General features: G+C 74.3%; 206 protein-coding genes, 1 tRNA gene, 3 rRNA genes and 4 pseudogenes (2 of these 214 cut by a window edge). 110 read left to right on the forward strand and 104 right to left on the reverse strand.

Translation table 11 applies throughout. From position 1 onward, the window contains the following. From DMP17_RS37230 to DMP17_RS37250, 5 genes are all read left to right on the forward strand, one after another. Positions 1–798 carry the 3' portion of a carbon-nitrogen hydrolase family protein gene (locus DMP17_RS37230; RefSeq protein WP_337831971.1) on the forward strand. 69 nt of this gene lie to the left of the window's left edge, so the window shows 798 of its 867 coding nt (coding positions 70–867); its start codon lies beyond the left edge, outside the window; its stop codon occupies positions 796–798. A gap of 1 nt (position 799) precedes the next feature. Further along, positions 800–1,642, forward strand: a complete 843-nt coding sequence (locus DMP17_RS37235; protein ID WP_226357976.1) for a carbon-nitrogen hydrolase family protein — start codon at positions 800–802, stop codon at positions 1,640–1,642. A 3-nt stretch (positions 1,643–1,645) separates the two neighbouring features. Next, positions 1,646–2,761 carry an MSMEG_0565 family glycosyltransferase gene (locus tag DMP17_RS37240; protein ID WP_337831972.1) on the forward strand — a complete coding sequence of 372 codons (1,116 nt, stop codon included), beginning with the start codon at positions 1,646–1,648 and terminating at the stop codon, positions 2,759–2,761. Positions 2,762–2,827: 66 nt separating this feature from the next. Then, the gene (locus DMP17_RS37245) at positions 2,828–3,010 is read left to right on the forward strand and encodes a hypothetical protein (protein WP_157818271.1); all 183 of its coding nucleotides are present in this window, start codon (positions 2,828–2,830) and stop codon (positions 3,008–3,010) included. Between the two features lie 453 nt (positions 3,011–3,463). Next, the gene (locus DMP17_RS37250; RefSeq protein WP_337831973.1) at positions 3,464–4,369 is read left to right on the forward strand and encodes a hypothetical protein; all 906 of its coding nucleotides are present in this window, start codon (positions 3,464–3,466) and stop codon (positions 4,367–4,369) included. Positions 4,370–4,587: 218 nt separating this feature from the next. On the opposite strand, the gene DMP17_RS37255 is transcribed toward DMP17_RS37250, so the two are convergent. The 5 genes from DMP17_RS37255 to DMP17_RS37275 form a co-directional block, all read right to left on the reverse strand. Next, positions 4,588–5,802, reverse strand: a complete 1,215-nt coding sequence (locus DMP17_RS37255; protein ID WP_226357979.1) for a PucR family transcriptional regulator — start codon at positions 5,800–5,802, stop codon at positions 4,588–4,590. 70 nt (positions 5,803–5,872) lie between these two features. Continuing rightward, positions 5,873–6,064, reverse strand: coding sequence for a ferredoxin (locus DMP17_RS37260; protein WP_062396337.1), 192 nt, complete (start codon positions 6,062–6,064; stop codon positions 5,873–5,875). Continuing rightward, positions 6,064–7,482: a fatty acid desaturase gene (locus tag DMP17_RS37265; RefSeq protein ID WP_226357980.1), complete on the reverse strand. Its 1,419-nt coding sequence runs from the start codon at positions 7,480–7,482 to the stop codon at positions 6,064–6,066. Before DMP17_RS37265 ends, DMP17_RS37260 begins: the two co-directional genes overlap by 1 nt. Positions 7,483–7,613: 131 nt before the next feature. Beyond that, positions 7,614–8,387, reverse strand: a complete 774-nt coding sequence (locus DMP17_RS37270; protein WP_337831974.1) for an ABC transporter permease — start codon at positions 8,385–8,387, stop codon at positions 7,614–7,616. Then, positions 8,384–9,316 carry an ABC transporter ATP-binding protein gene (locus DMP17_RS37275; RefSeq protein WP_337831975.1) on the reverse strand — a complete coding sequence of 311 codons (933 nt, stop codon included), beginning with the start codon at positions 9,314–9,316 and terminating at the stop codon, positions 8,384–8,386. The genes DMP17_RS37270 and DMP17_RS37275 overlap by 4 nt, the downstream gene beginning before the upstream one ends. A gap of 112 nt (positions 9,317–9,428) precedes the next feature. On the opposite strand from DMP17_RS37275, the gene DMP17_RS37280 reads away from it, so the two are divergent. Further along, complete coding sequence (locus tag DMP17_RS37280) at positions 9,429–10,553, forward strand: sensor histidine kinase (protein WP_337831976.1); 1,125 nt, start codon at positions 9,429–9,431, stop codon at positions 10,551–10,553. Next, a complete protein-coding gene (locus DMP17_RS37285; protein ID WP_337831977.1) occupies positions 10,550–11,278 on the forward strand; it encodes a response regulator transcription factor in 729 nt (242 codons plus the stop codon). The genes DMP17_RS37280 and DMP17_RS37285 overlap by 4 nt, the downstream gene beginning before the upstream one ends. Before the next feature lies 1 nt (position 11,279). Here DMP17_RS37285 and DMP17_RS37290 read toward each other — a convergent pair whose 3' ends face one another. Continuing rightward, positions 11,280–11,474: a hypothetical protein gene (locus tag DMP17_RS37290; RefSeq protein ID WP_226357985.1), complete on the reverse strand. Its 195-nt coding sequence runs from the start codon at positions 11,472–11,474 to the stop codon at positions 11,280–11,282. Between the two features lie 209 nt (positions 11,475–11,683). On the opposite strand from DMP17_RS37290, the gene DMP17_RS37295 reads away from it, so the two are divergent. From DMP17_RS37295 to DMP17_RS37315, 5 genes are all read left to right on the forward strand, one after another. Beyond that, the gene (locus DMP17_RS37295; RefSeq protein ID WP_226357986.1) at positions 11,684–11,932 is read left to right on the forward strand and encodes a hypothetical protein; all 249 of its coding nucleotides are present in this window, start codon (positions 11,684–11,686) and stop codon (positions 11,930–11,932) included. 49 nt (positions 11,933–11,981) lie between these two features. Continuing rightward, complete coding sequence (locus DMP17_RS37300) at positions 11,982–12,215, forward strand: hypothetical protein (protein ID WP_226357987.1); 234 nt, start codon at positions 11,982–11,984, stop codon at positions 12,213–12,215. A 144-nt stretch (positions 12,216–12,359) separates the two neighbouring features. Continuing rightward, positions 12,360–13,649 carry an MFS transporter gene (locus DMP17_RS37305; RefSeq protein WP_226357988.1) on the forward strand — a complete coding sequence of 430 codons (1,290 nt, stop codon included), beginning with the start codon at positions 12,360–12,362 and terminating at the stop codon, positions 13,647–13,649. Positions 13,650–13,758: 109 nt separating this feature from the next. Further along, positions 13,759–14,859: an LLM class flavin-dependent oxidoreductase gene (locus DMP17_RS37310; RefSeq protein WP_226357989.1), complete on the forward strand. Its 1,101-nt coding sequence runs from the start codon at positions 13,759–13,761 to the stop codon at positions 14,857–14,859. Between the two features lie 13 nt (positions 14,860–14,872). Beyond that, on the forward strand, positions 14,873–15,841 hold the full coding sequence (locus DMP17_RS37315; protein ID WP_337831978.1) for an AraC family transcriptional regulator: 969 nt from the start codon (positions 14,873–14,875) through the stop codon (positions 15,839–15,841). Between the two features lie 42 nt (positions 15,842–15,883). On the opposite strand, the gene DMP17_RS37320 is transcribed toward DMP17_RS37315, so the two are convergent. From DMP17_RS37320 to DMP17_RS37330, 3 genes are all read right to left on the reverse strand, one after another. Continuing rightward, positions 15,884–17,491 carry a phytoene desaturase family protein gene (locus DMP17_RS37320; RefSeq protein WP_226366364.1) on the reverse strand — a complete coding sequence of 536 codons (1,608 nt, stop codon included), beginning with the start codon at positions 17,489–17,491 and terminating at the stop codon, positions 15,884–15,886. Between the two features lie 3 nt (positions 17,492–17,494). Beyond that, positions 17,495–18,268, reverse strand: a complete 774-nt coding sequence (locus DMP17_RS37325; RefSeq protein ID WP_224401959.1) for a cyclase family protein — start codon at positions 18,266–18,268, stop codon at positions 17,495–17,497. A 99-nt stretch (positions 18,269–18,367) separates the two neighbouring features. Then, positions 18,368–19,342 carry an AraC family transcriptional regulator gene (locus DMP17_RS37330; protein WP_337831979.1) on the reverse strand — a complete coding sequence of 325 codons (975 nt, stop codon included), beginning with the start codon at positions 19,340–19,342 and terminating at the stop codon, positions 18,368–18,370. Positions 19,343–19,493: 151 nt separating this feature from the next. On the opposite strand from DMP17_RS37330, the gene DMP17_RS37335 reads away from it, so the two are divergent. The 3 genes from DMP17_RS37335 to DMP17_RS37345 all read left to right on the forward strand — a co-directional run bounded on the left by DMP17_RS37335 (position 19,494) and on the right by DMP17_RS37345 (position 22,752). Next, positions 19,494–20,285, forward strand: a complete 792-nt coding sequence (locus DMP17_RS37335) for an SDR family oxidoreductase (protein ID WP_337831980.1) — start codon at positions 19,494–19,496, stop codon at positions 20,283–20,285. A 5-nt stretch (positions 20,286–20,290) separates the two neighbouring features. Further along, the gene (locus tag DMP17_RS37340) at positions 20,291–21,814 is read left to right on the forward strand and encodes a flavin-containing monooxygenase (RefSeq protein ID WP_337831981.1); all 1,524 of its coding nucleotides are present in this window, start codon (positions 20,291–20,293) and stop codon (positions 21,812–21,814) included. A 98-nt stretch (positions 21,815–21,912) separates the two neighbouring features. Further along, a complete protein-coding gene (locus tag DMP17_RS37345) occupies positions 21,913–22,752 on the forward strand; it encodes a PaaX family transcriptional regulator (protein WP_226357994.1) in 840 nt (279 codons plus the stop codon). Between the two features lie 484 nt (positions 22,753–23,236). On the opposite strand, the gene DMP17_RS37350 is transcribed toward DMP17_RS37345, so the two are convergent. From DMP17_RS37350 to DMP17_RS37370, 5 genes are all read right to left on the reverse strand, one after another. Further along, the gene (locus DMP17_RS37350) at positions 23,237–23,662 is read right to left on the reverse strand and encodes a RidA family protein (protein WP_226357995.1); all 426 of its coding nucleotides are present in this window, start codon (positions 23,660–23,662) and stop codon (positions 23,237–23,239) included. A 1-nt stretch (position 23,663) separates the two neighbouring features. Then, positions 23,664–25,361, reverse strand: coding sequence for an indolepyruvate oxidoreductase subunit beta family protein (locus DMP17_RS37355; protein ID WP_226357996.1), 1,698 nt, complete (start codon positions 25,359–25,361; stop codon positions 23,664–23,666). Further along, positions 25,361–27,592 carry an indolepyruvate ferredoxin oxidoreductase subunit alpha gene (locus DMP17_RS37360; protein WP_337831982.1) on the reverse strand — a complete coding sequence of 744 codons (2,232 nt, stop codon included), beginning with the start codon at positions 27,590–27,592 and terminating at the stop codon, positions 25,361–25,363. Before DMP17_RS37360 ends, DMP17_RS37355 begins: the two co-directional genes overlap by 1 nt. Positions 27,593–27,663: 71 nt before the next feature. Beyond that, complete coding sequence (locus DMP17_RS37365; protein WP_226366367.1) at positions 27,664–27,924, reverse strand: hypothetical protein; 261 nt, start codon at positions 27,922–27,924, stop codon at positions 27,664–27,666. 38 nt (positions 27,925–27,962) lie between these two features. Then, on the reverse strand, positions 27,963–29,291 hold the full coding sequence (locus DMP17_RS37370) for a phenylacetate--CoA ligase family protein (RefSeq protein ID WP_337831983.1): 1,329 nt from the start codon (positions 29,289–29,291) through the stop codon (positions 27,963–27,965). 240 nt (positions 29,292–29,531) lie between these two features. On the opposite strand from DMP17_RS37370, the gene DMP17_RS37375 reads away from it, so the two are divergent. Genes DMP17_RS37375 through DMP17_RS37390 form a run of 4 tightly spaced genes read left to right on the forward strand, consistent with a single transcriptional unit; the run spans position 29,532 to position 34,049 of the window. After that, on the forward strand, positions 29,532–30,428 hold the full coding sequence (locus tag DMP17_RS37375; RefSeq protein ID WP_226358000.1) for a fumarylacetoacetate hydrolase family protein: 897 nt from the start codon (positions 29,532–29,534) through the stop codon (positions 30,426–30,428). Further along, a complete protein-coding gene (locus DMP17_RS37380) occupies positions 30,425–30,883 on the forward strand; it encodes a cupin domain-containing protein (protein WP_226358001.1) in 459 nt (152 codons plus the stop codon). The genes DMP17_RS37375 and DMP17_RS37380 overlap by 4 nt, the downstream gene beginning before the upstream one ends. Next, the gene (locus tag DMP17_RS37385; protein WP_226358002.1) at positions 30,880–31,758 is read left to right on the forward strand and encodes an acyl-CoA thioesterase; all 879 of its coding nucleotides are present in this window, start codon (positions 30,880–30,882) and stop codon (positions 31,756–31,758) included. Before DMP17_RS37380 ends, DMP17_RS37385 begins: the two co-directional genes overlap by 4 nt. After that, the gene (locus tag DMP17_RS37390) at positions 31,755–34,049 is read left to right on the forward strand and encodes a bifunctional salicylyl-CoA 5-hydroxylase/oxidoreductase (RefSeq protein WP_337831984.1); all 2,295 of its coding nucleotides are present in this window, start codon (positions 31,755–31,757) and stop codon (positions 34,047–34,049) included. Before DMP17_RS37385 ends, DMP17_RS37390 begins: the two co-directional genes overlap by 4 nt. Positions 34,050–34,056: 7 nt before the next feature. On the opposite strand, the gene kynA is transcribed toward DMP17_RS37390, so the two are convergent. Genes kynA through DMP17_RS37410 form a run of 4 tightly spaced genes read right to left on the reverse strand, consistent with a single transcriptional unit; the run spans position 34,057 to position 38,873 of the window. After that, positions 34,057–34,908, reverse strand: a complete 852-nt coding sequence (gene kynA / locus DMP17_RS37395) for a tryptophan 2,3-dioxygenase (RefSeq protein ID WP_226358004.1) — start codon at positions 34,906–34,908, stop codon at positions 34,057–34,059. Beyond that, complete coding sequence (locus tag DMP17_RS37400; protein WP_337831985.1) at positions 34,905–36,161, reverse strand: kynureninase; 1,257 nt, start codon at positions 36,159–36,161, stop codon at positions 34,905–34,907. The genes kynA and DMP17_RS37400 overlap by 4 nt, the downstream gene beginning before the upstream one ends. After that, positions 36,158–38,035: a helix-turn-helix domain-containing protein gene (locus tag DMP17_RS37405; RefSeq protein WP_226366372.1), complete on the reverse strand. Its 1,878-nt coding sequence runs from the start codon at positions 38,033–38,035 to the stop codon at positions 36,158–36,160. Before DMP17_RS37405 ends, DMP17_RS37400 begins: the two co-directional genes overlap by 4 nt. 25 nt (positions 38,036–38,060) lie before the next feature. Next, the gene (locus DMP17_RS37410) at positions 38,061–38,873 is read right to left on the reverse strand and encodes a FadR/GntR family transcriptional regulator (RefSeq protein WP_226366373.1); all 813 of its coding nucleotides are present in this window, start codon (positions 38,871–38,873) and stop codon (positions 38,061–38,063) included. A 251-nt stretch (positions 38,874–39,124) separates the two neighbouring features. On the opposite strand from DMP17_RS37410, the gene DMP17_RS37415 reads away from it, so the two are divergent. The 9 genes from DMP17_RS37415 to DMP17_RS37455 are packed head-to-tail and all read left to right on the forward strand — an operon-like array spanning position 39,125 to position 51,419. Next, the gene (locus DMP17_RS37415) at positions 39,125–40,525 is read left to right on the forward strand and encodes an MFS transporter (RefSeq protein WP_226358008.1); all 1,401 of its coding nucleotides are present in this window, start codon (positions 39,125–39,127) and stop codon (positions 40,523–40,525) included. Continuing rightward, positions 40,522–41,079, forward strand: coding sequence for a MaoC family dehydratase (locus DMP17_RS37420; RefSeq protein WP_226358009.1), 558 nt, complete (start codon positions 40,522–40,524; stop codon positions 41,077–41,079). The genes DMP17_RS37415 and DMP17_RS37420 overlap by 4 nt, the downstream gene beginning before the upstream one ends. Beyond that, entirely contained in the window at positions 41,076–42,287 is a 1,212-nt protein-coding gene (locus tag DMP17_RS37425) for a CaiB/BaiF CoA transferase family protein (protein ID WP_226358010.1), read from the forward strand. The genes DMP17_RS37420 and DMP17_RS37425 overlap by 4 nt, the downstream gene beginning before the upstream one ends. Position 42,288: 1 nt before the next feature. Continuing rightward, a complete protein-coding gene (locus tag DMP17_RS37430; RefSeq protein ID WP_226358011.1) occupies positions 42,289–43,452 on the forward strand; it encodes an acyl-CoA dehydrogenase family protein in 1,164 nt (387 codons plus the stop codon). After that, positions 43,449–45,023, forward strand: coding sequence for an amidase (locus DMP17_RS37435; protein WP_337831986.1), 1,575 nt, complete (start codon positions 43,449–43,451; stop codon positions 45,021–45,023). The genes DMP17_RS37430 and DMP17_RS37435 overlap by 4 nt, the downstream gene beginning before the upstream one ends. Before the next feature lie 28 nt (positions 45,024–45,051). Further along, complete coding sequence (locus DMP17_RS37440) at positions 45,052–46,446, forward strand: MmgE/PrpD family protein (protein WP_226366375.1); 1,395 nt, start codon at positions 45,052–45,054, stop codon at positions 46,444–46,446. Then, positions 46,439–47,506 carry an LLM class flavin-dependent oxidoreductase gene (locus tag DMP17_RS37445; protein WP_226366376.1) on the forward strand — a complete coding sequence of 356 codons (1,068 nt, stop codon included), beginning with the start codon at positions 46,439–46,441 and terminating at the stop codon, positions 47,504–47,506. Before DMP17_RS37440 ends, DMP17_RS37445 begins: the two co-directional genes overlap by 8 nt. Further along, entirely contained in the window at positions 47,503–49,614 is a 2,112-nt protein-coding gene (locus tag DMP17_RS37450) for a hydantoinase/oxoprolinase family protein (RefSeq protein ID WP_337831987.1), read from the forward strand. Before DMP17_RS37445 ends, DMP17_RS37450 begins: the two co-directional genes overlap by 4 nt. Next, entirely contained in the window at positions 49,611–51,419 is a 1,809-nt protein-coding gene (locus DMP17_RS37455) for a hydantoinase B/oxoprolinase family protein (protein ID WP_337831988.1), read from the forward strand. Before DMP17_RS37450 ends, DMP17_RS37455 begins: the two co-directional genes overlap by 4 nt. 48 nt (positions 51,420–51,467) lie before the next feature. On the opposite strand, the gene DMP17_RS37460 is transcribed toward DMP17_RS37455, so the two are convergent. After that, complete coding sequence (locus tag DMP17_RS37460) at positions 51,468–52,289, reverse strand: HpcH/HpaI aldolase/citrate lyase family protein (RefSeq protein WP_226358017.1); 822 nt, start codon at positions 52,287–52,289, stop codon at positions 51,468–51,470. A gap of 274 nt (positions 52,290–52,563) precedes the next feature. Between DMP17_RS37460 and DMP17_RS37465 the strand changes: the two genes are divergently transcribed. From DMP17_RS37465 to DMP17_RS37475, 3 genes and pseudogenes are all read left to right on the forward strand, one after another. Then, positions 52,564–53,640 carry a TRAP transporter substrate-binding protein gene (locus DMP17_RS37465; RefSeq protein WP_337831989.1) on the forward strand — a complete coding sequence of 359 codons (1,077 nt, stop codon included), beginning with the start codon at positions 52,564–52,566 and terminating at the stop codon, positions 53,638–53,640. A gap of 231 nt (positions 53,641–53,871) precedes the next feature. Continuing rightward, positions 53,872–54,219, forward strand: a pseudogene (locus DMP17_RS37470) (TRAP transporter small permease); the annotation flags it as partial. Beyond that, a complete protein-coding gene (locus tag DMP17_RS37475; RefSeq protein WP_337831990.1) occupies positions 54,219–55,508 on the forward strand; it encodes a TRAP transporter large permease in 1,290 nt (429 codons plus the stop codon). The pseudogene DMP17_RS37470 and the gene DMP17_RS37475, both read left to right, overlap by 1 nt. A gap of 7 nt (positions 55,509–55,515) precedes the next feature. Here DMP17_RS37475 and DMP17_RS37480 read toward each other — a convergent pair whose 3' ends face one another. Then, a complete protein-coding gene (locus DMP17_RS37480) occupies positions 55,516–55,902 on the reverse strand; it encodes a DUF5313 family protein (RefSeq protein ID WP_337831991.1) in 387 nt (128 codons plus the stop codon). 47 nt (positions 55,903–55,949) lie between these two features. Here DMP17_RS37480 and DMP17_RS37485 point away from each other — a divergent pair, with 47 nt between their 5' ends. After that, positions 55,950–56,441, forward strand: coding sequence for a MarR family winged helix-turn-helix transcriptional regulator (locus tag DMP17_RS37485; RefSeq protein WP_337831992.1), 492 nt, complete (start codon positions 55,950–55,952; stop codon positions 56,439–56,441). A 42-nt stretch (positions 56,442–56,483) separates the two neighbouring features. On the opposite strand, the gene DMP17_RS37490 is transcribed toward DMP17_RS37485, so the two are convergent. From DMP17_RS37490 to DMP17_RS37520, 7 genes are all read right to left on the reverse strand, one after another. Further along, on the reverse strand, positions 56,484–57,392 hold the full coding sequence (locus DMP17_RS37490; protein WP_337831993.1) for a tagatose-bisphosphate aldolase: 909 nt from the start codon (positions 57,390–57,392) through the stop codon (positions 56,484–56,486). Then, on the reverse strand, positions 57,389–58,825 hold the full coding sequence (locus DMP17_RS37495; RefSeq protein ID WP_337831994.1) for an FGGY family carbohydrate kinase: 1,437 nt from the start codon (positions 58,823–58,825) through the stop codon (positions 57,389–57,391). Before DMP17_RS37495 ends, DMP17_RS37490 begins: the two co-directional genes overlap by 4 nt. Before the next feature lie 119 nt (positions 58,826–58,944). Next, positions 58,945–59,673: an SDR family oxidoreductase gene (locus tag DMP17_RS37500; protein WP_226350604.1), complete on the reverse strand. Its 729-nt coding sequence runs from the start codon at positions 59,671–59,673 to the stop codon at positions 58,945–58,947. A gap of 95 nt (positions 59,674–59,768) precedes the next feature. After that, on the reverse strand, positions 59,769–60,764 hold the full coding sequence (locus DMP17_RS37505; protein ID WP_337831995.1) for an ABC transporter substrate-binding protein: 996 nt from the start codon (positions 60,762–60,764) through the stop codon (positions 59,769–59,771). A 1-nt stretch (position 60,765) separates the two neighbouring features. Next, positions 60,766–61,824, reverse strand: a complete 1,059-nt coding sequence (locus DMP17_RS37510) for an ABC transporter permease (RefSeq protein ID WP_226350602.1) — start codon at positions 61,822–61,824, stop codon at positions 60,766–60,768. An 80-nt stretch (positions 61,825–61,904) separates the two neighbouring features. Continuing rightward, positions 61,905–62,672 (reverse strand): ATP-binding cassette domain-containing protein, encoded by a 768-nt coding sequence (locus DMP17_RS37515; protein ID WP_226350601.1) that lies wholly within the window; start codon positions 62,670–62,672, stop codon positions 61,905–61,907. A gap of 247 nt (positions 62,673–62,919) precedes the next feature. Further along, positions 62,920–63,957, reverse strand: coding sequence for a LacI family DNA-binding transcriptional regulator (locus DMP17_RS37520; protein WP_226358019.1), 1,038 nt, complete (start codon positions 63,955–63,957; stop codon positions 62,920–62,922). Between the two features lie 110 nt (positions 63,958–64,067). Between DMP17_RS37520 and DMP17_RS37525 the strand changes: the two genes are divergently transcribed. The 3 genes from DMP17_RS37525 to DMP17_RS37535 are packed head-to-tail and all read left to right on the forward strand — an operon-like array spanning position 64,068 to position 65,628. Beyond that, positions 64,068–64,658, forward strand: a complete 591-nt coding sequence (locus DMP17_RS37525; protein ID WP_226350600.1) for an AAA family ATPase — start codon at positions 64,068–64,070, stop codon at positions 64,656–64,658. A 16-nt stretch (positions 64,659–64,674) separates the two neighbouring features. Next, a complete protein-coding gene (locus DMP17_RS37530) occupies positions 64,675–65,190 on the forward strand; it encodes an isochorismatase family protein (RefSeq protein ID WP_226350657.1) in 516 nt (171 codons plus the stop codon). A gap of 42 nt (positions 65,191–65,232) precedes the next feature. Then, positions 65,233–65,628 carry a hypothetical protein gene (locus DMP17_RS37535; RefSeq protein WP_337831996.1) on the forward strand — a complete coding sequence of 132 codons (396 nt, stop codon included), beginning with the start codon at positions 65,233–65,235 and terminating at the stop codon, positions 65,626–65,628. 10 nt (positions 65,629–65,638) lie between these two features. Here the strand turns inward: DMP17_RS37535 and DMP17_RS37540 are convergent, their stop codons facing one another. The 3 genes and pseudogenes from DMP17_RS37540 to DMP17_RS37550 all read right to left on the reverse strand — a co-directional run bounded on the left by DMP17_RS37540 (position 65,639) and on the right by DMP17_RS37550 (position 71,349). Beyond that, complete coding sequence (locus tag DMP17_RS37540; RefSeq protein ID WP_337831997.1) at positions 65,639–65,839, reverse strand: hypothetical protein; 201 nt, start codon at positions 65,837–65,839, stop codon at positions 65,639–65,641. 121 nt (positions 65,840–65,960) lie between these two features. Then, positions 65,961–67,826: pseudogene (locus DMP17_RS37545) on the reverse strand (transglycosylase domain-containing protein); the annotation flags it as partial. A gap of 64 nt (positions 67,827–67,890) precedes the next feature. Continuing rightward, positions 67,891–71,349 (reverse strand): indolepyruvate ferredoxin oxidoreductase family protein, encoded by a 3,459-nt coding sequence (locus tag DMP17_RS37550; protein ID WP_337831998.1) that lies wholly within the window; start codon positions 71,347–71,349, stop codon positions 67,891–67,893. A gap of 151 nt (positions 71,350–71,500) precedes the next feature. On the opposite strand from DMP17_RS37550, the gene DMP17_RS37555 reads away from it, so the two are divergent. Next, positions 71,501–71,944 (forward strand): Lrp/AsnC family transcriptional regulator, encoded by a 444-nt coding sequence (locus DMP17_RS37555; protein WP_179762271.1) that lies wholly within the window; start codon positions 71,501–71,503, stop codon positions 71,942–71,944. A 39-nt stretch (positions 71,945–71,983) separates the two neighbouring features. Beyond that, on the forward strand, positions 71,984–73,207 hold the full coding sequence (locus tag DMP17_RS37560; RefSeq protein WP_226350596.1) for a glycosyltransferase: 1,224 nt from the start codon (positions 71,984–71,986) through the stop codon (positions 73,205–73,207). 9 nt (positions 73,208–73,216) lie between these two features. Here the strand turns inward: DMP17_RS37560 and DMP17_RS37565 are convergent, their stop codons facing one another. The 7 genes from DMP17_RS37565 to DMP17_RS37595 all read right to left on the reverse strand — a co-directional run bounded on the left by DMP17_RS37565 (position 73,217) and on the right by DMP17_RS37595 (position 82,651). Beyond that, on the reverse strand, positions 73,217–73,732 hold the full coding sequence (locus tag DMP17_RS37565; RefSeq protein WP_226350595.1) for an Rv2732c family membrane protein: 516 nt from the start codon (positions 73,730–73,732) through the stop codon (positions 73,217–73,219). Between the two features lie 178 nt (positions 73,733–73,910). Then, positions 73,911–74,312: a zf-HC2 domain-containing protein gene (locus tag DMP17_RS37570; RefSeq protein ID WP_226350594.1), complete on the reverse strand. Its 402-nt coding sequence runs from the start codon at positions 74,310–74,312 to the stop codon at positions 73,911–73,913. A 337-nt stretch (positions 74,313–74,649) separates the two neighbouring features. Then, positions 74,650–74,766: ribosomal RNA gene (rrf, locus tag DMP17_RS37575) — 5S ribosomal RNA — on the reverse strand. A gap of 141 nt (positions 74,767–74,907) precedes the next feature. After that, positions 74,908–78,009 (reverse strand): 23S ribosomal RNA (locus tag DMP17_RS37580). A gap of 318 nt (positions 78,010–78,327) precedes the next feature. Beyond that, positions 78,328–79,847 (reverse strand): 16S ribosomal RNA (locus DMP17_RS37585). The 16S, 23S and 5S rRNA genes sit together here, the layout of an rRNA operon. A 494-nt stretch (positions 79,848–80,341) precedes the next feature. Then, positions 80,342–81,487, reverse strand: a complete 1,146-nt coding sequence (locus tag DMP17_RS37590; RefSeq protein ID WP_337831999.1) for a fatty acid desaturase family protein — start codon at positions 81,485–81,487, stop codon at positions 80,342–80,344. Between the two features lie 39 nt (positions 81,488–81,526). After that, positions 81,527–82,651, reverse strand: a complete 1,125-nt coding sequence (locus tag DMP17_RS37595; RefSeq protein ID WP_226366392.1) for a ferredoxin reductase — start codon at positions 82,649–82,651, stop codon at positions 81,527–81,529. Between the two features lie 174 nt (positions 82,652–82,825). Here DMP17_RS37595 and DMP17_RS37600 point away from each other — a divergent pair, with 174 nt between their 5' ends. The 6 genes from DMP17_RS37600 (at position 82,826) to DMP17_RS37625 (ending at position 89,867) form a co-directional block, all read left to right on the forward strand. Then, the gene (locus DMP17_RS37600) at positions 82,826–83,611 is read left to right on the forward strand and encodes a MerR family transcriptional regulator (protein WP_337832000.1); all 786 of its coding nucleotides are present in this window, start codon (positions 82,826–82,828) and stop codon (positions 83,609–83,611) included. Between the two features lie 22 nt (positions 83,612–83,633). Continuing rightward, a complete protein-coding gene (locus DMP17_RS37605) occupies positions 83,634–85,397 on the forward strand; it encodes an FAD-dependent oxidoreductase (RefSeq protein WP_337832001.1) in 1,764 nt (587 codons plus the stop codon). Next, positions 85,394–87,280 (forward strand): maleylacetate reductase and hydroxyquinol 1,2-dioxygenase domain-containing protein, encoded by a 1,887-nt coding sequence (locus DMP17_RS37610; protein ID WP_337832002.1) that lies wholly within the window; start codon positions 85,394–85,396, stop codon positions 87,278–87,280. Before DMP17_RS37605 ends, DMP17_RS37610 begins: the two co-directional genes overlap by 4 nt. A gap of 62 nt (positions 87,281–87,342) precedes the next feature. Next, a complete protein-coding gene (locus DMP17_RS37615; RefSeq protein WP_226350588.1) occupies positions 87,343–87,600 on the forward strand; it encodes a hypothetical protein in 258 nt (85 codons plus the stop codon). A gap of 21 nt (positions 87,601–87,621) precedes the next feature. Continuing rightward, entirely contained in the window at positions 87,622–89,442 is a 1,821-nt protein-coding gene (gene glmS / locus DMP17_RS37620; protein WP_337832003.1) for a glutamine--fructose-6-phosphate transaminase (isomerizing), read from the forward strand. A 41-nt stretch (positions 89,443–89,483) separates the two neighbouring features. Beyond that, positions 89,484–89,867, forward strand: a complete 384-nt coding sequence (locus DMP17_RS37625) for an MOSC domain-containing protein (RefSeq protein WP_337832004.1) — start codon at positions 89,484–89,486, stop codon at positions 89,865–89,867. Here the strand turns inward: DMP17_RS37625 and DMP17_RS37630 are convergent. Continuing rightward, positions 89,860–91,287 carry a DHA2 family efflux MFS transporter permease subunit gene (locus DMP17_RS37630; protein ID WP_337832005.1) on the reverse strand — a complete coding sequence of 476 codons (1,428 nt, stop codon included), beginning with the start codon at positions 91,285–91,287 and terminating at the stop codon, positions 89,860–89,862. The two genes, DMP17_RS37625 and DMP17_RS37630, sit on opposite strands and share 8 nt — an antisense overlap. Further along, positions 91,284–91,889, reverse strand: coding sequence for a TetR/AcrR family transcriptional regulator (locus DMP17_RS37635; protein ID WP_337832006.1), 606 nt, complete (start codon positions 91,887–91,889; stop codon positions 91,284–91,286). The genes DMP17_RS37630 and DMP17_RS37635 overlap by 4 nt, the downstream gene beginning before the upstream one ends. 165 nt (positions 91,890–92,054) lie before the next feature. On the opposite strand from DMP17_RS37635, the gene DMP17_RS37640 reads away from it, so the two are divergent. After that, positions 92,055–93,863 (forward strand): flavin-containing monooxygenase, encoded by a 1,809-nt coding sequence (locus tag DMP17_RS37640; RefSeq protein ID WP_337832007.1) that lies wholly within the window; start codon positions 92,055–92,057, stop codon positions 93,861–93,863. Between the two features lie 35 nt (positions 93,864–93,898). Further along, positions 93,899–95,446: a Vgb family protein gene (locus tag DMP17_RS37645; RefSeq protein ID WP_337832008.1), complete on the forward strand. Its 1,548-nt coding sequence runs from the start codon at positions 93,899–93,901 to the stop codon at positions 95,444–95,446. On the opposite strand, the gene DMP17_RS37650 is transcribed toward DMP17_RS37645, so the two are convergent. Together DMP17_RS37650 and DMP17_RS37655 are read right to left on the reverse strand one after the other, a co-directional pair. Further along, the gene (locus DMP17_RS37650) at positions 95,422–96,051 is read right to left on the reverse strand and encodes a TetR/AcrR family transcriptional regulator (protein ID WP_226350581.1); all 630 of its coding nucleotides are present in this window, start codon (positions 96,049–96,051) and stop codon (positions 95,422–95,424) included. The genes DMP17_RS37645 and DMP17_RS37650 overlap by 25 nt on opposite strands. 67 nt (positions 96,052–96,118) lie before the next feature. Further along, positions 96,119–96,394 (reverse strand): hypothetical protein, encoded by a 276-nt coding sequence (locus DMP17_RS37655; RefSeq protein ID WP_062396425.1) that lies wholly within the window; start codon positions 96,392–96,394, stop codon positions 96,119–96,121. Positions 96,395–96,562: 168 nt separating this feature from the next. Between DMP17_RS37655 and DMP17_RS37660 the strand changes: the two genes are divergently transcribed. Beyond that, entirely contained in the window at positions 96,563–98,725 is a 2,163-nt protein-coding gene (locus DMP17_RS37660; RefSeq protein WP_337832009.1) for a WD40 repeat domain-containing protein, read from the forward strand. Here DMP17_RS37660 and DMP17_RS37665 read toward each other — a convergent pair. Next, positions 98,710–100,335 carry a long-chain fatty acid--CoA ligase gene (locus DMP17_RS37665; RefSeq protein WP_226350578.1) on the reverse strand — a complete coding sequence of 542 codons (1,626 nt, stop codon included), beginning with the start codon at positions 100,333–100,335 and terminating at the stop codon, positions 98,710–98,712. The two genes, DMP17_RS37660 and DMP17_RS37665, sit on opposite strands and share 16 nt — an antisense overlap. 354 nt (positions 100,336–100,689) lie before the next feature. Here DMP17_RS37665 and DMP17_RS37670 point away from each other — a divergent pair, with 354 nt between their 5' ends. From DMP17_RS37670 to DMP17_RS37700, 7 genes are all read left to right on the forward strand, one after another. Beyond that, positions 100,690–101,373, forward strand: coding sequence for an ANTAR domain-containing protein (locus DMP17_RS37670; protein ID WP_337832010.1), 684 nt, complete (start codon positions 100,690–100,692; stop codon positions 101,371–101,373). 88 nt (positions 101,374–101,461) lie between these two features. Further along, complete coding sequence (locus DMP17_RS37675; protein ID WP_226350576.1) at positions 101,462–102,727, forward strand: S8 family serine peptidase; 1,266 nt, start codon at positions 101,462–101,464, stop codon at positions 102,725–102,727. Next, on the forward strand, positions 102,724–102,954 hold the full coding sequence (locus DMP17_RS37680) for a hypothetical protein (protein WP_226350575.1): 231 nt from the start codon (positions 102,724–102,726) through the stop codon (positions 102,952–102,954). Before DMP17_RS37675 ends, DMP17_RS37680 begins: the two co-directional genes overlap by 4 nt. Before the next feature lie 128 nt (positions 102,955–103,082). Continuing rightward, the gene (locus DMP17_RS37685; protein WP_337832011.1) at positions 103,083–103,385 is read left to right on the forward strand and encodes a hypothetical protein; all 303 of its coding nucleotides are present in this window, start codon (positions 103,083–103,085) and stop codon (positions 103,383–103,385) included. A gap of 35 nt (positions 103,386–103,420) precedes the next feature. Beyond that, on the forward strand, positions 103,421–104,626 hold the full coding sequence (locus DMP17_RS37690; protein WP_226350573.1) for a CoA transferase: 1,206 nt from the start codon (positions 103,421–103,423) through the stop codon (positions 104,624–104,626). A 9-nt stretch (positions 104,627–104,635) separates the two neighbouring features. Further along, positions 104,636–105,085 carry a VOC family protein gene (locus DMP17_RS37695; RefSeq protein ID WP_060711293.1) on the forward strand — a complete coding sequence of 150 codons (450 nt, stop codon included), beginning with the start codon at positions 104,636–104,638 and terminating at the stop codon, positions 105,083–105,085. A gap of 375 nt (positions 105,086–105,460) precedes the next feature. After that, complete coding sequence (locus tag DMP17_RS37700) at positions 105,461–106,768, forward strand: HNH endonuclease (protein WP_337832012.1); 1,308 nt, start codon at positions 105,461–105,463, stop codon at positions 106,766–106,768. Between the two features lie 289 nt (positions 106,769–107,057). Here DMP17_RS37700 and DMP17_RS37705 read toward each other — a convergent pair whose 3' ends face one another. Continuing rightward, positions 107,058–109,100: a glycosyltransferase family 39 protein gene (locus DMP17_RS37705; RefSeq protein ID WP_337832013.1), complete on the reverse strand. Its 2,043-nt coding sequence runs from the start codon at positions 109,098–109,100 to the stop codon at positions 107,058–107,060. A gap of 127 nt (positions 109,101–109,227) precedes the next feature. Here DMP17_RS37705 and DMP17_RS37710 point away from each other — a divergent pair, with 127 nt between their 5' ends. After that, positions 109,228–109,920, forward strand: coding sequence for a DUF899 domain-containing protein (locus DMP17_RS37710; RefSeq protein WP_226350570.1), 693 nt, complete (start codon positions 109,228–109,230; stop codon positions 109,918–109,920). Here DMP17_RS37710 and DMP17_RS37715 read toward each other — a convergent pair. Beyond that, positions 109,905–110,519 carry a TetR/AcrR family transcriptional regulator gene (locus DMP17_RS37715; RefSeq protein WP_226350569.1) on the reverse strand — a complete coding sequence of 205 codons (615 nt, stop codon included), beginning with the start codon at positions 110,517–110,519 and terminating at the stop codon, positions 109,905–109,907. The two genes, DMP17_RS37710 and DMP17_RS37715, sit on opposite strands and share 16 nt — an antisense overlap. Positions 110,520–110,596: 77 nt before the next feature. On the opposite strand from DMP17_RS37715, the gene DMP17_RS37720 reads away from it, so the two are divergent. The 3 genes from DMP17_RS37720 to DMP17_RS37730 are packed head-to-tail and all read left to right on the forward strand — an operon-like array spanning position 110,597 to position 113,722. Beyond that, positions 110,597–111,724, forward strand: coding sequence for an NAD(P)H-dependent flavin oxidoreductase (locus tag DMP17_RS37720; protein ID WP_226350568.1), 1,128 nt, complete (start codon positions 110,597–110,599; stop codon positions 111,722–111,724). Continuing rightward, positions 111,721–113,256, forward strand: a complete 1,536-nt coding sequence (locus tag DMP17_RS37725; protein ID WP_337832014.1) for an acetyl-CoA acetyltransferase — start codon at positions 111,721–111,723, stop codon at positions 113,254–113,256. The genes DMP17_RS37720 and DMP17_RS37725 overlap by 4 nt, the downstream gene beginning before the upstream one ends. A 16-nt stretch (positions 113,257–113,272) precedes the next feature. Further along, the gene (locus tag DMP17_RS37730) at positions 113,273–113,722 is read left to right on the forward strand and encodes an SRPBCC family protein (RefSeq protein WP_178373219.1); all 450 of its coding nucleotides are present in this window, start codon (positions 113,273–113,275) and stop codon (positions 113,720–113,722) included. Here the strand turns inward: DMP17_RS37730 and DMP17_RS37735 are convergent. Genes DMP17_RS37735 through DMP17_RS37745 form a run of 3 tightly spaced genes read right to left on the reverse strand, consistent with a single transcriptional unit; the run spans position 113,650 to position 116,398 of the window. Next, positions 113,650–114,978 carry an aspartate aminotransferase family protein gene (locus DMP17_RS37735; protein WP_443217939.1) on the reverse strand — a complete coding sequence of 443 codons (1,329 nt, stop codon included), beginning with the start codon at positions 114,976–114,978 and terminating at the stop codon, positions 113,650–113,652. The two genes, DMP17_RS37730 and DMP17_RS37735, sit on opposite strands and share 73 nt — an antisense overlap. Continuing rightward, positions 114,975–115,910, reverse strand: a complete 936-nt coding sequence (locus tag DMP17_RS37740; protein WP_337832015.1) for a ketopantoate reductase family protein — start codon at positions 115,908–115,910, stop codon at positions 114,975–114,977. The genes DMP17_RS37735 and DMP17_RS37740 overlap by 4 nt, the downstream gene beginning before the upstream one ends. Positions 115,911–115,954: 44 nt before the next feature. Beyond that, positions 115,955–116,398 carry a cupin domain-containing protein gene (locus tag DMP17_RS37745; RefSeq protein WP_062396457.1) on the reverse strand — a complete coding sequence of 148 codons (444 nt, stop codon included), beginning with the start codon at positions 116,396–116,398 and terminating at the stop codon, positions 115,955–115,957. Between the two features lie 87 nt (positions 116,399–116,485). Here DMP17_RS37745 and DMP17_RS37750 point away from each other — a divergent pair, with 87 nt between their 5' ends. Both DMP17_RS37750 and DMP17_RS37755 read left to right on the forward strand, forming a co-directional pair. After that, entirely contained in the window at positions 116,486–117,448 is a 963-nt protein-coding gene (locus DMP17_RS37750) for a helix-turn-helix transcriptional regulator (RefSeq protein WP_062396460.1), read from the forward strand. 53 nt (positions 117,449–117,501) lie between these two features. Continuing rightward, entirely contained in the window at positions 117,502–118,236 is a 735-nt protein-coding gene (locus DMP17_RS37755; RefSeq protein ID WP_062403472.1) for a helix-turn-helix domain-containing protein, read from the forward strand. Positions 118,237–118,246: 10 nt separating this feature from the next. Here DMP17_RS37755 and DMP17_RS37760 read toward each other — a convergent pair whose 3' ends face one another. Together DMP17_RS37760 and DMP17_RS37765 are read right to left on the reverse strand one after the other, a co-directional pair. Next, positions 118,247–119,962 (reverse strand): class I adenylate-forming enzyme family protein, encoded by a 1,716-nt coding sequence (locus tag DMP17_RS37760; RefSeq protein WP_337832016.1) that lies wholly within the window; start codon positions 119,960–119,962, stop codon positions 118,247–118,249. Continuing rightward, positions 119,959–121,578, reverse strand: a complete 1,620-nt coding sequence (locus DMP17_RS37765) for a flavin-containing monooxygenase (RefSeq protein ID WP_226366410.1) — start codon at positions 121,576–121,578, stop codon at positions 119,959–119,961. The genes DMP17_RS37760 and DMP17_RS37765 overlap by 4 nt, the downstream gene beginning before the upstream one ends. A 152-nt stretch (positions 121,579–121,730) precedes the next feature. On the opposite strand from DMP17_RS37765, the gene DMP17_RS37770 reads away from it, so the two are divergent. The 7 genes from DMP17_RS37770 to DMP17_RS37800 all read left to right on the forward strand — a co-directional run bounded on the left by DMP17_RS37770 (position 121,731) and on the right by DMP17_RS37800 (position 128,592). Further along, positions 121,731–122,624 carry an enoyl-CoA hydratase-related protein gene (locus DMP17_RS37770; protein WP_226350563.1) on the forward strand — a complete coding sequence of 298 codons (894 nt, stop codon included), beginning with the start codon at positions 121,731–121,733 and terminating at the stop codon, positions 122,622–122,624. Then, positions 122,621–123,418 (forward strand): nuclear transport factor 2 family protein, encoded by a 798-nt coding sequence (locus tag DMP17_RS37775; protein ID WP_226350562.1) that lies wholly within the window; start codon positions 122,621–122,623, stop codon positions 123,416–123,418. Before DMP17_RS37770 ends, DMP17_RS37775 begins: the two co-directional genes overlap by 4 nt. Then, positions 123,415–124,353, forward strand: coding sequence for an alpha/beta hydrolase (locus tag DMP17_RS37780; protein WP_062396469.1), 939 nt, complete (start codon positions 123,415–123,417; stop codon positions 124,351–124,353). The genes DMP17_RS37775 and DMP17_RS37780 overlap by 4 nt, the downstream gene beginning before the upstream one ends. Continuing rightward, positions 124,350–125,204: a 3-hydroxyacyl-CoA dehydrogenase family protein gene (locus DMP17_RS37785; RefSeq protein WP_062396471.1), complete on the forward strand. Its 855-nt coding sequence runs from the start codon at positions 124,350–124,352 to the stop codon at positions 125,202–125,204. The genes DMP17_RS37780 and DMP17_RS37785 overlap by 4 nt, the downstream gene beginning before the upstream one ends. Before the next feature lie 61 nt (positions 125,205–125,265). Then, on the forward strand, positions 125,266–126,429 hold the full coding sequence (locus DMP17_RS37790) for an acyl-CoA dehydrogenase family protein (protein ID WP_337832790.1): 1,164 nt from the start codon (positions 125,266–125,268) through the stop codon (positions 126,427–126,429). 2 nt (positions 126,430–126,431) lie between these two features. After that, the gene (locus tag DMP17_RS37795) at positions 126,432–127,931 is read left to right on the forward strand and encodes an AMP-binding protein (protein WP_062396473.1); all 1,500 of its coding nucleotides are present in this window, start codon (positions 126,432–126,434) and stop codon (positions 127,929–127,931) included. Positions 127,932–127,944: 13 nt separating this feature from the next. Then, the gene (locus DMP17_RS37800; RefSeq protein ID WP_337832017.1) at positions 127,945–128,592 is read left to right on the forward strand and encodes a TetR/AcrR family transcriptional regulator; all 648 of its coding nucleotides are present in this window, start codon (positions 127,945–127,947) and stop codon (positions 128,590–128,592) included. A 31-nt stretch (positions 128,593–128,623) separates the two neighbouring features. Here DMP17_RS37800 and DMP17_RS37805 read toward each other — a convergent pair whose 3' ends face one another. From DMP17_RS37805 to DMP17_RS37815, 3 genes are read right to left on the reverse strand one after another with little or no spacing between them, the layout of a single operon-like run. Then, positions 128,624–130,372, reverse strand: a complete 1,749-nt coding sequence (locus tag DMP17_RS37805; protein WP_337832018.1) for an ABC transporter ATP-binding protein — start codon at positions 130,370–130,372, stop codon at positions 128,624–128,626. Continuing rightward, positions 130,369–132,129 carry an ABC transporter ATP-binding protein gene (locus DMP17_RS37810; RefSeq protein ID WP_337832019.1) on the reverse strand — a complete coding sequence of 587 codons (1,761 nt, stop codon included), beginning with the start codon at positions 132,127–132,129 and terminating at the stop codon, positions 130,369–130,371. The genes DMP17_RS37805 and DMP17_RS37810 overlap by 4 nt, the downstream gene beginning before the upstream one ends. Beyond that, positions 132,126–133,106: an ABC transporter substrate-binding protein gene (locus DMP17_RS37815; RefSeq protein ID WP_337832020.1), complete on the reverse strand. Its 981-nt coding sequence runs from the start codon at positions 133,104–133,106 to the stop codon at positions 132,126–132,128. Before DMP17_RS37815 ends, DMP17_RS37810 begins: the two co-directional genes overlap by 4 nt. A gap of 69 nt (positions 133,107–133,175) precedes the next feature. On the opposite strand from DMP17_RS37815, the gene DMP17_RS37820 reads away from it, so the two are divergent. Then, positions 133,176–133,889, forward strand: coding sequence for a hypothetical protein (locus DMP17_RS37820; RefSeq protein WP_337832021.1), 714 nt, complete (start codon positions 133,176–133,178; stop codon positions 133,887–133,889). A 9-nt stretch (positions 133,890–133,898) separates the two neighbouring features. On the opposite strand, the gene DMP17_RS37825 is transcribed toward DMP17_RS37820, so the two are convergent. Then, positions 133,899–136,400: an FUSC family protein gene (locus DMP17_RS37825; RefSeq protein WP_337832022.1), complete on the reverse strand. Its 2,502-nt coding sequence runs from the start codon at positions 136,398–136,400 to the stop codon at positions 133,899–133,901. Positions 136,401–136,490: 90 nt separating this feature from the next. Here DMP17_RS37825 and DMP17_RS37830 point away from each other — a divergent pair, with 90 nt between their 5' ends. Continuing rightward, entirely contained in the window at positions 136,491–137,390 is a 900-nt protein-coding gene (locus DMP17_RS37830) for an NADP-dependent oxidoreductase (RefSeq protein WP_337832023.1), read from the forward strand. On the opposite strand, the gene DMP17_RS37835 is transcribed toward DMP17_RS37830, so the two are convergent. From DMP17_RS37835 to DMP17_RS37870, 8 genes are read right to left on the reverse strand one after another with little or no spacing between them, the layout of a single operon-like run. Then, entirely contained in the window at positions 137,387–138,355 is a 969-nt protein-coding gene (locus DMP17_RS37835; RefSeq protein WP_226366420.1) for an L-histidine N(alpha)-methyltransferase, read from the reverse strand. The genes DMP17_RS37830 and DMP17_RS37835 overlap by 4 nt on opposite strands. Next, complete coding sequence (locus tag DMP17_RS37840) at positions 138,352–139,377, reverse strand: iron-containing redox enzyme family protein (protein WP_337832024.1); 1,026 nt, start codon at positions 139,375–139,377, stop codon at positions 138,352–138,354. The genes DMP17_RS37835 and DMP17_RS37840 overlap by 4 nt, the downstream gene beginning before the upstream one ends. Next, a complete protein-coding gene (locus DMP17_RS37845) occupies positions 139,374–139,556 on the reverse strand; it encodes a CDGSH iron-sulfur domain-containing protein (protein ID WP_337832025.1) in 183 nt (60 codons plus the stop codon). The genes DMP17_RS37840 and DMP17_RS37845 overlap by 4 nt, the downstream gene beginning before the upstream one ends. 10 nt (positions 139,557–139,566) lie before the next feature. Beyond that, on the reverse strand, positions 139,567–140,217 hold the full coding sequence (locus DMP17_RS37850; protein WP_226350654.1) for a HemK2/MTQ2 family protein methyltransferase: 651 nt from the start codon (positions 140,215–140,217) through the stop codon (positions 139,567–139,569). 56 nt (positions 140,218–140,273) lie between these two features. Continuing rightward, positions 140,274–142,157: a S9 family peptidase gene (locus DMP17_RS37855; protein WP_337832026.1), complete on the reverse strand. Its 1,884-nt coding sequence runs from the start codon at positions 142,155–142,157 to the stop codon at positions 140,274–140,276. Then, positions 142,154–142,753 (reverse strand): hypothetical protein, encoded by a 600-nt coding sequence (locus DMP17_RS37860; protein ID WP_337832027.1) that lies wholly within the window; start codon positions 142,751–142,753, stop codon positions 142,154–142,156. The genes DMP17_RS37855 and DMP17_RS37860 overlap by 4 nt, the downstream gene beginning before the upstream one ends. Next, positions 142,750–144,030: an MFS transporter gene (locus DMP17_RS37865; RefSeq protein WP_226350544.1), complete on the reverse strand. Its 1,281-nt coding sequence runs from the start codon at positions 144,028–144,030 to the stop codon at positions 142,750–142,752. The genes DMP17_RS37860 and DMP17_RS37865 overlap by 4 nt, the downstream gene beginning before the upstream one ends. Then, positions 144,027–144,662: a DUF3159 domain-containing protein gene (locus tag DMP17_RS37870; RefSeq protein WP_226366425.1), complete on the reverse strand. Its 636-nt coding sequence runs from the start codon at positions 144,660–144,662 to the stop codon at positions 144,027–144,029. Before DMP17_RS37870 ends, DMP17_RS37865 begins: the two co-directional genes overlap by 4 nt. Positions 144,663–144,800: 138 nt before the next feature. Here DMP17_RS37870 and DMP17_RS37875 point away from each other — a divergent pair, with 138 nt between their 5' ends. The 5 genes from DMP17_RS37875 to DMP17_RS37895 all read left to right on the forward strand — a co-directional run bounded on the left by DMP17_RS37875 (position 144,801) and on the right by DMP17_RS37895 (position 151,757). After that, positions 144,801–145,526 (forward strand): MerR family transcriptional regulator, encoded by a 726-nt coding sequence (locus DMP17_RS37875; RefSeq protein ID WP_226350543.1) that lies wholly within the window; start codon positions 144,801–144,803, stop codon positions 145,524–145,526. 31 nt (positions 145,527–145,557) lie between these two features. After that, positions 145,558–145,740 carry a DUF4177 domain-containing protein gene (locus tag DMP17_RS37880; protein ID WP_337832028.1) on the forward strand — a complete coding sequence of 61 codons (183 nt, stop codon included), beginning with the start codon at positions 145,558–145,560 and terminating at the stop codon, positions 145,738–145,740. Between the two features lie 86 nt (positions 145,741–145,826). Then, positions 145,827–149,543 (forward strand): DUF3427 domain-containing protein, encoded by a 3,717-nt coding sequence (locus tag DMP17_RS37885; RefSeq protein ID WP_337832029.1) that lies wholly within the window; start codon positions 145,827–145,829, stop codon positions 149,541–149,543. A gap of 24 nt (positions 149,544–149,567) precedes the next feature. After that, positions 149,568–150,317 (forward strand): YoaK family protein, encoded by a 750-nt coding sequence (locus DMP17_RS37890; RefSeq protein ID WP_337832030.1) that lies wholly within the window; start codon positions 149,568–149,570, stop codon positions 150,315–150,317. Positions 150,318–150,404: 87 nt separating this feature from the next. Next, positions 150,405–151,757 carry a spinster family MFS transporter gene (locus DMP17_RS37895; RefSeq protein ID WP_337832031.1) on the forward strand — a complete coding sequence of 451 codons (1,353 nt, stop codon included), beginning with the start codon at positions 150,405–150,407 and terminating at the stop codon, positions 151,755–151,757. A gap of 9 nt (positions 151,758–151,766) precedes the next feature. Here the strand turns inward: DMP17_RS37895 and DMP17_RS37900 are convergent, their stop codons facing one another. Further along, complete coding sequence (locus DMP17_RS37900; RefSeq protein ID WP_224401902.1) at positions 151,767–152,363, reverse strand: hypothetical protein; 597 nt, start codon at positions 152,361–152,363, stop codon at positions 151,767–151,769. A 134-nt stretch (positions 152,364–152,497) separates the two neighbouring features. Between DMP17_RS37900 and DMP17_RS37905 the strand changes: the two genes are divergently transcribed. Beyond that, on the forward strand, positions 152,498–152,971 hold the full coding sequence (locus tag DMP17_RS37905; RefSeq protein ID WP_337832032.1) for a hypothetical protein: 474 nt from the start codon (positions 152,498–152,500) through the stop codon (positions 152,969–152,971). Here DMP17_RS37905 and DMP17_RS37910 read toward each other — a convergent pair. After that, entirely contained in the window at positions 152,949–153,827 is an 879-nt protein-coding gene (locus tag DMP17_RS37910; protein ID WP_337832033.1) for an aldo/keto reductase, read from the reverse strand. The two genes, DMP17_RS37905 and DMP17_RS37910, sit on opposite strands and share 23 nt — an antisense overlap. Before the next feature lie 146 nt (positions 153,828–153,973). Between DMP17_RS37910 and DMP17_RS37915 the strand changes: the two genes are divergently transcribed. Beyond that, positions 153,974–154,465 (forward strand): inorganic diphosphatase, encoded by a 492-nt coding sequence (locus DMP17_RS37915; protein WP_226350534.1) that lies wholly within the window; start codon positions 153,974–153,976, stop codon positions 154,463–154,465. 347 nt (positions 154,466–154,812) lie between these two features. Further along, positions 154,813–155,169, forward strand: a complete 357-nt coding sequence (locus DMP17_RS37920; protein ID WP_226350533.1) for a hypothetical protein — start codon at positions 154,813–154,815, stop codon at positions 155,167–155,169. Between the two features lie 10 nt (positions 155,170–155,179). Here the strand turns inward: DMP17_RS37920 and DMP17_RS37925 are convergent, their stop codons facing one another. Further along, positions 155,180–156,430: an MmpS family transport accessory protein gene (locus DMP17_RS37925; RefSeq protein ID WP_337832034.1), complete on the reverse strand. Its 1,251-nt coding sequence runs from the start codon at positions 156,428–156,430 to the stop codon at positions 155,180–155,182. A gap of 170 nt (positions 156,431–156,600) precedes the next feature. On the opposite strand from DMP17_RS37925, the gene rraA reads away from it, so the two are divergent. The 4 genes from rraA to DMP17_RS37945 all read left to right on the forward strand — a co-directional run bounded on the left by rraA (position 156,601) and on the right by DMP17_RS37945 (position 159,688). Continuing rightward, positions 156,601–157,098 carry a ribonuclease E activity regulator RraA gene (gene rraA, locus DMP17_RS37930; protein ID WP_337832035.1) on the forward strand — a complete coding sequence of 166 codons (498 nt, stop codon included), beginning with the start codon at positions 156,601–156,603 and terminating at the stop codon, positions 157,096–157,098. A 53-nt stretch (positions 157,099–157,151) separates the two neighbouring features. Next, positions 157,152–158,201, forward strand: coding sequence for a hypothetical protein (locus tag DMP17_RS37935; protein WP_337832036.1), 1,050 nt, complete (start codon positions 157,152–157,154; stop codon positions 158,199–158,201). A 97-nt stretch (positions 158,202–158,298) separates the two neighbouring features. Beyond that, complete coding sequence (locus DMP17_RS37940; protein WP_337832037.1) at positions 158,299–159,300, forward strand: PGN_0703 family putative restriction endonuclease; 1,002 nt, start codon at positions 158,299–158,301, stop codon at positions 159,298–159,300. A 100-nt stretch (positions 159,301–159,400) separates the two neighbouring features. Beyond that, entirely contained in the window at positions 159,401–159,688 is a 288-nt protein-coding gene (locus DMP17_RS37945) for a hypothetical protein (protein ID WP_337832038.1), read from the forward strand. Between the two features lie 6 nt (positions 159,689–159,694). Here DMP17_RS37945 and DMP17_RS37950 read toward each other — a convergent pair whose 3' ends face one another. Next, complete coding sequence (locus DMP17_RS37950) at positions 159,695–160,303, reverse strand: TetR/AcrR family transcriptional regulator (RefSeq protein ID WP_337832039.1); 609 nt, start codon at positions 160,301–160,303, stop codon at positions 159,695–159,697. Positions 160,304–160,380: 77 nt separating this feature from the next. On the opposite strand from DMP17_RS37950, the gene DMP17_RS37955 reads away from it, so the two are divergent. The 6 genes and pseudogenes from DMP17_RS37955 to DMP17_RS37980 all read left to right on the forward strand — a co-directional run bounded on the left by DMP17_RS37955 (position 160,381) and on the right by DMP17_RS37980 (position 166,779). After that, on the forward strand, positions 160,381–161,229 hold the full coding sequence (locus DMP17_RS37955; RefSeq protein WP_337832040.1) for an SDR family NAD(P)-dependent oxidoreductase: 849 nt from the start codon (positions 160,381–160,383) through the stop codon (positions 161,227–161,229). A 229-nt stretch (positions 161,230–161,458) separates the two neighbouring features. Then, entirely contained in the window at positions 161,459–162,640 is a 1,182-nt protein-coding gene (locus tag DMP17_RS37960) for a cytochrome P450 (protein WP_337832041.1), read from the forward strand. Then, complete coding sequence (locus DMP17_RS37965; protein WP_337832042.1) at positions 162,637–164,052, forward strand: MFS transporter; 1,416 nt, start codon at positions 162,637–162,639, stop codon at positions 164,050–164,052. The genes DMP17_RS37960 and DMP17_RS37965 overlap by 4 nt, the downstream gene beginning before the upstream one ends. After that, positions 164,049–164,840, forward strand: a pseudogene (locus DMP17_RS37970) (SDR family NAD(P)-dependent oxidoreductase). Before DMP17_RS37965 ends, DMP17_RS37970 begins: the two are co-directional and overlap by 4 nt. After that, positions 164,837–166,192, forward strand: coding sequence for a UbiD family decarboxylase (locus DMP17_RS37975; RefSeq protein WP_337832043.1), 1,356 nt, complete (start codon positions 164,837–164,839; stop codon positions 166,190–166,192). Before DMP17_RS37970 ends, DMP17_RS37975 begins: the two are co-directional and overlap by 4 nt. Next, the gene (locus tag DMP17_RS37980) at positions 166,189–166,779 is read left to right on the forward strand and encodes a UbiX family flavin prenyltransferase (protein ID WP_224401887.1); all 591 of its coding nucleotides are present in this window, start codon (positions 166,189–166,191) and stop codon (positions 166,777–166,779) included. Before DMP17_RS37975 ends, DMP17_RS37980 begins: the two co-directional genes overlap by 4 nt. Positions 166,780–166,803: 24 nt before the next feature. Here the strand turns inward: DMP17_RS37980 and DMP17_RS37985 are convergent, their stop codons facing one another. From DMP17_RS37985 to DMP17_RS38015, 7 genes are read right to left on the reverse strand one after another with little or no spacing between them, the layout of a single operon-like run. Beyond that, entirely contained in the window at positions 166,804–167,676 is an 873-nt protein-coding gene (locus DMP17_RS37985; RefSeq protein WP_337832044.1) for a LysR family transcriptional regulator, read from the reverse strand. A gap of 55 nt (positions 167,677–167,731) precedes the next feature. After that, positions 167,732–169,042, reverse strand: coding sequence for a benzoate/H(+) symporter BenE family transporter (locus DMP17_RS37990; protein ID WP_337832045.1), 1,311 nt, complete (start codon positions 169,040–169,042; stop codon positions 167,732–167,734). Between the two features lie 45 nt (positions 169,043–169,087). Continuing rightward, positions 169,088–170,311, reverse strand: a complete 1,224-nt coding sequence (locus DMP17_RS37995) for a 2Fe-2S iron-sulfur cluster-binding protein (protein ID WP_337832046.1) — start codon at positions 170,309–170,311, stop codon at positions 169,088–169,090. Then, positions 170,308–171,174 (reverse strand): FAD binding domain-containing protein, encoded by an 867-nt coding sequence (locus DMP17_RS38000; RefSeq protein WP_337832047.1) that lies wholly within the window; start codon positions 171,172–171,174, stop codon positions 170,308–170,310. Before DMP17_RS38000 ends, DMP17_RS37995 begins: the two co-directional genes overlap by 4 nt. Beyond that, a complete protein-coding gene (locus DMP17_RS38005; protein ID WP_208819023.1) occupies positions 171,174–171,953 on the reverse strand; it encodes an enoyl-CoA hydratase/isomerase family protein in 780 nt (259 codons plus the stop codon). The genes DMP17_RS38000 and DMP17_RS38005 overlap by 1 nt, the downstream gene beginning before the upstream one ends. Before the next feature lies 1 nt (position 171,954). Then, a complete protein-coding gene (locus DMP17_RS38010; RefSeq protein WP_337832048.1) occupies positions 171,955–174,393 on the reverse strand; it encodes a xanthine dehydrogenase family protein molybdopterin-binding subunit in 2,439 nt (812 codons plus the stop codon). Then, the gene (locus DMP17_RS38015) at positions 174,386–175,897 is read right to left on the reverse strand and encodes a class I adenylate-forming enzyme family protein (RefSeq protein WP_337832049.1); all 1,512 of its coding nucleotides are present in this window, start codon (positions 175,895–175,897) and stop codon (positions 174,386–174,388) included. Before DMP17_RS38015 ends, DMP17_RS38010 begins: the two co-directional genes overlap by 8 nt. A gap of 227 nt (positions 175,898–176,124) precedes the next feature. Here DMP17_RS38015 and DMP17_RS38020 point away from each other — a divergent pair, with 227 nt between their 5' ends. Next, a complete protein-coding gene (locus tag DMP17_RS38020; protein ID WP_062396568.1) occupies positions 176,125–176,691 on the forward strand; it encodes a PadR family transcriptional regulator in 567 nt (188 codons plus the stop codon). A 9-nt stretch (positions 176,692–176,700) separates the two neighbouring features. On the opposite strand, the pseudogene DMP17_RS38025 reads toward DMP17_RS38020, so the two are convergent. Next, positions 176,701–177,343: pseudogene (locus DMP17_RS38025) on the reverse strand (DDE-type integrase/transposase/recombinase); the annotation flags it as partial. A gap of 166 nt (positions 177,344–177,509) precedes the next feature. Continuing rightward, on the reverse strand, positions 177,510–178,325 hold the full coding sequence (locus tag DMP17_RS38030; RefSeq protein WP_337832050.1) for a GAF and ANTAR domain-containing protein: 816 nt from the start codon (positions 178,323–178,325) through the stop codon (positions 177,510–177,512). A 168-nt stretch (positions 178,326–178,493) separates the two neighbouring features. On the opposite strand from DMP17_RS38030, the gene DMP17_RS38035 reads away from it, so the two are divergent. Continuing rightward, positions 178,494–178,763: a hypothetical protein gene (locus DMP17_RS38035; protein WP_337832051.1), complete on the forward strand. Its 270-nt coding sequence runs from the start codon at positions 178,494–178,496 to the stop codon at positions 178,761–178,763. Positions 178,764–178,818: 55 nt separating this feature from the next. On the opposite strand, the gene DMP17_RS38040 is transcribed toward DMP17_RS38035, so the two are convergent. Beyond that, complete coding sequence (locus DMP17_RS38040; protein WP_337832052.1) at positions 178,819–179,721, reverse strand: hypothetical protein; 903 nt, start codon at positions 179,719–179,721, stop codon at positions 178,819–178,821. Positions 179,722–179,762: 41 nt separating this feature from the next. Then, on the reverse strand, positions 179,763–181,343 hold the full coding sequence (locus tag DMP17_RS38045) for an alpha/beta hydrolase (protein WP_337832053.1): 1,581 nt from the start codon (positions 181,341–181,343) through the stop codon (positions 179,763–179,765). A 230-nt stretch (positions 181,344–181,573) separates the two neighbouring features. Here DMP17_RS38045 and DMP17_RS38050 point away from each other — a divergent pair, with 230 nt between their 5' ends. Then, complete coding sequence (locus tag DMP17_RS38050; RefSeq protein ID WP_337832054.1) at positions 181,574–182,203, forward strand: TetR/AcrR family transcriptional regulator; 630 nt, start codon at positions 181,574–181,576, stop codon at positions 182,201–182,203. A 67-nt stretch (positions 182,204–182,270) separates the two neighbouring features. Here DMP17_RS38050 and DMP17_RS38055 read toward each other — a convergent pair whose 3' ends face one another. The 3 genes from DMP17_RS38055 to DMP17_RS38065 form a co-directional block, all read right to left on the reverse strand. Then, a complete protein-coding gene (locus DMP17_RS38055) occupies positions 182,271–183,197 on the reverse strand; it encodes an NADP-dependent oxidoreductase (protein WP_337832055.1) in 927 nt (308 codons plus the stop codon). A gap of 258 nt (positions 183,198–183,455) precedes the next feature. Then, positions 183,456–184,232 (reverse strand): AraC family transcriptional regulator, encoded by a 777-nt coding sequence (locus DMP17_RS38060; RefSeq protein WP_337832056.1) that lies wholly within the window; start codon positions 184,230–184,232, stop codon positions 183,456–183,458. Between the two features lie 86 nt (positions 184,233–184,318). Then, the gene (locus DMP17_RS38065; RefSeq protein WP_337832057.1) at positions 184,319–184,930 is read right to left on the reverse strand and encodes a TetR/AcrR family transcriptional regulator; all 612 of its coding nucleotides are present in this window, start codon (positions 184,928–184,930) and stop codon (positions 184,319–184,321) included. Between the two features lie 144 nt (positions 184,931–185,074). Between DMP17_RS38065 and DMP17_RS38070 the strand changes: the two genes are divergently transcribed. Genes DMP17_RS38070 through DMP17_RS38080 form a run of 3 tightly spaced genes read left to right on the forward strand, consistent with a single transcriptional unit; the run spans position 185,075 to position 187,236 of the window. After that, positions 185,075–185,683, forward strand: coding sequence for an NADPH-dependent F420 reductase (locus DMP17_RS38070; protein ID WP_443217940.1), 609 nt, complete (start codon positions 185,075–185,077; stop codon positions 185,681–185,683). Further along, positions 185,680–186,675, forward strand: coding sequence for an alcohol dehydrogenase catalytic domain-containing protein (locus DMP17_RS38075; protein WP_337830723.1), 996 nt, complete (start codon positions 185,680–185,682; stop codon positions 186,673–186,675). The genes DMP17_RS38070 and DMP17_RS38075 overlap by 4 nt, the downstream gene beginning before the upstream one ends. Before the next feature lie 48 nt (positions 186,676–186,723). Next, the gene (locus DMP17_RS38080) at positions 186,724–187,236 is read left to right on the forward strand and encodes a nitroreductase/quinone reductase family protein (protein ID WP_337832059.1); all 513 of its coding nucleotides are present in this window, start codon (positions 186,724–186,726) and stop codon (positions 187,234–187,236) included. 3 nt (positions 187,237–187,239) lie between these two features. On the opposite strand, the gene DMP17_RS38085 is transcribed toward DMP17_RS38080, so the two are convergent. From DMP17_RS38085 to DMP17_RS38095, 3 genes are all read right to left on the reverse strand, one after another. Then, positions 187,240–187,311: transfer RNA gene (locus DMP17_RS38085), tRNA-Val, on the reverse strand. A 13-nt stretch (positions 187,312–187,324) separates the two neighbouring features. Then, the gene (locus tag DMP17_RS38090) at positions 187,325–187,789 is read right to left on the reverse strand and encodes a peroxiredoxin (RefSeq protein WP_226366608.1); all 465 of its coding nucleotides are present in this window, start codon (positions 187,787–187,789) and stop codon (positions 187,325–187,327) included. Beyond that, positions 187,786–188,217 (reverse strand): DUF3052 domain-containing protein, encoded by a 432-nt coding sequence (locus tag DMP17_RS38095; protein ID WP_020624178.1) that lies wholly within the window; start codon positions 188,215–188,217, stop codon positions 187,786–187,788. The genes DMP17_RS38090 and DMP17_RS38095 overlap by 4 nt, the downstream gene beginning before the upstream one ends. A gap of 370 nt (positions 188,218–188,587) precedes the next feature. On the opposite strand from DMP17_RS38095, the gene aceE reads away from it, so the two are divergent. Both aceE and DMP17_RS38105 read left to right on the forward strand, forming a co-directional pair. Further along, positions 188,588–191,368, forward strand: a complete 2,781-nt coding sequence (aceE, locus tag DMP17_RS38100) for a pyruvate dehydrogenase (acetyl-transferring), homodimeric type (protein ID WP_337832060.1) — start codon at positions 188,588–188,590, stop codon at positions 191,366–191,368. Positions 191,369–191,594: 226 nt separating this feature from the next. Continuing rightward, on the forward strand, positions 191,595–191,798 hold the full coding sequence (locus tag DMP17_RS38105) for a cold-shock protein (RefSeq protein WP_020624180.1): 204 nt from the start codon (positions 191,595–191,597) through the stop codon (positions 191,796–191,798). Between the two features lie 93 nt (positions 191,799–191,891). Here DMP17_RS38105 and DMP17_RS38110 read toward each other — a convergent pair whose 3' ends face one another. Beyond that, positions 191,892–192,638 (reverse strand): pirin family protein, encoded by a 747-nt coding sequence (locus tag DMP17_RS38110; RefSeq protein ID WP_337832061.1) that lies wholly within the window; start codon positions 192,636–192,638, stop codon positions 191,892–191,894. Positions 192,639–192,647: 9 nt separating this feature from the next. On the opposite strand from DMP17_RS38110, the gene DMP17_RS38115 reads away from it, so the two are divergent. The 5 genes from DMP17_RS38115 (at position 192,648) to DMP17_RS38135 (ending at position 197,681) form a co-directional block, all read left to right on the forward strand. Further along, positions 192,648–194,030, forward strand: a complete 1,383-nt coding sequence (locus tag DMP17_RS38115) for a PucR family transcriptional regulator (RefSeq protein WP_226350522.1) — start codon at positions 192,648–192,650, stop codon at positions 194,028–194,030. 141 nt (positions 194,031–194,171) lie between these two features. Further along, positions 194,172–195,095: an ACP S-malonyltransferase gene (locus DMP17_RS38120; protein WP_100878358.1), complete on the forward strand. Its 924-nt coding sequence runs from the start codon at positions 194,172–194,174 to the stop codon at positions 195,093–195,095. A gap of 5 nt (positions 195,096–195,100) precedes the next feature. Further along, on the forward strand, positions 195,101–196,081 hold the full coding sequence (locus DMP17_RS38125) for a beta-ketoacyl-ACP synthase III (RefSeq protein ID WP_337832062.1): 981 nt from the start codon (positions 195,101–195,103) through the stop codon (positions 196,079–196,081). A gap of 54 nt (positions 196,082–196,135) precedes the next feature. Further along, the gene (locus DMP17_RS38130; protein ID WP_020623056.1) at positions 196,136–196,378 is read left to right on the forward strand and encodes an acyl carrier protein; all 243 of its coding nucleotides are present in this window, start codon (positions 196,136–196,138) and stop codon (positions 196,376–196,378) included. 55 nt (positions 196,379–196,433) lie between these two features. Next, positions 196,434–197,681 (forward strand): beta-ketoacyl-[acyl-carrier-protein] synthase family protein, encoded by a 1,248-nt coding sequence (locus DMP17_RS38135; RefSeq protein ID WP_226350520.1) that lies wholly within the window; start codon positions 196,434–196,436, stop codon positions 197,679–197,681. A gap of 42 nt (positions 197,682–197,723) precedes the next feature. Here DMP17_RS38135 and DMP17_RS38140 read toward each other — a convergent pair whose 3' ends face one another. The 3 genes from DMP17_RS38140 to DMP17_RS38150 all read right to left on the reverse strand — a co-directional run bounded on the left by DMP17_RS38140 (position 197,724) and on the right by DMP17_RS38150 (position 200,107). Beyond that, positions 197,724–198,269 (reverse strand): hypothetical protein, encoded by a 546-nt coding sequence (locus DMP17_RS38140; RefSeq protein ID WP_226350519.1) that lies wholly within the window; start codon positions 198,267–198,269, stop codon positions 197,724–197,726. Positions 198,270–198,313: 44 nt separating this feature from the next. After that, positions 198,314–198,805 carry a DUF3145 domain-containing protein gene (locus DMP17_RS38145; protein WP_043277342.1) on the reverse strand — a complete coding sequence of 164 codons (492 nt, stop codon included), beginning with the start codon at positions 198,803–198,805 and terminating at the stop codon, positions 198,314–198,316. 225 nt (positions 198,806–199,030) lie between these two features. Next, complete coding sequence (locus DMP17_RS38150) at positions 199,031–200,107, reverse strand: MBL fold metallo-hydrolase (RefSeq protein WP_337832063.1); 1,077 nt, start codon at positions 200,105–200,107, stop codon at positions 199,031–199,033. Between the two features lie 230 nt (positions 200,108–200,337). Here DMP17_RS38150 and DMP17_RS38155 point away from each other — a divergent pair, with 230 nt between their 5' ends. The 3 genes from DMP17_RS38155 to DMP17_RS38165 are packed head-to-tail and all read left to right on the forward strand — an operon-like array spanning position 200,338 to position 201,600. Continuing rightward, positions 200,338–200,550 (forward strand): helix-turn-helix domain-containing protein, encoded by a 213-nt coding sequence (locus DMP17_RS38155; RefSeq protein WP_020623051.1) that lies wholly within the window; start codon positions 200,338–200,340, stop codon positions 200,548–200,550. A 14-nt stretch (positions 200,551–200,564) separates the two neighbouring features. Continuing rightward, positions 200,565–201,317 carry a methyltransferase domain-containing protein gene (locus tag DMP17_RS38160; protein WP_226350517.1) on the forward strand — a complete coding sequence of 251 codons (753 nt, stop codon included), beginning with the start codon at positions 200,565–200,567 and terminating at the stop codon, positions 201,315–201,317. A gap of 46 nt (positions 201,318–201,363) precedes the next feature. Then, entirely contained in the window at positions 201,364–201,600 is a 237-nt protein-coding gene (locus tag DMP17_RS38165) for a hypothetical protein (RefSeq protein ID WP_226350516.1), read from the forward strand. A gap of 4 nt (positions 201,601–201,604) precedes the next feature. On the opposite strand, the gene DMP17_RS38170 is transcribed toward DMP17_RS38165, so the two are convergent. Further along, positions 201,605–202,075, reverse strand: a complete 471-nt coding sequence (locus DMP17_RS38170) for an NUDIX domain-containing protein (RefSeq protein ID WP_226350515.1) — start codon at positions 202,073–202,075, stop codon at positions 201,605–201,607. Positions 202,076–202,152: 77 nt separating this feature from the next. Here DMP17_RS38170 and DMP17_RS38175 point away from each other — a divergent pair, with 77 nt between their 5' ends. After that, entirely contained in the window at positions 202,153–203,160 is a 1,008-nt protein-coding gene (locus DMP17_RS38175) for an alpha/beta fold hydrolase (protein ID WP_226350511.1), read from the forward strand. A gap of 14 nt (positions 203,161–203,174) precedes the next feature. On the opposite strand, the gene DMP17_RS38180 is transcribed toward DMP17_RS38175, so the two are convergent. From DMP17_RS38180 to DMP17_RS38200, 6 genes are all read right to left on the reverse strand, one after another. Then, positions 203,175–203,816: a hypothetical protein gene (locus tag DMP17_RS38180; RefSeq protein WP_226350510.1), complete on the reverse strand. Its 642-nt coding sequence runs from the start codon at positions 203,814–203,816 to the stop codon at positions 203,175–203,177. A gap of 80 nt (positions 203,817–203,896) precedes the next feature. Beyond that, complete coding sequence (locus tag DMP17_RS38185) at positions 203,897–205,786, reverse strand: vitamin B12-dependent ribonucleotide reductase (protein WP_443217941.1); 1,890 nt, start codon at positions 205,784–205,786, stop codon at positions 203,897–203,899. After that, entirely contained in the window at positions 205,783–206,757 is a 975-nt protein-coding gene (locus tag DMP17_RS46565; protein WP_443217942.1) for a hypothetical protein, read from the reverse strand. Before DMP17_RS46565 ends, DMP17_RS38185 begins: the two co-directional genes overlap by 4 nt. A 94-nt stretch (positions 206,758–206,851) precedes the next feature. Further along, complete coding sequence (nrdR, locus tag DMP17_RS38190; protein WP_062396654.1) at positions 206,852–207,343, reverse strand: transcriptional regulator NrdR; 492 nt, start codon at positions 207,341–207,343, stop codon at positions 206,852–206,854. A gap of 509 nt (positions 207,344–207,852) precedes the next feature. Beyond that, positions 207,853–208,497: a hypothetical protein gene (locus DMP17_RS38195; RefSeq protein WP_337832064.1), complete on the reverse strand. Its 645-nt coding sequence runs from the start codon at positions 208,495–208,497 to the stop codon at positions 207,853–207,855. 162 nt (positions 208,498–208,659) lie between these two features. Beyond that, positions 208,660–208,890 carry a hypothetical protein gene (locus DMP17_RS38200; RefSeq protein WP_226366459.1) on the reverse strand — a complete coding sequence of 77 codons (231 nt, stop codon included), beginning with the start codon at positions 208,888–208,890 and terminating at the stop codon, positions 208,660–208,662. Between the two features lie 229 nt (positions 208,891–209,119). On the opposite strand from DMP17_RS38200, the gene lexA reads away from it, so the two are divergent. Further along, positions 209,120–209,878 (forward strand): transcriptional repressor LexA, encoded by a 759-nt coding sequence (gene lexA, locus DMP17_RS38205; RefSeq protein ID WP_062396661.1) that lies wholly within the window; start codon positions 209,120–209,122, stop codon positions 209,876–209,878. 28 nt (positions 209,879–209,906) lie between these two features. Here the strand turns inward: lexA and DMP17_RS38210 are convergent, their stop codons facing one another. From DMP17_RS38210 to DMP17_RS38230, 5 genes are read right to left on the reverse strand one after another with little or no spacing between them, the layout of a single operon-like run. After that, positions 209,907–210,971: a hypothetical protein gene (locus tag DMP17_RS38210; RefSeq protein WP_337832065.1), complete on the reverse strand. Its 1,065-nt coding sequence runs from the start codon at positions 210,969–210,971 to the stop codon at positions 209,907–209,909. A 35-nt stretch (positions 210,972–211,006) separates the two neighbouring features. Next, positions 211,007–212,497 (reverse strand): GTPase HflX, encoded by a 1,491-nt coding sequence (gene hflX / locus DMP17_RS38215; RefSeq protein ID WP_337832066.1) that lies wholly within the window; start codon positions 212,495–212,497, stop codon positions 211,007–211,009. 54 nt (positions 212,498–212,551) lie between these two features. Then, positions 212,552–213,421: a diaminopimelate epimerase gene (gene dapF, locus DMP17_RS38220; protein ID WP_226350504.1), complete on the reverse strand. Its 870-nt coding sequence runs from the start codon at positions 213,419–213,421 to the stop codon at positions 212,552–212,554. Continuing rightward, complete coding sequence (miaA, locus tag DMP17_RS38225; RefSeq protein WP_337832067.1) at positions 213,418–214,362, reverse strand: tRNA (adenosine(37)-N6)-dimethylallyltransferase MiaA; 945 nt, start codon at positions 214,360–214,362, stop codon at positions 213,418–213,420. The genes dapF and miaA overlap by 4 nt, the downstream gene beginning before the upstream one ends. After that, positions 214,359–215,060: a hypothetical protein gene (locus tag DMP17_RS38230; RefSeq protein WP_226366464.1), complete on the reverse strand. Its 702-nt coding sequence runs from the start codon at positions 215,058–215,060 to the stop codon at positions 214,359–214,361. The genes miaA and DMP17_RS38230 overlap by 4 nt, the downstream gene beginning before the upstream one ends. Before the next feature lie 373 nt (positions 215,061–215,433). Here DMP17_RS38230 and DMP17_RS38235 point away from each other — a divergent pair, with 373 nt between their 5' ends. Continuing rightward, positions 215,434–216,669, forward strand: coding sequence for a DUF349 domain-containing protein (locus DMP17_RS38235; protein ID WP_374203660.1), 1,236 nt, complete (start codon positions 215,434–215,436; stop codon positions 216,667–216,669). Positions 216,670–216,672: 3 nt separating this feature from the next. On the opposite strand, the gene DMP17_RS38240 is transcribed toward DMP17_RS38235, so the two are convergent. Both DMP17_RS38240 and miaB read right to left on the reverse strand, forming a co-directional pair. After that, entirely contained in the window at positions 216,673–217,119 is a 447-nt protein-coding gene (locus DMP17_RS38240) for an Rv2732c family membrane protein (RefSeq protein ID WP_337832068.1), read from the reverse strand. Continuing rightward, positions 217,116–218,612 carry a tRNA (N6-isopentenyl adenosine(37)-C2)-methylthiotransferase MiaB gene (gene miaB, locus DMP17_RS38245; RefSeq protein ID WP_226366466.1) on the reverse strand — a complete coding sequence of 499 codons (1,497 nt, stop codon included), beginning with the start codon at positions 218,610–218,612 and terminating at the stop codon, positions 217,116–217,118. The genes DMP17_RS38240 and miaB overlap by 4 nt, the downstream gene beginning before the upstream one ends. Positions 218,613–218,675: 63 nt before the next feature. Between miaB and DMP17_RS38250 the strand changes: the two genes are divergently transcribed. Beyond that, positions 218,676–219,641: a TAXI family TRAP transporter solute-binding subunit gene (locus DMP17_RS38250; RefSeq protein ID WP_337832069.1), complete on the forward strand. Its 966-nt coding sequence runs from the start codon at positions 218,676–218,678 to the stop codon at positions 219,639–219,641. On the opposite strand, the gene DMP17_RS38255 is transcribed toward DMP17_RS38250, so the two are convergent. Together DMP17_RS38255 and DMP17_RS38260 are read right to left on the reverse strand one after the other, a co-directional pair. Then, positions 219,635–221,053, reverse strand: a complete 1,419-nt coding sequence (locus DMP17_RS38255; RefSeq protein WP_226366468.1) for a sensor histidine kinase — start codon at positions 221,051–221,053, stop codon at positions 219,635–219,637. The two genes, DMP17_RS38250 and DMP17_RS38255, sit on opposite strands and share 7 nt — an antisense overlap. A gap of 3 nt (positions 221,054–221,056) precedes the next feature. Continuing rightward, positions 221,057–221,740 (reverse strand): response regulator transcription factor, encoded by a 684-nt coding sequence (locus DMP17_RS38260; protein WP_062396678.1) that lies wholly within the window; start codon positions 221,738–221,740, stop codon positions 221,057–221,059. Between the two features lie 134 nt (positions 221,741–221,874). Between DMP17_RS38260 and DMP17_RS38265 the strand changes: the two genes are divergently transcribed. From DMP17_RS38265 to DMP17_RS38280, 4 genes are all read left to right on the forward strand, one after another. Next, entirely contained in the window at positions 221,875–222,603 is a 729-nt protein-coding gene (locus DMP17_RS38265; RefSeq protein WP_020622568.1) for an amino acid ABC transporter ATP-binding protein, read from the forward strand. Positions 222,604–222,643: 40 nt separating this feature from the next. Continuing rightward, positions 222,644–223,528 carry a glutamate ABC transporter substrate-binding protein gene (locus DMP17_RS38270; protein ID WP_226366469.1) on the forward strand — a complete coding sequence of 295 codons (885 nt, stop codon included), beginning with the start codon at positions 222,644–222,646 and terminating at the stop codon, positions 223,526–223,528. A 97-nt stretch (positions 223,529–223,625) separates the two neighbouring features. After that, a complete protein-coding gene (locus DMP17_RS38275; RefSeq protein ID WP_208820948.1) occupies positions 223,626–224,273 on the forward strand; it encodes an amino acid ABC transporter permease in 648 nt (215 codons plus the stop codon). After that, positions 224,270–225,136 carry an amino acid ABC transporter permease gene (locus DMP17_RS38280; protein ID WP_226366470.1) on the forward strand — a complete coding sequence of 289 codons (867 nt, stop codon included), beginning with the start codon at positions 224,270–224,272 and terminating at the stop codon, positions 225,134–225,136. Before DMP17_RS38275 ends, DMP17_RS38280 begins: the two co-directional genes overlap by 4 nt. Positions 225,137–225,194: 58 nt before the next feature. Here the strand turns inward: DMP17_RS38280 and DMP17_RS38285 are convergent, their stop codons facing one another. Further along, the gene (locus DMP17_RS38285) at positions 225,195–225,845 is read right to left on the reverse strand and encodes an AAA family ATPase (protein ID WP_337832070.1); all 651 of its coding nucleotides are present in this window, start codon (positions 225,843–225,845) and stop codon (positions 225,195–225,197) included. Between the two features lie 23 nt (positions 225,846–225,868). Continuing rightward, positions 225,869–227,772 carry the 3' portion of a S9 family peptidase gene (locus tag DMP17_RS38290; RefSeq protein WP_337832071.1) on the reverse strand. Its footprint extends 109 nt past the window's final position, so only the last 1,904 of its 2,013 coding nucleotides appear in the window; the start codon falls outside the window, past its right edge — the gene reads right to left on this strand; it ends in the stop codon at positions 225,869–225,871.

Consider the following 227,772-nt stretch of genomic DNA (forward strand, 5'->3'; position numbering starts at 1 on the left):
ATCGCCGCCACGATCGCCCGCGCCCGCGCGGCCGGGGTGCAGGTGCTCGCGCTGCCCGAGGCGGCGATGGGCGGGTACCTGTCGTCGCTGCACGACGTGCCCGGCACCCCCGCCGACCGGCCCCCGCAGCTGGACCCGGACGGGCCGGAGGTCCGGCGGCTGGCCGCGCTGGCCGGGGACATGGTCGTCGCCGCCGGGTACTGCGAGACCGGGGACGCCGCATCCGGCGGGCGGCCCTACAACTCCTGTCTCGCCGTCACCGGGGACGGGGTGCTCGGGCGGCACCGCAAGGTGCACCAGCCGATCAACGAGAACTCCAGCTACGCCGCGGGCGACCGGTTCGCCGCGTTCGACACGCCGTACGGCCGCACCGGCATGATGATCTGCTACGACAAGGCGTTCCCGGAGGCGGCCCGCGCGCTGGCCGACGACGGCGCCCGGACCGTGCTGTGCCTGTCGGCGTGGCCGGCGTCGCGGACGAACCGGGCCCCGGTGCTCGCCGAGGACCGGTGGGCCCGCCGCTTCGACCTGCACGACCGCTCCCGCGCGTTGGAGAACCAGTTCGTCTGGGTCTCGGCGAACCAGGCCGGTAGGTTCGGCGACATGCAGCTGGTGGCGAACGCCAAGATCGTCGACCCGGGGGGCGAGGTGCTCGCGGCCACCGGCAGCGAGGCCGGGCTGGCCGTCGCCACCGTCGACGTCGACGCATCCGTGGACGCCGCCCGCCGCGTCATGGGGCACCTGCGCGACCGCCGCCCGGCGGCCTACGGGCCGGGTCCGGTCCGCGCGGGGGTGTGAGGTGCGCGTCGCCGCGGCGGCCGCGAACTTCACCCGGGACGTCGCGTTCGACCTGGAGCGGATCGGCGTGATCGTCGCGCACGCCCGGGAGCAGGGCGTCAGCGTGCTGGTGCTGCCCGACGGCGCCCTCGGCGGCTACGTGCACGACCTGCGCAGCCCCGACCCCGCCGACCCGGACGACGGCGCGGTCCTGCCGCCCGAGCTCGACCCGGACGGCCCCGAGGTGCGCGCGGTCGCCGCGCTCGCCCGGGAGATGGTGGTGTGCGTCGGGTTCTGCGAGGCCGGACCCGAGCCGGGCGTGCGGTGGAACTCCGCGGTCTGCCTGACCGGGGACGGCGTGCTCGGCAGGCACCGCAAGGTGCACCAGCCCGCGGGTGTCGCCGGCCTGTTCGCCGCCGGGGACGGGTTCACCGCGTTCGACACCCCCGCCGGCCGGATGGGGATGCTCATCGACCACGACAAGACCTTCCCCGAGTCGGCCCGCTCGCTCGCGCTCGACGGCGCGCAGCTGCTGGCCTGCCTGTCGGCCTGGCCGACCTCGCTGACCAACCGGGCACCCCGGATGGCGCAGGACCGCCAGGCCCGGCTGTTCGACCTCTACGACCAGTCCCGCGCCGCCGAGAACCAGGTGCTGCTGCTGTCGGCGAACCAGAGCGGGCGCAACGGATCGTTGCACTTCCTGGGCCGGGCGAAGGTCGTCGGGCCGGGCGGGGACATCCTGGCCCGCACCTGGTCCAAGGGCGGGCTCGCCGTCGCCGACGTCGAGCCCGAGGAGATGATCGGCTCCGCCCGCGCGGTGCTGCACCACCTCAAGGAACGCCGACCCGACCTGTACCGGGGCTGAGCGGTGCGGATCCGGCTGTCCACCTACTCCACCAAGCCGCGCGGCGGGGTCGTGCACACCCTCGCGCTGGCCGAGGCGCTCGCCGCCGCCGGGCACGAGGTCGCGGTGTTCTCCCTGGCCCGGGGCGGGGACACCGGCTTCTTCCGGGCCGTCGACCCCCGCGTCGCGGTGCACCTGGTCCCGGTTCCGGAGATCGACGGCGAGACCGTCGGCGCCCGCATCCTCCGCTCGATCGACCTGCTGGCCGCCGGGCTGGCCGACGCCCCCGCGGTCGACGTGCGGCACGCCCAGGACTGTCTGTCCGCCAACGCCGAGGGCCGCGCGCACGGCTACGGCTCGCTGCTGCGCACCGTGCACCACCTCGACGAGTTCAGCACCCCCGAGCTGGCCGCCTGCCACGAACGCGCGCTGGTGCATCCGGCCGCGCTGGTGTGCGTCTCCCGGGCCGTCGCCGCGGAGGTGCGCGCCGGCTGGGGCCGGGAGGCGACGGTGATCGGCAACGGTGTCGACGCGGCCCGGTTCGCCCGGGCCGCCGACGCCGGCGCCGGTGCGCCGTGGCGGGCCCGGTTCGGCCGCTACGTGCTGTCGGTCGGCGGGATCGAGCCGCGCAAGGGCACCGCCGACCTGGTCGAGGCGATGGCGCTGCTCGGGCCGGGGACACGCCTGGTGATCGGCGGCGGCGAGACGCTGTTCGACTACCGCGACTACCGCGCCCGGGTGCTCACCCGGGCCGACGAGCTGGGCGTCGTCCCGGACATCCTCGGCCCCGTCGACGACGACGCGCTGCCCGGCCTGATGGCGGGCGCGGCGGCGTTCGCGTTCCCGTCGGCCAAGGAGGGCTTCGGCCTGGCCGCGATGGAGGCACTGGCCGCCGGGGTCCCGCTGGTGACCCGGGACCTGCCGGTGCTGCGCGAGGTGTTCGGCGACGCGGCACGGTTCGCCCGCGACCCGGCCGGGTTCGCCGCCGCGCTCGCCGACGCGCTGGCCGTCCCCGACCCGCGGCGGGCGGCCGCCGGTCGCACGCTGGCCGCCGCCCACACCTGGACGGCGGCCGCGGACCGGCACGCCGGCCTCTACCGCACCCACCTCGCCGACCGCGGCGTGACGACGACGGGGTGACGGGGGCCACACCGACTGCGCTAACCTGGGGTGACCACACGACGACGACGTCCCGGGGGTACGCCGATGCCTGCTCACGAGGCACCCGCTCCGGCCACCGTCGTGCCCCTGTGCCGCGCCGCCCGCCACGGCGACGCCGCCGGGGTCCGCTGCCCGCACTGCACCCGCCCCACCCGCGACGACCGCGACGCCGTCGTGCTGCGGCTGCCCCGGCTGCGCGGCCACGAGGTGCTCGCGGGCGAGCTCTGACCCACCGCCCGCCCGGCCCCGCCGCGCCCGCGCCGGTCCGCCGCTGCCGCAGTGCTCCGCCGCTCCTGCATCGACCCGCCGCCCGCGCGCTGGTCCGCGGCTGCCGCAGGGCTCTGATGCCCCCGCAGGGCTCCGTTGCTCCCACATCGACCCGCCGTCGGCGCGCCGGTCCTTCGCCCACGCGGTGCTCCGCCGCCCACACGCTGATCCTTCGCCCGCGCGCCGGTCCCCCGCCCAAGCCCTGATCCGCTGCGCGCGCTGATCCCCCGCCCGCCCGCGCGCTGATCCTTCGCCCGCGCGCTGATCCGCTCCGCGCGCGTGTCCGGACGCGCGCGCCGAGCGGATCACCGCGCGAGAAGGCGATCATCGGGTGCCCGTCCACAATCGCGGGAATGCTCCACAGGTGGCGGATCCGCTCCGGCGCGGGCGCCGGGCGCAGGCAGGGTCGGAACCGTGGACGAACCGCTGCTGCGCCGCGACCTGCTGAGACTCGGGACGACCGAGGCCGAGATCCGCGCCGCCCTGCGCACAGGTCGCTGGACCGGGCTGCGACCCGGCGTGTACCTGGAGACCGGCGACGAGCGTCTGCGGTTCGCCTCGACGCGGCACGCGACCCTGGTGGAGGCGACGTTCCCGACCCTCGCCCCCGGGGCCGTGGTCAGCGGCCCGTCCGCCGCCGTACGACACGGCCTGCCGGTCTGGGGCGTGCCCCTGACCACGGTGCACGTGACCCGGGACCGCGTGTCCGGCGGGCGCGGCGGACCGCGGTTGCGCGTGCACGCCTCCCCGTTGCCCGCCGACGACGTCGTCGACGTCCGAGGCATCCCGACGACGTCGGTGGCCCGCACCGTCGTCGACCTGGCCCGCACCGCGCCGTTCGAGACCGCCGTGGCCGTCGCCGACGCGGCCCTGCACCGCCACCTCGTCACGCCGGACCGGCTATGCGACGCGGTGCTCGCCGCCTGCGGACGCCACGGCGTCGGCCGGGCCCGGGCGGTCGTCGCCTTCGCCGACGCCCGCGCGGACGGGCCCGGCGAGTCGCGCAGCCGCGTCCGGATGGCACGCCTGCACGTGGCGAGGCCGGTGCTGCAGCACCCCGTGCTCGACGGGCGGGGCCACCGGATCGGGGTCGTCGACTTCTGGTGGCCGGACCACGGGGTGGTCGGGGAGTTCGACGGCCTCGGCAGGTACGGGCGGCCGGGGCACCCGGGAGACAACGCGGCCGACGCCGTCGTCCGGGAGAAGCGGCGGGAGGACGCGCTGCGGGCCCGGCCCGGGGTGCGCACGGTCGTGCGCTGGACCTGGGACGACCTCGACGACTTCGCCGCCGTCGCGCAACGGCTCCCACGGGCAGCATGATCCGCTCCGCGCGCGGTGATCCGCTGCCCGCGCGTGTCCGGACGCGCGCGCGGAGCGGATCACCGCGCGAGCAGTGGATCAGCACGCGGCCGGCCGGTCGATGAGCGGCCGGCCGACCAGCGTGGCCGTGGACCAGCGCGATCGGTGGGCCTGCTCAGCCGACGGACCAGCGTGGTCGCCCGACCAGCGCAGCCGGGGGGGTCGGCGCGCAGACCCGGTCAGTCGGCCGGGCGCAGCACGGCCGTCCCGAGGACCCGGCAGGCCAGGAGCGCCACCTCGACGTCGAGCCGGTCGTCGCCGAGGGGCCGGCCCCGCACCTCCTCGGCGCGGCGCAGGCGGTACTGCACGGTGTTCTTGTGCAGGTGCAGCTCGCCCGCCGCCGCGACGAGGCTGCCGCCGCCGCGCAGGTAGGCGGCGAGGGTGTCACGGAGCCGGGCGTGCTGCTCGTCGTCGATCGCGAGGTCGCCGAGGATCTCGGCGACCCGGTCGGCGAGCAGGTCGGTGCCCGCGTCGAGCAGCAGCAGCGGGCCGAGGTCGTCGGCGGTGGTGACCGGGAGCCGGGCGGCGGGAGCGGCGGCGGTGACCACCTCCTGCACCCGGCGGGCCCGGCGGTGCGCGCCGCGGAACCCGTCGAGGCCGCGGCCGGGGCCGCCGAGCGCGACCGACACCGGTCCGGGCGGCAGGGTCACCGGCCCGCCCGCACCCGGGTACCAGGCCCAGGAGGTCACCGCGTCCGGGGCGACGACGAGCGGGGCGCGGGTGCAGCCGAGGGCGGCGCCGACGTCGGCGACGGCACGTTCCAGGGCCCGGCCGGGATCGGGGGCGTCCGGATCGACCCAGAGCACCGCGGCCAGGTGCTCCCCCGCGACCGGGTGCCCGAGCGCCGTCTCGACCTCGGTGACGGTGCCGCCGCGCCCGGCGAGCACCGCGTCGACCATCGCGAGCCGGGCGGCGTCGCGGCGGCGGACCCAGCCGTCGCGTTCGGCCTGGTGGACCGCGACCATCTCCTCGGAGACCCGGTCGACGTAGCCGAAGGCGACCGCGGTGAGCGCCCGGACGGCGTCGCCGACCTCGGTGGTCCCCAGCCCGGACCCGGCGATGCGGCCGATGAGCTCCTGCTGGAACACCGACTGGCCCAGCCGGTAGGCCCGCAGGACGACCGTGACCGGGACCCCCTGCTGGGCGAGTCGGCGGGCGAGCTCCCCGGCGACCGGGGGCAGCGGCACGTCGTCCGGGGCCCGGCCGGTCAGCACGACCAGCGCCCCCTCCAGCGAGCCCTGCACGGTGGCGACCAGCAGCTCGCGCACGCGGGGGTCGCGGCCGAGCTCGGGCAGCCCGGCGTCGATCTCGACGAGCACCCGCGCACCGAGCGCCTCGACGTCGTCGCGGACCTCGGTGGCGAGGCGGGCGAGCAGGGCGGTCACCGTCGACACGGGACCGACCGTAGCGCGACGCCCGCCCGGCTCCGGGGATCCGGTGCCGGGCGGGCGTCGGGTGGAGGGCTCAGTTCTCCAGGGCCAGTGCGCGGGCGGGGCAGGCGCGGACGGCGGCGTCCACGTGGGCCCGCTCGGACTCGGGCGGGTGCTCGTCGCGGACGACGACCACGTCGTCCTCCCCCACCTCGAACCAGCCGTCGGCCATGGCCTCGCACATCCCGATGCCCTGGCAGGCGTCGAGGTCGGCGACGATGCGCATCAGACCTCCTCGGTGGTCAGCGCGACGAAGTCGACCTTCTCGCGGACCCCGCAGTCCGGGCAGCACCAGTCGTCGGGGATCTGCGACCACGGGGTCCCCGCCGGGAAGCCCTCGGCCTCGTTGCCCGCGGCGACCTCGTAGGTGTACCCGCAGCCGGGGCAGCGGGCCGCGGTGACGGCGTCGCTCTGCGCGCGGCGGGTGACGTCGGCGGCGGTGTCGGCGACCGGAGCCGGGTCGGCGGGCGGCGGGTACGCGGCGAGGAGCTTGTCACGCTTGCCGGGCTGCAGGTTGGCGAAGCGCAGGTCGCCGTCGTAGTGGGCCACCACCAGCGGGTCCATCAGCCGGCGGAACACCGGCGGGACGGTCGCGGCCAGCATCATCCCGGTGTAACCGGTCGGCAGGACCGGGGCCTCCGGGAAGTCGCGCAGCGTCTGGAACCGGCGGACCGGGTTCGCGTGGTGGTCGGAGTGTCGCTGCAGGTGGTAGAGCAGCACGTTGGTGGCGATGTTGTTGGAGTTCCAGGAGTGCTCGGGCAGCACGCGCTCGTAGCGGCGGCGGTCCGGCGGGCCGACCTTCTGGCGCAGCATCCCGTAGTGCTCCATGTAGTTCACCAGCTCGAGCAGGGTGAACCCGAAGACGGCCTGGATCAGCAGGTAGGGCAGCACGCCCCAGCCGAACAGCGCGATGATCGCGCCCCACAGCACCACCGACATCAGCCAGGCGTTGAGGACGTCGTTGCCGATCCGGAACGGGTGCCGGTCGCGGCGGGCGTAGCGCTTGCGCTCCAGGCGCCAGGCGCTGGTCAGCGAGCCGAACACGGTGCGCGGCCAGAACCGGTAGAAGCTCTCGCCCATCCGGGCCGAGGCCGGGTCGTCCGGGGTGGAGACGCGCACGTGGTGGCCGCGGTTGTGCTCGACGTAGAAGTGGCCGTAGAACGCCGGGGCGAGCGCGATCTTGGCGGCCCAGCGCTCCACGTCCTCGCGCTTGTGGCCCAGCTCGTGGGCGGTGTTGATGGCGACGCCGGCGACGGTGCCGAGCGTGACCGCGAGACCGATGTTGCCGACGACCGGCGCCCCGGCGGTGGCGATGTAGAACATCCCGGCGAACAGGCCCGCGTACTGCAGCGGGAGGTAGGCGTAGGTGACCCAGCGGTAGTAGCGGTCCTCCTCCAGCTCCTCCATCACCTCGTCCGGCGGGTTCGTCGGGTCCTTGCCCGCGAACAGGTCGATCGTCGGGACGATGCCGAGCACGACGATCGGACCCAGCCACAGCGCCACCGACCAGCCGGTGGCCAGGTGCAGACCGATCGCGAGGAACGGCAGGACCGGGACCAGCAGGCCCAGCAGCCAGGCGTAGCGCTTGCCGTCGTGCCAGGTGTGTTCACCGTTCACCGGTTCGGACAGTGCGTAGGTCCGCATCGGATTCCTCCTCGCGTCGGCTCTGACGGGATGTTGTGAGCAGACGTTAGGGAGATCGGCCCGCGATTCCTCGGTCGTCGGGACCGAAGATCGGCGCCCCGTTCGGTCCCGCGGACCGAACGGGGCCCTCCTCAGCGGTCCCAGCGGAACAACCGGACCGCGCCCACCGCCCCGACCAGCAGCGCGACGACCAGCCCGACGACGGCGCCGGTGTCCGGCGGGACCCCGCGCCACGCCGTCCCGAGCACTTCCGACGTCGCGCCGTAGGGCAGGGTCCGGCCGATCTCGGCGAGCGGGCCGGGCAGCTTCCGCGGGTCGCCGAACATGCCGCCGAGCAGCCCGGTGCCGAAGAACAGCAGGACCCCGCCCGCGACGGCCGCGTTCGCCGTCGGGGCCAGCGCCGCGACCAGCGCGCCCACCGCGAAGAACGCCGCCGTGGCCAGGACCAGCCCGCCCAGCGCCGCCCACGGCGCGGCGGGCATCCGCGCGCCGTACACCGGCACCGCGACCGCCAGCGCGACGCCGACACCGGCCGCGACCTGCCCGACCCCGACCACCGCCTGCGCCACCAGCACCGGGACCGGGCCCGCCGGGGTGACCCCGAGCCGGCGCAGCACCCCGCTGCGCCGGTAGGCCGCCACGAAGCTCGGCACGTTCACCATGCCGACCAGGGCGAGCACCGTGGCGATCGCGATCGGCAGCCCGACGACCTCCACCACCGAGCGGTCGCCGAGGACGTCCGGGGGCAGCTCCGGCGCCGTCGCGCCGACCATCACCAGGATCAGCAGCGGCAGCACCAGCGGGACCACCAGGCCCGCGGTGTCCCGGACGACCATCCTGAGCTCCGCGACGACGAGCGCCCGCCACCCGGCGAGCGGCAGCCCGGACCGGACCGGGGCGCTCACGCCGCCACCTCCCCCGCCGTCGACTCGCGGCCCCGGTCCCCGGTGAGCGCCAGGAACGCCTCGTCGAGGCCGGGGCGCTCGGCACGCAGCCCGGTGGCGACGACACCCTGCCGGACCAGCTCGGCCCCGACCGGGCCCAGCAGCCCGTCTCCGCCGGTCACGGTGACGTCGTGCCCGACCCGGGACACCTCCGCGACGCCGGGCAGGGCGAGCAGCCCGGCCCGGTCGAACCCGGCGTCGGTCCGGAACCGGACGTACTCCCCGAGCCCGGCGGCCGCGACGAGCCCGGCCGGGGTCGCGTCGGCGACGACCCGGCCCGCGTCGAGCAGCAGGACCCGGTCGCAGAGCCGTTCGACCTCGTCCATCCGGTGGCTGACCAGCAGTACCGCGACACCGTCGGCGGCGAGGTCGCGCACCAGGTCGAGCACGGTCTCCCGGGACGCCGGGTCCAGGCCGGTGGTCAGCTCGTCGAGGACCACCACCCGGGGCGCCCCGACCAGCGCGAGCGCCACCGACAGGCGCTGCGCCTGGCCGCCGGAGAGCCGGTCGAAGCGGGTCCCGGCCTGCGCGGACAGCCCGACCGCGTCGAGCAGCTCCGCCGGCTCCCGCCCGGTGCGGTGCAGGGACCGGTGCAGGCCGACGAGCTCGGCGGCGGTGAGCATGTCGTGCAGGGCCGCCTCCTGCAGCTGCACCCCCAGGACCGCGCGCACGGCGCGGCGGTCGCGGCGCGGGTCGAGCCCGAGCACCCGAACCGTGCCGGAGTCGGGGGCACGCAGCCCCGCGACGCACTCGACGGTCGTCGTCTTGCCGGCTCCGTTGGGTCCGAGCAGCCCGACGACCGACCCCGCGGGCACCGACAGGTCGACCCCGTCGGCGGCCACCGTGTCGCCGTAGCGCTTGTGCAGCCGGTGCACCTCGATCGCATCCATGCCGTCCACGGTGGCGGCCGGGCGGGCGCCGGGGTCAGTGCCGGACGTCGTGACCCCGGACCATGACTTCCGGCACCGGTGCCGCGCCGCACCGTGCCCTACCGTGTCCGGTATGCGCCGGATCGACCCGAACGTCGTGGCCGGGCTCATCATGACCGTCCTGTGCGGCATCCTCGCCGTCCCGGTGGCGCTGGAGCAGGCCGCCGGGGTCGCGAGCCCCCTGGGCCCGCCGTGGCTGTGGTGGGCCGCCTACGCCGCGTTCCTCCTCGCACTGGTGGTGGGAGGCTGGCTGGACGAGGTCGTCGGGGCGGTCGCGGCCCGCGCGCTGCTCGCGCTGATGGTGCTCGCCTCGGCGTCGCTGGTCCTGCTCGGCGCGCAGTTCGGCTGGCTGCCGATCTTCCTGGTCGTCACCGCGTCCGTCTCCACCTACCACCTGCGGGGCCCGGCGACCGCCGCGATCGTCGTCGGCAACGTCGGGGTGGCCGCCGCGGCGACGCTGGTCGCGGGCGGGTCGGTGCAGGTCGCGGCGGTCACCGGCGCGATCTACCTGCTGCTGCAGAGCGCCTCGGTGCTGCTCATCGTGGCGCTGCACCGCGAGGAGGCGTCGCGACGACGCCTCGCCGCCGCGCACGCCGAGCTCGCGGCCGCGGGCGCCGCGCTCGCCGAGACCAGCCGGACCCAGGAGCGGCTGCGGATCTCCCGGGAGCTGCACGACCTCGTCGGGCACCAGCTCACCGCGCTCGCCCTGGAGCTGGAGATCGCGACGCACACCGGCGACGACCCGGGCGGGCACGTCGCGCGGGCCCGTGCGCTGGCCGGTGACCTGCTTGCCGACGTCCGCACGACCGTCGGGCAGCTGCGCAGCCGCGCCCCCGACCTGGCCGCCACCCTGGAACGGATCGGCGAGCAGCTGCCCCGCCCGGTGGTGCACGTGCGCGTCGCCGACGGGGTCGCCGCCGACGAGGAGCGCACCCTCGCGGTGGTCCGCTGCGTGCAGGAGATCCTCACCAACGCCATCCGGCACGGCGACGCCGACACCGTGTGGATCGACCTGTCCCCCGTGCCCGGCGGCGGTCTGCGGCTGGCCGCCCGCGACGACGGCCGTGGCGCCGCCGCCGGCGCGGTCCCCGGCAACGGGCTGCGCGGCCTGGCCGAGCGGGCCGGGGCGTTCGGCGGGTCGGTCGACTGGGGCCCGGCCGCACCGCGCGGGTTCGCCGTGACCGCGGTGCTGCCGTGAGGGCCGGTGCGGGCCCGGGCGGTGCCGGACCGGGGGCCACGACGGTCCGCGTCGTGCTCGTCGACGACCAGACCCTGGTCCGCCACGGCATCCGCGGGCTGCTCGGCCTGGCCGGTGGCGTCGAGGTCGTCGCCGAGGCCGGGGACGGCGCGGAGGGGGTGGCCGCCGTCGCCGAGCACGAGCCGGACGTGGTGCTGCTGGACCTGCGCATGCCGCGTCACGACGGGCTGTGGGCGCTGGCCGAGCTGCGCTCGCGCGGGCTCGACGTGCCGGTGCTCGTCCTCACCACCTTCGACGACGATGAGCTGGTCCTGTCCGCGCTGCGCGCCGGGGCCCGCGGCTACCTGCTCAAGGACGTGACCCTGGACCAGCTCGTCGGCGCGGTGCGGACCCTCACCGACGGCGGCACCCTGATCAGCCCGGCCGTCACCGACCGGCTGCTGCGGGCGGTGCGCGACGGCCCGCCCCCGTCCGACGACGTGTCCGGTCTCGCCCCGCAGGACCTGTCGGCCCGTGAGGTCGAGGTGCTGCGGCTGCTCGCCGCCGGGCACAGCAACCGCGAGATCGCGCAGGTCCTCGTGCTGGCGGAGGGCACGGTGAAGAACCACGTGTCCAGCGTGCTGGCGAAGCTGGGGACGCGGGACCGGACCCGCGCGGTGCTGCGGGCCCTGCACCACGGCCTGCTCGACCCGCCACGGGGACGGGACGAGCAGGACGGGGCCTGACTCAGTCGTCCGACGGCGGCGCGGCGGTGGTGTCCTCCCCGACCAACGGCGGGTCGTCGGGCAGCACGCCCGGCTCGGTGCCCGCCTCGTCGGCGGTGCGGCCGGGTGCCTGCCGTTCCACCGTGTTCTGCTCGGTCTCGAACTGCTCGCCTGCCGGGTCGGGTGCGTCCCGGGGGTCCTGGGCATCGTTGTCCATGCCCCGGTCGTACCCGCCGGACGGGGCGTCACGCGGTCCGTCTCAGAACGAGACAGGGTGTCATGATCGCGCTCCGTGGTCGCGGGTTCACCCGTCCCGACGCGATTGAGGTGCCCGCTCCCGGGGTAACCACCCCTCGGCCGGGTGAAGATCGACGGAAGGATCGTCATGACCGACACGCAGATGGGTATCCGTTCCGGACTCCGTTCGTGTCGTCGTCGGACGTGCACCTGCCGCCGGTCCGCCGGTGGCCTGCGGTGACGCCGGACCTCGCCCGGGCCACCGACGCCGTCAGCCGGCTGCTCGACGAGCTCGGCCCGGCCATCAGCCGCGACGCCGTGGTCGCCGCCGTCGCGCAGGCCTGCGACGACCTGCGGGGCAGCCCGGTGGGCGCGCTGCCCGAACTGGTGGAGCGCCTGGCCCGGGTCCGCCTGGACCAGCCGACCGTCGGACTCTGAGCCTCCCGCTGCCGGTATGGGCCTCGCGGGGTCCGGGTATCCCCGTCGAGTGAGTGACGACGAGAACGACACCGGACGCGCGAGCCCCCCGATCGACCCGGAACGTGCGCTCGACGAGCTCGAGGAACGGGTGCTCGGCCAGCGGATCGACGCCGGGGACACCGAGGCCGACCGCGAGGAGTCCGCGGACACCACGTCCGAGGGCGCGGCCGAGCCGAAACCCGTCGGGGGAGCCGGGGAGCCGGACGACGCCGGGACCGGGGTCGACGCCCCGACCGACTGACCCGGCACCCCGCCGGTGCGGGGCCGTCCGGGTCCGGACACAGCGCGACCGGACCCGGACACGGTTCGTCATGCCCGGATGGTGACGCGCGGCACGTAAGCGACATAAGGTGCGTCCTCGACGAAGCCGTCCGAGGAGGTACGCATGACCGACGTGTCCGACCGTTCCGCACCACCCGGTACCGGGACCCGCTCCCGCGCCTGGGTCATCGCGCTGTGCTGGACGGCGATCGTCGTCGACGGCTACGACCTCATCGTCTACGGCACCGTGCTGCCCACCCTGATCTCCGGCGAGTGGGCCCTCGATGCGGGCACCGCGGGCTGGATCGGCTCGCTGGCGCTGGTCGGCATGCTCGTCGGCGCGCTGCTGGCCGGGACGGTCACCGACCGCATCGGGCGGCGGCGGCTGATGATCCTCTGCATCGCCTGGTTCTCGATCGCGATGGCGCTGTGCGCGCTCGCGCCCTCGCCGGAGGTGTTCGGGCTGCTGCGCTTCGTCGCGGGCGTCGGGCTGGGCGGGGTGGTGCCGACCGCGATCGCGCTGACCGTCGAGTACGCCCCCGCCGGGCGGCGCAACGCGGCGAACGCGCTGATGTTCTCCGGCTACTCCGTCGGCGGTGTCGTCGCGGCGCTGTCCGGGATCGTGCTGCTGGAGCAGCTGGGCTGGCGGGCGCTGTTCTGGATCGGCGCCGGGGTCGGCGCGGTGCTGCTCGTCGTCGTCGCCGTGGCGCTGCCGGAGTCGGTGTCCTACCTGGTCGGGCGCGGTCGCCGCGAGGAGGCGGCCGCGCTGGCCGCCCGCTACGGGATGCCCGTCCCCGGCGACGCCCCGGCCGGCACCGGCCGCGCCGGGCTGCGGGCGCTGCTCGACCGCCACCACCTGCGCGGGACGCTGCTGTTCTGGGTCGGCACCGGGTTCGGGCTGCTGCTGGTCTACGGCCTCAACACCTGGCTCGCCCAGATCATGCGCCAGGCCGGCTACCCGCTGGGCGGGGCGCTGGCGTTCCTGCTGGCGCTCAACCTCGGCGCGATCGTCGGGGCACCGCTGCTCGGGGCGCTCGCCGACCGGGTCGGGCCGCGCCCGGTCGTCACCGGCATGTTCCTCACCGCGGCGGCGTCGATCCTGCTGCTGATGAACCGCTTCCCGACGCCGGTGCTGCTCGGCCTGATCGCCGTCGCCGGGGCCTGCACGATCGGCACGACGATCATCGTCAACTCCTACACCGCCACCTTCTACCCGGAGCACCTGCGCGCCGCCGGACTCGGCTGGTCACTGGGGATCGGCCGCATCGGGGCCATCGCGGGCCCGCTCTACGGCGGCGTCGTGATGGCGACCGGGGCCGGGTTCGCCGCGAACTTCCTCGCCTTCGCGATCCCCGCCGTACTGGGCGCGATCGTCATGGCGCTGGTGCCGCGGGGTGCCGCCACGCAGACGTAACAGTGGGTGTGCGCGGTCCGGCCAGCGGCCGCGCGGATCGGATCGTGGAGTGGGTGCGACGCCGCCCACACTCGCCGCACCACTCCACGACCCCATCCCAGGAGCGACCATGGTCAAGCCCGTCGCGGACGGCAAGGGCTTCAAGCTCGGGCTGTTCTCCGCCAACTGCTCCTCCGGCCTCGCGGTCACCCGCGTGCCGGAGCGCTGGTCGGGCAGCTGGGAGGACAACCTCCGGCTCGCCGAGCTGGCCGACGAGGTCGGGATCGACTTCCTGCTGCCGATCGCCCGCTGGATCGGCTACGGCGGCGAGACCAACTTCCACGAGGGCGTCCTGGACCCGACGACGCTGGCCGCCGCGCTGCTCGCCCGCACCCGGCGGATCACCGTCTTCGCGACGGTGCACACCGCCTTCCACCACCCGGTCGTCGTCGCCAAGCAGCTCGCGACCGCCGACCTCGTCGGGCAGGGGCGCGCCGGGATCAACATCGTCGCCGGCTGGAACGAGCCCGAGTACCGGGCTCTCGGCGCGACCCTGCCCACCGACCACGACGCCCGCTACGAGCTGGCCCAGGAGTGGTGGGACGTCATCCACCGGATCTGGACCGAGCAGGGCCGCTTCGACCACGAGGGCCGCTTCTTCCGGCTCGAGGGGGTCGAGGGCATGCCGAAGCCGCACGACGGGCCGCTGCCGGTGCTCAACGCCGGGTCGTCCCCGCAGGGCCGCGACTACGCCGCCCGCAACGCCGACGTCGCGTTCACCGTGGTCGGCGGGCCCGAGGACGGTGCGGCGATCGTGTCGGGCATCCGGGACCGCGCCCGCGAGCAGTACGACCGCCGGGTCGGGACGTTCACCCTCGGCCACGTCGTCTGCCGTCCCACCCGCGCCGAGGCCGAGGACTACCTGCGGTACTACGCCGACGAGAACGCCGACTGGGCCGCGGTGGAGAACCTGATGCGGCTGCAGGGGATGCACGCGCAGTCCTTCACCCCCGAGATGCTGGAGACCTTCCGGCACCGCTTCGCCGCGGGGCACGGCTCCTGCCCGCTCGTCGGCACCCCCGACGAGGTCGCCGACCGGATCGTCGCCTTCCACGAGGCGGGGTTCGCGGGTATGACGTTGTCGTTCGTCGACTACCTCGGTGAGCTGGGATACTTCGCCCAGGAGGTGCTCCCCCGGCTCGAGGCGCGGGGCATCCGCCTCCCGGTCTGAGCCGGAGGTGACCGTGACCGAGCCGTCGTCGCCCGCCCTGCCGGCGCGGCGCAGCGACCGCCTCGCCGAGCTGCGCGACGAGGTCGCCCAGGTCACGGTGGTCCACGAGATCGGTGTGCGCCGCGGCCGTCCCGACGGGGCGGTCGCGGTCGCCGGGCTCGACGGCGTCAACGTCGCGTTCGTGCGCTACGGCGCCGAGGTGACCGTCGACGCCTTCCCCACCCGCAACCGGTTCGCCCTCACCGTGCCGCTGGGCCCGATGCGGGTGCGCGCCCCCGGCATCGCCGACGGCGGGATCGTGCCCGGGCCGTTCGTGCTGGCCGCCGACGCGCACACCCTGATGGAGCCCGACCCGGTCGCCGGGGCGCTGGTCGTCTCGGCCGGTGCGGGGCGACTGGAGGAGCAGCTGGCCGCGCTCACCGGGCGCCCGCCCGGGCACGCGCTGCGGTTCCTCCCGCCGGGGGCGGCGACGCCGGCCGCGCCGCCGGCGCTGCTCGACCAGGCCTGGCGCACCACGTGCGCGGTGCTCACCGAGTGCGGCGGGCGGCCCGCGCCGCTGGTCCGCCGGGTGCTGTCGGAGCAGCTGCTCACCGCGGTGCTGCTGACCCAGCCGCACACGGCGTCGGACGCGTTGCGCGACGAGGCCGCCGCCGGGCCCGCCGACGCCGTCGACCGGGCGCTGGCCTGGATCGAGGCACACCACGCCGAGCCGGTCACCGTCGCCGACATCGCCCGCGCCTCCGGGGTCGGTGTGCGACGGCTGCAGGAGGAGTTCCGCCGCCGGCTCGGCACCGGCCCGGCGACGGCGCTGCGGGAGGTCCGGCTGGCCCGGGCGCACCGGGTGCTCGTCGAGGACGGGCACGCCCCGGTCTCCGACGTCGCGTACGCCTGCGGTTTCGGCCACCTGGGCCGGTTCGCCCACGACTACCGCGACCGCTACGGCGAGCTGCCCTCGGAGACCGCCCGGCGTCGTCGCGGGTGACCGCTCCTCCGATCTCGGCGGGATCGGAGGAGCAGCGTCGGGTCAGCGCCCGGTGAGACGCCCGCGGAGCCGGGCCACCGGCCCCGGGGTCGCGAGCCGGTCGGCGACCAGGAACCCCGACGCCCCGCCCAGCCCCGGGCCGGGGTGGGTGGACGCGCCGATCTGCCACAGCCCGGGCACCGGCGTCGCGTGCCCGCCGGAGGTGGGCAGCGGGCGCCACCAGAAGTTCTGGTCCAGCTCGGCCGACCCGGCGTAGGGGTCCCCGCACAGTGCGTTCGGGTTGTGCGCGGTGATCGCGGTCGGGTCGAGCACGTCGACCCGGCCGACGAGCTCGCGCAGGCCCGGCGCGTGCGCGGCGACCCGGTCGAGGACGCGCTCGGCGTAGCCCTCGGCGAGCTTGCGGTCCCAGCCGTCGGCGGTGTCCAGCTCGCCCGCCGCGTCGCCGACCGGGGCGAAGGGCAGCTCCTGGAGCTGCAGCCACAGCGCGGCGGCACCCTCGGGGACCCGGGTCGGGTCGAGCACGTGCTGCTGCCCCACGACGACGGTCGGCCGGCGCGGCAGCAGCCCCGCCTCCGCCTCCGCGCAGGCGATCCCGGTCGAGGACGAGCCGTCGGAGACGTGCACGAGCGGCACCCCGGCCAGCCGGGCGTCGGCCCACGGGACCGGCCCGGACAGCGTCACGTGGATCTGCATCGCGGCGCGGCCGGGGCGGTAGCGGGCGGCGGCCTCGGCCACCGGCGGGGGCACCACGGTGGGCGGGAGCAGCGAGCCGTAGAGCGCGGGCGGGGTCACCGAGGCCAGCACCGCACGGCGCGCCCGGAACGCGAACCCGTCGCCGGCGACGCCCGTCGCGCGCCCGGACCCGACCGTGACCCGCTCGACCCGGCGGCCGGTGTGCACGGCGACGCCCAGCTCGTCGAGCAGCCGCTCCCAGGCGGTGAGGAAGTGGCCCGCCCCACCGGCGACGACCGGCAGCCCGGCGCCGTGCATGGTCGCGGCGAAGATCGGGACCATCAGCCCGCCGGACGCGGAGTCCGGGGCCAGGCCCGCGTGCAGCAGCCACGGCGCCCAGAGCCGGTCGGTCTCCGGACCGGCGAACCGCGCGCGCATCCAGGACCGGCCGGAGGTCAGCGTGTCGCGGGCGTAGGTCTCCATCCCGGCGACGCCCGCGGCGCGGGCCAGGGTCGCGACCGGGCCGAGCGTGCCGGGGGCGTGCAGCTCGGAGCCGAGCAGCCCGCCGATCCCGGCGGCGTGCGCACCGAAGCGGTCGATCATGGCGCGGTAGGCGTCGCGGTCGGCGGCCTCGGCGAACCCGGCGACGGTCTCGTCGACCGACCGGTGGGCGAGCGCGACCGAGCCGTCACCCGCGACCGTCGCGGTGAGCGGGCCGTCGGTGTTGGCGTAGGCGAGACCGTGCCGGTGCAGGTCCGCACCGAACGCGGCGTAGGCCGGGCCGGTGACGAACAGCGGGTGCCAGCTCGACCAGGTGTCGCGGACGAACCCGTCCTGCTCCTGGGCGGCGACGAACCCGCCGATCCGGTCGTGGTCGTCGACGAGGGCGACCGACCAGCCGGACCGGGCCAGCCGGGCGGCGGCCGCCAGGCCGTTGATCCCGCCGCCGACGACGACGGCGTCGTACGTGGCGTGCACGGCTCAGCCCTCGACGAGCGCGAGCACGCGCGCCGGGCTGCCCGAGCCGCCGACGATCGGCAGCGGGCACACCACGAGCACCGCGCCGGTCGCCGGGAGCTGGTCGAGGTTGCGCAGGCTGGTCAGGCCCCACTTGTCGGCGCCCATCAGCTCCGAGTGGCACGGGAACGCCGGCTCCAGGTTCGGCGCCTGCCCCGCGTCGGTGCCGACGGTCTCCACACCCAGGCCGGTGATCGGGGTCTCGCGCGCCAGCCACCGCGCGCACTCCGGTGCGACGCCGGGGGTGTGCGGGCCGTTCTCGTCGGCGTTGGCGAAGGCCGCCTCGTCCTCACCGCGGGCGGACCACCCGGTGCGCAGCAGCAGCCAGCCGCCCTCGGGCAGCGGGCCGTTCTCGGCCTCCCACGCCTGCACGTCGGCGATCTGCAGCAGGTAGTCGGCGTCCTTCTCGACCTCGGCGGTCCGGTCGATCACCACGACCGGCGCGACGAGGGTCGACAGCGGCGCCTGCGAGACGTCGAGGCCGTCCTTGCCGGTGATCCAGTGGTTCGGCGCGTCGAGGTGGGTGCCGGTGTGCTCACCGGTGCGGATGTTGTTCCAGTACCAGGCCGGGCCACGGTCGTCGTAGCGGGAGATCTCCTCCAGCTCGAACCGGCTGGTCTGCCCGAAGGGCTCGGGCAGCTCCAGGATCGGCGTCGAGGACTGCAAGGGCGTGGTCAGGTCGACGACCCGCACCGATCCGGAACGGGCGGCGTCGAGCAGGGCGGAGAGCACGGACACGGGGACCTCCAGGTCGGGCGGGGCGTGCCGGACAGCTTCGTCGCACCGATGCGTGTGCGGCCATCCGTTGTGCGCGGTGACTGTCCGCGCGGCGTGGGCCTATCCGCGCAGGGTGTCCGACGGCGACTCGCCGAACCGCTCCTTGTAGGCGACGGCGAACCGGCCGAGGTGCCCGAACCCCCAGTCCGCGGCGACCTGCGAGACGGTGCACCGGGTGGGGTCGGCGTCGGCGAGCTCGGTGCGCACCCCGGCGAGGCGGGCGTCGCGCAGCCGCGCGGTCGGCGTGGTGTCGAGGTGGCGGCGGAAGCCCTCCTGCAGGCTGCGCACGGACAGCCCGACGGCCTCGGCGACGTCGTCGACGGTCAGCGGCTCCCGCGCGTGCCCCTCGATGAGCGCCTCGGCCCGGCGGATCACCTTCGGCACCGCGGGTGCCGGGCCGGCGACGGCGAGCAGCTCCTCGGTCGCCGAGTGCGGCACCGCGGCGAGCAGCTGGCTCATCAGCAGCTGCTCGACCTGGGCGCGCAGCACGGGGTGGGTGAGGCCGCCGGGCCCGTCGAGGTCGGTGCGGACCATGTCGACGGTCGAGAGCCAGGACCGCGCCGCCGGCGTCCGCAGGTCGACGCTGGTCGCCAGGCGCAGCGGCTTCGACGGCGGCCGCCCCAGCATGCGGTGCAGCTGGGCGTCCAGGGCCGCGCGCTCGACCCGCACGATCAGCTGCTCGTTGCCGGCCTCCCAGGTCATGTCCAGCCCGGCGTCCGGGTCGGGCACCGACGCCGTCGTGGGGTCGGAGACGACCTCGGTGCCGCCGGTGCGCACCAGTGCCCGGCCCGACAGCGGGATCTGCACCAGGACGAACGAGCGCAGCGGCTGCGGGCGGATCCGCACCGACGCGCCGTAGGACAGGTAGGACAGCCCGACCGCCCCGAACCCGGCCGTGTTGAACCGGACCGGCGTCGGGATGCCGCGGTCGACGGGTTCGAGCCGGTGCGGGCAGAACACCTCGCCGACGCGCTCGCGCGCCTCCTCCAGATCGGGCGAGTGCACCCGGCAGAAACCGCTCAGCACCTCGGTCATGGCACCTCCTCGTGCTCGACCCCGGCTCCGTCGTCCCGGCCGCGTCCCCCGGACAGCGACCGCGTGGTGGGGATAGTCACCCCGACTATATAGCCAAAAGATGACTGCCATCACGGGTCCGCTAGATGACCGTTCTGTTTCGGAGGCTCCCATGACTGACCTGCACGGCCGCACGATCCTCGTGACCGGCGGATCCACCCTGGTCGGGCACGGTGTCGTCCGCGCCCTGCACGCCGCCGGTGCGACGGTCGCGATCGCCGACGTCGACGCCGCGGGCGCCAAGCCGCTGCTCGACGAGCTCGGCGGGCGCGTCTCGTTCCACCTCACCGACATCACCGACGACGACGCGGTGCACGCGTGCGTGTCCGCCGTCGCGGCACCGTCCGGCCTGCACGGCCTGGTCAACCTGGCGTGCAGCTACCTCGACGACGGCGCCGACACCGTCCGCGCCGACTGGCTGCGCGCCCTCGACGTCAACCTGGTCAGCACCGTCCAGACGACCCGCACCGCTCGGGCGCACCTCGCCGCGGTCGGCGGCGCGGTGGTCAACCTGACCTCGATCTCGTCGAAGGTCGCCCAGACCGGCCGGTGGGTCTACCCGGCGTCCAAGGCGGCGCTGGTGCAGGTCACCCGCTCGATGGCCATGGACCTGGCCGCCGACGGGATCCGGGTCAACTCGGTCTCGCCGGGCTGGACCTGGTCGAAGATCATGGACGACCTGTCGGGCTCCGACCGCGCGCACACCGACCGCGTCGCCGCCCCGTTCCACCTCACCGGCCGCGTCGCCGACCCGGACGAGGTCGGCGCCGTCGTCGCCTTCCTGCTCTCCCCGGCCGCCTCCGCCGTCACCGGCGCGGACTGGGCCGTCGACGGCGGCTACTCCGCCATGGGCCCGGAGCAGGCCGTCCCCGCCATCCCCCAGCTCGCGACCGCTTCGGAGTGACCACCATGAAGATCGCCGTCGTCGGGGCCGGATTCGCCGGCCTCTCCTCCGCCAAGGTCCTGACCGGTTTCGGTCACGACGTCACCGTGTTCGAGAAGGCGCCGGACGTCGGCGGGGTGTGGAGCGCCAGCCGCCGCTACCCCGGCCTGACCACCCAGAACGACAAGGGCACCTACTCGCTGTCGGACTTCCCGATGCCGAAGCACTACCCGGAGTGGCCGAGCGGGCAGCAGGTGCAGGAGTACCTGGAGGCCTACGCCCGCCACTTCGGCATCCGCGACCTGGTGCGCACGGACACCGAGGTGCTGTCCGCCGAGCCGCGCGACGGTGGCGGCTGGACCGTCACCACCGCCGGAGCGGCCGCCGGGGTGGGCGAGTTCGACCACCTCGTCGTCGCGAACGGGATCTTCTCCGAGCCGTTCCTGCCCCCGTTCCCGGGCACCGAGGAGTACCGCGCCGCGGGCGGGCGGTACTGCGCGCCGTCGGACTTCACCGACATCGACGACGCCCGCGACCGCGACGTCGTCGTGATCGGCTACGGCAAGTCCTCCTGCGACGTGGCCGTGGCGCTGGACTCGGTGTCCCGCTCGACGACGGTCGTGGCGCGCGAGCTGCTGTGGAAGATGCCGCGCCGGATCGGCGGTGCCCTGAACTACAAGTATCTGCTGCTCACCCGGCTCGGCGAGGGCCTGTTCCGCTACGCCCACCTGGTCGGCTTCGAGAAGTTCCTGCACGGCGCCGGGCGGGGTGTCCGCAACGGCATGATGTCGAGCCTGCAGGGCCAGATCGTGCGGCAGCTGAAGCTGCAGAAGCTGGGCCTGGTGCCGGACGGGTCGCTGGAGGACATCGCGCGGTCCACGGTGTCGCTGGCCACCGAGGGCTTCTACGAGGCCGTCGCCGACGGCTCGATCACCGTCCACCGGGACACGCTCATCAGCGCGCTCGGTGCCCGCGACGGCAGGCCCGTCGCGATCCTGCAGGACGGCACCGAGGTCCCGGCCGACGTCGTCGTCGCGGCGACGGGGTTCCACCAGCGGGTGCCGTTCCTGTCCCAGGACGTGCGGGACCGGCTGGTCGACGAGCGCGGCAACTTCGAGCTCTACCGCCAGATCCACCCGCACACCGTGGCGGACCTGAGCTTCTGCGGGTACAACTCGTCGTTCCTGTCCCCGCTGTCGGCCGAGGTCGCGGCGCTGTGGATCGGTGTGCATCTGGCGGGCGGGATCGACCTGCCGTCGGTGGAGGAGCGCCGGGCGTTCGTCCAGGAGCGGCTGCGCTGGATGGAGGAGCGCACCGAGGGCAAGCACGCCCGCGGCACGAACATCATCCCGTTCTCCCTGCACAACATCGACGAGATGCTGTCCGACCTCGGGGCGGGCATCGGCCGCCGTCGCCGGTTCGGCGAGTGGCTGCTGCCGGTCGACCCGGGTGCCTACGCCCGGATCACCGCCGACCTGACCGCCCGGCACGCACCGGTCACCGCGGACGCGCCCCGGCCCCGGGCCACCCCGCTGCGGGCCGCGGGGTGACGAGCTCCGCTCCCCCGCGACGCGCCGCACCGTCCTTCCCGGACGGTGCGGCGCGTCGCCCTCGTCCGGGGGTGCGGGCACGCCCGTACGATGTCGTCGTGACGACCGTCGCCGAACCGGACGAGATCCTCGCTCCCGTCCCCCCGCGTCGGCTCATCGTGTCGGTGTACGGGCTCTACGCACGTGAGCGCGGCGGGGCCCTGTCGGTGTCGTCGCTGGTGCGGCTGCTCGGCGGGCTCGGGGTGGACGGCCAGGCCGTCCGCTCCGCGGTGTCCCGGCTGAAGCGACGCGGCCTCCTCGAACCGCAGAAGGTCGGCGGCGCCGCCGGGTACCGGCTGTCCCCCGCACTGGCCGACGTGCTCGCCGAGGGCGACGAGCGGATCTTCTCCCGCCGCCGCGCCGGCGCCGGGGAGGGCTGGCTGCTGGTGGCCTTCTCGGTGCCCGAGTCGGCGCGCGACCAGCGTCATCAGCTGCGCAGCCTGTTGATCCGGCTCGGCCTGGGCACGGTCGCACCGGGCCTGTGGGTCGCCCCGGCACACCTGGAGGCCGAGGTCTCGCACGCCCTGGACCGCGCCGGTCTGCGCGGCTACACCGAGCTGTTCCGGAGCCGGCACGTCGCCGGCCGCCCGCTGCGGGAGACCGTCGCGTCCTGGTGGGACCTCGACGCCCTCGCCGGCCAGTACTCCGCCTTCGTCGCCCGTCAGGAGCCGGTGCTGCACGCCTGGCGGGACGCCGACGGCGAGTCCGAGCAGGCCTTCGCCGACTTCGTGACGCTCGTGACGGTGTGGCGACGCCTGCCCTACCTCGACCCGGGCCTGCCGCTGGAGGCGCTGCCCGAGAGCTGGGTCGGCGACCGCGCCGAGGAGCTCTTCGGCGACCTGCGCGCCCGCCTCGCCGGTCCGGCGCGGGAGCACGTCAGCAGCGTCCTGGACGCCTGAGCCGCCCCTGTCCCGTCCCGACCACCCCGGCCCGGCCTGTCATCCGCGTTCCGACGTGGCGACGGTCCACGCGCGGTCCCGGCTCACGGCTCCGACCGTGGCTCGGGGGATCGACCTCAGCGAATTCGCTTACGGGGTAAGCGAGTTCACAGGAACCCTTCGTACGGTGAACTGTTCCGATCGCCGACCCCGTGCCGAGGTGTCATGTTCGGCCTCCGCATGGCGGCCCCGTGCCCCCGACGGCCGGTCCCGCCCCCGCGGAAGTGTCGGTCGACGGGGTCCTGCACCGGAAACCGTTCATCGGATGAACTGTTCGGCAGAAGGCGACCGCCTTGGGTCCTGGAGGCCGGCCGGGTCGGACGCCCGTGAGCCGCCGTCCATGGGGCGATCCCGTGTCTCGGGACGCCCCACGCACGTCGGAGCGCCGGGCCCGGTGGTGATCCGGACCCGGCGCTCGCGGGACTCCGACGGCCGTGGGCCGCGCTCAGACCCGGCGCGCCGCGACCGCCTCGATCTCGATCAGCGCCTCGGGCTGCCACAGCGCGGTGACCCCGACGCCGGTCATCGCCGGGTAGGTCCGCCCGCACAGCTCCTTCCAGATGGCGCCGATCTCCTTGCCGCGGGCCTGGTAGCCGGGCACGTCGAGCAGGTAGATCCGCACCGACAGCAGGTCCCCGGGCTCGGAGCCCGCGGCGCGCAGGGCGGTGACGACGTTGGACAGGGACTGCCGGAACTGGTCGACGATGTCGCCGTCGACGATCCGGCCGGTCGCGTCCATCGCGGTCTGGCCGGAGAGGTGGACGGTGTCGCCGTGGCGGACGGCGTGGGTGAAGCCCGACGGCTTCGCCAGGGTGTCCGGGTTGATGAGCTCGACGTCGGACGCGGTGCCGGTCGTGGTGCCGGTGGTCATGTCAGTGCTTCCTCTTCCTCGACGGAACGGTGGTGGGCAGGCCGGCCCCGGACAGCTGGGCCCGCAGGGCCGCGCCGTCCTCGTCGGCCAGTGCCGCGGAGCGGAGCCGGGCGAGCGTGGCGGCGGCGCCGTCACGGCCGCGCAGCTGCCGTGCCGCCTGGCTGAGCAGGGCGAAGCTGTCGTTGCCGTGGGCGTAGGTCTCGCCGTAGCCCTTGAGGACCTTCTGGCAGACGAGGATCTCCACGGCGAGGTCCGCGTCGGCGGCGACGGTGTCGAGCGCGAGCGCGGTCCATGCCTCGATCGCCTTCTGCTCCTCGACGAACCGCAGCGACCGCGGCCGCAGGGGCCGCATCCGCGCCATCGTCGCGAGCATCGCGTAGCCGGTCACCGAGGTGGTGTTCAGGACCATGCCCTCGCGGGTGACCCGGTCGACGGTGCGGGTGAACGCCTTCGAGCGGCGCAGCACCTTCCCGAGCCGGTACGGCAGCGTGTCGGTGATCTCCTCGGCCTGTGGGTGCAGGTACTCGCGCACCTGGGACAGCTGCGCCGAGCTCACCCCGGCCTCGTCGCGGACCCGCTCGAGCCGCCGGGCACGGGTCTTCTGCAGCGCGACGTGGATCGTGTCCTGGTAGCACATCCACAGCGCCAGGTGCCGGGCCGCCTCGGTGGTGAGACGGGCGTCGCCGAACGGGTCGGGGTCGACGGCGGCGAACGCGCGGACCCGGTCGAGGTAGCGGGCGGCGTAGTCGAGGTCCTGGTAGACGCCGGTCCGCACGAGCCCGTGCAGGACCGTGGAACGCGCCGCGGCCGGGAGGTCGGCGACGGTGCGGGCGAGCGGGCGCAGGTCCTCCCCCACCAGTGACTCCGGGTCGGTCGCGGCGACGGCGTTGCGCCGCGCCTCCTCGCGCTCCTTGCGCTCCTCGGCGGAGACGGGCCGCGGGCCGATCGCGATGTCGACCGTCGCCGGTGCGCGGGGCGCGGGCGGCGTGGGCGGGGCGGGCGCGAGCGCGGCGGTGGCCGCGTCGAACCCTCCCGCGAACGCGGCCAGGCTCGGCTCGACGCCCTTGCCGGCGTCGCGGATGGCCTGCTCGAAGCGGTCCCGGGAGAAGGGCAGCGCCCCGGACCCGGCGAGCGCCCCGAACAGCGCCGCGGAGATCACGCTGCGGTGCTCCTCGGCGATCGCGGCGAAGTCCGCGGCGACCAGGTGCTGCGCGGCGCGGCCCGCCGCCGCGACGAGCTCGGCGGAGTCGACGCGGCCGTCGCCGAGGTGCATCTTCTCGTCGATGGAGTAGACGCGGTTGGTCGAGGTGATCAGCGTGGTGCGGTCGGGGGTGGCGAAGCCGCGCTGGACCGCGCGGCCGCACTCCATCAGCTCCGAGGCGACGACGACGTCGACCTCGCCGGGCGTCGGGAACACCGACAGCACCGGCTCGGCCCGGCCCGCGCCGTCGGCCGAGTCGGTCCCGGGCACCGGGGGGTGCAGCTCGGCGTAGTAGACGGTCGCCCCGGTCCGCTGGGCGACGCCGGCGACCGAGGTGGTCTGCGCGTGGTAGCCGGCGGCCTCGGCGACGGCGACGACCCAGTCGGCGAGCACCCCGCCGCCCTCGCCGCCCATCGCGAGGATCGCGAGGGTGATCGGGCGGGTCCCGGTGTACCAGGATCCGGTGGGACCCGCCGGTGCGGGCATCACGGTGGGCATCAGGCTGCCTCCATCCGGGCGGCGCGGCGGTCGAGGCCGCGCCCGACGAGGGTGATCCACCAGGACCGGAGGCGGGCGCGGACCCGCTCACCGGCCGTGGGGTTGTCGACGACGTCGGTGCGGTAGAACGACGGGCACAGCACCGCCGCGTGGGCGTTGTTGCCGCAGACCCCGCACCCGACGCAGGAGTCGAGCACGGTCGCGATCGGGTCGGTGCGCAGCGGGTCCGGGTTGTCGGTGATCGTCAGCGACGGGCAGCCGGAGATCCGGATGCAGGCGTGGTCGCCGGTGCAGGTCTCCGGGTCGACGCCGAACCGCTCCCGCACGACACGCTCGCCGCGCTTCAGCTTCGCGGCGCGGTCCTTCTTCACGCGGCGCTGCCGGTTGAGCTGGCACTCCGACTGCATCACCAGCAGCTCGGGCCCGCGTTCCTTGCGGCGGAACGCCTTCAGGAAGGTGTCGCGGACCTTGGCGACGTCGTAGGTGTGGTCGATCGTGGTGGCGTTGGTGATGCCGAGACCACGCGCGGCCTTCTCGATCGGGTGCTTGGTCGAGCGGCGCTCCAGGTCGGCGTGGCTGGACAGCACGTCCTGCCCGCCGGTGGCGGCCGCGTAGTCGTTGTCGACGACCACCATGACCTGGTCGGACTTGTTGAACACGGCGTTCCCGACGCCGGACACGAGCCCGTTGTGCCAGAACCCGCCGTCGCCCATGATCGACACCGGTCGCTTCTCAGCGTCGCCGCCGGCCAGCGCGGCCGAGCCCGCGGCGCCCATGCCGTAGCCCATCGTCGTCGCACCCAGGTCGAACGGGGCGTTGATGGCGAACAGGTGGCAGCCGATGTCGGCGGAGATCTGGTGCTGCCCGGTCTCGCGCTCGGCCAGCTTGAGGCCGGAGAAGATCGGGCGCTCCGGGCAGCCGGTGCACAGGCCCGGCGGGCGCGGGCGCACGACCTCGGCGGCGACCCGCGGCGCGAACGGGCTCGCCGGGTCGGCCGGGTCGCGCAGCAGCGACGGCCGGTGGGTGACGACGTCGGGGGCGTACTTGCCGAGGAACTGCTCCAGGCCGCGGGTGATGACCTGGGCGGTGTACTCGCCGCCCGCGGCCAGCATGTCCTTGCCGTGCAGCACCGTCGGGACGTCGGCGCGGCGCAGGATCGCGTGCAGGTTCTGCTCGATGTAGTCGGGCTGCCCCTCCTCGACCATGATCACCGCACGCTTGCCGGAGCAGAACTCGACGATCTCGGAGTCGACGACCGGGTAGGTCACGTTCATGACGTAGGTCGGGACGCGGGTGCGGCCGAGCGTGTCGGAGGCCCCGAGCAGCTCCATCGACCGGTTCAGCGTGTTGTACAGCCCGCCCTGGACGATGATGCCCACGTCGGAGGCGGTGCCGTCGCCCGGGAACAGCTCGTTGAGACCGTGCTCGCGGATGAACTCGACCGCCCGGGGCCAGCGGTCCTCCAGCTTCTCGCGCTCGTGGGCGAACGACGCGGGCGGCAGCACGATCCGGTCGACGCTGCGCCGCGGGGCGTCCGCGGCCTGGGCGACGGTCATCGGCGGCCGCACGTTGTCCTTGGCGACGAACCCGCCGTGCAGGTGGCAGGACCGCAGCCGCAGCTCCAGGAACACCGGGGTGTTCGACGCCTCGGACAGCGCGAACCCGGACTCGACCGCGTTCACGATCGCGGTGGTGTTGGCGCGCGGGTCGAGCAGCCACATCTGCGACTTCATCGCGAACGCGTGCACCCGCTCCTGCATGATCGAGGAGCCCTCGCCGTAGTCCTCGCCGAGGATCACCAGCGCACCGCCGGTGACCCCGCCGGAGGCGAGGTTGGCCAGCGCGTCGGAGGCGACGTTCGTGCCGACCGGGGACTTGAAGGTGATCGCGCCGCGCAGCGGGTGGTGCACCGACGCCGCCAGCATGGCCGCGGCCGTCGCCTCGGAGGCGGAGTTCTCGAACCGGACGTCGAGCTCGTCGAGGATCTCGCGGGAGTCGCCGAGGACGTCCATGAGGTGCGAGATCGGCGCGCCCTGGTAGCCGCCGACGTAGGCGACGCCGGACTGCAGCAGCGCCTTCGTCACGGCCAGGATGCCTTCGACGTGCAGTGTCTCGCCGGCTCCGGCGCGCAGCTTCTGCACCTCGGCGGCGAAGGACCGTTCGGCCATGGCCGTCCTCTCGTCGTGGTGGTCGTGGTGGTGGGGGTGGTCGTCGGTACCGACGCTAGGCACCGGATCGCGTGGCGCCTATCCCGTGGGCGTGGTCGCTGTCCGATCGGCGCTGCGCGGAGCGCGCCGCGCGGCTACACGCCCAGGTCGGTCAGGTGCTCGAAGCGCAGGCCGAGATCGGTGACGGCGACGGCGACCGGGGCGAGCGCGGCGCGCAGGTTCGCGGCGACGCAGGGCGGGAGGTCGTCGCGGCGCAGCGCGGCGACGATCCGGTCGTAGACGTCGAGCAGGGCCTGCTCGGCGTCGTCGAGCGGGGCGCCGAGCAGGTCCGTCGCCCGGTCGGCGGCGGCACGCGGGGCGGGCGGCGCGGTGGTCGTGGTGCTGGTCGTACTCATGGCGGGCTCCTCGCGGGTCGGGTCGGCGGCGGGCCCGGTCAGACGGCCGGACGCAGGTCGGTGAGCCGCTTGGCCTTCAGCTCGAAGCGGGGCAGCTCCCCGGTCGCGGCGCGGCGCACGTGGAAGCGCAGGCCCTCGTGGGAGTCGGCCAGCTCGGCGGCGACCCGCCCGGACAGCAGGTCCCACCCGGTGTCGTCCACGGTCGCCGCGGGCTCGAGCAGCAGCTCGATCTCGTCGCGGTCACCGGGGCGGGAGATGCGGATCTGGAACTCCTCGACCCCGTCGAAGCCCCGGACGATCGCCTCGACGGCGCCCGGGTAGACGTTCGTGCCGCGGACGAGCTTCATGTCGTCGACCCGGCCGATGATCCCGCCCTCGTAGAGGTCCCAGGTGCGGCCGGACGTCGTCCGGGAGCCGGGGACCTTCACCACCAGGTCGGCGGTGCGGTAGCGCAGCAGCGGGGTGGTCGAGCGCCCGAAGGAGGTGCAGACCCGCTCGCCGCGCTCGCCGTAGCCGACCTCGCGCCCGGTCTCCGGGTCGATCACCTCCTCCAGGAGGTGGTCCTCGATGACGTGGCAGCCGCCGGGCTGCTCGGCCGGGGTGAACATGACGATCGTCGACACCTCGGTCATGCCCGCCGTGTCGTAGGCCGCCGCGCCCCACTTCCGCTCGATGAGCGCCTTGGTCTCCGGGATGGACCCGGCGGGCTCACCGGAGAGGATCACGCGGCGGACCGGGCCGTTCACCAGGTCGATGCCCAGCTCCTCGGCCTCGGCGGCCAGGCGCAGCGCGTAGGTCGGGGTGGACGCGACGACGGTCGCGCCGAAGTCGTGGATCTGGCGCACCCGCTGGGCGGTGGACTGCGCGCCGCCCGGGATGGTCAGCGCGCCGATCTTCTCCAGCCCGTTGTGCAGGCCCCAGAACCCGATGAACGAGCCGTAGCCGAACGCGACGTAGCCGACGTCGTGCGGGCGGACTCCGGCGCCCCAGAGCGCGTAGCACCACATCTCCGCCGACCAGGACCAGTCCTTGCGGGAGTCCAGCGCACGCAGCGGGGTGCGCCCGGAGGTGCCGGAGGTGGTGTGCAGCCGGATCGCGTCGTGGGCGCCGGTGACCGGCAGCTCGCCGAACGGCGGGTGCGCCTCCTGCGAGGCCATCCACTCCTCGCGGGTGAGGAACGGGATGCGGGCGAGGTCGTCGCGGGTGCGGATCCGGTCCGGGTCGACGCCGGCGAGGGTGCGCCGGTAGTGCGGGCTGCGGTTCTTCGCCCAGGCCAGGACCCGGCGCAGCTTCGCGAGCTGCAGCTCGACCAGCTCCGCGCGCGGCATGAGCTCGGTCTTGGGGTTCCAGAACCGCTGGTCGGTCACGGCGTCCCCTTCTCCCGGCACGAGCCGTATATCGCTGACGTGACGGCAGTCATCAGAGCATGCGGTCACCGGAGCGGGCAACCCCCTCGGACGCTCCGATCACAGCCGAGATCAGCACGTCATGGCCACGAAACGCGAGCACTGTCCGCATGACGCAGATCGTGCAGGCACGCTTGCCGAGGCCGTGTTCATCGTGTTTCAGTGGTCACCGTCAACGACACGACACATCAGGAGGTCGGGATGCGTCTGGCGACCCTGCGGTCGGGCGACGAAACCGTCGCCGCCGTCGCCGCCGGCGAGGAGTGGGTGGTGCTCCCCCACCGCGACGTCGGCGACCTGCTCCGCGACCCGGACGGGCTCCGGACGGCCCGCGCGGTCGCCGCCCCGTCCCCCGCGGAGGGCCCCGCCACCCCTGCCGGCGGCCTCGCCGCGGTCGTCCCCCGGCCGTCGAAGATCGTCTGCTGCGGGCACAACTACGCGGGACACATCCGCGAGATGGGTCGGGACCTGCCCGAGCACCCGACCCTGTTCACCAAGTTCGCCGACACCCTCACCGGCCCCGCCGACACCGTGACGCTGCCGGACTGGGCGGGGCGGCCGGACTGGGAGGCCGAGCTCGCCGTCGTCGTGGGCGCCCCGCTGCACCGGGCGACGCGGGACGAGGCGCTGGCCGCCGTCGCCGGGTACACCGCGGCGAACGACCTGTCGGTGCGCGCCTGGCAGCACCACACCGGGCAGTGGCTCCCGGGCAAGGCGTTCGACGCGACCACCCCGCTCGGCCCGGTCCTCGTCACCCCCGACGAGCTGGACCCCGCCGCCGGGCTCGCGCTGACCTGCCGGGTCAACGACGAGGTCGTGCAGTCCGGCGACACCGCGGACCTGGTGTTCGACGCGCCCGCCCTGCTCGCCTACATCTCGGCGTTCACCCGCCTGTCCCCCGGCGACGTCGTGCTCACCGGCACCCCGGCCGGCGTCGGCGCCGGGGCGACCCCGCCGTGGTTCCTGGCCGACGGCGACGTCGTCGAGGTCGCGCTGGCCGGCGTCGGCGTCCTGACCACCCCGATCCGCATCGAGAAGACCGGTACCGCGAACACCGGCACACCGAAGACCGGCACCGAATTCGAGGAGTGCGCATGAGTGAGCAGAGCAAGCAGGACGGCACCGAGCTCGCCTGGTCCGCCGTACCCGTCGTCACCCGCGCCGGGTCCGAGGACACCGGCACCGGCCAGTCCGGTGGCTGCGTCCGCGTCTCGGGCGTGTCGCCGCAGCACACCCCGGCCACCCGGATCTGGTTCGGCCGGGTCTCCAACGAGCCGGGCTACCGCTCGCTGCCGCACCACCACGGCGAGGCCGAGACCGGCGGCTACGTGCTCAAGGGCACCGGCCGGATCTGGTACGGCGAGAACTACGAGCAGTGGACCGAGATGACCGAGGGCGACTTCGTGTTCGTCCCGCCGTTCATGCCGCACGTCGAGGGCAACATGTCGACCACCGAGGAACTGGTGTGGCTGACCTGCCGGACGCCGGACAACATCGTCGTCAACCTCCCCGAGGTCGACGACGCGAGCCTCGAGGGGTACCGCCGCGCATGACCACTCCGATGCCCTCCACCAGCGAGAGGTCCGTCGCCCCGCTGCTCGCGGCGCTGGACCTGACCAAGGACGGGGACGACGCGTTCCTCGCCCACCACCAGGTCATCCCGTCGGGCCGCGCCTACGGCGGCGAGCTCGTCGCCCAGGCCGAGCGGGCCATGACCCTCACCGTCGGCGACGACCGTCGCGTCGCGAACCTGCACGGCTACTTCCTGCGCGCGGGCGACGTGCACACCCAGACCCGTTGGGAGGTCGAGCGCGTCCGCGACGGCCGCGGCTTCTCCCACCGTGCGGTCCGCGGCCTGCAGGGCGGCAAGGAGATCTTCCGGGCGATGGCGCAGTTCGCGGTGCCGGTCGACGGCGCCGTCGAGCACGCCGACACCCTGCCCCCGGAGGCGGGTGACCCGGAGGAGCTGCCGAGCACGGCCGACGTGCTGGTCGGCGCGGACACCCGCGACGCCGAGTACTGGCGGTACCACCGCTCCTTCGACATCCGGCACGCCCCGTCGGCGCTCTACACCACCCACGACGGTGTGCGGGTCGCCCGCCAGACCGTGTGGCTGAAGGCCTGGGAACGGCTGCCCGACGACCCGGCGATCCACCGCAGCGCCCTGGCCTACGTCTGCGACTACACGCTGCTGGAGCCGATCCTGCGCCGCCACGGCGCCGCCTGGGCCGACGACGGCGTCGTCACCGCCAGCCTCGACCACGCCATGTGGTGGCACCACGACGGCCGCATGGACTCCTGGGTCGCGCTGGTCCAGACCTCCCCGGTCGCCACCCGCGGCACCGGGCTCGGCACCGCCCGCCTCTACTCCGCCGACGGCCGCCCGCTGGCCTCGGTCGTCCAGGAAGGACTGGTGAACCTCCCGTGAGCGCCCACTCCATCGCGTCCGTCGGCGGCGGCCCCGGCGGGCTGTTCTCCGCCATCCTGCTGAAGAAGACCGACCCGTCGCGCGAGGTGGTCGTCTACGAGCGCAACCGCGCCGACGACACCTTCGGCTTCGGGGTCGTGTTCTCCGAGGAGACCCTGGACAACATCTCGGCCGCCGACCCGGAGTCCCTCGATCGCATCTCCGCGGAGTTCCGGCACTGGTCGGCGATCGACGTCGACGTCCTCGGCGCCCGCGAGCGCAGCGACGGCCATGCCTTCGCCGCGCTGGAGCGCAAGCGGCTGCTCGGCATCCTCGGCGAGCGCGCCGCGGAGCTGGGCGTGGACGTGCGCTACTGCACCGAGGCGCCCGACCTGGACACGCTGCGCCGCGAGAACGACCTCGTCATCGCCGCCGACGGCGTCAACTCCCGCATCCGCGAGGCCCTGTCGGAGGAGTTCCGGCCGAGCCTGGACCGGCGCACCGCCAAGTACGTCTGGTTCGCGACCACCCGGCCGTTCGACTGCTTCACCTTCCAGTTCGTGGAGACCGAGTTCGGGCTGTTCTGGGCGCACATCTACCCCTTCGACGGGGAGCGCTCCACGTTCATCGTCGAGACCGACTCCGACACCTGGGAGCGCGCCGGGCTCGCCGAGTTCGCCGCCGCCGAGCGGAGGCCCGGCGAGAACGACGAGCGCTCCCTGCGGTTCTGCGAGGAGGTCTTCGCCGACCTGCTCGACGGCCACGGCCTGATCGGCAACAACTCCGGCTGGCTGTCGTTCGCCGTCATGCGCAACGGGTCCTGGCGGGCCGGGAACGTCGCGCTGGTCGGCGACGCCGCGCACACCGCGCACTTCTCCATCGGCTCGGGCACCAAGCTCGCGCTGGAGGACGCGATCGGCCTGGCCGGCGCGATCGACCGGGAGCCGACCGTCGAGGCCGCGCTCAAGGCGTACCAGGAGGACCGCAAGCCGGTCGTCGAGTCGCTGCAGCGCTCCGCGCAGACCAGCCTGGAGTGGTTCGAGGGCGTCCGCCGCTACCGACACCTGGACCCCCAGCAGTTCGTGTTCCAGCTGCTCACCCGCTCGCAGCGGGTCACCTACGACAACCTGAAGCTCCGCGACGCCGGCTACGTCGGCCGGGTCGACGCCTGGCTCGCCGACCGGACCCGCGACCAGGGTCTCGAGGTCGAGACCGGCACCCCGCCGATGTTCCACCCCTACCGGCTGCGCGGCATGACGCTGCCGAACCGGATCGTCGTCTCGCCGATGGCGCAGTACTCCGCCGTCGACGGCGTGCCGACCGACTGGCACCTGGTGCACCTGGGCGGGCGCGCGCAGGGCGGCGCCGGCCTGGTCATGACCGAGATGATCTGCACCTCCGCCGACGGCCGGATCACCCCCGGCTGCCCCGGCCTCTGGACCGACGCCCAGCGCGACGCCTGGGCGCGGGTCGTGCGGTTCGTGCACGAGAACACCGACGCGAAGATCGGCGCACAGATCGGGCACGCCGGGCGCAAGGGCTCGACGAAGGTCATGTGGGAGGGCATCGACGAGCCCCTCGACGAGGGCAACTGGGAGATCCTGGCGCCGTCGCCGCTGCCCTACCGCTCCGACAGCGCCGTGCCGCGCGAGGCGACCGCGGCCGACCTGGACCGGGTCGTCGCCGACCACGTCGCCGCGGTCCGCCGGGCCGACGAGGCCGGGTTCGACATGGTCGAGCTGCACTTCGCGCACGGCTACCTGGTGTCGAGCTTCCTGTCCCCGGCGTCGAACCGGCGCACCGACGACCACGGCGGCAGCCTCGAGAACCGGGCCCGGCTGGCGCTGCGGATCCTCGACGCCGTCCGCGAGGTGTGGCCGGCCGACAAGCCGGTCAGCGTCCGGATCAGCGCCACCGACTGGGTCGCCGACGGCGGCTTCGACGGCGACGACGCGGTCGCGCTGGCCCCGATGCTGCGTGCGCACGGCGCGGACATCGTCGACGTCTCCACCGGCCAGACCAGCACCGAGGCGAAGCCGGCCTACGGGCGGCTCTACCAGACGCCGTTCGCGGACCGGATCCGTCAGGAGACCGGCGTCCCGACGATCACCGTCGGCGCGGTGTCCAGCGTGGAGGACGCGAACACGATCATCGCGTCCGGCCGGGCGGACCTGTGCGCGATCGCGCGGCCACACCTGGTGGACCCGTACTGGACGCTGAACGCGGCCCTGGACCAGGACTTCCGGGGGCACGCGATCCCGCGGCAGTACCGGTCGGGGCTGTCGGCGCGGCGGCGCGCGCAGGTGCCGTGAGGGCCCGCTACATCGCCGTCCGCACGGCGTAGAGCTCGGGGAAGAAGGTGAGGTCCAGCGCCCGGCGCAGGAAGTCCCGGCCGCTGGACCCACCGGTCCCCCGCCGCACCCCGATCGTCCGCTCGACGGTCTTGAGGTGCCGGAAGCGCCACAGCTGGAAGTTCTCCTCGATGTCGACCAGCTCCTCGCAGGCCTCGTAGAGGTCCCAGTGCGTCTCGGGGTCGGCGTAGACCTCGGCGAACACCGGCACCAGGTCCTCGCGGTAGGTGTGGGCGAGGGTGACGTCGCGGTCGAGCAGGTCGGCGGGGACGGCGAACCCGCGGCGGGCGAGCAGGCGCAGGAACTCGTCGTAGAGGCTGGGCCGGTGCAGCGCCGCGTCGAGCAGCGCGTGCGCCGCGGCGTCGTCGGCGAACAGCTCCAGCATCGCGGCGTTCTTGTTGCCCAGCAGGAACTCCACGGCCCGGTACTGGTAGCTCTGGAACCCCGACGAGGTGCCGAGCGCGCCGCGGAACTGCACGTACTCCGACGGCGTCAGCGTCGCGAGCACCGACCACTGCTCGATGAGGGTGCGCTGCACGTGCTTGACCCGGGCCAGGCGCTTGAGGGCGAGCGACAGGTCGTCGGCGGCCGTGTCGTCGGCGGCGCTGCCCAGCTCGTGCAGCACCAGCTTCAGCCACAGCTCCGAGGTCTGGTGCTGGACGATGAACAGCAGCTCGTCGTGGTGCTCGGGGCGGCTGCGGGGGTGCTGCGCGCCCAGCACCCGGTCGAGGTCGAGATAGCCGCCGTAGGACAGGTTCTCCCGGAAGTCGCGGACCACACCGTCCTCGACCGGCCGGGTGTTCGTGCCGTCGTCGCTCATCGGGCGACCTCCTCGGCGAGCGCGGTCATCCCGGCGAGGACCTCGGCGAACGAGGTCGACAGCGGCGCGAGCCCGATCCGGATGCCGTCCGGGGCCCGGAAGTCCGGGATGACCCCCCGCTCCCACAGCCGGGCGTTGACCTGCGCGAAGTCCTCGCGGCGCAGCGTGACGTGCCCGCCGCGGCGGTCCGGGTCGCGCGGTGAGGCCACGGTGACGCCGTGCGGGGCGAGCAGGGTGTCGGCGAGGTCGAGGGCGAACCCGGTGAGCCGCACCGACTTGGCGCGGACGGCGTCGATCCCGGCCTGCGCCAGCAGCTCCACCCCGCACTCCAGCGGCACCGAGGCCAGCACCGGCGGGGTGCCGGACAGCAGGGCGCGCACGTCGGGCGCCGGCTCGTGGCCGGGCCCCATCGCGAACGGCGCGCGGTGGCCGAACCAGCCGGTGATCGGCTGGCGCAGCGTCGTGGTGTGCCGGGCGGCGAGGTAGCCGAACGCCGGCGCGCCCGGACCGCCGTTGAGGTACTTGTAGCCGCAGCCGACGGCGAGGTCGGCGCCCCACGCGTCGAGCCGGACCGGGACCGACCCGACCGAGTGCGACAGGTCCCAGAGCACCAGCGCACCGGCGTCGTGGGCGGCCCGGGTGATCGCGGGCGCGTCGGCGAGGAACCCGGAGCGGTAGGCGACGTGGGACAGCAGCACCAGCGCCGTGTCCGGCCCGACGACGGCCGCGACCTGCTCGGGCGTGACGCCCGAGGCCGGGTCGGAGGTGATCCACCGCAAGACCGCGCCGCGCTCGGCGGCGATGCCCTCGAGCACGTAGCGGTCGGTCGGGAAGTTGTCGGTGTCGACGACGATCTCGCGGCGCCCCGCGGCCGCCTGGTGGTCGACGGCGGCCCGGGCCAGCTTGTAGAGCAGCACGGTCGTGGAGTCGGCGACGACGACCTGCCCCGGCGCGGCGCCGAGCGCGGCCGCCCCGATCCGGTCCCCCAGGCTGCGCGGCCGGTCGACCCAGCCCTCGTCCCAGCCGCGGATCAGCCGGGTGCCCCAGTCCGCGCGCACGAACCGCTCCATGCGCTCGGCCGTCGCCCGCAGCGGGCGGCCGAGGGAGTTCCCGTCGAGGTAGGCGACGACGCCGTCGGCGGGCAGGAACCGGTCGCGGTACCCGGCGAGCGGGTCCTCGGCGTCGAGCCCCGCCGCGACGGCCGTGAGGTCGGTGCTGCAGTCGGTGGTCGGGTCGGTACGGCGGTCGGTCACGGTGTCCCCTCCGGTCGCGGTGTGCCCAGCCGGTGCAGCCGCAGCGCGAGCTGCAGCTCCAGCCCGTGGTCCGGGTCCTGCCAGCGTGGGCCCAGCAGCGACGCGACCCGGTCGAGCCGCTGGGCCACGGTGTTGACGTGCACGTGCAGCGCCGCCGCGGCCCGGGTCGGGCTGGCGCCCGCGGCGTAGTAGGCCTCCAGGGTGCGCAGCAGCTCGCTGCCGCGGCGCGCGTCGTGCTCGGCGACGGGCCCGAGGATGCCGCGCACGTACCCGGCGACGTCCGGGCGCTCGCCGAGCAGCAGCCCGGCGAACCCGAGGTCCGACGCCGAGGCGCACTCCCCCTCCCGGTCCAGCGCGACCAGCGCCTCCGCCGAGCGACGGGCCTCGGCCAGCGCGGCGTCCGCGCCGTCGGCCGGGTGCAGCGGGCCGACGCCGCCGACCGTCACCGCCCCGTCGGGGTCCTGCTCCGACGCCGGACGCGCGAGCCGGGCACCGGCCGCGGCCGGGTCGGTGCCGGGCAGCAGCACGACCACCGCGCCGTCCCGTTCCCCGACCAGCCCGGAACGGCCGCCGAGCGCGGCCGCCTCCCGGGCCAGCGCCCGTCGCCGGGCGGGGTGGCAGCGGCAGACCAGCAGCACGTGCGGCCGCCGGGGCGACACCCCGAGCGCGGCGAGCCGGGTCAGCGTCGTCGGTCGCGGGGCCCCGGACGCGGCGAGGAGCTCGGTGAGGGCGTCGGCGCGGTCGAGCCGGTCGGCCTCGTCGGCGCGCTGGGCGAACAGCAGCACCAACGCCGTGACCATCGCCGCCCGCTCCACGGTGCGGACCTGGCCGGGGGTCAGGGGGTCCCCGGCACCGAGCCCGCCGATCAGCAGCGTCCCGAGGCGCTGACCACCGGCGATCACCGCGGTCACCCAGACGCCGCCGGCGCACGGCACCGGTACCGGGCGCCCGGCGCCGTCGCGCTCCCCGGCGCGGCGCAGCGCGGCGCGGGCGTCCAGGCCGGGCGGGACCGGGCCGTGGGCCGCGGCGGTGGCGCCGTCGCCGTCGAGCACCGCGACCCACCCGCCGAGCAGCCTGCCGAGCGCCTCGGCGATGTCGCCGACGTCGCCGCCCTCCAGGACGACCCCGGCGAACCGGTCGTGGGCGTCGGCGGCCTCGGCGATCGCGGCGTGCGCGCCGCGCAGCTCGCGCAGCGTGGTGGCGGTGTCGGCGAGGCGCCGGGTCTGCACCAGCGACACCGCGGCGAGCGCGGCCAGCGAGCCGAGCAGGGCGACGTCCTCGGCGGTGAAGGGGCGGGCGGACCGGTTGGCGGCGAACAGGACGCCGACGAACTCGTCGTCGACCAGCAGCGGGGTGCCGCAGATGCCGACGATGCCCTCCTCGGCGACCGCGGTGTCGATCTCCTCGGTGTGCCGGTAGCGGCCGTCGCCCGCGTAGCGGCCGGTCCAGTGCGGGGTGCGGCTGGCCGCGACGAGACCGCCCAGCCCGGCCCCGAGCGGGAGCCGCAGCGACTGGAAGCGGTGCGAGACCGATCCGGAGGTGACCCGCATGAACGTGTCCCCGCGCTCGGGGTCGTGCAGGGTCAGGTAGGCGACGTCGGTGCCGAGCAGCCCGCGCGCCCGGCGCACGATCGCCTGCAGCACCGAGCCGGGGTCGGACTCCGAGGCGAGGTCGCGGGCGATGCCGACCAGCGCGGCGAGCTCGGACTCCCGGCGGCGCCCGGCGTCCATCGCCGCCCGCACCCGCAGGGTCAGTGCGCCGGCCTCCGGCTCGGAGGCCGCCAGCTCCGCGACGACGCGGTCCAGCTCACCGTCGCGGGCACCGCCGTCGGCCCGGTCGGCCAGCAGCCGGAGCAGGTCGAGGACGGTGCGCACGCCACCATCCTGCCGTGCGCGGCACTCAGTCGGACTTCCACGCTCCCGGGCGGCCGTAGATGTCGCGCAGGTCGAGCAGGTGGCTGCGCATGGCCTCCTCGGCCTGCGCCGCCTCGCCCCGGGCGATGTGCTCGGTGATCGTCGCGTGGCAGGCGTCGACCTCGGCCCAGTGCTCGGCCGCGACGACGTGCCGGTTCAGCCGGGTGCGGAGCACGTCGCCCACCGGCTGGCCCATCATGGTGATCATCAGGTTGCCGGTGGCCATGAGCACCGTGGTGTGGAAGTCCATGTGCTCGACGAACCCGCTGGGGTCGCGCGGGTCCCGCGGTGCCGCCGCCGCGGCGCGCAGCGCCTCGATCGTCTCCGGCGCGGCGCGCTGGGCGGCCAGCCGGGCCGCCGCGGGCTCGAGCAGCAGCCGGGCCTCCAGCAGGTCGGCCATGCCGAGCTGCGGCGTCGCGACCAGCACCCCGAGCGCGCCGCCGACGTCCTCGACCAGGCGGGCGGGGTCCGGCGCGGCGACGAACGAGCCGCCCTGCACCCCGCGCCGGGTGTCGATCAGGTGCTGGCTGGCCAGGACCCGCAGCGCCTCGCGGACCGTGGAGCGGCTCACCCCGAACATGCCGGTCAGCTCGGACTCCGCGGGCAGCCGGGTGCCGGCGGGCAGGGCGCCGCGCATGATCTGCGCGCGCAGCTCGTCGGCCACCTGCCGGTAGGCGGGACGGACCCGCTGGACCCGCAGCCGCGCCGTCGGCGGCCGGTGACCGTCGCGGGGCCGCTCCCCCGCCGGTGCGTCGGTCGGCACGGTGACGCCGTCACGCGGATCCCGGGTCGCACCCATGTTCACGCCGCCGCCCTGTCGTCCACCGTGCCGCGCGTCCCGCGACCCGTTCCAGGGTACCGGTCGGGCGTTGCCCGGGACCATCGCCCGACGGTATAGGTCTGACACATCGGTCGAGCACTTCCAGCAGCTCGTGACCGTTGGAGGGTCTTGATTCTGAAAGTGTCTGATGTTTACCGTGCGGAGGCGGGGTCCGGTCGGCCCCCGCGGACCGGAAGGCGGGCGACGGCGCCCGCCGAGGGGAGTACGCGATGACCGTCGACCCACCCGGTGACCGGCAGGCGGCCGGCGTGCCGCCCGCTCCGGCCCCCGTCACGGACCTGGCCGCCCGGCTCGACCGCATCCCGGTCGCCACCCCGACACACCGCCGCTGGGTGGCGGTGCTCGGTGCGCTGTTCGTCTTCGACCTGGTGGACCTCAACTCCTTCGCCTACGCCGCGCCCGCGCTGCGGGCCGAGTGGGGGCTGTCCATCGGGGAGGTCGGCGCGGTCACCTCGGCCGCGTTCGTCGGGATGTTCGCCGGGGCGATCGTCGGCGGCCGCCTCTCCGACCGCTACGGCCGCCGCCCCGTCCTGCTCGGGGCCGTCCTGTTCTTCTCCGTCTGCTCGCTGCTGAGCGCGCTGAGCTGGGACGCCTGGTCGCTGGGCGTGCTGCGGGTGCTGACCGGGTTCGGGCTGCAGGCCACGACCGGGGTCCTGCTGGTCTGGGTGAGCGAGATGTTCCCGCGCTCGCTGCGGGGCCGGTACCAGGCGCTGCTGCTCGCCGTCGGCCTCGCCGGCATCCCGATCGCCGCGTGGCTGGCGCGGATCGTCGTCCCGCTCGGACCGGGCTCCTGGCGCTGGATCTTCGTCGTGGGCGCGCTCGGCGCGGTCGTCGCCCTCGTCGCCTGGCGGACGGTCCCCGAGTCGGTCCGCTGGCGCTCGGCACAGGGCCGGTCCCCCGACCCCCGCGACGAACGGCTCGTGGCCCGGATGGAGCACGAGGCCCGCGCCCAGCTCGGCACCGACCTGCCCGAACCGGTCCCCGACCCCCCGAGGCCCGAGGGACGGCTGTCGGACCTGCTGCGCGGCGCGACGCTGCGCCGGACCGTGGTCGCCTCGACGGCCTGCGTGTTCCTGATCCTCTCGTTCTACGGTTTCAGCTCCTGGGTGCCGACGCTGCTCGTGGAGCGCGGGTACACCACGGCCGAGAGCCTGACCTTCGCCTCGGTCCTCGCGATCGCCGCCGTGCCCGGGGCGCTGCTCGTGGCGCCGGTGGTGGACCGCTTCGACCGGCGCGCGGTCGTCCTGGTGCTGCAGACCCTCTCCGCGGGCCTGGTGCTCGCCTTCGGCCTGGTCACGCACCCGGTCGCGATCGCGGTGACCGGCTTCCTCGCGGCGATGTTCATGCAGGCGACGGTGCCGGTCCTCTACACCTACATCGCCGAGGTCTTCCCGCTGCACCTGCGCGGCCTGGGCTCCGGCATCGCGAACGGCTCCGGCCGGCTCGCCGGGGTCGCCGGCGGCCTCCTCGTCGCCGCGACCTTCGCCGGCCTCGGCCTCACCGCCGTCTACGTCTACCTCGCCGCGGCGGCACTGCTGCTCGGCCTGGTCATGGCCCTGTTCGGCGAACGCACCACGAACCGCCGCCTCGAGGACATCGAGCGCGGATGACCACCACCCACCGGAAGGACGACACGCACGTGACGATCAAGCAGGGCTGGCAGGGACGCTTCTACGAGGACTTCGAGATCGGCGACGTCTACCAGCACCCGCTGGGCCGGACGATCACCGAGACCGACAACACCTGGTTCACGTTGCTGACCATGAACACCAACCAGGCGCACTTCAACCGCCAGGTCGGCGAGTCCTCGGAGTTCGGCCGGATGCTCGTCGTCTCCCCGCTGACGATCTCCATCGCGATGGGCCAGTCGGTCACCGACACCACCCAGAACGCGTTCGCCAACCTGGGTCTCGACGACCTGAAGCTCACCGCGCCGGTGTTCGCCGGGGACACCATCTGGTCGGAGTCGATCGTGCTGGACAAGCGCGAGTCCTCCTCCCGCCCGACCGCCGGGATCGTCACCGTGCGGACCCGCACCCTGAACCAGGACGCGGTCGAGGTGCTGAGCTTCCGGCGGACCTTCTACGTGCACAAGCGGGAGGTGGGCGGGGCGTCGTCGCTGTTCCCGCAGGCCGCGGAGCCGCTGACGGTGGAGGGCGCGTGACCCGGCGGCCGTTGGAGGACATCCGGATCGTCTCGCTGGAGCAGTACGGCGCCGGCCCGTTCGGGTCGATGCACCTCGCCGAGCTGGGCGCGGAGATCATCAAGATCGAGGACCCGTCGGTCGGCGGTGACGTCGGCCGCGCGATCCCGCCCTACACCGCGCCGGGCGACTCGCTGTTCTTCCAGTCCTTCAACCGGGACAAGTCCTCGGTCACCCTCGACGTGCGCACCCCCGAGGGCCGCGAGGTGTTCCACGACCTGGTCCGCACCGCCGACGCCGTGTTCTCCAACCTGCGCGCCGACGTCCCGGCGACGCTGGGGATCCGCTACGAGGACCTCAAGGAGGTCAACCCGCAGATCGTCTGCTGCTCGCTGACCGGGTTCGGGATGACCGGCCCGCGCTCGGCGGAGCCGGGCTACGACTACGTCCTGCAGGCACTGGCGGGCTGGATGTCGCTGACCGGCGAGCCCGGCGGCGCCCCGCAGAAGACCGGGCCGAGCCTGGTCGACTACTGCGGCGGCTACGTCGCCGCGATCTCGCTGCTGGGCGCGATCCACGGGGCGCGGCGCGACGGCGTCGGCACCGACTGCGACGTCTCGCTCTACGACACCGCGGTGAGCCTGCTCGCCTACCCCGGGACCTGGCACCTGACCGCGGGCTTCGAACCGGTGCGCACCCGGCAGTCGGCCCACCCCTCGCTGGTGCCCTTCCAGGCCTTCGAGGCCTCCGACGGCTGGCTGGTCGTCGGGTGTGCGAAGGAGAAGTTCTGGCAGCGGCTCACCGTCGTGCTGGGCCGCCCGGACCTGGCCGAGGACCCCCGCTTCGCGACCTTCGCCGACCGCAACCTGCACCGCGACGCGCTGCTGCCCGAGCTGGAGGCGCTGTTCCGGACCCGCACGGTCGCGGAGTGGCTCGCCCCGCTCTACGCGGCCTCGGTCCCCTGCGCCCCGGTCCGCGACGTCGCGGGCGCCCTGACCGACCCGCACACCGTCGAGCGCGACCTCGTCGCCGAGACCCCGCACCCCGACTTCGGCCCGGTCCGCACCCTGCGCAGCGCGGTCCGGGTGGGCCCGCCCGGCGCCGACCGGGCCCCGACCCGCGCCGCACCCGTGATGGGTGCCGACACCGACCGCGTCCTGCGCGAGCTGGGCTACGACGACACCAGGATCACCGCGCTCCGGAGCTCCGGCGCGCTGGGGAAGGACTGACATGGACTTCCGGTTCACCGACGAGCAGCGCCTCTACCGGGACACGCTGCGCGCCTTCGTCGACAAGGAGATCGTCCCCGTCGCGCGGGAGTGGGAGCAGTCGGGCCGCTACCCCACCGAGATCGTCGAGGGGATGAAGCAGCTCGGTCTGTTCGGCCTCGCCGTCCCGGAGGAGTACGGCGGCCTGGCCGCCGACACCGTCTCGTTCGCGCTCACCTTCGAGGAGATCTCGCGGGGCTGGATGGGCATCGCCGGCATCCTCGGCAGCCACTCGGTGTCCTGCTTCCTGCTCGCGAACCACGGCACCGAGGAGCAGAAGCAGCGCTACCTCCCCGAGCTCGCGACGGGCGCGCGGCGCACCGGGATCGCGCTGACCGAGCCCGGCGCCGGCACCGACCTGCAGGGCATCCGCACCACCGCCCGCCGCGACGGCGACGACTACGTCATCGACGGCACCAAGATGTGGATCACCAACGCCCGGCACGCCGACCCGCTCCCGGTGCTGGTCAAGACCGACCCGTCGGCCTCGCCCGCGCACAAGGGCATGAGCATCCTGCTCGTCGAGGCGGGCACTCCCGGCTTCGAGGTCACCGCCGACATCGGCAAGCTCGGCTACAAGGGCACCGAGTCCTGCGAGGTCGTGCTCGACGGCGTGCGCGTCCCGTCGTCGCAGCTGCTCGGCGGGGTCGAGGGACGCGGCCTGCAGCAGGCGCTGTCCTCGCTGGAGACCGGGCGGATCAACATCGCCGCCCGCAGCGTCGGGATCGCCCAGCGCGCCTACGACGAGGCCCTGTCCTACGCCCGCGAGCGCGAGGCCTTCGGCAGGCCGATCGGCGACTTCCAGGCCGTCCAGCAGCGGCTCGCCCAGACCGCGGTGCGGCTGCAGGCGGCCCGGCTGATGACCTACTGGGCGGCGTCGCGGATGGACGACGGCGTGCGGATGGACACCGAGTCCGGGATGGCGAAGATCTTCGCCTCCGAGCAGGCCCTGGAGTGCGCGCTCGACGCGATGCGCATCCACGGCGGCTACGGCTACTCCACCGAGTTCGAGGTCGAGCGGCTCTACCGCGACGCCCCGCTCATGTCGATCGGCGAGGGCACCAACGACGTGCTGCGCGGCGTGGTGGCGAAGGCGCTGCTCAGCGGCAAGGCCACCGTCCGGTGAGCACGGCCGACGAGCTGGGCGCACTCGCCGCGCGGCTCGGGTACACCCTCGACCCCGGCCAGGTGACGGCGATGCACGACGCGGTCGCGGGCGCCGAGCCCGCGGTGGCGGCGCTGCGGGCGGCCCCCGTCCCGGCGGCGGCCGCCGACCCGGCGCGGGGCGAGGTGTGGCTCGCCCCGCCCGCCGTCGCCGGGAGCGCCCCCACCGGGCCGGACCCCCGCGCCGCGGAGCTGCGTGCGGAGTGGTCCGGGCGCGCGGCCGGGGCCGCGCAGCGGCTGGAGCGCCTGCACGCCGAGCTGAACTGCACGATCCGGGTGCTGCACGAGCGGGCCCGTGACCACCGCGCGCCCGAGGGGCCGCCCCGGCCGCTGGAGGGCGTGCCGTTCGCGGTCAAGGACGTCATCGACGTCGCCGGGGTGCCGACGACCGGGGCCTCGCGCACCCGCGCGGACGCCGCCCCGGCGGCGGCCTCGGCGACGGTCGTCGCCCGGCTGGAGGCGGTGGGCGCGGTACCGGTGTCCAAGGACGCGACGACCGAGTTCGCCGTCGGCGGGCCGCACCCGCCGCTGACCGGGCCGTGCCGCAACCCGTGGGACCCCGGGCGGTGGGCGGGCGGTTCCTCGACCGGGACCGCGGCCGCGGTCGCCGCCGGCGTCGTCCCGTTCGGGCTCGGGACCGACGTCGGCGGCTCGGTCCGGCTGCCCGCGGCCTGGTGCGGCCTGACCGGGCTGAAGCCCACGGCCGGGGCGGTGCCGCGCACCGGGGTGATGCCGCTGTCCTGGACCACCGAGACGGTCGGCCCGCTGGCCCGCGACGCCCGCACCGTCGGTCTGCTGTTCGGCCTGCTCCGCGGCCCGGACGGCGTCGACCCCCGGGTGCCGCGGCTGCCGCCGCTGCCACCGACGACGGTCCCGGCCGACCTGCGCGGCCTGCGGGTCGCCCGTCCCGGCGGCTACCTCACCGCGCTGTGCGACGCGGCCGTCCGGGCGGGTGTGGACCACCTCGTCGACGTCCTCACCGACGCCGGGGCCACCGTCGTGCCGGGCGAGATCCCGTCGGCCGAGCAGGCGCTGCCCATCGGCTACCAGGTCGTGTTCACCGAGGCCGCCGCGGTGCACCGGGTCGACGCCGACCGCTGGGGCGACTACGACCCGGTGACGGTGCGCCGGATCAGCCAGGGCATCACCACACCGGCCGCCGACCTCCTGCGGGCCCTGCAGTTCCGGGTGCAGCTGCAGGCCGAGCTGGACGCCGTGTTCGCCGGGGCCGACCTGGTCGTCGTCCCCACCACGCCCGCGACCGCGCCGCGGCTGCCGGACTGCACGGTCGTCGTCGACGGGGAGCGGTACCCGCTCTACGCGGCGCAGTCGCGCGCCACGATGCTCGGCAACCTCACCGGGGCGCCCGGGCTGGCCCTGCCGACCGGCCTCGCCCCCGACGGCTGCCCGGTCTCGGCGCTGCTCATCGCCCGTCCGCACGACGAGATCACCGCGCTGCGGGTCGCCGCCCTGTTCCAGGACCGCACCGACCACCACCGGCGCACCCCACCGGTCGCCGACCGGATCACCTGACCGTCCCACTCCGACCCGGAGGTCACCGATGACCACCATCCCGGCCCCGTCCACGACCACCTCGCTGGCCGCCACCGTCGGCGCGTTCGCGGCCCGCGCGACCCTCGACGACGTCCCCGCCGAGGTGCAGGAGCGGGCCCGCCACCTGATCCTCGACGCCGTCGGGCTGGCGTTCGCCTCCACCGCCTACGGCTTCCCGGGGGTCGCCGTGGCGGCCCTGTCGTCCTTCGGGGGCGCGGGCGACCAGCCCGTGCTCGGCCTGCCCGACCGGCTCCCGGCCCGTGACGCCGCGGTGCTCAACGGCGTGCTGATCCACGGCATGGACTTCGACGACACCCACATCCCGGCCGTCACCCACGTCTCCGCCGCGGCGCTGCCCGCCGCGCTCGCCGCGGCCGTCGCCCGCGGGGCGGACACCCGGACGCTGCTCCTGGCCTACGTGCTCGGTGTCGAGGTCTCGGCCCGGGTCGGCATCGGCGGCGCGGGCGGGTTCCACGACGTCGGGTTCCACCCCACCGCGGTGGCCGGGGCGTTCGGGTCCGCCGTCGCCGCCGGGAAGGTCGCGGGCCTGGACGCCGACGGTCTCGCGACGGCGCAGGGCGTCGTCGGCTCGATGAGCTCCGGGCTGCTGGAGTTCCTGGCCGACGGGGCCTGGACCAAGCGGCTGCACCCGGGCTGGGCCGCGATGTCCGGGCTCACCGCGGCCGGGTTCGCCGAGGCGGGCTGGAGCGGGCCGGGCGCGGTCTACGAGGGCCGGTTCGGCCTCTACAACTCCCACCTGGCCGGGCGCGAGACCCGGCCCGGCGCGGTCGGCGAGGGCCTGGGCGGGACCTGGGAGCTGATGCGGACCGCGGTCAAGCCGTACCCGATCTGCCACTTCATCCACGCCTTCGCCGACGCCGCGCTGCTGCTGCGCCCCGAGATCGGCGACACCGCGATCACCGGGATCCGCTGCGCGATCCACCCGGTGCCCGGCAAGGTCGTGTGCGAACCGGCGGAGGCCAAGTGGACCCCCCGCGACGAGTACGACGCCAAGTTCAGCCTCCCCTACGTCGTCGCGACCACGCTGCTGCGCGGCCGCTTCGGGCTGACCGAGCTGTCCGACGCGGCGCTCGCCGACCGCGCCGCGCTCGACCTCGCCCAGAAGGTGCGGGTCACCGACGACCCGGACAGCGCCTTCCCGGCCGCCTACTCCGGCGCGATCGAGATCGAGCTGGCCGACGGCCGGGTCCTGCGCCACCGCGAGCAGGTCAACCGCGGTCACGACGAGCGCCCGCTCACCAACGACGACGTCGTCGCCAAGTTCCGGGAGACGATCGGCACGGTCGCCCCGGCCGCCGTCGCCGACCGGGTGCAGCGCGCGGTGCTGGGGCTCGGCGACGACACCCCGGCCGTGGAGTTCGCCGAGGCCTGCCGTGGCTGACCACCCGGTGCGGGTGGGGGTGTTCCTGACCCACCAGCAGCCCGCCGGGCGGGACCCGCTGCTCGCGCTGGCCGAGCAGCTGTCGCTGGTCCGCACCGCCCGCGACGGCGGCCTGGACTCGGTGTTCGCCGGCCAGCACCACCTGCCGGAGTCGTTCTCGCACATCCAGCCGCTGCCCTGGCTCGCCCGGCTGGCCGCCGAGGCCGGGGACATGCGGATCGGCACCGGCATCCACCTGCTGGCCCTGCACAACCCGGTCGACACCGCCGAGAGCTTCGCCGGCCTCGACGTCGTGACCGGCGGGCGCTCGGTGTTCGGGGTGGGGCTGGGCTACCGCGAGGTCGAGTACGCCGCGTTCGGGATCCCGCCCGGGGACAAGGTCCGCCGGTTCACCGAGAACCTGCGGATCGTCCGCGCGCTGTGGACCGGGGAGCCGGTGCACGCCGACGTGGACTGGTGCCGCCTCGACGGGGTCCGCGCCACCACGCTCCCGGCGGCCGTCCCGCCGGTCTGGATGGCCGCGAACTCCGACGGCGCGGTCCGCCGCGCCGCCCGGCTCGCCGACACCTGGATGATCAACCCGCACGCGACCGCGGCGACCGTGCGCCGTCAGCTGGACCTGTTCCACGCCGAGCGGGCCGCCGCCGGGCGCGGTCCGCTGCCCGAGCTGCCGCTGATGCGCGAGATCTACTGCGCGCCCACCCGGGAGCGGGCCGTCGAGCTGGCCCGGCCGTACCTCGCCGGGAAGTACGAGGTGTACGCGGACTGGGGTCAGGACCGGGTGCTGCCCGGCGCCGAGACCTTCCGCACCGGCTACGACGCGCTGGCCCGCGACCGGTTCGTCGTCGGGACCCCGGAGGACTGCCTGGCCGCGCTGCTGCCCTGGCGCGACGAGGTCGGCGTCGACCACTTCGTGCTCCGGACCGACTGGGCGGGCATGCCGGTCGAGGACGCCCGCGCCTCCCTGGACCTGCTCGCCCGCGAGGTGGCACCGGTGCTGCGTGCCGCCCCCGCCACGACCTCCCGACCGCACCCCCGACCCGAGGAGACCGGACTGTGAAACGAGTGGGAGTCGACGTCGGTGGCACGTTCACCGACATCATGTACTGCGACGACGACGGCGGGGTGGCCGTGCACAAGGTGCCCTCCACCCCGCACGACCCGTCGGTCGCCACCGTCGACGGTGTCCGGGAGCTCTGCGCCCGGCTCGGCGTCGACCTGGCCGAGCTGGACCAGTTCCTGCACGGCACCACGGTGGCCACGAACATCGTCCTGGAGCACGACGGTTCCGAGGTCGGCCTCATCACCACCGAGGGCTTCCGCGACATCCTGCACATCGCGCGGAAGAAGCGGCCGTTCAACTACTCCTCCTACCAGGACCTGCCGTGGCAGAAGTGGCAGCTCGTGCGGCGCCGCCACCGCCGCGTCGTCCCGGAGCGGGTGAACGCCGCCGGGGAGGTCCTCGTGCCGCTCGACGAGGACGCGGCGCGCGAGCAGGTCCGGCTCCTGCGTGACGCCGGGGTCACCGCGGTCGCGGTGTGCTTCCTGCACTCCTACCGCAACCCGGCCCACGAGCAGGCGGTCAAGCGCATCCTCGCCGAGGAGGCGCCGGAGGTGTTCGTCTCGCTGTCCAGCGAGGTGGCACCGCAGTACCGCGAGTACGAGCGGTTCTCCACCACGGCGCTCAACGCCTTCGTCGGCCCGAAGGTGTCGGGCTACATCGACCGGCTCGCGACGACCGTCCGCGACGCCGGCGTGCGCGGTGACGTCGGGCTGATGACCTCGGCCGGTGGCCTGGTGACCGCGCGGCGCGCGGCCGAGAACCCGGTCCTGCTGCTCACCAGCGGTGTGGTCGCGGGGCTGCTCGGCGGCTGCGCGATCGGCAAGGCGTCCGGGTACCCGAGCGTGATCACCCTCGACGTCGGCGGGACCTCCGCGGACGTCGGCGTCGCACCGGACGGCGGGCTGCGGATGAAGCACCTGCTCGACACCCGGATCGGCGACTACCACGCGATGGTCCCGATGGCCGAGGTCGACACCATCGGCGCCGGGGGCGGCTCGATAGCCTTCGTCGACGAGGGCGGGATGTTCCGGGTCGGCCCGCGCAGTGCCGGGGCCTCCCCCGGCCCCGCCTGCTACGCCCGCGGCGGCACCGAGCCGACCAGCACCGACGCCATGGTCGCGCTCGGCTGGCTGCGCGAGGACAGCTTCCTGTCCGGGTCGATGCGGATCGAGCCGCAGCTGGCGGCCAAGGCCATCGGCGAGCACGTCGCCGACCGGCTCGGCACCTCGGTGCACGCGGCCGCGATCGGGATCTTCCGGATCGCCGCGCACGCGATGACCGAGGCGATCAGCCTGCACTCGGTCCGCAAGGGCTACGACCCGCGCGAGTTCTCGCTGGTCGCCGAGGGCGGCGCCGGTCCCCTGTACGCCTGGCACATCGCCGACCAGCTCGGCATCCCGCGGGTGGTCGTCCCGCACCACCCGGGCATCGCCTCGGCGATGGGTCTGCTCGCCACCGACATCCGCTCGGAGATCCCGGCGACGGTGTGGACCTCGACCGACGACCCGGACCTGGAGCGGATCACCGCCGAGTTCGACCGGCTCGCCGGCCAGGCCGTCGAGCAGCTCGGCGCCGACGGCCTCGACCCGGCCGACGTGCTCGTGGAACGCAGCCTGGACTGCCGCTACCTCGGCCAGGGCTACGAGCTGCGGGTCCCCGCCCCGGACGGCCCGATCGACGACGACTGGATCGCCCGGGCCTCGCGCACCTTCCACGAGGTGCACGAGCGGACCTACTCCCAGCGCTTCGACGACAAGCCGGTGCACATCGTCAACGTCCGCGTCACCGCCGTCGGCCGGGTCGGCGAGGTCCCCCTCGCCGAGATCGAGAGCGGCGGACCCGACCCGTCGGCGGCCGTGCGGGCCACGGTCGAGGCGATCTTCTGGGACGCCTCCGGGACGGCGGGCGCCGTGCCCACCACCGTCTACGACCGGGACCGGCTGCGCGCGGGGAACGTCGTCGACGGCCCGGCGATCATCGAGCAGTTCGACTCGACGACGATCGTCGGCCCCGGCCAGCGCGCCGTCGTCGACCGGGTCGGCCATCTCGTCATCTCGACCGGGGCCGCCCGGGAGGACCAGCAGACCGGAGGAGACCCGCGATGACCGCTCTGGACCCCCGCGGGGTGTCGCTGGCCGGGACCGCGCCCGGCACCCACACGACCGTCGAGGTCGACCCGATCACGCTGCGGGTGATCGGCGGCGCGCTGAACTCCATCGCCAAGGAGATGGCGCAGATCCTCTACCGGATGGCGTACTCCAGCCTCATCCGCGAGTCCGAGGACCTCGGGGCCGGCATCTTCGACGTCAACGGCCGCGAGCTGTGCGAGTCCGACTCGACGCCGATGCACTGCGGCTCGATCCCCGCCTACATCCGCGGCATCGACCGGAGGCTGGCCGGCACCTACCGGCCGGGCGACGTCGTCCTGCACAACCACCCGTACCACGGCGCGGCGCACAGCCCGGACTACGGCATCGTCATCCCGATCTTCTTCGGCGGCGTGCACGTCGGGTTCGCCGGCTGCACCGGGCACGTGTCCGACGTCGGCGGCAACTTCCCCGGCCTGTGCATGGACGTCGTCGACGTCTGGGCCGAGGGCAAGCTGCTGGACTCGGCGAAGATCTACGACGGCGGCGTCCGCAACGACGCGCTGATCCAGCACGTCCTGGACAACGTCCGCACCCCGGAGCAGAACCTCGGCGACCTGGAGGCGCTGATCGCCTGCGCCCGGCTCGGCGAGCGCCGGTTCACCGAGCTGCTGGAGCGCTACGGCCTCGACGTCGTGATGTCGGCGGCCGACCGGTGGATGGACTACAGCGAGGAGATGCTGCGGCGCCGGATCCGGGAGCTGCCCGACGGCGAGTACGCCGCGCCGGTGTCCTACCTCGACGACGACGGCAAGAACCGCGACGTGCCGCTCGCCGTCGCCGTCACGGTGCGGGTCGAGGGCGACGAGGTCGTCGTCGACCTGACCGGGTCGAACCCGCAGGTCCCGACGGCGTTCAACGTCCCCTTCGAGGGGTCGGTGCTCCCGACCGTCGCCTCGGCGATCCGGACGCTGCTGCTCGACGAGGCGCTGACCGAGGAGTTCGTGCCGCAGAACGACGGCTGCTTCCGGCCCGCGAAGGCCTACGCGCCCGAGGGCACGCTGTTCAACCCGGACTTCCCGGCGTCGTGCTTCGCCCGGTTCTCCCAGATCAACCGGGTCTTCGACTCGATCAACCTGGCGCTGGCCGACGTGCTGCCCGATTGTGCGGTCGCCGGGTCCTCGGCGGCGCTCTGCGCGATCGCCTACTCCGGGCTGGCCCCGGACGGGCAGTCCTACTGGGTCTACATCGAGATCAACGAGGGGTCCTACGGCGGACGCAACGGCAAGGACGGCCTCGACTGCGTCGACTCGCTGATGGCCAACACCCGCAACAACCCCATCGAGGAGGTCGAGCTCAACCACGCGATGCTCGCCGAGCGCTACGAGCTGCGTGACGAGCCCCCGGCGCCCGGCCGGTGGCGCGGCGGGGTCGGCAGCGTGCGGCAGTGGCGGATGCTCACCGACACCTTCATGGGGACCGAGGCCGACAACCGCACGGACCCGCCCCGGGGCCTCGCCGGTGGGCACGACGGTCTGCCCGGGTCCTTCGTCCGGAACGCGGGCACCGACCGCGAGGAGGTCCTGTACTCCAAGGTGACCCAGGAGCGGTGCGCGGACGGGGACACCCTGGAGATCCGGCTGCCCTCCGGCGGCGGCTACGGCGACCCGTTCGAGCGGGACCCCGCCGCGGTCCTCGACGACGTGCTCGACGACTACCTGTCCGCCGACGACGCCCGTACCCACTACGGCGTGGTGGTCGACGTGGCTGCGGGCACCGTGGACCGGGAGGCCTCGGCCCGGCTGCGCGCGGCGGCCCGGTGACGCGCGGGCGGGCCCCGGCCGGCACCGAGGCCCGCCCGCGCACCCGGGTCAGCGCACCGGGACCGGCCGCCCGGCCCGGTGCAGCAGCGCGACCGCGCGGTCGACGACCGGCTTGTCGACCAGCGCCCCGTCCAGCACGGCGACGGCGCCGGTCTCCGCGGCCGCCACGACCCGGTCCGCCCAGGCCAGCTCCTCCGCCGAGGGGCGGAAGGCCGCGGCGACGCCGGCGACCTGGGCGGGATGGATGCACAGCTTCGCGGTGAGGCCGAGGGCGAGCGCCGCGGCGCTGTCGGCGGCCAGCCGGGCGTCGTCGCGGACGGCGGTCGTGACCCCGTCGACCGGTGCCGTGACCCCGGCGGCGCGGGCGGCCAGGACGAGCTCGCAGCGGGTGTGGCGCAGTGCGACGTCGTCGAGGTGGTCGACGCCGATGTCCACCGCGAGGTCGACACTGCCGAAGGCGGGACGCACGACGCCGGGGGCGGCGCAGATCTCCTCGGCCCGGCGGACCCCGAGCGCGGTCTCGACGACGGGAACGAGCGGGGTGCCCGCGGGCAGCCGCTCGGCCAGCGCGACGAGCTCCGCACCGCTCTCGGCCTTGGGCAGCACCACCGGGCAGCCGAGCGCGGCGACCACGGCGACGTCGTCGTCGAACCAGGGCGTGCCGGTGCCGTTCACCCGCACCGCGGCCCGGCCGCCGGCGGCCAGCCACTCCCGGACCTGCTCCCGCGCGGCGGTCTTGCCCTCGGGCGCGACGGCGTCCTCGAGATCGACGATCACGACGTCGGCACCGCTGGCGACCGCCTTGTCGTAGCGGTCCGGGCGGGAGCCGGGGACGAAGAGGAAGGTGGTCGCGGCATCGATGGCGAGCATCTGTCCATGGTTAATGTCTGATGTTTAACTGTCAACGCCGAACTCCGCGCATCGAGCGCTCTGAGGTGTCGTCGGGAAAACATCTGATGATTCCTTGAAACCGCGGTCGGCGCCGTGCGACGCTCCCTGTGACGCCCCACACGGTCCGCCCCCGGACCGTGCCACCCCGACCGGTCGCCGACGCCCGGCCGGTGTCGTGGCCGCGCCCGCCCCCGCGAGCGCGGCGCGGCGCCGTTCCCGCGCGGTCCGCCCGGGACGACGCCGAGAGGAACCGATGAGGACGCTGGGCAAGGGAGCCGGGCTGACGACCTGCCTCGTCGCCGCGGTCGCGCTGCTGACCGCCTGCACACCCGCACGGGAGGCACCGCCGGACGGGGTCCGGACCCTCGTGGTCGCCGACTCCTACCCGGTGACCCACCCCGCGTCCCGGGACGGGATCGTCCACTTCACCGACCGGGTCCGCGAGCTCACCGGCGGCGCCCTGGACGTCGAGTACTACCCGTCCGAGCAGCTGGGCAAGTCCACCGACTACGTCAAGCTCGTCGCGAGCCGCGCCGTGGACGTCGGCGTCGTGTCGCCGCCCTACCTGTCCGACAAGCTCCCCCTGTCCAACGTCGGCGACCTGCCGGGCCTCAGCGCGGACTCGTGCACCACCGCCCGCGCGGTCGGCGAGCTCACCCGGGAGGGCGGGCTGCTGCACCGCGAGGAGTTCGCGCCCCGCGGGCTGCGGACGCTGTTCGTCGGCGTCGTCCCGCAGTACGAGCTGTTCACCAACGGCCCGGTGACCGACCCGGCGCAGCTCCCCGGCCTGCTCACCCGCTCCCCCGGCGGTGTCGTCGACCAGACGCTGCGCACCCTGGGCGCCACCCCGGTCTCCATCGCCGGACCCGAAGTCTACGAGGCGATGTCCCGCGGCACCGTCGACGCGATGACCCTCCCGCCGATGAGCGCGGTCCCCTTCCGCCTCGACGAGGTCGCCTCGCACGCCACCGAGGGCGCCCCGCTCGGCGGTTTCACCCTCACCTTCGCCATCTCCGAGGCGCTGTGGCAGGAGCTGCCCGAGGCCCACCGCGACGCCATGACCCGGGCCGGCGAGGAGACCTCCCGCCACCTCTGCGCGGTGATGGGCGAGCAGACGGCGCAGGCCCGGTCGACCCTCGAGGACGGGGGCATGACCTTCACCGCGCTGACCGCCGCCCAGCAGCAGCGCTGGCAGGACGCGGTCGCCTCGGTGCGCGCCGACTGGGCCGCGGACATGGAGGCCCGCGGGCGACCCGGCCGCGCCGCGCTGGAGGAGATGGAGGCGGCGCTCGACCGGGCCCGCGACGAGACCCCGGAGGCCGCACGATGAACGCGGGCACGACGAACGCGGGCACGACCCGGCCGGACCCGGTGGACCGCGTACTACGCACGGTCGAGGACGCGGCGGCCGCCGTCGGCCTCACCGGCGTCGTCGTCACGGTCGCGCTGATCGTGATCGACGTGGCCCTGCGCTACCTGGTGGGGGCTCCGCTGTCCTGGTCGGTGGGCTTCGTCGGCGACTACGCGCTGGTGGGACTGTTCTTCCTCGGGCTGTCCTACACGGTCCGCGAGGGCGCCCCACGTCCGGATCGACCTCGTCCACAAGCGCCTGGGACCGGCCGGACGACGCGTGCTGGCGGTCACCGGGTCGGCCCTGACCGCCGGGTTCCTGGCGCTGGTCGGCTACGGCGGGCTGCTACTGACCGCGGGCGCGCTCCGCCACGGCGACGTCCCGCTGGCCGGGGCATCGGAGCTGTCGTGGCCGGTGTGGACCTCGGCGGTGCTGGTGCCGATCGGCGCGGGGCTCGCGGTGCTCCGGTGCCTGCACACGCTGGTCCACGACCTGCGCGGCCCCGCGCCCGCCGCCCCCGCCACCCCCCTCACCTCGGCCGCGGAGGAGATCGCCTGATGGTGCTCGCCGGAGTCCTCGTCCTGCTGTTCGTCCTGCTGCTGGCCCGGGTACCGGTCGGTGTCGCGATCGGGGTGAGCGCCGTCGTCGGGCTGCTCGCCCACGGCGGCCCGTCCGCCGCCGTCGGCTTCCTGGAGACCACCCCGTACGCGGCGGTCTCGACCTACACCCTCGCGGCGATCCCGCTGTTCATCCTCATGGCCCAGCTGGTGCTCAAGAGCGGGGTCACGACCGAGCTGTTCGCCGCGGCCCGGGTGTGGGTCGGACGGGTCCCGGCGGGTCTGGGCGTCGCCACGACGACGACCGGCGCCACCTTCGCCGCGGTCTCCGGGTCGAGCACCGCGGCCGCGGCCGCCCTGGCCTCGACGACCATCCCGGAGATGGAGCGCGAACGCTACGACGGCCGGCTCGCGAACGGCCTGGTCGCCGTCGTCGGCACGCTCGCCGCCATGGTGCCGCCCAGCATCATCCTGGTGTTCTACGCGATCCTGGCCGAGGTCAGCGTGGGCCAGATGCTCGTCGCGGGCCTGGTGCCCGGGCTGCTCGTCACGGTGACGATCATCGTCACGACGCTGTTCCTGGTGCACCGCAAGCCCGCGCTGGCGCCGGCCGGCCGCCGGTACAGCCTGGCCGAGAAGCTGCGGACGGTCCCCGTCCTCGGCCCCGTCGCGCTGCTGTTCCTGCTGGTCGTCGGCTCGATCTACCTGGGGCTGACGACGCCGACCGAGTCGGCGGGCCTCGGTGTCGCCGGTGCGCTGGTCATCGGGCTGGCCCGGCGGCGGCTCGACCTCGCCCGGATCCGCGACGCGCTCGTCGAGACCCTCACCTCGACCGCGATGATCCTGCTGATCATCGCCTCGGCGTACCTGTTCGGCTACTTCATGACGCTGACCCGGATCACCGGGACCCTCGTCGACGCGATCGCCGGCGTCGCCGCGCCGCCGCTGGCGATCTTCGCCCTGATCGCGCTGGTCTACCTCGTGCTCGGGGCGTTCCTCGACCAGCTCGCGATCCTCGCGCTCACCGTCCCGGTCGTGCTGCCGGTGGTCGAGCAGCTGGGCTACGACCCGATCTGGTTCGGGGTGATGGTCATCCTGCTGGCCGAGATCGGCCTGGTCACCCCGCCGCTGGGGATGAACGTGTTCATCGTGTCGAAGGCGACCGGACGCCCGGCCGAGGAGATCTTCGTCGGGGTCCTGCCCTACGTGGCGGCGCTGCTCGTGCTCGTGGCCGTGCTCGCCGCGCTGCCCGGTGTGGTGCTGTGGCTGCCCGAGACGATGGGCGGGTGAGCCGGGTTCAGCCGCGCCAGCGCCGCTCGTAGCGCTCCCGGGCCGCGTCCCGCTGCCCCGCGTCGGCCTGCTCCCGCACGGCGGCCGCGTGCCCCACGGGGTACCCGGCCTTCGCGACGCGGTGCTCGGCGGACTCGTACATGTAGGCCACCGAGTAGAAGTAGCCGAGGATCGCCCCGGCCAGCACCGACAGCGCCCGGACGTACACGGGGCCCGGGATGAGCAGGAACAGCAGCACCCCGACCGGCAGCAGCTGGACGGTGGTGCGGACGAGGTGACGCAGCTGCCAGGTCCGGGTCGTGACGTCGTGCAGCACCCAGCCGCGGTGCCGGGCGGGCAGCCCGGCGCCGTAGGCGTAGGCCAGCCACCGCAACGGGTTCGGCCGCTCGTCCACTGTTGGTCCCCCAATTCTTGGTGCACCAACAATGTACGATGGCCACCATGTCGAGCGCAGCCCCGGGGGACGGTGACACGGGTGACGGTGACGCGGCCGCCGGCGCCCCGGGTGGGGACCTGCTGCGGCTCGACCGGCAGGTCTGCTTCGCCCTCGCCGTCGCGGCCCGCAACGTCATCGCGCTCTACCGGCCGCTGCTCGAGCCGATGGGCCTGACCCACCCGCAGTACCTGGTGATGCTCGCGCTGTGGGAGGACTCCCCCCGCTCGCTGGGTGAGCTGGCCCGCGCGCTCGCCCTCGACCCGGGCACGCTGTCGCCGCTGCTCAAGCGGCTGGAGGCGGCCGGCCTGGTCGACCGCCGCCGGGTCCCCGGCGACGAGCGGACGATGGCGGTCTCCCTGACCGGCGCCGGCCGGGCGCTGCGGGCGCGGGCCGAGTCGATCCCGCCGGCGATCGTGGAGCGGCTCGGGATGCCGCTGCCCGAGCTGGAGGAGCTGCGGGCGGTGCTGGACCGGGTGATCGACGCGTCGCGGAGCTGAGCCCGGCCTGCTCCCGGACCGGTCCGGTCCGGGAGCAGGAGCTCAGGCGCCGACGGTGGCGTCGGCCCGGTCGACGGCCGCCCGCAGCTCGCGCAGGCGCGGCAGCGCCCGGTGGGTCAGCAGGTCCTCGCGCACCGCGGAGGCGACCGAGAGGGCGTCCTTCCACAACGACCGTCCGGCCATCGCGCCACTGGCGCCGTGGGCCACCGCGGTGCGGACCTGCCCGATGAAGGTGCTGTGGTCGACACCGGCCGACAGGACGGCCCACGGGACGCCCGCCGCGGCCTCGGTGACCGCGGCGCAGGCCTCCGCCGAGCCGGGGTAGGGCAGCTTGAGGACCTTGGCGCCGGCCTCGACCGAGAGTCGGGCGGCGTCGGCGACGAGCTGCGGGAAGCGCTCGGCGTACTGCTCGTCGGTCTCCCCCTCCAGCCGGTAGAGCAGGATCTCGACGATCAGCAGGACGCCCTCGGCGGTGCAGGCCTCGACCAGCTCGCGGATCCCGCGGACCACGTCGGAGTCGGAGCCCTGCCGGTCGGGGCGCAGGTACCAGAGCATCTTCGCGGCGTCGCCGCCCAGGTCGCGCACGGTCCGCGGGGTCACGCCCGCGCTGAACCGGGTGTGGCGCAGGCCGTCGACGGTCTCGTAGCCCGAGGCGTCCATCCCGACGACGAGCGCGGTGCCCGAGGCGTCGAGCGTGCCGTCGTCGACGAGCTGCGGCAGCGCCACCTCGGGGTCGAGCAGGATGGCCGGGCCGTGGCTCGCGAGGTGGCGGACGAGGTCGCCCTTGGCCTGCGCGAGCTCCTCGCGGCTGATGGACTCCGGGCCGTCGGGGGCGTCCTGCATGACGGCCTTCATGCTGTTGCGCTGGTCGGCGGCGACGATGAGCATGTGGCCGTCGGCGGTGCTGATGCGCGCCATCGCGCGCTTCTCGAGGGTCGTCAGCTCGTTCACGGTGATCCTTCTCCTGGGTGGGCGGGTTCGTGGGACGGGGTCGCGCCGACGCCGACGGCGCGCGGCGGGCCCCAGTCGGCCAGCACGGCCGCGAGGCCGGTCTGGTCGGTGGCGCCGGTGGCGGCCAGCGCACCGAGCGCCGCCGCACCGCGGCACCCGGGCAGCGCGACGGAGGAGAACTCCAGACGCGGCAGTACGTCGTGCTTGAGGGCGCGCACGCTGGCCATCCGCGTCCAGCCGCCGACACAGAGCGCCGAGACGTGCGGTCCGACGGCCGAGGTGACGAGGTCCAGCAGGGCCGAGGTCCGTTCTCCGACGTGGTGCAGGGCGGCGGCCAGGAGCTCGGCGGGGTCCGCCTCCCGGGTCAGGACGATCTGCACGTCGTCGCTGCCGCGGCCGCCCGCCCGCACCGTGACGCCCGGGACGGGGCGGGGCACCCGCGCGGCGGCGGCGTCGACGGCGTCGCGGCGGTCGCCCTCGGTGGCGCCGGCCAGCGACAGGATGCGGCGCAGGATGACCCCGGCGCTGACACCGCAGAGCACGGCGCTGAGCCCGTCGACCACGTGCGCACCCACCGACACGCCCGCGTCCGCGAGCCGGGCGCGGTCGGCCGGGGAGACCGGGGTGGCCGCCGAGCGCAGCAGGACGTCCGCGGTGCCCGCCCCGTTGAACAGGTGCTCCGGGTCGGTGGCGCCGGCCCCGAGGGCCGCGACGGGGTGGTCGTGCCCGGCGACGGTGAGCACCGCGCCGCGCAGCCGGGCGTCGACGTCGGTCCGGGTGATCCGCCCGGCGCCGGTGCCGGCGGGGCGCAGCGGGGGCAGCAGTGTGGGGGGCAGGCCCAGCGCGTCGGCGACGTGGTCGGCGGGTGCGAGCCGGGCGGTGTCGAGCAGCCCGGTCCGCGAGGCCAGCGACGGCTCGGCCACACGCTCGCCGCCCAGGGCGGCGACCACGTGCTCCGGCACGCTCAGCCAGGTCGACGACGGCGTGACGCGCCACCCGTGCCCGAGCCCCCAGGCCAGGGAGGCGGCGCTGGGCTGGGCGTCGGCGCGCAGCCCGGTGGCGGCGGTGAACGCCTCCCGGACCGGCGCCGGCAGCGCGGCCATCTGCGCGCCGCCGCGGGGGTCGTACCAGGCGACGACGGGTGCCGCCTCCGCCCCGGTGCCGTCGAGCAGGACGCCGCTCTCGGCCATGCCCGTGACGCCGAGGGACAGCACCGGCCCCCGTTCGGGCGGCAGCCCGGCGAGCAGGCCGTGGAGCACGGCGAGCACCCGGTCCACCAGGGCCGCGCCGGTCGTCTCACTCTCCCCGGTCCGCGACACGCGCCACGGGGTGTCGGCGCTGTACCGGCCCAGTGCGGTGCCCCGGTCGTCGTAGGCCACGGCCTTGGTCTGGGTCGAGCCGACGTCGAGCCCGATGTGCATGCCGTTCGCCATGCCCGTTCCCTCCTGGACGTATCGGTGGTGCTGAGCGGTGCTCACGGTCATGTCATCGGTGTCATGCACGCCACTGCGGCATCACCGGCCTCCCACGGTCGGGAGGGGGTACCGGTCGCTCAGCGGCAGCTGTAGCCGCCGTCGACCGGGAGCGACACGCCGGTGATCATCGAGGCGCCGTCGCCGAGCAGGAAGACGATGGGCGCGGCGATCTCGTCCTCGGTGGCCCAGCGGTGCAGCGGCATGGCCTCGAGGAACGGGGGCCCGACGTCCTCGCGGCCCCAGTACCAGGCCGACATCGGCGTCATGACGACGGTCGGGTTCACGCTGTTGACCCGGATCCCGTACCGGCCCAGCTCCAGGGCCGACACACGGGTGATGTTGTCCAGCGCCGCCTTGGACGAACCGTAGGAGACGTGCCCGGGCAGTGCCACGAGGCTCGCCTGGCTGGAGACGTTGACGATGGAGCCGCCCCGCCCGAGGCGGACCATCGACCGCGCGGCGTACTTGGTGACCAGCAGCGCGCCCCGCGCGTTGACGCTGATGACCTTGTCGAAGACCGCGATGTCGGTGTCCAGGGGCGTCGCGATCTCCCCGCCGACGCCGCCGCAGTTGACCACCCCCCAGAGGTCCAGCTCCTCCAGTGCCCCCCGGACCTCGTCCTCGGACTCGAGGTCGAAGGCCAGCGGGCGGGCACCGGTCGCGGCGACGATGTCGGCCAGGCCCGCCTCGTCGCGGCCGGCGGCGACGACGTCGGCACCGGCGGCGACCAGCCGGCGCACGGTGGCTCCCCCGATCCCGCCGGCGGCTCCGGTGACCAGGACGGTGCGGCCGTCGACGTCGGACATGGTGGTGGGTTCCTCTCGGGTGGCGTCGGCCCGGACGGGCGGGGATGGAGCCCCTCCGCGGGCCCGAGGACTCCGGGCCCGCGGAGGGAGGCGGGTCAGCCGGAGCAGTCCGACTTGTAGACGGCCGCCTGGCTGGCGGGCGAGTCGAGGTTCTGCGCGGTGATGATCGTGAAGTCGGTCTGGATCTTCGCCTCGGTCGGCTTGCCCTCGATCGCGTCGACCGCCTGCTGCACGCCGTCGGTGCCGATGGTTCCCGGCTGCTGGGCGATGAGCGCCTGGATCGTGCCCTCCTGCAGCGCCTTGACCTGGTCCGGTCCGGCGTCGAACCCGACGATCTTGACCGCGCCCTGCTTGCCCGCCTGGCGGACGCCGGTGGCGGCCCCCTCGGCGCCGAACAGGTTGGTCGCGAAGACGCCGACGATGTCGGGGTCCTTCTGCAGTGCGGCGGTCACCAGCTGCGCGGCCTTCGCGACGTCGTTCTGGGCGTACTGCACGCCGAGGTCGGTGTAGGCGGCGTCCTTCTTCGCGGCCTCGGCGAAGCCGGCGGTCCGCGCGTCGGAGGTGCTGATGCCGGGCTGGTTGTCGATCACCAGGACCTTGCCGCCGCCGGGGGCCAGCTGCTTGATCGCATCGAAGGCCGCCGCGCCACCGCCGAGGTTGTTCGACGAGATCTGCGAGGACACCTTCGCGGTGTCGTTCAGCGTGGTGTCGACGAGCACGACCTTGATGCCGGCGGCGATGGCCTGGTCGATCGGCTGCTGCATGGCGCTGACGTCGGTGGGCGCGATCATGATCGCGTCCGGCCGGGCGGCGATCGCCGAGGACAGGATCGGCGTCTGCAGGGTGGGGTCGAACTTCTGCGGGCCCTGGGTGTCGAGCGAGACGCCCAGCGTGCGGGCCTCCTGCTCGGCGGCGCACTGCATGGAGATGTAGAAGTTGTCACCCGCCACGCCCTGGATGAAGGTGATCTTCTTGGCGTCCCCGCCGGTGCTCCCGGCGGGGGCGTTGCCCTCCGCCGCACCGCAGGCGCTCAGCGAGGCGACGAGAGCCGCGGCCAGGCCGACGGAGAGAACGACATTGTTCCTGCGCACTTCAGTTTCCCTTCGAGGAGCCGCGCCCCAGACGGGCGAGGACGGACTGACGGGGTCTGCCCGACTGGGCGTTCGTGCGGCGCTTCTGGTCCAGCCAGACCGCGGCGACGAGGACGACACCGACCACGACCTGCTGCCAGAACGGCTGGACCCCGATGATCACGAAGCCGCTCTGCAGGGTGGTGGGGATGAACAGACCGATGACGGTGCCGAAGATCGTGCCGAGGCCCCCGAAAAGGCTCGTGCCGCCGATGACGACGCCCGCGATGACGTTGAGGTTGGTGTTCGACTGCCCACCGATGGTGGTGGACTGGAAGAAGGCCAGGTTGAGGATGCCGGCGAACCCGGCGAGCAGGCCGGCGAAGGCGTAGACCTTGATCGTCTGCAGGTCGACCTTGATGCCGGTGCGGCGCCCGGCCTCGATGTTGGAGCCGATCGCGTAGGTGTGGAGCCCGAAGCGGGTCCGGTGCAGCAGGACCATGCCGAGCACGACGACCAGTCCCGCGATCACCGACAGGGTCGGGACCTGGCCGACGACGTTGCCGAAGCCGACGGTGTCCACGAGGACCTCCGGGGCCGCACGCAGGTCGATGCCGCCGGTGATGATCTGCGCGAAGCCCAGGGCCGCACCGAAGCTGCCCAGGGTGACGATGAGCGGGGGCACCTTGGCCTTGGCGATGAGGACGCCGTTGACCAGCCCCCACATCAGGCCGGACAGGCAGGCGACCACCGCGCCGAGCAGGGCCACCCCCCACCCCTCGCCCCCGGCGGCGACCATGACCTTGCTGGCCACGACGCCGGAGAAGACCAGCACGCTGCCGACGGACAGGTCGATCCCGCCGGTGATGATCACGAAGGTCATCCCGACGCCGAGCACCGCCAGGATCGAGGTGTTGATGACGATGCTGCGGATGTTGAAGCCGGACAGGAACGAGATCGGGGCCAGCGTCCCGAAGATCGCGACGATCACCAGCAGGATCAGGACGATCTGCAGGGCCTGCAGGCGCAGCAGGCGCTGGACGCGGCGGGGCTCGGCCGGCGCGGCGGCGGTCGTGGTCACGGGAGATTCCTTCGCGGCAGCGGACGTGGGGCCGGCCGGGCGTCGTCCCCGGTCGCCCGTCCGGGAGTGGGTGTCGGTGCTCATGCCCCCGCCTCACGCAGGTCGAGCGCACCGGTCATGGCGCCGACGAGCTCCTCGACGCTCGTCCCGGAGCCGCGGTAGACGGCGACGCGACGGCCGTGGCGCATCACCTGCACGCGGTCGGAGACCTCGAGCACGTGCGGCATGGAGTGGCTGATGAACACGACGCCGATGCCCTCGTCGCGGACCCGGCGGATGAGGTCGAGCACGCCCTTGGTCTGCACCACACCGAGCGCCGCGGTCGGCTCGTCCAGGAAGATGACCTTGCTGGCCCACGCGGCGGCCCGGGCAACGGCGATGGACTGCTTCTGGCCGCCGGACATGGCGCCGACCGGGCTGGAGAAGCTGCGCACGGTGGAGCCGAGGCTGGTGAAGTTCCGCTCGCCGGACTCCCGCATCGCGGCGGTGTCCATGAAGCCGAGCTTGCCGAGCAGGCCCTTCCGCATGACCTCGCGCCCGAGGTAGAGGTTCTGGATCGGGTCCAGGTGGGGCGCCAGGGCGAGATCCTGGAAGACGGTCTCGATGCCGAGCTCGCGGGCCGCGATGGGGCTGCCCAGCACGACCTCACGGTTCTCGAACTCGATGCGACCGGCGTCGGGCTGCTCGCTGCCCGACAGCATCCGCACGAGCGTCGACTTGCCGGCGCCGTTGTCGCCGATGAGGGCGACCACCTCGCCGGCGTGGACGTCGAAGTCGGCGCCCTGCAGCGCCGTGACCTGGCCGTACTGCTTGGTGATCCCCTCGGCCCGCAACAGCGGCTCTGACATCTCTCACTCCTTTGTGGCGTCCGTGGCGGTGCTGCCGGCGTCGCGGCGCGCGCGGTGCCGGGTGCCGCCGTACCGGGCGGCACCAGAGGCTCGAGGCCGTGCGAGCGGGCGAGGGGCTGCGGTGCCGGTCGTGCGGGTGGCCGCTCGATGACATCGGTGTCATCTCGCGCCGGGGAGAAGGAAACCAGGCCATGTCATCGGTGTCAAGGCGCGTCGTCCGGCGCCTTCCACCCCGGAACGGACGGGGTCAGGACCGGGCGTCCCCGCCGGACGGGGTGGTCGACGGGAACAGCTCGACGAGGTCGTGCGGGGGGCGGCAGGAGGCCCGTTCGATGAGGCGCACCGGCAGGGTCACCAGGCTGCTCGGCTCCCGGTCGTCGCCCTCGAGCCGGTGGAGCACCCGCTGGGCGGCCAGCCGCCCCAGTGCGTCCGGGTCCTGGTCGACCACCGTGAGCGCCGGCGAGAGCGTCGCCGCCATCGGGAAGTCACCGAACGCCGCGATCGCCAGCCGGCGGCCGGACAGGGCCGGGACCAGCACCATCGTGGTCTGGGCGTCGGAGGAGAACACCGCGGTGGGAGCGGGGTCGGCGGCGGCCAGCGCGGCCGCGGCGCGCCCGGCGCCCGCGGCGGTGGTCGCCCCGAGCAGGACCAGGTCCCGCTCGAAGGGGAGCCCGGCCTCCTCCAGGGCGGCCCGGTAGCCGTGCAGCCGGTTCGCGGTCGTCGAGATGTCCTCGGAGTTGCCCACGAAGGCGATCCGCCGGTGGCCGCGGTCGATCAGGTGCGCGGTCGCCGTCCGCGCGCCGCCGAGGTCGTCCTCGACGAAGCAGTCGGCGTCGATCCCGCGGGGCGGGCGGTCGACGAAGACCAGGGGCAGCTTGGACGACCAGCGCGACAGGTAGCCCTGGTCGGTCGCCGTCGGCGCCATCACCAGGGCCCCCAGCTGGCGGCGCAGCAGCGACTCGACGATCCCCTCCTCGCGCGCGCCCTCCGCACCGAGGCTCGTGATCAGGACGGACATGTCGTGCTGGGCGGCGACCTGCTCGACCCCGTCGGCGATGGCGGCGAAGAAGGGGTCGGAGATGCTGGGCACGGCCAGCCCGATCACCGGCGAGCGGCCGTCGCGGAACGTGCGGGCCAGCATGTTCGGGGTGTAGTTGAGGGCGGCGAGGGCCTCCTCCACCCGGCGGCGGGTCTCCGGGAGGACGTGGCGGTCCTCGTTGAAGACCCTCGAGACCGTCTTGACGCTCACGCCCGCCTGCCGCGCCACGTCACGCATCGTCGCCATCTGCCGTGCATCCCCCTCGCGTCGTCGTGGGCCGCGACCGGGGCCCACCACCGCCGCCCCTCGAACACCGCCTCTGGTGCGGCGCACCGTGCGAGGGCATCATGACACCGATGACAAGCAGCGCCACACCCCACGCGCCGGTCGCCGTGCTGGCCGGCCCGGCGGGAGCGGGGAAGACCACTGTGGCCAGAGCGCTGAGCGCGCACCTGCGGGCGTCCCTGCTGGACCTCGACACGGCCACCGCTCCCCTGGTCTCGGTCGTGGCGGGCCTACTGGGCAGCGACGACCTCGACGGCGCCGTGCTGGCCGAGGCGACCCGGGACGCGCGCTACGAGACGCTCCTCGCGCTGGCCGAGGACTGCCTGGCCTGCGGCACCCCGGCGGTCCTGGTCGCGCCCTTCACCCGGGAGCGCCGTGACCCGGCGGCCTGGGCCGCGACCGAGCGGCGGTTGCGCGAGGCCGGTGGCCTGCCCCGCCTGGTCTGGGTGCACGCCTCCCGTGCGGTGCTGCGCGAACGGCTGCGGGGCCGGGGGGCCGCGCGGGACGCCTCGAAGCTCGCCGACCTCGACGCCCACCTGGACGGCCTCGACCTGCGGCCGCCCGCCGTCGGGCACCTGCCGGTCGACACCGGGCTGCCGGTGCGGATCGAGGAGCTGGCGGCGGCGCTGGGCGGCCGTGTCCGGACGGCGTCGCGGCCGTAGCGTGGGGCCGGTGCTGATGAACTCCGCCGCCGCGGTCCTGCTGCTGGTCGACCTGCAGGAGCGCCTGGTCCCCGCGATGCACGACGGCGAGCGGGTCGTCGCCCGGGCCGCCCGGCTCGCCGAGGCCGCGACCCTGCTCGAGGTCCCGGTGCTGGCCACCGAACAGGTCCCGGAGAAGCTGGGCCCGACCGTCGAGCCGCTCGCCGGGCTGCCGCACCTGGTGGTGCCCAAGACCCGCTTCGCCGCCGACGACGGCGTGCTGTTCCCGCCCGGACGCGGCGAGATCGTCGTCGCCGGGGTGGAGGCGCACGTCTGCGTGCTGCAGACCGTGCTGGAGCTGCTCGCCGACGACCGCCGGGTGGTGGTCGTCGCCGACGCGGTCGGCTCACGGTTCGTCGAGGACGAGCAGCTGGCGCTGCAGCGCGCCCGCGCGGCCGGGGCCGAGATCGTCACCTCGGAGATGGTGCTGTTCGAGTGGCTGCGCGACGCCGCGCACCCGCGCTTCCGCGAGGTCCAGAAGCTCCTCAGGTAGGGCGCACAGCCCGCGCACAGGATGCGGCGGGACCGTGGCCGGGTGACCACCACCGTCGCGGCCCCGCGTCCCGTCCCCGCCACCGCCGTGCTCGCCGTCGTCGGCGCGGCGCTGCTGCTCATCGCCGCCGTGACCGGGTGGGCGCTGCCGGGGACGGCGACCGCACGACACTGGGACGTCGTGTGGGCCGGCCTCGACGTCGGGACGGCCGTGGCCGCGCTGACCACGGCCGCGCTGCTGCGGGCGCGCGACGTGCGGGCGGCGCTGACCGCGGCGGCCGGTGCCGCGCTGCTGGTCGTCGACGCCTGGTTCGACGTCACCACCGCCGCGGGGACCTCCGGCGCCGCGCTCGCCGTGGCCGAGGCCGTACTGCTGGAGCTGCCGCTCGCCCTGGCCGGGGCGCTGCTCGCGGCCCGGCTGCTCGCGCCCCGCCGCTGACCGGCGGGGGCTACCCGTTGCGGGGCTGCAGGTAGTCCGGGTCGGGGTCGGGCAGCGGCGCGTCGGCCCGGCCGGCGATCAGCGGGTCGACGGCCGCGAAGAACGGCGGTGCCGCGACCGTGCCGCCGAACGCGCCGTGTCCGCAGTCGCCCAGGTGGACCGGGTCCCCGGGGCAGATCTCGGACGGGTTCGGGCCGTCGGCGAACACCATCGAGGAACCGGCGACGCCGTCGATGCCCCCCGGTGCCGCCGACGAACGCGACCGACTCCGAGGAGTTGGTCGTACCCGTCTTGCCGATCGTCGGCCGCGTCCAGCCCGCGGCCCGCGCCGCGGCCGCCGAGGTGCCGGAGACGGTGTCCCCGCCGAGCCCGGCGGACAGGGTGTGCGCGATCCCGGGAGCGACGGCCTGCTCGCAGGCGGGCCGGTTCACCGGCACCGCGGCGCCGTCGCGGTCGGTCACCGACAGCACGGCGTCCGGGGCGCACCACACGCCGTCGCTCTGGACGGTCGCGGCCACGTTCGCCATCTCCAGGGTGGACACCGGACTGACCCCGAGGGTGAACGACGGCAGGTCGGCGAAGAAGGTCGACTGCGGCTGGGAGATCCGCGCGTCCGGCGACGACGGGTCCGGTGTCCCGCCCGCCGCGTTCGACGCCAGGGTGTCGCGCAGCCCGAGCCGGCGCGCCATGTCCACGACCCGGGGGATGCCGGTGCGTTCCTCCAGGTCGACGAACGCGGTGTTCGGGGAGGTCGCGAGCGCGACGGGCAGCGGGATCGGGTCCGGGTAGTCCGGCGTGTCGTTGGCGACCGGGTAGCAGCTGGTCCCGGCGCCGGGGAAGCACGCCGAGGCCGGGTCGGGCAGCGTGCTGTCGTAGCCGACGGTGCCCGCCTCCAGCGCCGCGGCCGTGGTGAAGATCTTGAAGGTGGACCCGGCGCCGAAGACGTTCGACGGCGCGGCGACGAGGTCGCGGGTGGTGTCGCCGGCCGTGGCGTCGGTGCCGGGCCGCCGGTTGGCGACCATGGCGAGGATCTGGTGGTCGCCGGTGGCCGTGTCGCCGTGTCCGGGCCGGATCAGCGCCAGGGTGTTGGCGACGCCGTCCTGGGTGCGCGGCACGTTCGCGTCGACCGCCTGCTGCGCCGACGCCGTCGCGGCCGGGTCGAGGGTGGTGCGGATCGTGTAGCCGCCGGTGTCGAGCTGCTGCTCGGTGAACCCGGCCCGCTCCAGCTCGGACACGGCGTACTCGCAGAGGAACCCGGCGCCGTCGATGGCACCGTAGCAGTTGTGCCCGGGGACCTGCGGCCCGCCGGCGCGCACCCCGAGCGGCGCGGCGGTGGCCTCGGCGGCCTGGGCGGGGGTGAGGGACCCGGCGTCGCGCATGGCCGCGATGACGGTGTTGCGCCGGTCGGTCGCGGCCTGCGGGTGGCGGAACGGGTCGAACAGGGTGGGGTTGTTGACCGCGCCCGCGAGCAGCGCGGCCTGCGGGACCGTGAGGTGCGCGGCGTCGGTGCCGAACCAGGCGCGCGCGGCGGCCTCGACGCCGTAGACGTTGCCGGTGAACTCGACGGTGTTGAGGTACCCGGCGAGCACGTCCTGCTTGGACGTGCCGTGCGCCAGGCGCTGGGCGAGCACCGCCTCGCGGATCTTGCGGGTCGGGGTGTCGGCGTGGTCGGCCCGTTGGGCGGCGGGGTCGTCGCGGTCGACGACGTCGATCAGCCAGTTCTTCACGTACTGCTGGGTGATGGTGGAGCCGCCCTGCACCGCGCCGCCCGCGGCGTCGGTGACCAGCGCGCGCAGGGTGCCGACCGGGTCCACCCCGGACTCGTCGAAGAACCGGCGGTCCTCGACGTCGACGATCGCGGCGACCATCGCCGGGGCGATCCGGTTGTAGGACACGGGGATCCGGTACTGCTCGTCGAGGTAGGCGATCGGGGTGCCGTCGCGGTCGGTGAGGACGGTCGCCGCGGGCAGCGCCGCGGCGCTCGGCAGGTCGCCGGTCGTACCCGGCGGCACGACGGAGGCGACCGCGGCGACGCCGACCGCGGCGGGCGCCGAGCACCCGGCGAGGACGAGGCCGCCGGCCAGGATCCCGAGTCCGAGCCGCCGCAGCACCGACGGGTCCGGGCGGCGCCACCGCCTCGGGGTCCGGGTCTGCCGGAGACGGTCGTTCCAGTGCTGCGCGATCAGGCGTTCCCCCACGCGGGCGATTGTGCGCCGCAACGCTGAGGCGCGCCTGAGACCCGCCCGCGCGAGTCGCTGAGAGTCAGCCGGTCAGGGCGGCGAGCGCGGCCCGGGCCTGCTCGTGGAACCGCTCGACGTTGCCGAGCTTGACGTCCTCGTAGCCGCGCACCAGGTCCGCGGTGTCGGCGACGGCGACCACACCGTCCACGGTGTCGACCTCGAGCCGGTCGAGCGCGGAACGGACCAGCGCCTGGTACTCCCCCACCAGCTCGCGCTCCACCCGGCGGACCCCGGCCCGGCCGAACACGTCCAGCGGGGTGCCGCGCAGCCGCCGGGCCGCGCGCAGCGCCCGGAACGCGGGGGCGGCCAGCCGTCCGTCGAGGGCGATCTTGCGGTTCATCCCCAGCGCGCGCAGCACCGGCGGGTGCAGCATCACCGACACCCGGGCGTCGGGACCGAACGCGGCGTCGCGGCGGGCGGTCTCCACCGGGTCCAGGTGCAGGCGGGCGACCTCGTACTCGTCCTTGTAGGCCATGAGCCGGTGCAGGCCGTGGGCGTAGGCGGCGCCGATGCGCTCCCCGGCCGCGTCCCCGGCCCGCGCGGCGGCGACGGCCGTGACCCTGCGGACCTCCTCGGCGTAGCGCTGGGCGTAGGCGGCGTCCTGGTAGCCGGTGAGGTCGGCGATGCGGGTGGCGAGCACGTCGGCGAGCCCGGTGCCCGCGGCGACCGAGCGGGCCAGCTCCGCGGACGCCTCGTCGACGGCGACCGGGGCCGGCTGCGGCGCGACGAGCGCGCTGCGCACGGCGGCGGCGTCGATCGCGGCGGCCCGGCCCCAGCGGAACGCGGTCAGCGTGGTCTCCACGGCCGCGCCGTTGACCCGGATCGCCTCCTCCAGCGCCTCGGCCGACACCGGGAGCACCCCGTGCTGGTAGGCGGCGCCGAGCAGCAGCATGTTGGTCGGGAGGTGGTCGTCGAACAGCGCCTCGGACAGCGTCTGGGCGTCGACGGCGAGCAGGTCCCGGGTGACCGCGCCGATCCGCTCGACGGCGTCGTCGGTGGAGCCGGGCAGCACGACGCGGCCGGTGACCATGGCCGCGGTCGGCACGAGCGAGGTGTTGACGACGGCGACGGTGTGCCCGGGCCGGGCGACCGCGAGTGTCGCGTCGGAGGCGGTGCCGACGAGGTCCATGCCGATCAGCACGTCCGCGGTGCCGCGGGAGGCGCGCAGGATCCCGTGGTGGGGCTGCTTGGAGATCCGGACGTCGGAGACGACCGGGCCGCCCTTCTGCGCGAGCCCGACCTGCTCCAGCCCGGCGGCGAAGAGCCCGTCGAGGTGGGCGGCCATCTGCAGGATCGCCGAGGCGGTGACGACGCCGGTGCCGCCGATGCCGGGCATCCGGATCAGGGTCGCGTCCGGGTCGACCCGCGGCTCGGGGTCGACGAGCGTGACCGGCAGCGCCGGGATCTCCCGGCGCGGCCGGGTGCCGGGCACCACGATGAGGAACGACGGGCAGTCGCCCTTGAGGCAGGAGTAGTCGGTGTTGCAGGACGCCTGGTGGATGGCGGTCTTGCGACCGAACTCGGTCTCCACCGGCAGCACCGACAGGCAGGTGGACGCCTCGCCGCAGTCGCCGCAGCCCTCGCAGACCCGCTCGTTGATCAGCACCTTCTCGGCCGGGGCGGGCAGCTTGCCGCGCTTGCGCAGGCGGCGCTCCTCGGCGGCGCAGCGGTCGTCGTGGATCAGGACGGTGACGCCGTCGAGGGCCTTCAGCTCCTCCTCGGCCGCGGCGAGCTCGTCGCGGTGGCGGACGCTCGCGATCGGGTCGAGGGCGATGCCGCGGTAGTCACGCGGGCTGTCGGTGGTGACGACGATGCGGCGCACGCCCTCCAGGGCGAGCGAGCGCGTGATGTCGGGGACGTTCATCCGGCCCTCGGCGCGCTGCCCGCCGGTCATGGCGACGGCGTCGTTGTAGAGCAGCTTGTAGGTCATGGTGACCCCGGCCGCGACGGCGGCGCGGATCGCGAGCGAGCCGGAGTGGTGGAAGGTGCCGTCGCCGAGGTTCTGGACGAGGGTGCGGTCGTCGGTGAACGGGGCCAGGCCGATCCACTGGGCGCCCTCGCCGCCCATCTGGGTCAGCCCGATCTGGTGGCCGCGGTGCTCGCCGTCGAGGGCGATCATCGCGTGGCAGCCGATCCCGACCCCGACGAGCGTGTCGTCGCCGGTGCGGGTGGAGGTGTTGTGCGGGCAGCCGGAGCAGAAGTACGGCGTCCGGTTCCCGAGCAGGTCCAGCCCGATCCGCGACGGCTTCGGCGGTGCGAGGCGCTCCAGGTGCGCGGTCGCCGCGGCGGGCAGGGTCCGCCCGGCGGCGGTGAGCCGGGCGGCGAGGGCGCGGGCGACGTCCTCGGAGCCGAGCTGGCCGCGGGCGGACAGCAGCGGGCGGCCGCGCTCGGCGCGGCGGCCGGTGACCGTGGGCCGGTGGTCGCGCCCGTAGAGCGCGTCGCGCAGGTGGCCCTCCAGGAACGGCACCTTGTCCTCGACGACGAGCACCTCCGCGCAGCCCTCGACGAGCCCGGCGAGCGCGTCGGCGTCGACCGGGAACGGCATGGCGAGGCGGATCAGGCGCACGCCGAGCGCGTCGAGCTCGGCCTCGCCCAGGCCCAGGTCCTCGCACGCCCGCAGCACGGTGGCGTAGGCGGTGCCCGAGGCGAGCACGGCGAGGTGCGGGTCGCGGGAGGTGAAGGTGACGCGGTTGAGCCCGGTCTCGCGGGCGTACTGGCGGGCCAGGTCGAGCCTGCGGGTGAGCTGGTCGTGCTCGGCCTCGACGGCGGCGGGCCCGACGAGCGGGCCGGACTGCGCGCGGTCGGTGGCGGGCGGGGCCGGGATGCCGACCAGCTCGGGGCGCAGCGCGCCGAGGTCGACGGTGCAGGACGCGTCGGCGACGTCGGCGACGATCTTCAGGCCGGTCCAGAGCCCGGTGGCGCGGGACAGCGCGACGGCGTGCAGGCCCAGCTCGATCACCTCGGCCACCGAGCCGGGCGCGAGCAGCGGCATCGCCAGGGACTGCGCCATCGGCTCGCAGGAGCTGGGCACGGTGGAGGACTTGCAGGACGGGTCGTCGCCGATGATCGCGACGGCGCCGCCGAGCCGGGCGGTGCCGGCCAGGGTGCCGTGCCGGATCGCGTCGGCGGCCCGGTCGAGGCCGGGGTTCTTGCCGTACCACCAGCCGACGACGCCCTCGTGGCGGCGGCCGGGGACGGCGTCGAGCAGCTGGGTGCCCGCGACGGCGGTGGCGGCGAGCTCCTCGTTGAGCCCGGGCCGGAACACCACGCGCTCGGCGTCGAGGTGGGCACGGGCGCGGCCGAGCTCGGCGTCGAAGGTGCCGAGCGGGGAGCCCTGGTAGCCGGAGACGAACGAAGCGGTGTCGAACCCGCGGGCGGTGTCGAGGCGGGCCTGCTCGAGCACGAGCCGGACCAGCGCCTGGATCCCGCTCATCGGGGCCCGACCGTGGGCGGCGAGGTACTTGTCGTCCAGCACGGTCATTCTCGGCTCCTCGGCGAGTCGGGCGGCGCGTCCGCACCAGGACAGCGCGACGACGGCCTCGACACAATGCCCATGGCAGTGATCGCCGCGGATACGCAACGGATACCGTCGAAGGCCCACGAGACCGTGGATCCGTTGCGCTGGAGGTGCCGTGCCCGAGACCGAGGTCGACGACCTGGACCACGCGATCCTGCGGTTGCTGCACGAGGACGCGCGCCGCACCTACGCCGACATGGCCGAGCGGGTCGGGCTGTCCACCGCCGCGACCAAGCGGCGGGTCGACCGGATGCGCGAGTCCGGGGTGATCACCGGGTTCACCGTGCAGGTGGACCACGCCAGACTGGGCTGGCCGGTCGAGGCGTTCAGCGAGATCCGCTACGCCGGCACCGCGAGCGTCTCGGAGATCGTCGACTCGGCGTCGCGCCAGCCGGAGGTGCAGGCGGTCTACACCCTGGCCGGTGACCTCGACGCCCTGGTGCAGGTCCGGGTCCGCGATCTCGCGCACCTGCAGGAGGTGATCGACCGGCTGCGACGCAACGGCACGGTCACCGGGACCCGGACGCTGATGGTGCTGGGCCGCTGGACCCGCACCTGATCATTTGCTTACCGCAACGATCGGGTCGATCATGATCGGGTGCTCGTCCTCTGCAGTGTCACCGGTTCCCCCTCGCACGGCCGGGCCGTGCTCCCCTTCGCCCGCGCGCTGGGCGACGCGGGCCACCGGGTCGTGGTGGCGTGCCCGCCCGACATCGCGGGGGTGTTCGACGGTGCGCCGGTCGTCGTCGAGCCGGTGTTCGCGACGATGGCCGACTCCGCCGAGCACCTCGGCCCGGCCGTCGCCCGGCTCGGTGGGCCCGCCGCACTCGCGACGCTGACCGCGACCGAGGTGACGACGGCACTGCTGCCGACCCTGTTCGCCGGTCCGCAGGTGACGAGCTCGGCGCGGGCGCTGCTCGCGCTGGTGGGGTCGCACGGGACCCCGGACCTGGTGCTGCGCGACGGCGGCGAGACCGCGGGGTTCCTGGTGGCCGAGCACCTGGGGGTGCCGTGTGTGGCGGCGCCGTCGGGTGCGGGCAACGTCCTCGCCCCGCACGTCGTCGCCGACGCGCTGGCGGAGCGTCGCGACGAGCTCGGCTTCGCCGCCTCGGACGACCCGGCCGCACTGCACCGGTGGGGGCGGCTGGACTGCATGCCGCCGCAGTTCTCACTGGCGGGGCCGCAGATCGCACCGGCGCGGGCGTTCCGCCAGGACGACCAGGTCTCCCGCGGCGAGACGCTGCCCGGCTGGGTCGGCGCGCTGCCCGGGAGCCGGCCGCTGGTCGTCGCGGGGCTGGGGACGGCGATGCCGGCGATGGCCGGGCGCGCCGAGCGCCGCGCCCCCGTCGACCCGCACGCCGCGCTGCGCACGGTGGCCGAGGCGGCGTCCCGGCTCGATGCCGAGGTGGTGCTGTCCACCGGCGGCCTGCCGGTCGACGACCTGGCGCTGCCCGCACACGTGCATCCCGCGCCGTGGGTGCCGCAGCCGCTGCTGCTGCAGGTCGCGGACCTGTTCCTGACCCACGGCGGCTACAACGGCGTCCGCGAGGCCGTGCGGCATGGCGTCCCGCTGGCGGTGCTGCCGCAGTTCGGGGACCAGGAGCACAACGCCCGGCGGATCGCCGAGCTCGGGCTGGGCGCGCACTGCACGCCCGACGCCGCCGAGGTCGCCGCGACGTGCACCCGGCTCCTGGGCGACGACGACGTCCGCGCGCGGATGCGCTCGGCCCAGCGCGCGATGCTGGCGCTGCCGCCGGTGGAGGACGCCGTCGGCGTCCTGGAGGACCTGGCCGCGCGTCGGGTCCCCGCGCTCGTGCCCTGACCGCCCGGGTCAGGCGGGCGGGCCGTGCGGGGCGCGCGGCCCGCAGGCGACGACGGTGCGCGCCCAGGTGCCGAACAGCACGAGCACCCCGAGCACGGTGACGACCAGGCCCGGCCCGATGTCGTCGGTGCCGGCGACCGCGGTCTGCCGCGACCACACCGCCCACAGCCCGGTGACCGCACCGACGCCGGTGACGGTGGCCGCGGTCCAGGCCAGCGGCCAGAACCGGGTCAGGAGGGCGAGCACCGACACCCCCACCGCGACGACCGCGACGACGGTGAACAGCCACGGCAGCGGCCCCATCGCGGCCCGGCCGGCGAGGACCTCCCATCCGGCGCCGCGGGTGGACCAGGGCATGAGCAGGGCGGCGACGACGGCGGCGACTCCCGCCCCCGCGACGACCGACGCGGGGCCGGGGTCGATCCAGCGGTCGACCCGCCATGCGATGCGGGTGAGCTCGTCGGCGAGCTCGGGTGACGCCTGCGGGGACAGCGCGCCCGGGCCGGGCGTGCGCGGTGCGCTCATGCGGCTCCCTCGTCGTCACTGCGGTGCCGGGATGTCGGGACGGTCATTGCACCACGACGGTGCCGGCCGCGGCGCCACCGACGGGGTGGCTCCGCGGGCCGGTCCGCGAGCCCGCAGCGCGCACCGCCCGGCGGTTCCGGCGGCACCGGACCGGCCGTCGCGGTCGGCACCCGCTCGCCTAGGCGGCGCGCACGGCGCAGCGGCAGGGTGCGCCCTGCTGGCAGCCGCAGCCACAGGTGCTCGCGCACCCGCAGGCCGAGGTCGCCGCACTCATCGGGGCCGGGCCCGCCGACCCGCTGCAGCAGCCGCCGTCGAGACAGCTCAGCCGCGGGACGGACGGGAGCGGTGGTGCCGGGGCCGGGGCGGCGACGCCGAGCGCGGCGAGCACCCGGTCGGCGAGATCGGGGACCGGGTCCGCCGGACCGACGCGTGCGAGCCGGCCGAGCCGGTCGGCACCGTCGGCGAACGCGCGGCAGGACGCGCACCCGGCGAGGTGGTCCTCGGCCGCCGCGCGCTCGTCGTCGCCCGCCTCACCGTCGAGACAGGCGGACAGCACCTCGCGGTAGCCCTGACAGTCCATACCGTCACTGTCGTACACGAGGCCCGTCTGGTTCCACCCGACCCCCGTCCGTGTCCCGTCCGCGCGCCCCAAGGCCTGTCGGGCGGGTCCGACCGTCCCGGGTCCACGGGCGCACACACGCCACGGTGCCCGACGTCGCACACGTTCCTGCGACCTCGCACCCTCTGCAGGGTCTGCGAGGTCGCAGGAAAGCATGCGAGGTGCGCCGGCCCACCGGCCGTGCGGGAACTCCACGAGGGAGCACACCCCGGACCCGATACGCGGCGACGCGAAAAGAGTCCGGAAATGAGAAATGCCCCGGACTCGAAAGTCCGGGGCACATCCCATCAAAGTTGAATGTCGGCGACGACCTACTCTCCCACACCCTGGCGAGTGCAGTACCATCGGCGCTGGAAGGCTTAGCTACCGGGTTCGGAATGGGACCGGGCGTTTCCCTACCGCAATGACCACCGACAACACTATCCAACTATCACCCCACCCCCAAAAACCTAGGGGCAGGGGTCGAGCACACACACCACCCCACCACCCCCCAACTCACCGGGGGGATGTGGATGGTTGTGGACTCAGGGTCACACAGTGGATGCGAACAACTCGTTGTGGCAAGCCCTCGGCCTATTAGTACCGGTCAACTCCACCCCTCACAGGGCTTCCATCTCCGGCCTATCAACCCAGTCATCTACTGGGAGCCTTACCCACTCGAAGGTGGTGGGAGACCTCATCTTGGAACAGGCTTCCCGCTTAGATGCCTTCAGCGGTTATCCCTCCCGAACATAGCCAACCAGCCGTGCCCCTGGCGGGACAACTGGCACACCAGAGGTTCGTCCGTCCCGGTCCTCTCGTACTAGGGACAGCCTTCCTCAAGTCTCCAACGCGCGCGGCGGATAGGGACCGAACTGTCTCACGACGTTCTAAACCCAGCTCGCGTACCGCTTTAATGGGCGAACAGCCCAACCCTTGGGACCTACTCCAGCCCCAGGATGCGACGAGCCGACATCGAGGTGCCAAACCATGCCGTCGATATGGACTCTTGGGCAAGATCAGCCTGTTATCCCCGGGGTACCTTTTATCCGTTGAGCGACACCCCTTCCACAAGGTGGTGCCGGATCACTAGTCCCGACTTTCGTCCCTGCTCGACCCGTCAGTCTCACAGTCAAGCTCCCTTGTGCACTTACACTCAACACCTGATTGCCAACCAGGCTGAGGGAACCTTTGGGCGCCTCCGTTACTCTTTGGGAGGCAACCGCCCCAGTTAAACTACCCACCAGGCACTGTCCCTGAACCAGATCATGGCCCGAGGTTGAGACACCCAATTCGACCAGAGTGGTATTTCAACAACGACTCCACCACCACTGGCGTGGCGATTTCACAGTCTCCCACCTATCCTACACAAGCCGAACCGAGCACCAATACCAAGCTATAGTAAAGGTCCCGGGGTCTTTCCGTCCTGCCGCGCGTAACGAGCATCTTTACTCGTAGTGCAATTTCGCCGAGTCTGTGGTCGAGACAGCGCCCAAGTCGTTACGCCATTCGTGCAGGTCGGAACTTACCCGACAAGGAATTTCGCTACCTTAGGATGGTTATAGTTACCACCGCCGTTTACTGGCGCTTAAATTCTCCGCTTCGCCCCCAAAGGAGCTAACAGGTCCTCTTAACGTTCCAGCACCGGGCAGGCGTCAGTCCGTATACATCGTCTTGCGACTTCGCACGGACCTGTGTTTTTAGTAAACAGTCGCTTGGGCCTGGTCTCTGCGACCGGCCGTCCCTAGCCCGCAAGGAGCCTCAAGACAACCGGCCCTCCTTCTCCCGAAGTTACGGAGGTATTTTGCCGAATTCCTTAACCACAGTTCGCTCGATCGCCTCGGTATTCTCTACCTGACCACCTGTGTCGGTTTGGGGTACGGGCCGCAACAGCACTCGCTAGAGGCTTTTCTCGACAGCATGGGATCACCCTCTTCGCCTCAATCGGCTACGCATCACCTCTCACCCTTATATGAGCCCCGGATTTACCTAGGACTCGGGCTACAGGCTTACACCACGACAACCACCGCGTGGCGGAGCTACCCTCCTGCGTCACCCCATCACTTGCCTACTACCAGATCGGATCCCACGCTCCCCCACAAACACAACTCCCGAAGGAGCCGAGGTGGGTTCGGATGGTTAGCATCACCGGCCTTGGCATGGACGCACTGTCACGAGCACGGGAATATCAACCCGTTGTCCATCGACTACGCCTGACGGCCTCGCCTTAGGTCCCGGCTCACCCTGGGCGGAACAACCTGGCCCAGGAACCCTTGGTCATCCGGCGGCAGAGATTCTCACTCTGCATTCGCTACTCATGCCTGCATTCTCACTCCCACACCCTCCACCCGTAAATCACTCCCGGGCTTCACCAGATGCAGGACGCTCCCCTACCCAACAACACCTAAAGATGTCATTGCCACGGCTTCGGCGGTGCGCTTGAGCCCCGCTACATTGTCGGCGCAGGACCACTTGACCAGTGAGCTATTACGCACTCTTTCAAGGGTGGCTGCTTCTAAGCCAACCTCCTGGTTGTCCGGGCGATCCCACATCCTTTCCCACTTAGCGCACGCTTAGGGGCCTTAGCCGGTGATCTGGGCTGTTTCCCTCTCGACCACGAAGCTTATCCCCCGCAGTCTCACTGCCGCGCTCTCACTCACCGGCATTCGGAGTTTGGCTGACTTCGGTAAGCTTGTCGGCCCCCTAGGCCATCCAGTGCTCTACCTCCGGTGAGAAACACACGACGCTGCACCTAAATGCATTTCGGGGAGAACCAGCTATCACGAAGTTTGATTGGCCTTTCACCCCTACCCACAGCTCATCCCCCAGGTTTTCAACCCTGGTGGGTTCGGGCCTCCACGACGTCTTACCGACGCTTCACCCTGGCCATGGGTAGATCACTCCGCTTCGGGTCTACACCCCGCGACTACAGCGCCCTATTCGGACTCGCTTTCGCTACGGCTACCCCACACAGGTTAACCTCGCCACGAAGCATAACTCGCAGGCTCATTCTTCAAAAGGCACGCCATCACCCTGTACCACGAAAGCACTGCAGGCTCTGACGGCTTGTAAGCACACGGTTTCAGGTACTATTTCACTCCCCTCCCGGGGTACTTTTCACCTTTCCCTCACGGTACTTGTCCGCTATCGGTCATCAGGTAGTATTTAGGCTTGACGGGTGGTCCCGCCAGATTCACAGCGAATTTCACGGGCTCGCTGCTACTCGAGAACACGCCCACAACAGAACCCAGTGTTTTCGCGTACGGGGCTATCACCCACTACGGCCGACCATCCCAGAGTCGTTCCGCTAACACAGGCTCTTGCTGTCCCATCCTCGGCAGAAGATGAACGACACGTCTCACAACCCCGCACCCGCAACGCCTGCCGGCTTGACACGGACACGGTTTAGCCTCTTCCGCTTTCGCTCGCCACTACTCACGGAATCACTATTGTTTTCTCTTCCTGTGGGTACTGAGATGTTTCACTTCCCCACGTTCCCTCCACGCACCCTATGAATTCAGGTACGGGTAACGCCCCATGACGGGCGCTGGGTTTCCCCATTCGGACACCCTCGGATCACAGCTCGGTTGACAGCTCCCCGAGGCCTATCGCGGCCTCCCACGTCCTTCATCGGCTCCTGATGCCCAGGCATCCACCATGTGCTCTTAACAACTTGACCACAACAAGATGCTCGCATCCACTATGCAACACTCAACCCACAACCACACCAGACCGAGAAGAAGCCACCACACCCGAAACCAACCGGGGCGTTAGGACAACCCTCAACCTGAGCGGCCAAAGAAAACAACCCACAGGGTGTCTTCTCAGGACCCAACAGTGTGCCAAGCCAAACGGTCCGACGTGCTGCGTTCCACCCAACGCACCCAACCCACGAACGGGGCTGCTGATGCGATTCAATGAAGGAACCACAGACACCCAACAGAGCAAAACCCTTATGAGCAATCGTGGTGCCCCACCACATGATGGGACTCCTTAGAAAGGAGGTGATCCAGCCGCACCTTCCGGTACGGCTACCTTGTTACGACTTCGTCCCAATCGCCAGTCCCACCTTCGACAGCTCCCTCCACAAGGGTTGGGCCGCCGGCTTCGGGTGTTACCAACTTTCGTGACGTGACGGGCGGTGTGTACAAGGCCCGGGAACGTATTCACCGCAGCGTTGCTGATCTGCGATTACTAGCGACTCCAACTTCACGGGGTCGAGTTGCAGACCCCGATCCGAACTGAGACTCACTTTAAGGGATTCGCTCCACCTCACGGTCTCGCAGCCCTCTGTATGAGCCATTGTAGCATGTGTGAAGCCCTGGACATAAGGGGCATGATGACTTGACGTCATCCCCACCTTCCTCCGAGTTGACCCCGGCAGTCTCCCATGAGTCCCCACCATTACGTGCTGGCAACATGGAACAAGGGTTGCGCTCGTTGCGGGACTTAACCCAACATCTCACGACACGAGCTGACGACAGCCATGCACCACCTGCACACCAACCACAAGGGAAGCCCTATCTCTAGGGATGTCTGGTGCATGTCAAACCCAGGTAAGGTTCTTCGCGTTGCATCGAATTAATCCACATGCTCCGCCGCTTGTGCGGGCCCCCGTCAATTCCTTTGAGTTTTAGCCTTGCGGCCGTACTCCCCAGGCGGGGCGCTTAATGCGTTAGCTGCGGCACAGAAACCGTGGAATGGTCCCCACACCTAGCGCCCAACGTTTACGGCGTGGACTACCAGGGTATCTAATCCTGTTCGCTCCCCACGCTTTCGCTCCTCAGCGTCAGTATCGGCCCAGAGACCCGCCTTCGCCACCGGTGTTCCTCCTGATATCTGCGCATTTCACCGCTACACCAGGAATTCCAGTCTCCCCTGCCGAACTCAAGTGATGCCCGTATCGACCGCACGCTCAGAGTTAAGCCCCAAGTTTTCACGGCCGACGCGACACACCGCCTACGAGCTCTTTACGCCCAATAATTCCGGACAACGCTCGCACCCTACGTGTTACCGCGGCTGCTGGCACGTAGTTGGCCGGTGCTTCTTCTCCAGGTACCGTCAATTGCTCTTCGTCCCTGGCGAAAGAGGTTTACAACCCGAAGGCCGTCATCCCCCACGCGGCGTCGCTGCGTCAGGCTTCCGCCCATTGCGCAATATTCCCCACTGCTGCCTCCCGTAGGAGTCTGGGCCGTGTCTCAGTCCCAGTGTGGCCGGTCGCCCTCTCAGGCCGGCTACCCGTCACCGCCTTGGTAGGCCATCACCCCACCAACAAGCTGATAGGCCGCGGGCCCATCCCCCACCGAAAAAACTTTCCACCACCAACCATGCGATCAGTGGTCCTATCCGGTATTAGACCCAGTTTCCCAGGCTTATCCCAGAGTGGAGGGCAGGTCACCCACGTGTTACTCACCCGTTCGCCGCTCGTGTACCCCCGAAAGGGCCTTACCGCTCGACTTGCATGTGTTAAGCACGCCGCCAGCGTTCGTCCTGAGCCAGGATCAAACTCTCCAACAAAACCCTGACTTGCAACAAACAACTGGCCACAACACCCGACGGGATCGAATGCTGCAACCAAACAAACAATTTGGCACAAAACACCAAACCGAATAAATAGCTCGACACACTGTTGAGTTCTCAAAAGACACCCGCACCGCAATCACCCAACCCCCCGAGAAGGAAGCGGGATCCTGAAGGCGGATCGCCTTGACCCACAAAGGTAACCACACCGAGAAAATCGGTGAACCACCGGGGGTCGCTGTCCGCGGGGCCTGTTGACCGAGCCTCTCAGGGCCCGTTCTGTCCGGCTCACTCGCTGACAGGAAGAAAGTTACACGGCCCGTCGGACGCCGTTCACAGGGGGGTCGGTTTTCGGCGTCGTCGCAGGTCAGAGGCATGGGTGCCCTGATCGGCCCCGACCGCGCCCCCGTCGTCCACAGTGCTCCCGGTCCCCCGCGGCGGTCAGGCCGCCTGCGCGGCGGGGCGGTCAGGCCGCCTGCGCGGCGGGGCGGTCAGGCCGCCTGCGCGGCGGGGCGACGGAGCAGCCCGCGGCGCTCGCGGCGGTGCTCGGACTCCCGGATCCCGCGGGCCGGCAGCGACAGCCGCCAGATCGAGCGGGTCGCCTGCCAGAACTGCCGCGGGAACGGTCCCGTCGTGTAGGGCAGGTCGTACTTCTCGCAGAGGGCCCGGACCTTCACCGCGATCTCCGGGTACCGGTTGGACGGCAGGTCCGGGAACAGGTGGTGCTCGATCTGGTAGCCGAGGCTGCCGGACATGACGTGCATCAGGCGGTTGCCGGTGAAGTTGGCCGAGCCGAGCAGCTGACGCAGGTACCACTCGCCGCGCGTCTCCCCCTCCAGCTCCTCCTCGGTGAAGACCTCGGCGCCGTCGGGGAAGTGCCCGCAGAAGATGATCGCGTAGGACCAGATGTTGCGGACGACGTTCGCGGTGGCGTTGGCGGTCAGCGTCGAGACCGCGGCGGGGCCGGTGAGCAGCGGGAACAGCAGGAAGTCCTTGCGCATCTGCCGGGCGTGCTTGCGGCCGACGTCGAGCAGCTTGCGGCGGAACTCCTCGGGGTCCTCCAGCTGCATCTTCAGCAGGCCGTCCACGTCGAGGTCGTGCAGCGACACACCGTGCTCGAACAGCAGCATCAGCAGGACGTTCCAGAACGGCTGCCCCAGGTAGGCGGGGTGCCAGGGCTGGTCGGCGCGGACCCGGAGGATCTCGTAGCCGACGTCCTTGTCCTTGCCGATCACGTTCGTATACGTGTGGTGCAGGTAGTTGTGCGAGTGCCGCCACTGCTCGGCGGGGCACACGTTGTCCCACTCCCACGTCGACGAGTGGATCTCCGGGTCGTTCATCCAGTCCCACTGGCCGTGCATGACGTTGTGCCCGATCTCCATGTTCTCCAGGATCTTCGCGACCGAGAGCATGGCGGTGCCGGCGAGCCAGAGCGGCGGGATCCGGCTGCCGAACAGCGTGACCCGCGCGGCGACGTTCAGCCGCCGCTGCCAGGTGATCATCGTGCGGATGTAGTCGGCGTCGTACTGACCGCGACGTTCCTCGACGTCGGCGCGGATCGCGTCGAGCTCGCGCCCGATCGCCTCCACGTCGGCCTCGGTGAGGTGGGCGAACTCCTTGACGTCGGAGATGGCCACGACGTTCCTCCTGGGTGTGAGCGGTGTCGGGTCTCGGTGTCAGATCTCCAGGACGCAGTCACCGGCGGCGGCGGTGATGCAGGTCTGGATCCTCTCGGCGGGGGTGTCGGGGTCGCCGCGGCGTTCGGTGCCGTCGCGCAGGTCGCGCACCGAGCCCGACCGCAGGCCGACGGTGCAGGTGTGGCAGATACCCATCCGGCAGCCGTAGGGCAGGTCGAGGCCGGCCTGCTCCCCGGCGTCGAGCAGGGTGGTGGCGCCGTCGACGTCGACGGTGGCGTCGCCGTCGCCCGAGGAGGTGGCGGCGGAGCCGCGGCGGACGAAGGTCACCGTGCCGCCCTCCGCCTCACCCCCGCGCAGCGACGCTGAGAAGCGCTCGACGTGCAGCGCCTCGCCCCGGCCCGCGGACTCCCACAGGTCCTCGGCCTCGTCGAGCATCGCCTCCGGGCCGCAGGCCCAGGTGCTGCGCTCGCGCCAGTCCGGGCAGTACTCCGCCAGCCCGTCGGGGGTGAGCCTGCCGTGCTCCCCGGTGAGGTGCAGCTGCACCCGCAGCGACGGGTGCCGCGCGGACAGGGCGTCGAGCTCGTCGGCGAAGATGACGTCGCCGTCGCGCGGGGCCGAGTGCACGAGCACCACGTCGGTCACGGTGTCGCGACGGTCCAGGGTGCGCAGCATCGCCATGATCGGGGTGATGCCGCTGCCCGCGGTGAGGAACAGCAGCCGCTCCGGGGGCGGGTCGGGCAGCACGAACTCGCCCTGCGGCAGCGCCAGGCGCACCACCGTGCCGGGCCCGACACCGTCGACGAGGTGGCGGGACAGGAAGCCCTCCGGCATCGCCTTCACGGTGATCGAGATGTGCCTGCGGTCGCGACGCGGCTCGGAGGTCAGCGAGTAGGAGCGCCAGTGGAAACGGCCCTCCACCTCGACGCCGATCCCGACGTACTGGCCGGCGCGGTGGTCGAACGACCACCCCAGGCCGGGGCGGATGACCAGCGTCGCGGCGTCGGCCGTCTCGGGCACGACCTTCACCACCCGCCCGCGCAGCTCCCGCACCGACCACAGCGGGTTGAGCAGCAGCAGGTAGTCGTCGGGCAGCAGTGGCGTGGTGAAACGGGCGGCCGCCTTGCGTGCGCGGCGCAGTCCCCTCGGCAGTACGGCGTCGGTCATGACCCACCTCGTCGTCGCGGTCGGGGACCATCGGACCCGATCTCGGTGGCGACGGCAAGTTGGGACGGCGACACCCCCGTCACCAGTGACGACGACGTCGGCCTCCGACCTGCGGGAACGTTACATCGGTTTTCTCGTCAACGATGTCGAGATCGACTGTCTAGGATCGTCCGGGTGGCGGACTTCCCGATCGAGGAGCTGGCCCGCCGGGCGGGGATGACCGTGCGGACGGTGCGCTCCTACATCACGCGCGGGCTGCTCCCGCCGGGCGAGCGGGCCGGCCGGGCCGCCCGCTACACCGACGCCCACCTCGACCGGCTGGACCTGGTCAACGGGCTGCGCCGGCGCGGCTTCTCCCTTGGGGCGATCGAGGTGCTCGTCACCCAGGACCCCGGACGGACCGCCGAGGAGGCGCTGCGGCTCTACCGCGGGATGCTCGCCCCGTGGCAGCCGGAGGAGCCCGTCGAGGTCGACGGGACGGAGCTGCCCACCCACCTCGGGCTCGACCCGGACGCGGTGTCGGCCGACGAGCTGGTCCGGCACCTGTGCGCGACGGGCGTCGTCGAGTCCGCGGCCCACGGACGGCTGCGCATCCTGCGGCCGGACCTCGCCCGGGCCGCCGCGGAGGCCGTGCGGCTGGGCATCCCGCCCGCCGCGCTGGTGGGGCTGCGCCGGCGGCTCGACGACCACACCGGCGCCGTCGCCGAGATGTTCGTCGAGCTGTTCGCCCGGCAGGTGTGGGACGACCACGTCGCGGCCGGGCTGCCCGCCGGCGACGCACCCCGGATCCAGCAGACCGTCGAGCAGCTGCAGCCGGTCGCGACGCTGGCGCTGCTGTCGTCGTTCCGCTCGCGCATGCAGGACGCGATGGACGCCTTCATCACCCGGATCTCCGACGACATCTCCCCCGAGGCCGGACGCGCGATGGGGATCCGGACGACGGACCTGGACGATCGTTGACTCTTCAACGATGATGCGCCGGGTGAGCACCGTGACGACGGACGTCCTCGTGATCGGCAGCGGGCCCGCGGGCTCCTCGGCCGCCCTGTTCCTCGCCGGTCTCGGCGTCGACCACCTCGTGATCACCAAGTACCGGTGGACCGCCGACACCCCGCGCGCGCACATCACCAACCAGCGCACCGTCGAGATCCTGCGCGACCAGGGGGTGGAGGCCGACGTCGTCGCCGAGGGGACGCCGTCGCACCTCATGGGCGAGACGGTGTTCTGCACCGCGCTCGCCGGCGACGAGCTCGGCCGGGTCCGGACCTGGGGCACCCACCCCGCACGGCGCGCCGACTACACCCTGGCCAGCCCGTCGTCGCACTGCGACCTGCCCCAGAACATCCTCGAGCCGATCCTGGTGGGCCGGGCCGCCGAGCGCGGCAGCCGGGTCCGCTTCGACACCGAGTACAGCCACCACGTCCAGGACGACGACGGCGTCACCGTCACCGCGCGCGACCGGCTCACCGGGGCGGAGCTGACGATCCGGGCCCGCTACGTGATCGGCGCCGACGGTGGGCGCAGCGCCGTCGCCCGGGACGCCGGCCTGCCCTTCGACGGCCGCGGCGAGCTCGCGGGCAGCATGAACATCGTCTTCGACGCCGACCTCACCGCGCTGGTCGAGCACCGGCCGAGCGTCCTGTACTGGGTGTTGCAGCCCGGTGCCGACGTCGGCGGCATCGGGATGGGCGTGCTGCGCATGGTGCGGCCGTGGACCCGCTGGATGGCGATCTGGGGCTACGACCTCGCCGGTCCCCCGCCGGAGCTCGACGACGCCGCGGCCACGGCGATCGTCCACGACCTGATCGGCGACGACTCCGTGCCGGTGACGATCCGCTCGACCTCGGTGTGGACGGTCAACGAGCAGTGGGCCACCCGCTACCGGTCGGGCCGGGTGTTCTGCGCCGGTGACGCCGTGCACCGCCACCCGCCGTCGAACGGGCTGGGCTCCAACACCTCGATCCAGGACTCCTACAACCTGTGCTGGAAGCTCGCGATGGTGCTGCGCGGCACCGCCGGGCGGGGGCTGCTGGACTCCTACGACGCCGAGCGCGCCCCCGTCGGCGAGCAGATCGTGCGTCGCGCCAACCGCTCGGTGGAGGAGTTCGGCCCGATCTTCACCGCGCTCGGGCTCACCCCGGGCGCCGATCCCGAGGCCATGCGCGCCTCGATGGCGGCCCGCGCCGACGACTCCCCCACCGGGGCCCGGCGGCGCGGCGAGCTGCGGGCGGCGCTGGAGGCCAAGGACTACGAGTTCAACGCGCACGGCGTCGAGATGGGGCAGGCCTACACCGGCCCCGGCGTCGTCGCCGACGGCACGCCCGAGCCGCCGCCCGAGCGCGACCCGGAGCTGTTCTACCGGCCGACCACCCGCCCGGGGCACCGGCTGCCGCACTGCTGGCTGGGCCGCGACGGGCACCGGGTCTCCACCCACGACATCACCGGCAAGGGCCGGTTCGCCCTGCTCACCGGCATCGCGGGCGGCGCCTGGGCCACGGCCGCGGACACCGTCGCCGCCGAGCTGGGGATCGACCTGGCCGCGCACGTGGTCGGCCCGGGCCGCGAGCACACCGACCTCTACGACGACTGGGCGCGGCTGCGCGAGGTCGGCGAGGACGGCTGTGTCCTCGTCCGCCCGGACGCCCACGTCGCCTGGCGCAGCGACGCGCTCGTCGCCGACCCGGCGGCCGCGCTGCGCGAGGTGCTGGGGAGCATCCTGGACCGGACCCCGGAGGTGACCGCATGACCGGCTTCGTCCACGAGCCCTCCCCCGCGCGGGTGGTGTTCGGCCCCGGCACGATCGACGACCTCGCCGCGGAGGTGACGCGGCTCGGCCGGTCGCGGGTGTTCCTCGTCGGCGGCCGCCACCCCGCGGGCGCGGCGGACCGGGCGCGGGCCGCGCTCGGGTCGCTGCTCGCCGGACGGTTCGACCGGGCCGCCGTGCACACCCCGGTGACCGTGACCGACGAGGCGCTGGCGGCGTTCACCGCGGCCGGGGCGGACTGCGTCGTCGCGATCGGGGGCGGCTCGCAGATCGGGCTGTCCAAGGCGCTCGCGGTGCGGACCGGTGCCGACCAGGTCGTCGTCCCCACGACGTACTCGGGCTCGGAGTGCACCGCGGTGCTCGGCGAGCTGGGGGTGGACACGCCGGGGGTGAAGACCACCCGGACCGACCCGGCGATCCGGCCGGAGACCGTCGTCTACGACACGACGCTCGTCGCCGACCTGCCGTCGCAGGTGGGGGTGCCGAGCGCGGTGAACGCGCTGGCGCACGCCGTCGAGGCGCTGTGGAGCACCGACCGCGACCCGCTGACCGACGCCGCCGCGCTGGAGTCGGTGCGGCTGCTCACCGCGGGGCTGCGCGAGCGCGACACCGACGCGCTGCTGCGCGGGGCGTGGCTGGCCGGGACCTGCCTCGACCGGGCCGGGATGGCGTTGCAGCACAAGCTCGCCCACACCGTCGGCGGCACGCTGGACCTGCCGCACGCGCCGACCCACGCCGTGCTGCTGCCGCACGTCATCTCCTACAACGCGGCCGCCGCGCCGCGGATCGCCGAGGCGCTCGGGCCGGACCCGGCCGGGGCGGTGTACGACCTGCTCGTCGCCGCGGGCGGGCCGACGTCGCTGGCCGCGCTGGGCGTCGACGAGGCCGACCTGGACCGGCTCGCCGAGCAGGCCGTCGCCCGGCCGTACCCGAACCCGGTGCCGGTGACCCGCGACGGCGTGCGCGCCCTGCTCGGGCGGGCCTGGGCCGGGCAGCGGCCGGGGGACCCGGTGCGCGCCACCCTGGACGCGCTGACCGCGCAGGTCACCGCGTCGTTCGGCGGGCCCGACGAGCGGCTCCGCACCCTGCTGGCCGATCTCGCGGCCACTCTGCACGGCTACGCGCGCGAGCACGACCTGACCCAGGACGAGTGGCAGGCCGCGATCGACTTCCTCACCCGCACCGGGCACCTCACCGACGAGCGGCGCCAGGAGTTCGTGCTGCTGTCGGACACCCTCGGGCTGTCCAGCGTGGTGGACGTGCTCACCCACTCGCGCACCCCGGACACGACGTCCTCGGCCGTGCTCGGGCCGTTCTACACCGACGGCCCGCCCGAGCTGGACCAGGGAACCGACGTCTCCGCGGGGAAGAAGGGGACCCCGCTGTGGGTGGACGTGGTCGTCACCGACACCGGTGACGAGCCGGTCGCCGGGGCGGTCGTCGACATCTGGCAGTCCGACGAGGACGGCTTCTACGACCTGCAGCTGCCCGAGACCGAGGGCCCCGTCCTGCGCGGCCGGTTCCGCACCGACGACGCGGGCCGGCTGCGGTTCCGCTCGATCCTGCCCGCCGCCTACCCGATCCCGGCCGACGGACCGGTCGGGGAGATCCTGCACGCCACCGGACGGCACCCCTTCCGGGCGCCGCACCTGCACTTCCTCATCGAGGCGCCGGGGCACCGGCAGCTGATCACGCAGCTGTTCGTCGCCGGTGGGGAGCACCTCGACTCGGACACGGTGTTCGGGGTGAAGGACGACCTGGTCGTGGAGTTCGCCCCGCGCCGCGGCCCGATGCCCGACGGCGTCGAGCCCGACGGGGAGTGGCGACTGCTGGAGTTCACCTTCCGGATCGCCCGCGATCGCTGATTCCTGCCCGATTCCGGGCAGGATCCTGGCCCTTCGGCCCGCCGCCGGTCAGGATCGGCGGCGTGGATCCGGATCTCGTGCGGCACGTGGCCGCCACCACCGGGCTCGCCGAGCCGGTGGCGGCCCGCGTGGTCGCCGACGTCGTCGCCTACTTCGGCGAGACCACCGAGGAGTTCGTCCGCCGCCGGCACCGCGAGCTGCAGGCCCGCGACCGGCGCAACGACGAGATCTGGCCGCGGATCGCGGCCGAGCTCGCCGCGCGGGTGGTCGCCCCCGGTGACGTCTCCCAGCGGCGGCTGCGCCGGATCGTCTACGGCTGAGCGGACGACGGGGGAACGTGCATGTGCGGGATCGTGGGTTACGTGGGGCCGCGGGAGGCGGCGGGTGTGCTGCTCGACGGGCTGTCCCGGCTGGAGTACCGGGGCTACGACTCGGCGGGCCTGGCCGTGGCGCACCGCCGGAAGGTGACGGTGCGGCGCACCGCCGGGCGGGTGGAGGACCTGCGCACGCTGCTGGGTGACGCCCCTCCCCCGGGCCGGTCGGGCGTCGCGCACACCCGGTGGGCCACCCACGGCGAGCCGAGCGAGGCCAACGCGCACCCGCACACCGACGCGTCCGGGCGGGTCGCGATCGTGCACAACGGCATCGTCGAGAACGCCGACGCGCTGCGCGGCGCGCTCACCGCGCGCGGGGTCGTGCTGCGCAGCGACACCGACTCCGAGGCGCTCGCGCACCTGGTCGCCGGGGCGCTCGACGGCGGGGCGGCGACCCTCGCCGACGCGGTGCGCACGGCGCTCGCCGGCGTCGAGGGCACCTACGGCCTCGCGGTGCTCGACGCCCGCACCCCCGACGAGATCGTCGTCGCGCGCAACGGCAGCCCGATCGTGCTCGGCATCGGCGACGGCGAGATGGTCGTCGCCTCCGACCTGGCCGCGGTCGTGCGGCACACCCAGAAGGTCGTGTTCCTCGACGACGGCGAGATCGTCACCGTGCGCGCCGACGGCATCGAGGGCTCCACCCGGATCAGCCCGACCACCGTCGACACCGGCTCCGAGGACTACGCGCTCGGCGGGCACCCCGACTTCCTGGCCAAGGAGATCGCCGAGCAGCCCGACGCCCTCCGCCGCGCGCTGGCCGGGCGGCTCGACACCCGGTTCGCCACCGCCCGGCTGGGCGGGCTCGGGATGGACCCGCGCGAGCTGCGCGGGGTGCGCCGGGTGCTGTTCCTGGGCTGCGGGTCGGCGTACTACGCCGGGGAGATCGGCGCCGGGCTGGTCGAGCAGCTGGCCCGGATCCCGGCGGCGGCCGAACCGGCCGGCGAGTTCCGCCACCGCAATCCGGTCGTCGACCCGGACTGCCTCTACGTCGCGGTCAGCCAGTCCGGCGAGACCGCCGACACCCTCGCCGCGGTGCAGGAGCTGCGCCGCAAGGGCGGCCGGGTGATCGGCGCGGTGAACGTGATCGGGTCGGCGATCTCCCGCGAGTGCGGGGCCGGGGTGTTCCTGCACTCCGGGCCGGAGGTGTCGGTCGCCTCGACCAAGGCCGTCACGACCATGAGCGTGTCGTTCGCGATGCTCGCGGTGCTGCTGGGCCGGGTGCGGGACCTGTCGGTGGCCGACGGGCGGCGGCTGCTCGACGGGCTGGCGGCGCTGCCCCGCCACGTCGAGGCCGTCCTGGCCGACGACGCCGCCCACGGCACGGTCGCCGCGGTCGCGCAGCGGTGGGCGCACGCGTCGTCGATGTTCTTCGTCGGGCGCACCCGGTGCAGCCCGGTCGCGCGGGAGGGCGCGCAGAAGCTCAAGGAGATCTCCTACTGCCACGCCGAGGCCTACCCCGCCTCCGAGCTCAAGCACGGCCCGCTGGCGCTGGTCACCCCGGACATGCCCAGCGTCGTCGTGGTCCCCGACGACGAGCTGCTCGCGAAGAACGTCGGCACGATCGAGCAGATCCGGGCCCGGGGCGGGCCGGTGATCGCGGTGACCGACGCCGAGCTGCCCGCCGGGCTCGCCGACGCCGTGCTGCGGGTGCCGCGCACCGAGCCGGAGCTGGCGCCGATCCTGCTCGGGATCCCCCTGCAGCTGCTCGCCCGGCACGCCGCCGTCACGCTCGGACGCGACGTGGACCGGCCGCGGAACCTCGCGAAGTCGGTGACGGTGGAGTGAGGGTCCTCGGGCTGCACGTGGCCGCAGAGCGGGGTGCGCCGATGCACGACGTCGGGCGGGTCGAGGTGGTCGCGGGCAGCGGCGTCGTCGGCGACCGGTACTTCGGCACCCGGCACCGGCACGTCTCGGTGCAGAGCCGCGACGAGCTCGACGCCGCCGCCGAGGCGCTCGGCGCCCCGGTGCCCTCGGGCGGCACCCGGCGCACCGTCACCGTCGACCACGGCACCGTCCCGACGACGCCCGGCACCCGGCTGCGGCTCGGCGACGTCGAGCTGGAGGTGGTGCGGAAGGCCGCACCCTGCCGGGTGATGGAGACCGCCGTCGGGCCGGGAGCGCGCCGCGCGCTGCACGACCGCGGCGGCGCGGTCTGCCGGGTGCTGACCTCCGGTGCGATCGCCGTCGGCGACCCGGTGGAGGTCAGCTGACCGGGGCCTGGGCCACGGTGCGACGCCGGACGAGCAGCGACAGCAGGACGGCCAGCACCCCGACCCCGCCGGCGACGGCGAACGCGGCGTGCAGCCCGTCGGCGTCCGGGGAGGCCCCAGCGGCGCTCGCCGAGCCCAACGCGGCGACGGTGACGAACAGCGCCGTCCCCAGCGCGCCCGCGACCTGCTGCAGCGTGGACAGGATCGCGCTGCCGTGCGAGTACAGCTCGTCGGGCAGCGAACCCAGCGCCTCGGTCATCAGAGGCGTCATCATCAGCGCGAGCCCGCCCATCAGGACCAGGTGGAAGCCGACGACCACGCCCAGCGGGGTGCCCGGGCCGAGGGTGGAGAACAGCAGCAGACCGGTCGCCATCAGCACCGCGCCGGGGATCACCAGCGGGCGGGCGCCGACGCGGTCGAACAGCGCGCCGACCGGGCGGCCGAGCAGGCCGAGCAGCAGCCCGCCGGGCAGCACCACGAGACCGGAGACCAGCGTGCTCGTGCCGAGCACGGTCTGCAGGTAGAGCGGCAGCAGCACCGCGGCGACACCGATCAGCGACAGCAGCACCAGCGCGGTGAGCACCAGTGCCACGACGAACTGGCGCCGCCGGAACGGGCGCAGGTCCAGCAGCGCGTGGCCGGAGCGCATCAGCCGCAGCTGGCGCAGTACGAACACCGCCAGCGCGACCAGCCCGACGACGACCGGCACCCACGGCGGGAGCCCCCCGCCGCCGTGGCCGCCCAGCGAGGACAGCCCGTAGACCAGGCCGCCGAACCCGACGGCGGACAGCAGCACCGACACCACGTCGAGCGGGACCGGGCGGCCGCCGCCGTCGATGCGCAGCCACCGTGCGCCGGCCGCCATGGCGATCACGGCCAGCGGCAGGACCAGCCAGAACATCCAGCGCCAGCCCAGACCGGACAGGATCGCGCCGCCGATCGTCGGGCCGATCGCGGGCGCGACGGCGATGACGATCGTGATCGTGCCCATCGTCGCGCCACGCCGCTCGGCCGGCACCAGACGCAGGATCGTGGTCATCAGCAGCGGGATCATCATCGCCGTGCCGCCGGCCTGCACGATGCGGCCGACGAGCAGCACCGCGAAACCGGGCGCGAACCCGGCGATCGCCGTCCCCGCGGTGAACAGCCCGAGCGAGGTGAGGAAGACCTGCCGCGGGGTGAAACGGTCGAGCAGGTAGCCGGTGGTGGGGATGACCACGGCCATCGTCAGCAGGAAGCCGCTGGTCAGCCACTGGGTGGTGGTGGCGGGGACACCGAGGTCGACGCTCAGGTCGCGCAGCGCGACGCTCAGCACGGTCTCGTTGAGGATCATCACGAACGCGGCGCCGACGAGGACGGCGATCAGCGGTCCGGTCCGGATCGCCGGTACCGGTTCGGTACGGGACGGGGTGGTGGTCACGCGGGGTCTCCTGCCCGGGGAAGGGTCGTGGTGGCCGCGCGCAGGGCGCGGCCGAGTCGGTCGACGGGGTCGGTGCACCGGACGCCCGCGGCGAGCTCGACGGCGAGGTCCTCGCCGCTGATCCGAAGGGCGGCGGCGACGGCGGCGGCGTGCACCCGGACGTCCAGGTCGCCGGGCTCGCGGCCGGCGCGGGCCGCGATCACCTCGGCGAGCACCGGCTCGGCCCGCTCGTGCACCGCCAGCCACACCGCCCGCAGACCGGGCTCGGTGCGCGACAGCGCGATGACGGCCATCGCGGCGTCGGCGTCGGCGGCGTCGACCGGGTCCTGGGGCGGGCGGTACTCGGCGAGCAGGTGCTCGTCGAGGCCCACCCCCGCCGGCCAGCGCCGCAGCGTCGCGACGACGGCGTCGATGCTGCGTGCGAGGACCGGCTCCACGCAGCTCTCCTTGGTGCGGAACCAGCGCCACAGCGTCCGGCCGGACAGCCCGACCTCCTCGGCGATCCGCTCGCCGCTGGTGGCGTGCACGCCGTGCTCCCGGAACAGCGCCACGGCCGCGCGGGAGATCTCGAGGCGCTGCAGCTCGCGCCGGCGGTCGCTCATCGGCGCCCGCCCGCGTCTGGTGTCGTCGAGTGTCTTCATGTCACTGCCTGACAGTAATGAGACCGGCCGGGACCGCCACGAGACGCTCGTCTCACAGTGCCTTTTTGGCAGTTTGTGCCACGCTAGTCGGGCACGTGATCATGCAACGCCGAGGGAGCCACGAGCGTGACGACGACCGGGACCACCGACCCCACCGCGGCCGACCTGGACCGGCTGCGGGAGCGCTACCGCGCCGAGCGCGACCGCAGGCTGCGCCCCGAGGGCACCGCCCAGTACCGGGCGTCGACCGGGGAGTTCGGCTTCTACGCCGACGACCCGTGGTCCGAGCCCACCGACCGCGACCCGGTCCGGGACGAGGTGGACGTGCTGGTCGTCGGCGGCGGTTTCGGCGGGCTGGTCGCCGCGGCCCGGCTGCGGCAGGCCGGCCACGAGCGGATCCGGATCGTCGACGTCGCCGGGGACCTCGGCGGGACCTGGTACTGGAACCGCTACCCCGGCATCGCCTGCGACATCGAGAGCTCGATCTACCTGCCGCTTCTGGAGGAGCTGGGCGGGATGCCCAGCCGTCGCTACCCGCCGGGCGGGGAGATCCGGGCGCACGCCCGCGCGGTCGGCGAGCACTTCGACCTCTACCGCGACGCCCTGTTCCACACCGAGGTCACCACCCTGGTCTGGGACGACGACGCGCGGGCCTGGCAGGTCGGCACCGACCGCGGCGACGCGGTCACCGCCCGGTTCGTGGTGATCTCCTCCGGGCCGTTCAACCGGCCCAAGCTGCCCGGGATCCCCGGCATCGCCGACTTCGCCGGGCACACCTTCCACACCAGCCGGTGGGACTACGGCTGGACCGGCGGCGACGAGCGGGGCGGCCCGCTCGACCGGATCGGCGACCGCACTCTCGCCGTGGTCGGCACCGGGGCGACGGCGATCCAGTGCGTCCCGCACCTGGCCGGGGCCGCGCGGCACCTCTACGTCGTGCAGCGGACGCCGTCGTCGGTCGACACCCGCGACGACGCCCCCTACGACGAGGCCTGGTGGCGGGCGCTGACCCCGGGCTGGCAGCGCCGCCGTCGCGAGGACTTCCTGAACCTGATGGACATGCGACCGGCGCCGCACGGCTCGCACGGCCCCGACGGCGTCGCGGACAGGTGGACCGACACCGCCCCGATCCGGGGCGCGCAGCGGCTCGCCCGGACCCGGGGCACCGAGGACCCGGCCGAGGCGCTGGAGATCGCCGACGCCGAGAAGATGGACGAGATCCGGGCCCGGGTCGACCAGATCGTCGCCGACCCGGCGACGGCCGCGGCGCTCAAGCCCTGGTACCGCCAGATGTGCAAGCGGCCCACCTTCAGCGACACCTACCTGCAGACCTTCAACCGGGACGACGTGACGCTGCTCGACACCGGCGGGCAGGGCGTCGAGCGGATCACCCGCGACGGTCTGGTGGTCGACGGCGTCGAGTACCCGGTGGACGCGATCGTGTTCGCCACCGGGTTCGAGCTCGGCGCCGACCCCGCCACCCGGGCCGGGGCCGACATCCGCGGGCGCGACGGCGTCACCCTCGCCGAGCACTGGGCGGACGGGCTGTCCACACTGCACGGCTGGGTCAGTCGCGGCTTCCCCAACCTGTTCCACGTCGGGGCCGGGCAGAACTCGGCGTCGGTGAACTTCGCGCACGTGCTGGAGGAGCAGGCCGGGCACATCGCGGCGGTCTGCGCCGAGGCCGACCGGCGCGGGGTCCGCGTCGTCGAGCCGACCGCCGAGGCGGAGGCGGCGTGGGTCGCCACCATCCGCGAGCGGGCGCAGGACCAGCACGGTTTCCTCGCCGGGTGCACACCCGGCTACTACAACTTCGAGGGCCGCCCGCGGAAGCGCAGCGAGCAGTTCGGCGGCGGTCCGGTCGAGTTCCACGAGATCCTGCGCGACTGGCGCGCCGGCGGGATGGACGACGTGCTCTCCGGCGGCGCCCCGTGAGCGTGCGCCCGGTCGCGGGGCCGGACCGGGGACCCGTGCGGACCACGACCGGGCTGCGGGCCGAACCGCTGTGCCCGCCGAACCCGCTGTGGGCGTCCAACGGGATCGTGGCCGGTCCGGACGGCCGGCTGTGGATCGCGCAGTTCCTCGGCGGCACCGTGTCCGCGTTCGACCCGGCGACCGGCGGGCTCGAGACGGTGCTCGGGCCGGACGGGCCGCTCACCGCGCCCGACGACCTCGTGTTCGGCGCCGACGGCGAGCTGTTCGTCGTCGACCTGCCCGCCGGGCTGGTGTGGCGCCGGGCGTCCGACGGGGCCATGACCGTCGTCGCCGACGGGATCACCGCCCCGGACGGGATCGCCTGGCACCGCGGACGGCTGTTCGTCAACGAGCTGTGCCCGGACGGCCGGCTGCTGGAGATCGACCCGACCGGCGGGCCGCCGCGGGTGCTCGCGACCGGGCTCGCGCTCGGCAACGCGATGGAGGTCGGCCCGGACGGGCTCCTGTACTACCCGCACCTGCTCTCCGGCGAGGTCTGGCGGGTCGACCCGGACGGCGGCGCCCCCGAACGGCTGCTCACCGGGCTGGACCGGCCGGTGGCCGTGCGCTTCGACCCCGCGGGACGGCTGCGCATCCTGTCCAACGGCGGACGCGGCGCCCTGTGGACCGCCGACGGTGGGCGGGTCACCGCCACCCTCGACACCGGCGTCGGCGGCGCGGACAACGTGGTGTTCACCGCCGACGGCGCGGCCTGGGTGACCGGCGCCTTCCACGGCGGGCTGGTCCGGGCCGGCGTCGACGGCACGGTGACCACGATGCTGCCGGCCGGGCTGTGCGGCCCCTGGGGCGTGGCCGCCGACGGTGCGGGCGCGCTCGTCGCCGACCACTTCTCCCTGGCCCGTGTGGCCGGCGGCGCCGTCACCGCGCTCGGCGACGTCGTCACCGAGGTCCGCGGCGGGGTCCGCGGACTCGCCCGGCACCACGGCGACACGGTCGTCACCACCGGGACCGGGGTGTGGCGCGGACATCCCGGCTCCTGGACGCCGCTGGCCGACGGGCTGGCCGGGGCGACCGGCGTCGCCTCCTGCCGGGACGGGCTGCTGGTCGCCGAGACCGGCGCCGGGCGGGTCCTGCACCTCGCCGACGACGGCACCGTCACCGTGCTCGCCACGGGTCTCGACGGGCCGGTGGACGTGGCCGTCGACGGCACCGGCACCGCCTACGTCACGCTGACCGGCGGCGGGCAGGTCGTGCGGCTCACCCGCGGCCCCGACGGCGCCGGCGCCGGAACCGTCCTCGCCGCGGGCCTGCACCGGCCGGAGGGGATCGCCGTGGCCGGGGGCGCGCTGTGGTGCGCCGAGGCCGCCGCGGGACGGCTGCTGCGCATCGACCCGGCCGACCGGACGGTCACCGTCGCGGCGTCGGGGCTGCCCTTCGACGTGCGGCCGCCGCACGTTCCCGCGGACTGCCGCAGCGGCGCGGCCGCCCGGCCCGCCCCGTTCGCCGGGGTCGCCGCGGCCGACGACGACTCCGTGCTCGTCGCGGTCAACGGCGCGGGCTACGTGCTGCGGGTCGGCCCCTGACCGGCCGCCCGCTCGCCGTCGACGCCGTGGGTCGCGGCGTCGACGGCCGCCGACAGCCGCTCCCGCAGCTGCGCGGCCGGTGGGCGGCGCCCGTCGGCGGTGGCGGCGGCGATGTCCTCGGTGGCGACCCGCAGCGCCCCGTTGAGCGCCGCGGCCTGCACCCGTACGGCGACGTCCTCGGGGTCGCGGCCGAACCGTCCCGCGAGGATCCCGGCCAGGACCGGCTCGGCCCGTTCCTGCACGACCAGCCAGATCGCGCGCAGGGCGGGCTCGGAGCGGCTCATCCGGATCACCGCGAGGACGAGGTCACCGTCGTCCGGCCCCGCGTCGGGGTGCTCGGCGTAGTCCCCGGCGAGGTGCTCGGTCAGCGCGACGCCCGCGGGCCAGCGGGCCAGGCTCGCGGTGAACGCGTCGGTGGCCAGGCTCAGCACCGGCTCGACGCAGCTCTCCTTGGTGCGGAACCAGCGCCAGAACGTGCGCGCCGACAGCCCGACCGCCTCGGCGATCTGCTCCCCGCCGGTCGCGGCGACGCCGTGCTCGCGGAACAGCCGGATCGCCGCCCGGGAGATCTCCAGGCGCTGCAGGGTGCGGCGACGGTCGCTCATCGGCCGCCGTCCGCGCCGGACCGCCGTCCCCTCCGTCACACCGCACCCCCGAGTGCTCGCCGGGCGGTCAGCCTAGACGGCGGGCGTTGGCCCGCACCCGGGTGCGGATCGGCTCCAGCGCCCGTCCGAGGGTCTCCGGGCCCGGCTTCGAGGTGACCAGGACGACCGCGGCCCGCGAGAACCCGTCGACCTTCTCGGCCCACATCCGGTGGAACTCCCGGACCTCGCGCGCCGGGGGCGGGAAGCCCGAGGTGAGCATCCGGGCGGTGCGACGCGCGATGACCAGCGGCGCGAACACCGCGATCTCGGCGAGCGAGAGGACGGCACGAGTGGTGGCGGGCATGGGACGGACGGTAGCCCCTGTCCCCGACACCCACGGGCCGCTCGCCGGTCACCGAGGGCTCGCCGCCGGTCACCGCCGGTTCGGGTGGCGACACCCCCTCCCACGTTAACGATGGGGCGCGGGGCCACGACAGGTAACCGAACGCGACCCCGGGGAGGGCTCACACGCATGGCCGTCGAGACGTTCTGGGACGGGCTGGAACGGCGCATCGCCGCCGGCGAACCGCCGTACGGGGAGCACCCGGGCGTCGCGCCGGACGGGGTGACACCCGAGGCGCTGCGCCGCGTCCTGGACCTCGAGGCGCACCACCTGCGCCGCTCCGGCACCGCGCCGGTCGCCCAGCACCTGCTCGCCGGGGCCGTCCTGGCCGGGGAGGCCGCGCTGGCCGGGGCCGCCCGGGCCCGGCTCACCGCCCAGGGCGTCCCCGCGCTGACCACCCGCTGGCGCACCCGGCCGCCGTCGGCCGCGCTGAGCCGGGTCCTGGAGGGCCACGGCGACGCGGTCGTCGCGCTGCTCGCCGGGCCGGACGGCCTGCTGCTGTCGCTCGACGCCTCCGGTGAGAGCGGCGCCTGGGACGCCGGGACCGGACACGCGGTCCCGGACCCGCTCGCCGGGCCCGGCGGTCCGCGCCCCCCGGCCTCCGCGGTCCACGCCCGGACGGTCGCCCTGTCCCCCGACGGCGGCCTGCTCGCCCTCGCCGGTGACGACCCCGTGGTGCGGGTGCTGGCCACCGACGGCCCGGCCCGCGGCGCCGAGGTCACGACCCTGGCCGGGCGGCCCGGCCCGGTGACCGCGCTCGCGGTGACCGGAACCGCCCCGACCCGGGTGGTCGCGGGCGGCGCCGACGGCGCGGTGCGGGTGTGGGACGTGACCAGCGGCGCGGCCGTCTCGGTCGCCCGCGGCCACGCCGGCCCGGTGACCGCGCTGACCGCGACCGGCCAGGGCACCGTCGTGTCCGGCGGGGTGGACGGCACGCTGCGGTCCTGGGACCCGGCCACCGGGGCCCCGCTGGGGCTGCTGGAGGGCGGGCCCGCCGTGGTCGCCGTGGTGGTGCCGACGGCGGGGCAGCTGCTCGCGGCCACGGCCGACGGCGCGCTGCACGTGTTCGCGCTGGTCGACGGGGCGCCGCAGGACGCGGTACGGCTCGACGTCCCCGGCGACGGCGTCGCGGTCACCGCGGCCGCGTGCGCCGGTGAGGGCCGGGTCGTCGTCGGGCGGGTGGACGGGACCGTGCAGCTCGTCCCGACCACCGGCCCCGGCACGGTCGCCGAGCTCGCCGGGCACGGCGCCGCGGTGCGGGCGGTCACCGCCGACGCCGCGGGCACCGTCGTCGCGTCCGGGGACGACCACGGCCGTGTCCTGGTCTGGGACCCGGCACGGGCCCGGCCGGGTGCCGGCGGGCACGCCGGGGTCTCCCCCGCGGTCGGTGCGGTCGCCGCCGGCACGGGCCTGGTCGTCTCGGCCGGTCGCCGCTCCGACGGGCTGCTCGCGCACGACCCGGCCACCGGCGCGCGCCGCTGGGGCGTACCGGCCGGTGCGGGCCCGCTGTGGTTCGACCCGTCCGGGACGAGGCTGTTCGCCGTCACCGGGACCGCGACCGTCGAGGAGCGCTACGCGACGACCGGGGTGCGGGCCGGTGCGGTGTCGCTGCCCGGCCGTGTGCTGGCCGGGCGGGGCGCGCTGGTGGTGACCGGTGAGCCGGACGGTACGGTCGCCGTGCGCGACGCGCGCAGCGGGCGGGCCTTCCGCACCACCCGGCTGCCGTCGGCACCGCGGGTGGCCGCGCCGACCCCCGGCGGGGCGACGGTGCTGCTCGCCGCGGACGGCCTGCTGGCCTGCTGGCGGCCCGCCTCGGCGGAGGTGGTCACGGTGGAGCTGCCGGCCGGGCTGGTCACCGCCGTCGCCGTCGACGACGACGGCTGCCACGGCGTGGTCTGCGACGCCGACGGCCGGGTGCACATCTGGCGGGCCGGGTCGGCCACGGTGACGACGGTGCGCGCCGACGCGGCGCACCTGACCGCGGCCGCCGGTGCGGGCCGGTGCCGCGCGGTGACTGCGGGCTCGGACGGCACGGCGGTGCTGTGGGACCTGACCTCGGCGACGGCGCTCGGCCGGGTGCCGCTGGACGCGCCGCTGACCGCGGTCGCGGTGGGGGGCGGGACGGTGGTCGTCGGTGACGGGTGCGGCGAGGTGCACTGCCTCGACCTGCTCGCCGGGGCCGCCGCGGCCGTCCCGGACGGTGTCATCCCCGAGCAGGGCGGCGCGGCCGTGGTCCCGGCGCCGCGCACCGGGACCACGGACCGCGAGGCGGCCGCTCAGCTCAGCGAGTAGCCCTCGAACTTCTCCCGCAGGGTCTTCTTGGAGAACTTGCCGACGCTCGTCTTGGGCACCTCGTCGATGAACTCGACGGCGTCGGGGAGCCACCACTTGGCGACCCGGTCGGTGAGGAAGGCGATGAGCTCGTCGGCGGTGAGGGTCTCGCCGTCCTTCACCACGACGCACGCCATCGGGCGCTCCACCCAGCGCTCGTGCGGGATCGCGATGACCGCGGCCTCGGCGACCTTCGGGTGCGCCATGATCTCGTTCTCCAGCTCGACCGAGCTGATCCACTCACCACCGGACTTGACCAGGTCCTTGGTGCGGTCGACGAGCTTGACGTAGCCCGAGCCGTCGACGACGGCGACGTCGCCGGTGCGCAGCCAGCCGTCGGAGGTGAACTGCGTGCCGCCGCCCTCGCCGCGGTAGTACTCCGAGGCGATCCACGGGCCCGCCACCTGCACCTCACCGCTGGTGGTGCCGTCCCAGGGCTGCTCGGCACCGGTCTCGGGGTCGGCGATGCGCAGGTCGACGAGCGGGACCGGGGGTCCCTGCAGGGCGCGCACGGTGGCCTTGTCGTCGTCGGACAGGTCGTCGTGCTGGGAGCGCAGCACGCCCAGGGTCGCCACGGGCGAGGTCTCGGTCATCCCCCAGCCCTGCAGGACCGGCAGGCCGATCGCGGCGCGGAAGCCCTCCGACATCGACTTCGGCACCGCCGAGCCGCCGCAGAGCAGGATCCGCAGCGACGAGCAGTCGTACTCGCCGAGCTTGGGCAGCAGGCCCATCCAGATCGTCGGGACGCCCGCGGCGACGGTGACCCGGTGGTCCTGGATCAGTGTCAGGACCGCGTCCGGGGTCATGCCGGGCCCGGGCAGCACCAGCGAGGTGCCGGCGAGCAGGCAGCCGTAGGGCAGGCCCCAGGCGTTGGCGTGGAACATCGGGACGACCGGCAGGACCACGTCGCGCTCGCAGAGCCCGACGCCGTCGGCGAACAGGGTCGCGAGCGAGTGCAGCAGCGTCGAGCGGTGCGAGTAGACGACGCCCTTGGGGTTGCCGGTGGTGCCGGAGGTGTAGCACATGGCGGCGGCGGTGTTCTCGTCCTCGACGACGAACCGGCCCGCGAACGGCTCGGCCGCGGCCAGGAGCTCCTCGTAGAGCCGGATCCGCGGGTCGTCGGGGATCTCGGTCGGCGCGCCGTCGTCGATGACGACGACGTGGCGCACCGTGGTCATCCGGTCCACGTGCGGCCAGAACAGGCCGAGCAGGGAGCGCTCGACGAACACGACCTCGTCCTCGGCGTGGTCGGCCACGTAGACGAGCTGGTCGGGGAACAGCCGCAGGTTGAGCGTGTGCAGGACCCGGCCGGTGCACGGCACCGCCAGGTACAGCTCCAGGTGCCGGTCGGTGTTCCAGCAGAACGTCCCGACCCGGCCGTCGGCCGAGACGCCGAGGGTGTCGAGCACGGTGGCCAGCCGGCGGGTGCGCACGGCCCACTCGGCGACCGTGGTGGTGCGGACCGTCCCCGCCGGGGTGGCGGTGACGATCTCCTTGTGTCCGAAGTACTGCTCGGCACGGTGGAAGACGTGCGGCAGCGTCAGGGGACGGTCCTGCATCAGACCGAGCATCGTTGCTCCTGGGGGCGTTCCGGGTGGGGTCGACGCGACCCTACCGTAACTTCGGATATGGATTGGACTATCCGGTCACTGCATCCGGGGGTCGCGAACGCGGCGTCCGGAGTAATCGGACACCCGCTGTCAGCAGGTGTGACGCACTGTCCTAACGTTCTTCCCGACGTCCGCGAACCGTCAGGTTCCGGACGCGTGCACGCAGGGTCAAGCAACCGGCCCGGCATCCCGGGGTCCGCCCCGGGAACCGTTTCCGCGCAGACATCATCTGCCGGACGCGCCGGGCCAGGCCTCCGGTGCCGCTCGCCGCGGCACCCGCCGAACCGTCGCGTTTCCGGCGCGGCGGAGGTCGAGATGCTTTCCGGGTCCTCGGACGCGCATATCCTGCGCGCCTGCTGCGACGATCCCGCGTTCCGTGCCACGCGCTCCCCGTACGTGGTCGTCGACGGGGAGCTCACGGTCGTGGGGGCGAACGCGGCCTTCTGCGCGGCGACCCTGCGCGCGCCCGGCGAGCTGGTCGGCAGGCCGCTGACGGCCGCGCTGCCGGACAACCCGCACCAGCCCGGCGCCGACGGCGTCGCGCGGCTGACGGCGTCGCTGTCGCGGGTGCTGCGCCTCGGGCTGCGCGACCACCTGCCGGTGCAGCGTCACGACGTGCCCGCGGCGACGGGCACGTCCGGCTTCGTCGAACGGGTGTGGGTCACTGTGAACTCCCCGCTGGTCGCCCCGGACGGGCGGGTCATCGGGGTACTGCACCACATCGAGGACGTCACCGGCCTGATCAGCCCCGGCCCCGACGGCAGCGACCTCGCCGCCGCGACGCTGGCCCGCGCCCTGGACACCGAGAACAGCCACCTGCGGGCCCGCTTCGCCCGGCACGTCAGCATCGAGCAGGCGAAGGGGGCCCTGATGGCCCAGCGCGGCTGCTCCGCCGACGAGGCGTTCACCCTGCTGCGCCGGCTCTCGCACGAGACGAACCGGAAGCTGCACGTGGTCGCCGAGGCGCTGCTGGCGGACACGGTCGGGCAGCAGCCCTGAGCCGTCACCACCCGTTCGCCCGCAGACCGTGCCGGAGCGCGATCACTGGGGCACGATGGGTGGTCACGAGTCGATCGACGGAGGCGACATGGTGGACCCGCACGCGGCCGTCCCGGGCCGGACCGCAGGCACGCTGACCGGCCGGTACCTGCTGGTGCTCAGCGACGACCTGCTGGCCGACCACGACACGGCACGCTCGGCGGTGGCGGAGCTGACCGGTCTGTCCGAGGTGACCAGCAGCCGCGACGACACCCCGGGGGTCCACCCGACGCTGTTCGCCCGGCTCGGCGTCGCCGTCGCCGAGCTGGACCCGGCCCGGCTGCGCACCGTGCGGGCCGACCGCCGGGTGCTGTCGGTGGAGCCCGAACGTGTGCTGCGCGCCCTGTCCGGGCCCGGGCTGAGCGCCGACTACCTGCGCGGGTTCGCCGACGCGGCGGGCTTCCTGGCCGAGCGGGCCGCCGCGTCGGAGACCGCCGACGCGCCCGTCGCGGCCCGGTTCGCCGACAACGACCAGGTCACCTGGGGGCTGCAGGCCACCGGCGCGGACGTCGCCGCCGAGACCGGCGCCGGGATCACCGTCGCCGTCCTCGACACCGGCCTCGACCTCGGTCACCCCGACTTCGCCGGGCGGCAGATCGAGTCGCGCTCGTTCGTCGACGGCCAGGAGGTCGCCGACGTGCAGGGGCACGGCACGCACTGCATCGGCACCTCCTGCGGGCCGCTGGCCCCCGGCTCGGGACGCCGCTACGGCATCGCCCACGAGGCGAGGATCCTGGTCGGCAAGGTGCTCGGTGACGACGGCTCCGGCACCGACGCCGGCATCCTCGAGGGCATCGAGTGGGCGATCTCCTCCGGCGCGCAGGTCGTGTCGATGTCGCTGGGCGCGGACCTGAACGAGGTCTCCGCCGCCTACGAGAACGCCGGGCGGCGCGCGCTGGACGCGGGCACCCTGATCGTCGCCGCGGCCGGCAACAACGCCGAGCGCTCGACCGGGAACGTCGGTTTCGTCGGCGTCCCGGCGAACAGCCCGTCGATCATGGCGGTCGCCGCGGTGGACGCCGCGCTGGCCATCGCCGACTTCTCCGCGGCCAGCTCCGCGGTCGAGGGCGGGCAGGTCGACATCGCCGGTCCCGGTGTGGACGTCTACTCGTCGTGGCCGATGCCCCAGCGCACCAACACGATCTCGGGCACCTCGATGGCCACCCCGCACGTCTCCGGGATCGCGGCGCTGTGGTCGCAGCGCACCGGGGCCCGCGGGCGTGACCTGTGGACCCAGCTCACGCAGGCCGCCCAGCGGCTGCCGCTGCCCTCGGGCGACGTCGGCGCGGGCCTCGTCCGGGCCCCTGGCCGATGAGCACGACCGGGAGGCTGCTGGTGTCGGTGGCCGACGGGCACGTCGCCGACGACGTCGCGCGGGCCTGCGCGGCCGCCGGGCTGCAGGTGGAGAAGGTGCTCACGGGGGTCGGGGTGGTCGTCGGGACGTGCGACGACCCGGACGCCCTGCGGGCGGTCACCGGGGTGGCCGCGGTCGAGCCGGACCGCGAGGTCCACCTCGACCGCGACCGGCCGGGGCCCGCGTAATCGGTCGACGCGCCACCCGTATGTCCGATACGGTGGTCTCAGTCGATCGCGCCCGGTGACACGCCGGCCGTGACCAACCGCCCGGACCGTCCCCGGGAGGCGCCCACCCGGCGCCCCGGCCACGGCCGGTGCCACCGACCCCGTACCGGCACCGCGCGATCCCGCGCGGCGCGGCACTCCGCCGCGTACCGGACACCACCTCGACCGAAACGACCATTCCTGTGCAGGCCTCCGTCCACCCACCCGTCACCGACCCCACCGTCCGGGGCGCCGTCGACCGGCTCACCGCCGAGTTCGCCGGCCGTTTCACCCAGGACCTCGTCGACCACGTCGTGCGCGGCTCCCACCGCGACCTCGACGTCGTCTCCGCCGCAGCGCTCCCCGAGATGGTCGAGCGCCTGGCCCGTCAGCGGCTGATCGAACACCTCTGATCCGTCCGGCCGCACCGCCGGGCAGGATGGTCGCCATGTCGCGCCCGCTCTCCGGTCTCCACGTCGTCGAGTGCGCGAGTTTCGTCGCCGGTCCCACCGGTGGCATGACGCTCGCGCAGCTCGGGGCCTCGGTCATCCGCATCGACCCGCTCGGGGGCGGTCCCGACCACGGTCGCTGGCCCGCCGCCGGGCACGGCACCGGCGACTCCTACTACTGGGCATCGCTGAACAAGGGCAAGCGGTCGATCAGCATCGACCTGCGCTCCGACGAGGGCCGCGAGCTCGTCCTCGGCCTGGCGACGGCGCCGGGCCCGGACCGCGGTGTCCTCGTCGACAACGTCGTGGGCCGCCGCTGGATGGCCAACGACGCGCTCGTCGCGCGTCGCCCGGACCTGGTGCACGTGCGCGTGCAGGGCTACCCGGACGGCCGCCCCGCCGTCGACTACACCGTCAACGCCGAGGTCGGGATCCCGCAGATCACCGGCAGCGAGGAGGGCGCGGCTCCGGTCAACCACGTGCTGCCCGCGTGGGACCTGGTCACCGGCATGTCGGTCGCGACGGCCGTGCTCGCCGGGGTGTACCAGCGCTCCCGCACCGGTGCCGGGGTGTACTCCGAGATCGCGCTGTCCGACGTGGCGCTGGCCGGCGTCGCCAACCTGGGGTGGCTCTCCGAGGCCGACGAGCGCGGGCACGAGCGGCCGCGGCACGGCAACCACGTCTACGGCAGCTTCGGCGTCGACTTCGCCTGCTCCGACGGGAACCGGGTGATGGTCGTCGCGCTGACCCCGGCGCAGTGGAACGCCCTGGTGTCGGTCACCGGGACCGGCGACGTGTTCGCCGCACTGGAGCCCGCCCTCGACGCCGACCTGACCTCGGAGACCGAGCGCTACCGGCTGCGCGAGACGATCGCGGCGGTGCTGCGGCCGTGGTTCGCCGCGCGCGACTCGGCGACCGTCGAGTCCGAGCTGAACACGGCGCGGGTGCTGTGGGGCCGCTACCAGGGGATGACCCACGTCGTCGCCGAGCACCGCGCCGGAGGGCACCCGCTGCTCGCCGACCTGGCGCTGCCCGGTGGTGCCACCGGCATCACCGCGCGATCGCCGATCCGGTGGGACGCCGACCACGGCGACCCCGGCGCCGCCCCCGAGCTGGGCCGGGAGACCGACGAGGTGCTCGCCGACGTCCTCGGTCTCGACGAGCGCACCATCGGCGGGCTGCACGACCGCGGCGTCGTCGGGTAGAGAATCCCCGTGACCGACGCACAGCTGACCGAGGCGCGGTGGACCCACGTCGCGCTGCCCACCGGCGACCTCGACGCCGCCATCGACTTCTACACGACGATGACACCTCTCACCGTCGTCGAACGCTTCTCCGACGACGCCGGGCGGAGCGCCTGGCTGTCCAACGCCGGTCAGGTGGAGACGCCGATGGTGCTGGTCCTGGTGTCGTTCGACGCCGAGCAGGGTGGCGAGCTGGGGCTGCTGCGCCCCTTCGCCCACCTGGGGATCGAGGTGCCGACCCGCGACGACGTCGACGCCGCCGCCGACCGCGCCCGGGACGCGGGGTGCCTGCACTGGGAGCCGCGGCAGATGCCGGGGCCGGTGGGGTACATCTGCGCGCTGACCGATCCGGACGGGAACGTCGTGGAGTTCTCGTACGGGCAGAAGGTGTTCACCTCGGTGCGGGAGAAGTGGGGCTGAGGTCCCTGTCGGGCTCCGTGGTTCCGGGTCGCGTCGGCCGGGTAACAGCGTCGCTCCGGTGGCCGCACTCGTCCGCGCGTCGTCCCCCGGCGCGGTCGCCGGACCCCGGCCCGGGCCAGTGCCCGGGGCCGTGCGCGATCCGTCCTCGCCACCTCCTGCCGGTGGCGGCCACGCCGTCACGACGGGTACCCGGTGCGGCCGTCCCTCTCGCGCCACCTCACGATGCAGCCGGTCGGCATCTCACTGTCCCCTTTCCGCGCGCGGCCACCACACCACGAGGCACCGCCGCGAACGGTCAGCATCGCCGCAGGCCACGGATTCGCGATCGCGAACGCGAACTGGCGATCGAACACACGTTCGAGTATCGTCGATGGTGTGACCGCCACCCAGGAGCCACCCGCCCACGCCACCGGCGTGCACGGCGACGGGTTCCCCTCCGGTGACCTCACCCTGCTCCGGTTCCACGTCGAACAAGCCCTCGGCGCCGACACCTGCGCGTGGTCCGAGTCGGAGTTGATCGACCAGATCCAGGAGATCGAGTCGCTCCAGGCCTCCCTGGCCGCCCTTCAGGCGAGCCGGATCCGTGCCTTCGCCCAGGCCCATGTCGAGAACCGGCGTGTCGATGACCGGAGCGACTTCGACAAGCTCCACCGCAGCGTCGTCGCCCAGATCCAGCTCGCCTGCCGGGTCTCCACCGCCGAGGCCCGCACCCGCGTCGCCGACGCCCGCGACCTGCACTCCGGACTCGACGACATCCGACGCCTCCATGAGGCCGGGCAGCTCAGCGCCGCCAAGGTCACCGCGATCGCCGTCGAGTGCCGCGACCTCAACACAGCTCAGCGGGCGCGGGTCGACTCCCGCCTCGCCACCAACCGGGACCTGACCCGGTACGGCATCGGGCGGCTGCGGGCGATGACCCGGCGTCTGGTCGCCGAGATCGCCCCCGACCGGTTCCGCGCCCGCGTCCACGCCGCCAAGGCCGAGCGCCGGGTCACCCTGCGCCCGGCACCGGACGCGATGAGCTACCTGACCGCCTACGTCCCGGTCGAACAGGGCGCCGCCTGCCTCGCCGCACTGCAGAAGGCGTTCGTCGAGGTCCAGGTCGACCCGGAACCGCTGACCCGTACCCGCGGGCAGGTCCTGGCCGACACCCTCGTCGAGCGGGTCACCGGACAGGCCACCGCGACCGCGGTGAACCTCGAAGTCCAGGTCACCGTGCCCGTGCAGGCCCTGCTCGACCCGCATTCCCCGCTCCCCGCCGAGATCCCCGGCTTCGGACCGGTCCCGGCCGACCTGCTCGCCACCCCCGAGGGGACGAAATCCCTGCGCAGACTCCTCACCGACCAGGGCATCGTCATCGGCGGCGACTCCCGCAAACGCACCTTCACCGGACTACCCGCCACCCTCGTCAAAGCCCGCGCCGGGAACCGGTGCACCGAGCCCTACTGCGACGCACCCGTCCGCCACCTCGATCACATCCACCGCGACGCCGACGGCGGACGCACCGAGCTGGACAACGGACGTGGAGTCTGCGAGTTCCACAACCACGTCCGCGAACAACCCGGGTGGCAGGTCTTCCGCGCACCCGACGGCATCGTGGTCACCGTGACACCGGCCGGGCACAGGTACTGCGGTCCGGCACCACCACTGCCGCCCGCACCACCACCGCGCGCACCGACCTGACCTCGACGCCGACGACCGCCCCGTCGCGGCGCCGGCGTGCACGCCGGGCTGCGTCGGGCCGGGCTACGTCGCGTCGCCACGCCCCACCCGCCCGCCGCCGGCCCATCGGACCGGCATGTGGTCGGCGCCGTCCCCGCATCCGTCGGGCCTGGCTACGTCGGGCCTGGCTCGGCCGGGACCGGGAGCGGGGCCGGGACCGGATACAGCCCCTCGCCCGGACACATACCCACCGGCAACGCCGCGCGCACCCCACCGATCCGATGAGGTGCGCGAGGTGGCGACGAGCGTGTCAGGAGGTCGGGGCGGACAGGTCGTAGACGGTCTGACCACCGACGGTCGTCGCCGTGTAGTGCTCGGCGACCCAGGTCGCTATCCGGCTGCTCGTCGAGTCGCTCTGCCCACCGGGGCCGCCGCCCTGGCCGCCCGCCACGTAGTAGGCGATCCGGCCCTGCTCCACGTCGGACCGGAACTCGGCGAGGGTGACGGCGGAGTCGCTGCCGGCCCACCCACCGGTCGACATGACCGCGGTCCCACTCGCCAGCTCCAGCGACGCCGCGGTCTGGGAGGTGGCGACCGCGGCCGCCCAGGTCGTCCCGGACGAGGACCGGGTCGCGGCGAGCAGTGCGGTCAGCTCCGCCGAGGTCGCGCCGCCGGAGCCGGGTCCACCACCGCCCTGCCCCGGGGCCGTTCCCCCGGCACCACCGAACCCACCCGTGCCGTCGGCCGCACCCGGACCCCCCGGACCGGCCGATCCCGGGCCCGAGCCGGGACCACCGGACGAACCGGCGGCGGTGCCGAACGAGCTCGACACCGTCCCGACCGACGGGATGCTGCCGGTGTGCCCGGTCGACGCCGTCGCCACCGCGTACACCCCGGTCCCGAGCATCCCCGCCACCAGCACCGCGACCAGACCGGACCGCACCACCGCGCGTCCCCGGCCGGGCGCGAGCATCAGCCCCGCCGCGACCACCGTGACCACCCCGACCGGCCAGCACAGCCAGGAGAAGGACTCCGCGCTCACCACCAGCAGCGCGACCGCCCAGCCACCGGTGACGAGCACCGTCGTCGCGGCGACGATCCGCGCCCACCGGGCACCCCGCTCCCGCCACAGCGCCGCCCCGCCGACGGCCACCACTCCGGCGAGCCCCGGGGCCAGCGCCACCGTGTAGTACGGGTGCATCGTGCCGCTCATCATCGAGAACACCGCCGCCGTGACGAGCGTCCAGCCACCCCACAGCAGCAGCGCCGCGCGGGTCCGGTCGGTCCGCGGCGCCCGCCGGGTGACCCACAGCCCGGCGACGAGCAGGATCAGCGCGGCCGGCAGCAGCCAGGAGATCTCGTAGGCGAGCTCACCGGTGAACAGCCGCAGCGGACCGGCCGAGCCGCCGAAGCCGGTGTTGCCACCACCACCGCCACCCCCGCCGGCGCCGCCACCGTTGCCGGTGCCGCCGAGCAGCCGGCCGAGGCCGTTGTAGCCCAGCGCGAGCTCGAGCAGCGAGTTCGTCGTCGACCCGCCGATGTAGGGCCGGTCGGACGCGGGCCACAGCTCCACCAGCGCGATGAACCACCCCGCGGAGACGACCATCGCCGCCACCGCGGCACCCAGCTGCAGGATCCGGGTCCGCAGCCGCGGCGAGCCCGCGACCAGGTACACCAGCCCGAGCGCCGGGACGACCAGCAGCGCCTGCCCCATCTTCGTGAGGAACGCGAACCCGACCGCCGACCCGGCCGCGACCAGCCACCAGGTGGACGTCCGCACCGAGGCGGCGTCGACGGCGCGCGAGGTGGCCCAGGCCGCGACGACCAGCAGCAGCGTCAGCAGCGCGTCCGGGTTGTCGAACCGGAACATCAGCACCGCCGCCGGGGTCAGCGCCAGCGCCGCGCCCGCGAGCAGACCCGCGGCGGGCCCGGCCCACCGCCGCACCGTCGCGTGCAGCAGGGCCACCGCGCCCACACCCATCAGGGCCTGCGGCACGAGCAGGCTCCACGAGGAGAACCCGAACAGCCGCGCCGAGGCCACCATCACCCACAGCGCCGCGGGCGGTTTGTCGACGGTGATCGCGTTCCCGGAGTCCAGCGACCCGAACAGCCACGCCGTCGGAGACTGCGTCCCGGCCTGCACCGCGGCGGCGTAGAAGTCGTTCGCCCAGCCCGACGACGACAGGTCCCACAGGTACAGCAGCGCGGTCGCGGCGAGCAGCACCACCAGCCCGGGCCGCGCCCAGCGTGGAGCGCCCGCCGGGACCGTCCCGGGGCGCGTGTCGGGGGGCGGGGCGGACTGCGGAGGGGCGGCGCGGTGCCGTCCCGGCCGGACGGGGGTCGCGGTGCTCACGGACGATCTCCTCGGGGTCGGGGCGTACTGGCATCACCGTCGGTCCCGGCACTGTCGCGATGCTGTCGGCTCCCTGTGCCCGGTCTGTGAGCGATGAGTTCCGGGCGCGACGCCGGTCACCCCTCACATGACCGAGCCGACCACCGCCGCCCTGCCCCCCGTCGTCGACACCGCCACCTGGGAGCGCGAGCTCGCCGCGCTGCGCGTCCGGGAGAAGGCCGCCACCCGCGAGCTCGACGCCATCGCCGCCGCCCGTCGCCGGCTGCCGATGGTCGAGATGCCCGACTACGTCCTGCGCGGCGAGGACGGCCCCGTCCGCCTCGCCGAGATCTTCGACGGCCACCCGCAGCTGATCGTCTACAGCCACATGTGGCACGACGGCGCCGACTGGCAGTGCGGCGGGTGCACCGGGTTCACCTCGCAGTTCACCCGGCTCGCCGGCCTGGAGAAGTTCGACGCCCGCTTCGTGATCGTCACCCAGGGCCCGATCGACGAGGCGCTGGCCTACCGGCGTCGCGTCGGCAACACCATGACCTGGTACTCGACGGCCGACAGCAGCTTCGGCACCGACGTCGGCGCCCCGCCCGGGGGCGGCTTCGCGGTCAACGTGTTCCTGCGCGACGGCGACCGCGTCTTCCGCACCTGGCACACCGACGGCCGCGGCACCGAGCAGCTGTCCCACCTGTTCCCGCTGGTCGACGTGCTGCCCTACGGCCGCCAGGAGGTCTGGCAGGACTCCCCCGAGGGCTGGCCGCAGGGCCCCACCTACAGCCGGTGGGCCGGGCCGCAGGAGATCGCCGCCGCCTACGGTGAGGGCTGAGCCCGCGCCCGTACCCCGGCCAGGACGGTGTCGACGACCGCGGCCGCGTGGCCGCGGGCGTCGTCGCGGGCGGCGAGGTGCGCGGGGGTGGTCGCGACGTGGTTGCGCACCGCCCCCGCGACCAGGTCCGCGACCAGTGCCACCGACGTCCCGGCCGGGAGCTCGCCGCGCTCGATGCCGCGGCGCACCATCGTCCGGGCGCCGCGGACGTGCTCGGGATAGGCGTCGTCGGCGAGCGCGCCCGCGATCTCCGGGACCCGGTGGGAGTCGACGAGCAGCCGCTCGACCAGCCGGCCGTCGTCGCTCGTGGCGAACGCCGTCCACAGCTCGGCGAAGGTCACCAGGTCCTCGCGCAGCGAGCCGGTGTCGATGTCGGCGACGAACCGGGCCCGGTCACGCACCGCGGCCACCAGCAGCGCCGCCCGGGTCGGCCAGCGCAGGTACAGCGACCCCTTCCCGATCGACGACCGGCGGGCCACCTCCTCCAGCGACAGCCCGGACCAGCCGCGCTCGCCGTAGACCTCGCGGGCGGCGGCGAGGGCGCGACGGTCGACGTCCGGGTCGCGCGGACGTCCGCTGCGGCGCGACGGCGGGGGCACGGCGGCGATCCTGCCAGACGGTGCTGTGACCACCGACCCACTTATGGACGGTGTCCGTCCGTAATAGGCTCACCGGTGTGATCAGGACAGCGCTGACCGATCTGCTGGGCGTCGAGCACCCGATCGTCGGGTTCAACCGGTCCCCCGCGGTGGTGACCGAGGTGAGCCGCGCCGGCGGGTTCGGGGTGCTCGCCGCGGTCTCCTACACCGCCGAGGAGCTCGACGCGCAGCTGACCTGGATCGAGGAGCAGCTCGACGGGCGCCCCTACGGGGTCGACCTGCTCGTCCCGGAGAAGACCGCCGACACCGGTGCCGACCGGGAGGACCTGGTCGCCACGCTGCGTGCGCAGCTCCCGGCCGAGCACCTCGCCTTCGTCGACGACCTGCTCGACCGCTACGGCATCCCGCGGCTGCCGGTCGACCCCGGGCGCGACGCGATCGCGGCGGGGATGAGCCGGCGCGGCGCCGAGGCCCAGCTCGACGCGGTGTTCGCCCACCGGCCGGCGCTCGTCGCGAACGCGCTCGGTACCGCGCCGCCGCACCTCGTGGAGCGCGCGCACGACGCCGGGATGGCCGTCGCCGCCCTGGTCGGGACCCGCCGGCACGCCGAACGGCAGCTCGCGGCCGGGGTCGATGTGCTCGTCGCGCAGGGCACCGAGGCCGGTGGGCACACCGGCACGATCGCGACGACGGTGCTGACCCCGGAGATCGTCGGCGTCGCCGGGGACCGTCCGGTGCTGGCCGCGGGCGGCATCGCCTCGGGCGACCAGATGGCCGCCGCGCTCGCGCTCGGCGCGGCCGGGGTGTGGTGCGGCTCGGTGTGGCTGTCCAGTGTGGAGGACGTGGCGCCGGAGTCGGTGAAGCGCAAGTTCCTCGCCGCGGGCAGCGGCGACACCGTCCGCTCCCCCGCCCGGACCGGCAAGCCCGCCCGGCAGCTGCGCAGCGCCTACCACGACGCGTGGTCCGCACCCGGCGCGCCGGCGCCGCTGCCGATGCCGCTGCAGCCGCTGCTCACCCTGCAGGCCTGGTCGAGCATCGACGCCGCCGCCGACGCCGGGAACCCGGGAGCGACGGAGCTGCAGTCGTTCTTCGTCGGGCAGGTCGTCGGCGCGTTCACCGAGCTGCGCGGCGCGGGTGAGATCACCCGGGAGATGGCGCGCGGCTGCGAGCAGCGCATCGCCGCGCTGGCGGGGCTGGTCCGATGAGCCTCGACCCGCGGACACCCGTCGTCGTCGGGGTCGGAGAGGCCTCGGAGCGGATCGGCGAGCCCGGCTACGCCGCCCTGTCACCGGTCGGGCTCGGCGCCGCCGCGGCCGCCGCGGCGCTCGCCGACACCGGCGCCGACCCGGCCGCGGTCGCGGCGGAGCTGACCGTCGTCGCCGGGGTGCGGCAGTTCGAGATGTCGGTGCCCGGGGCGGTCGCGCCGCTGGGCCGGGCGGACAACTACCCGCGCGCGGTCGCCCGCCGCGTCGGCGCCGACCCGCGGCGGGCGGTGCTCGACGTCGTCGGCGGGCAGTCCCCGCAGCGGCTGGTCACCGAGTTCGCCGGCGCGATCGCCCGCGGGGAGGCCGGGGCGGTGCTGCTCGTCGGGGCCGAGGCGATGTCGACCGTGCGGGACCTGATGTCGCGCCCCGAGGCCGAGCGGCCCGACCACGGCGAGCACGTCGGCGGCACGCTGGAGGACCGCGGGTACGGCTCGGAGCTGCGCAGCCCGGTCGCCGAGGCGCACGGCGTGCTCTCCCCCGCCGCCTACTACGCGCTGTGCGAGAACGCCCGACGCGCCCGGCTCGGCCTCGGCCGGGACGCCTACGCCCACGGGATGGGCGAGCTGTTCGCGCCGTTCACCCGGGTCGCCGCCGGGCACCCGCACGCCGCCGCGCCACAGGTCCGCAAGCCCGACGAGCTCGTCACCGCCGACGACCGCAACCGGATGATCACCGACCCGTACCCGCGGTTCCTCGTCTCGCGCGACCAGGTCAACCAGGGCGCCGCGGTCCTCCTCACCTCGGTCGGCACCGCCCACGACCTGGGGATCGACCCGCAGCGGTGGGTGTTCCTGCACGGCCACGCCGACCTCACCGAGCGCGCCGTGCTCGACCGCCCCGACCTGGGCGCCTACCCGGCCGCCGAGGCCGCCGTCCGGCACGCCCTGGACCGCGCCGGGACCGGCGTGGACGACCTGGCCGCGATCGACCTGTACTCCTGCTTCCCGATCGCGGTGTCCTCGGTCGCCGACCCCCTCGTACTGGCCGCCGACGACCCGCGCGGGCTCACCGTCACCGGTGGGCTGCCGTTCTTCGGCGGGCCGGGGAACGACTACTCGATGCACGCGGTCGCCGAGGTCGTGCGACGCCTGCGGGCCGACCCGGGCACGTACGGTCTGGTCGGTGCGAACGGCGGCTTCCTGTCCAAGTACTCCGCCGGGGTCTACTCCACCCGCCCCACCCCCTGGCGCGACGACGACAGTGCCGCACTCCAGGCCCGGCTCGACGCCGTGCCCACCGTCCCGACGACGACCGCCGCCGACGGCACCGCGACCGTCGAGACCTGGACGGTGCGCCACGACCGCGACGGCAGCCGGCACGCGGTCGTCGTCGGCCGGCTCGACGACGGCGGTGCGCGGTTCGTCGGCTGCGGCCGTGACGACGAGCTGCTGGAACTGCTCGCCGGCGACCCGGCCGGGGCGGCTGTCCGGGTCCGGCCCGACGGGAAGCTGCTGATCGTCACGCCGCGCTGACGGGTATCCGGGCCCCATGACCGAGAAGTCGCTGAGCGCCAGCCGTCACGTCGCCGCGCCGCCGTCGGCGGTGTTCGACCTGCTCGCCACCCCCGCCCGGCACCCGGAGATCGACGCCTCGGGCACGGTGCTCCGGTCGCGCACCGAGGGCAGGCTGACCGGCGCCGGGGACGTGTTCGTGATGGAGATGCACGGCCGCGACATGGGCGACTACCTGGTCGACAACCACGTCGTCGCCTTCGTCGAGGACCGCGAGATCGAGTGGGCGCCCGCCACCCACGGCGGCGACCGGGGCGGGCAGCGCTGGGCCCATCACCTCGCCCCCGAGGGCGACGGCACCCGGGTCACCCACGTCTACGACTGGTCCGAGGTCACCCTGGAGCGGCTGCTGCCCTACCTGCCCGTCGTCGACGCCGACGGGCTCGCCGCGACGCTGGACCGGCTCGCGGCCGCCGTCGAGGGCTGAGCCACCTCCCCCAGGGCCGTGCCGAGGATGTCCACGCCGCGGCGGATCTCGGCCTCGGTCGCGGTCAGCGGCGGCGCGATCCGGAACGTCCCGCCCATGCCGGGCAGCTGCACGATGTTCATGTGCAGTCCCAGCTCGGCGCACCGCGCGGTGACGGCCGCCCCGAGCGCGTCGGTGTCGGAGCCCGCCAGCTCCAGCCCGACCAGCAGGCCGCGGCCGCGGACGTCGCCGATCATCCCGGTCGTGCGGGCCAGGTCCCGCAGACCGTCCTGCAGCAGCGTGCCCAGCTCGCGGGCGCGCAGGTCGAGCCGGTCGCGGGTGAGCACGTCGAGCACGGTGAGCCCGACCGCCGCCGGGAGGGGGTCGTTGACGTGGGTGGTGAAGAACAGGAAGCCGCGCTCGTGCGCGACCTGCTCGATCGCGGCCGTGGTGAGGACGGCGGCGAGCGGCAGACCCGCCCCGAGCGTCTTGGACAGCGTGAGGATGTCGGGGACCACGCCGTCGCGCTGGTGGGCGTACCAGTCGCCGGTGCGGCACAGACCGGTCTGGGCCTCGTCGAGGATCAACAGCATGCCGCGCTCGTGGCACTTGTCGCGCAGCGCCGCCAGGTAGCCCGGCGGCAGGTCGACGACCCCGCCGGAGGACAGCACCGGCTCGACGATGCAGGCGGCGAGGCTGCCGACGGACTGGGCGTCGATCAGGGCGAACCCGAGGTCGAGCTGGCGGCGCCAGTCGAGCTCCCCGGCGTCGTCGACGAGGTCGGGGCGGTAGCGGTCGGGAACCGGCAGCGCGAAGTTGCCGGGGGCGGCGGGCCCGTACCCGGCGCGGCCGGCGACGTAGGTCGCGTTCGCCGCGGCCTGGGTCATGCCGTGCCAGGACCGGGCGAAGGAGACGATCTCGTGCCGGCCGGTGACGAGCTTGGCCATCCGGATCGCGGCCTCGTTGGACTCCGCGCCGGTGGTCAGCAGCATCGCCCGGTCCAGGCCGCCGCCGACCGAGGCGCACAGCCGCTCGCACAGCTCCAGCACCGGCCGCGACAGCATCCCGCTGTAGAGGTGGTCGAGCCGCCCGACCTGGTCGCGGACGGTCGCGACGATCTCCGGGTGCGAGTGCCCGAGGATCGCGCTCATCTGCCCGGAGGTGAAGTCGAGCAGCTCCCGGCCGTCCTCGGTGGTGACGGTGCTCCCCTGGGCCCGGGCGATCACGCCGGGGGTGAAGCCGCTGCGGCCGGAGTAGCGGATGAGGTGCTCGGTCACAGCCAGGTCCTCTCGCGGGCCCGGATGGTCCGGGCGACGGTGTCGTTGACCGGGGTCGGCACGCCGAGCCGTGCGCCCTCGCGGGCCACCGCCCCGTTGATGGCGTCGACCTCGCAGCGGTGCCGGGCGAGCGCGTCGAGCAGCATCGACGGGCGGGCGTGCGGGATGGCGCCGCCGAGGCGACGGACGTGCTCGATCGGGTCGCCGACCTGCAGGGTCACCCCGGACGCCGCCGCCACCGCGACGGCCTCGGCCGCGCAGGCGCGGGCGACGGCCCAGGCGTCGGGGTCCTCGAGCACCCCGCCGATGGTGAGCCCGGTCAGACAGGTCGAGCCGGAGAACGCCGCGTTCATGTCCAGCTTCTCCCACACCATCCGGCCCAGGTCGGTGTAGAGCGCGACCGCGAAGCCCGACGAGCGCCAGATCTCCGCCGAGGCCTCCAGCTGCGCCGCGGGCAGCCCGTCGTAGGGGCCGAAGCGGACCATCTCCATGCCGTTGTGGTGCGCGACGCCCGGCTCGGGCAGCGACGCCCCGAACCCGCCGACGACGCCGACCGCGATCCGCCCCGGGTCCAGCTCGGCGGCCGCGACCTCCGGGGAACCGAGCCCGTTCTGGATGGTCTGCACGACCGTGCCCGGGCCGACCAGATGCGTGCACGACCGCGCGGCGACGGCGACGTCGTAGGCCTTCGTCGCGACGATCACCAGGTCCGCGGGCCGGTCGAGGGTGACGTCGGCGGCGTCGAGGACCGCCGAGGCGAGTCCGACCGTGCGGTCACCGCTGTGCCCGGTCACCCGCAGGCCGCGTTCCCGCACCGCCGCGGTGTGCCCGGCGCGCCGGCAGACGGCGTGCACCTCGTGCCCGGCGTCGGCCATCAGCCCGGCGTACACCGAGCCCATCGCGCCGCAGCCGACGATCACCACCACCGCCATGCCGACCTCCTCCGGCGCAGTCTGGCATCCCGGGGACCGTCCGGTCAGCCCGCCGACGGTGCCGCGATCCGCACCCCGTGCCCGGCGGCGTGCGCGGCGACCGCGTCCGGCGCGGGCGGGCCGGAGCGCCCGAGCTCGCTCATCCCGCGCAGGAACGGCACCTGCGTCGCACCCGTCACCAGCACGACCAGCCGGGCGTCGGTGTCGGCCCGGTAGCGGTGCAGCACCCCGGCCGGGACGTGCGCGACGTCCCCGGCGCGCAGCCGGTGGGTGACGCCGTCGAGGTCGACGTCGAGCTCGCCGGCGGCCAGGTAGAACACCTTGTCCGCGGACAGCGTGTGCGGCGGCGACGCCGCACCCGGGCCCAGCGTCAGCTCGAGTGCCTCCCAGGCGTCGCCGGTGTCGACGCCGGTGGCGAGCGGGACGGCGCGGGTGTGCGGCATGCCGAACGCGTCGGCGTCGTCAGTCGTGATGATCCTGGCTTCCATGGCGGCCTCCTGTGGGGTGTGCTGCTGGGACGACGGTAGGGAGCGGCGGGTGCCGGTCCCATCCCTGCTTCCAGGGGGGGTGGCCCCGTGGCCGACCACGCCGAGCTGCGTCGCCGTGCCGCCGCGGCGCTCGCCCGCCGGGTCCCGGCCGACCTCGCGGTGTGGGCGGTGCTGGACCCGGCGACGCTGCTGTGGTCGGACTGCGTGCTGGTGGGCGCCGAGCGCGACGTGGCGTTCGAGAACGCGGTGTTCGACAACGAGTACCGCGTCGACGACGTGCTGAAGCTGACCGACGTCGCCGCGACCGGCCGGGCCGGGGCGCTGAGCGCCGTCACCGGCGGGGACCCGGCGGCCAGCGCCCGCTACCGCGACGTCCTCGCCCCGCGCGGGTTCACCGACGAGCTGCGGGTGCCGCTGCACGACGGCCGCACCACCTGGGGCGCGGCGGTGCTGCTGCGGGCGGGCGGCACGTTCGCCGCCGCCGACGTCGCCGCGGCCTCGGCGGTGGCCCGCCCGCTCGGCGAGGCCCTGCGCGACGCGCTGGTGCGGACGGGGCGCGACCTGGTCGGCGGTGCCCCGGCCGGGACGATCCTCACCGACGCCGACGGCCGGGTGCTCGACCTGTCCGAGGACGCCCGTGCCCTGCTCGGCGGCGACGCCGTCCCGCAGGTGGTGCAGGCGGTCGCGGCGCGCCGGGCCGCGGGCCTGCCGGCCGAGGGCACGGTCCCGCTGACCGACGGCCGGTGGCTGTCGTTCCGGGCGTCGCCGCTGGGCGGGGCGCTCGCCGTCGTCGTGGAGGAGGTGCGCCCGCACCAGGTCGCCGACCTCGTGGTGCGCAGCAAGGGCCTCACCCCACGTGAACGGCAGGTGCTCGCCGCGCTCGCCCGGGGCGCGTCGAACCGGCGGATCGCCCGCGAGTGCGGGATGAGCGAGTACACGGTGCTCGACCACGTCAAGCGGCTGTTCGCGAAGTTCGGGGTGTCCGGGCGCGGCGAGCTGACCGCGGCGCTGTTCTTCGACCACTACGCCGACGCCCACTCGGGGCGCTGACCGCCGGATACGGCAGGGTGGTGGAGGAGCAGGAACCGGACGAGGGGGACGTCGTGACCTGGAGCACCCGTGAGGTCGCCGAGCTGGCGGGGACCAGCCTGCGGGCGGTGCGGCACTACCACGACATCGGGCTGCTGGCCGAGCCCGATCGGCGCGCGAACGGCTACAAGCAGTACGGGGTGGCGCACCTGGTGCGGCTGCTGCGGATCAAGCGGCTCGTCGACCTCGGGTTCTCGCTGGCCCAGATCTCCGAGATGAACGAGGCCGACGCCCACCCGGAGGAGGCCGCCCGCGCGCTGGACGCCGAGCTGGCCGCCACCATCGACCGGCTGCAGCAGGCCCGCGCCGAGCTCGCGCTGATCCTGGACGGCGCCGCACCGACCGACCTGCCCACCGAGTTCGCCGCGGCCGCGGACCAGCCGATGTCCGACGCCGACCGGTCGCTCACCCTCGTCCTGCCGCGGGTGCTGGGCTCGGAGCGGCTGCAGGCCGTCGCGGACATGCTGGCCGACGCCCGCCCGGACCCGACGCAGGACCGGTTCGACACGCTCCCGGCGGACGCCGACGAGGCCACCCGCCAGGAGCTCGCCGACCGGATGGTGCCGTACCTGCGTGCGCTCTACGAGACCCATCCCGGCCTGGTCGCGCCGAACACCGACGCACCCGTCGGGGAGCAGCGGGCGGAGCAGACCCTGGGCCGGGCGATGCGGGAGCTGTACAACCGCGCCCAGCTCGACGTGCTCGTGCGCGCCGGGAAGGCACTCGCCGCGGAGCGCGACGCGGACTGACCCACCCGCCTCAGCCGCCGGGGTGCAGCTCCCGCGCCGCCCGCTCGGCCAGCAGGAACTTCCGTGCGCGCCCCGACGGGGTCAGCGGGACGTCGTCGACGGCGATCTCCGCGACGTGCCGGGGCACCTTGAACCGGGCCAGGTGCTCCGCGCACCAGGCGACGAGCACCCCGGCGTCGACGGTGTGCCCGGCGCGCGGCACGACCCACGCCCATCCGGCCTCGCCGCTGCGGGCGTCGGGCACCGGCACGACGAACGCCTGGTGCACGCTCGGGTGCCGGGCCAGGACGGCCTCGACGTCGCCGGGCACGACCTGTTCGCCGCCGCAGCGGTAGCTGTCCTTGGTCCGCCCGACCAGGTGCAGGTAGCCGTCGGCGTCGAACGTGCCCAGGTCCCCGGTGCGCAGCCAGCCGCCGGGCAGGAACGCGGCCGCGTCGGCCTCGGGGTTGCGGTAGTAGCCGGGGGTGACGCCCGGGCCGCGGCACACCAGCTCCCCGGCCGCGCCGGCCGGCAGCTCGGCGAGCGTCGCGGTGTCGAGCACCCGGTACTCGACGAGGCGTCCGCCCCGTGCCGGGTCACCGGCCACGCCCGCGGTCTTGACGCAGCCGTTGGTCGTCGCGCGGCGCTCCGCCGGGTCCTCCGGCCAGGTGCAGGTGGTCGACGCCGTCGTCTCGCTCATGCCGTAGCCGGTGACGACCTCGCCGGGGGCGAGCACCTCGTCGATCTCGGCCCAGATCCCGTGCGGGGACACCCCGCCCGAGGAGTACAGGTGGGTGAGCGACGACAGGTCGTACCCGCGCTCGCGCTGCACCCGGACCAGCTCGGCGGTCATCGTCGGGATCAGCAGCGCGTCGTGGGCGCGGTGGGCCTCGATCGCGGCGAGCAGCGCGGCCGGGTCGAAGGTGCGCCGGGTGATCACCGCGCCGCCGACGAACCCGACGGTGAGCAGGCCCTCGACGTAGCCGTAGACGTGGAACAACGGCAGCGAGAACACCACGCGGTGCCCGTCGGCGTAGGCCCGGCCCCAGGTGGAGCCGTAGGCGGTGCGCAGCAGCATGTCGTGGGTGAGCTGGACGCCCTTGGGCTCGCCGGTGGTGCCGGAGGTGAACAGGATGTCGGCGACGTCGCCGGGCTCCCCCGCCGTCGCCGTGACCGGGTCGGCGGCGGCGAGGTCGGCCACGGTGGTGACGCCGGGCCGCGGCGGGGCCGCGCCCCCGGGGTGCACGACGACGTGGCGCAGGTCCGGCAGCGCCTCCCCGCCCGCGCCGCCGGGCCGCTCCGCCCAGCCGGGGGCCAGCGCGTCGAGCGCGGCGAGGTGGTCGACGTCGCGGAACCGGTCGACCGTGACCAGCACGCGGGCACCGGAGCGGCGCAGCACGAAGCCGAGCTCGGCGGTCCGGTTGGCCGTGTTGGCCGGCACGGTGACCGCGCCGAGCCGGGCGATCGCGTAGCGCAGGGCGGGGAACTCGGCGTCGTTGGGCAGGACGACCGCGACCCGGTCGCCGCGGCCGACGCCGAGCCGGGCGAGGCCCCCGGCCAGCCGGTCCGCCCACGCCCGCAGCTCGCGGTAGGTCCACGTCCCGGCCTCGGTGACCACGAACGGCCGGTCCGCGAACTCCGCGCAGGCCGCGTCGAGCGCCCCGGCCAGCGTGCGGGGCACCCACCGCGGGTGCCGGGCCCCGATCGCGGCCCGCCGCTGCGCCGGGGGCAGCGGGTGCGCGGTCACGACGCCCTCACGTCCCGTCCCTTCCCGGACAGGAGGAAGCCGTCGTAGCCGTCGGCGACGACGGACTCCAGGATCCGCCGGTAGCCGCGCACCCCGCCGACGTAGGGGGTGAAGACGCGTGGCTTGCCCGGCACGTTCGTGCCCATGTAGTAGGAGTCGGCCCGCGGGTAGAGCGTCGCCTCGGCGCGGGCGTTGACCTGCTCGACCCAGCGGGCCTCGGCACCGGGGTCGGCCTCGACGACGGTCGCGCCGCGGTCCCTCGCGTGGTCGAGCAGGTCCGCGAGCCAGTCCACGTGCGCCTCGATGGACAGCAGAACGTTCGACAGCAGCGACGGGCTGCCCGGCCCGGCGATCACGAACAGGTTCGGGAACCCGGCGACGCCGACGCCCAGGTAGGTCCGCGGCCCGGCGTCCCAGTGCTCGCGCAGGGTCTCCCCGCCCCGGCCGGCGATCTCCGGGCGCAGCAGGGCCCCGGTCATCGCGTCGAAGCCGGTGGCGAACACGAGGACGTCGAGCCCGACCTCGCCGGCGGTGGTGCGCACCCCGGTGGGGGTGATCCGCTCGATCGGGGTCTCGCGCAGGTCGACGAGGTCGACGTCGTCGCGGTTGAAGGTCTCGAAGTAACCCGAGTCCACCGGCGGCCGCTTCGCGCCGAACGGGTGGCCGCGCGGCATCAGCTTCTCCGCGGTCGCCGGGTCGTCGACCTTCTCGGCGATCTTGGCGCGGACGAAGTCGGCGGCGGTGTCGTTGGCCTCCTGGTCGAGCATCAGGTCGTAGTAGGCCAGCAGGAAGCCGAACCCGGCGGTGCGCCACTGCTCCTCGTAGAGCGCGCGACGCTCGTCGTCGGACACCTCCAGCGCGGACTGCTTGTTCGGGACGAACCCGAGCCCGCTCGGGGAGCGGCGCGCCCGCTCGCGACGGTCGGCGTAGCCGGCCTTGACCTCGGCGTCGCGGGCGTCGTCGATCGGCCCGTTGTTCGCCGGGACCGAGAAGTTCGGGGTGCGCTGGAAGACCGTCAGGTGCGCCGCCTCCCGGGCGACGACCGGGATCAGCTGGGTGCCCGAGGAGCCGGTGCCGATCACCCCGACCCGCTTCCCGGACAGGTCCGCGCCCTCGTGCGGCCAGTCCGCGGTGTGCAGGGTGGTGCCCGCGAAGTCGTCGGCGCCGGGGATCCCGGGGGCGGCGCGGACCGACAGCTGCCCGGTCGCCATCACCAGGTACCGGGCGTCCCAGGTGCCGCGATCGGTGTCGACCCGCCAGCGCCCGGTGGTCTCGTCGAACTCGGCGCGCTCCATCCGGGTGGACAGGTGCACGTCGCGCCGCAGGTCGAACCGCTGCGCGACGTGCTCGACGTAGCGCAGGATCTCCGGCTGGGTGGCGTAGCGCTCGCTCCAGCGCCACTCCTGCTCCAGCTCGGGTGAGAACGACAGCGAGTAGTCGTAGCTCTCCACGTCGCAGCGGGCGCCCGGGTACCGGTTGACGTACCAGACCCCGCCGATGTCGTCGTTGGCCTCGACCACGGCCACGTCGTAGCCGCGCTCGCGCAGCGTGTGCAGGCTGCGGAGCCCCGCGAAGCCCGCCCCGACGACGAGCGCGTCGACCACGCGTCCGGTCATTCCGACCTCCCTCGGACGGTCACGACACCGTTGCCGCGACCGGCCCGGCCGAGGGTAGGCAGCACCGGCGCCGTCCGTCAACGGATGTGTTGACGATTCCGCAGCGCGCTCCTAGCGTGGGCCACGACGGCCGAGGACAAAGGAGTCGAGGCGTGGAGTTCGAGCACCTGATCTACGAGAAGGAGGGTCGGATCGCGACCCTCACGCTCAACCGCCCGCACCGCGGCAACGCGCTGTGCCGGGCGCTGCGCGACGAGATCGACCTGGCCCTCGACGACCTCGACTCCGACGACGACACCCGGGTGCTCGTCGTGAAGTCCAACGGCAAGAACTTCTGCACCGGCTACGACCTGACCGAGTGGGCCTACCTCTGGGGCACCGCCGAGACCCCGAGCCGGCCCGAGGACGCCCGCCCGCACCGCCGGGCGCCGATCTTCTCCCGTCGCGAGTTCCACGAGTCCCGCGAGCGCTGGATGCGGCTGTGGCGGATCCGCCAGGCCACGATCGGTGTCGTGAAGGGCGCCTGCGTCGCCGGGGGGCTCGACCTCGCCGGGGTTCTCGACATCGTCTTCACCGCCGAGGACGCCCGGTTCGGCCAGCCCGAGGCCCGCACCATGGGCGAGATCCACATGTTCGGCATGTGGCCGGTGCACCTGGGGATGCGCAGGACCAAGGAGTGGCTGTTCACCGGCGACGAGATGACCGGGGTCGAGGCCGCCGAGCTGGGCCTGGCCAACCGCGCCGTGCCCGCCGACGAGGTCGAGGCCGTCGCCTACGCCTACGCCGAACGCGTCGCGAACGTGCCGCTGGAGATGATCTACGCGCACAAGGAGTCGACGAACCGCTGGTGGGACGCCATGGGCATCACCGCCGCGATCGCCGCCGCCAACGACGCCGACGCGATGGCCATCGCCGGGCCCGCGATGGCCGACTTCGAGCGGATCCAGCGGGCGAGCGGCGTGCGGGCCGCGGTCGAGGACCGGGACGCGCCGTTCCGCGAGCACCGCACCTACTGGGAGGCCTACCAGGCCGGGAAGCAGCGATGACCGCGGCGCCGGAGCTGCACCCGCTGGGGTCGCTGATGCGCCGCTTCGCCGTCGACTGGCTCGACCGGGCCGACCCCGCGGTGCCCGCCGAGATCATGGCGCCGGACTACACGATCGTCATCGGCGCGTACACGATGCGCGGCCGCGAGGACTACGTCGAGGCCACCTCCGGGCAGCTCGCCCGCTTCCCCGGTCTGACGATCACGGTGCACGACGCGCTCTACACCCCGGACGGCCGGGTCGCGCTGCGGTTCACCGAGCACGGCGCCTCGGCCCGCGGCGGCGCGGCGGCCTGGCGCGGGATCGGGCTGTTCACCGCCCGCGACGGCGTTCTCGTGCACAACGCCTGCGAGGAGGACTACCTCGGCCGACGACGCCAGCTCCACGGCGGCGCGCCCGACCCGGTCGACCCGCCGATGGTGGCGCCGTGGACCGAACCGGTCGCCGGGCCCGACCCCGGCGCCGAGGAGGCGGTGCGCAGCTGGCTCGCCGCGGGCCGGGTGACCGGGCCGCTGCCCGGCGTCGTCGCCGACGACGGCCGGGGCGCCGACCCCGTGCTCGACGACGTGACCTGCGAGGTCACCGCGCTGTTCGCGGCCGGGCGGCGGGTCGCCTTCCACGCGGTGGCGCGCGGCCGCTACGCCGGCGGTCTGCCCGACGCCCCCGGTGCGACCGGCACCCCGGTGGCCCTCGGGATCGCGGGCCTGGTCGAGCCCGGCGCCGACGGCACGGTCACCGGGCACGTCGTGCGCGACCGGCTCGGTCTGCACCGCACCCTGGAGCGGGCCCGGTGAACGCCCCCGCCCCGGAGGCCGCCGCACTGCTCGCCCGGCTCGACGACCTCGGGATGCGCCCCTACACCGAGATCGGCGTGTTCGGGGCGCGGCACGCGGTCGAGGCGTCGCGCTGGATGCAGGGCGCGAAGCCCGGCGGCGTCAGCACCCGCGAGGTCCTCGCCGACGGCGGGGACGGCCCGCTGCCGGTCCGGGTCTACCACCCCGAACCGGGCACCGAGCTGCCGCTCACCGTCTGGCTGCACGGCGGCGGCTGGGTCACCGGGAGCGTCGCGCTGGCCGACCGGCCGTGCCGGGCGATCGCCGCGGCGTCGCGCACGGTCGTCGCCTCGGTGGAGTACCGGCGGGCCCCCGAGACGCCCTTCCCCGGCCCGCTCGACGACGCCGTCGCCGCGACCCGGTGGCTCGCCACCCACGCCCACACCCTGGGGGCCGACGGCTCGCGGGTCGCCGTCGGTGGCGACAGCGCGGGCGCGACGCTGGCCACGGCGGCCGCCCGCCGGCTGCGCGGGGCCCGGTGGCTGCGCCGGCAGGTGCTGGTCTACCCGCCGCTGACCCCGCCCGACCCGGACGCGCACCCGTCGTGGAAGGAGTTCGGCGCGGGGCACCTGCTGACCCGCGAGGACATGACCTGGTTCTGGCACCACTACCTGGGCGGCGACCCCCACGCCGCCACCCCGCCGCCCGACGCCGCCCCGCTGACCGCACCCGGGCACGCCGGGGTGGCGCCGGTGTCGATCGCGGTCGCCGGCTGCGACCCGCTGCGCGACGAGGGCGTCGCCTACGCCGTCCGGCTGGGTGAGACCCGCGTGCCGGTGTCGCTGCGCGAGTGGCCCGACATGATCCACGGCTTCCTCGGCATGGGCGGCGAGCTCGCCGCCACCGCCGAGCTCGTCGCCTGGATCGCCGACGAGCTGTCCCGGGAGGAGACATGAGCAGTCCGGACTCGGGCACGGCGGCCGTGGTCGGCGGCGGCACGATGGGCGCCGGCATCGCCTACGTGCTCGCCGCCGCCGGGACCGCGACGACGGTCGTCGAGCCCGACGCGGGCCGCGCCGACCGGCTGGTCGGGGAGCTGACCGCACGGGCTCGCACCGGCGTGGAACGCGGCCGGGTCGACCCGGGCGTCGCCGAGGCGCTGCCCGGGCTGCTGCGGGTCGTCGGCGCGGTGTCCGAGCTGCCCACCGGCCTGGACCTGGTCGTGGAGTCGGTGCCGGAGGACCCGGAGCTGAAGGCGCGGGTGCTCGCCGCCGCCGAGGCCCGCTCCCCCCGGCTGCTGGCCACCAACACCAGCTCGGTCGGGATCGGGTCGCTGGCCGCCGGGCTCGCGGCGCCGGACCGGTTCCTGGGCATGCACTTCTTCAACCCGGTCTGGTCGATCGCGCTGGTCGAGGTGGTGCGGGGCCCGGCGACCTCCGACGACGCCGTGGCCGCCGCCCGCGACCACGCGACCCGGATCGGGAAGGAGTCGATCGTCGTCGCCGACGTGCCGGGCTTCGCGACCTCCCGGCTGGACAACATCGCGGCGTTCGAGGCGATGCGGATGCTGGAGGAGGGCGTCGCGAGCGCCGAGGACATCGACCGGGCCGCCGTGCTCGCCTACGGCCACCCGATCGGCCCGCTGCGGCTGTCCGACGTCGTCGGGCTGGACGTGCGGCTCGACATCGCCCGCCACCTCGAGAGCGTGTACGGCGAGCGCTACGCCGCCCCGGCGATCCTGCGACGGCTGGTCGGCGAGGGCCGGCTGGGTCGCAAGACCGGCCGCGGGTTCTTCCACTGGACGTGACGGTCGGAGTACCGTCAACACCTACGTTGACCTAGGAGGCAGTGTGGCCGCCGACGGACGGATGCAGGACGACCTGCTCATCGACACCGACGAGCGCCGCGCGTTGCGCGAGGCCGTCGCGAAGCTCGTGGGCGCCTACGGGCGCAGCTACTTCCAGGAGGTGACACGCTCCGGCGGCCGCCCGGACGACCTGTGGGCCGACCTCGGCCGGGCCGGGTACCTGGGCGTGCACCTGCCGGAGGAACACGGCGGCGGGGGCGGCGGGCTGACCGACCTCGCGATCGTCATCGAGGAGACCGCAGCGCAGGGCTGCCCGCTGTTCATGCTGGTCATCTCCCCCGCGATCGCCGGGTCGCTGCTCGTGGCACACGCCTCGGACGAGCAGAAGCGCACCTGGCTGCCGGGCGTCGCCGACGGCACGAAGCGGATCGCGTTCGCCATCACCGAGCCCGACGCGGGCACCAACACCCACAACATCACCACCACGGCCCACCCCGACGGCGACGGCTGGCGGATCCGCGGGCAGAAGTACTGGACCTCCGGCATCGACGACGCCGACGCCGTGATCGTCGTGTGCAGCGGCGCCGAGGCGGGGCCCGACGGACGGCACCCGATCTCGATGTTCCTGGTGCCCACCGACGCCCCGGGCCTGTCGTTCACGAGGATCGACGCCGCGCTGCAGATCCCGGAGAACCAGTTCACCACCTTCTTCGACGACGTCCGCGTGACCCGCGACGACCTGATCGGCGTCGAGGGCGCGGGGCTGCGCCAGGTGTTCGCGGGCCTCAACCCCGAGCGCGTCACCGCCGCGGCGCAGGCCAACGGCATCGCCCGCTACGCGCTGCGCCGCGCCGCGCGCTACGCCGCCGAGCGGACCGTGTGGTCGACGCCGATCGGGGCGCACCAGGGCGTCGCGCACCCCCTGGCGGCCTGCTTCGTCGACGTCCAGCTCGCCCGGCTGATGACCATGCACGCCGCGGAGCTGACCGACGCCGGCGCCGACGCGGGCAGCGCCTCGACCGTCGCCAAGTACGCGGCGGGCGAGGCCGCGGCGAAGGCCGTCGACCAGGCGATCCAGACCCACGGCGGCAACGGTCTGTCCAACGAGTACGGGCTGGCCGACCTGTGGTTCACCGCGCGGATGTTCCGCACCGCGCCGGTGAGCCGGGAGATGGTGCTCAACCACGTCGCCCAGTACAACCTGGGCCTCCCGAAGAGCTACTGACCATGGACGCCACGCTCTCGGACCTGCTCGACCGGGTCACCGCGCTGGGGGCCGACCGCCCCGCCGTCTCCCTCGACGACCGCACCGTCACCTTCGGCGAGCTCGACGCCCGGGCCAACCGGGTGGCGCACGCGCTCGCCGCGGCCGGGCTGCGGCCCGGGGACCGGCTCGCGGTCCTGCTGCGCAACACCCCGGAGTACGTCGAGGTGCTGTTCGGCTCCGCCCGGGCCGGGGTCGTGCTCGTCGCGCTGAACTGGCGCCTCGCCGCGCCGGAGATCGCGGCCGTGCTCGGCGACGCCCGCCCGGCGCTGGTCCTCACCGGCCGGGGCGAGGCGCACCTGCTCCCGGCGGGCACCGACCCGCTGCTGCTGGAGGACGGCTACGAGGCGTGGCTCGCCGGGCACCCGGCCACGCCGCCGGACGTCCCGGTCGGGCCCGACGACGTCGTCCTGCAGCTCTACAGCTCCGGCACCACCGGCCTGCCCAAGGGCGTGCTGATCACCCACGCCAACCTCGCGTACACCCCGCGGATGGGCCGGGAGTTCTACGGCATGGGCCCGGACACGGTGAACCTCGTGCCCTCGCCGCTGTTCCACATCGGCGGGATCGGCTACGGGCTCACCGCGCTCGGGCAGGGCGGGCACACCGTGCTCCTGTCCGCGCTGACCCCGGAGCACCTGCTCGCCGAGCTGGAGCGCCGGCGGGTCACGCACGCCTTCGCCGTCCCCGCGGTGGTCGCGGCGCTGCTCACCGCGCCCGGCATCGCCGAGGCGGACCTGTCGGCGCTGGACCGGATCGCCTACGGCGGCGCCCCGATGACCGAGGCGCTGCTGCGCCGCGCGATCGACGTGCTGGGCTGCGGGTTCATGGCCGTCTACGGGATGACCGAGACGTCCGGGACGGTGGTGACCCTCACCCCCGACGAGCACGACCCCGGCGGGCCGCGGGCACACCTGCTGCGCTCGGTCGGGCGGCCGCTGCCGTGGCTGGAGGTCGCGCTGACCGACCCGGTGACCGGCGCGCCCGTCGCCGACGGCGAGGTCGGGGAGATCCGGGTCCGCTCCGGGCAGAACACCCCCGGCTACTGGAACCGCCCGCAGGAGACCGCGGCCGCGCTCGACGACGGCTGGCTGCGCACCGGCGACGCCGCCTGGCGCGACGCCGACGGCTACCTCCACCTGCACGACCGGATCAAGGACATGATCATCACCGGCGGGGAGAACGTGTACCCCGCCGAGGTCGAGAACGCGCTCGCCGCGCACCCGTCGGTCGGCGACGTGGCCGTGATCGGAGTGCCCTCGCCGCGCTGGGGCGAGACGGTCGCGGCCGTCGTCGTCCCGGCCGAGGGCGCCGTCGTCGACGCCGAGGCACTGCTCGCCGACGTCCGCACCCGGCTGGCCCGCTACAAGTGCCCCACCTCGGTCACTATCGTGGACAGCCTGCCGCGCAACGCGTCCGGGAAGGTGCTCAAACGCGAGCTGCGGGCAGCACACCGGGTCTGACGTGGGGGGATCTGTGACCAGCGGGATCGGCAGGCGGCGCAGCGCGGCACGCGACGAGGGCGGCGCCGCCTACCTGGCCCGGCGCGAGGAGATCATCCGCGCCGCCGGGACGGTGTTCCGCGAGCGCGGCTTCCGCGGCACCCGGATCACCGACATCGCCGAGGCCGTCGGGATGGACCGGGCGTCGATCTACTACTACGCCGGCAACAAGGACGAGCTGTTCCAGACCGCCGTCGGCGACGCCGTGGAGCGCAACTGCCTGCGCGCCGAGGAGATCCTCGCCGGGCCGGGCACACCCGCGGAGAAGCTGCGGACGCTGGTCACCGAGCTGATGGTGTCCTACGCCGAGTACTACCCGTACCTCTACCTCTACATCCAGGAGGACCTCGCGGCGTTCGCGGAGCGCTCGCAGTGGACGCGGACGATGGCCCGCTACAACAAGCGCTACGAGAACGTCGTCGTCGCGATCGTCGAGGACGGCATGGCCGACGGCTCGTTCCGCCGCACCGGGGAGCCCTGGGTGATCGCCTACGGCGTCATCGGGATGGTGGCGTGGTCGAACCGCTGGTTCGACCCGTCGACCTCGCCGGTCGCGGCCGAGGAGATCGGGCGCGCCTACGCCGACACCGTCGTCGCCGGGCTGGTCGCCCCACGCGGGTGACGCTCCCCCGTCGCACCGGCCGGGCCCCGGGTCATCGACGGCCCCCGGGCCGGGACCACCGCCACCCCGCGGCCGCCGACCGCTCTGCCCACAGCTGCGCGTAGAGCCCGCCGCCGGCCAGCAGCTCCTCGTGGGTTCCGCACTCGACGACGCGGCCGGCATCGACGTAGGCGATCCGTTCGGCCCCGGCGATCGTGCCCAGCCGGTGCGCGACGACGACCACCGTCCGGTCCCGCACCAGCTCCTCGACCGCGCGGTGCACCGCCGCCTCGTTCTCGCCGTCCAGGGCCGAGGAGATCTCGTCCAGCAGGAGGACGGGGGCGTCGGCCAGGAACGCCCGGGCCAGTGAGACCCGTTGCCGTTCCCCGCCGGACAGCAGCGACCCGCCCTCCCCGACACGGGTGTGCCATCCGTCGGGGAGCCGGTCGACGACCTCGTCGAGGCGGGCCCGGGCGGCGGCCTCGGCGACCCGGGTGTCGTCGGCGCCGGGGTCGGCCAGGCGCACGTTGTCGGCGATCGTGCCGTCGAACAGGTGGACGTGCTGGAACACCAGCGACGTACGGTCCATGACGGCGGCGGTGCCGAGCTCGCGCAGGTCCGTGCCGCCGCGGCGGACCGCCCCGGTGACGGGGTCGAAGAACCGGGCGAGCATCCGGGTCACCGTCGTCTTGCCCGATCCGGACGGCCCGACGAGCGCGGTCATGCCGCGTCCGGGCGCGGCGAGGTCCAGCCCGCGCAGGACCGGGTCGCCGCCGGCGTAGGCGAAGGTGACCGCGTCGAGGGCGAGGTCGTCGCCGCGGGGCGGGGCGGGGGTCGCCGGCTCCGGCAGCGGCGGGGTGTCGACGATCCCCCGGATCCCGGCCAGCGAGACCCGGGCCAGCGCGATGCCCTCACCGTACCCGGCGAGCAGGGACACCGGTTCGCGGAACCGGGCGGCCAGCACCAGCAGTGCCAGCACGTCGGCAGAGGCGGCGCCGTGCGTCGCGACCAGCACCGACACCGCCAGCACGAGCAGGAACCCCAGCTCGACGACGATCATGTACCCGGTCATCGGCCGCCCGGTGCGCCCCAGCTGCCGCAGCACCGCGGCCCGGTTGTCGCGCATCGCGCCGTCCAGGCGGGCCCACCGCCGCTCCGTCACCCCGGCCGCCCGCAGGACCGGCTGGGCCCGGGCGAACTCGGTGACCCGGGCGACCAGCTCGGCCTCGGTCCCGGCGACGGCGCCGTACTCCGCGTGCGCCACGCGCTGCACCCGGCGGTAGGCGAACCACCCGACGGGCACCAGCGCCACCATCGCCAGTGCCACGCGCGGGTCCACGAACGCCGTCACGACCACGACCACGAGCGGGGTCACCGTCACGGCGACCAGGTTGCGCACGATCAGGCCGGGGACCGACATGAGGATCGACGTGGCCTCGGTGACGAGCCGGGTGAGGCGTCCGCGGTTCGCCGCGTCGAACCAGCCCAGGGGCAGCGTCACCGCGGCCTCGCCGAGGCGGCGCATGCTGCCGCAGGCCGTCGTCGCGACCCCGACCCGGTAGGCGCGGTTCTCCACCACCCACAGCAGGACGCCGGCGGCCGCCGCGGCCACGGCGGCCGCCCCGAGCGGCACGGCGGCGTCGGCCGGGCGGCCGCCGAGCAGCGCGCGCAGCACCGGGACGAGCAGCGCGATCGAGATCCCCTCGCACGCGGCGGCCGCCGCGTACCCGGCGATCTGGCCGCGGACGCCGTGCCCACGGCCGAGCACGGCGTCGAGATCGGCGAGCATCGCGCGGATCACGGCCGGCCCCCGCCGGGGACCGGGTCGGTGTCCTGCTGGGCGGCCCACATCCGGGCGTAGCGGCCGTCCCGGGCGAGCAGCTCGGTGTGCGTGCCCCGCTCGGCGATCCGCCCGGCGTCGAGGACGACGATCGTGTCGGCGTCCTGCACCGAGTACAGCCGGTGGGCGATCACCAGCAGCGTGCTGCCGTCGCCGACGAGCTCACCGAGCGCCCGCTGCACCTGTGCCTCGCTGTGCGGGTCGGCGTGCGCGGTCGCCTCGTCGAGGACGACGACGGGCGGCTCGGCGAGCAGCGCCCGCGCGATGGTCAGGCGCTGGCGCTCACCGCCGGACAGGTCGGCGCCGGGGCCGCCGAGCTCGGTGTCGTAGCCGTCGGGCAGGGCCGCGACGACGTCGTGGATCCGGGCGCGCCGGGCGGCCCGCTCGACGGCCGCGTCGTCGGCGTCGGGGCGGCCCAGCCGGATGTTCTCCCGCACCGTGTCCCGCAGCAGCACGACGTCCTGGAACACCGTGCCGACCGTCGCGAGCAGCCGGGTGGTGCTCTGCTCCCGCACGTCCACCCCGCCGACCCGCACCGCTCCGCCGTCGACGTCATGGAAGCGGGCCAGCAGCCGCGCCAGCGTCGTCTTCCCCGACCCGGACGGTCCGACGAGCGCGGTGACCGTGCCCGGTTCCAGGATGAGCGAGACCCCGTGCAGCACGGCGCGGCCGGGCTCGTAGCCGAACACGACCCGGTCGAGCTCGACGCGGTGCCCGGACGGCTCGCGGGGCCGTGCAGCCTCGGGCAGCACCGGCTCGTCGAGCAGGGCGGCGAGGTGGGTCGCGCCGAGCTGGCCGCCGCGGTGCAGGTTCGCCATCCCGCCGATCTGCGCGAACCCGGACGGCAGGCCCACCCCGACGACGAGGAAGGCGACGACGGTGACCAGGTCGGTGGCGCCGGCGGCGAGCAGCAGGGCGCCCGCTGTGGCGAGCACGACGACCATGGTGGCGGGCGCGGTGAGGATCGCGACCGCGGTGGCCGGGCGGCCGAGCCCGGCCATCCAGCGCAGGCAGACCCGCTCCACCTCGTCGACGGCGCCGCGGAACCGGCCCGCCGCCCGGACGCCGGTGCCGAAGGTCTTCACCACCTCCATCCCGTCGCCGAGCTCCACGGTGGCGGCGCGCAGCTCGGCCTGGGCGCGGTTCCAGTCGTCCATGTTGTCCCGGTAGCCCGTGCGCATCGGGCGGGCGACCAGCGCCGCGGCGAGCAGCAGCCAGCCCGTGATGACCAGCCCGAACCGCCAGTCCACGACGAGGAGCCAGACCAGCGCGACCGGGGGCCCGAGCAACGCGGGCACCACATCGACGGGCAGGTGGGCCACGAGGTTGTGCAGGCGGGAGACGTCGTCGCCCATGGCCTGGCCGACCCGCCCGGTGCCGCCGCGGGGGAACCAGCCGAGCGGGACCCGCCCCAGGTGCGCGGCGACCCGGGAGCGGATCACGTAGCGCAGCTGCGCGTCGGCGCGGTGGCTGACGGCGAGGGCCGCGGAGTAGCAGGCGAACCGGGCGACCGACCCGGCGACGCCGATCGCCGCCCATGTCCAGGCGCCGGCCGCGGGACCGCCGTCGAGCAGCACCCGCCCGATCCCGACGACGGCGACGTAGGGCACCAGCCCGCACGGCACCGACACCACGGCCAGCGCGACGGCGACGGCGAGCCGGCCGCGGACCGGCGCGAGCAGGCGTCCCAGGGCCGGGCGGTCGACCAGGGCGCTCACGCGATGTCCCGCTCGAAGTCGGTGAACCGGGTGGGCCCGTCGGCCGCGGTGCCGACCCCGCGAGGGTCCCCGCCCAGCAGCGCGGCGAGGTCGGTCGCGGTCCACCAGATGCTGAACGGGTCGGTGGCGAACCACGCCTCCCCCAGGACGACGCCGGTACGCCCGGACCGGACCGCGGGCAGGCGCCGGACCGTGTCGAGGCCGGTGACGGCCGCCGCGTCGTACACCCCGCCGCCGAACACGACCACGAGGTCCGCGTCGACCGCGCCGACCAGCTCCGGGGACAGCACCGCGTAGGGCGCACCCGGCGGGGTCGTCCCGCCCGGCGGCACCGGGGTCGGGCGCAGCCCGGCCGCGGCCGCGACCAGTCCGGACGGCGACGCCGGTGTGCTCGTCGCGAGCGTGCCGGAGTAGGACAGCAGGGTGGTCACCGTCGGCGCCCGGCCGCCCGCGGACGCGCGGACGTCGGCGACGCGGGCCTCGATGGCGGCACGGACCCGGGCGGCCCGGTCCGACCGTTCGAACACGGTGCCGAGTTCGGTCAGGGTGTCCTGCCAGGGCCGGGTGGTCGAGGGCAGCGGCACCGTGGGGGCCACCGGGGCGAACCGGTCGAAGGTGGTGCGAACCCCGACCGAGGTGAAGACGACCAGGTCCGGACGCAGCGCGAGGACGGTCTCGGTGGGGGGCGGGTCACCGACCGGCACCCGGACGACCCGCACCCGCTGCGCGGCCAGCACCGCCCCGGCGACCTCGGACCCCCAGGTCGTGTAGACCGCGGCCGGGCGGATCCCGACTGCGAGCACGCTCATCGCGGCGGCCTCGTCGAGCGCGACGACGCGGGCGGGTGCGGAGGGGACCTCGGTCCGCCCGAACTCGTGGTCGACGGACCGGGTCGTCCCGGTGGCCGGGCCGGGTGCGGGGCCGCACCCGGCGACGAGCAGGGCGACCGCGAGGACGAGGGCGGCGAGGATCGGCATGGCGTGCTCCACGAGAACGAACAACGTTCGGAATGGCGAAGCTAGCCTTATCGGCGACGATGGTCAATCATGGCGGAGGTGCGAGGCAGCGACATCCACCGGCGCAGCCGCAAGCCGACCAACAACACCGGGATGACCCGCGACCGGGTCGTCGTGGCGGCGGAGATCCTGAGCCGCGAGCACGGCCTGTCCGGCTGGCCGCTGCGCACCCTGCTCGCCGAGCTGGACACCTCGGCGTCGGTGATCTACCGGCTGGTGGGCGACCGGGAGGCCCTGGTCGCGGCCGTGGTGGAGCGGGTCCTGGACGGCGTCGAGCCCGCCCCGCCCGGGGTGTCCTGGCAGCAGTGGCTGCGCACCACGATGACCGGGTTCCGGACCGCGGCCCTGGGCTGCCCGGGCACCGCGCGCTGGCTGCTGCTCAAGGGCGGCACGACCCCGCCGGTGATCGAGGTGATGCTCACCGGTACCGGTGTGCTGGAGGGGGCGGGCTTCGGCGCGGAGTCGCCCCGGGCGCTGACCTACGCAGTGACCGCGACGATGAACCTCGTCGCGATCGGCGACGAGCGCCGGGCGGCGGAACGCTCCGAGGGGCCGGTGGACCACGCGTGGATCGCCGGGGAGCTGCAGCGCCGCGGCGGCACCGCGCTGTCGGGTCTCGCCGACCTCAGCCGGTCCTTCGTGGACGACCGGGGGGCCGACGACACGTTCGGCTACGTCCTCGACCGGGTCGTCGAGGGGCTGGAGGTCCGGCTGGCAGCGCTGCGGGCGGGCGCGCCGCGCTGAGACCCGGGTTCAGGGGTGGCCGACGCACGCCCGCCCGACCGGCCGCGCGGGCCGGCGCGACCGGCCGGGTCCGGCCGGAACGGGCAGCGGTGCCGGGCGCGCGGCGAGCACGACGTCCGGCAGCACCGCCCCCGGCGCGAGAGCCACGTGCTCCCCGTACGGCGCCGGCCCCGCGGCCACCGGGGTGACGACGAGCAGGTGGGTCCCGCCCGGTGCCCGCACGGCGAATCCGCCGTCGTCGCCGGTGGTGACGCGGTCCAGCTGGCGGCCGGCGGCGTCGACCACGGTGACGGTCGCCGCCGCAGGGGCGCCGTCGGGCCCGCGGACCCGGCCGACCGCGGGCACCGGACCGGCGGCCGCGGTGATGTCGGCGGTGTCGGGCGTGCCGGCCTCCAGCAGCGCGGGCAGCTCGGCGGCCAGCACCCCGGCCTCGCGGGCGAGCGCGGCGCCGCGCCCGGTCCCGCCGGCCGGGCCGATCAGCAGGTCGAGCACGGCCGCGCAGCTGCCCGCGGGCACCGGCCGCCCGGCGACGGCGTCCGCGGTGAGCTGCGCGAGGCGCGCACAGCCCGCGGTCAGCGCCGGGGTCCCGGACACCCCCTCGGCGGAGCGGGCCAGGCGCCGCGCGTGCTCGGCGACGGCGGTGCAGGCGGTCAGCCCGTGCGCGACGTCGCGGTGGGTGGAGCCCAGCCAGGTCCGGGTCAGCGGCCGTCCCAGCAGCAGTGTCTGGTGCAGCGCGGCGTCGAGTGCGCGCGCCCCGGCACGCAGGTCCTCGCACGGGCCGGGACGGCGCAGCGCACGGTCGACCGTCCCCAGCAGCTCGGCCAGCGCGTCGAGCAGCCCGCGGCGGGCCTCCTCGGCGGCGGACCGGGTGCGGGTGGGCAGCACGAGCACCGACACCGCGCAGCCGATGAGACCGCCGACCACGGTCTCCTCCAGGCGCAGCACCATCAGGTCCACCGTGAAGGTGCCGAGCAGCGCGTAGAGCTCGCCGAGCATCAGCGTGATGAAGAAGATCATCAACGCGTAGGAGAGCCGGAACAGGTAGAGCGCGCCGAAGATGCTGAGCAGGATAACCGGCAGCACCACGGCGACGTCGGGTCCCAGCACCGGCACCAGCGCGATCGCACCGACCAGGCCGATCATGGTGCCGACGATGCGGTGCGCGGCCTTGCGCACCGTCTCGGCGACGGTCGCGGTGCCGGTGAAGGCGATGAACGCGGCCAGCACCGCCCAGTAGTAGCGCTGCTCGGACAGCGCGTCGCCCACCGCGATCGCGACCGCGGTGGCCACCGCGACCTGCACGGCCTGGCGGGTGGTCAGCGACAGCCGCGAGGCGGGACGGCCGGGGTCCGGCGGGCGGTGCAGCCGGGTCACCGTGCCCGCCGAGCCGGGCAGGTTTCCCCCGAACAGCTGGACGGCGGGGGCGAACGCGGCCGCCTCCCCGACGGTCGGGGCGGCGGTGTCCTCCGGCACCGTGCCGGTGGTGCCCGCCCGCACCGTGGAGAGGGCGGCGGTCCAGTCGGCGCGGGCGTCGGCGAGCACCGTCGCGTCGACGGCGAGCCGGCGCGGCCCCGGGGCCGCCACCCGGTCGGCGACCCGTCCGGCCCGCTCGCGCACCGCGTCCCAGCGGCCGCCGTGCAGCGCGGTGAGGACCGTGCGGGCGTCGTCGCAGTCCAGGGCGCCGGGGCCGACCCGGGTCAGTGCGGTCACGGCCAGCTCGGCGTCGAACACCGCCCGGCGGACGATCCGGGCGGCGTCGTCGTCGGCGACGGCGGCCGGGGTCCCCAGCTGCCCGTCGATGACCAGCGCGGCCTCGTTCACCCGGACCAGCAGGCTCGCCAGCCGGGCCTCGGCGCGCTCCCGCTCGGCGGTGCCGGGGGCGTGCCCGTCGAGGGCCAGCACGGTCCCGGCGAGACCGGCGAGCCGCGCCTCGAACGAGCGCAGCATCCGGCGGAGCACCCGGTCGTTGCGGATCGGGAGCAGCACCAGCGTCAGCAGCATCACCCAGACGATCGCGACCGCGACGACGAACGCCACCCCGGGCAGCATCTCCGGGCGCAGGTTCAGGAACAGGGCGAAGAAGTAGCCCATGAACCCGCCCATGCCGCAGACGAAGAACCGCAGCCCGAAGCGCCGCACCCAGACCGCGACGAACACCACCACGACGAACGCGGTCAGCGACGCGAGCCGGTTCCGGTCGACGAGCAGTGCCACGCCCATCCCGGCGAGCATCGACAGGGCCAGGAAGCACAGCGTGACCGCCTGCCCGGCGCGGGTGGCGTCGAAGATCCCGAACGAGGCCAGCATCGCCACCACCGCCCCGAGCATCATCGGCACCAGCGGCGGGGTGCCCGTCGTCGTCGCGACGAGGTACTCCACGCCCAGCGTGGTGGCGATCGCCAGCACGGCGCGGACCGCCGAGACGAGCCGGACGAGGCCGGGGTCGGAGGCGACGAACCGGTCACGGGCCCGGAGGAGGCGGTCGGACGCGGTCGGCACAGTCCGTTGCATATGCTAACGATATACCGGATCGTGATCTTCGCGCATCCCGGGCCCGCCGGACGTAGCGTGGGCCGCCAGGACGGATCGCGGAGGTGGCGGGTGCGCGGGTACGGGTTCGTGGCGGCGGGTGGCCCGGAGCAGCAGGCGTTCGTCGAGGTCGAGGAACCCCGGCCCGGGCCGGGTGAGCTGCTCGTGCGGGTCCGGGCGGCCGGGGTCAACCCGGGCGACTGGCGGATGCGCGACGGCGACTACGGCGTCGCCGGGCCCGCGGTGCTCGGCCGCGAGGTCGCCGGGACCGTGCTGGAGGTCGGCGACGGCGTCACCGGGTTCGCCCCCGGCGACGAGGTGTTCGGCGGCTGCCCGGACATGCAGGGCGGCTGGGCGCCGCGGGCGCGGGTCACCGCCGGGTTCGCCGCGCACCGCCCGCCGGGGGTCTCCCCCGAGCAGGCGGCGGCGCTGCCGGTCGCCGCGGGCACCGCCTGGGACACCCTCACGAACCTCGACCTGCCCGCCGGGGCGACGCTGCTGGTCAACGGGGCGGGTGGCGGGGTCGGCCTGCCGCTGGTGCAGCTGGCCCGCCGCCGCGGGCTGGCCGTCGTCGGCACGGCGAGCCCCGCCAAGCACGCCCTGCTCGCCGGGTTCGGCGCCGTCCCGGTGGCCTACGGCGACGGCGTCGCCGACCGGATCCGCGCGGCCGCGCCCGGCGGTGTCGACGGCGCCCTGGACCTGGTTGGCGGCGACGCGCTGCGCGCGGTGGCCGGGCTCGTCCCGCCCGCGACGCTGTACTCGATCGCGGACAAGCCACTGGTCGCGCAGCTGGGCGGCCGCGACGTCACCCGCGACCGCAGCACCGCGGTGCTCGACGCGCTCGCCGCACTCGTCGCGGCCGGGGAGCTCGACCCGCTGGTGCGCGAGGTCCGGCCGCTGGCCGAGGCCGGGGCGGCGCTCGCCCTGGTCGAACAGGGTCACGTGACCGGCAAGGTCGTCCTGGTGCTCTAGTCCCGACGGAACAGGAACAGCCCGTAGCGGTGCTGGTCGTCGACCCACTGGGCCTCGGCCCGCAACCCGTGCCGGGCCACGTCGGTGCGCAGCCGGTCGGGCTCGAACTTCGCCGAGAACCCGACGTTGACGCTGTCGCCGCGACGCAGCTCCAGCGTCCGGTCCAGGCCGGGCAGCACCACGGTCTGGTCCCGGCGCGCCCACAGCCGCCCGTCGACGACGTCGGCGGCGGCGTCGTAGTGCGCCGCCGGGTGCACCGCGTCGAGGGCGACGCTCCCGCCGAACCGGCGTGCCAGATGGTCGAGGTGGTTGAGCCGGAACCGGGCGAAGGCGTCGTACCCGGGCGGGTCGTTGTAGCAGGTCTCGAACACCGCGGCGGGTTTGACGAGGTCCGCGGACAGCAGCAGCGCGTCGCCGGGGCGCAGCGTGGCGCCGATCCGGGCGAGTAGTGCGGAGCGCTCGTCGGCCGTGGTGTTGCCGATGTTGGCGCCGAGGAACAGCACCGCCACCGGTGCGCCGCCGTCGTCGCGCAGCCGGTCGAGGCCGGCCTCGTAACGCCCCCACAGCCCGGTGACGGTCAGCCCCGGCAGGTCCGCCATGCGTTCGGCGCTGAGCACGAGCATCTCGCGGCTCACGTCGATCGGCAGGTAGGTCGTCGGCCGGGTCGCCGAGCAGTGTTCGAGCAGCAGCCGCGTCTTCTTCGCGCTCCCGGACCCCAGCTCGGCGACGCGTGGGCAGCCCAACCGGGCCGCGATGTCGGTGCCGTACCGCTCCAGGAGCGCTCGCTCGCAGCGGGTCAGGTAGTAGGTCGGGAGGTCGGTGATCTGCTCGAACAGCGCCGAGCCGAGCGCGTCGTAGCCGAACCAGGGCGGGATCCGCGGCAGCGGCTCGGCGAGGTGGGCGCGCAGCACGGCGACGTCGTCCCAGAAGGACCCCTGTTCCAGCTCGACCGGTGCGGCGGTCACCGGGCGGGCCCGCCCCCGAGCGGGCGGAGGCTGGACTCCCCCGCCGACCAGCGGGCCAGCACCCGGTCGGCGAGCCGGTCGCCGAGCAGCCCGGCGGCCCGGATGCCGAACACGACGTCGGCGGCGAGCGCGGGCTCGATCTGCAGCAGCGGCGCCAGGACGTCGCGGCGCACGACCTGTTCGTGGACGGCGTCGGCCTCCACGTGCTCGTCGTAGAACCGGACCGCGGCCGGACCGCAGCCGAGCCGGCGCATCGCCCGGACCAGCCGTTCCGACCCCGGCGACGACGTCAGCTCCACCAGCGCGAACTGCCCGACCAGAGCGCCGCGCAGGCTGCGCCGCAGGCCGCACAGCGACATGAAGTTGACCTCGGCGAGGGTCTCGGCGCCGACGACGTCGACGTGCGCGCCGTAGGCGTCGGACAGGCCGAGGTCGCGCATCATGTCGGCGAACAGCACGGCGTGCATGAGGGCGGCGTCGCCCGCGCCGTACTCGTCGTGCTCGACGGTGACCAGGCCCGCCTTGGCGGCCGGGGGCAGCCGCGGGATCACCCAGGCCTGCGGGTCGGCCTCCTTGAGGTGGTAGATCGAGCGGTGCACGACGTACTCGCGCAGCTGCCACAGCTCGCCGCGGCGCAGCAGGTGGTGGGTCACGCCGGTCTCGGCACCGGGCCCGACCGGTTCGACGAGCAGCGCGTCGACGGCGCCGGCGACGTCGTCGGAGGCGGGTACCGCGGCGCGCAGTGCGGCCAGGAACCGTTCCTCCAAGCCGACGCGCAGCCCGAGCAGCCGCACGTCCCACTCGTGCTCGTCGCCGATCCCGGCGAAGCCGCGGTAGTGCAGCTCGTAGCAGCAGTGCAGGGCCAGGTGCAGGTCCTCGCCCCAGGGGTCGGCGTCGTCCGGGTCGGGCAGCCCGGCCGGGTCGCCGCGCAGCAGTGCGAGCACGGCGGCGGACAGCGGGCCGCGGGCCTCGGGCAGGGGCGCGATCCCGGTACCGGGTGTGGTGTGCGGCAGGAGGGTCATGCGTCGCGCTCCTCCCGGACCCGGGTGCGGTGGCTGGTGTCGCAGAACGGCGGACGACGGGTGCGCCGGCAGGTGCACAGGGCGGTCACCGGCCGCTGCGAGCGGACCCGGGTGCCATCGGGCAGCTCGACCTCGACGGGGCCGCGGACGAGCACCGGACCGTCGTCGGTCAGTGTCACGCGGGTCGGCTCAGACGGCACGGAGCGCCTCGATCACGACGAGCTGCTCGTCGACGGCGCCGGGCTGCACCAGGCCGCGGGCCTCGTGCAGGGCGGCGCGGGCGCGCATGACCGGGCCGAGCGGGATCCGGGTCCGGTCGGCGACGCGGGCGGTGAGCCCGGCCGCGGCGAGCCGTTCCAGCGAGGCCTCCACCCCGGACACGGCGCTGTGCACCATCAGCAGGGCGCCGCCCGGCTCCAGGTGGTCGGCGACGCCGTCGCAGATCCGGTCGATCACCACCCGGCCGTCGCGGCCGCCGTCCCAGCTGCGGGCCCGGCGGTACCGGGCCGGCCGGTCGGTGCGCGACGGCACGTACGGCGGGTTGGCCGTGACCAGCGCGAACCGGCGGCCGCGGACGGGGCCGAACAGGTCGCCGCGGTGCACGGTGAGCGGTGCGCGGTGCAGCCGCCCGTTGAGCCGGGCCGCGGCCACGGCACGGTGCGACAGGTCGACCGCGGTGACGGCACCGGCGCCGCACCGGGCCGCGGCGAGGGCCACGGTGCCGGTGCCGGTCCCGAGGTCGAGCACGGCGCCACGGGCCCGACCGGAGACGGCGACGGCACGCGCCAGCATCTCCGAGTCCGACTGCGGCCGGTAGACCCCGGGCGGGGTCAGCAGCATCGGGGTCACGGCGGCCGTCTACCCGGGATCCGGCACCCCACTCCTGCGCCGGTGGATCAGCTCCCGCGCAGGTGGGTGGCCAGGAACCGGTCGGCCGTCTCGAACATCGTCACCAGGTTCTCCTGGTTGACGATGGCGTGGCCCTCGTCGTCGAACACCAGGTACTCGAAGTCCACCCCGCGCCCGCGCAGCGCGGCGACGAGGTTGTCGGACTCGGCGCGCACCACGCGGACGTCGTTGGCACCCTGCACCACCATCAGCGGGGTGCGGATGTCGTCGACCCGGGTGATCGGCGAGCGGGCCAGCATGTCCGCCTCCTGAGCGGGGTCGGCGGGGTCGCCGACGTAGCGGAACCAGTTGTTGACCAGGCCGGGTCGGGTGAACTCCGGGACGGTGCGCAGGAAGTCCGCCAGGTTCGAGATGCCGACGTACTCCACCGCCGCGGCGAAGCGGTCCGGGGTGAACGCGACCCCGACCAGGGTGGCGTAGCCGCCGTAGGACCCGCCGAACATCGCGATCCGGTCCGGGTCGGCGTACCCGCGCGCGACGGCCCAGTCGACGGCGTCGAGCAGGTCGTCGTGCATGGCGCCGGCGAACTCCCCGACCGCGGCCTCCATGTGGGCGCGGCCGAACCCGTAGGAGCCGCGGAACTGCGGCTGGAGCACGGCGTAGCCGCGGTTGGCCCACAGCTGCACGCTCGCGTCGAAGCCCCACCAGTCCCGCGACCACGGCCCGCCGTGCGGCATGAGCACCAGGGGCAGGCCCTCGGGTGCGACGCCGACCGGCAGCGTCAGGTAGGCGAGCATGTCCCGGCCGTCGCGGGCGGTGATCGTGACCGCCTCCATCGGCGCCATCGCGGCCGGGTCGAGGTCGGCGCGCGGGCGGAACAGCAGCCGCGACTCCCCCGTGGCGTGGTCGTGGAACCAGGTCTGCGGGTCGCGGTCGTGGGCGAACGTCGCGACCCAGCGGCGCCCGTCGACGTCGCCGGAGACCCCGGACAGGTCGCCGTCGCACAGGCCGCGCAGGGCGGCGAGGACCTCGGCGAAGCCCGGGTCGACCGCGCGGATCTCCTGGCGCGCCCCGAGGTAGCGGACGCCGAGCAGCTCCCCGGTGCCGCGGTGGCGGATCAGCGGCGACGGCAGGCTGGGGAAGATCTGCGCGCGGACGTCGATGTCGTGTTCGGGGTGCCGGTCGACCTCGGTGACCTCGCCGGTGGTGGTGTCGAGGCGGCCGAGGTGCAGCCGGTCGCCGTCGCCGTGGGTGCCGACCCAGATGCCGGTGCCGTCCGGGGTGGGCTCGTAGGGGTACACGCCGAGCGGGTGGGCGTCGCCGTCGAAGGTGGCGAAGAGGTCGTCGCCGCGCCACACCTGCGCGACGCCGTCCTCGGTGAGGGTCTCGCGCAGCAGCTCGTCGCCGACGAGGGTCCAGCCCGCTCCCCCGCCGGGGCTCTGCGCGAGCACCGTCATCACACCGGTGGCGACGTCGAGCTCGCACAGGTCGAACTCGACGGGGTTGCGGGCGTTGCTCTGCAGCAGGAGCGTCCCGGGCCGGTCCGGCCGCTGCTCGATCCCGAACATCGTCGCGCCCTCGAACGGGGTGAGGTCCACCGCGGGCGCGTCCGGCGCGGTCAGGTCGACGCGGAACACGTGCCAGTTCTCGTCGCCGCCGGTGTCCTGCAGGTAGAGCAGGTAGCGGGGGTCGTCGGTCCAGAGGTAGCGCAGCACGGTGCGCGTCTCGTCGGCGGTGACGCAGCGCTCGTCGCCGCCGTCCACGTCGGTCACCCACACGTTCAGGCGCCCCTTCCAGGGGGCGAGGAAGGCGATGCGGGTGCCGTCCGGGGAGATCGTGGCGGCGGTGCGGTCGGGCATGCGCAGCAGGTCGCGGGCGGGGATCCGGTCGGGCGGGGCCATGGTGGTCTCCGGGGTCGGGGTGCCGGTCACAGCGCGGTCCAGATCGTCTCGGCGTCGACGACGCGGTGGCGGCGCCAGGTGAGGGCGCGCTCGGCCGCGGCGACCACGCCGGCGACCAGGAGGCCCGTGTTGAGCCAGCCGGGCAGGGTGACCGGTGAGGTGAAGGTCCCGAACCGTGCGGCGACGGCGTCGATGCCGGTGAGCATCTCCAGCGCCACCGGGATGGCCAGGACGAGGTTGACGAGCAGCACGACGACGGCGACCGCGGCGATCGTGCGGCTCACCGCGGGTGAGCGGCGGGCCAGCCGCGCGCGGCGGTACTCGAGCGTGCCGGGCACCGGGGGCAGCCGCCGCTCCCCGCCGTCGGGGGTGACCAGGTGCATCCGGGTGATGCCGTAGAGGCCGGCGTCGACCTCGATCCGGCCGCCCGGCACCGGCAGCGACGCCGGCATCTCCGCCCGCGCGACCTGCTCGCCGTCGCGGTACAGGCGTGCGTCCCAGTCCCGTGCCTGGTCGACCTCGACGGTCCACATCGCGCCGGGCCCGCCGGGCTCGGGGAGAGGGGCCGTGTACACCGAGCGGGTCAGGATCTCGTGGCGGCGCAGCGGCCGCAGCCGCGGGCTCACCGGGCACCCGCCGTCGCCGGGGCCGGTGCGGCGGCGTCGGCCGCACCCGGTTCGCCGAGGTCACGGAACGCGGGCGCCACCAGCGCGACGAGCGCGGTGCCGACCGCGACCGCGGCGAGCGCGATCCCGGCGGCGCCGAGGCCGACCGCGGAGGCCAGCGCCGCGACCGGCGCCGCGGTCAGCGCGGGCGCGGCGAGCAGCAGGGTGTTCTGCGCTCCGAGGACGCGGCCGCGCAGGGCGTCCGGGGTGGCCTCGATGGTGAGGACCCCGAGCACCGCGCCGACCGGGGCGTTGGTGAACCCCACGAGCGCGGCGGCGCCGAGCACCACCCACGGCGAGGCCAGGCTCCCGACCAGCGCGAACCCGGCGCCGAAGCCGAGCATCCCGAGCACGAACCAGGTCCGGCGCCGCACCCGGTTCACCAGCGCCGCGTACAGCACGGAGCCGGCCAGCCCGCCCGCGGCGAGCGCGCTCAGCGTCAGCCCGGCGAGCGCGGGCAGGTCCAGCGCCGTGAAGTAGGCGGGCATCAGCGTCGTCTGCAGGGCCGCGATGACCGCGACCAGCACCGCCGACACCAGCGTCGCCCCGAGCACCAGCCGCTGCCCGGCGAGGAACACCCACGACGCCGCGAGATCCCGCACGGCCCTGCGCACCGCACCCCCCGGAGCGGTGCGCAGGACCACCTCGACCCGCCCGGCCCGCGGGTCCAGCAGCGCCGCGGTCAGCGCCGCGAGCAGGCTCGTCAACGCCGTCACCACCAGCACCGTCGACGCCGGGCCGGCCAGGGCGACCAGCAGGCCGCCGATCGCCGGTCCGGCCAGCAGCAGCACGTTGGCCAGGTTCTCCCGCAGCGCGATCAGCCGGTCCAGCCGGCCCGGCCGCGGGTCGAGCCGGACCAGTGCCGGCAGCAGGACCTCCTGCGCGGTCATCGCGGGCACCCGCACGACCGCGCCGAGCACGCCGAGCACCAGGAAGGCGGTCATGCCGAGCCCCCACAGCGCGTCGACGACCGGCAGCGCCGCGACCACCGCGGCCCCCAGGACCCCGGCGACGACGGTGACCAGCCTGCGGTCGACCCGGTCCACGACCAGCCCCGAGACCAGCCCGGTCAGCGCGGACGCCGTGGTGGTGACCGTCGCCAGCACGCCCGCGGCCAGCACGTCCCCGGTGCGCTGCAGGACCAGCAGCGGCAGGACCGCCGCCATGATCCCGCCGCCGAGCAGGGTCAGCCCGTAGGCGGCGAGCCACAGCGCCGGGCTGCGTCGCAGCGTGCTCACCGGACCAGGGCCTTGGTGCTGCGCCGGAACGCCCAGACGACCACCAGCGCGGCCAGCACGGTCAGCGGGGTGCCCATGGCGACCCGGGCGATGCCCAGCCCGCCGGTGGCCTCGGCGACGTAGAGCCACTGCTGGATCCCGAATCGGGCGCCGAGCACCAGCGCCGCGGCACCGGTGGCGAGGTCGTGGGCACGCAGGACCGCGGGCGTCGAGCGCCAGGGGTGCGTGCCCCCGTGGACGGCGTTCCAGATCACGCCGGTGATCGGCCGGCGGGCCAGCAGCGACCCGGCCGTGACGACGAACCCGGCCAGCGAGGCCCAGATGCCGATCACGAAGAAGTCGCGCGCCGACCCGGTCCAGGCGACGATCCCGGCCGCCAGCGCGACGCCGAGCAGGCTGCCGACCGCCGAGCTGAACTTCTCCCGCTTCAGCAGCCGGTACCCGAACAGGGCCAGACCGGTCGCGACGGCGATGCCGATGGTCATCGGCAGAGACAGGAAGGCGTTCGCCGTCACGAACACGATCACCGGGATCGTCGAGTAGACGAACCCCGCGGTCCCGCCCATCTGATCGAGCAGGCTCGGGGTGGCGCGGTCGCGGGTCCTGTCGTGCTGCGGCTCGGTCATGGTCATGCCGTCCTCCCTCGTCGTGATGTGCTGCAACGAGGGAAGGCCGTGCCGCCACGGCACACTCAAGCCCGAGGGCCCGTCGTGTGGTTCAGGTCACTGCCGGCTTGACCGTGCCGCGACGGCACGGTGTGGGCTCACCCCATGACGTGGAGCACCCGGGAGGTAGCCGAGCTGGCCGGCACCAGCCTGCGGGCGGTGCGGCACTACCACGAGGTGGGGTTGCTGGCCGAGCCCGCACGACGGGCGAACGGCTACAAGCAGTACGGGGTCGAGCACCTCGTGCGGCTGCTGCGGATCAAGCGGCTGGCCGACCTCGGCTTCTCGCTGCCGCAGATCGCGGACACCCTCGACGAGGGCGACCATCCCGAGCAGGCGCTGCGCACGCTCGACGCCGAGCTCGCCGCCACGATCGAACGGCTGCAGCGGGCCCGCCTCGAGCTCGCCACGATCATCGACCGACGTGCCCCGGCGGACCTGCCGGTGGCCATGGCGCCGGCGCAGGCGGCCGCGCTGACCGAGTCCGACCGGTCGGTGATGCTGCTCATGAGCCGGTTCATGGGGCCACGCAAGCTGACCGCCTACGGCGAGCTGCTGCGCGACCTGCCGGCCGACCCGACCGACGGCGAGTTCGACCGCCTGCCCGCCGACTCCGGTGAGGAGGTCCGCGCCGGCCTCGCCGAGCGGATGGCGCCGCACGTGCGCCGGATGCGGGAGGCCCATCCGGGCCTGGTCGGCCCCGACGACGACGCCCCGCGCGGAGCACAGGTCCTCGCGGAGACGACGAGTGCGGCGATGCGGGAGCTCTACAACCCGGCCCAGGTGGACGTCCTGGTCCGCCTCGCGGCGCTGCTGCAGACCACCCCCTGACCTGACCACCCCTGAACGGAGAGGACGACCGATGTTCGAACACAAGGTGCTGAAGTACAAGCTCGGCTGGAAGGGCTTCGACTACCCCGGGATGGAGCGGGAGCTCAACGAGCTCGGCTCGCAGGGATGGGAGGCGGTCGGGACCCTCGTGCCCTCGTCGGGCAACGGGCAGGCGCTCGAGGTCGTGGTGATCATGAAGCGGGCGCGGGGGTGATCATCACGGCCGGGTGACACGCCGGCGGGCCGGCGACGATGCGCGACGGCCGCCTGTCCGTCGGGGTCACCCGGCAAGCTGACGGCGTGAGCGAACCCCTGCGCGCCGGGGCGCACGAACGTCTGCGCACCGCCCGGCTCGACACCGCCCTCGCCGCCGTCGGCGACCTGACCCCGCGCTGGGACGAGGTCGAGGAGGCGACCCAGCCGCGGGTGCTGTCGCGGCACGTGGCCCGGGTCGTCGAACAGGCGCTGGCCGATCGGGACCCGGAGCAGCGGGTCGCGCTGGTCAACCGGCTGCTCGCCCAGGTCGAGCGCGAGGAACAGCTCTCCGCCGACCCGCAGCAGCTCATCGCGCTCACCCGGGAGATCGCCCCCGGAGTGCACGAGGTCCGGCGCCCCCTGACCCCGCTGTCGGACGCGGCGCTGTTCACCAACGCCGCCGGCGAGCCGAAGCTGCATACCGCGCTGCAGTCCGAGCTGTCCAGCGCCGACCGTGTCGACCTGCTGTGCGCGTTCATCCGCTGGCACGGCATCCGGCTGCTGGAGAACGAGCTCGACGTGCTGCACGAGCGCGGCGTCCCGTTTCGGGTCATCACCACCACCTACATGGGCGCCACCGAGCAGCGGGCGGTCGACGAGCTCGTCCGCCGGCACGGCGCCGAGATGCGGATCAGCTACGCGAGCGCGACCACCCGGCTGCACGCGAAGGCGTGGCTGTTCCGCCGGGACTCCGGCTTCGACACCGCGTTCGTCGGGAGCTCGAACCTGTCGCGGTCCGCGCTCGTCGACGGTCTGGAGTGGAACGTCCGGCTGTCCTCGGTGGCCACGCCGGAGCTGATCCGCAAGTTCACCTCGACGTTCGACTCCTACTGGGCTGCGCCCGACTTCGTCTCCTACGACCCGGACCTGCCCGCCGACTCCCAGCGTCTCGCCGACGCCCTGGGCCGTCGTGAGGACGACACCACCCCGTTGTCCGGGCTGGAGGTCCGCCCGTTCCCGCACCAGGAGCAGATCCTCGAAGCCCTCGCGACCGAGCGCGAGGTGCACGACCGGCACCGGAACCTCGTCATCGCCGCGACCGGGACCGGCAAGACCGTCGTCGCGGCGCTGGACTACGCGCGGCTGCGCCACGCGCACCCGCGGCTGCTGTTCATCGCGCACCGCAAGGAGATCCTCGACCAGTCCCGGCGCACCTACCGCAACGTGCTCGCCGACGGCGCCTTCGGCGAGACCTACGTCGGTGGGGACCGCCCGCAGCGCTGGAACCACGTGTTCGCCTCGGTGCAGTCGCTGGCGTCCTACGGGGTGGAGAACATCCCGCCCGACCACTTCGACGTCGTCGTGATCGACGAGTTCCACCACGCGGCCTCGCCCACCTACCGCGCGTTGCTCGACCACCTGCGGCCCGCCGAGTTCCTCGGTCTGACCGCGACCCCCGAACGCTCCGACGGCGTCGACGTCCGTGACCTGTTCTTCGAGGGACGTACCGCCGCCGAGCTGCGCCTGTGGGATGCGTTGTCGGCGGACCTGCTGGTGCCCTTCCACTACTTCGGGGTCGCCGACGACGTCGACCTCACCGGGATCGAGTGGAAGCGCGGCAGCTACGACATCACCTCCCTCGACGGCCTCTACACCGGCAACGACGCCCGCGCCGCCAAGGTCATCCGCGAGACCCGCGCCAAGGTCACCGACGTGACCGCGATGCGGGCGCTCGGGTTCTGCGTCTCGGTCGCGCATGCCGAGTACATGGCGCGGGTGTTCACCGCGGCCGGCATTCCCAGTGAGGCGGTCACCGGGCAGACGGCCCGCGACGACCGTGACGGCGCCCTGCGGCGGCTGCGGGACCGTCGGGTGAACTGCCTGTTCGCCGTCGACGTGTTCAACGAGGGGCTCGACGTGCCGCAGGTCGACACCGTCCTGCTGCTGCGCCCCACCCAGAGCGCGACGGTGTTCCTCCAGCAGCTCGGCCGCGGGCTGCGGCGCGCTCCGGACAAGGCGGTGCTCACCGTCCTGGACTTCATCGGCCAGCACCGCCGCGAGTTCCGCTTCGACCTGCGCTTCCGGGCTCTGACCGGCAGCAGCCGGGCCGGGGTCGTCCGCGACGTCGAAGAGGGTTTCCCGTTCCTGCCGTCCGGCTCGGCGATGGTGCTGGACCCGGTCGCCCGCGACATCGTGCTGGACAACGTGCGCAGCCGGCTCCGCCTGTCCCGCAAGGACCTCATCGCCGATGTCCGCTCGCACGGCGAGTCGGCCCTGGCCCGCTACCTGCACGAGTCCGGCGGCGAGCTGGCCGACGTCTACCGCAGCAAGGGTTCCTGGACGGCGCTCCGCCGCGACGCGGGCCTGACCGTCCCGGCCACCGGACCGGACGAGACCGCGCTGCTCCGGCGGCTCGCCGTGCTGACCCACGTCGACGACCCCGAGCGGGCCGCCGTCTACGCCCGCGTCGCCGACCCGGCCGGTCCGGTCTACGCCGAGCTGACCGAGCGCGAGCAGCGGCTGGCCCGGATGCTGTTCTTCCAGCTCTGGCCCGACCGCGGCGGGTTCGACAGCTACCAGGCCGGGGTCGACCACCTGCGCCGCCACCCCGCGGTCTGCGCCGAGATCCGCGAGCTGACCGCGTACACGCTCGACCAGGCCCGGCACCTGCCGCGTTCGCTGGGCGAGGGACTGCAGAACGTGCCGCTGCAGAGCCACGCGCACTACCGGCGCGAGGAGATCCTGGCCGCGCTGGACTGGGCATCCTTCGAACGCAAGGCATCCGGGCACGCGACCGGCGTCGTCTGGGCCGACGTCCCACGGGTCGACGCGCTGCTGGTCAACCTGCACAAGACCGAGCGGGACTTCTCCCCCACCACGATGTACCGGGACTTCGCGCTGCAGCCCGACCTGTTCCACTGGGAGTCGCAGAACGCGGCCTCCCCGGAGACGGGGATGGGCCGGCGCTACCTGACCCACGCCGAGCAGGCAGCCACGTGGTGCTGTTCGTCCGGGACTCCCCCGGCGACGACACCGGCCCGGGCGCGCCGTTCCTGTGCCTCGGCGCCTGCCGGTACGTCTCCCACCAGGGCAGCAAGCCGATCGCGATCACCTGGAAGCTGCGCCGCGCCATGCCGGGCGAGACGTTCCGGGCGGCGAGCGTCGTGGCGTCCTGACCCGGAGCGGGCATCGTGCCGGAAGCGGCATCGCCGGCCGGGGACAGATCCGTCCGGACACTCGCCCTCCGGTTCAGCCTCCCCCACTCGACGCGGCGGCCGCGTTCTGCTGCTCCCACACCGAGAGCACGACCGCGACGACGAACAGCTGCGCCGGCAGGCTCAGACCCGGCAAGGTCGCTTCGGCCCCGCCGCGCCACCAGCTCGACTTCCGGATCGTCCCGGCGGTCCGGTCGCCCTCGACGAGGTGCTGCTCGGAGCTCCACACCGAGGCCCGGCGGAAGCGGTAGGACCGGCCGTCGGCGGTGACGGTCCAGTGCTTGCGACCAGCCCGCTCCGCCGTGGCGACGACGGTCCCCGCGGAGTCGGTCATCGTGTAGGTCCTGCCCCACACGGTCGATCCGATCTGGTACTCGCGGCCCTCGACCTGGATCTGCCCGCCGGAGCGCCACCAGTGCGAGCTGAAGGTGCTGACCGGCGCGCCGTCCAGTGTGAACTCGTAGTCGCGGCGCCATACGCTCGTCCGCTCGGCACGCAGCATGGGGTGATCGAACCATCCGAGTCCTCGGCACACCGCGCAGGCCGGGTGGGCGGGGACTCAGCCGGGCGGCGAGCTGATCATTCCCCCCACTTAGCGTCCCCTTAGGCCGAACGGCCGAATGCTGCCGCCGTGCTCACCACAGATCATGACAAGCAGACGGCCCGGATCTTCGCTGCGGTACCGCTGCTGCTGGCCGCGGCGGCGGGAGCCCTCGACGGGGCCTCGTTCACGGCGTTCCACGACGTGGTCGTCAGCGCCATGACCGGCAGCTTCGTCGCGCTCGGCCGGGGGCTGGGGTCGGTGTCGGTGCTCGCCCCCGCGGCCTGGGCGCTGGGCGGCTACGTGCTCGGCCTGGTCGCCGGCACCGTGACGGCCGGTCTGGCCGAGCGGAGGCTGCCGGCCCGGGGCGCCGTCGGGGTCACGCTCGGCCTGGAGCTCGCGACCCTGTCCGCGTTCGGCATCGGATGGCTGCTCGGCGGGCCGGGACACGCCTTCCCCGTGGAGCCGATGATCGGGACGGCGACCCTGGCGATGGGGCTGCAGGGGGCGGCGCTGCGCCGGATCGGTCCGGCCGGCACCCCCACCAACTACTTCACCGGGGTCGTCACGAACTGGGTGTCGGGCATGGTCGACCCGGCCGGGCGCAGCTGGAACCCCGGCGCCGGTGCCCGCATCGCGGTCTTCGTGCTCGCCGTCGCCGCGACGGGCTCGCTGCACCGGGTCCTCCCGGTCGGGGTGGTCGCCGTGCCGGTGACCCTCGTCGCGGCCGCGACGGCGCTCGCCGCGGCCGCGGCGCGCTCCCGGCGCCCCGTCGGGCTGCGCCCGCACGACCACCCCGCGGACCGGACCCGGTCGATGGTGGCCCCGAGCAGGGCGTGAGCCGTGGACGGTGACGGATTCGTCCCCGTCGGGCAGTCTGACCGGCGTGACCGCAACGGCGCGGCCACGCCGAGGACCGGGGGTCACATGACGACCGAACGGGAACGTTTCCTGCCCACCGAGCAGGGCGAACAGGCCCCCAACGCCGGCCGGGTGCTGGCGCTGCTGTTCGCCGCCAACACGTTCAACTTCTACGACCGGGCCGTCCCGGCGATCGTCGCCGAGCCCGTCAAGCTCGAGTTCGGGCTCTCCGACCTGCAGATCGGCGTCCTGGCCGCGGCGTTCACCGTCGTCTACGCCCTGTGCGGGCTCCCCCTCGGGCGCCTCGCCGACCACCGCTCGCGGGCCCGGATCATGGGCTGGGGCATCGTCGCGTGGAGCCTGCTGACGGCCGCGAGCGGCGCGGCCTGGAACTACGTCTCGCTGCTGCTGATGCGGGTCGGCGTCGGTATCGGTGAGGCCAGCTACGCGCCCGCCGCGAACTCCACGATCGCCGACCTCTACCCGGCGGGGAAGCGGGCGCGGGCGTTCGGGCTGTTCCAGCTCGGGCTGCCGGTCGGGCTCGTGCTCGCCTACTTCTCGGTCGGTGCGATCGCCGAGGCGTTCGGGACGTGGCGGGCCCCGTTCGTGCTGGCCGCGATCCCCGGGCTGCTCATCGCGGCCGGGTTCTTCCTGGTGCGCGAGCCCCGCCGCGGCGCGTCCGAACCGGCGTCGAGGACCACGGTCGAGGCGACGCCGGCACCGGTCGACCGGCCGTTCCGGCGGATCCTGGCCGTCCCGACGATGTGGTTCCTGATCGTCGCCGGGATCGGCGCGAACCTCGCCGCCTACTCGGTCAACACGTTCACCGTGCCGCTGTTCCAGCGCTACTTCGGCGCGTCCCTGACCGGGGCGGCGGTGCTGACCGGCGTCGTCGTCGGCGTGACGGGGCTGGTCGGGCTGCTCGTCGGCGGCTGGGTCTCGGACCGGGCGGCCCGCCGCTCGACGGGCGCGCGGGTGCTGGTCGGTGCGGTCGCGACGCTGGTGTCGGTCCCGCTGACCTGGTTCGCGCTGTCCGTGGGACCGGAGGCGACGGGCACGTTCGTCGTGCTGTTCGGCGCCGGCTGGCTGTTGCAGTACCTCTACTACACCTCGGCCTACCCGGCCGTCGCCGACGTCGTCGGGCCGCGGCTGCGGTCGACGGCGACAGCGGTCTTCTTCGCCGCGTTCTACCTGCTGGGCGGCGCGGTCGGGCCGGTGATCGCCGGTGCCCTGTCGGACGCGTTCGCCGCGGACGCCCTCGCCGCGGGCGCGAGCCCGGCCGACGCCGCGGCGAACGGGCTGCGGCAGGCCCTCGCCGTGATCGTGCCGCTGTCGATGGCGATCGCGTCGGCGGGGCTGTTCCTCGCCGCCCGCACGGTGCGCCGGGACAACGAGCGGATGACCGCGGCCGCCGGCTGACCCGGGCCCTCAGCCGGGCAGCCGGGTCCAGTCGCGGTCGTCGACGTCGGTGCCGAACGCGTCGAGCGTCACCGTCGTCGAGTCCTGGCGCTGCTCCGGCAGCCGGATCCGGCGCACGTGGGCGCCGTCGAGCCACACCTCGCCCGGCTCGCCGTCGCCGGTGGTGACGGTCAGCCGTCGCCAGCGCTCGCCGCGGTCGGCGACGACGCCGTGGTCGTGGGCCTCGGTGACGTCGGCGAGCCGGTCGAACGCCGCCAGCGGGGTGACGATCCGGCCGGGATCGGTGAGGCCCAGCCGGTCGAGCCTGCGGCCGGGCCGCCCGCTCCAGACCCGGTCCTCGATCTGCACGAACGCGATGTGGTCGTGGCCCACCATGGCGCGGCGCCGGGTGAGGTCGAGGACTCCGCTGGTCACGACCTGCCGCGGCACCCGGCGCAGGACGGCCCGCGCCAGGGCCGGGAGCGGGCGCCGTCGCCGCGGGAGCGCCTCGCCTACGGCGCGGGTCCCGGACATGTCCATCAGCAGGGTGGCACGGGCGGTGCCGGCCGCGACGGTGCGGCCGACGGCGTCGCGCAGCCGGACCATGGCCGGGCTCTCGGTCGTCATCGTGGGGCCTTTCGCAGGTGGCTCGGGGACGAGACCGAGCCTGCCCGTCGTCGCGGTCCGGCGAATCGGTCCGGAGGACGATTCACGTCTCCACCGCAGGGAGGAGGCGGAGCGCAGGAACTAGCCTCGCCCGCGTGGACTTCGACGACGCCGAGACCGTCTACCGCGCCCTCGTCGACGACCACGTCACCGGCCGGGTCCCCCTCGCCGACGGCGTCGCCCGGTTCGCCGCGCCGTTGCGGGCGGCGTGGGTCGAGGACCGGGCCGACGGCCGCGTCGAGGGCCTGGCCTGGGCGGCCGGCGGTGCGGTGGCCGCCGCCGCGACCGACCCGGCGCACCACGCGCGTCTCGCCGACCTGCTCGGCGGGGTGCGGGCGCTCGGGCCGCTCACCCGCTCCCCCGACGGTGAGGTCTGCACGGTGTGGGGGCTGACGGTGTTCACCGACCTGCCGTGCGTCGGCGCGCAGCTGCGCGAGGCGCTCGACGTGCACCCGTCCGCGACGTCCGCGCTGTTCGCGTTCGCCGACCGGCTCACCGGTGCCGGGATCCTGGACTTCTCCGGCTGGGCCGGGTGGTCCGACCGGGTCAGTGACCGTCCAGGGCCCTGAGCGCTTCCGGGTCGAGCCGCAGCGACCCGACGGCGACGTTCGCCTCGAGATGGGCGAGGGACGCCGTCCCCGGGATGAGCAGCACCGCCGGGCTGCGGTGGAGCAGCCAGGCCAGCCCCACCTGCGACGCCGTCACCCCCGCCGCCGCGGCGACCTCGCGCACCGCGGGCTCGTCGGCGACCCTGCGCGCGCCCGCCAGCACCCCGCCCAGCGGGTGGAACGGCACCCACGCGACGCCCTCCGCCGCGCACAGGTCGAGCAGCCCGTCGTCGTCGCGCTCGACGAGGCTGTACTCGTTCTGCACGCAGGCGATCCCCGCCGGGAGCGCACGGCGCACGGTGTCAGGTTCGACGCTGCTCAGCCCGATCGCGCCGATGGTGCCCGCGTCGCGCAGTGCGGTCAGGACGGCGAGCTGGTCGTCCAGGTCGACGAGCTGGTCGCCCTCGGCACGGATCCGCGAGGTCCCCTCCAGCCGTCGCAGGTTGACCAGCGCGACGTGGTCCGTGCCCAGACTGCGCAGGTTGTCCTCGACGCTCGCCCGCAGCTGCTCGGGCCGCTGTGCGAGCCGCATCGGGAACGGATCGCCCGGATCGGGGTCGGCTCCGACCTTGGTCGCGACGACGACGCCGTCCCCGGGTTGCAGCGCCTCCCGCAGCAGGTCGTTGACCAGGCCGTCGCCGTAGAACTGGGCGGTGTCGACGTGGTCGACCCCCAGCTCGACGGCCCGGCGCAGGAGCGCGACCGCGGCCGGGCGGTCGTCGCGCAGGCGGGCCAGCGCGCTCGCGCCGTAGCCGACGCGGGCGACCGGGCGTCCGGCGAGCGCGTAGGTGCCGCCGGGGCGGTCCGGGTTGCTCATCACGGGTCTCCTCGTCCCCGGTCGTCGCCGACCGGATCCCTTCCGATACTGCCCGCCCGACCGGGTCCCCGTTCCTCCGCAGGGGTGCGCCCCGCCGGGCGAGCGTGTATCTCCTTCACCTGACGCCCAACGCATCGGAGGAGCCCGTGGAGTTCGACATGCTGGTCGAGGTGCCGAAGGGCAGCCGCAACAAGTACGAGGTGGACCACGAGACCGGGCGCATCCGGCTCGACCGGACGCTGTTCACCGCCACCCAGTACCCGGGCGACTACGGCTTCGTCGAGGACACCCTCGGGGAGGACGGCGACCCGCTCGACGCCCTGCTCGTCACCACCGGGGAGCCGCTGTTCCCCGGCGTCCTCGTGCTCGTGCGCACCATCGGCATGTTCCGGATGACCGACGAGGCGGGCGGCGACGACAAGCTGCTCTGCGTCCCGGCCCACGACCCCCGCCTGGAGAACCTGCGCGACATCCACCACCTGCCCGAGTTCCACCGCCGGGAGATCCAGCACTTCTTCGAGATCTACAAGGACCTGGAGCCGGGCAAGAGCGTCGAGGGCGCCGACTGGGCGAACCGGGCGGCGGCCGAGGCGGAGCTGGAGGCGTCGCGGAAGCGGTTCCGGGAGACGCCGCACTGAGCACCGCCCGAACCCCCTGGGACGCGGCCCTGCGGGAGCTGGGCCCCGGTCGGTGGCCCGCGTATCTCACCGCGCACTCCGGCCTGCCCGGCCCGCGGGCGAACCTCACCCTGGTCGCGGCGGCCGCCGGCCGGGCGGACGCGGCGACGATCGGGGAGCTGCTGGCCGACGGCGGCGAGTACCCGGCGACCTGCGCGGCCGCGGCGCTCGGGCGGCGGGCGGCCGACCCCGGGTGCGAGGCCGACGCCCGCGCACTGGCCGCCGACGACCGCTGGCGGGTACGGGAGGGCGTCGCGCTCGGCCTGCAGTTGCTGGGCGACACCGATCCCGGGGCCCTCCTGGCCGTCGTGTCGCGGTGGTCGGCGGACGCGGACCCGCTGGTGCGCCGCGCCGCGGTGGCCGCGATCTGCGAGCCACGGCTGCTGCGGAGCCCGGACGCCGCGGCGGCCGCGGTCGCGGTGTGCCGCCGGGCCACGCAGTGGCTGGCCGCGCTGCCGGACGAGCACCGGAGGCGCCCCGGGGTGCGGACGCTGCGGCAGGCGCTGGGCTACTGCTGGAGCGTCGCCGTCGCCGCGGATCCCGGCCCCGGGCTCGCGGTGTTCCGGGATCTCGACACGTCCGACCCCGACGTCGCATGGATCGTGCAGCGGAACAGGACGAAGAAGCGGCTGTCGTCCCTGCTCCGGGACGAGCGGCCCCGGTGACCGGCCGTCGTCAGCGGCGTCCGTTGCAGGAGACCGCGGAGTAGTCGCCGTCGGCCGACTCCTCGGAGATCACGGCGCCGTCGACGAGGATCCGGCAGGAGAGCTCACCGGACCCGCCCGCGGCGGTGACCGAGTAGTCGGTGGGCTCACCGGCGGCCGGGGCCGTGCGCTCCCACGGCAGGTCCGCGCCGGAGACCTGGGCGACCGAGGTGCCCCGGCCGAACGTGATCGTGACCCCCGAGCCGGACCCGGTGACCTCGTAGGTGATCTGGGCCGCCGCGGACGTCGTGGGTGCAGCGGCGACCTCGGTGGCCGGGACGACGCCGGGCTGGCCGCCGCCCGTCGACGCGCCGAACGCGACCTGACCCTCGCGCCACGCGGCCGGGGTCTCGTCCTCGGTGCCACCCAACACAGCGAGCCCGATCGGCACGGCCGCGGCAGCCGCCGCGACGACGCCGACGACCCACGGCCATCGGCGTCGACGGGCGTCCTCCTGCACGGCGCGGCGGCGTCCACGACGCGGCGGGTCCTCGACGACGTCGTCGGGACCGGGGGCCGGGTCGGGCTGCGGTCCGTCCTCGTCGGGATCGAGGTCGAGGTCACGCGGGTCGTACCCGAGGTCGTGCGGGTCCACGGGCCGGGCCCGGCCGTCGCGGAGGTCGGGGCCCGGCCCGGGCTCCGGGCCGTCCCACGGCGCGGGGGTGTCGCCGGGACCGGCGACCGCGAACCCGTCCACGCCGTACGGCCCGGCGTCGCGGTCCTCGGCCCGGCGCCGTCCGCCGTGCCGGGGACGCCCACTGTGGACGTGTCCGGGCGGCGACACGAGCGTCGGCGGCCGGTGCACCGGGAGCGGCCGGGGCGGAGTCGTCGCGCTCGGGCGCAGCTCCCCGGCGAACGGTCCCTCGGGGTACGGATCGGCCGAGGGTGCGTCCGGTCCGGGAGTCTCCGGAGCGCGGCGACGCCCACGCCGGGAGCCGTGGTCGGTCCGGCCCGCTCCTGGCCGAGCCAGATCATCACGCTCCGTGATCGACCGGGGACGTCCACGGGGCGTGGACGGCCGGGGCTCGGGCTCCCGGGCGGACGGGAAGACGATCCCGGCGACGAGGTCCTCGGGCGAGAGATCCCGGGCCGACGCCTCGACGACGTCGGCCGACCGGTCCATCACCTCGACCGATCGGCGAGGTCCACGTCGGGTCACCGGGGACGACTCGTCCCCGAGCACCCAGCGACCCGAGTCCGGGTCCCATCTCGGTCCTGACACGACGCCCCCCTTTGGTAGCCGTGCCGATTCAACGATTCGGACGCGCGCCGGTTACGGAGCGCGGTCACGGTCACAGAGCGGGAATCCCGTTCGGCCCTGCCGTCGCCCCGTTCGGACGCGCCGGAACCCGCCCGCTGACACCTGGCCCGGTCCGGACGAGAGTGGGCACCATGTCGATCGACCCGCAGTTCCTCCTGGGCCGCCGTACCACCGACGACCTCGCCGACGACCTCGGCGACGCCGTCCGCTCCTGCGACGTACAGTTCCGCTCCTTCGGCGCACACTCCCGCTTCGCCGGCCCCGTGCGGACCGTGCGGTGCGAGAACGACAACGCCCTGCTCCGCGCCACGCTCGACGGCCCCGGTGACGGCGCCGTCCTGGTCGTCGACGGCGGCGGCTCGACCCACTGCGCGCTCATCGGCGACGTCATCGCGGGCCTGGCCGTGGCGAACGGCTGGGCCGGGATCGTCGTCAACGGGGTCGTCCGCGACAGCGTGGCACTCGCCGCGCTCCCCCTCGGCCTCAAGGCGCTGGGCACGAACCCCCGCAAGAGCAGTAAGACCGGGGCCGGGGAGGTCGACGGCACCGTGACGTTCGGCGGGGTCGACTTCGCCCCGGGCGAGATCCTCTACTCCGACGAGGACGGGATCGTCGTCGTCGCGCGGTGAGGTGCCGGCTGTTCCGGTACCGGCCGCCGACATCATCAGAATCATCAGAGTTGATGAGACTTCGCAGCCTCGTGCGGAATCACGGCCCGGCGCCCGCCAAGATCGGAATTGCGACGTCCTCCGGGCGTCGCATCGGGCGCGGCGGTGAGGCGAATGCAGTGACGATGCACCCTCGGGAACGAGCATGGTGGTCGGAGGACATTCCTGAGCGGGAGACGGTCCTCTTCTTTCCCTGTCTCGCGCATTTCCGCACCCCCGAGAACCAGCGCGGTTGGTTCGTGGTGGCGGATCCGACGCTCGGTCTCGGCGTACGGTCCGACGGGACGGCCTCTCTTCCTCCGTATCGGACGGGCGTCACGGAACGGGTCGCGGTGGCTCTCGGATGGATCGCACTGATCGGTGTCGTCCTGGTGATGATCACAGGGACGGGACCGGGTCCATTCCTCTTCGGCGTGGTCGTCCTCCTGATCGCGGTGCCGTTGCTGATGCGCCCAAGCATTCGCGGAATCCACCGGATCGCCGACCAGCGCGCCCTCGCACGAACCAGATGGCTACGTGAGCCGCGGTCGTATGTCGTGACACCCGACGACGCCGCGGCGTGGCGGCTGTGCATCCTCGCCGGAAAGATCGCTGTAGCCGCGCCGTGGCAGGACCGGACGATCGACATCGCCCGACAGCTGCCTGTACTGCTCTGGTCGGGCGCCGGACGCTGCCTCACAGTGGATCGGCGGCGTCGCGATGCCGAGGCCGCGCTGGAGCACGAGGCGTTACAGGACATCGCCAGAACGACGCTGGCCGATGTCGCGGACGAGGCACGGCGACTCGATGCAGTCGAAGGCCACCTGACCGAAATCCTCGGCGCATCAAGGCGGCTGACGCAGCACCGGGAGCGGATGGCTGCGGAGGACGCGATCGAGAGGAGCCGCCGGGCGGACGAACGACGGTTGCGGCAGAAGTTGCTCCACGACGCCCCGACCGGCCGCGCCCCGGGAGCAGACGACGAGGTGGACCGCACCGCCGGTCTCTCCGCCGAGGTCACCGCGGTGGCGGATCTCCTCACCGCTTCCGAGATCGCACTGCGCCGTATCTCCACTCGCAACTGACGTGTTCTGCTCAGGTGCCGACGCGCCGAGCAGTGGCCTGTGCCCGTGACCACCGCTGGGCTACCGCTGGGAGGTCCCCGTCCGATCTACTACGCGCATGGTGAGGCGGGACGTCCTCGATGCGCACCGGGCCCGTATCCGCGGAGACAACCCGTGGCAGCAACGGGCACGCCTGCATCAGGCACTGTGGCGGGAGGAGCAGTCGCTCCCGATCGGCCGACACGATGGGGAAGAGCTCGGCTCCCGCCTGCACGCCTCCGTCGCTGATCCACCGGAGCTGCACAACTTCCTCTCGCCGCAGGCCCGGGACCAGGTGCAACAAGCTGTGGCGGACGCACCCCGCACCGGAGCGCTACTGTCCCGGCCACGGCTGTGGGTCGACCTGCTCTCGAGCCAACCGCTGTGCTTCAACCTGTTCGGCCCCCTGGCGTCGGAGCCGACACTGGCGACCGCGACGCTGCGCCTGATCTGGCCCGACATCCGCAGAGTCCGCGACATTCGCTTCGAGTGGTCGCCCGGCCGCGGCAACCCCGCCTACACGGCGAACCGGTCCGCATTCGACGTCTTCGTCGAGTACGACGGCGACCGGGGCCGCACCTTCCTCGGCATCGAGGTCAAATACCACGAGGACCTCGCCGGGACGCCGGCGTCGGACAAGGACGGCTTCTACCGCACGATCGCGGGACGCACCGCCGTGTTCGACGAAGCGTCGTACCCCAGTCTGTCGATACTCCCCCTCCAGCAGATCTGGCTGGACCACCTGCTCGCGCTCCGGATGCTCGACGAGCCGAAGGACCGCTGGGACGCGGGCACCTTCGTGCTTCTGTACCCGGTTGGCAACGAACGCTGTGCCACCGCAGCCCGTGCCTATCGGCAGTGCTTGACCGACGGCCGGACCTTCGAGGCCCACACCCTCGACGCGCTCGTGCAGGCGGCCTCGCTCGCGACGACGGACTCGTGGCCGCGCGACGTGTACCGCCGGTACCTGGACCCCGACCTGGTGAACACGGCATCGACGGCATCACGCGATCCCGTTCTTCGGCCGGCACGCCCGGCTGATCCCGGACCACGTCCATCCGGCCGACCAGGGCCCGGGTGATCATGAGCGGCACGGGTACGGCGGGTGCGTGGGCTCGCGGCGTCGACCTCCGTTCGACCGGTGGTCCCCGATACACCCTGCCGACGGCTACCGTCGGCCCATGAGCGCCAAGTCCGACTCCCGGCTCGCCGAGTTCCTGCGCCGGGTGGACGCGAGCGGCGACGACGCCGCTCCGGCAGTCGTCGTCTTCGGGGCGGGCGAGGTCTCCGAGGTGCAGGAGTCGATCGCGCTGCAGTTCGCCGCGACCGTCCGGGAGCTCGGCCACGTGGAGCCCGCCGGCGGACCGGACGGCGACCTGCGACGGGTGCGGCTCACCCCCGCGGGCCGGGACTGGCTCGCGGAGTACGACCGGAAGGCTCCGACGCTGCACCCCCGCTTCTCCTCCTAGGGGTACTCAGGGCGAGAGCGCGCGACAGCCGCGCCGGACGACGGCGTCGGCGTAGGCGTGATCGAGCGCCCCGGTCCGCAGCTGCCACCGGTGGAAGAGCGGCGCGACGAACAGCTCGAACGCCTCGACGTCCCCCACGGAGCCGTCGATGTGGCCGGTGGTCCTCGCCGTCGCGAACCGCCGGGCGAACAGGGTGATCTGCGGGGCGAAGACCTCCTCCAGCACCTGCGCACCGACCGCGGTGTCGACGAGCGCCTCGACGCACAGCGCCCGCAGCAGCGCGTCCCATGCGGGCACCGCGAGCTCGTCGACGACCGCGCGCAGCACCGCGGAGAGGTCGGCCTGCAGGTCACCGGTGTCCGGGATCCCCCCGTCGCCGACGGCTGCGCGCGCGTTGCGGTGGGCCACGGCGTCGACCAGCAGGGCCCCCCGGTGGCGCCACCGCCGGTAGAGCGTGGCCTTGCCGACGCCGGCACGTGCCGCGATCGCCTCCATCGTCACCTGCGGGTACGGCAGCTCCACCGCCAGGGCCAGGGCCGCCTCGAGTGCGGCCGTGCGCGCCCGTTCGGAGCGACCGGTCGACACCGGCGGTCGGTCACGGCCGTCGTCGTCCACGCGATCAGGATAGCAATCGAAACGGAACGTTCCGTATCGTAGGTGTCATGAGTGTGCGTCGCGACGAGGAGAGTCCCGTGACCGAACGACCCGTGTGGTTCGTGACGGGCGCCGGCCGCGGGCTGGGCCGGGCCCTGACACAGGCCGCGCTCGCCGCCGGCGAGCGGGTGGTGGCGACCGTCCGGCGGGCCGACGCGCTCGCCGACCTGCGTACGGAGTTCCCGTCGGCGTTGCACGTCGCGACGGCGGACGTCCGCGACCGGGACGCGGTCCGGGCCGCGGTCTCGGCCGGTGTCGCGCGGTTCGGGCGTCTCGACGTCGTCGTCAACAACGCCGGCTACGGCCTCGTCGGAGCGGTCGAGGAGGCCGGCGAGGCGGAGGCGCGCGACATCGTGGACACGAACCTGCTGGGACCGCTGTGGGTCGCCCAGGCGGTGCTGCCCCATCTCCGCGCCCGCGGTGCGGGACACATCGTCCAGATCTCCACGACCGGCGCGGTCGGTGCCATGCCGACCCTGGGTCTGTACAACGCGGGCAAGTGGGGGCTGGAGGGCTTCTCCCAGGCGCTCGCCGGTGAGGTGGCCCAGTTCGGCGTCCGCGTCACCGTGGCCCAGCTCGGCGGGTTCGACACGGACTGGGCCGGCGCGGGGATGCACTTCGCGACCCCGTCGGCGGTCTACGACGACCTGCGGCGCGAGCTGTTCGGGACGGCCGAGGTGCCGTGGCGGGCCGAGGGGCCGCTCGGGGCGCCCGTCGCGGAGGCGGTCGACGCCCTGCGCCGGCACGTCCACGCGCCCGACGGCCCGTTCCGGCTGCTGGTCGGGGCGGACGCCCCCGACCAGGTCACCGCGGCGCTGCGGGCCCGGTGCGAGGACTACGCCGACGACGACCGCTTCGTCTGGCCGGTTCCGGTCGCCACGCCCTGACCCACCGGGGCCGGCCTCCTGCCGGTCGTCGACGGATCGTCCGGCCGGGACCTGCTCGCCCGGTGGGTCCCGCACGGTGGTCCCGCCGGGGCCGCACCCGGTGGTCGGACCTGGCCGGACGACTATCGCTGGCATAGCCAGCTGCGCATCGTCGGGCGGCGCTCTGCCGCGCAGACTCGGGGCACACCGCGCCAGCGGGTGGAGAGCCGAGGATAGAGAAGAGGCAACGGTGCCCGACAACAGTCCGCGCGAGGTCCTCCCGCACTTCGATCCGCACGATCCCGGTCTGTCCCCCGAGCGCGCCTACGCGACCTACGCGCAGCTGCGCCGACACTGCCCGGTCTCGCACGGCGAGCGCCACGGCGGCTACTGGTCGATCTCGCGGTACGCCGACGTCCGCGACGCCGCTACCGACCACACGACCTACTCCTCGACCGGCGGCGTCTACCTGCCCCCGGTGTCCGGGAGTCGGTTCCCCCCGATCGACCACGACCCGCCCGAACACGCCGGGTTCCGCGAGCTCATCGCGCCGCTGACCAGCGGCGCCGCGGCGAAGACGATGGAACCGGCGGTCCGCGCCATCGCCGAGCGCCTCGTCGACGGGTTCGTCGGACGGGGCCGCGCCGAGCTCGCCGCCGAGCTCGCCACCCCGCTTCCGCTGGAGGTCATCACCCGGCTCTACGACCTGGGTCCGGAGGACACCGAGGAGATCCGCGGGTACTCCGAGGAGTTCCTGACCCACGCCTCCGACTCCCGCGGCCCGGAGATCATCGACCGGGTGTGCCGGTACTGGGTCGGCCTCTTCGCCGACCGGCGCGAGAACCCACGCGAGGACTTCCTCACCGGACTCGTCGAGGCCAACCGCGAGCTCGGGGCGACCGACGACGAGCTCGCCAACATGATGTTCATCCTGACCTACGCCGGGCACGACTCCACGGCGCTCGGTCTGGGCAACACGCTGTTGTACCTGGCCGAGCATCCGGATGTGCAGCAGCGACTGCTCGACGAGCCGAAGCTGATCCCTTCCATGATCGACGAGATCCTGCGCCACGAGACCCCGCTGCACTGGTTCCCGCGACAGCTCACGGCCGACACCTGCCTGCACGGTCAGCAGATGAAGGCGGGCGAACGGGTGCTGCTGCTGTTCGCCTCGGCCAACCGCGATCCCGAGGTCTTCGACCGCGCCGACGAGATCGTCATCGACCGGCGGCCGAACCGGCACCTCGCGTTCGGCGCCGGGATCCACACCTGCCCCGGGATGGCCCTGGCCAAGCTCGAGATCCGCACGGCGGTCCAGGTCGTGCTGGAGCGCATCCCCGGGTTCCGGGTAAGCGGCGACGTCGAGCGGACCGACCCGCTCGAGGGCGGAGGGCGCCACCTCGGCGTCCGGCGGCTGCCGGTGACCTGGTGAGCGCCGCCGTGCCCGGCCCGGCCCCGGTCCCCGCGCCGACGACCCGTCAGATGGTCACCGCGGGCACCGCGTCCACGGTCGGCTTCGCGTTCGATCTGTTCGACCTGTTCATCCTGCTCTACGTGGCCTCCACGGTGGGCCCCCTGTTCTTCCCCACCGACAGCCCCACACTCACACTCGCGGCCACGTTCGCCTCGTTCGGGGTGAGCCTGGTGATGCGCCCGCTGGGCGGGGCTGTGTTCGGCCGCTACGCCGACCGGCACGGCCGCAAGCAGACCATGCTGGTCACCGTGGGCGGCGTCGGTCTGGCCACCGCTCTCATGGGCACGCTGCCGACCTACGCCGCGATCGGTGTCGCCGCACCGCTGGTGTTCGTCGCGCTCCGCCTGGTGCAGGGCCTGCTCGTCGGCGGCGTCGTCGCCTCGACCCACACCCTCGGCACCGAGACGGTGCCCCAACGCTGGCGCGGCCTGGTCTCCGGGCTGGTCGCCGGCGGCGGCCCCGGGCTCGGCGCCGTCATCGCGTCGCTGGTGTTCCTGGCCGTGTCCTCGGCCTTCCCCGGACCCGCGTTCGACGTGTGGGGCTGGCGGATCATGTTCTTCACCGGGTTGGTGGCCTCGCTGGCGAGCCTCGCGTTCTTCCGGCTGCTCGAGGAGTCCCCGGTGTGGGCCGCCGCGCGGGCGCGGGCCGCCGGTGCGGCCCCGGAGCCGCCGGCCAGGGCCCGGGACCTGCCGACGGCGGTGCGGCCGCGGACGCTGGTCGCGGCCACCGCGCTGGTGATCGGCGCGGGCGCGCAGTACTACCTCACCTCGGGCTACCTGCCCACGTTCCTGGCCGAGATCAACCAGCTGCCGGCGGGCGCACGTGGGCTGCTGCTGGTCTGGACCAGCCTGGCCATCCTGCCGATCGCGTTGCTGGCCGGGCACGCCTCCGAACGGTTCGGCCGTCGCCCGGTGTTCCTGGCCACCGGCATCGTGAACCTGGTGGCTCTGCCGCTGCTCGCGCTGGCCATGGGTGGGCTGGGGCCGGACGACACCGGGGCGTTGCTCGGCTACGGCCTGCTGATCACCATGCTGGCCAACGCCCCCATCGCCGCGGTGCCGATCTTCCTGAACGAGCTGTTCCCGACCCGCTTGCGTGCGACCGCGACCGCCCTGATCTGGAACGGCGGGTTCGCCATCGGCGGGCTGACCACCACCTTCGTCAGCCTGGCCAGCCCGACCGTGCCGGACATCCCCAGCCGGCTGGCGCTGTTCCTGGCCGTGGTCGTGGCGCTGTTCCTGCTCGGGGCGGCGTTCGCCCCCGAGACGCGCGGCGCGCTCGACCGCGAGGACCCGGGCGACGCCGTTCCCAGTCCGTCACCCACCGCCGCGGCCGACCGGCCGGAGTCCCTCCCGGGAGGATCACGATGAACACGAACGAGAAGAGCAGCGGCGAGCACCTGGGCCGCACCGTCCTCGTTACCGGCGCCGGCGGCGGGATCGGCGGCGACTACGTCGCCGCGTTCGCGGCGGCCGGCGCGAACGTCGTGGCCACCGACGTCGCCGGGGCCGCCGACGCGGGGCTCGCCCTGGCCGACGAGGTGAGCTCCGCCGGCGCGGGGAAGGTCGTGTTCGTGACGGCCGACGTGACCTCCGACGCCGACTGGGAGACCGTCGTCGCCACCGCGGGCGCCGAGTTCGGCGGGATCGACGCGCTGGTCAACAACGCCGCGATCTACCAGGGCCTGGGCACCAAGTCGCACCTGACCGAGCTCACCACCGAGTCCTGGGACCGGGTGCTGACGGTCAACGTGCGCGGCACCTGGCAGGCGATCAGAGCGGTGACCCCGGCCATGCGCGCCCGCGGCGGCGGACGGATCGTGAACATCTCCTCCACCGTGGCGCGGATGGGTGCGCCCGGGTTCGCGCACTAAGTGGCCTCCAAGGCCGCCGTGGACGGGCTCACACGGGCCGCCGCACGTGAGCTCGGATCCGACGCGATCACCGTCAACGGCGTCGCGCCCGGCCTCGTCAGCGACGCCGCCAGCCGGACACTCAACACCGGCGACTACATCGCCGCGGCGGCGAAGGGACGGGCGCTGGGCCGCGAGATGACCCCGGGCGACCTGGTCGGCGCCGTCATGTGGCTGGCCTCGCCGTCGTCCGGGTTCGTCACCGGCCAGACCGTCGTCGTCGACGGCGGTGGGGTGTTCACGTGAGCTCCGACCTGCGTTCCTGGCTCGACGTGCTCGACGGCCGCGGCGAGCTCGCCCGGCTGGGGTCCCCGATCGACCCGGACCAGGACGTCGCCGCGGTACTGACCCGTGCCGACGGGCGGCGCGCCGTCCGGTTCGGCGACGTGATCGGCGCGGAGTTCCCGCTCGTGGGGAACACCGTGCCGAGCCGGACGCACCTCGGCCTGGTACTGGGCTGCGAACCGGCCGGGGTGGCCGACCGCTTCGCCGCCGCCCTGGACGCCCCGGAGCGCTGCCCGGAGGTGGAGGCGTCCGGGGCCCCGGTGCTGGCGAACCGCATGCACGGCGACCGGATGCTCTCGGCGCTGCCGCTGACCCGTCAGCACTCCGAGGACGGCGGCAGGTACCTGACCTCGGCGCTGCTGGCGGTCCGCGACCCGGTCAGCGGGCGGATGAACCTCTCGATCAACCGGCTGCTGGCCGCGGGCGAGCGGGAGCTGCGTGCGCTGCTGCTGCCCGGGCGGCTGCGGAGGATCTTCGCCGAGGCCGAGGCGGTGGGGCGCGACCTCGACGTCGCCCTGGTGGTCGGGGTGCACCCGGCGCTCGTTCTCGCCAGCCAGTCCCCCGCCGACCGCGAGCTCGACGACTACGCCGTGGCCAACGCGCTGGCCCCTCCGGTCGAGCTGGTCGCCGCCCCGACCGTGGACGCGCTGGTGCCGGCCCGGGCGGAGTTCGTGCTGGAGGGCCGCTTCCGGGCCGGACGCCGCGAGGCCGAGGGTCCGTTCGGGGAGTATCCGCGCACCTACGGTCCCGGCGGCCCCGCCCCGGTGATCGAGCTGCTGGACGGCTGGCACCGTGACGACGCGGTGTTCCAGACGATCCTCTCCGGCGGCCGCGAGCACTTCTACGCCGGCGGCGTACCACGCGAGGCGGCCTGCCTGCGGGCCCTGCGCCGGGCCGGGCTGGACGTGGCGGCGCTGCGGCTACCCGAGTCCGGCTCGTGCCGGCTCACCGCCGTCGTCGCGCTGCGCGACCCGGCCCCCGGCGCGCCGACCACGGCGATGATGACGTTGTTCCTCACCGCGTCCACGATCAAGCAGGTCACCGTCGTCGACGACGACGTGGACATCACCGACGACGAGCAGGTGGCCTGGGCGGTGGCCACCCGGACCCAGCCCGACCGGGACCTGCTGGTGGTGCCGAACGCGAAGGGCAGCAGCCTGGATCCCTCGGCCGAGCAGGGGCTCACCGCGAAGCTGGGCCTCGACGCCACCGTCCCGGCCGCCGACCGGGACCGCTACCGGCAGATGACGGTGGCCCCGACCGACCCGTCGGCTCTCGAGCGCCATCTCGCGGAGCTGGGGGACCTCCGATGAGACGCATCATCGTCGCGCTCACCGGGGCGTCCGGGGCGGTGTACGGGATCCGGGCGCTGGAGCTGCTGCGCGAGGTGCCCGACGTCGAGACGCACCTGGTGCTGACGAAGGCGGCGCGGGCGACCATCGGCTACGAGACGGACCACAGCGTCGCCGACGTGCGCGCACTCGCCGACGTCGTGCACTCCGACGGCGACCTGGGCGCGCCGATCTCCTCCGGCTCGTTCCGCACGGCCGGGATGCTGGTGGCGCCCTGCAGCGTGAAGACGCTGTCCGGGATCGCCGCCAGCTACGACGAGTCGCTCGTGGTGCGGGCCGCGGACGTGGTGCTCAAGGAGCGCAGGCGCCTGGTGCTCCTGTTGCGGGAGACCCCGTTGCACGCCGGCCACCTACGGCTGATGTCCGAGGTCACCGCCTCCGGCGCGATCGTGATGCCGCCGGTGCCCGCCTTCTACGCACACCCGCACAGCGTCGCCGACATCGTCGAGCACACCACCGGTCGGGCGCTCGACCTCCTGGACGTCGACACCGACGCGGTCGCCCGGTGGACCGGCGAGCGGGACGGACGAGCTGTCGTGCACCGGTAGCGGACACGCGGCCGAGCTCCGCCCTCACTCGCGCGCCGTGCGCAGCAGCAACCGGCGGAACGCCTGTACCGGCGGGGACACGTGCGCGCTGGCCCGCGACACCACGCCCAGCTCACGGAACGCACAGGAGTCGGCGATCGGGACCGTGGGGCCGTCGCCCGCGGCCATCCTCGGCAGCAGCGCGACCCCCATGCCGGCGGCGACCATCCCGTGCACGATCGCCAACTGTCCGGTCTCCAGTACCACCCGCGGACGGACACCGGCCTCGGCCAGCAGCTGATCGGCGAGGTCGCGCAGGCCGTACCCGGTACGCATCCCGACGAGATCCTCGCCGGCCAGCTCGGCGAGCGCGACCTCCGCCCGGCCGGCCAGCCGGTGCGCGGCGGGAACCAGCACGAGCACCGGCTCGCGGACCAGCACGTCGACGCACAGCCCGCTCAGGGTCAGCGGCATCCGGGTCATCGTCAGGTCCAGTTCCCCGGAGCGCACGAGCTGCTCGAACTCCCGGGAGATGTCGTGCTCGACGATCCGCACCCCGACCAACGGGTGCGCGCGCCGGAACCGGGCCAGCACCTCGGGCAGCATCCGCGCGCCGATGCTGGGTAACACGCCCACCCGGACCTCACCTTCGCGCAGACCGCTGACCCCGGCCACCCGTTCCCGGCCGCGTTCGAGTTCGGCGAGCGCGATCTCCGTGTGCTCGAGCAGCGCGGATCCGGCCGCGGTCAGCACGATGTGCCGGCCGGTCCGCTCGAACAGCCGAGCACCGACGTCCTGCTCCAGCTTGCGGATCTGCACCGACAACGACGGCTGGGACAGGTACAGACGGGCGGCCGCGGAGGTGAAGCTCCCCTCGTGCGCGATCGTCACGAAGTACCGAAGTTGATGCAGCTCCACGGATCACCCCGGACCATCTGTTCCATACCGTGTCACCGTGCCGGCGCGCACGCGTTCATCCGGCCTCGGACCGCACCCTGAAGTCACCTGGCTCGACCACCGCGGAGATCGCGACCCCCGCGACGAGCGCCCAGAACGGGCTGGAGATCCCCAGCGGCGCGACCCCGCTCATCGCGACCACCAGGGCCGTGAGCGCACCGGTCCGGAACCGGCCCTCACCGAACGCGCCCCGGAACGACGACACCAGCACCCCGATCATGGCGAGCCCCGCGACCACCGCCACCAGCTCGGTCGGCAGCGCCGTGACCGCGGTGACCGCGATCCCGGCGAGGACGCCAAACGCGACGAACAGCACGCCGTTGACGACGCTCGCGGCGTACCGGGCATCGGGGTCCGGGCCGGCCTGCGGGCCCGAGCAGATCGCGGTCATCGGGCCCGCGATGTTGGCGTTGTGCCCGCCGGTCAGCGGGGCCAGCAGCCCGCCGACGCCGCTGGCGACCGTCATGGCGTTGATCGGCGGCCGGTAGCCCTGGCTGAGCAGCACACCGTAGGCCTGGGCGTTCTCCGCGGCGATCACCAGGACCGCCAGCGGGATCCCGACGGCCAGGATCGCGGCGAGGTCGAACGTCGGCGCCACGAGCACCGGTGCCGTCCAGCCGTCGACGGCGGTGGCCTGCGAGGCGAACCCGCCCGTGGCCGCGGCCGCGACCAGCCCCGCGACCAGCGCACCGAGCGCGCCGGGCACCGCCGGGACGAACCGGGACAGCAGCAGGAACCCGGCGACCGCGGACGCGACGATCCAGGGCGCGGACTCGGCCGCGGTCACCACCTCGGTGCCGAACCGGATCAGCGCCCCGGCGATCATCGCCATCACGATCGGCTGCGGCAGCCACCGGGACACGGTGCCGATCAGGCCGGACAGCCCGAGCACGAGCACGAGCAGCCCTGCGACGAGGAACGCGCCGACGACGGCGGAGAACGGGAACGTCCCCAGCGCCCCCACCACCAGCACCGCGCCCGGGATGGAGTAGGCGCCGACGACCGGCATCCGGTAGCGCAGCGCGAGGAACAGCGAGATCAGGCCACCGAAGACGTAGATCCCGAAGATCCACGACGCGATCAGCCGGCCGTCCAGCCCGCTCGCCGCGGCTCCGTCGATCACGATCAGCGCCGGGCCGGTGCAGCCGAAGACGGCCGCGACCACGCCGGCGCCGATCGTCGCGGGGGTGAGCCGCCGGGGCAGGCCGCGCAGCCCGGACCGGATGCCCGGACCGGGCTCGACCCGGCGGGTCGGCCCCGGCTCGGCCGGTGGGGTGGGGGGTGGGGCGGCGGAGCCCTCGGCGGGCCCACCGGTGGATGCGGTCATCGTGTCGCCTCCTTGCGATCACTCACCGGTCGGGGAGCAGGGTGGTCAGCGGCGCCGCAGCCTGCGGGCGCGGGCGAACCCACGGCGGGCCAGGGCCCGGGCGGTGTCGCGGACGGTGCCCAGGACCAGCCGGAGCTGCGCACCGCGGCCCGGCTCGGTGACCGACCCGGTCTCGGCCGCCTCGTCGACGCTCGCCGCGAACTGCTCGAACAGCCGCCGCGAGACGTCACCGGCCAACGCCCGGCCGAACTGCGCGACCCGGCCGGTGAGGTGGACGTCGGCGTGCGCGGTCAGGACCGTGCCACCGTCCGGCCCGGCCTCGGCCGCCAGCACGACGTCGGCCTGGGTGGCGCTGCCGCCGGCATCGGCGCCCTGGGCGTGGAACCGCAGCCGGTGCGCGGCCGGGTCCCGCTCGACGACCTGGGCCAGGCCGTCGAAGGACAGCTTCACCGGGCCGAGCGCGACGACGGCGCGGCCCCGGTAGCGGTCGCCGTCGAGTACCTCGGTGAGCCGGGCCCCGGGCAGGCAGCGGGCGAGCAGGTCGAAGTCGTCGAGCACCGCCCAGACCCGCTCGACCGGCGAGCGGAGCGCGCTGGTGACCTCGACGACCGCCGACGGCGGCCCGGACGGCAGCCGCACCTCCTGCGCGAGCACCGCCGCCGGCACCTCCTCGGCGGGGGCTCCGGCACCGCTCCCGCCACCGGTCCCCCGCCCGACCAGGGTGCGCGCGCCGCACGCCCGTGGTCCGGGGACACCGTCCGGGTAGCTCTGCCGCACGTCGTCGACGGCCGCGAGGATCCCGCGGTAGCCGGTGCACCGGCAGAGCACACCGGACATCTGCTCGGGCAGCTCCTCGCTCTCCACCTCCGGGGTGCTGCTGAGCAGGTCGTAGCTGCTCATCAGCATCCCGGGGGTGCAGAACCCGCACTGCAGCGCGTGGTGGGCGGAGAACGCCTGCTGCAGCGGGTGCTGGTCCTCGGGCGTGCCCAGGCCCTCCACGGTCACGATCTCGGCGCCCTCGCACTGCACCGCGAACAGCAGGCAGGCGCGGGCGGCCTCGCCGTCGACGAGCACGGTGCACATGCCGCAGACGCCGTGCTCGCAGCCGAGGTGGGTGCCGGTGAGACCGAGCTGCTCGCGCAGCACGTCACCGAGGTGCGCACGGGGCGGCACGGTGATCGTGGTCTCGGTGCCGTTCACCGTCATCGTGATCCCGACGCTCTCGTCGGCGGCGACGCGGTCCCGGGGCTCGGTGAGACGACCGGTCATGACCCCTCCTTCCGGTCCCGGGCGCGCTGCAGCGCACGGGACAGCTCGCGGGCGGCGAGCACTCCGAACAACCGGCGCCGGTAGCCGGTGGATCCGTGGGTGTCCCCGCCGGTGTCGACGACGTCGTCGGCCAGCGCGGCGGTGGCCGGGCGCAGGTCGTCCTCGTGCGCGGTGAGCAACGCGGTGACGTCCCGGGTCACGGCCCGGTCGGAGATCCCGAACCCGGTCAGCCGGGCCTCGGTCACCGCGCCGTCGGCGCCGACCCGGACCCGGGTGACCACGCCGGCGAGGGCGAAGTCGCCGTGCCGGCGGGCGATCTCGGCGAACCCGAACCCCTCCCCCGGCCGGGCGTGCGGGAACGTCACCGCGACGACGACGTCCTCCGGCCCGGCCGCGGTGGTCATCGCGCCGGTCACGAACTCCTCGGCGGGCATGCTCCGCCGCCCGGCCGGGCCAGCCAGCTCGACCGTCGCCTGCGCACAGCAGGCGACGGCGGGCAGCTCGGCGGCCGGGTCGGCGTGGGCGAGGCTGCCGCAGACGGTGCCCCGGCTGCGCAGCTCCCGGTGCCCGACGAACGGCATGGCCATCCCGATCAGCGGGACGGCATGGGCGGCCCGGTCGTGCTCGACCGCGCGCTGCCGCACCGCCGCGCCGATCCGGTACCCGTCCCGGTCCGGTCCCGCCGACGTCAGCTCGGGCACGGCGGTGATGTCGACCAGGGTGCCGGGGCGGCCCAGGCGCATCGCGAGGACGGGCACCAGGGACTGGCCGCCGGCCAGCACCTTGCCGTCGCCGCCGGCGAGCTCGCCGAGCACGTCGTCGAGCCGGCCGGGGCGGACGTAGGCGAACGGTGCGGCCTTCATCAGCGGCCCGTGAAGTTCGGGGTGCGCTTCTCCCCGAAGGCCTTCACGCCCTCGGCGAAGTCCTCGGTCGCCCGCAGCATCGAGTAGGCCTTCCGCTCCAGCTCGATGCCGGTGTAGAGCGGGCCGTCGACGCCGCGGTCGAGGACCTCCTTGGCGGTGCGCAGCGCGGCCGGGGAGAAGCCGGCCATCTTCAGCGCCAGCGCGTCGACCTCGGCGTAGAGCGCGTCGCGGTCGTCGTACAGGCCGGCCAGGATGCCCCAGTCGAGCGCCTGCTGGGCCTGGATCCGGGTCGCGGTCATGATGTGGAACTTCGCCCGGGACAGGCCGATCAGCCGGGCCAGGCGCTGGGTGCCGCCGGAGCCGGGGATCATGCCGAGGTTCATCTCGGGCAGTGCGAGCTGGGTGCGGCCGGTGCCGAGCCGGATGTCGCAGGACAGCGCCATCTCCAGCCCGACGCCGAAGCAGTAGCCGTCGATCGCGGCGATGACCGGCTTGGTGCTGCGGGCCGGGGCGGTGACGTCCTGGCCGAGGTCGGTGAGGTCGATCGGGTCGACCTCCATGAACCCGGCGATGTCGCCGCCGGAGGTGAAGTGCTGGCCGTCGGAGCGGACCACCACGACGCGGACCTGCGGGTCCCGGTCGATCTCGGCGAAGCGCTCGGCGACGAGCCTGCGCATCTCCATCGTGACGACCGTGTACTTGCCGTGGGACAGGGTCAGGTAGGCGACCCGCCCGTCGTGCTCGCGGGTCAGGACGACGTCGCCGCCGGTGAGTGCCATGTCAGGAGTTCTCCTTCTCGGTGAGCAGCTGGTGCAGTACCTCGCCGTGCAGCGGCAGGCGGGTGATGTCGATCCCGCGGGGTGCCAGCGCGTCGGCGACGGCGTTGGCGTAGGCCACGGGAAAGCTCATGGACGACCCCTCGCCGCAGCCCTTGGCGCCGAGCGGGGTCAGCGGTGACGGGGTCACCACGTGGTCGGTACGCAGGTCGAACCCGGCCTCGGCGCTGGTCGGGCACAGGTAGTCGAGGAACGTCGCCGCCGTCGGCTGGCCGGAGTCGGCGTGGGTGAACTGCTCGTAGGCGGCACCGCCGAGGCCGTGCACGAGCGCGCCGTAGACCTGGCCGTCGAGCAGGGTCTGGTCGAGGACGGTCCCGGCGTCGTGCACCGAGGACACCCGGTCGACCCCGATCTCCAGGGTGTCCGGGTCGATCCGCACCGCGACGATCTCGGCGACGAAGCCGTAGCAGAGCGAGGAGTTGATCCGGTCGTCCGCCGTGGCCGCGCGGGTCTCCCGCGGGGAGAACTCGGCCTCGGCGTAGAGCCGGGCGGGCACGCCGTCGGGCAGCGACGCCGGGTCCCAGTGCACGACGCCTGCGGCGTGCCGGAAGGCGACCGAACGGCCGTCGGGGTGGACGACCTTCCCGTCGAGCAGGGTCAGCTCGCCCGGGTCGGCGCCCTCCAGCAGCGTGGCCCCGGCCGCCTTCACCGTGGCGGCGATGGTGTCCGCGGCCGCGACGACCGCGCTCGTGACGAGCGGCGCGAACCGCGACGAGTACGACCCGGACGTGACCGTCCACGGGGTCGTCGCGGTGTCCATGTCGACCACCGCCCGCACCTGCTCCGGGGGTAGACCGAGCCGTTGCGCCGCGACCTTGCGCGCCACCGTGGCGTGGCCCTGGCCCTGCGGGACCGATCCGAGCAGCACGGTGACGATCCCCTGCAGGTCCACCGACATCCGGACGTGCTCGGTGGAGCCGGACTTGTCCCGGCCCGGCTTGCGGTCCTCGGCGGGGGTGGCCAGCCCGACGTAGCCGATGTTGGTGCCGGACGGGTCGACGACCAGGGCGGTGCCGATGCCGTAGAAGGCGCCCTCGGCCCGGGCCGCCTCCCGCCGGCGCTCCAGCTCGGCCAGGTCGGCGTTCATCACGGCCAGGTCCAGCGCCGCGGCGTAGTCGCCGGAGTCGTACACGCCCCCGGTCGCCGTCTCGTGCGGGAACGCCGACACCAGGTTGCGGCGCCGCACCTCGACGACGTCGAGCCCGGTCGCCGCGGCGACCGCGTCCATCAGCCGCTCCAGCCCGAAGTAGAGCTGCTGGCCGCCGAAGCCACGGTTCAGCCCGGTCGGCATGGTGTTCGTGACCACGGCGCGGGCCCGGATCTCGACGGCGTCGATGCGGTAGGGCCCGGTGATGTTGCCGTAGCAGCGGTAGAGCGTGGACGGCTCCGGCGGGCGCAGGTACGCGCCGACGTTGTCGATCAGGTCGGTGCGCAGGGCCGTCACGGTGCCGTCGGCGTCGACCGCGGCGGAGAAGGTCATCGCCCGGTCCGCACCGGTGGAGCTCGCCATCAGGTGCTCGACGCGGTCCTCGGCCCACCGCACCGGCGTGCCCGCGTGCTTCGAGGCCAGCGCCATCAGCACCACGTAGGGGTAGATGCCCGCCTTGATCCCGAAGCTGCCGCCGATGTCGGCGGGGACGTGCAGCCGCACCCGCGACGTCGGGATCCCGAGCGCGCCGGCCATCACCGGGACCATCGAGAACGGTCCGTGGAAGTTCGCCCAGGCCTCGACCGACGGGTCGCCGTCGCCCTCGTTCCACTGCGCGATGACCGAGTAGCACTCCATCGGCACCGAGGAGTAGCGCGGGAAGTCGTAGCGGCCGGTCACCACGTGCGCGGCCTCGCGGAACCGCTGCTCCACCGGGCCGAAGGAGAAGGTGCGGTCGGTGGCGACGTTGGACCCGGCGTCGTCGTGCAGCAGCGGGGCGTCCGGCTCCAGTGCGGCGCGGGCCGCGGTGACCGCACCCAGGTCGTCGTACTCGACGGCGACGAGCTCGGCGGCGTCCTCGGCGACGTAGCGGTCCGAGGCGACGACGACGGCGATCGGCTCGCCGACGAAGCGCACCTTGTCCACACCGGTGGGCAGGTAGGGCATCACCGCGCCGGTCGACAGGGGGAAGGGCCGCAGCGCGGCGCGCACCTCGTCGGGGCCGATCACCGCCGCCACCCCCGGATGGGCCCGGGCGCGGCTCAGGTCGACCGAGCGCAGCCGGGCGTGCGGACGGGTGGAGCGCACGACGGTGGCGACCAGCGTGCCGGGCAGCGGGTCCAGGTCGTCGAGGAACGCGCCCCGGCCGGTGACCAGCGCGGCGTCCTCGTCCCGGCTGGGGACCCAGGTGCGGGTGGCCTCCGGCACATCGGGCACCTCGGACACGTCAGACACGTGCTTCTCCCCTCAGGTCGTACTCGCCCGCGACGAGCGTGCGGCGCAGCGTCTTGCCGACCCCGGACCGCGGGATCGAGTCGACGGCGATCACCCGCTTCGGCCGCTTCAGCGACGGCAGCTGCTCCCGAGCCCAGGCCAGGGCCTGCTCGGCCGCGGCCAGCGGGTCGGCCCCGCGGACGGGGACCACGAACGCGGTCACCGCGTGTCCCCAGCGCTCGTCGGGCAGCCCGACCACGCAGACGTCGTCGACGGCGGGACAGCGGGTCAGGACCGACTCGATCTCGTCCGGGTAGATGTTCTCGCCACCGGAGTTGATCATGTCGTCGGTGCGGCCGGAGACCCAGAGGTCGCCGTCGGAGTCGGCGACGGCGAGGTCACCGGTGTGGTACCATCCGTCCCGGATGGCCTTGGCGTTCGCGTCCGGCCGGTTCCGGTAGCCGCCGAAGGCCTCGGGCGAGGCCATCGAGACGATCACCTGACCCTGCCTCCCGCGCGGGACCTCCTCGTCGACGGGGGCGCCCGCGTCGGGCGCGATCAGCCGGACCCGGGAGAACAGCCCCGCCCGGCCTGCGCAGCCGGGCTTGGCGGCGACGTCGGGCCCGATGGTGAAGGTGTAGATCTCGGTCGAGCCGAAGTGGTTGACGAACGAGGTGGGCGCGACCTGGTCGACCAGCTTCTCGGCGAGCGACGGGGTCATGGCGGCGCCGGCGTAGGCGAGGTTGTCGAGCGCACGGGCGTCCCCGAGCCGTCCGGTGCGCAGCAGCGACCAGTAGATCGTCGGCACCAGGTACAGGGAACCGACGTTCTCCTCGAGGATCAGCTGCATCGACTCGTCGGCGTCGAAGGCGGGCTGGCCCACCCACGTGCCGCCGACCACGACGGAGGCCAGCAGCGTGCGCAGGCCCATCGTGTGGAACAGCGGCATCACCCCGAGGGTCGCGACCCCCTGCCGCTGCCGGGTCTGCATCACGTGCGCGACCGCTGCCAGATGCTCGGCCCGGTGGGTACGCGGGACGCCCTTCGGCTTCCCCGTGGTCCCCGACGTGTAGAGCATGACGCTGAGGTCCGACTCGTCCGGGGCGACGCAGACGGGGCTGTCGAGCCGCTCGGCGAGCTCGTCGACGGACGCCACGTCCCGCAGCAGGTCCCCCAGGCCGGCGGCGGCGACCCGCTCGGCGTGCGCGGTGTCGGCGACCACCAGGCGGACGTCGGCGTCGCCCAGGCAGTAGCCGAGCTCCTCGACCCCGAACCGGGTCGAGAGCGGCACCGAGACCGCGCCGAGCTTCTGCACGGCCAGGTGCAGGCTCGCGAGCTGCTCGCCGCCGTGCATCACCAGGCCCACCCGGGCCCCTCGCTCCACGCCGAGGCTCCGCAGGGCTCCGGCCAGCCGGTCGGTCCGCGCGTCCCACTCCCGGTAGGAGAGCCACCTGCCGGTTCCACGTACCGCCGGCCGATCGGGGTTGCGCTCGACCGCCCATCGCAGCGTCGTCACCAGGTCCATCCGACCCCCTCGTCGTTAGTCTGTTTCAGACCATACGGTTCAGACTGTCAGAGGGGAAGCCCCGGATTCCACCGGCGTCGGGAGCGACCCCGTCCGGCGGCATCCGACGGAAGGAGGGGCGGTCGTCGGTGGCGGGACGCACGTGCGAGGGTCGAGCCGCATCCGCGGATCGACGACCCGCCTCGTCTAGAGTCCGCGGAGCACCGGCCGGCACGAGAGGAGCGCGGATGCGACTGTCCACGACGTCGTATCTGGTCCTGGGCATGATCGCGTTGCGCGGGCCCTCGACGCCGTACGACCTGAAGCGCGCGGTCAGCCGCTCCGTCGGCTACTTCTGGCACTTCCCGCACGCGCAGCTGTACTCCGAGCCGGACCGGCTCGCCGACGCCGGCCTGCTCGCCCTCGACACCGAGGAGCACGGACGCCGGCGCAAGACCTACTCCCTGACCGACGAGGGCCGGGCCGCCCTGCGCGAGTGGCTGGCGGCGCCCACCGCCGAGCACTTCCAGATGCGCGACATCGCCGAGCTCAAGCTGTTCTTCAACGAGGCGGGATCCCCCGACGACGTCGGGAAGCTCGCCCGCGAGCAGATCCGCCAGCACGAGAGCCGGATCGCCGACTACGAGGACATGGTCGCCCGGCACGGTCGCGAGGAGTGGGCCGAGCCGCGCATGATCACGATCGAGCTGGGCCTGGAGATGGAGCACGCCGCGCTGAGGTTCTGGAGCGCGCTGGCGAACGACGACCTCGACCGGCTCCGTCGCGAGCGGGCCGAGCGCGACCCGCGCGACTGACCCGCCCGCGATCCTGCCGTCGGTCTGCGGGCGGTAGGGACGGGTGCGTTTCGGGGTGGCCCCAGCGCGTGACAGGTGTCGCGCCAGGCGTGGGGGCGGTGGGCCGAGCCGTTGTCCGACGACACTCGCGTCGTGGTGACCCCGCGGGTGGCGAACCAGGCCACCGCGCGGCGCAGCACGGCTATCGCAGTGCGGCGGTCTCGTCGTCGTGGATCTCGGCGTCGGCGACGCGGGAATGGTCGTCGAGCACGGTGTGGACGGAGCAGGTGCCCATCTTCGCCTGGTGGTGGACGTTGCGGGGTTTGCCGGGGGTGGCGACCCGGTTGCGGTCTCCTCGGGCGCGCCCTACGTAGCGCCGGCCCCGGCAGTGGAGCAGGACCCGATGCACGATCGAGGGGGGCGACGGCGACCCGGTCGGCGATCTGGACCGGGCCCCGTCGCTTCCTGCGCAGGTGCTTGATCCGGCGCGTCACCGGCGCCGGCGTCGCCCGCGGCGATCGGTGTGGGCGGCTGGAGCGGCCCGTCATGGCGGCGGGACCGTCGGCGCGGTAGCGACCGGACCAGCGTTTCGCGGTCGGCCGGGCGACCTGGGACCGCGTTGCGGCCCGGCGACCGGTACCTGGTGGTCGACGATCAGACGCGCCAGGCGCAATCGGCCGCGTTCGGACGACGGGGCGTGAGCGTGAACCGCGAGGACCTCCGGTGGTCGGGGTGGGTGCCGTCAGACAGCTCCACACCAGCCACGGGGGCCCTCCCCGTTCGAGACCGGTCAGGTCGTGTCGTCACACGAGTTCGACCACCGTCTCCGATCAGTGCAGCTAGAGGGACTCGATGTCCTGGGGACGCTCGGCGACGGTGCGGGCCAGGCGCGCCAGCTTCACGTTGAGGTCCTGCGAGGTCCGGCGCAGCAGGTCGAACGCCTGGTCGGCGTCCAGCCCGCGGCGGGCCATCAGGATGCCCTTGGCCTGGCCGATGACATCACGGGTCTCGATCGCCGTCCGCAGATGTGCCTGCTTGAGCTCCGCGGCCGAGACCGCGTCGGTGGTCGCCAGCGCGAGCGAGGCGTAGCCGGCCAGGATGGTCAGGCGGTCGAGGTCGGCGCGGCCGAAGGCCTGCGGTCCGGAGGCGTACACGTTGAGCGCGCCCGGCAGCCGGGGCGGCCGGGCGTCGGGGAGCAGCTCGACCGCGGCCACCGAGAGGAACCCGTGACCCACCGCGGTCCCGGCCAGCTCGGGCCACCGCTCCTCGCGCCGCAGGTCGTCCGACACCGCGGACGCGGGGCCGTCCTCCCGGGCGGCGTCGACGCAGGGGCCGCGACCGCTGCGGTACTGCACGACGTCGATCTCCTCGGCCGGCCCGCCGGTGGACACCGGTGTGTAGTAACGGCCTGCGTCGTCGCGCATCGTCACGCTCGCCATCGCCGCCACGGGTATGACGCGTGTCACGACGTCGAGCACCCGGTCCAGCACCTCGGCGACGGTCGCGCAGTCCAGGAGCGCCGGTGCGAGACGTCGGAACTGCTCGACGACGTCGGCGTCGTAGACCGTGGCGGCGTACGGGGTGGGGGACGCGCCGTCGGTGCTGCGCTCCGACCCGTCCGGCGTTCCGATCAGCTCTGGCCTCGTCAGGTCCACCCGTCGGGGTGACCCGTCGTGGGTACGGCTAAACACCGCGACGGGACACGCCCGGGCGGTGTCCGCCACCGACTTCCATGCCCCGGGGCATCGGAGCGCGGGCGGTCGAGGCGCGTGCGCCTCGACCGGTCGGGAGCCCTCCCGAGCGGCATCCGGACCATTGCCGGCATGGATCGAGCAGAATCACGCACCGGGATCAGGTCGACGGTGGGCAGGGTGTCGGCGGCCCTCGCCATCGCCGCGGGGGTCGGCGCCGGGGTCCTGGCCGCGGCAGTCACGGTCGTGACCCCCGCCGCCGGGGAGTCGGCATCCGTCCTGGCCGGCGACGACTACTGCTGGGGATGGGGACCGGAGGGACCGCACGCCGACCAGCACTACGGCATGCGCTACTGCGACAACGCGCCGCTGGACCCCTCCCAGGTCCAGGACCGGCGATGACCGGCCACCGCTGACCCGCACGTGGACGTCGGCCTCCCCCGTCGGGGCCGGATCGTCAGCGGAGGATGGCGGCGGTCCCCTCGCGGTAGGTCGTGACCGCGGGCTCGGGGAACCGGGTCGCGAACCTCGACGAGTCGAAGGCGTCGTCGACGCGGTAGCGCGGGAGCAGCTCGGAGGCCGCCTCGACCGACGGGTCGGCCGGACCGCCGATCCGGAACACGGGCTCGGAGACCGTCGTGTCCTCGACCTGCACCTGCGCGGTGCGGGGGTACATGAAGGTGTTGTCCCGATCCGGCCGATGGCTCCCAGGACGGACGAGACGCCGGTCGTCACCCCCGTCGGTGGGTTGCGGGGTGGACGGGGCCGGCTGGAGCGAGGTCCAGATGGTCTCGGCGTCGATGATGCGGTTGTGCCGCCAGGTGACTGCTCGTTCCATGGCGGCGACGACACCGGCGACCGTGAGGGTCCCGAGCAGCCAGCCGGGTAGGAGCACCGGTGAGGTGAACGTCCCGAACCGGTCCGCCACCTCCGGGATCGAGGTGACCATCTCGAGCCATACGGGTGCGGCGAGGACGAGGTTGACCAGCAGGATCATCACGGCGGTGGCGGCGATCCCCCTGCTCAGACGAGGGTGGTCCCGGGTCAGGACTGCGCGCCGGTGCTCCAGGGTCCCCGGAGCCGGGGCCAGTCTGCGTTCCCGTCCGTCGGGCGTGACGAGATGGACCCGGGTGACGCCGTACAACCCGGCGTCGACCTCGATCCTCCCTCCGGGGACGGTGAAGGTGGCGGGCATCTCGGCCGTGCTGGTGCGCTGCCCGTCCCGGTAGAGCCGGGCGCGGTGGTCCTCGGTGGTGCGGGTCTCGACGGCCCAGACGGCCGGCCCGTCGGGGTCCGGCAGCGTGATCGTGTGGACGGTGCGGCTCAGTGCCTGGTGGAGTCGAACGGGTCGGAGGGCCATCGTCATCTTCTCCTGTCTGCGGGAACGGGGTCCCGAGCGGGTCAGAGGCTGCATCGGGCGTCGGCCGGCGGGGTCTCGAGGTCGAGGAGGTAGGCGTCGACCGCATCGTCGACGCAGGTGCTGCCACCCAGGAGGTAGGCGCCGTGCTGCTTGCCGTCGACGGTGAGCAGGCTCGCGCCGAGGGTTCGTGCCATGGAGACGCCACCCGGATACGGCGTCGCGGGATCGCCGGTGAGCGACACGACGAGCGCCTCGGGCAGACCCTCGACATCGGCGGGGAGCCACGGGACGTCGCGTGTCGGCGGGGCGGGCCACGCCTCGCACTCGCTGTGGTGGGTCCCCGCCGTCAGCAGGTCGATGCCGAACATGGGCGCGACGTTCGCGACCTCACGCGCGTGCGCGGTCTGTTCCTCCGGTGTCAGGCGGGGCCAGTCCATGCAGCGCACGGCGATGTTCGTATCGATGTCGGTGGTGTAGACGCCGTCGGCGGTGCGGCTGTAGAAGCCGTCGCGCAGGGCGAGGATCTCCTCGGCCCGCCCCGCGTCGAGCGCGGTCAGAGCGGAGATCAGCGAGGGCCAGTGGGCCTCCGCCGCCAGGCCCGCCGTGATGCCGAGGTAGACGTCCCAGACGCTCACGTCCCTGCCGTCGGCGGTGGGCGCCGGTGTCTCGACGAGCGGCGCGACGATCTCGTGCAGACGCTCGTTCGCCGCCGCGGGATCGGGGCCGAGGACACAGTCGGCCGACCGGGCGCAGAGCGCGGCGACCTCGTCGAACCGGGCCTGGGAGGCGGTGAACTGGGCGAGGCGGAGCTCGCTCGGTGTCCAGTCGGGTCCGACGGCGCTGTCGAGCACGACGGCACGGACCTTGTCGGGGTGCGCGGCGAGGTACATGGCGCCGATCTCGGAGCCGTAGCTGTAGCCGAGGAAGGTCAGCCGCTCGTCGCCGAGAACCTCCCGCAGGATGTCCATGTCACGCACGACGTTCGCCGATCCGGCGTTGACGAGGTTCTCGACGCCTCCGGAGCCCTCGATGCAGCGCTGCGCGTGGTCCACCGCCTGCTCGGCGCTGGTGATGTCGTAGACGGCGCCGAACCGGGGAACATCTCCGGCGTCGTACTCCTCGTCGGTGTAGCAGTCGAGGGCCGGGGTCGACGCTCCGATCCCGCGCGGGTCGAAGCCGACGATGTCGAAGCGCTCGGCGACGGGACCGTTCTGCCACTGGGGCAGGAAGGACGCCACGAAGCTGGTGCCGGATCCGCCGGGGCCGCCGGGGTTGATCAGCAGTGATCCCTCGGCCTCTCCCCGGGCGGGGAGACGCGTGAGGGCGATCCGCGCCCTCTCGCCCTCCGGGGCGCCGTAGTCGAGCGGAACCTCGACCGACGCGCACTCGAGTGCGGGGTTCGCGAACAGCTCGACGTCCGCGGCGTTCGTCGCAGTGTCCGTGCAGCCGCCCCAGTCGAGTTCCTGCGTCAGATAGGCGGCCATGTCCGCCTGACCACCGGGCGCCGGCGGGGTCGTCGATGTGCAGGCTGCCGACAGGACGAGGGGGATGACGGTGATGGCTGCGGCGAGACGCGGCACGGTCCGTCGCGATCGGTGCGGGCGTCGGCGGTACGAGGACATGTCTCTCCTGGTCGGGTCCGGGTGCGGCGGCGATGGCGTTCGACCGGGTCGACGACCTGCAGGTGTGGAAGGACCTGCCGACCGTGACCGGGATGCGCCGGACGCGGACCGCTGTGGGTCCGACGGCGGCGCGGGCCGGGTGGGTGCTACGACCTGACCGACGCGTTTTCTAGCATGAACGTGCTAGAAACTTAGCATGCTCGTGCCACATCGGGCGATAGAGTGGGGCCATGCCCAGACGCGTGGACCCGGATGCCCGGCGAGCGCAGGTCGCCGACGCCGTGATCGACGAGATCGCCGCGCACGGACTCCGCTCGGTGACCCTCGCCCGGATCTCCGCACGCTCCGGCCTGGCCATCGGGAGCATCCGGCACTACTTCGGCGACAACCTGCGGGAGGTCATGTCGTTCGCGTTGGGGGTCCTGCTCCAGCGCGCGGAGCACCGCAACCCGGGGCTCTCCGGGGATCCGGCGAGCCGGGTCGCCGATCTGGTCGTGTTCGTCGCACCCACCAGCGAGCAGGAACGCAAGGAGAACATCGCGCTCGTCGAGTACCGGGTGATGGCGCGCACGGACCCGGGGTTCGCAGCCGAGGTCGCCGCGACCTCGCTCGCGGCCGCGGAGGCGATCCGGTCGCTCCTGCGCGCGGCACTGGCCGACCGTGTGATCGACGAGGAGGCACTGCACCGCGAGGCGCTGCTGCTGCTCACCCTGGTCGAGGGCTTCTCGCTCGGTTCGGCGCTGAGCCCGGCCCCGCTGCAGGAGGCCGATGTCCGCGCCGTCGTCACGGACACCCTGCACCGCATCCGTGGTGCCTACCCACCTCGCAGGGAGGCGCCGGTGGGGCGCGCGGGGACCTGAGCCGCCGGCGATCGCCACCCGGACGCGTGGCGCGGCGCCGCCCGGCGGCGCACCACCCCGTGGGGCCTCAGACGGTGAGGACGAGCTTGCCGCGACGATGACCGTGATCGAGGGCCCGGTGGGCGTCCGCCGCCCGCTCGAGGGGGAATGTCTCCTCCACGTGCACCCGGAGCGCGCCCCTCTCGGCAAGGTCCACCAGGCCCCGCAGAGCCACCGGGTCGGGGTCCACCGCGATGCCGCTGAACCGCACGCCGGCGGCCTCCGCGTGAGCGATCACCGCGGCGTCGTCCTCGGCGGTCGCGGTGATCAGGTGCCCCCCACGCCGGAGCACGCGCAGGGAACGCTCCGCGATGCCGGCGCCCACCGTGTCGAGAACGATGTCGACGTCGCGGAGCGACTCCGCGAAGTCGCCGGACCGGTAGTCCATCACTTCGTCCGCACCGAGGGCTTCGACGAACTCGCGCTTGTCCGCGCCGACCGTGGTGATGACGTGCGCGCCCGCGGCCTTCGCTATCTGGATCGCGACGTGGCCGACCCCACCACCACCGGCGTGGATCAGAACCCGGTCGCCCGCGGCCACCCGCGCGAGATCGACCAGCCCCTGCCACGCCGTCAACCCGACGATCGGCAATGCCGCGGCCTCGACGTGGGAGAGCGAGGCCGGCTTGCGGGCGAGGTGCAGCGCCGGGACGGCGACGTACTCGGCGTAGGCCTCGGCGGCACGAGGGAACAGGGACATCCCGAACACCTCGTCGCCGGGCCGGAACCTCCAGGTCAGCGACTGCTCGACGACACCGCTGACGTCCCACCCGAGAACGAACGGCGGCCGGCCGAGCATCGGTGACTCACCCGCGCGCAGGCGGGCCTCCAGGGGGTTGAGGCCGACCGCCCGGACCCGCACGAGCACCTCGGTGGGCAGGGGGCGAGGCACGGGTGCCTCGACGACGGACAGGACAGCGGGGCCGCCGAACTCCTGTTGGGTGACGATTCGCATGAGCTCTCCTCCGGTGCTCCGGGCGGAGTCGGGAACCGCACTGCTGCCGATGCCCGCCCCTCCCACGACAGCGTCGACGAGAGGGAGGGTGGCGTACCACCGCTCTCCCGACAGCGAATACGGCTTACCCGCCATACGTGCGGGCGCCCGCGTCGGCGGCGGCACCACCCCTCCTCCCGAACCCACCGGGGTCTCAGGGCGGCACGGCCCGACACCGACGACCGTCCCGCGGGGTCGACCGGACCGGCAGCACGCGCCTCAGCCGTGGCCCGAGTGCCTCCTGGCGCGGTACCGACCGGGCGTCTCGCCGACGAGCCGGGTGAGGGCCTCGATGAAGCTGCTCGGGTTCGCCCAGCCCAGTCCGACGGCGGTATCGGTGACCGAGGCCCCGCCGCTGAGCTCGACCACTGCCCGCTGGACACGGAGGAGCGTCCGCCACTGCTGGAAGCCCATGGACAGCTCGGCGTGGAACAAGCGGCTCAGCGTCCGCTCGCTCGAACCCGTCGTCCGGCCCAGCTCCGCGAGCGAGGCGCCGCTGGCGGGATCGTCGTGCAGGAGCGAGATGACGTCCCGGAGTCGCGGATCGCGCGGCTCCGGCAGTCGTAGAGGCTCCTCCGGCGCCCGGGCGAGTTCTGCCACCACGACCTGCAGCAGGAGGCGGCCCCGTGCACCGTCCTCGGGCTCCTGGTCGTCGACGAGGGCCAGGTAGGCCTCGCGCATCAGGGCGCTCGCGACGAAGACCGACGGGTGCGCCGGAAGCTGCGCGGCATGCGGTGCAGGCACCGTCACGAACCGGACGTGCGTCTCGCCGTACGAGCGGCTCCAGTGCGCGTGGAACGGCGGAACCCAGCTGATGCGATCGGTCGGCGCCATCCAGACACCCGCCGCGGTCGAGGTGACCAGCACCCCGGACACGGCGTACCGGAGTTGCCCGAACTCGTGGGAGTGCGCCGGCACCCGCTCGCCGTGGGCCAGCGGCCCGCAGGTCTCCGACCCGTCGACGGAGGGCTCCGGCCGTTCCGGCGTCCTGCCCATGGGGGTCGACCCCAGTGTTCTCAGCGCGCTCGCGACCGTGACGTCCGCCGGGGACGCGTCGCGATCCCGGAGGAGCCGGCGTGGGCTCACCGGCCCTTGAGCCGGTTCCGGTTGGCCGCGAGGACCTCGTCCGACAGGTCGGGGGCGACGTCGGCGACCGCACGGGAGAGCAGGAGCGCGCCGACCATCTGGCTGAACAGCGCCACCGCCTGCTCCCTCGCCTCGGCCGGGGCGATCTCGGTACCGGACTCGCGGCCGTGCTCGATCACCATCTCCGCGATGGAGTCGAAGTAGCCGTCCAGGCCGCGGCGGTACTCGGCCTGCGCGGCGGCGTCGTGCCGCCCGGCGTCGGAGACGAGCGCGGCCGAGGGGCATCCGGTCTCGGGGTGGTCGCGGTGCTCGGCGGCGATGTACTGGTCGACCATGCCGTGCAGGGCCGCGCGCGCCGAGCCGGCGTGCGCCGCGCGGATGGCGTCGAGCGCCGCCAGCGAGTCGACGAACCCCTGGTGCAGGACCTCGACGGCGAGGTCGCTCTTGGACGCGAAGTGGTTGTAGAAGCCGCCGTGGGTCATGCCCGCCGACTTCATCAGCCCTTCGATGCCCGTGCCGTCGATGCCGCGCAGCCGGAAACCCTCGCCCGCTGCGGCCAGGATCCGCTCGCGGTTGCGCTGCTTCTGCTCCCGTGTGACGCGGGGCACGTCGACCACCTCCCAGGCGAGAACCCGGGCGGAGTCTAGTCCGCAGTCGATGATGACCACCATCAAAACGGCCCGCCCGACTTGACGTCGCTCGCCTCCGGTCGTGTACTTATTGATGTGAGTCATCATCAAAAGGAGGTCGTCATGCAGTTCGGAACCATCGGCGCCGGAACGGTCGCGCAGGCCGTCGCCGGTCATCTGGTGGCGGCGGGGCACGCCGTGACCCTGAGCAACAGCCGCGGCCCCGGCTCGCTGCGCGATGTCGTGGCGCGGCTGGGGCCGTCGGCAGGGGCGGCGCCGGTCGACGAGGCCGCGCGGGCGGACATGGTGTTCCTGACCGTGCCGTGGCCGCGGGTCGGCGACGCACTGGCCGGGCTCCCGCCCTGGGACGGCCGCATCCTGGTGGACACGACGAACCGGATGACGGAGGCGACGGGCGTCGGTCCCGGTGCGGTGACGCCGAGCGAGCTCGTCGCGACGCTGGCCCCCGGCGCACGCGTGGTCAAGGCGTTCAACACCCTCTACGCCCGCTACATCGCCGCCGACCCCCGGCATCCGGAGGGACGGCAGCTGCTGTTCTACGCCGGCGACGACGCCGCGGCCAAGGCCTCGTTCCACGACGTCGCCGACCGCATGGGGTTCGCGCCGGTCGACGCCGGAACGCTGCGCGACGGCGGGCGGCTGATGCAGGTCGGCGGCCCGCTCTCGGCCCTGCACGCCCTGCGGCAGGACCCGGCCGGAGGAGCGCGGTGAAGGCACTCGCCTACGAACGGGCGCACCCGCTCGACGCGTTCGCCATCGACCTGGTCGACGTCGCCGAACCGCGGTTGCGCGCCGGTGACCTGCTGGTCGAGGTGCGGGCGATCGGCATCAACCCCGGTGAGGCGGCGATCCGGCGGACCCGCAGTGCGCCGCCGGGCGGCCGCGTCGTCCTCGGGTGGGAGTTCGCCGGCGTCGTCGTCGCGACCGGGCCCGCGGCCACCGGATTCGCGATCGGGGACCGGGTGATGGGCACCGGTGACATCACCCGCGACGGGAGCTGGGCCGAACGCGTTGCGGTCGACCACCGGGTCGTCGCCCCGATCGCCGACGAGCTCACGTTCGCCGACGCCGCCTCCCTGCCGATCGGCGTGCTCACCGCATGGGAGGCACTGGCCCGTGACCGCGACGCACCGCCCGCCGGTGTCGGGAGCGTCCTGGTCATCGGCAGCGCGGGCGGTGTGGGCTCGATGGCCACACAGCTGCTCGCGGCGTGGACGTCGGCGTTCGTGATCGGCACCGCGTCCCGGCCCGAGTCACGGGAGTGGGCCACCGCGATGGGGGCCGATCTCGTCGTCGACCACCACGGCGACCTCGCCGTCCAGCTGCGCGACGCCGGGATCGGCGCCGTCGACCTCGTGCTGTCCACCTCGGACACCGGCAGCCGGCTCGCCTCGATCGTCGAGCTGCTGCGCCCGTTCGGGCACCTCGCCTTCGTCGACGCGCCCGGGCGCTGGGACATGGAGGCGGTCGCCGGCAGGTCGCTGTCGCTGCACGGCGAGATGGTGTTCAGCACGATCGTCACCGGCGGCGATGCCGCTCGCCAGAGCCGGATCCTCGCCCGCGCCGCGGACGACGTCGCCGCCGGACGCCTGCGTCCGATCGGCACGACGACCCTTCGCGGACTGACCCCCGAGACCATGCGGACCGCGCACACGCTCGTCGAGAGCCGCCGGACGGTCGGCAAGACCGTGATCACTCTCTGACCCCGGCCCGTCCGGCCCGGGCCCCACCGACGGAAGGAACGACCCGACATGACACCGAACCTGCTGGACGGCGAGTACGCCCCCAGCTCCGACCCCGCCACCCGCGAACAGGTCGAGCTCTACGAGCGCACCGACGGCAGGGAGGGCGCGACCATGCTGGGCGGACCTGTCGTCATCCTGACCACCCGCGGCGCGCGGTCGGGCACGCTGCGCAAGACCGCCCTGATGCGGATCGAGCGCGGCGGCGTCTACGCCCTCGGCGCGTCGGCCGGTGGGCAGGCCCGGCACCCGGGCTGGTTCCACAACCTGATGGCCCACAACACGGCGCAGCTCCAGGACGGGGCCCGCCGAGCCCTGATGACCGCACGCATCGCCGAGGGCGCCGAGCGAGCGGACTGGCTCGCCTACGCCGACGAGCTGTACCCGTTCTTCGCCGACCTGCGCGAGCGCGCCGTCCTGACCGGCGGCCGGGAGGTGCCGGTGGTGCTGCTCGAACCCGTCACGGACCGACCCGTCGAGGAGGCCCGGCACGGAGCCGGCGGTCACGGGGCCGACCGATGAGAGTGGGCGCGGCAGGGTTCGAACCTGCGACCGCTCGGGTGTAAACCGAGTGCTCTCCCGCTGAGCTACGCGCCCGGGACGGACATCTTCACACGGCCCCGAGGGCCCGACGCCACCCGTCCTGGTCCCGCGGCTCCCCCGGCCCGTTCACCTCCGCGAACGAGACGGTGCCGTCCGGGCGGACGAGGAACGTCCCCCGCAACGCCATGCCCTTCGGTGCGTGGAACACCCCGTAGGACGACGCCACGGCCCCGTGCGGCCAGAAGTCCGACAGCAGCGGGAACCCGAACCCCGCGGACGAGGCCCACGCTCCCAGCGCGAACGTGGGATCGCACGAGATCGACAGCACCTGCACTGAGGAATTCTGGAAGTCCCCGAGCGCGGACTGCACAGCAGCCAGCTCCCCGCCACAGATCCCGGAGAACGCGAACGGGTAGAAGACCAACAGCGCCGAGCGCCCCGACCCGAGTACCGACGCCAGCGAGACCGGCTGTCGGTTCTGGTCGGGGAGCTCGAAGTCCGGGGCGGTCGCGCCCTCGACGACTGGGCTCAGCGCTTGCCCTTCCCCTGCTTCGGCGGCACGAGCTTCGACCCCACCCAGTCGTCCCCGAGCGTCGCGTTGGACGTCTGCGACAGCCCGGCGGTCGGGGCCGCCTCGGCGATCTCGGAGGGCTGGATGTGGCCGTCACGGCCGGTCTTGGGTGTCAGGACCCACACGAAGCCCTCGTCCGAGAGGGGCGTTCGGGCGTCGACCAGGGTGTCGATCAGGTCGCCGTCCCCGTCGCGGAACCACAGGAGGACGACGTCGATGACCTCCTGGGCGTCCTCGTCGAGGAGCTCCTCACCGGTCGTGTCCTCGACGGCCTCTCTGACCTGGTCGTCGATGTCGGTGTCGTACCCGAGTTCCTGGACGATCATGCCCGGCTCGATGCCGAGCTTTGCCGCGATGTCGGACGCACCGGCATCTGCCGCGGTCACCACTCGTTCCCCTTTCACGCTGCTCACGCAGTCCATCGTCTTCGGTTCCGCGTGCGGGCGCCACCCTTCGCGCGAAATCGGATGGGGCATCCGATCACGGGGGCCCGACCGGATGCAACCGGCTCGCGGTTCGCGGCCCGGTGACGCGCAGGTCACCCCGCCCTCCGTTCAGTTACGTACGAGTAGTACCTATCCTCGCGGCCAGAGCCCGACTTCGTGAACGACGAGTTTCGGGACCGCGCCGGAACAGGCACGATGGACCGAGCCACGGCCACGACCGTCGAGTCCGGCCGGCGACGTCGCCCCACAGCCGGCGGCGGAAAGACAGGGCCGGGCGATCCCGGCCACCGACGGAATCAGGCAGGGAGAACCCTTGACCGCGCAGAGCAGCACGCCCGGCGACGACAAGCGCCGCGTCAACGTCATCCGGGACGGGCTGGCCGCCCACCTGCCGGACATCGACCCCGAGGAGACGGCCGAGTGGCTGGACTCCCTGGACGCGGTCCTGGACAACGCCGGGCAGCAGCGCGCCCGCTACCTCATGCTGACGATGCTGCAGCGCGCCCGTGAGAAGCACGTGGGCGTCCCGTCGCTGACCGCGACGGACTACGTGAACACCATCCCGACCGACCGTGAGCCGTGGTTCCCCGGCGACGAGGACGTCGAGCGCACCTACCGGCGCTGGGTGCGCTGGAACGCCGCGATGACCGTGCACCGCGCGCAGCGGCCGGGCATCGGCGTCGGCGGGCACATCTCGTCCTACGCCTCGTCGGCGACCCTGTACGAGGTCGGCTTCAACCACTTCTTCCGTGGCAAGGAGCACCCCGGCGGCGGCGACCAGATCTACATCCAGGGCCACGCCTCCCCCGGCATCTACGCCCGCGCCTTCCTCGAGGGCCGCCTGTCCGAGGACCGCCTCGACGGCTTCCGCCAGGAGCTCAGCCACGCCGGCCCCGGCGGCGGCCTGCCGTCGTACCCGCACCCGCGCCTGATGCCGGACTTCTGGGAGTTCCCCACGGTCTCGATGGGCATCGGCCCGATGAACGCGATCATGCAGGCGCGGTTCAACCGCTACCTGGGCGACCGCGGCTTCAAGGACACCTCCCAGCAGCAGGTGTGGGCCTTCCTCGGCGACGGTGAGATGGACGAGCCCGAGTCGCGTGGCCTGATCCACGTCGCGGCCAACGAGGGCCTGGACAACCTGAACTTCGTCGTCAACTGCAACCTGCAGCGCCTCGACGGCCCGGTCCGCGGCAACGGCAAGATCATCCAGGAGCTGGAGGCGTTCTTCCGGGGCGCCGGCTGGAACGTCATCAAGGTCATCTGGGGCCGCGAGTGGGACTCGCTGCTGCACGGCGACCGCGACGGCGCGCTGATCAACCTGATGAACACCACGCCGGACGGCGACTTCCAGACCTACAAGGCCAACGACGGCGCCTACGTCCGCGACCACTTCTTCGGCCGGGACCCGCGGACCAAGGCGCTCGTCGACCCGATGAGCGACGCCGAGATCTGGAAGCTCAAGCGCGGTGGGCACGACTACCGCAAGGTGCACGCGGCCTACGCCGCGGCGACCGCGCACCACGGCCAGCCGACCGTCATCCTGGCCAAGACCATCAAGGGCTACGGCCTGGGCACGCACTTCGCGGGCCGCAACGCCACCCACCAGATGAAGAAGCTCACGCTCGACGACCTCAAGCAGTTCCGCGACGAGCAGCGCATCCCGATCTCGGACAAGCAGCTCGAGGCCGACCCGTACCTGCCGCCGTACTACCACCCCGGCGAGAAGGACGAGGCGATCCAGTACCTGCGGGAGCGCCGTCGCCAGCTGGGCGGGCCGCTGCCGTCGCGCCGGACCGCCAGCAAGCCGCTGGTGCTCCCCGGCGACAAGGTCTACGACTTCGTCAAGAAGGGTTCCGGCAAGCAGGAGGTCGCCACGACGATGGCGTTCGTCCGGCTGCTGCGCGAGCTCATCAAGGACAAGGAGATCGGCGCGCGCTTCGTGCCGATCATCCCGGACGAGGCCCGTACCTTCGGTATGGACTCGATGTTCCCGAGCCAGAAGATCTACAACCCGAACGGCCAGAACTACACCTCGGTCGACGCCGACCTGATGCTCGCCTACAAGGAGTCCGAGCAGGGCCAGATCCTGCACGAGGGCATCAACGAGGCCGGATCGGTCGGGTCGTTCACCGCGGCGGGCACGTCCTACGCCACGCACGACGAGCCGATGATCCCGATCTACATCTTCTACTCGATGTTCGGGTTCCAGCGGACCGGCGACTCGATCTGGGCCGCCTCGGACCAGATGGCCCGCGGCTTCCTCGTCGGCGCCACCGCCGGTCGCACCACGCTGACCGGTGAGGGTCTCCAGCACAACGACGGTCACTCGCTGCTGCTCGCGGCGACCAACCCGGCCGTAGTCGCCTACGACCCGGCGTTCTCCTTCGAGGTCGCGCACATCGTCCAGGACGGGCTGCGCCGGATGGTCGGCGAGAAGCCCGAGAACGTCATCTACTACCTGACGGTCTACAACGAGCCCTACCGCCAGCCGGCCGAGCCGGAGGACGTGGACCGCGAGGGCATCCTGCGCGGGATGCACCGCTTCGCCGCGGCGCCCGAGGGCAACGGCCCCGTGGTGCGGCTGCTCGCCTCCGGTGTCTCGCTGCCGTGGGCGCTGACCGCGCAGAAGATGCTGGCCGACGAGTGGGACGTCCGCGCCGAGGTCTGGTCGGTGACGTCCTGGGGCGAGCTGCGCCGCGACGGTGTCGAGGCCGAGCACGCCAACCTGCTCAAGCCCGGTGACGAGCCGGTCGTGCCGTACGTGACCCAGAAGCTGGGCGACGGCGAGCACGGCGACGCCCCGGTCGTGGCGGTCTCGGACTGGATGCGCGCGGTCCCCGACCAGATCCGCCAGTGGTCCCCGGCGCCGTTCCTGTCGCTGGGCACCGACGGGTTCGGCCTGTCCGACACCCGTCCGGCCGTGCGCCGCCACTTCGCGGTCGACGCCGAGTCGATCGTCGTCGGCGCGCTGTCGGTGCTGGCCAAGCAGGGCCTGGTGAAGACCGAGACCGCGGCCGAGGCCGCGGCCGGCTACAAGATCGACGACCCGCAGGCCGCCGGCCCGCAGATCGGCGACGGCGGGGCCGCCTGACCCCACCGGCACACGATGGCCCGCCGCCCCGCACGGGGCGGCGGGCCGTCGCCGATTTTCGCCCCTCCCAGGGCGGCGCAGATCACGATAGGCTCCGCGCGACGGCGGTGGCGGTGATCACTCGTCCTCGCGACTCGCCGTCCTGACCAGGGCGTCGACCGTGTGCGTCGCTGGCCTGCGGTCCCGGGGCGAGGTGCTCCGGGCCGATGATCTCCAGGGAGCGGGAATGGCAGAAGGCACCGTCAAGTGGTTCAACAGCGAGAAGGGCTACGGCTTCCTCGCCCCCGACGGTGGTGGTGCGGACGTGTTCGTGCACTACTCGGCAATCCAGACGAACGGCTACAAGAGCCTCGACGAGGGGCAGCGCGTGTCGTTCGACATCGAGCAGGGGCAGAAGGGGCCGCAGGCCAGCGCGGTCACGCCGCTCTGAGCCGTCCGGTCACCCGTCCGTCGTGGTGACCGGCAGCAGCCCGTCACGGCCGAGGCCCCGCGCGCCCCGGCCGGGTTCCGCGGTGTCCGGGTGTCACCACCCCAGCGCCGCGTGCATCTCCCACACCAGGATCTCGGCCCCGTCCGGTCCGGCGGTGATCCGCCGGCCGCCGTCGTCGACGACCCTGGCCGCGTCGCCCGTACCGAGCTCGTCACCGGGCACGTCCTCCAGCGTCGCGCCCCCACGTGCCACGAACGCGTGCACGAACGGGGCGGTCGGCAGCTCCGTCGCCGACCCCGGCGCGAGCCGTGCCACCGACAGGGCCGCCGCGCGCTGACGCAGCGGCAGCAGGGTCGCCCCGCGGTGCCGTTCCAGGCCCGACGCCAGGACGACCGTGTCCCCGCGCTCCCCCGCGTCCGCCGCACGCACGAGGTGGCGCGGGTCGCCGCCCGGTTCCTCGGGCACCACCCACATCTGCACGAACCGCACGCCCCCGTCCGGCGTCGCGTGCTCGGAGTGCCGCACCCCCGACCCCGCGCCCAGGTACTGCACCCCGCCCGGCCCGACCCGTGCGGTCCGCCCGGTGGCGCTGTCGCGGTGTTCCAGCTCGCCGTCGAGGACCCAGGTGAGGATCTCGGTGTCGCGGTGCGGATGCTCGTCGTAGCCGCGCCCCGGGACGAGCCGGTCCTCGTTGTGCAGCAGCAGCAACCCGAAGTGGGTGTTGGCCGGGTCGTAGTGCGCCCCGGCGGAGAAGCTGTGCCGCGAGTCGAGCCAGCCGGTCTCCGTGCGTGCCCGTGAGCCCGCGCGGTACAGCGTGACGTGTCCTGTGGGTGCGTCCATCGTCGTGTCATGCTGCCCGACGTGCACCGCCACCCGGTCGCGGACGCGACGTTGCGCCGCCTCGAGCTCGCCTCGTCCCGGCTGGCCGCGGCCTGCCTGGCGGAGATGGAGCGGCGCTGCCCGTGGTTCGCGGGGCTGCCCGCCGACCAGCGCGCGGGCGTGGCCCTGGTGACCCAGACCGGCGTCGCGAACTTCGTGTCCTGGCTGCGCGAGCCCGACCGCACCACCCCGCTCACCGCCGAGGCGTTCCGGATCGCGCCGCGCGACCTGGCCCGGCGGATCAGCCTGCGCCAGACCGTCGAGCTGGTCCGCATCGCCGCGGACGTGTTCGAGGAGCACCTGCCCCCGCTCGCCGACGACGGCACCGAGCGTCACGAGCTCACCGAGGCCGTGCTGCGCTTCGGCCGGGAGATCGCCTTCGCCGCCGCCACCGTGTACGCCGGCGCCGCGGAGTCCCGCGGCGCCTGGGACGCCCGGCTGGAGGCACTCGTCGTCGACGCCGTGCTGCGTGGTGACACCGACGGCGCGCTCGTGTCCCGGGCCGCGGCGCTCGGCTGGGACCCCGCCGCCCCGGTGCACTGCCTGGTCGGCTCCGCCCCCGGCTCCGGCCCCGAGTCCCCGCAGCTGATCGTGGAGCTGCGCCGGGTCGCCGCGCGGCTCGGCCACGACGTGCTCGTCGGCGTCCAGGGGCGACGGCTGGTGGTCCTGCTGCACCTGACCGGGCGGCCCGCGCGCCGGGTCGCCGACCGGCTCGCCGAGACCACCTCGGCGCGTCCGGCGCCGACCGGGCCCGGGCCGGCGCCGGGGACAAGCGCGGTCACCGCGCGGGTGCTCGCCGAGGTCGCGGCGCACTTCGGGCCCGGACCGGTCGTCTCCGGCCCGCCCAGCACCGACCTGGCCACCGCGGGCGCCGCCGTCGCCGAGGCACTGGCCGGGCTGGCCGCGGCCCCCGGCCACCCCGACGCCCCGCGCCCGGTCGACGCCGCCGACCTGCTGCCCGAGCGCGCCCTGCACGGCGACCCGGCCGCGCGGCGCCGGCTCGCCGAGGACGTCCTCGCCCCGCTGCACGACACCGGTGGCGAGCTGCTGCGCACCCTGGCCGCGTACCTGGAGGGCGGGGCGAGCCTGGAGGGCTGCGCCCGCGCGCTCTACGTGCACCCCAACACGGTGCGCTACCGCCTGCGCCGCATCGGCGAGCTCGTCGGGCGCTCCCCCACCGACCCGCGGGAGGCGTTCGTGCTGCGCGCCGCGCTCGTCGCGGACCGCACCGCCCGCGCGTCCGACGGCCCGGCCGTCGCCGCGCACACCCCGCTGACTCCTCTGGACCCGACCGGGGAGCATGATCAGGAGGTCGACGGCGTCCGTGTCCCGGTGGGCGGGGCGTTGTCGTGAACCCTACAAACACCGGCCCCTACGGATCGGTAACGAGGCCCCGGTCACACCTGCGGTTCGTAGGTTTCCTACAACTTCGGTGGTCCGACTTCGTCGTAACCGGTATCCCGGCGCCGCCCCCGAGAGGTGTGTGATGTCCCCGTGATCGCCCTGCTCGCACCCGGCCAGGGGGCCCAGACCCCCGGCATGCTCGCTCCGTGGCTGGAGGACCCGGCCGCGGCGGAGGCCGTGGCCGGCTGGTCCGACGCCGTCGGGCTCGACCTGGCGCGTCTCGGCACCACCGCCGACGCCGAGGAGATCACCGACACCGCGGTCACCCAGCCGTTGATCGTCACCCTGGGCCTGCTGGCCGCGCGGCGCCTGCGCGAGCGGGTCGAGCTGCCGTCCGGGACCGTCGTCGCCGGGCACTCGATCGGCGAGATCACCGCCTGCGCGATCGCGGGCGTGCTGACCGAGGACGCCGCCGTCGCCCTCGCCGGGGTCCGCGGCCGTGAGATGGCCGCCGCCTGCGCCGTCGCGCCGACCTCGATGGCCGCCGTGCTCGGCGGCGAGGAGGAGGTCGTGCTGGCCCGCCTCGCCGAGCTGGGGCTCGACCCGGCCAACCGCAACGGGGCGGGCCAGATCGTCGCCGCCGGGGCGAAGGAGGCGATCACCGAGCTCGTCGCGTCGCCGCCGGAGAAGGCGCGGGTCAAGGAGCTCCCGGTCGCCGGGGCGTTCCACACCGCGCACATGGAGCCCGCGCGTGCCGCGCTGGAGAGCCACGCGTCGTCGGTGCCGGTGTCGGACCCGACGCTCACGCTGCTGTCCAACGCCGACGGCGGGACCGTCGACACCGGCGCCGAGGCGCTGCGTCGGCTCGTCGCGCAGGTCACCCGGCCGGTCCGCTGGGACGCCTGCATGCAGACCCTCGCCGACCGCGGGACCGGCGCGACCCTCGAGCTGCCCCCGGGCGCGACGCTGACCGGGCTGGTCAAGCGCGCGGTCAAGGGCACCCCGACGCTGGCACTCAAGACCCCCGAGCAGCTCGACGCCGCCGTCGATCTGATCTCCGAGCACGGGAAGTGAGCCCCATGCGAGCGACCCCGACCGTCGCCGGGGCCCGGTTCCTGGGCCTCGGCAGCTGGCAGCCCGAGCACGTGGTCACCAACGCCGACCTGGAGAAGCGGGTCGAGACCGACGACGCGTGGATCCGCAGCCGCGTGGGGATCGCCGAGCGCCGGATCGCCGACGCCGACACCTCGCTGACGTCCATGGCGACGGCGGCCGGGGCGGCGGCGCTGACCGACGCCGGCTTCGATCCGGCCGGGCTCGACGCCGTGATCGTCGCGACCTGCACGATGCCCAACCCGATCCCGAACGCCGCCGCCCAGGTGGCGACCGGCCTGGGCGCCACCGGCGTCGCCGCGTTCGACCTCAACGCCGCCTGCGCCGGCTTCAGCTACGCCACCGCCGTCGCCTCGGACATGATCCGCGCCGGTTCGGCCCGGCACGTGCTGGTCATCGGCGCCGAGAAGCTCTCGGACTGGGTCGACTGGGACGACCGCTCGACCTGCATCATCTTCGCCGACGGCGCGGGCGCCGCCCTGCTCGGACCGGCGGACGGCGAGGACGAGGTGGGCGTCGGCCCGGTCAGCTGGGGCAGCGCGGGCGACCACGCGTCGACCATCCGGGTCCTCGGCGAGACGACGAACAAGCTGCACCAGGAGGGCCAGGCGGTCTTCCGGTGGGCGACGACGGCGATCTCCCCCGTCGCGCTGGACGCGATCGAGCGGGCCGGGCTCACCCCCGCCGACATCGACGTGCTCATCCCGCACCAGGCGAACCTGCGCATCGTCGAGGCGATCGCGAAGAAGCTGCGCCGCCACGGCGCCCGGGAGGACATGGTCGTCGCCGACGACATCGTGCACTCCGGCAACACCTCGTCCGCGTCCATCCCGATGGCGCTGGACCACATGCGCACGGCCGGCCGGGTACGGTCCGGCGACGTGCTGCTCCTCGTAGGCTTCGGCGCAGGACTGTCCTACGCCGGACAGGTCGTCATCTGCCCCTGACGGGGCACCCGAGACCTGGCACCCGCACCCAACCACCGCGCAAGGAGAACCATCGTGGCTGACAACGCCGAGATCCTCACCGGGCTGGCCGAAATCGTCGAGGAGGTCGCCGGCATCGACACCGCCGAGGTGACCCCCGAGAAGTCCTTCGTGGACGACCTGGACATCGACTCGCTGTCGATGGTGGAGATCGCCGTGCAGGCCGAGGACAAGTTCGGCGCCAAGATCCCGGACGACCAGCTCGCCGAGCTGAAGACCGTCGGCGACGCCGTCGACTTCATCGCCAAGCACCAGTGATCCGTACCGGCGGGCACGCACCGGTAGCGCTGTCCGCCGGGGAGAAGGAGACGTCATGACCGACGGAGTGGTCGTCACCGGTTTCGGGGCCACCACCCCGCTCGGCGGGGACGCCGCCTCCACCTGGGAGGCGCTGCTCGCCGGGAAGTCCGGGGTGGGAACCACCCGGGCCGACTGGACCGAGCGGTTCGACCTGCCGGTGTCCATCTCGGCCCAGCTCGCCGTGGAGCCCACCGAGGTCCTGCCCCGCGTGCAGGCCCGCCGGATGGACCGGTGCGAGCAGGTCGCGATGGTCGCTGCCAAGGAGGCCTGGGCGCACGCCGGGCTCGGCGCGATCCCCGGCGAGGACGGGGCCGCGGTCGAGGCCGAGCGGCTCGCCGTCGTCATCGGCGCGGGCATCGGCGGCGCGCCGACGCTGCTCGCGCAGGACGACCTGCTCGAGGAGCACGGGCTGCGCAAGGTCTCGCCGCTGACCGTGCCGATGCTCATGCCCAACGGGCCGGCCGCGCTGGTGAGCCTGGAGTACAAGGCCAAGGGCGGGGTGCACTCCCCCGCCTCGGCGTGCGCCACCGGCGCCGAGGCACTGGCCTGGGCCTACAAGCTGCTGCGCGACGGGGAGGTCGACGTCGTCCTCGCGGGCGGCGCCGAGTCCTGCATCGTGCCGATCACCGTGGCCGGGTTCGTGCAGTCGCGGACCCTGTCCACCCGCAACGACGACCCGGAGCGCGCCTCCCGGCCGTTCGACACCGGGCGGGACGGCTTCGTCCTCGGCGAGGGCTCGGGTGTGCTCGTGCTCGAGCGCGAGGAGTTCGCGAAGGCCCGCGGCGCCACCGTGCACGGCCGCCTCGCCGGGATCGGTCTGACGTCCGACGCGTACCACATCACCGGGCCCGACCCCGAGGGCGAGGGCCAGATCCGGGCGATGCAGAAGGCGGTGGCCGGGGCCGGTCTGACCGCCTCCGACATCGTCCACGTCAACTGCCACGCCACCTCCACGGTGGTCGGCGACGTGGGCGAGGCGACCGCCGTGAAGCGGGCGTTCGGCGACCACCCGGTGCTGACCGCGCCGAAGTCGGCGCTCGGGCACCTCGTGGGCGGGGCCGGGGCCGTCGAGGGGATCATCGCGCTGCTCAGCGTGCGCGACGACATCGTCCCCGCGACGCTCAACCTGACCGACAAGGACCCGAAGGTCGAGCTGGACGTCGTCTCCGGTGAGCCGCGGAAGATGATCGTGGACGCCGCCGTCAACAACTCGTTCGGCTTCGGCGGGCACAACGCCTCGCTGGTGTTCACCAAGGCCTGACGGTTCCGTGCGGGTCCCCGGCCGGGGGCCCGCACGGCCCGCTCAGCAGGGGGCGCGCAGGATCCCGTCGGGGTTGCCGACGTCCATCCGCGGCGGCGAGCCCGCCATCGGGAAGGCGACCTGCCAGCAGATCCGGCCGACGTGCAGGCCGGGCGGGCCGTCGTTCGGATCCTGGACGCTGATGAAGCGCACCAGGGCGAGCACACCGCCGCCGGTCGCGGAGTCGATCCGGTCGATGCGGATGGTGCCGTCGGTGGTGGAGCCGATCCCCTCCAGCCACGTCTCGCGGGGCTGCCGGTCGGCGGTCTCGGGGTTCACCACGCGGGTCCAGGTCGCGTGGTCGCGGCCGTTGACCGCGTTGAAGTAGAGCTGCACCTGCTGCATCACCAGCTGGGCGGCCGGATGCTCGGCCGCGCCCGCGCTGATGGTCACCTCACTGCTGCCCGCGCCGCTGTCGGGCACGGTCTGCGGCGCGGAGGCGGGGGCGACGCCGGAACGGGTCGTCCCGGACACCGTCCACGCGACACCGCCGACGGCCACGAGCGCCACCAGCAGCACGCCGACCGTGATCGCGGCCCGGCCGTTCATTCCTCGCCCCCCATGGGACGACAGTCTGCCCGGCCCGGCTCGGCTCAGCCGACCCGGTGGGTCAGCAGCGTCACCGCCGCGCCGTCGCCGGCGAAGCGGAAGGACTCCAGCTCGTCGTCCCAGGCCGTGCCCAGCAGCTGGTCGAGACGCCGGGACAGCCCGGCGCCGCCGTGCTCGGCCATGACCGTGCGCAGCTGGTCCTCGGGCAGCACGACGTCACCGTTGGCGCTGGTGCGTCCGTGCCACATGCCGAGGCCGGGGACGTGCATGAACCGCTCCCCGTCCACGCCGGGGCTCGGTTCCTCGGTCACCTCGAACCGCAGCATCGACCAGGCCCTCAGCGCCCCCGCGAGAGCCCCGCCGCTGCCGGCGGGACCGCTCCAGGTGCACTCGGCCCGCATCTGACCGGACGCCACCGGCTGCGCGGACCACTCGAGGGAGACCCGCGTTCCGAGAACGCCCGAGAGCGCCCACTCGACGTGCGGACAGACCGCAGTCGGCGACGAGTGGACGAACACCACTCCGCGTGTGCTCACTGCCAACCTCCGCTGTCGTCGACGAGGATCGTCTTCCCCTACGTCCTCGGCGCAGCGCGGCCGGTGCTCGGACCCGCGGTACAGATGTGCTGGGTGTGGGTGTGGTGACCTCCGTGGCGTGAGTGGACTTCGGTGGCCTCACTCTGCCCGATTCCGCTCCGGGGAGCCACCCCGACACGACGACCGGGTGAACGGCGCCCGGCGTGTCGCGGCCCGGCGCGCGGGTCAGGCGGTGTAGGTGGCGACGGCGACCCCGGTGGCGGCGTCGGGAACCTCGGTCCGGCGCAGCTCCCCGAGGTCGGCGAGCACGTCGAGGTGCGCCCCGGTCTCCAGGACCGCGAGGGTCCGGTTGAACAGGTCCATGTCCTCCAGCCGGTGTTCCCGCCGGGTCCAGCGCAGGACCCGGGCGACGGCGTCGGCCGTCGGGTGGCCCGCGGCGACGGCGTCGCGGCACTGGGCGAGCCGGACGTCGTGGTGGGCCAGCAGCTCGTCGGTGCGGGCGTGCGCGCTGCCGCCGACCGGGCCGTGCGCGGGCAGGAGGGTCGCGTCCGGCCGGGACCGGACCAGGCGCAGCGAGTCGAGGAACTGCCCGAGCGGGCTCGCCACCGGCGACGGCTGCAGGCCGATCGACGGGGTGATGCGGGGCAGCACGTGGTCCCCGGCGAACAGCAGCTCGTGGGCCTCGTCGGCGAACACGAGGTGCCCGCGGGTGTGCCCCGGGGTCTCCACGGCGGTCAGCGTGCGGGTGCCCGCCGGGTCGGCGACGGCGATGGCGGCGCGGTCGGCGATCCACTCGTCGGGGGCCTCCCACTCCTCGGGGAGCGGACGCGGCCACGGCCCGGCCCGGCCGAGCTCGTCGACGAGGCCGGCGGCACCGGCACGCAGCAGCCGGGTCCGGTCGGGCTCGCCCTGCGGGCGGTCGGGATCGGTGATGATCTCCAGGTTGGGCCGCTCCCCCGCGCCGAGCAGCACCCGGGTGCCGTACTCGCGGCGCAGCACCGCGGCCAGGGTGTAGTGGTCGCGGTGGGCGTGGGTGACCAGGAAGCGACGGACGTCGCCGAAACCGGAGCCCAGCGCGGCCAGCGCCTTGCCGAGCAGGTCGCGGGCCTCGTCGATCGCCCAGCCGGAGTCGATCAGGGTCCAGCCCGTGTCGTCGGCGAGTGCGTAGACGTTCACGGCGCGCAGCCCGTCCTGGGGCAGTGGCAACGGGATCCGGTAGACGCCGGGGGCGCTGCGGAACACGCCCGGCGCGGTCCAGTCGCCGTCCGGGTCGTCATCGGTCACGGTGGGAGCGGCGGTCACCTCCCGACGATAGATGACCGCACACGGGCGTCCGGGCCCGCGGCACCCTCCACGGGGTCACATCATCACCCCGCGTGTCCGGACGGACACCGAGAGCCGACAGTTTCCGGACAGTCCACCCGAGGGTGGGACATGTTCGCACCGGGAGGGTGGCCCGATCCGCGCTACCGTCCCTGCGTTCGGTGATCAGAGGTCGACCTGGGGGCGGGTCGGCGAAGGAGGGGCGCAGCATGGCGGCAGGGATCCCGGAGCAACGGTCCGGGCAGGACGCGCCGTTCCTCACCGTGGCGGAGGTGGCGGACCGGATGCGGGTCTCCCGGATGACGGTGTACCGGCTGGTGCACTCCGGGGAGCTTCCCGCGGTGCGCTTCGGGCGCTCGTTCCGTGTACCACCCGAGTCGGTGGAGGCGTTGATCGAGTCGGCGCGCTACACCGGCGGGTGAGACACGGAGCCGGAATGCTGCCGGTCGACGCCGCGAGCGCGCGGCGGGTCGCGGACACCTACGACACCGCCGAGGCCCGCACCGAACGGGAGCGGACCCTGGAGCTGCTGGGTCCGCGGGCCGGGGAGCAGATCCTGGTCGTCGGGACCGGACCGGGACAGCTGCTCGACGAGGTCGCCCGGGCCGTCGGTCCGGGCGCCACGGGTGTCGACCCGGACCCGGTGATGGTGACGCTGGCGCGACGCCGGTGCGGCACCCGGGCCGTCGTCACCCAGCGCGCACTGGCCGGTCCGGGCTCGCTGCCCGGCGGGCCGTACGACGCGGTGGCCTGCCTGCAGGTGCTGGAGTTCCTCGAGGACCTGCCGACGGCCGTCGCCGAGCTGTACCGGGTCCTGCGCCCGGGCGGGCGGCTGCTGGTCCTGGACACGGACTGGACCTCGCTGCACTGGCCCGGGCCCGGGCAGGACCGGCACCGCCGCGTCCGCGACGCGTGGTGCACCACGGTGCCGCGGTCGCGGCTGCCCTACGAGCTGGGCCCGCTGCTGCAGCGCGCCGGGTTCGACGGGGAGTGGACGCGCAGGATGCCGATGCGCGGGCCGGCCTCCACCGGCTACGGCGCCGCGCTGCGGGAGATGGTCGCCGACGCCGCGCCGGGTCGGTGCGGGCTCACCCGGGCCGACGTCGACGCGTGGGCGTCGGGCGTCGCGTCCTGCGGCGACGAGCCGTTCTCGGTGGACCGCTGGTTCCTGGGCGCCGTCCGGCCCTGACCCGGCGGGCGTGGCGCGCGGGGCGCCGGTCGGGCAGCATCGCGGCGTGGGCTCCCCGTCGTCGCAGACACCGATCACCGCGCGGGTGAGGATCGGGCAGCAGCCCGACTTCGTCCGCCTGTTCCAGACGCTGCCCCGGGCCGGCGAGTGGGTCAACTTCGCCCCGCCCGGCCGGGGGCGCGACGACTACGAGGTCGACTGGGTGCTGCACTGGGCGATCGACCCCGACGACACCGACAGCCCGGACGTCACCGTCGAGATCCAGCTCGTCGACCCGGAGTAGGCCGCTACCGGAAGCCGTGGCTGCGGACCGCGGCGACGCCGCCGTCGCGCAGGGCGTCGAGCACCGCGCGTTCGTGCGGGACCGTGTCGGCGGGCAGGTCGGCGAGGGCGAACCAGTCCAGGCCCGCGGTCTTCCCGTCCTCGGCGCGGCGTGGCTCGCCGGTCCAGCGGCGGCAGGTGAAGAAGAAGTCGACGCGTTCGTCGACCGGGTTCCCGTTGCGCTGGGTGCGGTGCACCGCGGTCAGCGGGACGAGGTCGGCGGGGTCGACGGTGACGCCGAGCTCCTCGTGGGCCTCGCGCACCGCGGCGGCGGCCGCGTCCTCGCCCGCCTCGACGTGCCCGGCCGCGGCGGCGGCCCAGTGGCCGTCCATGAACCCGGTTCCGGCGCGCAGCTGGAGCAGCACCTCGGTGCGGTCACCGGTGCCGCGCAGCAGCAGGACGTAGGACGCCGGGACGACCCGGTAGCGCTCGCTCACGCCGTCGACCCTAGGTGCCGTACCGCCGTTCGCCGACGGCAACACCGAGGTAACCCGGCGGTCCTACCGTCGGGCGGATGGCGGCCCCCACCTCGCGCCCGGCACCGGTCGGCGACCGGCTCGGTGTCGTGCCGCCGCGGGACTCGGAGCTGCGGTTCCGCACCGTGCACGGCTACCGGCGGGCGTTCCGGGTGGCCGGCTCCGGGCCCGCGGTCGTGCTCGTGCACGGGATCGGCGACAGCTCGGCCACGTGGGAGGCGGTGTTCCCCGCACTGGCCCGGCGGCATCTGGTGATCGCCCCGGACCTGCTCGGGCACGGGCACTCGGACAAGCCGCGCGCCGACTACTCCGTCGCCGCCTACGCCAACGGGGTCCGCGACCTGCTCGGAGTCCTCGGGGTGCCCCGCGCGACGCTGGTGGGGCACTCGCTCGGCGGCGGCGTCGCCATGCAGTTCGCCTACCAGTACCCCGAACGCACCGAGCGTCTCGTGCTGGTCGGGACCGGCGGGGCGGGTCCGGACGTGACGCCGCTGCTGCGCGCGGTGAGCCTGCCCGGCGCGCACGCGGTGCTGGCGGCCTCGCAGCTGCCACTGCTGCGGTGGCAGCTCGGGTGGGCCGTCGACGCGCTGCGCCTGGTCGGGGCCGACCTCGGCCGCGACGCCGCCGACCTGCTCCGGCTGGTCGACGCGCTGCCCGACGCGACGTCGCGGACGGCGTTCATCCGGACGCTGCGCGCCGTCGTCGACTGGCGCGGGCAGGTGGTGACCATGCTCGACCGCTGCTACCTGACCCGCGGGATGCCGACGATGCTCGTGTGGGGCGCCCGGGACGCCGTCGTACCGCTGGCGCACGCGCGCACCGCGCACGCCGCGATGCCGGGCAGCAGGCTGGAGGTCTTCGACGACGCCGGGCACTTCCCGCACCACAGCGACCCGGCCCGGTTCGTCGGGGTGCTGGAGGAGTTCCTGGGGTCCACCGACCCGGCGCGGTGGAGCCCGGAGCAGTGGCGTCAGCTGCTGCGCTGCCCCGCTCCCCCGCCCGCCGGCGTCGCCGGGGCGCGGCCGGGACCGGTCTCAGCGACCTGACCCCGGGCCCGGGGTCAGAACACGAACCCCAGCCAGGTGCCGGCACAGCCGTGGCAGGCGCCGTGCGTCGTCGCGGCCCGGTGCACCGGGCGCAGGCAGATCACGCAGTGGGTGAGCCGGCGCCGGGCCCGGCGCAGCAGACCGTCACGCACCTGGCGGACGGCGAGCCCGGCGTCGCCGTCGGGGTCGTCGCAGCCGGGCAGGACGGGTACCTCCACCGCGTCCGCCGGGTCCAGCACCGGGAGGTGGCCGTCCCAGCGTGGTTCCGGGCGGGCCAGCAGCACCGGACCGGCCGGGTCGAACCCGAGCATCAGCTGCGGCGGCTCCCCCGCGACGAACCAGGCCACCGGGTCCGGCGTCGCGCCGGGCGGGAGGAGCCCCGCCGAGCGCAGGTCCGCGTCGGTCCAGCCGCCGCGACGCAGGTCGGCCGGGGTGAGCCCGAAGTGCCGCAGCCCGTCGGCGGGCAGGTCGAGCTCGCGCAGCTCCGCCGGGGACGGGACGCCGACGTAGACGGTGCCGCGCTCCCCCGCCGGCTCCGCGACGGGCCCGGTGTCGTGGCCGTCCGCGGCGCGCCACGGGGCGGCGACGAGCACGGCGAGCACCCGCGGGTCGACGCCGAGGCGCCCGGCCACCTCCGCGGTGCGGTCCTCGGTCACGTGGTCCCCGATCCCTGCCTGCACCACACGCGCCGGGGCGGCTCCGGTGTCGGAGCCGCCCCGGTGTGGTGCGGTGTCGTTCAGCTGCAGCCGCTGGTGGAGCCGCAGCCCTCGCAGAGGTAGCAGGATCCGGCGGGGCGCATCTTCGTCCCGCAGGTCATGCACAGCGGTGCGTCGGCGGCCTTGCCCAGACGCAGCTCGAGCAGCTCGGTGGAGCTGCCGACCTCGACCGGGGCCGGATCGACACCGGCCTCCTTGCGCTCCTCGGTCGTCGGCACGGAGGAGCGGAACTCCTCCATGTCGAGCTTCTCGCCGGTGCCGTAGTCGTTCTCGACCTGGGCGGACCGCTCGTCGGAGGAGAAGATGCCCAGCTGGGCGCGCTTCTCGTACGGCAGGTGGTCCAGTGCCAGGCGGCGGAACAGGTAGTCCAGCACCGAGGTCGCGATCCGGACGTCCGGGTCGTCGGTCATCCCGGCCGGCTCGAAGCGCAGGTTGGAGAACTTCGAGACGTAGAACTCCAGCGGGATGCCGTACTGCAGACCCACCGAGATCGACATCGAGAAGGCGTCCATCACGCCGGCCAGGGTCGAGCCCTGCTTGCCGAGCTTGACGAAGATCTCGCCGAGGCCGTCGTCGGGGTAGCTGCCGGCGGTGAGGTAGCCCTCGGCGCCACCGACGGTGAACGACACGGTCTCGCTGGGCCGCTTCTTCGGCAGCCGCTTGCGGACCGGCCGCTGCTCGACGACGACGTGCTTCTCCGGCTCGGCGTCGGCCTTCTTGTCGCCGCCCTTGCCCGCGGACAGCGGCTGGCCGACCTTGCAGTTGTCGCGGTAGATCGCCAGGGCCTTGAGGCCGAGGCGCCACCCCTCGAGGTAGATCCGCTCGACGTCCTCGACGCTCGCCCGCTCGGGCATGTTGACCGTCTTGGAGATGGCGCCGGACAGGAACGGCTGCGCGGCGGCCATCATGCGGACGTGGCCCATCGGGGCGATCGTCCGGTCGCCCATGGCGCAGTCGAACACCTCGTAGTGCTCGGGCTTCATGCCCGGGGCGTCGACCACGTGGCCGTGCTCGGCGACGTACTCGACGATCGCCTCGGCCTGCTCGGCCTGGTAGCCGAGGTTGTCCAGGGCGCGGCGCACCGACTGGTTGACGATCTGCATGGAGCCGCCGCCGACCAGCTTCTTGAACTTGACCAGCGCCAGGTCCGGCTCGATGCCGGTCGTGTCGCAGTCCATCATCAGGCCGATCGTGCCGGTCGGGGCCAGCACCGACGCCTGCGCGTTGCGCCAGCCGTTGACCTGGCCGATCTCCTGGCACTGCTTCCAGACCTCGGTGGCGAGCTTCTGCACCGGGGTGCTGGAGGCGAAGGTGCGGATGCGGTCGTTCTCCGCGGCGTGCTTGCGGACGACGCGCTGGTGGGACTCGGCGTTGCGGGCGTAGCCCTCGTACGGGCCGACGACGCCGGCGAGCTCGGCGGAGCGCTTGTACGCGGCACCGGTCATCAGCGAGGTGATGGACCCGGCGAGCGCGCGGCCGCCCTCGGAGTCGTAGGCGTGGCCGGTCGCCATGAGCAGCGCGCCGAGGTTGGCGTAGCCGATGCCCAGCTGGCGGAACCGGCGCGTGGTGTCGGCGATCGGCTCGGTCGGGAAGTCCGCGAAGCAGATCGAGATGTCCATCGCGGTGATGATCAGCTCGACGGCCTTGGCGAAGGTCTCGGCGTCGAACCGGTCGTCGGAGTCGAGGAACTTCAGCAGGTTCAGCGACGCCAGGTTGCAGCTGGAGTTGTCCAGGTGCATGTACTCCGAGCACGGGTTCGACGCGCTGATCCGCCCCGACTCCGGGGTGGTGTGCCAGTCGTTGATCGTGCCGTCGTACTGGATGCCGGGGTCGGCGCAGTTCCAGGCCGCCTCGGCGATGCCGCGGAACAGCTTGCGGGCGTCGACGCGCTCGATGACCTCACCGGTCATGCGGGCACGCAGACCGAAGTCGGTGCCCCCTCGACGGCGCGCATGAACTCGTCGGTGACGCGGACGGAGTTGTTGGCGTTCTGGTACTGCACCGAGGTGATGTCGGAGCCGCCCAGGTCCATGTCGAAGCCGGCGTCGCGCAGGACGCGGACCTTGGCCTCTTCCTTGGCCTTGGTCTCGACGAACTCCTCGATGTCGGGGTGGTCGACGTCGAGGACGACCATCTTCGCCGCGCGCCGGGTGGCGCCGCCGGACTTGATGGTGCCCGCGGAGGCGTCGGCACCGCGCATGAACGAGACCGGGCCCGAGGCGGTGCCGCCGGAGGACAGCAGCTCCTTCGACGAGCGGATGCGCGAGAGGTTCAGGCCGGCACCGGAGCCGCCCTTGAAGATCAGGCCCTCCTCGCGGTACCAGTTCAGGATCGACTCCATGGTGTCGTCGACCGAGAGGATGAAGCAGGCGCTGACCTGCTGCGGGCTGGCGGTGCCGACGTTGAACCACACCGGCGAGTTGAAGCTGAACACCTGGTGGATCAGCATCCAGGTCAGCTCGTGGTCGAAGATCTCGGCGTCGCCGTCGGTGGCGAAGTAGCCGTGCTCGAGACCGGCCCGCTTGTAGGTGCCGACGACCCGCTCGACGAGCTGCTTGAGGCTGGACTCACGGGTGTCCGAGCCCACCGCGCCGCGGAAGTACTTGCTGGTGACGATGTTGGTGGCGTTGACCGACCAGCTGCGCGGGAACTCGACGCCGCGCTGCTCGAAGTTGACGGTGCCGTCGCGCCAGTTCGTCATGACGACGTCGCGGCGCTCCCACTCCACCTCCTCGTAGGGGTGGACCCCTTCGGTGGTGAAGACACGCTGCACGGTCAGGCCGGGCGCGCGCTTGGCGCCGGTCTTCCCGCGGCCACGCGACGGCTTGGCCGCCGCGCTCTCACCGGTGTCTGTCGTCGGGCCCCCGACGGTCTCGGTCATGAACTGCCTCCGCACATCCGACGCTTCTCCGCCCGCACGCTGGGGTGCGCGGACGGCTCTCTTCCCTGTACGACCGGCGACGACGACGCGCCGCTCAGCCGTCCGGGTGGTGGCCGGCCTCGTCGTCGGCTGCTTCCCCGGCAGCCGCCGAACGCAGGTCGGCGATCTCCTTCTCGAAGTCCTCGATGGAGGAGAAGGACCGATAGACACTCGCGAACCGCAGGTACGCGACCTCGTCGAGCTCACGCAGCGGCCCGAGGATCGCCAGCCCGACCTCGTGGCTGGGAAGCTCCGCCGCCCCGCGCGCCCGCACCGTCTCCTCGACCCGGTGGGCGAGCTGTTGCAGGTCGTCCTCGTCGACCGGCCGGCCCTGGCACGCCCGCCGAACCCCGCCGACGACCTTCTGCCGGCTGAAGGGTTCGGTCACCCCGCTGCGCTTGACGACGGCGAGCACGGCCTCCTCGACCGTGGTGAACCGTCGTCCGCACGAGGTGCAGGACCGGCGCCGGCGGGTGCATGTCCCGTCGTCGGCGGTCCGGGAGTCGATCACGCGGGAGTCCGGGTGTCGGCAGAACGGGCAGCGCATGGACGCTCACACCCCTCTTCCGTGACGTTCCGGAAACTCTCCGCAGCGATCAGTCCCCCCAACCAGTGGCGGAACGACACCAATGTAACCCCTACATCTAGGGGTACGCCATCCCGGGGCCCACGCCACGCCGAGCTTCGCCCGATCGGGATCCGAGCCTCGCACACCACGTTCCGCGACCGGTCCGTCGCCGACGATCATGGAGCGGGGCATCGGCGCTGGTGGCGCCGAGGAACGTCGCGGGCGGCGCCGTCCGTCGCGCCGCAGGGACCGCGACCGGCGGCCACCCGATGCGGGGACACGCCCTGCGGACGCGCCCGGCGGCACGTCGCCGACTCCTCCGACGACATCCCGGCGACCGCGCCCCGACACCCGTGCGCCATCCCCGCGCACGCCGTCACCCGATGCCACGCCGACACGGCGTCCGCCGCTCCGCACCGTCACCACCTCGGACCGCCCCGCCGCGCGGCGCACAGCCGTGCGCGCCCCGGGCGCGGCGCCGGCCGAGGTCAGCGCACGGCGCCGACCGACGGCACGGCGGCCGCGGGGGCGTTCCAGCCCGCCGCCGCGTCGCCCAGTAGCCCGAGCGCCACCACCGCGGTCGTCGCGCACAGCAGGGCCGCGACCCCGGTGAGGAACCGCTCCAGGCGACCGCGGGCGCGGCTGCGGGCCGGGCGCGGGCGCGCCGGGACCAGGCAGCGCCGGGACGGCGGACGGACGGTGCGCGGTGCCGGCACGGCCACCGACCGCGTACGGGCCGGCGCCGCGGCCGGTGCGGGCCGCGTCAGGGTCGCCGTCGCCCCCGGGGCCGGGGCCGCGGTGGTGCAGCGGGGCGTCCGGACGGCGACGTTCGGACCGCCGGCGGGACCGGCCCCCGAGGGACCGGGCACCGGGGCGCGCCGGGAACGGGCGGCGGGATGGCGGGCGACCGACTCGGTCAGCGCGCGCTCGTGCGCCCCGTGGGCGGCCCACCGGTGGGCCGCGCGGGCGGCGGCCGACGAGCCGGCACCGGCCGCACCGGCGACGCCGTCGGCGGCCCGCACCCGCTCCCGGGCGGCGCGCCGGGCGCGCGAGGTGGGGGTGCCGGGCGCCGGGGCGCCGGTCAGGCAGCCGACCGCGCCGTGGTCGCGGATCCGCTCGTCGAGCTCTCGCATGGTTCCTCCTGCCGTCGGACCGCCCGTCCCCCGGGCGGTCTCGTCTCCCCCGCTCCCGACCGGCCCTTCCCCGAGCCCGGTCGAACGGGCGTACGAGCGGTGTAGCACCCGGCACCGACAACAACCGCGTTCCCGCAGGTCGTCGCCCGTGCCGGGACGTTCTCAGCGTGGTGCGCCGACCGCGGGCGGCCCGGCCGGGCCGTGGGTGGCGACCGCGACGTCGGCGAGCACCCCGAGCGCGACGACCGCGGCCGCCGAGGCGAGCAGGACACCCGACGCGGCCACCGCACGGCGCACGACGCCCGGCGCCGGGCCGGGACGCACCCCGTCGGTCGTGGTGCGCACCGGGACCCGCCCGATGACCGTCACGTCCCCGATGACCGCCGTACCCACGATCGCCACCCCCGCTGCCGTTCCCGCTGCCGGTCTCCCCCGCGCGGCCGGGCGGCGACGCGGACCGCGTTCGATCGAACCAGTGTTCGATCGAACGCCTGTGCGATGTTGTACCACCGCGGCCCGCCGGAATCCACGACACGCCCCGGGCGACTTCGAACGCATGTTTGGCGAACGGGCCCGCGGCGGCTAGGGTCGTCGCCGTAAGTACCCCGAGGAGGCGAATGCGATGGCAGCGGACGACACCGGACACGGTGGTCCCGGCGTGACCGGCACCGCCGCGGACCGGGGATCCGCGAAGGTCCGGGAGTTCCCCGACCCCGCGGCCGACACCCGCGGCCTGACCCCGCGGCAGAAGAAGGTCCTGGCCGTCATCCGGGACTGGGTGGACCGGTACGGCTACCCGCCCAGCGTCCGCGAGATCGGTGACGCGGTGGGCCTCACGTCCACCTCGTCGGTGCACCACCAGCTCCGCACCCTGGAGCGCAAGGGCTTCCTCCGGCGCGACCCGAACCGCACCCGCGCGGTCGACGTCCGCAGCCCGGAGCAGATCGCCGGTACCGACGGGACGGACTCCGACACCGACACCGCCGACCTGCGTTCCGCGCGGCCGGCGCCGGCGTTCGTGCCGCTCATCGGCGACATCGCCGCCGGTGGCCCGATCCTGGCCGAGCAGGCCGTGCAGGACGTGTTCCCGCTGCCGCGCGAGATCGTCGGCGAGGGCACGCTGTTCCTGCTCAACGTCAAGGGCGACTCGATGGTCGACGCCGCGATCACCGACGGCGACTGGGTCGTCGTGCGCCAGCAGCCGGTGGCCGAGCAGGGCGAGGTCGTGGCCGCGATGATCGACGGCGAGGCGACCGTGAAGACGTTCCGCCGCAAGGACGGGCACATCTGGCTGATGCCCGCGAACGACGCCTACGACCCGATCCCGGGTGACGACGCGTCGATCCTCGGCCGCGTCGTGGCGGTCCTGCGCCGCCTCTGACCGCCTCGGACGGCGCCCCGTCCCGCGGTCAGCGGGACCGGCGGCGCCGTCCGTGCAGGGACATCGCGACGGCGCCGGCGACCAGCAGCGCCCCGAGCGCCGCGGCCCCGCCCGCGGCGGGCAGCCACGACGGGTACGTGCGGTACTCCGGCACCTCGGCGGGCTGGGGCACGACCGGTGCCCGCGGAACGGTCGCCGCGGTCACCGCGCCCGGGACGACCGTGATCGCCGCCGCGGTCAGGCCCCGCGCCTCGCTCCCGGAGTGCAGCGCGCCCTGGCCGTCCGGGGCGACCGCCTCACCCTGGACCTCCCCCGGCAACGGCACCGGCAGCGGTGCCCCGCCCAGGGCCTCGACCAGCGCGTCCGCCGTCGCCGGTCCGCCGGCGGGCAGCGGGAACACCCAGGCGTCGGTGTAGGTCCGCAGCACGGCGGCGCGCCCGCCCTCGGCCCCGGCCGGCGAGACCCCGCCGCCGGTGACCGTGCGCGACCCGGCGGCCCCGAGCGGCCCGCCACCGGTGCCGGACCAGGGCAGCACGACCTGGGCCACCCGGCGCAGCTCCACGGGGTCCCCGCCGTCGCGCAGCGGTGCGGCGGGCCGGTAGACCCCGGCGGCCCCGGTGGTCTTGTCGACCAGCAGGGGCACGCCGTCGTCGCCGACCAGCAGGGCCTCGACGTCGCGCGGACCGTCGGGGTAGATCAGGTCGTGCACCCGTGGCGGCCCGGCCGGGGGCAGCACGACGAGCCGGACCGAGCCGCGCTGCGCCCCGTTGTCGCCGGTGTCGGCGAGCCACAGCTCCCCGCCCGGTCCGAGGCCGAGGTCCTCGACGTCGGTGACCGCGACGTCGGCCTGCCGGGTGCCGGTGACCGCGCAGCCGGCCGGGTCCAGGGTGAACGCCCGCGCGGTCCCGCCGCCGTCGACGATGGCGTGGTAGCGCTGCGGGGCCGCGCCGGGCGGGCCCTCGGCGACCAGCCCGGACAGCTCCTCCAACCGCGGGTCGTCGATCGAGCAGACCGGGGTCGCCCCGGACGGCGGCGCGGCCGCACCCGTGAGCGCACCGGACAGGCAGAGAACCGCGGTCAGGCGGCGGGCCACGACCCCGGGACCCGCTCGCCCGGCCGGTGGGACGCTCAGTGGCCCGCCGCCGTCGCCGGCAGGTCGGTGCCGGTCCCGGCCGGCAGGGCCGAGCCCGCCACCGCGAACGGCAGCACCGCGGTGCCCAGCTCGGGCTTGACCCGCGCCCGGATCCGGGTGCCGTCGGCGGTGTGCTCCTCGGCGAGGATCTCGCCGTCGTCGTGCAGCCGCGCGACCAGCGCACCCTCGGTGTAGGGCAGCAGGAGGTCGACCTCGTACTCCGGGCGCGGCAGGCGCTCGGCGATGCGCTCCCGGAGCTGCGGGATCCCGGCGCCGCTGTGCGCGGAGACGAACACCGCGTCCGGCTGGGCGTGCCGCAGCCGGGCCAGCGCGAGGTCACCGGCCGCGTCGGTCTTGTTGATCACCAGCAGCTCGGGCGGCATCGTGTCGCCCGCGGCCTCCCCGACCTCGACGAGCACCTGGCGGACCGCGGCGATCTGGTCGTCGGGCAGCGGGTCGGACCCGTCGACGACGTGCACCAGCAGGTCGGCCCGGGCGGCCTCCTCCAGCGTGGAGCGGAACGCCTCGACGAGCTGGTGCGGCAGGTGCCGCACGAACCCGACGGTGTCGGTGAGGGTGTAGTCGTGCCCGTCGGGCGTCTGCGCCTTGCGGGTGGTCGGGTCCAGAGTCGCGAACAGCGCGTCCTGCACCAGCACCCCGGCGTCGGTGAGCTGGTTGAGCAGGCTCGACTTGCCCGCGTTGGTGTAGCCGACGATCGCGACCGAGGGGATCTCGTTGCGGCGACGGCTGCCGCGCTGGGTCTCGCGGACCTGGCGCATCGCACCGATCTCGCGGCGCAGCTTCGACATGCGCGCCCGGATCCGGCGCCGGTCCAGCTCGATCTTCGTCTCACCGGGGCCACGGCCACCGATACCGACACCGCCCGCGGCGCGGCCACCGACCTGCCGGGACAGCGCCTCACCCCAGCCGCGCAGCCGCGGCAGCAGGTAGGACAGCTGCGCGAGCTCGACCTGGGCCTTGCCGTCCCGGGAACGGGCGTGCTGGGCGAAGATGTCGAGGATCAGCGCGGTCCGGTCGATGACCTTGACCTTGAGCCGCTCCTCCAGCTGACGGAGCTGGCCGGGCGACAGCTCGCCGTCGCAGATCACGGTGTCGGCGCCGGTGGCGCGGACGGTCCCGAGCAGCTCCTCGACCTTGCCGGAGCCGATGAACGTGGCCGGGTCCGGGCTGGAGCGGCGCTGGACGAGGCCGTCCATCACCTCGGAACCGGCGGTCTCGGCGAGGCGGGCCAGCTCGGTCATCGAGTTCTCGGCCTGCTCGGCCGTGCCCTCGGTCCAGACGCCGACGAGCACGACCCGCTCCAGCTGGAGCTTGCGGTACTCGACCTCGGTGATGTCGGTGAGCTCGGTGGACAGCCCGTGGATCCGGCGCAGCGACGTGCGCTCCTCCAGGTCGAGCTCGCCACCCGTCGGAACCGGGTTCGACGTGGAGGGGGTCACGGAGGGGTGCGTGTGGGCATCAGTCATCTTGACCCCATCCTCCCACGTCGCGGGGCCCGTGTCCGCCCGGATTCGCGATGCTCAGGCGGGCGCGTCCCACCACGCGCGGTCCAGCTCCCCGGACGCGAGCAGCACGGCCGGGCCGTGCAGCGTCGTGGGCCCGGTCCGCTCGTCGGTACCCGCCTCCACCGTCACCCGCAGCAGCCCGCCCGGGACGGTGACCTGCACGTCGCCGGCGGGGTGCCCGGCGTGCCGCAGCGCGGCGACGGCGGCGGCGACGGTCCCGGTGCCGCAGGAGCGGGTCTCCCCCACCCCGCGCTCGTGCACCCGCATCCGGATGCGGCCGCCGTCGGCGGGACCGTCCAGCGGGGTCAGGAACTCGACGTTCACCCCGTTCGGGAACAGCGCCGGGTCGAACGAGGGCGCGCGGGTCAGGTCGAGGGTGTCCGGGTCGGCCGCGGTGACGCAGGCCAGGTGCGGGTTGCCGACGTCCAGGGCGATGCCGTCGAAACGCGCGTCGCCGCTGGTGGCGACCGACGCCGGTCCGACGCCGACCGTCCCGAGCCCGACCGAGACCCCGTCCGGCCCGACCGCGGTGTCGAGCACCCCGTTGCGGGTGCCGACCGGGCCGCCGGTGGCCCAGCCGCGCTCGTGCAGGTAGCGGGCGAACACGCGCAGGCCGTTGCCGCACATCTCGGCGAGCGAGCCGTCGGCGTTGCGGTAGTCCATGAACCACTCGACGCCGTCGGCGGGCTCACCGACGCCGGGCTCCCCGGCGAGCTTCGCCCAGCGCACGACCCGCAGCACCCCGTCCGCACCGAGGCCGCGGCGGCGGTCGCACAGCGCGGCGACGCGGGCCGGGGTGAGGTCGAGCGCGGCGTCCGGGTCGGGCAGCACCACGAAGTCGTTCTGCGTGCCGTGCCCCTTGCTGAACGCGATACCGCCCGTCATGCCACCAGCCTACGAGCGAGCACCGCGCGCGCCGAGGCCACCAGGTCCGGGTCGGCGCCGTCGAGCCAGTGGATGCGGCGGTCGCGGCGGAACCAGGAGCGCTGGCGGCGCACGAACCGCCGGGTCGCCCGGACCGTCTCCTCCCGGACGCCGGCGAGGTCGGGGTGGGCGGGGTCGCGGTCGAGGGCCTCGATCACCTGCCGGTAGCCCAGCGCGCGGGACGCGGTGCGGCCCTGCGCCAGCCCGTGGCGGAGCAGGGCGCGGGTCTCGTCGACCAGACCGTCGTCGAGCATCCGGTCCACCCGCAGCGCGACGCGCTCGTCGAGCTCGGCGACGTCGCGGTCCACGCCGAGCAGCACGGCGTCGTAGCGGGGGGTGCCCGCGCCGGGCAGCGTCGCCCGGAACGGCCGGCCGGTCAGCGCGATCACCTCGAGCGCGCGGACGATCCGCCGCCCGTTGGAGGGCAGCACCTGCTCCGCGGCGGCCGGGTCGACCGCGGCGAGGCGGGCGTGCAGCGCGCCGGACCCGTCGCGTTCCAGCTCGGCCTCCAGCGCGGCGCGCAGCTCCGGGTCGGTGCCGGGGAACTCCAGCTCGTCCAGCACGGCCTGCACGTAGAGCCCCGAGCCGCCGACGAGCACCGGGGTGCGCCCGGCGGCACGCAGCTCCTCGACGACGGCGCGGGCCTCGCGCTGGTAGGCCGCGACCGAGGCGGTCTCGGTGACGTCCAGGACGTCGAGCTGGTGGTGGACGACGCCGCGCCGCTCGTGCGGGGCGAGCTTCGCGGTGCCGACGTCCAGGCCGCGGTAGAGCTGCATCGCGTCGGCGTTGACGACCTCCCCGTCCAGCGCCAGCGCCAGCTCCAGGCCCAGGTCCGACTTGCCGGTCGCGGTCGGCCCGACCACGACGACCAGCGGCGGTGCCGTCGACGGAGGGGCGCTCACGCCGGTTCCCACAGCGCCACGTGGTAGGCGACGCCGTAGGGCATCGAGGTGTGCCGGTGCGCCGCCGTCCAGGCCCGCCCGCGCGCGGCACCGGCCAGCACCTGCCACGGCGCGCGCCCGGACGCCCAGAGCGCGGCGGCGCCGTCCGGGTCGAGCCGGGCGAGCGCCTCGGGGTCACCGGCGTCGAACGCGGCGGCGACGACGGCGTCGAACGCCTCGGCGCGGCCGTCGAACCCGCCGGGGGCCTTCGCGGTGTGCTTGGCCGCGCCGTCACCGACGACGAGCAGCCCGACCCCCTCGCCGGCGAGCTCCGCGCCCAGCGCCAGGCAGTCGGCGACCGGGGTGTCCGGTGCGACGAGCTCGCCGCGCGCCGACCCGACCCCGGCCGGCGCCGCGGCCCAGGCCGCGACCAGCAGCGGGAGCGGCAGCTCCGCGCCCTCGTCGGGGCCGTCCGGGCCGGGCAGCGCGACGGGGACGTCGCGGCCGTAGCCGGCGAAGGTGCCCCGGGTGCCCGGGGCGACGGTGCGCCGCCCGCCGGGGTCGGCGCCGACGACGACCCAGCTGTCCGCGGCCGCGGCCAGACCCGCCACGGCGGTGGCGACGGCCTCGCGCAGCCCCTCGGTCTCGACCGCCGCGTCGCCGCTCAGGGCGGGGACGAGGAGCGGGGGCTGGGGCAGGACGGCGATCGCGGCGGGCACGGGATCCGAGGGTAATCAGCGCTCCCCCGCCGCGACGCCCGTACCCGGCCGGGGGGCACGCGGTTCCCCCGAGGGCGGTGGACCTGCTTGAATCGCCGTTCCGGCCTCCGCACCGCGCGAGGGGCCCGGTGCGCGCACGGCCCCGGACGGACATCCGCACCGGGGCGCCCGCCCCCGCGGCGGGCCGAACGAGGAGGACCTACCGGTGTCCGAGACCCACGCGACCGACGCTGCAGGACAGGGTGCCGAGCCCACCCGGCCCACCCCGCCGAAGCCGGGGCCGCCCCGGCCCGGCCCGCGGCCCGGACCGCCGCCCGCCGCGCGACCCGCGCCCACCCCGGCCGCGGTCGCACCGCCCGCGCCGCCCGCCGCGCTGCCGTCGCCGGTGCCCTCGGCGGCCGGTGACCCGGGCCGCTGGGGCCGCGCCGACGACGACGGGACCATCACCCTGGTCACCGCCGACGGCGAGCGGGTCGTCGGCTCCTACCAGGCCGGACCGCCCGCGGAGGGCCTGGAGCACTACGCGAAGCGGTTCGACGCACTGGTCACCGAGACCGAGGTGCTCGCCGCGCGGATCGCCGGCGGCGGGGACGCGAAGGCGTCGCTGACCGCGCTCACCGCGCTGCGCGAGGGCCTCGGCGAGGCGCACGTGGTCGGGGACGTCCCCGCCCTGCGCGAGCGGCTCGACGAGCTGGTCGGCCGGGCCGAGCAGGGCGTCAGCGCGGCGAAGGAGGAGCGCGAGCGCGCCCGGCACGACGCCGTCGCCCGCAAGGAGGCGCTCGCCGTCGAGGCCGAGAAGATGGCCGCGGACTCCACGCAGTGGAAGCAGGCCGGGGACCGGTTCAAGGCGATCCTCGACGAGTGGCGCACCGTCCGCGGCGTCGACAAGAAGACCGACGAGCAGCTGTGGAAGCGCTTCTCGAAGGCCCGTGAGGCGTTCAACCGGCGGCGCGGCTCGCACTTCGCCGACCTCGACCGTCAGCGGGTCACGGCGAAGGCCCGCAAGGAGGAGCTCGTCGACCAGGCCGAGGCCCTGGCCGACTCCGACGAGTGGAACGCGACCGCGGCCGCCTACCGCGACCTCATGACCGAGTGGAAGGCCGCGGGCCGCGCCCACCGCGAGGCCGACGACGCGCTGTGGGCCCGCTTCCGCGGCGCGCAGGACCGCTTCTTCGCCCGCCGTGGCGAACACTTCTCCGCCCGCGACACCGAGTTCGCCGAGAACGCCGAGGCGAAGCGGGCCCTGCTCGCCGAGGCCGAGACGATCGACCTGTCCGACCCGGACGGCGCACGGGCCCGGCTGCGCGAGGTCCAGGAGCGCTGGGAGGCCATCGGCAAGGTCCCGCGCGAGGAGATCCGCACCCTGGAGGGGCGGCTGCGCGGGATCGAGGACAAGGTCGCCGCCGCCGCGGACGCGCAGTGGCGCCGCACCGACCCCGAGGCCCAGGCCCGCGTGGAGCAGTTCCGGGTGCGGGTCGAGCAGTTCGAGGCGCAGGCGGAGAAGGCCGAGGCGGCCGGCGACGGCAGGCGCGCCGAGCAGGCCCGTGCGCAGGCGGCGCAGTGGCGGGAGTGGCTGACCGCCGCCGAGCAGGCGGTCGACGAGCGGTAGGGGTCAGTCGCGCTGCAGCGCGGCGCCCGCCCACACGAAGGTCAGCAGCACGACCGCGATCACGCCGAGGACCATCCCGAACCCGGGGCCGGCCTCGGCGCCGGTCTGCTGCGACCAGATCGCCCACAGCCCGTTCACCGAGGAGATCCCGCAGCCGAAGGCCGCGAGCCACGCGAGTGCCCACAGCCGGGTCAGCAGCGCGGCCGCGGACACCACGACGGCGAACCCGGTCATCGTGAACGAGAACAGCGTCGGCAGCGGCCCGGAGGCGCCGGAGGCCAGCACCTGCCAGCCCGGGGTGCCCGCCACCCACGGCAGCAGCAACGCGGCGACGGCGGCGACGATCGCCACCGCGATCAGCATGGCGCGCGCGCCCGGGTCGATCCGGCGGGCGACACCGCGCCCGGCCCGGTCGATCTCGGCGCGGGTCTCCGGGGACACGTCGCTCATCGGGTACCTCCGGTGGTGGCGGGGACGCCGCAGGACGGCGCGGCGGGTGCCGGCTCGGGCGCCGGGGCGCCGAACGCGGGCAGTCCCAGGGTGGTGGGTGCCCCGGACGGGCGCTCGCCGGCCTCGGCGGCGTCGCCGGCGCGGGTGCGGCGGTGGGTGAGCACGCCGCCGTCGGCGACGAGGTGGTGCGGGGCACCGCGGTCGATCCGGACGGTGACGATGTCGCCCGGCCGGATGCCGGTCGCGTCCCCGGGCGCGAAGTGCACGAGCCGCCCGTCGCGGGCGCGGCCGGTGAGCCGGGCGGTCGCCGCGTCCTTGCGGCCCTCGCCGGTGGACACCAGCAGTTCGACCTCGGTGCCCTCCTGCCTACGGTTCTCCTCCCAGGAGATCCGCTCCTGCAGCGCGACGAGGCGCTCGTAGCGCTCCTGCACGACGGCCTTGGGCAGCTGGTCGGGCAGGTCCGCGGCGGGCGTCCCGGGGCGCTTCGAGTACTGGAAGGTGAACGCCGCGGCGAACCGGGCCCGCTCGACGACGTCGAGGGTGTCCTGGAAGTCCTGCTCGGTCTCGCCGGGGAAACCGACGATGATGTCGGTGGTGATCGCCGCGTGCGGGATCGACTCCCGCACCTCGGCCAGGATCGACAGGAACCGCTCCGAGCGGTAGCTGCGGCGCATCCGGCGCAGGACGTCGTCGGAGCCGGACTGCAGCGGCATGTGCAGCTGCGGGCAGACGTTCGGGGTCTGCGCCATCGCGGCGATCACGTCGGAGGTGAAGTCGCGCGGGTGCGGGCTGGTGAACCGCACCCGCTCCAGCCCCTCGACCTCGCCGCAGGCCCGCAGCAGCTTCGAGAACGCCTGCCGGTCACCCATGTCCGAGCCGTAGGCGTTCACGTTCTGCCCCAGCAGGGTCACCTCGAGCACGCCGTCGGCGGCGAGGGTCTGCACCTCGGCGAGCACGTCGCCGGGGCGCCGGTCGCGCTCCTTGCCGCGCAGCGACGGCACGATGCAGAACGTGCAGGTGTTGTTGCAGCCCACCGAGATCGACACCCAGCCGGCGTAGGCGGAGTCGCGCCGCGCGGGCAGCGTCGAGGGGAACACCTCGAGCGCCTCGGCGATCTCGACCTGCGCCTGTTCGTTGTGCCGGGCCCGCTCCAGCAGCGTCGGCAGGGCGTGCACGTTGTGCGTGCCGAACACGACGTCGACCCACGGGGCCCGCCGCGTGATCGTGTCGCGGTCCTTCTGGGCCAGGCAGCCGCCCACGGCGATCTGCATGTCAGGGTTCGCGACCTTGCGGGGGCGCAGGTGCCCGAGGTTGCCGTAGAGCTTGTTGTCCGCGTTCTCCCGCACCGCGCAGGTGTTGAACACGACGACGTCGGCGGTGTCGGGGTCCTCGGCCCGGGCGTACCCGGCGTCCTCCAGCAGACCGGCCATCCGCTCCGAGTCGTGCACGTTCATCTGGCACCCGTAGGTGCGCACGGTGTAGCTGCGGCTCACACACCCGAGGGTAGGCGCCCGGTGCGACGACGCCGGGACGGGGCCGTCGGGGATGATGGGCGGGTGCACCGGCCCGGGCCCCCGCTGACGAGGCGCACCGTGCTGCGCGCGGGGGCGGCGCTGGGTCTGGGGGCGGGGCTGCCCGCCTGTACCGGGCCCCGGCCCGCCGCCCCCCTGGTGATCGCCGGCGGGGTGCAGCCGGGGGTGTACATCAACCTCGCGCGCACGCTGTCGGAGATCTGGCGGGAACGGCTCGGGCTCGCCGCGGCCCCGCAGGTGCTGGAGACCGCGGGCAGCGCGCAGAACATGGACCTGCTGACCACCGGTGCGGCCGCGGTCACGATCAGCCAGGTCGACGTGGCCGCCGACGTCGCCGCCCGCACCACCGGTCCGGCCGAGCCGCGCGCACTGGCCCGGCTCTACGACGACGTCACCCACATCGTCGTGCGCGCCGACTCCGGCCTGCGCACCATCGCCGACCTGCGCGGACGACGGGTGTCGATCGGCCCGGGCGGCAGCGGCTACCAGCCGATCGCGACCCGGCTGCTCGACGTCGCCGGGATCGGCGTCGCGGGCCTGGGCACCCGCGCGGAGCTGGGCCTCCCGGACGCGGCGGCGGCGCTGCGCGAGAACGGCCTCGACGCGTTCTTCTGGTCCGGCGGGGTCCCCACCGACGGCGTGCGGGAGCTGGCCGCGCAGGTCCCGATCCGGCTGCTGGAGCTCGGCGGCGTGCTCGACCGCATGCGCGACCGGTACCCCGTCTACTCGGTGGCGACGGTCCCCGCGAACACCTACGGCCTGCCCGGTCCGGTCTCCTGCCTGTCGGTGCGCAACGCGCTGCTGGTCACCGAGGGGATGGACGCCGACCTGGCCGGCGCGCTCATCCGCGCCGCCTTCGACGAGCAGCCGCGGCTGGCCCAGGCCAGCCCGGCCGCGGTGACCGTCGACTCCCGCTCGGCGATCGGCACCCAGCCGATCCCGCTGCACGAGGGCGCCGTCGCGTTCTACCGGGCCACCAAGGGCTACTGAGGTGCCCCGGGGCGCAGCCACAGCGTGACCCGCAGCCCGCCGCCCGGGGCGTCGCCCAGCTGCAGGCTCCCGCCGGCCGCGGCGGCGGTCCGCACCGCGATGGCCAGGCCCAGCCCGCTGCCCTCGACGTTGGTCTGCCCGGGCGCCCGCCAGAACCGGTCGGTGGCGCGCGCCCGGTCCTCCGGCGCCAGGCCGGGACCGCCGTCGACGACGCTGACGCCGATCCGGTCCGCGGTGCGCAGCGTCGCGACCCGCACCCGTCGCCCGGCCGGGGTGTACTTGAGCGCGTTGTCGAGCAGCGCGTCGAGCACCGACTCCAGCGCGGGCTCGCCGATCCGGGCGTGCAGGCCGTGCGGGCCGCTGCGGCGCAGCTCGATCCCGGAGTGCTCGGCCAGCGGCCGCCAGTTGTCCACCCGCTCGGCGATGACGACGTCGAGGTCGGTGTCCTCGGCGTCGCCCGGGTCCTCCACCGCGCGCTCGGCGCGGGCCAGCGCGAGCAGCCCGTCGAGCACCCGGGACAGCCGCTCGGCCTCCTCCATCGCCGCGAGGTGGTCGTCGGCGGCGGCCGGGTCGACGTGCCCGTCGAGGTTCGACAGCCGCAGGCGCAGCGCCGTGAGCGGGTTGCGCAGCTGGTGGGAGGCGTCGGCGACGAACGCGCGCTGGGCGGCCAGCGCCTCGCGCACCGTCTCGGTCATCCGGTCGAAGGACCCGGCCAGCGAGCGCAGCTCCGGCGGGCCGCTGCGCCGCGACGGCGGACCGGGCGGCCCCCCGGCGACGACGGCCGTCCCGACCCGGCCCATCGCCTCGTCGAGCCGGCGGACCGGGCGCAGCACCCAGGCGGTCAGCGGCAGCGCGACCAGGGTGCCGGCGAGCAGCGCGAACACCGCGGCCCCGGCGATCAACGACCAGGTGCGCACCGCCTCGGCCCGCAGCGCGTCGGTCGATGACACCGTCGCCACCGCGCCGACGACCTCGCCGTCGACGAGCACGGGCTCGGCCAGCACCAGCGGCCGGGCGTCCCACGGCATCAGCAGCGGGTAGGTCGACGAGCGGCGCCCGGCCAGCGCGACCGCGGTCCGCTCGGTGGCGTAGTCCCCCAGCTCGGGCAGCCGGTCGGCCGGGCGGGACGCGGTCAGGGTCCGGCCGGTCCGGTCGAACACCAGCACCGCGACGCCGTAGACGTCGTCGTAGCGGGTGATCTCGTCGGTGAAGGTGGTGAGCGCGGAGCTGCCCGCGGGGGCCTCGATGAGCGGGCGCTGCGCGGTGGAGGCGAAGGAGATCGTGTCGGTGAGCCGGTCGGTGAAGACCTCCTCCTGGGCGCGCTGGGCGGCGGTCCAGGCCAGCGGGACGCCCAGCCCGGCGGCGAGCAGCCCGACGAGCACGAGCACGACCAGCAGCAGCCGGCTGCGCACGGGTCAGTCCTCGGTGGCGGCGAAGCGGTACCCGACGCCACGCACGGTGCGCACCAGCTCGGGGCGACCGAGCTTGGTCCGCAGCGTCGCCACGTGCACGTCGAGGGTCCGGTTCGCGCCCGCCCAGCCGCGCCCCCACACCTCGGCGACGATCTGGGCGCGGGTGCAGACGGCGCCGTCGGCGCGGGCGAGCAGCGACAGCACCTGGAACTCCTTGCGGGTGAGCACGACCTGCTCCCCGGCGACGGTGACCTCGTGCCGTTCGGGGTCGACGCGGACGTCGCCGACGGTCACCGGGGCCGACCCGGCCGGGGCGACCGTGCCGTCGTCGCCGACCTTGCGGCGGCGCTGCACCGCGTGCACGCGGGCCACGAGCTCGCCGATGTCGTAGGGCTTGACCAGGTAGTCGTCGGCGCCGGTGTGCAGCCCGGCGATGCGGTCGGTGACCTCGCCGCGGGCGGTCACCATCAGCACCGGGACCTCGGAGACGGCGCGGATCGCGCGGCAGACGTCGAGCCCGTCGGCGTCGGGGAGGCCCAGGTCGAGCAGCACGACGTCGACGCCGTCGAGGTGGTCGACGGCGCCGCGGCCGTGGTCGAGGCGGGTCGTGGTCATCCCGTGCCGGTGCAGCGCCGGGCGCAGCGCGGCGGCGACCCGGTCGTCGTCCTCGATCAGCAGGATGTGCACCGCTGTCCGCCCTTTCCGTTATGTGGCCGAGACCCTAAAGGTTCCTCAAGGTGATGGACTCGCTTGTCCGTTCCGTCCAGGCTCTCGCCATGTCCGGAGGCAGCATGACCAGCCCGCCCGCGTCCAGCACTCCCATGGTGCGGATGGCCGGGGTGCAGAAGCACTTCGGCGACCTCCACGTGTTGCGCGACATCGATCTGGACGTCGCCCGTGGGGAGGTCGTCGTCGTCCTCGGCCCCTCCGGTTCCGGCAAGTCCACACTCTGCCGCACGATCAACCGGCTCGAGCCGATCGACACCGGAACGATCGAGATCGACGGCACCGCGCTGGCGGCGGAGGGCAAGGCGCTGGCCGCCCTGCGCGCCGACGTCGGCATGGTCTTCCAGTCGTTCAACCTGTTCGCGCACAAGACGATCCTGGAGAACGTCACGCTGGCCCCGCTCAAGGTCCGCGGCGTCTCCAAGGCCGAGGCCGAGAAGACCGGGCTGGCGCTGCTGGAGCGCGTCGGCATCGCCAACCAGCGCGACAAGTACCCGGCGCAGCTCTCCGGCGGCCAGCAGCAGCGCGCGGCGATCGCCCGCGCGCTGGCGATGAAGCCGAAGGTGATGCTCTTCGACGAGCCGACCTCGGCGCTCGACCCGGAGATGGTCAACGAGGTGCTCGACACCATGACCTCGCTGGCCAAGGAGGGCATGACGATGGTCGTCGTGACCCACGAGATGGGCTTCGCCCGCCGGGCCGCGCACCGCGTCGTCTTCATGAGCGACGGCGAGATCGTCGAGGACGCGACCCCGGACGAGTTCTTCACCGCCCCGCGCAGCGACCGCGCCAAGGACTTCCTCGGCAAGATCCTCTCGCACTGAGGACGCCTTCCACCACCACCCCCGACGAGCGGAGCGAACCGTGAAGAGAACCCGCATCCTGGTGGCTGCCGCCCTGGCCGCCACCCTCGCCCTGGCCGGCTGCGGCCGCGAGGGCGCCCCCGGCGCCGAGGGCTCGGGCTACCAGCCGACCGTCGCGCAGAACGTGACCGTCGAGGGCTCTCCCACCTTCGACGCCATGAAGCAGCGCGGCCGCGTCGTCGTCGGCGTCAAGGACGACCAGCCGAACCTGGGCTTCCGCGACGCCACCACCAACGAGTTCTCCGGGTTCGACATCGACATCGCCCGGATGGTCGCGGGCGGTCTCGGCTTCTCCCCCGACCAGATCGACTACAAGGTCATCCCGTCGGCGGCGCGCGAGGACAACATCGAGCGCGGCGACGTCGACTACTACGTCGGCACCTACACGATCAACGACAAGCGCAAGCAGCGCGTCGGGTTCGCCGGTCCGTACTACGTCGCCGGGCAGAGCCTGCTCGTCCGCGCCGACGACGACGCGATCACCGGCCCCCAGACCCTGCAGGGCAAGCGGGTCTGCTCGGTCACCGGCTCCACCCCGATCCAGCGGGTCAAGGACCAGAAGCTGACCGACCAGGTCGTGGAGTTCCAGACCTACACCCAGTGCGTCGACCAGCTGATCAACAACCAGGTCGACGCCGTCACCACCGACGACGCGATCCTGCTCGGCTACGCCGCGCAGAACCCGCAGCAGCTGAAGGTCGTCGGCGAGAAGTTCTCCTCCGAACCCTACGGCATCGGCGTCCCGAAGGCCGACACCGCGCTCCGCAACAAGATCAACGACCTGCTGCAGGCGTCGATCGACGACGGAACCTGGAAGACCATCTACGACGGCACCCTGGGCAAGTCCGGTACCCAGACCGAGCCGCCGGCCATCGAGCGCTACTGATCCCGCCCGCGGCCCGGCGGGGCGGTGACCGCGTCACCACCCCGCCGGGCCGCGTCGGGTCCAGACACGTCGGGACCAGAGAAAGGAGAGCCGCCCGGTGGATGTCCTGCTGGACAACCTCGACCTCTACGTCGGCGGGTTCGCCGGCACGATCGGCCTCTTCGTCGTCGCCGCGATCGGGTCGCTGCTGCTCGGCACGCTGGTGGCGGGCATGCGGGTCAGCCCCGTCCCCGCGCTGCGTGCCTTCGGCACCGGCTACGTGACGATCCTGCGGAACACCCCGCTGACGCTGGTGCTGTTCTTCTTCGCGTTCGCCTACCCCCGCCTCGAGCTCGTCCAGCTCAGCTTCTTCGCGCTGGCGAGCGTCGGCCTGATCCTCTACACCGCCGCGTTCGTGTGCGAGGTCGTGCGGTCGGGCATCAACACGGTCCCGGTCGGACAGGCCGAGGCCTCGCGGGCGCTGGGCTTCACCTTCACCCAGACCCTCGGTCAGGTGGTGCTCCCGCAGGCGGTGCGCGCCACCGTCCCGCCGATGACGAACATCCAGATCGCGCTGCTGAAGAACACCACGATCGCGTCCGGCTTCTCGGTGTTCCAGGCCGGCGGCATCTACCAGAACCTCTCCGAGCGCGGCTACAACGTGCTCGTCGGGCTGCTGTGGGTGGCGCTGATCTTCGTGATCCTGGTGGCCCCGCTGACCTGGATGCAGCGCCGCCTCGACGCCCGCTGGGGGGTGGCCCGATGAGCTCGGTCCTCTACGACATCCCGGGCCCGGCGGCCCGCGCCCGCAACCGCACGATCGGCGTCGTCGGCGTCGCGGTGATCGTGGCGATCCTCGGGTTCGTCGTCTACCGCTTCTGGGCCACCGGCCAGTTCAGCGGCCGGATGTGGGACTGGATCACCTACGAGGCGATCCAGATCCGGATCCTCGAGGCGCTGTGGAACACCATCCGCGCATTCGCCGTCGCGGCGGTCCTGTCCCTGCTGTTCGGGGCGGTGTTCGCCGCCGGGCGGCTGTCGGACCACGCGTGGATCCGGGTCCCGTGCACCGTGATCGTGGAGTTCTTCCGCGCCGTCCCGCTGCTCGTCCTGATCTTCATCATGTACTACGGCATGTCGCAGGGCGCGGGCATCGAGATCACCGCGTTCTGGGCCGTCGTGCTCGGCCTGATGCTCTACAACGGCTCGGTGCTCGCCGAGGTGTTCCGCGCCGGGATCAACGCGGTCCCGCGCGGGCAGAGCGAGGCCGCCTACGCCCTGGGGCTGCGCAAGACCCAGGTGATGTCCTCGGTGCTGCTCCCGCAGGCGGTCCGCTCGATGCTGCCGACGATCCTGTCGCAGCTGGTGGTGGTCCTGAAGGACACCGCGCTCGGCTTCCTGATCCTCTACGAGGAGCTGCTGCTCGTGGCCCGCCAGCTCGGCAGCCAGGTGCAGCTCGGGTCGCCGATCCTGCAGGTCGCGCTGGTCGTCGCGGTCATCTACATCGGGCTGTGCCTGATCCTGACCGGGCTGTCCCGGCTGGTGGAGAAGCGGCTGTCGCAGGGCCCGCGCAAGGCCACCGCCCAGGCGGCTCCGGAGCCCGTGCCCACCGGCGGCGCGGCGGTCTGAGGCCCGTCGCCCTACAGGTGCCGCAGGAACGCGTCGGGGTCGGCGAGGAAGCTCCGGGTCAGGACGACCGGGAGCGCCTCGTCGTACCCGACGCGGCGGACCGCGCCGTCGTCGCCGATCTGCAGGACGGTCGCCCCGGCAGGGCGAGCAGGATCGGCGAGTGGGTGGCGACGACGAACTGGCTGCCCTGCGCGGTCAGGTCCACCATCCGGGCCAGCACCGCCAGGGCCCCGGTGACCGACAGCGCCGCCTCCGGCTCGTCGAGCAGGTAGAGGCCGCGCGGGAAGAACCGGTGCGTCATCAGCGCGACGAAGGACTCCCCGTGGCTGCGCTCGTGCGGCGACCCGCCGTAGTCGTGCTCCAGGCCGGACCCGATCCGCTCGACCTCGGTCGCCACGTTGTAGTACGACTCCGCACGCAGGAAGAAGCTGGTGCGCTCCCGGCCCGGCCGCCGGGCGACCCGCAGGTGCGACCCGAGGTCGGACTCGCTGGCCCGGGTCGCGAACCGGAACGACCGCGACCCGCCCTCGGGGTTCAGCCCCAACGCGACGGCGACGGCCTCCACCAGCGTCGACTTCCCGGACCCGTTCTCCCCCACCAGGAACGTCACGCCCGGGTAGAGCGCGAGCCCGCCGTGCTCGCGCAGCCACCGGACCACGGGGAGCTCGAACGGGTAGCCGCGCGACGGGGCCGCGGGATCGAGGGACATGCGGGCGAGGAAGTGCCCCGCACTCACAGGTTCTCGATCTCCACCGGCTCGATGTCCTCCTCCGCGGGCAGCGCGAACCCGAACACCCGGGAGTAGAACGCGAGCTCGGCGTCGAGGGCCCGGCGGATGTTCGCGGCCTGCCGGAAGCCGTGCTGCTCCCCGGCGAACAGCAGGTAGGCGACCGGCACCCCGCGCCCGCGCAGCGCATCGACGATCATCTCCGACTGGTTGGGCGGGACGATGGCGTCCTCGTCGCCCTGGAGCACGATCAGCGGGGTGCGGAAGCGCCCGACGTGGGTGAGCGGGGAGCGCTCGGTGTACACCGCCTCCGCCGCGGGCCACGGCCCGACCAGGCCGTCGAGGTAGCGGGACTCGAACTTGTGGGTGTCCCGGGCGAGCGCGGCCAGGTCGGCGACGCCGAAGTGGTCGGCCCCGGCGGAGAACGGGGTGTCGTCGCGGGCGAGGGCGGCCAGGGTGGTGAACCCGCCCGCGGAGCCGCCGCGGATCGCCATCCGGGCCGGGTCGACGCGGCCGGTGTCGGCGAGCGTGCGGGCCGCGGCGAGGCAGTCGGCGACGTCGACGATCCCCCAGGCGCCCTTCAGCTGCTCGCGGTAGGCGCGGCCGTAGCCGGTGGAGCCGCCGTAGTCGACGTCGACGACGCCGAACCCGCGGCTGGTCCAGTACTGCACGGCGACCGAGAGGACCGGGGTCGCGGAGCCGGTCGGCCCGCCGTGGATGACGACGAGCAGCGGCGGCAGCTCACCCTCGGGGGCGTCGTGGCCGCCCAGCGGCGGGTAGAACAGCGCGTAGCCGGTGCGCGGGCTGCCCGCGGCGTCCGAGGACAGGAACGTGATCGGCTCGGGCACCGACACGGTCTCCGGGTGCAGGCCGAGGTCGCGCGGGGCGCGCAGGGTCTGCACCCCGGCCGCGCCGGGCTCCCCCGCGCCGTCCGGGGCGGGCACGACGCGGTGCACGCCCGGCTCGGCGGTGGGCGTCCCCGCGACGCAGACGACGGCGTAGGGCCCGTCGGCGCGCACCGAGCCGATCGCGGTGAACGGGGTGTCGAGCTCGATGATCCGGCCGTCGACCTCCCGCACCACCAGCGCGTCGAAGCCCCGCGAGGAGCGGGCGAACACGACGCGGCCGTCCTCCAGGACGGCGTAGCGCGACCCGCCCAGCACCCAGCCGGGCACGCCGATCTCGGCGTCGATGCGCACGAGCGCCTCGATGTCGTGGCCGGGCAGCCAGCGGTAGAGGTTCCACCAGCCGGTGCGGTCGCTGAGGAAGGTCAGGGACCCGTCGGGCTGCCACTGCGGCTCGGTGACCGACTCCCCCGGCCCGCCCGCGACGACGGTGTCCACCCCGGACGCCAGGTCGCGGACGGTGAGCTCGACGTCGTCCCACGGCATCGACGGGTGGTTCCAGGACAGCCAGGCCAGCGTGCCGCCGTCCGGGGAGATCCGCGGCGCGGCGACGAAGTCCGGGCCGCCGACCAGCACCTCCGGCGTCGACGGGGCGCGGGCGTCGAGCCGCACGATCTCGTTGACGACCTCGGCGGCCGGGGTGTGCGCGGCGTGGTGGCGCTCGCGGACCACGACCATCCAGGTGCCGTCGGGGGCGACGTCGCCGTCGGCGTGCCGGTCGCCGCGGGGCACCGCGGGCTCCGGGGTGAGCGCGACCGGGGCGGCGCCGCGGTCGAGCCGGTACAGGCGCTGGTCGGCCCACTCGACGTACCAGACGACGCCGGGGCTGCCGGCGTGCAGCCACCACGCCCCGCCGCCGTACTCGTGGACCGCCGAGCGGGCGTTCGCGCCCTCGGGCAGCAGGTCGGTGCGCGAGCCCGCGGCGTCGCCGCCGGTACGGCGCACCAGCTGGGTCCGGCCGCCCTCCGCGGCGCGGCCCTCGGCCCAGACCACCCCGGTGTCCT

It is taken from the genome of Pseudonocardia sp. TMWB2A, from assembly GCF_017312135.1.

Excerpts from the sequence above, each read along its gene's own strand:
- DMP17_RS37245 (WP_157818271.1), top strand. The coding sequence starts at position 2,828 with ATGCCTGCTCACGAGGCACCCGCTCCGGCCACCGTCGTGCCCCTGTGC.
- DMP17_RS37260 (WP_062396337.1), bottom strand. The coding sequence starts at position 6,064 with ATGCGCATCGTCGCCGACCTCGACGCCTGCCAGGGCATCGGGATGTGC.
- DMP17_RS37265 (WP_226357980.1), bottom strand. The coding sequence starts at position 7,482 with ATGCGGACCTACGCACTGTCCGAACCGGTGAACGGTGAACACACCTGG.
- DMP17_RS37275 (WP_337831975.1), bottom strand. The coding sequence starts at position 9,316 with ATGGATGCGATCGAGGTGCACCGGCTGCACAAGCGCTACGGCGACACG.
- DMP17_RS37280 (WP_337831976.1), top strand. The coding sequence starts at position 9,429 with ATGCGCCGGATCGACCCGAACGTCGTGGCCGGGCTCATCATGACCGTC.
- DMP17_RS37290 (WP_226357985.1), bottom strand. The coding sequence starts at position 11,474 with ATGGACAACGATGCCCAGGACCCCCGGGACGCACCCGACCCGGCAGGC.
- DMP17_RS37305 (WP_226357988.1), top strand. The coding sequence starts at position 12,360 with ATGACCGACGTGTCCGACCGTTCCGCACCACCCGGTACCGGGACCCGC.
- DMP17_RS37310 (WP_226357989.1), top strand. The coding sequence starts at position 13,759 with ATGGTCAAGCCCGTCGCGGACGGCAAGGGCTTCAAGCTCGGGCTGTTC.
- DMP17_RS37330 (WP_337831979.1), bottom strand. The coding sequence starts at position 19,342 with ATGACCGAGGTGCTGAGCGGTTTCTGCCGGGTGCACTCGCCCGATCTG.
- DMP17_RS37335 (WP_337831980.1), top strand. The coding sequence starts at position 19,494 with ATGACTGACCTGCACGGCCGCACGATCCTCGTGACCGGCGGATCCACC.
- DMP17_RS37340 (WP_337831981.1), top strand. The coding sequence starts at position 20,291 with ATGAAGATCGCCGTCGTCGGGGCCGGATTCGCCGGCCTCTCCTCCGCC.
- DMP17_RS37350 (WP_226357995.1), bottom strand. The coding sequence starts at position 23,662 with ATGACCACCGGCACCACGACCGGCACCGCGTCCGACGTCGAGCTCATC.
- DMP17_RS37355 (WP_226357996.1), bottom strand. The coding sequence starts at position 25,361 with ATGCCCACCGTGATGCCCGCACCGGCGGGTCCCACCGGATCCTGGTAC.
- DMP17_RS37365 (WP_226366367.1), bottom strand. The coding sequence starts at position 27,924 with ATGAGTACGACCAGCACCACGACCACCGCGCCGCCCGCCCCGCGTGCC.
- DMP17_RS37375 (WP_226358000.1), top strand. The coding sequence starts at position 29,532 with ATGCGTCTGGCGACCCTGCGGTCGGGCGACGAAACCGTCGCCGCCGTC.
- DMP17_RS37380 (WP_226358001.1), top strand. The coding sequence starts at position 30,425 with ATGAGTGAGCAGAGCAAGCAGGACGGCACCGAGCTCGCCTGGTCCGCC.
- DMP17_RS37385 (WP_226358002.1), top strand. The coding sequence starts at position 30,880 with ATGACCACTCCGATGCCCTCCACCAGCGAGAGGTCCGTCGCCCCGCTG.
- kynA (WP_226358004.1), bottom strand. The coding sequence starts at position 34,908 with ATGAGCGACGACGGCACGAACACCCGGCCGGTCGAGGACGGTGTGGTC.
- DMP17_RS37410 (WP_226366373.1), bottom strand. The coding sequence starts at position 38,873 with ATGGGTGCGACCCGGGATCCGCGTGACGGCGTCACCGTGCCGACCGAC.
- DMP17_RS37415 (WP_226358008.1), top strand. The coding sequence starts at position 39,125 with ATGACCGTCGACCCACCCGGTGACCGGCAGGCGGCCGGCGTGCCGCCC.
- DMP17_RS37420 (WP_226358009.1), top strand. The coding sequence starts at position 40,522 with ATGACCACCACCCACCGGAAGGACGACACGCACGTGACGATCAAGCAG.
- DMP17_RS37430 (WP_226358011.1), top strand. The coding sequence starts at position 42,289 with ATGGACTTCCGGTTCACCGACGAGCAGCGCCTCTACCGGGACACGCTG.
- DMP17_RS37440 (WP_226366375.1), top strand. The coding sequence starts at position 45,052 with ATGACCACCATCCCGGCCCCGTCCACGACCACCTCGCTGGCCGCCACC.
- DMP17_RS37455 (WP_337831988.1), top strand. The coding sequence starts at position 49,611 with ATGACCGCTCTGGACCCCCGCGGGGTGTCGCTGGCCGGGACCGCGCCC.
- DMP17_RS37460 (WP_226358017.1), bottom strand. The coding sequence starts at position 52,289 with ATGCTCGCCATCGATGCCGCGACCACCTTCCTCTTCGTCCCCGGCTCC.
- DMP17_RS37465 (WP_337831989.1), top strand. The coding sequence starts at position 52,564 with ATGAGGACGCTGGGCAAGGGAGCCGGGCTGACGACCTGCCTCGTCGCC.
- DMP17_RS37475 (WP_337831990.1), top strand. The coding sequence starts at position 54,219 with ATGGTGCTCGCCGGAGTCCTCGTCCTGCTGTTCGTCCTGCTGCTGGCC.
- DMP17_RS37485 (WP_337831992.1), top strand. The coding sequence starts at position 55,950 with ATGTCGAGCGCAGCCCCGGGGGACGGTGACACGGGTGACGGTGACGCG.
- DMP17_RS37495 (WP_337831994.1), bottom strand. The coding sequence starts at position 58,825 with ATGGCGAACGGCATGCACATCGGGCTCGACGTCGGCTCGACCCAGACC.
- DMP17_RS37500 (WP_226350604.1), bottom strand. The coding sequence starts at position 59,673 with ATGTCCGACGTCGACGGCCGCACCGTCCTGGTCACCGGAGCCGCCGGC.
- DMP17_RS37515 (WP_226350601.1), bottom strand. The coding sequence starts at position 62,672 with ATGTCAGAGCCGCTGTTGCGGGCCGAGGGGATCACCAAGCAGTACGGC.
- DMP17_RS37520 (WP_226358019.1), bottom strand. The coding sequence starts at position 63,957 with ATGGCGACGATGCGTGACGTGGCGCGGCAGGCGGGCGTGAGCGTCAAG.
- DMP17_RS37525 (WP_226350600.1), top strand. The coding sequence starts at position 64,068 with ATGACAAGCAGCGCCACACCCCACGCGCCGGTCGCCGTGCTGGCCGGC.
- DMP17_RS37530 (WP_226350657.1), top strand. The coding sequence starts at position 64,675 with ATGAACTCCGCCGCCGCGGTCCTGCTGCTGGTCGACCTGCAGGAGCGC.
- DMP17_RS37540 (WP_337831997.1), bottom strand. The coding sequence starts at position 65,839 with ATGGTGTTCGCCGACGGCCCGAACCCGTCCGAGATCTGCCCCGGGGAC.
- DMP17_RS37550 (WP_337831998.1), bottom strand. The coding sequence starts at position 71,349 with ATGACCGTGCTGGACGACAAGTACCTCGCCGCCCACGGTCGGGCCCCG.
- DMP17_RS37565 (WP_226350595.1), bottom strand. The coding sequence starts at position 73,732 with ATGAGCGCACCGCGCACGCCCGGCCCGGGCGCGCTGTCCCCGCAGGCG.
- DMP17_RS37570 (WP_226350594.1), bottom strand. The coding sequence starts at position 74,312 with ATGGACTGTCAGGGCTACCGCGAGGTGCTGTCCGCCTGTCTCGACGGT.
- DMP17_RS37595 (WP_226366392.1), bottom strand. The coding sequence starts at position 82,651 with ATGACCGACGCCGTACTGCCGAGGGGACTGCGCCGCGCACGCAAGGCG.
- DMP17_RS37610 (WP_337832002.1), top strand. The coding sequence starts at position 85,394 with ATGACCGGCTTCGTCCACGAGCCCTCCCCCGCGCGGGTGGTGTTCGGC.
- glmS (WP_337832003.1), top strand. The coding sequence starts at position 87,622 with ATGTGCGGGATCGTGGGTTACGTGGGGCCGCGGGAGGCGGCGGGTGTG.
- DMP17_RS37625 (WP_337832004.1), top strand. The coding sequence starts at position 89,484 with ATGCACGACGTCGGGCGGGTCGAGGTGGTCGCGGGCAGCGGCGTCGTC.
- DMP17_RS37635 (WP_337832006.1), bottom strand. The coding sequence starts at position 91,889 with ATGAGCGACCGCCGGCGCGAGCTGCAGCGCCTCGAGATCTCCCGCGCG.
- DMP17_RS37650 (WP_226350581.1), bottom strand. The coding sequence starts at position 96,051 with ATGAGCGACCGTCGCCGCACCCTGCAGCGCCTGGAGATCTCCCGGGCG.
- DMP17_RS37655 (WP_062396425.1), bottom strand. The coding sequence starts at position 96,394 with ATGCCCGCCACCACTCGTGCCGTCCTCTCGCTCGCCGAGATCGCGGTG.
- DMP17_RS37660 (WP_337832009.1), top strand. The coding sequence starts at position 96,563 with ATGGCCGTCGAGACGTTCTGGGACGGGCTGGAACGGCGCATCGCCGCC.
- DMP17_RS37665 (WP_226350578.1), bottom strand. The coding sequence starts at position 100,335 with ATGCTCGGTCTGATGCAGGACCGTCCCCTGACGCTGCCGCACGTCTTC.
- DMP17_RS37670 (WP_337832010.1), top strand. The coding sequence starts at position 100,690 with ATGCTTTCCGGGTCCTCGGACGCGCATATCCTGCGCGCCTGCTGCGAC.
- DMP17_RS37675 (WP_226350576.1), top strand. The coding sequence starts at position 101,462 with ATGGTGGACCCGCACGCGGCCGTCCCGGGCCGGACCGCAGGCACGCTG.
- DMP17_RS37680 (WP_226350575.1), top strand. The coding sequence starts at position 102,724 with ATGAGCACGACCGGGAGGCTGCTGGTGTCGGTGGCCGACGGGCACGTC.
- DMP17_RS37690 (WP_226350573.1), top strand. The coding sequence starts at position 103,421 with ATGTCGCGCCCGCTCTCCGGTCTCCACGTCGTCGAGTGCGCGAGTTTC.
- DMP17_RS37710 (WP_226350570.1), top strand. The coding sequence starts at position 109,228 with ATGACCGAGCCGACCACCGCCGCCCTGCCCCCCGTCGTCGACACCGCC.
- DMP17_RS37725 (WP_337832014.1), top strand. The coding sequence starts at position 111,721 with ATGAGCCTCGACCCGCGGACACCCGTCGTCGTCGGGGTCGGAGAGGCC.
- DMP17_RS37730 (WP_178373219.1), top strand. The coding sequence starts at position 113,273 with ATGACCGAGAAGTCGCTGAGCGCCAGCCGTCACGTCGCCGCGCCGCCG.
- DMP17_RS37740 (WP_337832015.1), bottom strand. The coding sequence starts at position 115,910 with ATGGCGGTGGTGGTGATCGTCGGCTGCGGCGCGATGGGCTCGGTGTAC.
- DMP17_RS37745 (WP_062396457.1), bottom strand. The coding sequence starts at position 116,398 with ATGGAAGCCAGGATCATCACGACTGACGACGCCGACGCGTTCGGCATG.
- DMP17_RS37765 (WP_226366410.1), bottom strand. The coding sequence starts at position 121,578 with ATGACCGGACGCGTGGTCGACGCGCTCGTCGTCGGGGCGGGCTTCGCG.
- DMP17_RS37775 (WP_226350562.1), top strand. The coding sequence starts at position 122,621 with ATGACCGCGGCGCCGGAGCTGCACCCGCTGGGGTCGCTGATGCGCCGC.
- DMP17_RS37785 (WP_062396471.1), top strand. The coding sequence starts at position 124,350 with ATGAGCAGTCCGGACTCGGGCACGGCGGCCGTGGTCGGCGGCGGCACG.
- DMP17_RS37790 (WP_337832790.1), top strand. The coding sequence starts at position 125,266 with ATGCAGGACGACCTGCTCATCGACACCGACGAGCGCCGCGCGTTGCGC.
- DMP17_RS37795 (WP_062396473.1), top strand. The coding sequence starts at position 126,432 with ATGGACGCCACGCTCTCGGACCTGCTCGACCGGGTCACCGCGCTGGGG.
- DMP17_RS37815 (WP_337832020.1), bottom strand. The coding sequence starts at position 133,106 with ATGCCGATCCTCGCCGCCCTCGTCCTCGCGGTCGCCCTGCTCGTCGCC.
- DMP17_RS37820 (WP_337832021.1), top strand. The coding sequence starts at position 133,176 with ATGGCGGAGGTGCGAGGCAGCGACATCCACCGGCGCAGCCGCAAGCCG.
- DMP17_RS37825 (WP_337832022.1), bottom strand. The coding sequence starts at position 136,400 with ATGCAACGGACTGTGCCGACCGCGTCCGACCGCCTCCTCCGGGCCCGT.
- DMP17_RS37840 (WP_337832024.1), bottom strand. The coding sequence starts at position 139,377 with ATGACCCTCCTGCCGCACACCACACCCGGTACCGGGATCGCGCCCCTG.
- DMP17_RS37850 (WP_226350654.1), bottom strand. The coding sequence starts at position 140,217 with ATGCTGCTGACCCCGCCCGGGGTCTACCGGCCGCAGTCGGACTCGGAG.
- DMP17_RS37870 (WP_226366425.1), bottom strand. The coding sequence starts at position 144,662 with ATGACCATGACCGAGCCGCAGCACGACAGGACCCGCGACCGCGCCACC.
- DMP17_RS37875 (WP_226350543.1), top strand. The coding sequence starts at position 144,801 with ATGACGTGGAGCACCCGGGAGGTAGCCGAGCTGGCCGGCACCAGCCTG.
- DMP17_RS37880 (WP_337832028.1), top strand. The coding sequence starts at position 145,558 with ATGTTCGAACACAAGGTGCTGAAGTACAAGCTCGGCTGGAAGGGCTTC.
- DMP17_RS37895 (WP_337832031.1), top strand. The coding sequence starts at position 150,405 with ATGACGACCGAACGGGAACGTTTCCTGCCCACCGAGCAGGGCGAACAG.
- DMP17_RS37900 (WP_224401902.1), bottom strand. The coding sequence starts at position 152,363 with ATGACGACCGAGAGCCCGGCCATGGTCCGGCTGCGCGACGCCGTCGGC.
- DMP17_RS37910 (WP_337832033.1), bottom strand. The coding sequence starts at position 153,827 with ATGAGCAACCCGGACCGCCCCGGCGGCACCTACGCGCTCGCCGGACGC.
- rraA (WP_337832035.1), top strand. The coding sequence starts at position 156,601 with ATGTCGATCGACCCGCAGTTCCTCCTGGGCCGCCGTACCACCGACGAC.
- DMP17_RS37935 (WP_337832036.1), top strand. The coding sequence starts at position 157,152 with ATGAGACTTCGCAGCCTCGTGCGGAATCACGGCCCGGCGCCCGCCAAG.
- DMP17_RS37940 (WP_337832037.1), top strand. The coding sequence starts at position 158,299 with ATGGTGAGGCGGGACGTCCTCGATGCGCACCGGGCCCGTATCCGCGGA.
- DMP17_RS37945 (WP_337832038.1), top strand. The coding sequence starts at position 159,401 with ATGAGCGCCAAGTCCGACTCCCGGCTCGCCGAGTTCCTGCGCCGGGTG.
- DMP17_RS37980 (WP_224401887.1), top strand. The coding sequence starts at position 166,189 with ATGAGACGCATCATCGTCGCGCTCACCGGGGCGTCCGGGGCGGTGTAC.
- DMP17_RS37990 (WP_337832045.1), bottom strand. The coding sequence starts at position 169,042 with ATGACCGCATCCACCGGTGGGCCCGCCGAGGGCTCCGCCGCCCCACCC.
- DMP17_RS37995 (WP_337832046.1), bottom strand. The coding sequence starts at position 170,311 with ATGACCGGTCGTCTCACCGAGCCCCGGGACCGCGTCGCCGCCGACGAG.
- DMP17_RS38000 (WP_337832047.1), bottom strand. The coding sequence starts at position 171,174 with ATGAAGGCCGCACCGTTCGCCTACGTCCGCCCCGGCCGGCTCGACGAC.
- DMP17_RS38005 (WP_208819023.1), bottom strand. The coding sequence starts at position 171,953 with ATGGCACTCACCGGCGGCGACGTCGTCCTGACCCGCGAGCACGACGGG.
- DMP17_RS38015 (WP_337832049.1), bottom strand. The coding sequence starts at position 175,897 with ATGGACCTGGTGACGACGCTGCGATGGGCGGTCGAGCGCAACCCCGAT.
- DMP17_RS38020 (WP_062396568.1), top strand. The coding sequence starts at position 176,125 with ATGCGACTGTCCACGACGTCGTATCTGGTCCTGGGCATGATCGCGTTG.
- DMP17_RS38035 (WP_337832051.1), top strand. The coding sequence starts at position 178,494 with ATGGATCGAGCAGAATCACGCACCGGGATCAGGTCGACGGTGGGCAGG.
- DMP17_RS38040 (WP_337832052.1), bottom strand. The coding sequence starts at position 179,721 with ATGGCCCTCCGACCCGTTCGACTCCACCAGGCACTGAGCCGCACCGTC.
- DMP17_RS38045 (WP_337832053.1), bottom strand. The coding sequence starts at position 181,343 with ATGTCCTCGTACCGCCGACGCCCGCACCGATCGCGACGGACCGTGCCG.
- DMP17_RS38050 (WP_337832054.1), top strand. The coding sequence starts at position 181,574 with ATGCCCAGACGCGTGGACCCGGATGCCCGGCGAGCGCAGGTCGCCGAC.
- DMP17_RS38055 (WP_337832055.1), bottom strand. The coding sequence starts at position 183,197 with ATGCGAATCGTCACCCAACAGGAGTTCGGCGGCCCCGCTGTCCTGTCC.
- DMP17_RS38060 (WP_337832056.1), bottom strand. The coding sequence starts at position 184,232 with ATGGGCAGGACGCCGGAACGGCCGGAGCCCTCCGTCGACGGGTCGGAG.
- DMP17_RS38070 (WP_443217940.1), top strand. The coding sequence starts at position 185,075 with ATGCAGTTCGGAACCATCGGCGCCGGAACGGTCGCGCAGGCCGTCGCC.
- DMP17_RS38080 (WP_337832059.1), top strand. The coding sequence starts at position 186,724 with ATGACACCGAACCTGCTGGACGGCGAGTACGCCCCCAGCTCCGACCCC.
- DMP17_RS38105 (WP_020624180.1), top strand. The coding sequence starts at position 191,595 with ATGGCAGAAGGCACCGTCAAGTGGTTCAACAGCGAGAAGGGCTACGGC.
- DMP17_RS38110 (WP_337832061.1), bottom strand. The coding sequence starts at position 192,638 with ATGGACGCACCCACAGGACACGTCACGCTGTACCGCGCGGGCTCACGG.
- DMP17_RS38115 (WP_226350522.1), top strand. The coding sequence starts at position 192,648 with ATGCTGCCCGACGTGCACCGCCACCCGGTCGCGGACGCGACGTTGCGC.
- DMP17_RS38125 (WP_337832062.1), top strand. The coding sequence starts at position 195,101 with ATGCGAGCGACCCCGACCGTCGCCGGGGCCCGGTTCCTGGGCCTCGGC.
- DMP17_RS38135 (WP_226350520.1), top strand. The coding sequence starts at position 196,434 with ATGACCGACGGAGTGGTCGTCACCGGTTTCGGGGCCACCACCCCGCTC.
- DMP17_RS38140 (WP_226350519.1), bottom strand. The coding sequence starts at position 198,269 with ATGAACGGCCGGGCCGCGATCACGGTCGGCGTGCTGCTGGTGGCGCTC.
- DMP17_RS38155 (WP_020623051.1), top strand. The coding sequence starts at position 200,338 with ATGGCGGCAGGGATCCCGGAGCAACGGTCCGGGCAGGACGCGCCGTTC.
- DMP17_RS38160 (WP_226350517.1), top strand. The coding sequence starts at position 200,565 with ATGCTGCCGGTCGACGCCGCGAGCGCGCGGCGGGTCGCGGACACCTAC.
- DMP17_RS38175 (WP_226350511.1), top strand. The coding sequence starts at position 202,153 with ATGGCGGCCCCCACCTCGCGCCCGGCACCGGTCGGCGACCGGCTCGGT.
- DMP17_RS38185 (WP_443217941.1), bottom strand. The coding sequence starts at position 205,786 with ATGACCGGTGAGGTCATCGAGCGCGTCGACGCCCGCAAGCTGTTCCGC.
- DMP17_RS46565 (WP_443217942.1), bottom strand. The coding sequence starts at position 206,757 with ATGACCGAGACCGTCGGGGGCCCGACGACAGACACCGGTGAGAGCGCG.
- nrdR (WP_062396654.1), bottom strand. The coding sequence starts at position 207,343 with ATGCGCTGCCCGTTCTGCCGACACCCGGACTCCCGCGTGATCGACTCC.
- DMP17_RS38195 (WP_337832064.1), bottom strand. The coding sequence starts at position 208,497 with ATGCGAGAGCTCGACGAGCGGATCCGCGACCACGGCGCGGTCGGCTGC.
- lexA (WP_062396661.1), top strand. The coding sequence starts at position 209,120 with ATGGCAGCGGACGACACCGGACACGGTGGTCCCGGCGTGACCGGCACC.
- hflX (WP_337832066.1), bottom strand. The coding sequence starts at position 212,497 with ATGACTGATGCCCACACGCACCCCTCCGTGACCCCCTCCACGTCGAAC.
- dapF (WP_226350504.1), bottom strand. The coding sequence starts at position 213,421 with ATGACGGGCGGTATCGCGTTCAGCAAGGGGCACGGCACGCAGAACGAC.
- DMP17_RS38240 (WP_337832068.1), bottom strand. The coding sequence starts at position 217,119 with ATGAGCGACGTGTCCCCGGAGACCCGCGCCGAGATCGACCGGGCCGGG.
- DMP17_RS38265 (WP_020622568.1), top strand. The coding sequence starts at position 221,875 with ATGGTGCGGATGGCCGGGGTGCAGAAGCACTTCGGCGACCTCCACGTG.
- DMP17_RS38280 (WP_226366470.1), top strand. The coding sequence starts at position 224,270 with ATGAGCTCGGTCCTCTACGACATCCCGGGCCCGGCGGCCCGCGCCCGC.
- DMP17_RS38285 (WP_337832070.1), bottom strand. The coding sequence starts at position 225,845 with ATGTCCCTCGATCCCGCGGCCCCGTCGCGCGGCTACCCGTTCGAGCTC.